The sequence below is a fragment of the Mycobacterium neumannii genome (assembly GCF_002245615.1).
GTDB lineage: Bacteria > Actinomycetota > Actinomycetes > Mycobacteriales > Mycobacteriaceae > Mycobacterium > Mycobacterium neumannii_A.
This window is the reverse complement of the sequence record NZ_NKCO01000001.1, coordinates 113,287-336,684: the sequence shown is the minus strand read 5'-3', so window position 1 is coordinate 336,684 and position 223,398 is coordinate 113,287. Positions and strand designations below refer to the sequence as shown.

Genomic DNA, 223,398 nt, shown 5'->3' with positions numbered 1-223,398 from the left:
CGGTCACCGTCGACGGCGGCGAGATCGGCCGCGCCCAGGCGATGCAGGCCCGCGCCGCCGGTCTGGCGCCGCACACGCGGTTCAACCCGATCCTGCTCAAACCCGGCAGCGACCGCACCTCGCAGCTGGTGGTGCGCGGTCGGGTGGTCGACACCGTCAGCGCACGCGACTACATCGGGCACCGTGAGCACCTTAGAGCGGTGGTCGCCGACGAACTGAAGCAACTGCGGGACGAGTTCGACGCCGTCATCTGCGAGGGTGCCGGTTCCCCTGCCGAAATCAATCTGCGGGCAACCGATCTGGCGAACATGGGGTTGGCCCGCGCGGCGGACCTCCCGGTGATCGTCGTCGGCGACATCGACCGCGGCGGCGTGCTCGCGCACCTCTACGGCACCGTCGCGGTGCTCGAACCTGAGGACCAACGCTTGATCGCTGGCTTCGTGGTCAACAAGTTCCGCGGTGACCCGTCGCTGCTCGACCCCGGTCTGGCGCAGCTGCAGGAACTGTCGGGACGGCCGACCTACGGCGTCATCCCGTATGCCGAGGGTTTGTGGCTGGACACCGAGGACTCGGTCTCGGTGGTGGCCCGTCGCGTGGTCGGCGAACCGCAGCCCCCTCGTGGTGAGCAGTGGTTGCGGGTGGCCGCGATCCGGCTGCCGCGCATCTCCAACTCGACCGACATCGAGGCCCTGGCCTGCGAGCCGGGCGTGCTGGTGCGCTGGGTCGGCGAACCAGCCGATCTCGTCGACATCGACGTTGTCGTCATCCCCGGCAGCAAGGCCACCGTCGCCGACCTTGCTTGGCTGCGCCGCAGCGGGCTTGCCGACGCGCTGAGCGCACACGCCGCCCGCGGCCTGCCCGTGCTGGGGGTGTGCGGCGGCTTTCAGATGCTGTGCGCGCGCATCGACGATGACGTGGAATCCGGCGCAGGCGTCGTGCCCGGTCTGGACCTGCTCGACGGCGACATCGTCTTCGCGCCCGAGAAGACCCTGTTGCGTCACGAAGAACCGTTGTCCGGCTACGAGATTCATCACGGTCAGATCGGTCGCTCGGCCGAGGAACAGTGGCTCGGGGTGGGCTTGCGGCGCGGGGCGGTGTACGGCACCCACTGGCACGGCGTGCTCGACAACGACGACGTGCGGCGCGCGTGGCTGGTCGAGGTCGCGCAGGCGGCCGGCCGCGACGGGTTCGTCGTGGCCGACGATGTCGACGTCAGTGCCCGGCGCGACGCGCAACTCGAGCTGATGGCCGACCTGCTGACCAGTCACCTCGACGTGGACGCGGTGCTCACCCTGCTCTCCGACGGCGCCCCGGCCCGGCCCGACATCGTGACGGGACTGCGGCGATGATCCGGCGACTCGCCGTGGCGGCCGCCCTGACCGCGGTGACGTTGACGGGTTGCGCGCACTCGACCGAGGGCTCGCCGACCTGGCCAGGCGCCCGCCTGGACCGAGCGCTGCTGACCGCGGCCGACTTCCCGCAGGGGGTGCAGTTCGACCACGTCGTCCGCGAACCCGGCGAGGGTGGCGACGGTGCTGGTGCCCCTCCGGCCATGCTGTCCCGACCGGCGGGGTGTTCGGAGGGACTCACCCGGGTGATCGCCGAGACGGGGGAGCGCGGGCCGGGCAGCGCCGCGGAGTACGTCGTGGGCTACGACGGCGCCCGCATCGTGATGACGGTGCTGACATGGCGTCTGGATCTCGACAAGCTGGCGGCCACGGCCGAACGGTGTGCGCACTTCGAGACGTTCTTCGACGAGTCCTCGCCGGGCATCCCGATGACGACGACCAGGATGGATCCATCTCGCGCCGACGCGCTCCTCTATGAGCAGACCATGCAACTCGGCGGAGTCGACAGCAGCGTCTACTTCACCTTCGAGAACATTGGGACCATGGCGGTGTACGGTGTCGCGTTCCCGACTCCGAACCCGACGATTCCGGTCAAAGCCACGCTGCCGCAAACCTTTCTGGACATCGCGGCCGAGCAGGCCGAGCGCGTCGCCGCGCTCTGAATCGCCCCGTTCACTCCCGGCGAAATGACCGCGTCGCACCTTCGACCGCTGTAGCGTGGCCCAATGCCATCCACCACGGTCACCGTCGAGGGGTTCAGCGTGCCCGTCGACGTCGCCGGTCCCGAGAAGGGGTCGGTCGTGGTGGTGCTCGGGGCAGGCCATCAGCCGGCCGCCGCCTATGACGCCGTGTGTCAGCGGCTGCACACCGCGTCGCTGCGGACCGTCGTCGTGCCTCCCGATCCCCGGCTGACCGCGAAGTCGGTGGTCGGCATCCTCGACGCCCTCGACGTGAAATGGGCGCTGCTGGTGGGGGACCGCGTCGGCGGCGAGCTGGCGTGGGAACTGGCCGCCACTCGGCTCGACCGATTCATCGGGTTGGTCGTCATCGACCGCGGGCATCCGCGCGTCGCGGACGCCGCGGGCGTGATTCGCGACGAGCACTGCCCGCCGGTGGAGATGAACACCACGGCACTGGTCAGCACCCCCGCGGCGCGTGCGGTCGCCAAGGCCAGCCAGCGCTATGTGTACGGCGACTACCGGATGGTCGACCTGCTCGGCAGGCGCAACGCCGCCGAATCCACCGCGCAGCTGGCCGCCGAGATCGTGATGCGCACCAGCACCTGGTGACTCAGGCGGGCGACTCCTCGGGCGTCCACGCCTGAGGCAGCGCCGGGCTGCCCGGGAACAGGAAGTCGACGAAAGCCTTTGCGGTGGGCTGTGGTTCGTGATTGGCCAGCCCGGGCCGCTCGTTGGCCTCGATGAAGACGTACTCCGGCTCGGTGACATCGGGCACCAGCAGGTCGATGCCGGTGACGGGGATTCCGATCGCGTGGGCGGCCCTGACCCCGACGTCGCACAGGTGGGGGTGGACCTTGGCGGTCACGTCGTGAATGGTGCCGCCCTGATGCAGGTTCGCGGTGCGGCGCACCCGCAGCCGCTCGCCTTCGGGAAGCACATCGTCGAACGACCAACCCGCCTCGGTGACCGTCGACTCGGTGACCGCGTCGATCGGGATGCGCGATTCACCGCCCGTGGCCGCCGCCCGGCGCCGGCTCTGCGCCTCGATCAGCTCGCGCACCGTGTGGTGTCCGGTCCCGACGACCTCGGCGGGCTTGCGCAGCGCCGCGGCCACCACCTTGCCGTCGATGACCACCAGCCGAAGATCGTCGCCGGGTGCCCGCTGTTCGATCAGCACGTGCGGATGTTCTTGGCGGGCGCGGGCCAGCGCGGCGTCCAAGTCCTCGGCGCTGCTGATACCGACGGTGATGCCCTTGCCCTGCTCACCCCGCGTCGGCTTGACCACGACGTCGCCGACCTCCTCGAGAAACTCGTGGTCCTTCTCGTCAAAGGTCGCCAGTCTGCCCTTGGGCACCGCGATCCCGTTCTCGGCCACCAGCCGCCGGGTGAGGCGCTTGTCGTCGCAGCGCGCCATCGCGACCGCGGAGGTGAACTCCGACAACGACTCCCGGGTGATGACGGTGCGGCCCCCGTGAGACAGGCGCATCTCACCGGCCTCGGCGTCGAGCACCTCGACCCAGATCCCGCGGCGCATGGCCTCATCGGCGATGATCCGCGCGTACGGATTGAGGTCCTCGACGGTTTCGGGCGGGTGGGTGAACAGCGGTTCGTTGATCGCGTTCTTGCGCTTGACCGCCATGACCGGCACGCGGTGGAAGCCGAGCTTTTCGTAGAGCGAGATCGCAGCCGCGTTGTCGTGGCTGACCGACAGATCCATGTAGGCGCGGCCGCGTTCGCGGTAGATCGCGGCCAGCGCCCGGGTGAGCGCCGCGCCGACACCGGGCAGGCTCGTCCCCGGGTCGACAGCCAGCGTCCACAGGCTCGAACCGTTCTCCGGATCGGAGAACAGCCGTTTGTGGTCGACACCGGTCACGGTGCCCAGCACGGACCCGTCGTCGTCACGCACCGCGACCAGGTAATCGAGGGCGTCCTGAGTCCGGTGGTTGTTCCACAGCACTTCGACGGGCGCGGGCACCATGCCGCAGCGCACGTACACGCGGTTCATCTCGTCGGCGTCGTCGGCGCTCTGCAGCGCACGCACCGAGAACCCGTTCGGCGTCTTGTCGGGCTCGGGATCCTCGGTGAACCGCAGCCGGTAGGTGTGGCTCGGATCGATGAAGAGTTCGGCGGGCGCCATCGACACCAGGACGTGGGGTTCGCGCGCGTAGATGCAGATGTCGCGTCGTCCGTGTCCCTCATGCCTGAGCACTTCGGCCAGCTTGGCGGGGTCGGCGAACGTCTGACCGAAAATCAATCGGCCCCAACCCATCTCGATGACGACATCGTCGGCCATCGCATCGACGAGATGCTGCGGTGACGCGTCGTGCAAGCCGAGGGTGATCGCTTCGGTCTGCTCCGCGTCGGGCCCGAGCGCCGTCATGCCGCGGGCCCGGTGATGCCGTGTCGCTGCAACCAAAGCTCGAGCAGCGCCAGTTGCCACAGTTCGTTGCCGCGCAGCGGCGTCAGGCGTCCGTTCGGGTCGGCGAGCAACCGGTCGATCGCGGCGGGCCGGAACAAGTCACGTTCCTTGGCCGCGGGCGCATACAACGCGTCGCGCACCATGTCCAGGTACGGACCCTCCAGATGGGTGAGCGCAGGCACCGGGAAATAGCCCTTCGGCCGGTCGATGACGTCGGACGGAATCACCTGGCGCGCGGCCTGCTTCAACACGCCCTTGCCTTCGTGGGCGATCTTCAGCTCGGGCGGGCAGGTCGCGGCGAGCTCGACGAGTTCGTGGTCGAGGAACGGCACGCGACCCTCCAGGCCCCACGCCATCGTCATGTTGTCGACGCGCTTGACCGGGTCGTCCACGAGCATGACGGTGGTGTCCAGTCGCAGACCGCGGTCGATGCCGGTCTCGGCCCCCGCCCGCGCGAAGTGCTCGGTGACGAAGTCCAGGCTCGGGTCGCCGTCGACGGCGAACGCCGGTGTCACCAGAGCGTCGTAGCCCGCGCGGTCGCGGTCGAAGAACGCCTTGCGGTAGCTGGCCACCGCCCCGTCGATCGACGCCGCGTCCGGTCCGCCCAGCGGGGGATACCAGTGGTATCCGGCGAACACCTCGTCGGCGCCCTGACCCGACTGCACGACCTTGACGTGCTTGGCCACCTCCTGGCTGAGCAGGTAGAAGGCGACGCAGTCGTGGCTGACCATCGGTTCACTCATGGCGCCGATCGCGCCGTCGAGCGCGGGCAACATGCGGTCGGTGCCGATGCGGATCTGGTGATGGTCGGTGCCGAAGTGCTCGGCGATGATGTCGGAGTACTTGAATTCGTCGCCGGCCACACCGCCGACCGATTCGAAGCCGATCGAGAACGTCTTGAGCCCGTGCTGTCCCGCCTCGGCGAGAAGCCCGACGATCAGGCTGGAGTCGACGCCGCCCGAGAGCAGGCAGCCGACGGGCACGTCGGCGACAAGGCGTCGCTCCACGGCCACGCGCAGAGCGTCGAGAACCGCGTTCTCCCAGTCCCGTTCGGACCAGTCGGCCCGGTCGGCCCTGCGGGTGAAGTCGGGCTCCCAGTACGTCGTCGTCGTGCGGCGGCCGTCGGGCTCGATCGCCACCAGCGACCCCGGCGGCACCTTGGCCACCCCGCGCAGGATGGTGCGCGGCGCGGGCACCACCGAGTGGAACGACATGTAGTGGTGCAGCGCGACCGGATCGATGCGGGTGTCCACCGACCCGTCCCTGGCGGCACCGGCCAGCAGTGCGGGCAGCGACGACGCGAACCGGACGCGGGCGGAATTCTCGCTGATATACAGCGGTTTGATGCCGAGTCGGTCGCGACCGAGCAGGACCCGGCCGCTGTCACGTTCGACGATCGCGAACGCGAACATGCCATGGAGGTGGTCGACGAACCGATCGCCCCAGTGGTGATACGCCTTGAGTAGCACCTCGGTGTCGCTGTGCGAGAAGAACCGGTAGCCATGGCCGCTGAGCTCGCGGCGCAGCTGCTTGTAGTTGTAGATGCAGCCGTTCCACGCGATCGCCAACCCCAGCTCGGGGTCGAGCATGGGCTGACCGCCCGCTTCGGAGAGATCGATGATCTTCAGGCGACGGTGACCCAGCGCGACCCTGCCCTGAGACCAGGCGCCCGCCGAGTCCGGGCCCCTCGGTGTCATCGCCTCGGCCATCGCCGAGACAGCTGCTACATCAGGTATCCGGCCGTCGAGACGCACCTCGCCGGTGGCTCCACACACGCCCTCGACATTACCCCTGTTGACGGTAGCGAAACCTGTTACGGGTGTGACGTAGGTCTAGTCAGTGCTGGTGGGACCGCAAAACCGCCCACGCGGGGCTCCCCACGGGCAACGTGTGGCGCCGCGGCGGCTCAGTCGGTGCGGCCCTTGAGGATCTCGTCCTCGATGGTGCCGCCGAGCCCCTCGGCGCTCGGGTCGTAGCCGTGCAGGCCGCCGGTGACGGCGTACTCCTCCTCGGGCGACAGCACCAGGCGGTGCCTGCCATAGAGGCCGAACACCAGCAGCCCCAGGATGTAGAAGATGACGATCGCGATGACCGCCGGCCGGTAGTCCGGGTTGACGAGGATGCCGACGAACGTCACCGCCGCGATGACCAGCGCGACGACCGCACCCGAGTTGCCGGTGGGGCTCACCCACGGTCGTCGCGCGTTGGGGAACTTTCGCCGCAGCAGGATGAACGAGACCATCTGCAACCCGTATGCCAGCACCGCGCCCCACACCGCGATGTTGAGGACCACCGCACCGGCGCCCTCGTTGTAGTTGACGATGAGCAGCGCCACGAATCCGATGACCGCGCCCGCCAGCAGCGCGACGTACGGTGTCTGCCGAGAACCGGTCAGCGACAACGTCTTCGGGTAGTAGCCGGCGCGGCTCAGCGAGTACATGTTGCGGCCGTAGGCGTACATGATGCCCTGCAGGCTGGCCAGCAGGCCGATCAGCGCGAACGCCGACAACACCGCGGCGAGGTTGGCGGGCAGGAAGGCGCGGAAGCCGTCGAGCAGCGGTTCGTCCGAACTGCCCAGCGCCTCGGACCCGGTCACCGCCGGGTTGAGGAAGAACACGATCGCACCGCAGCCGATCAGCGAGAGCAGTCCCCAGATGCCGGCGCGGGGAATGTCGCGGGCGGGGTCGTGTGCCTCCTCGGCCGCCAGCGGAAGTTCCTCGATGCCCAGGAAGAACCACATCGCGAACGGCATCGCGTACAGGATCGCCACCCAGCCGAACGGCAGGAACGTCGACGAACCGGCGGCGGCCGGATCGGGCGCGATATCGAAAAGCTTGCTGAAGTCCACGGCGCCGTTGGCGATGGCCAGGATGCCGAACAGCACCAGGATGCCGATCGACAGGATCGCGACGACGAGGGCGAACTTGAACGAGATCTCCGCACCCCACGAGTTCAGCCCGACGAAGAGCGCATACAGGACGACCCACCACACCCACATCGGCAGGGAGAGGTTGAACAGGTCGGTCGTCACGGCGTTGGCGTAGGAAGCCGAGAAGTAGACGATCACCGCGGTGGTGAACACGTACTCGATGGTCTCGGCGAACCCGGTGACGAAGCCGCCCCACGGGCCCATCGCGGCGCGCGCGAATGAGTACGCGCCGCCGGTATGTGGCATGGCCGCCGACATCTCCCCGATCGAGAAGAGCATGCCGAAGTACATGATCACGATGACGACCGAAGCGATCGCCAAGCCGCCCCATCCGGCCGCGCCGATGCCGAAGTTCCAGCCCGAGAAGTCGCCGGAGATCACCGCGGCGACGCCGATGCCCCACAGGCCCCAGAAGCCGGCGGTGCGTTTGAGTTGCCGCTTCTCGAAGTAGCCCTCGCCCGCTTGGCTGTACGTGACCCCGCCCGAGCGCTTCATCTTGTCCCGTGCCTGATCCTGGGCCACGTGGTCGCTCCGTTCTTGCGGTGATGGGGCATAGGGAGAATAAACTTGCAAAGGTCTGGTGTCCTACCTTTGGAAGTGACCTTTCTGTAAAGCCTTGGGCGAAGGCCGGAGCGAGCCACATCCAATGGTTGACTACCCGCAATCTCGCGCTGTCGAAGGAAAGGCCCACCACGGATGAGCGTCACATCGGGCATGTTGTCGCAGGCCGACCTCGAGCGCATGGTCGGCGACGGCGAGATCGACACGGTGATCGTCGGGTTCTGCGACATGCAGGGCAGGCTCACCGGGAAGCGGGTGTCGGCGCGGCTGTTCGTCGAGGAGGTCGCCGAACACGGCGCAGAGTGCTGCAACTATCTGCTGGCGGTCGACGTCGACATGAACACCGTTGACGGCTATGCGATGTCGAGTTGGGAGACCGGCTACGGGGACATGGTGATGAGGCCGGACTTCTCGACGCTGCGCCTCATTCCGTGGCTGCCGGGCACCGCGATGGTGATGGCCGACCTGGGTTGGCACGACGGCAGTCCGGTCGAGCAGGCCCCGAGGAGCATCCTCAACCGTCAGATCGACCGGCTCGCCGAACGCGGTCTGGTGCCCTACGTCGGGACCGAACTCGAGTTCATGGTGTTCGACGACGGCTTCCGCGAGGCGTGGGCCAAGGGTTATCGCGGATTGAGGGCGGCCTCCGACTACAACGTCGACTACGCGATGCTCGGCTCGACCCGGATGGAGCCGCTGCTGCGCGACATCCGGCTGGGCATGACCGGCGCGGGCATGTACTGCGAGGGCGTCAAGGGGGAGTGCAATCTCGGACAGCAGGAGATCGCATTCCGCTTCGACCATGCCCGGGTCACCTGTGACAACCACACGATCTACAAGAACGGCGCCAAGGAGATCGCCGACCAGCACGGCAAGAGCCTGACGTTCATGGCGAAATTCGATGAGCGCGAAGGAAACAGCTGCCATGTGCACATCTCGCTGCGAGGCGACGATGGCAGTCCTGATGGCACGGCGGTGTTCGCCGACGACACCGACCCGCTCGGAATGTCGCCGATGTTCCGCAGCTTCGTGGCCGGCCAACTGGCCACGATGCGGGAGCTGACGCTGTTCTACGCACCGAACATCAACTCCTACAAGCGGTTCGTCGACGGCAGTTTCGCCCCGACTACGATCGCGTGGGGTCTGGACAACCGGACCTGCGCGCTGCGCGTCGTCGGCCACGGCCACGGCATGCGGATGGAGAACCGGGCCCCCGGCGGTGACGTCAACCAGTACCTCGCGGTGTCGGCGTTGATCGCCAGCGGTCTGTACGGCATCGAACGCGAACTCGAGTTGCCCGAGCCGATGGAGGGTAACGCCTACACCAGTGGTGTGGAACGGCTTCCGGCCACGCTCACCGAGGCCGCGGCGCTGTTCGAGAAGTCCGAGGTGGCGCGGGAGGCGTTCGGCGACGAGGTGGTCGAGCACTACCTCAACAACGCCCGCGTCGAATTGGACGCGTTCAACGCCGCCGTCACGGACTGGGAAAGGATCCGCGGTTTTGAGCGGCTCTGATGTTTCGGCGGGCGGGCAGAAGCGCAGACCCGTACTCGGGCTGACCACCTACCTGCAGCAGGCACAGACCGGGGTGTGGGATGTGCGGGCGAGCTTCCTGCCCGCGATCTACTTCGAGGGTGTCGAACTGGCCGGCGGAATCTCGGTTCTGCTTCCCCCGCAACCCGTCGACGACCACATCGCCGACCGGGTGCTCGACGGGCTCGACGGCGTCATCATCACCGGTGGCCGCGACGTCGTGCCCGCGCACTACGGCCAGGAACCGCACCCGGCCACCGACGCCGACGTCGAAGACAACCGGCGCCGTGACCAATTCGAGTTCGCGCTGGTGCGCGGCGCGCTGCGGCGCGGCATCCCGGTGCTGGGCATCTGCCGCGGCGCCCAGGTGCTCAACGTGGCGCTGGGCGGCACACTGCACCAGCACCTGGCCGACGTCATCGGGCACAACCGCCATCAGCAGGGCAACGCCGTGTTCACGACGTCGACCATTCGCACCGTTGCGGGCACCCGGTTGGCCGAGCTCATCGGCGAGTCGTCGGACGCGCAGTGCTACCACCACCAGGCCATCGACCGACTCGGCGACGGCCTGGTGATCAGCGCGCAGGACGACGACGGAGTCATCGAGGCGGTCGAAGTCGACAGGGTCGCGCACCCGGACGACTTCGTGCTGGCCGTGCAGTGGCATCCCGAAGAGCGCCTCGACGACCTGCGGCTGTTCGCTGCCGTCGTCGAAGCAGCGGACGCATACGCAACAGAAAGGGCGAACGCTTGAGCACATCCGACGTGATCAACCCGGCGACCGAGGAGCTGCTGCGTACCGTCGAGCAGACCGACGAGGCCGCGGTCGACGATGCGGTGGCCCGGGCGAAAGCGGCGCAACGGGATTGGGCGCGGCAGGCGCCCGCCGAACGGGCGGCCGCGTTGCGCGCATTCGCGGCGACGGTCGACGCGCACGTCGACGAGCTGGCGGCGCTGGAAGTCGCCAACTCCGGGCATCCCATCGGTAGCGCCGAGTGGGAGGCCGGCCACGTCCGCGACGTGCTGCAGTTCTACGCCGCCACACCGGAACGCTTGTCCGGCAAGCAGATTCCGGTCGCGGGCGGTATCGATGTGACGTTCAACGAGCCACTCGGCGTGGTCGGTGTCATCACGCCGTGGAACTTCCCGATGACGATCGCCTCGTGGGGTTTCGCGCCTGCGCTCGCTGCGGGCAACGCGGTGCTCATCAAACCCGCTGAGTGGACGCCGCTCACCACGATCCGGCTGGGGGAGTTGGCCGTCGAAGCGGGAATCCCTGCCGACCTGTTCTGTGTGCTGCCCGGTAAGGGTTCGGTGGTGGGGGAACGATTCGTCTCGCACCCCGACGTGCGCAAGGTGGTGTTCACCGGCTCCACCGAGGTCGGCACCCGCGTCATGGCGGGCGCGGCCAAACAGGTCAAACGCGTCACCCTCGAATTGGGTGGCAAGAGCGCCAACATCGTCTTCGACGACTGTGATCTGGAGCAGGCGGCGGCCACCGCGCCGTACGGGGTATTCGACAATGCGGGCCAGGACTGCTGTGCGCGTAGCCGAATACTGGTGCAGCGCAACGTCTACGACCGATTCATGGAACTGTTCGAGCCCGCGGTCAGGGGTGTGGTGGTCGGCGACCCGCGCGCCAAGGACACCGAGATGGGTCCGCTGGTGTCGAAGGGGCACTGGAACACCGTCGCCTCGTTCGTGCCCGACGACGCGCCCGTCGCGTTCCGCGGCTCGGCTCCCTCAGGGCCGGGGTACTGGTTCCCGCCGACGGTGCTGACGCCGCAGCGCACCGACCGCACGGTGCGCGAGGAGATCTTCGGCCCTGTGGTCACCGTGCTGCCGTTCGACGACGAGGCCGACGCGATCGCGCTGGCCAACGACACCCCCTACGGGTTGTCCGGGTCGATCTGGACGGAGAACCTGTCGCGGGCGGTGCGGATGTCGCGGGCGGTGGAGGCGGGCAACCTGTCGGTCAACTCGCACTCGTCGGTGCGGTACAACACGCCGTTCGGTGGCTTCAAACAGTCCGGCCTCGGACGCGAACTCGGCCCTGACGCGCCGCTGTCGTTCACCGAAACCAAGAACGTGTTCATCGCCGTGCAGGAGGCACCCTAGATGGATCTGACTCAACGACTGGCGGGCAAGGTCGCCGTCATCACCGGTGGCGCCAGCGGCATCGGTCTGGCGAGCGCCAAGCGGATGAAGGCCGAGGGCGCGACCGTCGTCATCGGCGACATCGACCCGGCGGCCGGAAAGACCGTCGCCGACGATCTGAACGGCACCTTCGTCCAGGTCGACGTCTCCGATCAGGTCGCGGTGGACACGCTGTTCGACACCGCCGCCGAGACACACGGATCGGTCGACATCGCGTTCAACAACGCGGGCATCAGCCCACCCGAGGACGGTCTCATCGAGGACACCGGCGTCGACGCCTGGCAGCGGGTTCAGGACGTCAACCTCAAATCGGTGTTCTTCTGCTGTAAGGCGGCGCTGCGGCACATGGTTCCGCAGCAGAAGGGGTCGATCATCAACACCGCGTCGTTCGTCGCGGTGGTCGGCTCGGCGACGTCGCAGATTTCCTACACCGCATCGAAGGGCGGTGTGCTGACCATGTCGCGTGAACTCGGTGTCCAGTACGCGCGGCAGGGGATTCGCGTCAACGCGCTGTGCCCCGGGCCCGTCAACACGCCGCTGCTGCAGGAGTTGTTCGCCAAGGATCCGGAGCGCGCGGCACGACGGTTGGTGCATGTGCCGGTGGGCCGGTTCGCCGAACCGGAGGAACTCGCCGCCGCGGTCGCCTTTTTAGCCAGCGACGACGCGTCGTTCATCACCGCGTCGAGCTTCCTGGTCGACGGCGGTATCGGCGGCCACTACGTCACCCCGCTGTAGTCATGTCGGCCGACTCGGACGCACCAATGGCGCACGTGGGGTTCACCGCGTTGGCGGCCGCCGAAGCGTTGCTGCGTCCGGTGCGTGGGGGTAACGCCTTCGAGGACACCGTCGCCCGGCTCCTGCAGACCATCCGGCTCGGTGTGCTGGCGCCCGGCGAATGCCTGCCGCCCGAACGCGAACTCGCCTCACGTCTCGGCGTCAGCCGCGACACCGTGCGCGAGGCGATCAAGTCGCTGTCCGACGCGGGTTATCTGGTATCTCGGCGCGGACGGTACGGAGGGACGTTTCTCGCCGACGAACTGCCGCGACCTATTGCCAGAACCGACGCCGTGACGCGCGCGGAGATCGACGACGCACTGCGCCTGCGGGAGATCCTCGAAGTCGGCGCCGCGCACATGGCGGCCAGCCGCACGCTGAGCGCATCGGAGCGCGAACAACTGTGGGCCCGGATGGCCGACGTCCGCGCCGCTGCCGCCGACGACTACCGCCGGCTCGACTCGCGCCTGCACCTGGCGATCGCCGAGGCCGCCGGATCGCCGTCGCTGGTCCCGCTGCTGGCCGAGAACAGGATGCGGCTCAACGCCCTGCTCGACCAGATCCCGCTGCTGCCACGCAACATCGCCCATTCCGACGAGCAGCACGAGGCGATCGTGCTCGCGATCCTCGCAGGCGACGGCGACCGAGCGGCATCAGCGATGCGAACTCACGTCGAGGGGTCGGCCGCGCTGCTGCACGGCTTCCTCGACTAGGCCTCACCTTTTTCGCGCGAGCGTGCGTGTTTGGCGACGACACGCCGTCGAATTTCCAACCTTTGCGCACGCTCATGCGCCCGCGAGCGTGCACATCGGCGCTACATTGAGTCCCGTGAACGAGCCAGTCGGCCAGGTGGACGTCGAACGCGCCGCGTCGGCGCTGGCCGACGTCGACACCGCCAGCTGGACGCAGCGATTCGACCTGCTGTCGGACCCGCATCGGCTGGAGATCCTGCTCACGCTGCATCGGGTGCCGGGAATCCGCGTGGGAGACCTCGCAGCGGCGCTGGGCCGCTCGGAAAACGCCGTCTCGCAAGCGCTTCGCGTGCTGCGCCAGCAGGGCTGGGTCAGCGCCACTCGGGTGGGACGGGCCGTCAGCTACCGCCTCGACGACGAGATCGTGCACGACCTGCTGCACTGGATCGGCGCCCGGCACGGCTGACGCCGTTTCCGCCCTACACACGCTGTTCTGGTGGAGGCTGTATGCCGTGGCGGTGGACGACCGGCCTGAGGTTGAACCCACCGCATTGGCGACGGCGGAACATTTGACGAGGACAAGACATGGCAACTACCGGACAGAACACGACGACGGGTGATGGCGATCGCCAGCTCAAGGCCAAACATCGCGCGTTATGGGCCTCGGGTGATTACCCCACCGTCGCATCCGAACTGATCCCCGCACTCGGTCCTGAGTTGGTCCAAGCCTGCGGGGTGCGTCCCGGCGATCGTGTGCTCGACGTCGCGGCCGGCTCGGGCAACGCGGCGATTCCGGCGGCGGAGCTCGGCGCCGTGGTCACGGCGAGCGACCTCACTCCGGAGCTCTTCGACGCCGGGCGTCGGATCGCCGCGGAGCGCGGTGTGAGTCTGGAGTGGGCGGAGGCCGACGCGGAGGCACTGCCGTTCGCCGACAACGGCTTCGACGTCGTGATGTCTTGTGTCGGTGCGATGTTTGCACCGCATCATCAGGAAACCGCCAGCGAACTGATCAGGGTGGCCCGTCCCGGCGGAAGGATCGGGATGATCAACTGGACGCCCGAAGGCTTCATCGGGAAGTTGTTCGCGACCATGAAGCCCTACGCGCCGCCGCCGCCGCCGGGGGCGACCCCGCCGCCGCTGTGGGGCAGTGAGGAGCACGTGCGCGCGCTGTTCGGTGATCGGGTCACCGACCTGACGATGCGCCGCCAGACGGTGCGGATGGACCAGTGCGCCACACCGCTTGAGTTCCGTGAGTACTGGAAACGCAACTACGGTCCCACGATCGCCGCGTACAAGTTCAACGAGAACAACCCCGAGCGCGTCGAAGCGCTGGACGAGGATTTTCTCGCCTTCCTCGAGCGGTCCAATCAGGGCGTCGCCGAAGAGGGGTTCTGGGAGGCCGAGTACCTCCTGGTGACAGCGACCAAGCCGTAACGCCCGGCGCGGACCCCGTCTGAACATGTGTTCAGCTAGACATGTGTTCGTCTGGAGCTCTAGGCTCGCGGGGTGACCTACTCGTACGTCGCGATGCATATGAGCGACGGCATCGTCAACGCCCCGACCTCCGTCGTCTTCGGTCTCATCGCCGTCGCTGTTGTCGCACTGTGCGCGGCCAAGGCCAGAAACGAGCTCGACGAGCGCACGGTGCCTCTCGCAGGCCTCGTCGCCGCGTTCATCTTCGCCGTCCAGATGATCAACTTCCCGATCCTCCCGGGCGTCAGCGGGCACCTGCTCGGCGGGGCGCTCGCCGCGATCCTGGTCGGCCCCTACACCGGGGCGCTGTGCATCGCCATCGTGTTGGTCGTACAGGCGCTGCTGTTCGCCGACGGCGGGGTCACCGCGCTGGGCACCAACATCGTCAACATGGCGGTGATCGGTGTCGCGGCCGGCTATCTGACCGCCGTCCTGCTCTACACCTCGGTCAGGAAGCGCGCCGAAGTACCAGTGGCCAGCTTGGGCGTGATCGCCTTCGTAGCCGCGCTGATCGGAACCATCTGTGCGGCAATGGGCTTCGTCGTCGAATACGCGATCGGTGGAGCGGCCACCACGTCGCTCGGCGCGGTGACGGGCTACATGCTCGGAACCCATGCGCTGATCGGCGTGGGAGAAGGCATCATCACTGCCGTGACCGTGATGGCCGTCGCGCGTTCGCGTCCCGACCTCGTCTACCTGTTGCGCCGCACCCGGCGGGAGGTTGCGGCATGAGGTCGCGCTGGCAGTTCTTGGCGATTTTCGCGGCTGTCACGCTGCTGATCGCCGGGGTGGTGTCCTACTTCGCCAGCTCGAACCCCGACGGGCTCGACTCGACGACGCTGCGCGGGTGCGAGGTCGTCGAGACCGCTGCCGGCGAGGAACTCACCGGCGAGTGCATCGCCCAGCACGCCGAGGAGCACAGCCTGGCGGCCTCCCCGCTCGCCGACTACGCCATCGGCGGACGCGACGGCACCGGCGGCATCGCCGGGATCATCGGCGTGCTCGCGACGCTCTTCGTCGCAGGATCGGTGTTCTGGCTGATCGCGCGGAACCGCAGAGCGACCGACCGCAGCGGATCGGGCTGACCATGGGCGCGGGCGCTCACCCCCTCTACCGGCACGACGACTCCGCCGTGCACCGCGCCCCCGCCGAGGTGAAGGTCGTCTGCCTACTGGTGTTCGTGCTCGCGGTCGTCGCGACGCCGCGGGAGATGTTCTGGCCCTTCGCCGTCTACGCGCTGATCGTCGTCGGCATCTGGCGTCTCGCCCGCATCCCGCTGCGGTGGGTCCTGCCCCGGATGCTGATCGAAGCGCCGTTCCTCGTCCTGGCCGTGCTGCTGCCCTTCGCCGAGGGCGGCGAACGTATCGACGTTGCAGGACTGGCGCTTTCGGTCAGCGGGTTGTGGGCGGCGTGGGGCATCGTCATCAAGGGCACGCTCGGGGTCGCGGCGGCACTGACCGTGGCCGCCACCACGTCGACGACAGAGCTGCCCACCGCGCTGGGCCGGCTCGGTGTGCCCGCGATCGCGACGTCTGTGCTGGTGCTGATGATCCGCTACGTCGATCTGCTGACCGCCGAGGCCGGCCGGATGCGCATGGCACGCATATCGCGTGGCGATTCACCGCGCGTCCTGCATCAGGCCGGTGCGATCGCCAAGGGTATCGGCGCGCTGTTCCTGCGGTCTTACGAACGCGGTGAGCGGGTCTACGTCGCGATGCTGTCGCGCGGGTTCGACGGCAACGCACCGGATCTGGCCGTGATCGGTGCGCCGCCGCGCGCCGTCGCGTCGCAGTGGGTGATCGTCATGGCTCCGGCCGCGGCCGCGGTCGCGGTTTCCGCGTCGGCGTGGGTGCTGCGATGAACGCGATCACGATCGAGGGTCTGCGCCACGTCTACCCCGACGGCCACGTCGCCCTCGACGGTGTCGACCTGACCGTGCGCGGCGGCGAACGCATCGCCGTGCTCGGCCCCAACGGCGCGGGCAAGACCACGCTGATGTTGCACCTCAACGGCGTGCTGACCGCGACGTCGGGTTCGGTGCGCATCGGCGATGTCGCGCTGACCCGCAAGACGCTTCACGACGTGCGCAGACGTGTGGGCCTGGTCTTCCAGGACCCCGACGACCAGTTGTTCATGCCGACCGTCGCCCAGGATGTGGCGTTCGGTCCCGCGAACTTCGGGTTGCGCGGTGACGCGCTGGCCGACCGGGTCCGAGAAGCGCTCCAGACGGTGTCTCTGACCGAGGAGGCCGACCGCAGCCCTACCCACCTGTCGGCGGGCCAGCGTCGCCGTGCGGCGCTGGCGACCGTACTGGCATGCCGGCCCGAAATCCTTGTGCTCGATGAACCGTCGGCGAACCTCGATCCGGTCGCTCGCCGGGAACTGGCCGAGACGTTGTCTGCGCTGGACTCCACGATGTTGATCGTCACGCACGACCTGCCCTATGCCGCTCAGCTGTGCGAGCGGGCGGTCGTGATGGATCGCGGCGTGATCGTCGCCGACGGCCCCATCCGGGAGATCCTCGCCGACACCGAGCTGCTCGCCACGCATCGCCTCGAGCTGCCCTGGGGCTTCGAGGTGCCCACCCGGCCCTGACTTGTGCACATCGAGGAGCGTTGAGCGCTCCCAAACGTGCACAAACCGCCGGCAAGTCAGTGTCGTCGGGACGGCGGCCACGGCGGCTCGCCGCACAGCGCCAGCAATGCGTTCTCGACGACCTCCGGCAGGGCGGGGTGAATCCAGTACTGCCCGCGCGCCATCTCCTGCGCGGGCAGGTCGAACGCCATGCCCTGGACGACAGGCTGGATCAGCGATGACGCCTGATGGCCCATGATGTGCGCACCGAGGAGCAGCCCGGTGTCGTCGTCGACGATGACTTTGGCGATACCGGAGGTGTCCTCCATCGCCCACCCGTAGGCGACGTCGGCGTAATCCTGGATCTTCACCCGGATCCGGAAACCCTGTGCGCGCGCCTCGTTTTCGGTTAACCCGACGCTGGCGATCTGCGGGTCGGTGAACACCGCCGACGGGACATGGCGGTGGTTGGCAGGCATGAGCGCGTCCGTGTCATCCCAGTCCTGCAGAAGATTGTGTTTGACGACGCGCGCTTCGTGGTTGGCCACGTGCTTGAGCTGGAAGTCCGACGACACGTCGCCGAGCGCGAAAATGCCGCGGGCGGTGGTGCGTTGGTATTCGTCGACGACGACCTGTCCGCTCGCGGTCACCTTCACACCGGCATGCACTGCGTCGAGCAGGTCACCGTTGGGGACGCGACCGGTCGCCACCAGCAGGACGTCGCCGCACAGTGTCGAGCCGTCGTGACAGGTGACTTCGACGCCGCCGTCGACCTCGCGGGCGTCGGCGAGCTCGTGATGGTTGCGCACCTCCCACTTCTTGGCGGCGATGTCGGTGAAGCGCATCGCGATGTCGTCGTCGTGGCCGCGCAGCAGAGTGCTGCCGCGGATCAGCAGCGTGATCTTGCTGCCGAGCGACGAGAAGATGTGGGCGAATTCGCAAGCGACATAACCGCCGCCGACGATGATGAGGTGTTCGGGCAGATCGGTGATCCGCATGATCGTGTCGCTGGTGTGGTACGGCGCACCGCATTCGCTGACCGCGTCGGGCACGACCGCGCGAGAACCGGCCGCGATCACCACCTGGTCGGCGGTGAACTCGTCGCCGGCGTCGGTGCGCAGCGCATACCGGCCGTCGGGTCTCGTGGGCGCAAACCTGGTGTGGCTGGAGAACACCTGCACATTCGGTGAGGAGCGACGGTAGTTCTCTCCCGCTACGGCCAACGGGTCGATCCGTCCGAACACCCTCGAGACGACGTCGGGCCACCGCACCGCGTCTATGTGCGCGTCGACACCGTATCGCGCCGCGTCCCTGACGGTGTCGGCGACGCCCGCCGCGTAGACGAACATCTTCGTCGGGATGCAACCGACATTGAGACACGTTCCGCCGAACACACTCTGCTCGCAGATCGCGATCTTCTTGTCGATGTAGCGCTCGTCGAGGATCGAGTTGCCCGAGCCCGCTCCGATGATCGCGATGTCGAAGTGCGTCATGACCAGCCTCCTGGGGATCGGGTGACGGCGGAGCCGCGGGCGGCCGGATCGAGGTACCAGTCCAGCCATCGGTCCAGTTCGCCGTAGGCGGCCCGTCGTGCCTCGGGTACCGACAGGAACACGTCGTGCTTGGCGTCGGCGATCGGCACGATCGTGGTCCGGTTGCCGATGCATCCGGCCCACCGGGCGATCTGTTTGACGTCGAGCACCGCATCGCCCTTCTGAATCGCGTCCGGATCCTTCACCTCGCGCACGCTGCGGTCTGAGCGCAGAACGAGGTTGGGCACGCCGACGTCGAGACCGCGGTGCAGTCTCGCGTGGCCGCGGCGGACGGCGGCGATCCAGCCCGTCGTGACGGGAAAGCCGCCGACGGGCTTCCACTTCAGGTCGTAGTCGAAGTCGCCGTGGTAGTCGCGGTGCAACGACGAGCCGTAGCCACCTTCGCTCGGCGGGCGCACCACCAGCCGCTTGTACACCCGCGAGACGGCCCCCAGTGCGGCGCGCGTCGGTGCGGCCCGAAGGATCGATGGCCCCTGCAGGTCAAGCCACGGGCTGTTCAGCACGAGGCCGCCGATGCGCTTGCGCCCGGTCCGCCCGCGCCGACGCAACCGGTCCAGCCACAGCGACACGATCAGCCCACCGGCCGAGTGCCCGTACACCAGGACCTCGGCCGGGGACACCGAGCCGATGATGTCGAGTGCGCGTTCGAGTTCGACGTCGTAGCGGGCCAGGTCGGTGGTGAAGTGAGGGGTCTGGCCCTCCCGCCACGAACGCCCGCATTTGTGCAGGTCGATGGCGTAGAACGCGAATCCGCGACCGGCGAAGTGGTCGGCGAGCTCGGTGTTGAAGAAGTAGTCGGTGAACCCGTGCACCAACAGCACCGCGCGCGTGGCCGACCGATCCGGTTCACCGCGCCGAACCAGGGTGGCGACGAGCTCGCCCTCCCCGTCCGGGTCCGCGCCGAGGGCCATCGGGTGTTGCCAGTAGCCCGGCAGCACGTCTGCCTTCCAGTCGGGCACGACAGCAACGATAGCCGCGACAGCCGGTACCGCTGGGCGAAGCGGCGCTATGGCGTTCTGCGCGCGGCGATCGCGCGGGGATTGAGAACGCGCTTTGCGGGCTAACCTGATGATCGACCATGGCCGCGGCCGCGCGGAAAACCGAGTCCAGTCGGGGGAACTGAGAGTGTCTGACGAACCGAGGAAGACAGACGTCGTGCTCATCGGGGCCGGCATCATGAGCGGAACGTTGGGCGCGCTGCTGCGACAGCTGGAGCCGGACTGGGACATCACGCTGATCGAGCGCCTCGACGCGGCGGCCGCCGAGAGCAGCGACGCGTGGAACAACGCCGGTACCGGCCACTCGGCGCTGTGCGAGCTGAACTACACCCCGCAGCAGCCCGACGGGTCGATCGACATCTCCAAGGCCGTGCGCGTCAACGAGCAGTTCCAGGTGACGCGCCAGTTCTGGGCGTACGCGGTCGAAAACGGGTTGATCAGCGATCCGCGCAGCTTCCTCAACCCGATCCCGCATGTGAGTTTCGTGCACGGCGCCGAAAGCGTGAAGTATCTGCGGCGCCGCTACGACGCGTTGGTGACCAACCCGCTGTTCGCGCGCATGGAGTACATCGACGACGAGGACGAGTTCACCCGGCGGCTGCCGCTGATGGCCGAAAAGCGCGACTTCTCCGAACCGGTCGCGCTCAACTGGACCGAGCAGGGCACCGACGTCGACTTCGGCGCCCTGTCCCGCCAGCTGCTCGGCTACGTCGCCCAGCGCGGTATGACCACATATTTCGGGCACGAGGTGCGCGATCTGAACCAGGAGTCCGACGGTTCGTGGACCCTGAAGCTGGTCAATCTGCGCACCGGGCGCACCAGCAAGCTCAAGGCCGGCTTCGTGTTCGTCGGCGCGGGCGGCGGGGCGTTGAACCTGTTGCAGAAGGCAGGCATGAAGGAGGCCAAGAACTTCGGCGGCTTCCCGGTCAGCGGCAAGTTCCTGCGCACCGACGTCCCGCGCCTTACTGATGCGCATCAGGCCAAGGTGTACGGCCAGCCACCGGTGGGTGCGCCGCCGATGTCGGTTCCGCACCTGGACACGCGCGTGATCAACGGCCGGTCCTGGTTGCTATTCGGGCCGTTCGCCGGCTGGTCACCGAAATTCCTCAAACAGGGCGACGTCTTGGACCTGCCCGAATCCATCACGCTCAACAACGTCGCGTCGATGGTCAACGTCGCGCTCACCCAGTTCGGACTGCTCAAGTACCTGGTGGGCCAGCTGATGTTGTCGGACGCCGAGCGAATCGAAGCACTCCGCGAATTCGCGCCCAGCGCAAAGGAATCCGACTGGGAGCTCAACGTGGCGGGGCAACGGGTCCAGGTCATCTGCGGTAAGAGCGGCAAGGGTGTGCTCGACTTCGGCACCACCGTGCTCACCTCCGGTGACGGCACCATCGCCGGGCTGCTCGGCGCTTCCCCGGGAGCCTCGACCGCGGTGCCCGCGATGATCGACGTGCTGCAGCGCTGCTTCGCCAAGCGCTATCCGGCGTGGGAGTCCGAGATCAAGGAGATGGTGCCGTCGCTGGGACACGAGTTGTCCTCCGAGCCTGCGCTGTTCGACGAGGTGTGGTCGCACGGAACGCGGGTCCTGCGTCTCGACGAATCCCCGGCGGTGGCCACGGGATGACGGTTGCGCTGCGCCGCAGTTGGTCTCGAGACCTCGACGCCGCAACGCTCTACGAACTGCTCAAGCTGCGGGTCGAGGTCTTCGTCGTGGAGCAGGCCATTCCGTATCCAGAACTCGACGGCCGCGATCTTCTCGCCGAGACGCGGCACTTCTGGCTGGAAACGTCCACCGGTGAGGTGATTTCGACGCTGCGTCTGATGGAGGAGCATCCCGGCGGGCAGAAGGGCTTCCGCATCGGCCGGGTGTGCACCAAGCGTGAGGCGCGCGGGCAGGGGCACAGCACGCGGCTGCTGCAGGCCGCGCTGGCCGAGGTGGGTGACTATCCCTGCCGCATCGACGCCCAGACGTACCTGGCCGATATGTATGCCCGCCTCGGCTTCGTCCGCGACGGAGAGGAGTTCATGCAGGACGGCATTCCGCACGTCCCTATGCTGAAGCCGTGACCTATCCCTTCAGCGCGATCGTCGGGCATGACCGTCTGCGGCTGGCGCTGCTGCTGTGCGCGATCCGCCCCGACATTGGAGGGGTGCTGATTCGCGGAGAGAAGGGCACCGCGAAGTCGACGGCGGTGCGTGGGTTGGCCAAGGTGCTGGAAGCGGCCGCTGCGGCGGACGGGACGACGGGCACCACTGGGCAGCTGGTCGAACTGCCGATAGGCGCGACCGAGGATCGGGTGGTCGGCTCGCTGGATTTGCAGAAGGTGCTGCGCGACGGTGAGCACGCGTTCTCGCCGGGACTGCTCGCCCGCGCGCACGGCGGTGTGCTCTACGTCGACGAGGTGAACCTGCTGCACGACCATCTGGTCGACGTGCTGCTCGACGCCGCGGCGATGGGCCGGGTGCACGTGGAGCGCGACGGGGTGTCGCACAGCCATGAGGCACGCTTCGTGCTGATCGGCACGATGAATCCCGAAGAGGGCGAACTGCGTCCGCAGCTGCTCGACCGGTTCGGGCTCACCGTCGACGTGCGGGCGTCGCGCGACGTCGATGTGCGCGTCGAGGTGATCCGACAACGCATGGCGTATGAGGCCGATCCCGCCGGGTTCGCCCAACGCTACGCCGAAGACGACGATGAGCTCGCGCGCCGTGTCGCGGCGGCCCGCGCTTCGGTCGACTCGGTTTCGTTGCCCGACAGCGAATTACGTCGGATCGCGGCGCTGTGCGCGGCTTTCGACGTCGACGGCATGCGTGCCGACCTGGTCGTCGCCAGGACCGCTGTCGCGCACGCCGCGTGGCGCGGAACCGAGGTGGTGTCCGAGGAGGACATCCGGGTGGCCGCTGAACTCGCGCTACCGCACCGCCGACGCCGCGACCCGTTCGACGACCCGGGCCTGGATCCCGGCCAACTCGACGACGTGATGGCCCAGGCCGACGAGGCCACCGACGAGAACCCCGACCCCGAACCCGATCCCGACCCACCGGGCGGTGGCGCGTCGTCGTCGCCGGAGGGTGACGGCCGCGATAGGCAACCGTCACAACGGAATTCGGGGAGTTCGCGTCCCAGCGCCGCACCCTCGGCGGTGTTTCGCACCCGTTCGCTGGTGGTGCCCGGTGTGGGGGAGGGAGCGCCGGGCCGCCGGTCGCGGGCGCGTAACCGCACCGGCAAGACGATCTCGGCCACGTCTGACGGCCGGACCGGTCACGGTGTGCACATGTTCGGCACCCTGCTGGCCGCCGTGGAGAACCAACGCAGGCCCGGAGCGCCCCGGCCGCAGCCGGGCGATGTGCGGCGCGCGATCCGGGAGGGCCGCGAGGGGAACCTGGTGATCTTCGTGGTCGACGCGTCGGGTTCGATGGCCGCGCGCGACCGGATGTCCGCGGTCGGGGGTGCGGCGCTGTCGCTGTTGCGCGACGCCTACCAGCGCCGCGACAAGGTCGCCGTGATCACGTTTCGCCAAAGCGACGCGAAGGTCCTGCTGCCTCCGACGTCGTCGGTGCATATCGCCAGCCGGCGTCTGGCCCGTTTCGACACCGGCGGCAAGACGCCTCTGGCGGAAGGCTTGTTGGCGGCGCGCGACCTGGTCGTGAGGGAGAAGGCCCGCGACCGCGCCCGGCGCAGCCTCGTGGTGGTGCTGACCGACGGCCGCGCCACCGGCGGTGCCGACCCGTTGGGGCGCACGCGCTCGGCCGCCGCGCGGTTGGTGGCCGAGGGCGCCGCCGCGGTCGTTGTCGACTGCGAAACGTCGTATGTGCGGTTGGGTCTGGCCGCAGAGCTCGCCGAACAACTGGGCGCCCCGGCGGTGCGGTTGGCCCAGCTGCGGGCGGACAGCCTCACCGACGTGATCCGCACCGCCGCCTGAGATGGGCCACAAGGAGTAGGGAGAGGTAGGTATGCCTCAGGGTCAGCCGCTGACGGTTCCCGACGACGGGTTGACCACCCGCGCACGCCGCAACGCCCCGCTGTTCGCCGTGCACACCGGTGCGGGTAAGGGCAAGTCGACCGCCGCGTTCGGCATGGCGCTGCGCGCATGGAATCAAGGCTTTGACATCGCGGTGTTCCAGTTCGTCAAGAGCGCCAAGTGGAAGGTGGGCGAGGAAGCGGCCTTCCGCGAACTCGGCAAACTGTACGACGAGCACGGCGTCGGGGGACCGGTGCAGTGGCACAAGATGGGTTCGGGTTGGTCCTGGTCGCGCAAACACGGCGACGAGGTCGACCACGCCGCGGCGGCGGCCGACGGCTGGGCCGAGATCGCGCGGCGGATCGCCGACGAACGCCACGATTTCTATGTGCTCGACGAGTTCACCTATCCGCTGAAGTGGGGCTGGATCGACGTGGACGAGGTCGTCGCGACTCTCCGCTCGCGACCCGGGATGCAGCACGTCGTCATCACCGGTCGCGACGCCCCGCAGCAGTTGCTCGATGCCGCGGATCTGGTCACCGAGATGACCAAGGTCAAGCACCCGATGGATGTCGGGCGCAAGGGTCAGAAGGGCATCGAGTGGTGACGCTCGATCGGCGCGAGCGACCGCGAAATGACACCATTTGCGGTGTGTCGGCGTGCAAACACGGTCGCTCGCCACGGGTGGGTGGGCCCACGCGGGGGGCGGGGTGAGCAGGGCGACGCCTGCGGTGGTGATCGCCGCGCCCGCCTCGGGTAGCGGAAAGACCACCGTGGCAACGGGTTTGATGGGGGCGCTGCGGCGAGCAGGGCGTGCGGTCGCGCCGTTCAAGGTCGGCCCCGACTACATCGACCCCGGCTATCACGCGCTGGCCTCGCTACGGCCCGGCCGCAACCTCGACCCCGTCCTGACGGGGGAGCACCTGATCGGGCCGCTCTACCGGCACGGCAGCGCCCGAGCCGACATCGCGGTGATCGAAGGCGTGATGGGCCTGTTCGACGGCCGCATCACCGAGGAGTCGCGCGGCAATGCGTTCGGATCCACCGCACATGTCGCCGCTCTGCTGGGCGCACCGGTCGTCATGGTCGTCGACGCCCGCGGACAGAGTCACAGCATCGCCGCACTGCTGCACGGCTTTTCGACGTTCGACTCCTCGGTACGCGTTGCCGGGGTGATCCTCAACCGCGTCGGCTCGCCGCGCCACGAGGAGGTACTGCGCCAAGCCTGCGAACACGCCGGCATCCCGGTCTTGGGTGTGATTCCCCGCTGCGACGAAATGTCTGTCCCCTCACGGCATCTGGGCCTGGTCACCGCGGTCGAACACGGGAACAGGGCGCGCGAGGCGGTGGAGGCGATGACGGCGCTCGTAGGTCGCCACGTCGACCTGGTGGGGATCGCCGCGCTGGCCGAGAGCAGGGTCCTCGACGACCCCTGGGACGCCGAGGAGGTGACCCCCGTCGGCGGAAACGCCACGGTGGCGCTGGCATCGGGCAGGGCGTTCAGCTTCGGCTACGCCGAACACCGCGAAGTGCTCACCGCCGCGGGCGCCGAGGTCGTCGAGTTCGACCCGCTGACCGACGCGCTGCCGTCGGGCGCCGATGCCCTCGTCGTGCCCGGCGGTTTCCCCGAGGAGTTCGTCGCCGAACTCTCCGCCAACGACGTCGCCCGCACGCAGATCAGACAACTGGCGGCGTCGGGGGCCCCGGTGCACGCCGAATGCGCGGGCCTGACCTATCTCGTCGACGACCTCGACGGTCACCCGATGTGTGGGGTGATCTCCGGTTCGGCGACGTTCACCGACCGCCTCACGCTCGGCTACCGCGAAGCCGTCGTGGTGACCGACTCGCCGTTGCACTCGATCGGTGCCCGGATGATGGGACACGAGTTTCACCGCACCGCAGTCACTTTCAAAAACGACTACGCCCCCGCGTGGATCTTCACCGGCGGCGCCATCGGCCGCAGGAGGGACGGCGTGGTGGACGGGGCCGTGCATGCCGGCTACCTGCACACCCACCCCGCCGCGCACCCGCGGGCAATCAGCCGCTTCGTGGCGGTGGCCGCAACCTCTAAGCTCGCGCCGATGAGCTCGCGCGAACAGGATCCGGATCAGTGACCGAGAACGCCTATCTAGTCGGTCTGCGCCTGACCGGCAGGAAGGTCGTCGTCGTCGGCGGCGGCAGTGTGGCGCAGCGCCGCTTGCCGCTTCTGGTGGCCAACGGCGCCGACGTGGTCGTGATCGCGCGCGAGGCCACGCCCGCGGTCGAGGCGATGAGTGGAATCGCGCTGCAGCTGCGCGAGTTTGAACCGGGCGACCTCGAGGGCGCCTGGTACGCGATCGCCGCCACCGACGACCCGGCCGTCAACGCGGCCGTCGTCGCCGAGGCCGAGGATCGCCACATCTTCTGTGTGCGCGCGGACGTGGCCGTCGAGGGCACGGCCGTCACACCGGCATCGTTCGAGTACGAGGGGCTCTCGGTCGGTGTGCTCGCCGGCGGTGAGCACCGCCGGTCGGCGGCGATCAGGTCGGCGATCCACGAGGCCATGCAGCGCGGGCTCATCGCACCGGACAGTTCGGCAACCGCCGACGTCGTACACGGCGGCGTGGCGCTCGTGGGCGGGGGACCGGGCGACCCCGAGTTGATCACCGTTCGCGGGCGCCGGCTGTTGGCGCACGCCGACGTCGTCGTCGCCGATCGACTCGCACCGCAGGAACTGCTGGCCGAGATGCCGCCGCATGTCGAGGTCATCGACGCGTCGAAGATCCCGTACGGCCGGGCCATGGCACAGGACGCGATCAACGGCCTGCTGATCGACCGCGCGAAAGCGGGCAAGTTCGTCGTGCGACTCAAGGGCGGCGACCCGTTCGTGTTCGCGCGCGGATACGAAGAGGTGCTGGCCTGCGCCGAGGCCGGTATCCCCGTCACCGTCGTACCCGGTGTGACCAGTGCCATAGGGGTTCCCGCGCTCGCGGGTGTGCCCGTCACCCACCGGCACGTCACGCACGAATTCGTGGTGGTGAGCGGGCATGTCGCGCCCGGGCATCCCGAATCGTTAGTGAATTGGAATGCCTTGGCCGCGCTCTCGGGCACCATCGTGTTGCTGATGGCCGTCGAACGCATCGAACTGTTCGCCGAGGCGCTGCTGGAAGGCGGACGACCTGCGGATACGCCGGTTCTGGTGGTTCAGCACGGCACCACCGCCGCACAGCGCACTTTGCGCGCGACGCTCGCCGATGTCGCAGAACGGATCCGGGAGGACGGAATTCGGCCTCCTGCGATCATCGTTATCGGGCCCGTGGCCGCCTTCGCCGGTTAAAGGGATCTTAAGATTACTGTAAGGTAACCCCCATGACGGCTCTCAATGACGCAGAGCGTGCTGCCATGCGCCGTGACGCCGAGGGTGGGGCAAATCGAGCATTTCCACCGCACTCCCAGAAGACCGCTATCGGGTCTGCGCGCGGGCAAACCGGCAGGTCCTCGGCGTGGCTGCCATCGCCGAGGTTCATCGCTGCGGTCATCGCGATCGGCGGTATGCAGCTGCTCGCGACCATGGACAGCACGATCGCGATCGTCGCGCTTCCTAAGATCCAGGACGAGCTGAGCCTCTCCGACGCCGGCCGTAGCTGGGTGATCACCGCCTACGTGCTGACGTTCGGCGGGTTGATGCTGCTGGGCGGGCGACTCGGCGACACGATCGGCCGCAAGCGCACCTTCATCGTCGGCGTGGCGCTGTTCACCATCGCTTCGATCCTGTGTGGTCTCGCGTGGAACGAGGCGACGCTGGTGGTCGCCCGACTGCTGCAGGGCGTCGGCGCGGCCATCGCCTCACCGACCGCGCTGGCGTTGATCGCGACGACGTTCCCGAAGGGCCCGGCCCGTAACGCGGCCACCGCCATCTTCGCCGCGATGACCGGTATCGGCTCGGTGGTGGGCCTGATCGTCGGTGGTGCGCTGACCGAGGTGTCGTGGCGCTGGGCGTTCCTGATCAACGTGCCGATCGGCCTGGTGATGATCCACCTGGCCCGCAAGACCCTGCGGGAGACCAACCGCGAGCGGCTCAAGCTGGACGCTGCGGGCGCCCTCCTGGCCACGCTCGCCTGTACCGCAGCGGTGTTCGGGTTCTCGATGGGCCCCGAACAGGGCTGGCTGTCGCCGATCACGCTGGGTTCGGGTCTCACTGCGTGCGCCGCTTTCCTGGCGTTCCTCTACGTCGAGCGCACCGCGGCCAACCCGGTCCTGCCGTTCGACCTGTTCAAGGACCGGAACCGCGTCGCGACCTTCGCCGCGGTGTTCCTGGCCGGCGGCGTGATGTTCACGCTGACCGTGCTGATCGGCCTGTACGTGCAGGACATCATGGGCTACAGCCCGCTGCGCGCAGGCATCGGGTTCATTCCGTTCGTGATCGCGCTCGGGATCGGGCTCGGGCTCTCGTCGCAGCTGGTGCAGATGTTCCCGCCGCGACTACTGGTCATCGCCGGCGGCGTGCTGGTGCTGGGTGCCATGATCTACGGCTCCACGCTCGACGCGAACATCCCGTACTTCCCGAACCTGGTGCTGCCGATCACCGTCGGTGGGCTGGGCATCGGAATGATCGTGGTGCCGCTGATGCTGTCGGCGATCGCCGGCGTCGGCTTCGACCAGATCGGCCCGGTGTCGGCCATCGCGCTGATGCTGCAGAACCTCGGCGGGCCCGTCGTGCTGGCCATCATCCAGGCCGTGATCACGTCGCGCACGCTGTATCTGGGCGGCACCACCGGACCCGTCAACGATATGAGCGCCGCACAGCTGCACGCCCTCGACCAGGGCTACACCTACGGCCTGCTGTGGGTGGCTGCGGTCGCCGTGATGGTCGGGCTCGCCTCGCTGTTCATCGGCTACAGCGCGTCGCAGGTTGCGCATGCGCAGGAAGTCAAGGACGCGATCGACTCCGGAGAGCTTTAGCTCTGACTTCGGTGTAGTCCGTCGCGCCCGGCGCGACCGAATACACCGAAATCGCACTCGGTAGGGTGGCTGACCATGTCTGCCGTCGGTGGTTCCTCCGAGTCGACGGACCGTCCCGTGCCGCTGGCGGCGTTGCCCCTCGCGAAGTCCGTTCTGGGCCCGGCGATCATCGCGATCACCGGCATGCAGCTGATGTCGACCCTCGACGGCACGATCGTGATCGTCGCGCTGCCCAGGATGCAGGCCGACCTCGGCCTCACCGACGCCAGCAAGAGCTGGGTGATCACCGCCTACGTCCTGGCGTTCGGCGGTCTGCTGCTGCTCGGCGGGCGCGTCGGCGACGCGATCGGCCACAAGCGCGCGTTCCTGTCCGGCGTCGGGGTGTTCACCATCGCCTCGCTGGTCTGCGGCCTGGCCACCGACCCCGCCACGCTGATCGTCGCGCGCGCGGTACAGGGCACCGGGGCGGCGGTGGCAGCGCCCACCGGGCTGGCCCTGATCGCGACGACGTACGCGGTCGGCCAGGCGCGCAACCGGGCGTTGGCCATATCGGCGGCCATGCAGGGCATCGGCTCGGTGCTCGGCCTGGTGCTCGGCGGCGCGTTGACGGTGATCTCCTGGCGGCTGGCGTTTCTGATCAACGTGCCGATCGGCATCGCGATCATCACCATCGCGGTCCTCAAGCTCGCCGAAACACACCACGAGCGACTCAAACTCGACATCACCGGTGCGCTGCTGGCGACGCTGGGCTGCTCGTCGGCGGTGCTTGTCTTCACGCAGGGCCCGCCGCGCGGCTGGATCGACCCGCTGGTCATCGGCGCCGCGGTCGCGTCGGCGGTCTTCTTCATCAGCTTCCTGCTCGTCGAACGCACCGCGCAGCACCCGATCGTGCCGTTCTCGGTGTTCGACAACCGCAACCGGGTCATGACGTTCATCGCGCTGTTCCTGGCCGGCGGCGTGCTGCTGACGCTGACGGTGATGATCGGTCTGCTGGTGCAGGACGTCCTGGGCTACTCGGCCCTGGAGGCGGGCATCTGCTTCATCCCGTTCGCGCTGGCCTTCGGGGTGGGCACCGCGGTGGCCGCCCGGCTCGCGCCGCATGTCGCCCCGCGCTGGCTGATCCTCGGCGGCGGCATCTTCGTCCTCGGCGCGATGCTGTACGGGTCGACGCTGGACCGCAGCATCCCCTACTTCCCGGACCTGTTCGCGCCCATCGTGATCGGCGGCTTTGGCATCGGAGCCATCGCGGTGATCCTGCCGCTGTGCGCGATCGCGGGAGTGGGCCCCGGCGAGATCGGCCCGGTGTCGTCGATCACGCTGATGGTGCAGAACCTCGGCGGCCCGGTGGTGCTCGTGGTCATCCAGGCGGTGCAGACGTCGCGCACGCTGTACCTGGGCGGTACGACCGGACCGGTCAAGGACATGACCCCTGCCCAGCTCGACGCGCTCGGCTACGGCTACACGTACTCGCTGCTGTGGGTCGCCGGTGTCGCGGTGATGGTCGGTATCGCCGCGTTCTTCATCGGTTTCTCATCGCGCCAGATCGCCTCCGCGCAGCACACCAAGGAAGCCGTGGAGGCCGGCGAGCTGTAGCTCGGGCTCCGGCGGGGTCAGAGCGTGGCGATCGGGGGATCAACACAGTCAGTAAGGTTGTCGGCTGTGATCACCCGCATGTCGGAGCTGTTCCTGCGCACCCTGCGCGACGACCCAGCCGACGCCGAAGTGCCCAGCCACAAACTGCTGATCCGCGCCGGCTACATCCGACCGGTCGGGCCCGGGCTCTACAGCTGGCTGCCGCTGGGGCTGCGGGTGCTGCGCAACATCGAACGGGTCGTCCGCGACGAGATGACCGCGATCGGCGGCCAGGAGATCCTGTTCCCGGCGCTCCTGCCCCGCGCGCCCTACGAGACCACCAACCGCTGGACCGAGTACGGCGACGGCGTGTTCCGGCTGCAGGACCGCAGGCGCAACGACTACATGCTCGGCCCGACGCACGAAGAGTTCTTCACCATGACGGTGAAGGGGGAGTACAGCAGCTACAAGGACTTTCCGCTGCTGCTGTTCCAGATCCAGACCAAGTACCGCGACGAGGCACGCCCGCGGGCGGGAATCTTGCGCGGCCGCGAGTTCGTCATGAAGGACTCGTACTCGTTCGACGTCGACGACGACGGGCTGCGCGCGCAGTACCTGGCCCACCGCGACGCCTACCGGCGCATCTTCGATCGACTGGGCGTGCGCTACGTGATCGTCTCGGCCGTCTCCGGGGCGATGGGCGGCAGCGCATCCGAGGAGTTCCTGGCCGAAAGCGAGATCGGCGAGGACACGTTCGTGCGGTGCCTGGAGTCCGGTTATGCCGCCAACGTCGAAGCGGTGACCACGGCCGCCCCGGCGCCGCTGCCCGTCGACGGCCAGCCTGAGGCCAAGGTCCACGACACCCTCGACACCCCGACGATCGCGACGCTGGTCGACTGGGCCAACGCGGCGCTCGATCGCACCGTCACCGCCGCCGACACCCTGAAGAACGTGATGCTCAAGACCCGCGTGCCCGGCGGCGAGTGGGAGCTGCTGGGCATCGGCGTGCCCGGCGACCGCGAGGTCGACGACAAACGCCTGGGCGCTGCGCTCGAACCGGCCGAGTACGCGCTGCTCGACGACGCCGACTTCGCCAGGTATCCGTTCCTCGTCAAGGGGTATATCGGCCCGAAAGCCTTGCTGGCCAACGGGATTCGCTATCTGGTCGATCCGCGTGTGGTCGACGGCACGTCGTGGATCACCGGCGCTGACGAGCCCGGTAAGCACGTCGTGGGCCTCGTGGCGGGCCGCGACTTCGTCGCCGACGGCACGATCGAGGCCGCCGAGGTGCGCGACGGTGACCCGTCGCCGGACGGGGCGGGGCCGCTGGTGAGCGCGCGCGGTATCGAGATCGGCCACATCTTCCAGCTGGGCCGTAAGTACACCGACGCGTTCGAGGTCGACGTGCTCGGCGAGAACGGCAAGCCGGTCCGGTTGACCATGGGCTCCTATGGCATCGGGGTGTCGCGACTGGTCGCCGTCATCGCCGAACAACACCACGACGAGCTCGGCCTGCGCTGGCCGGCGGAGGTGTCGCCGTTCGACGTCCACCTCGTCATCGCCAACAAGGACGCCGCCGCGCGCGAAGGGGCCGAGGAACTGGCGAGCGAGCTGGATCGGCGCGGGATCGACGTGCTGCTCGACGACCGCACCGCCTCGCCAGGGGTGAAGTTCAAAGACGCGGAACTGCTCGGCGTGCCGTGGCTCGTCGTGGTCGGCCGTGGTTGGGCCGACGGCGTCGTCGAGCTGCGCAACCGGTTCACCGGCGAGACGCGCGAGATCTCGGTGAGCGGCCAGCACGGCGGTCCGGCGGCGAAGATCGCGGGCGCGCTCACCTCGCCGTAGGCCGAACGTGGGTTACCCGCACGCCAACAGCGGGTGAAGCGTGACGCGAGCCCACACTCGGCGCTGCGGCGTTTACTCGTTTCCGCCGGGGAAGGCGACCGTGACCGGCGTCGTGCCGAGCAGTTGACTCCATCGCGCCGCCATCACCGCGCACTGCGTCAGCGCCTTGACGCCGAAGGCGCGCTCCTGTTCGGTGCCGGCCTGCTCGACGACCGCGCGCCACGCGACGGCCGCGTCCTCTTCCATCCGCACCGCGAGTTTGGCGGCGTCGGCGGGCGTCTTGACCTCCATCGGCAGCTGGTAACCCGCGGCGGGCAGCGGGCCGGCGACCGACCGATCCTCCAGCATCTGCAGCCCGGCCTCGCGGCGTTCGCGGTGCTCGCCCATGGCCTTCGACACCAGCCAGTTGTCACCGGGCGCCGAGCGCGCAGACACGATGCCGTATCCGTAGATGGTCGCGTGTTCGGTGGCGATCGCGTCGTAGAGCGCGCCGTCCGCGGGCTCCGACGGCCGCGTCGGGGTGGGCTCCGCCGATGTCATCGCGGCTTCTCCGGTTCGGCGAGGGCGACCGTGTACGCGGCCGTGCACGCCGCGGCGATCGATGCGAGCAGTCCGGCGCGGTAGCCGGAGAGCTTGGCCGCGAGTTCGGCCGCGCTCGACGCCGAGACCCGCAACGCGTTGGCGGCGTCCTTGGCGGTGCGCGGCTTGGCCGGCTCTGCGGTCGTGCTGGTCGGAGTGGACGTGGGTGCCTGCTCGCCGCGCAGCCGGACCAACTCGTCGGACAGCGCCTGGGCATGGGCGGCGCGTTCGGCGGCCACCGCCGTCAACGCCTCCACGACGGGTCCGCGCTCATTGGCCGCCGCATCGGTGGCCAGCTGACTGTCGGCGCGGGCCCGGTCGAGTTGAGCAGCGAGTTCATCGACCTCGGGCGGCGGCGGCGGTGTGCCGCAGGCCGCCGCGGTCGCCCCCAGCAGCGCCAATGCCGCCGCCGAGGCCAACACGCGTCTCCTGCTGACGGTCGGCGGGGGGCTCGGCACGGACAACATCTTGCCATTGCGCTTCGTTCGCATCGGTGTTCGTTTGGCGTTTACCGCGGCGACGCTGGCGTATCGTGGAGTGTCGGTTCCAAGGTGTGTCGCCGAAGGATCCGAGTCCGGACAACTCAAGACGAGGAGCTCGCCGTGACGGAGCATTCTGCGGGGTTGCCGTCGCAGAACGAGGTGATCGAGCTACTCGACGGCGAGTTCGCGCGTGCGGGTTACGAAATCGAGGACGTGATCGTCGACCCGGCCGCGCGTCCGCCGCGCATCACGGTGGTGGCCGACGGGGACGACGGCCTCGACCTCGCTTCGATCGCCCAACTGTCCCGTACTGCTTCTGCGCTGCTCGACGAGGTCGACGCGTGGTCCGCCCCCTATGTTCTCGAGGTCACCTCACCGGGTGTGGACCGGCCGCTGACCGCCGAGAAGCACTACCGCCGGGCCCGCGGCCGCAAGGTCGAGCTGACGCTGTCCGGCGGCTCGCAGCTCACCGGCAGGCTCGGCGAAATCCGCGACGGCGTGGTGCGTTTGGTCGTGCGGACCGGCCGGCAGGCCACCTTCTCCGTCCGCGAGTTGCCGCTCGACGGTATCGCGAAAGCTGTTGTGCAAGTTGAATTCTCGCCCCCCAATCCGCGAGAGCTGGAGCTGGTCGGCCAATCTGGGAAGGAGGCGTCGGCGTGAACATCGACATGGCCGCGCTACACGCCATCGAGGTCGACCGCGGAATTCCGGTGGGCGAGCTCGTCGAAACCATCAAATCCGCACTGCTGACCGCCTATCGACACACCGAGGGCCATGCCGCCGAGGCGCGCATCGAGATCGACCGCAAGACCGGCGAGGTCAAGGTCATCGCGTCCGAGGTCGACGAGGACGGCAACACGATCACCGAATGGGAAGACACCCCAGAGGGATTCGGTCGCGTCGCGGCGACGACGGCGCGCCAGGTGATGCTGCAGCGGTTCCGCGACGCCGAGAACGAGAAGACGTACGGCGAATTCTCCGCCCGCGAGGGCGACATCGTCGGCGGGGTGATCCAGCGCGATGCGCGGGCCAACGCCCGCGGCCTCGTCGTCGTCCGGATGGGCAGCGAGACCAAGGGTTCCGAAGGCGTCATACCCGCCGCCGAGCAGGTGCCCGGTGAGCGCTACGAACACGGCGACCGGTTGCGCTGCTACGTCGTGGGCGTCAGCCGCGGCGCGCGGGAACCGCTGATCACACTGTCGCGCACGCACCCGAACCTGGTCCGCAAACTGTTCTCGCTGGAGGTGCCCGAGATCGCCGAGGGCTCGGTCGAGATCGTGGCGGTCGCCAGGGAGGCCGGTCATCGCTCGAAGATCGCGGTGGCCTCGCGGGTGCCGGGACTGAACGCCAAAGGCGCCTGCATCGGGCCGATGGGTCAGCGGGTGCGCAACGTGATGAGCGAACTGTCGGGCGAGAAGATCGACATCATCGACTACGACCCCGACCCGGCGAAGTTCGTCGCCAACGCGCTCTCACCGGCCAAGGTCGTCTCGGTGACGGTCATCGACGAGGCCGCCCGCGCGGCCCGCGTCGTCGTACCGGACTTCCAGCTGTCGCTGGCCATCGGCAAGGAGGGGCAGAACGCCCGGCTGGCGGCCCGGCTCACCGGGTGGCGCATCGACATCCGCAGCGACGCGCCTCCTGCGGGCGCCGGCGAGTCCGACCAGGACGCCGCACGCGGTGCCGTGGGGGACCGGTAAGCGCCGGCCGGCGCACGCGTCCACGCCGGGCAGCGCAGCCATTTCAAATACCAGCGGACGTGACGGTAGACTCACCGGTGATCCAGCGCGAGACTTCGGCTTCGGCGCAACGACGCAGCCCCGACGATCCTGTCGGACCGGTGCGGACCTGCGTTGGTTGCCGAAAACGAGAGCTGGCCGTCGAACTGCTTCGGGTGGTCGCTGTCGGCAACGTCGATGGGGCTGGGAATTCTCTCAGCACCGTCACCGTTGACCCGGCGAGAAAGTTGCCGGGGCGGGGTGCGTGGCTGCATCCCTCTCCACAGTGCCTCGAGGCAGCGATTCGGCGGCGAGCGTTCGGTCGAGCGTTGCGCATCACCGGTTCACCGGACCTATCCGCGGTGATCGAGTATGTCGGCACTCGCAGCAGTGCAGACCCGCCCGAGCCCTCGGCAACAGAACAGGTAGCGAAGAACATGAGCACACCGTGAAGTCCCGATGACCATGCGTCATAGCTAACCCGAGGCGCGGCGCCTACCACCGCTGACGCCTCTAGAGATGGAGATGTAGTGGCAGGTAAGGCCCGTGTACACGAGTTGGCCAAGGAACTCGGTGTCACCAGTAAGGAAGTTCTCGCTCGTCTGAGCGAACAGGGCGAATTCGTCAAATCCGCGTCCTCCACCGTGGAGGCCCCGGTCGCGCGCCGGTTGCGCGAATCCTTCGGCGGCGGCAAGAAGGCCGCCGAGAAGGCCAAATCCGAGGGCAATGGTTCGGCGGCCGCGTCGACCGCTGCGCCTGCCAAGAGCGCCGCTCCGGCGGAGCCCGCGAAGGCGCCCGCGCCCAAGCCTGCGGCACCTGCCGCCGAGGCTCCGTCCGCCGCGCCGCCCGCGGCGGCCGCCGCCCCGCCGGCCACACCGGCTGCGCCGCCCACCCGCCCGGGGCCGACACCCGGCCCCCGGCCGGGTCCCACGCCGGGCGCGCCGAAGCCGGCGCCACGCGTTCCCCGCGTCGGCAACAACCCGTTCTCCTCTCAACAGCCGGTCGACCGGCCGATGCCCCGTCCCCAAGGGCCCCGGCCCGGACCGGGTGGTCCGCGTCCCGGTGCCCCACGCCCAGGCGGTGCGACGCCCGGCAACATGCCGCCGCGTCCGCCCGGCGCGCGGCCCGGCGCGATGGGTCGCCCCGGTGGTCCGCGTCCCGGCCCCGGTGGCCGCGGACCCGGTGGCGGCGGTGGTCGTCCCGGTGGTCCCGGCGGTGGTGGCGGTGGCGGTAACTACCGCGGCGGTGGCGGCGGCGCACCCGCCGGCGGAGGTTTCCGGGGCCGTCCCGGTGGTGGCGGCCGCCCCGGCCAGCGCGGCGGTGCGGCCGGTGCGTTCGGTCGTCCCGGCGGCGCGCCCAAGCGCGGACGGAAGTCGAAGAGGGCGAAACGCGCCGAATACGAGAACATGCAGGCGCCGGTCGTCGGTGGCGTCCGCCTGCCGCACGGCAACGGTGAAACGATCCGGTTGGCCCGCGGCGCCTCGCTGAGCGACTTCGCCGAGAAGATCGACGCCAACCCGGCCGCGCTGGTGCAGGCACTGTTCAACCTCGGCGAGATGGTCACCGCGACGCAGTCCGTCGGCGACGACACGCTCGAACTGCTCGGCAGCGAGATGAACTACAAGGTTCAGGTCGTCTCCCCGGAGGACGAGGACCGCGAACTGCTCGAGTCGTTCGACCTCACCTATGGCGAGGACGAAGGCGGCGAGGAGGACCTCGAACAGCGTCCGCCGGTCGTCACCGTCATGGGTCACGTCGACCACGGCAAGACCCGACTGCTGGACACCATCCGTCAGGCCAACGTCCGCGAGGGCGAGGCCGGCGGCATCACCCAGCACATCGGCGCCTACCAGGTCGAGGTCGACCTCGACGGCAACGTCCGCCCGATCACGTTCATCGACACCCCGGGTCACGAGGCGTTCACCGCCATGCGTGCCCGCGGCGCGAAGGCCACCGACATCGCGATCCTGGTGGTCGCCGCCGACGACGGCGTGATGCCGCAGACGGTCGAGGCCATCAACCACGCGCAGGCGGCCGAGGTGCCGATTGTGGTGGCGGTCAACAAGATCGACAAGGAAGGCGCCGATCCGGCCAAGATCCGCGGCCAGCTCACCGAATACGGGCTGATTCCCGAGGACTACGGCGGCGACACGATGTTCGTCGACATCTCGGCCAAACAGGGCACCAACATCGACGCGCTGCTGGAAGCGGTCGTGCTGACCGCCGATGCGGCCCTGGACCTGCGGGCCAACCCGGACATGGAGGCCCAGGGTGTGGCGATCGAGGCGCACCTGGACCGCGGCCGCGGCCCGGTGGCCACGGTGCTGGTGCAGCGCGGCACGCTGCGGGTCGGCGACTCCATCGTGTCGGGCGACGCCTACGGTCGCGTCCGCCGCATGGTCGACGAGCACGGCGAGGATGTCGAGGAGGCGTTGCCGTCGCGGCCCGTGCAGGTCATCGGTTTCACGTCGGTGCCGGGTGCAGGTGACAACCTGCTCGTCGTCGACGAGGACCGCATCGCGCGTCAGATCGCCGACCGGCGCAGCGCCCGCAAGCGCAACGCCCTGGCCGCGCGCAGCCGCAAGCGGATCAGCCTCGAGGACCTGGATTCGGCGCTGAAGGAAACCAGTCAGCTGAACCTGATCCTCAAGGGCGACAACGCCGGTACGGTCGAGGCGCTCGAGGAGGCCCTGCTGGGCATCCAGATCGACGACGAAGTCGAACTGCGCGTCATCGACCGCGGCGTCGGTGGTGTCACCGAGACCAACGTCAACCTGGCGTCGGCCTCGGACGCGATCATCATCGGCTTCAACGTCCGCGCGGAGGGCAAGGCCACCGAGCTGGCCAACCGCGAGGGTGTCGAGATCCGCTACTACTCGATCATCTACCAGGCGATCGACGAGATCGAAGCGGCGCTCAAGGGCATGCTCAAGCCGATCTACGAGGAGCGCGAACTCGGCCGCGCCGAGATCCGCGCGATCTTCCGGTCGTCGAAGGTCGGCAACATCGCCGGCTGCCTCGTGCAGTCGGGGATCATGCGACGCAACGCCAAGGCCCGGCTACTGCGCGACAACGTCGTGGTGGCCGAGAACCTCACCGTGTCGTCGCTGCGCCGCGAGAAGGACGACGTCACCGAGGTCCGCGAGGGTTACGAATGCGGTCTGACGCTGACCTACTCCGACATCAAGGAAGGCGACGTCATCGAGACCTACGAGTTGGTCGAGAAGGAACGGGTGTAGATGGCTGACCCCGCACGGGCGAAGCGACTGGCCAAACGTATTTCCACCATCGTCGCCTCGGCGATCGAGTACGAGATCAAGGATCCGCGGCTGTCGGGTGTGACGATCACCGACGCCAAGGTCACCAACGATCTGCACGACGCGACGCTGTACTACACGGTGCTCGGCGCGTCGCTGTCCGAGGAGCCGGATTACGGCGGGGCAGCGGCGGCGCTCGAGAAGGCCAAAGGTGTGCTGCGGTCCAAGGTGGGCGCGAGCCTGGGTGTGCGTTTCACGCCCACGCTCGCGTTCGAGCGCGACACCGTTCCCGACGCCGCGGTCAAGATGGAGGAACTGCTGGCCCGCGCTCGCGCCGCAGATGAGGATTTGGCGAGAGTTCGGCAAGGTGCCAAGCACGCCGGCGATGCGGACCCGTACCGTGTCAGTGAGGTGGAGGGCGAGGCAGTAGCCGGGGGGCCCGACGACTCCGAGGACAGCGGTGACCGCGATCGACAAGACGACTGACGCCCTGGAAGTGGGCGATCGGGTTGACGCCCACGGCGCAGCCGAACTGTTGTCAGCGGCCGCCTCGGTCGGAGTGGTCTGCCACGTCTATCCCGACGCCGACACCATCGGCGCCGGTCTGGCGCTGGCGCTGGTGCTCGACCAGGTCGGCAAGAGCGTCGAGGTGAGTTTCGCGGCGCCCGAGAAGCTGCCCGAATCGCTGCAGTCGCTGCCCGGCGGGCATCTGCTCGTCCGCCCCGACGCGATGCGCCGCGACCCCGACCTGATCGTCACCGTCGACATCCCCAGCATCAACCGCCTCGGTGCGCTGCGCGGCGTCGTCGACGACGGTCGCGAGGTCCTGGTCATCGACCACCACGCCTCCAACCAGCTGTTCGGCACCGCCAACTACGTCGACGCCTCGGCGGACTCCACCACGATGCTGGTGGCCGACCTGCTCGACGCGTGGGACAAGCCGATCGACATCGGCGTCGCACACTGCCTGTACGCGGGCCTGACCACCGACACCGGTTCGTTCCGGTGGGCCAGCCCGCGCGCGCACCGGCTGGCGGCGCGCCTCGTCGATCTCGGCGTCGACAACGCCGGCATCAGCCGGACCCTGCTCGACACCCATCCCTACGCCTGGCTGCCGATGCTGTCTCGGGTGCTGTCCTCGGCACAGCTGCTCAAAGATGCCGCCGGTGGCCGGGGCCTGGTGTACGCGGTGGTGTCACACGACGAGTGGGTCGACGCCCGACCTGAGGAAGTCGAAAGCATCGTCGACATCGTGCGGACCACCGACGAGGCCGAGGTGGCCGCGGTGTTCAAGGAGATCGAGCCGGGGCACTGGTCGGTGTCGATGCGGGCCAAGTCCTACGACCTGTCGCCGGTCGCGAGCGGGTTCGGCGGCGGCGGTCACCGCCTGGCCGCGGGATATTCGGCCACCGGGTCCGCCGAGGACGTGGTGAAGGCGTTGCACGCGGCCCTTGGCTGAGCCCGAACTGGAGCCGCCGAACGCTCCGGTGACCGGCCGCCGGATCGCCGGGCTGGCAGTTCCGGCACTCGGAGTGCTGGCGGCCGAACCCATCTACCTGTTGTTCGACCTCGCGGTCGTGGGCCGGTTGGGCGCACTGGCACTGGCGGGTCTGGCGATCGGCGGGCTGATACTGACCACGCTGAGCTCGCAGATGACGTTTCTGGCGTACGGGACCACCGCCCGGTCGGCCCGCTTCTACGGCGCAGGCAATCGGGCGGCCGCCGTCGGGGAAGGCGTGCAGGCCACCTGGCTGGCGTTGGGGTTGGGTGCGGTCATCGTCGCCGCGGTGCAGGTGTTCGCGGTCCCGCTGGTGTCGGCGCTGGCGGGGTCGTCCGACGGGGGAGAGATCGCCGACGAGGCGCTGTCGTGGGTGCGCATCGCGATCATCGGCGTACCCGCGATCCTGGTGTCGGCGGCGGGCAACGGGTGGATGCGCGGGGTGCAGGACATCGTGCGGCCGCTCAAGTTCGTGGTGTTCGGGTTCGGGGTCTCAGCGGTGCTGTGCCCGCTGCTGGTCTACGGCTTGCTCGGTATGCCCCGGCTCGGGTTACCCGGCTCGGCCGTCGCGAACGCAGTGGGGCAGTGGGTGGCCGCCGCGTTGTTCTGTCGTGCACTGCTGATCGAACGGGTGCCGCTGCGGCTGCACCCCGGGGTGTTGCGCGCGCAGGTGGTGATGGGCCGTGACCTGGTGTTGCGCACGCTGGCGTTCCAAGCGTGTTTCGTGTCGGCGGGAGCTGTCGCGGCCCGGTTCGGCGCGGCCGCCGTCGCCGCGCACCAGGTCGTGCTGCAGCTGTGGAATTTCCTTGCGCTGGTGTTGGATTCGCTGGCGATCGCCGCGCAGTCGCTGGTCGGTGCGGCCCTGGGCGCGGGTCAGCTCACGCACGCCAAATCGGTGGCGTGGCGGGTGACGATCTTCTCGGCGTTGGCCTCGGCGGTGCTTGCCGTGGTATTCGCGGCCGGTGCGTCGGTGTTTCCCAGCGTGTTCACCGACGACCGCTCGGTGCTCGACGCGATCGGGGTGCCGTGGTGGTTCATGGTGGCCCAATTGCCGGTCGCCGGAATCGTTTTCGCGCTCGACGGGGTCCTGTTGGGCGCCGGTGACGCGAAGTTCATGCGCAATGCGACGCTGGCCAGCGCGCTGGTGGGCTTCCTGCCGTTGATCTGGCTGTCGTTGGCGTTCGGCTGGGGGCTGCTGGGTATCTGGGCGGGGTTGTCGACGTTCATGGTGCTGCGGTTGGTGTTCGTCGGCTGGCGCGCGTTCTCTGGCCGTTGGCTGGTGCCGGGCACGGGTTGATCTGTAATCGGCGCGAGGGACCGCGTTTGCGCACGACACGCCACTGAAAATAGACCAAATGTGGACGCTCGCGGACCGCCAGCGGCCGCGCTATGCGCGGGTCCGGGCTACTGCGGCCCAGCCGAACTCCGTCGTCTTGACCCGGACATCGCCGAATCCCGCTGCCGCCAACCGATCCGGCAGTGTCGCGGGGTCGACGGGGTTGTAGGTGTCGCCTTCGTGCGCGACGGCCAACTCGTCGCTGCCGAGGCTGTCGCTGGCCACCAGCGCGGCCCCGGGTCGCAGCACCCGGGCGACCTCGGCGAAGAGCCGATCCTGAAGTTCGGCGGTGGGGACGTGATGCAGCATCGTGAAACACGCCGCGCCGGTGAAGCGGTCGTCGGCGTAGGTTAGCGCGGTCGCGTCGCCGCGCACGATCTCGACGGTCGGCACATCGGCGAAGCGCGTTATCAACATCGCCGCGAGTTCGTCGTCGATCTCGACTGACGTCAGCCGGCCCACCGACTCGCTCAGCACGTCGGTGGTGGCACCGTAGCCGGGGCCGACCTCGAGCACGTCGTCGCCGAGGTCGACCTCCCCCAACGCCCACGGAAGAATTACCTCGCGGATCAGCTGTCGCCATTCCTCGCTGCCGCAGTACTCATGCGCTTCGTTCACGCTCGCAGCGTACGAGCGACCGCAAACTGCTGTAAATCCGCGGCGTGTCGTGATCAGACGCGGTCGCTCGCGCAAGGGGGCGCGCGTTCGCGCAAGGTGGCGCGCTCGCGCAAGGTGGCGCGCTCGCGCAAGGTGGCGCGCTCGCGCCAGAAACGGTCAGCGGACCTGGGCGCGGCCCCGCTGCAACACGGCGTCGCGGTTGGCGGCGATGTCGTCACCGCTGGTCGTGCGCATCCACTCGCGCGCCGACGCCGCCTCGATCCACAACCCCTCGTTGGTCTGCGCCTCGTCGATGCGGTGATACGACGCCAGCAACGCGCGTACGGCCTGCTGGTTGTTGCCGACGATCGACGCCGCGACCTGCCGGGCGGTCGACATGAGCTCGGCGTGCGGCACCACCTGAGTGACCAACCCGGTCCGCAGGGCCTCCTCGGCCGACAGGTAGTCGCCGGTCAGGCTCATCCGGCGGGCCATCCCGACGCCGACCTTTTGCGGCAACCGCACCGACAGCCCCCACGTCGGCAACAGCCCCACCCGGGCGTGCGTATCGGCGAAGCGCGCCTGTTCGGAGGCGATCAGCACATCGCAGTACAGGGCGATCTCGAGGCCACCGGTGACGGCCGCGCCGTTGATCGCGCCGATCACCGGCTTGGTCATCGGCGGCCACTTCGGCGAGATGTCGGGCAGCTCGGTGGTGTCGCCCAGCTCCTTAAGGTCCAGACCCGCGCAGAACACCGGATCGGCGCCGGTGACGATCACGACGTCGACGTCGTCATCGGCCTGAGCCTCACCGAGGGCCCGGTAGAACCGCCTGCGCAGCTCGGACGACAGCGCGTTGCGCGCCTGCGGCCGGTTGAGGGTCAGGGTGCGCACCCGATCGCGGGTGTTGATGAGCAGGATGTCGTCAGTCACCCGACGAACCTATCGTGGAGCCATGTGCCGAAACATCACCGAGCTACGCGGACTCGAACCGGCGGCGACCGACGAGGAGATCGAGGCCGCCGCGCGTCAGTACATTCGCAAGATCAGCGGAATCACCCGGCCGACCGCGGCCAACGCCGACGCCTTCGAGGCCGCCATCGCGGAGGTCACCGCCACCACCCACCGGCTGCTGGAGTCTCTGCCGGCCCGGCGCCAGCCGCCGAAGACGGTGCCGCCGTTGCGCCGGCCCGAGGTGCGGGCCCGCATGAACAGCAAAGCTGCGGCCGCGACGTAGCACGATGACGACGACGCTGACGCAGCCCGCGCTCAAGGAGTGGAGTGCTGCCATCCACGCGCTGCTGGACGGCAGGCAGACCGTTCTGCTGCGCAAGGGCGGTATTCACGAGAAGCGGTTCGCGGTCGCCGCGTCGCGCTTTCTGCTGTTTCCGACGGTCGCGCACAGCCACGCCGAGCGGGTGCGCCCCGAGCACCGCGATCTGCTCGATGTAGCGACCGCCGACAGCACAGAGGACGCGGTGGTCGTCCGCGCCGGCGCCCGCATCGTCGCCGCAGTGGAGGTGAACCGCCCCGAAGCCCTCGAAGAGATCGCGCCCCTGCATATTTGGACCGACGCATCGGTGCGCGCCGACCGGCTCGATTTTCGGCCCAAGCATCGGCTCACCGCGCTCGTCGTCCAGGCCTGCCCGCTCTTAGCCCCGCTGCGACTCGAACGCACACCCGAGTATGCCGGCTGCACCAGCTGGGTGCAGCTGCCGATCGACCCCGAGTGGGCGGCCCCGGTGCACGACGACGCCGCGCTGCACGAGATCGCCGAGCGGGTGCGCCGTTCGGTGGGCTGACCCCGCGCCTCAGCCGGCGGGCGGCTGCGGCGCGGCGGGCAGCACCAGCCGCGACGCGCCGTCGCCGAGATGCACGGTGTGGGTGGCCGGCGCGAGGCTCTTACCCGTCCCGAGCGGTTCGCCGGTACCGAGGTTGCGGGCGAACCGGGGGTGTGACCCGCCCGCCACGAGCACCCGGATCCGTGAACCCGCACGGAAGCGGTGCGCGATCGGGTCGAGTTCGATGCGTACCGGTCCGGAATCCGGTGCGGCGCTGACGTAGCCGTCGCTCACGTTGTGTGAGCGTCCCTTGGCGTCGACCTCGCTCAGGCGCACGAACACATCGTTGTACGGGTTGTCGCACGAATGCGAGAGCTCCACGACCGGCACCCCCACCACATACTTGTCGGCGGGCAGGCGGTCGCCGGTGAAGCTCAACACGTCGGCACGCTGCGCCAGGCGGGTGTCCTTGCGATATCCGCCTTCCGGCGACAGCAGCCGGCCGCCCACCGTCGGCGTCGGATTCGCCGGGTTGTATGTGAACGTCGACGGGGCCGCGGTCTCCGGCGGGACGGCATCGCCGAGGCGACCGCCCGGCTGCAGGTAGCGCACCACTTCGGGCATGGCCGGCGGCCACTCGGGCAGGTCGATCCAGCCGCTGCCGTTGACGAAGATCCGCACAGGCTGGCGCCGCTTGCTGTCCGCGCCGGTGAGGTGGGCGCCCAACCAGTCGAGCGTCTCGCGGATGGCGGTCGGCGCGGCCTTGGTCATCAGCTGGGTGTGGATCCACGGGCCGACGGTCAGTCCGACCTCGACTCCGCGCGCACGCAGCCGCCGATACTGGGCCATCGTCTGCTCCAGGAACAGGTCCTGCCAGCCGCTGATCAGCAGCACCGGCACGTCGGCGGTGTCCAAGGCCCGACGCAGGTTCAGCGCGGTCCAGAAGGGATCGTCGGCATCGGGATGATCGAGCCAGGACTCCCACCACGGCGCACCCTCGCCCAGCAGCGCGCGGCCCGCCTCGCCGGCGGGCAGCCTGCTCATCGCACGGGCCAGCCGGCGCCGCGACCGCAGCTGTCGCACCAGCGCCCGCGCCCGGTTCGGATCCTCCTGATGGGCCACCAGGTGGCTCCAGCCGAGGAAGTCGCTCAGCGCGAACGAACCGGGACCCCACCGCGGCCCGCTGACGTCGTGCGGACCGACGGTGATCACCGCGGCCCTCATCTCCGGTGGCGGGTCGGTGAGCAGCGCCCACTGGGTGAAACCGAGATACGACAGCCCGATCGTGGCGAACGAGCCGGTGAACCACTCCTGGTTGCGCAGCCACTCGACGGTGTCGGCGCCGTCGGCGATCTCGTTGACCATCGGGTCGAAGTCGCCGCCGGAGCCGTAGGTTCCGCGCACGCTCTGCAGGACGACGTGATAGCCGCGTGCGGCGTAGACGCGTCCGTAGATGGCGGCGAAGGGGAAGTCGCGGCCATAGGGGCAGCGGACCAGCAGCGTGCCGGCGGGGTCCGGTGTGCTGGGCGCATAGTGGTCGGCGCGCAGCTCGACATCGTCGCGCATCGGTACACGGACCTTGTGGACGGTGAAGTCGGTGGTGTGCGGCGGCAGCCGCAGCAGGCGTGACACGGTGCGTCCGGTGAGCTGCTTGACCTTCGAACGGGATGCCGGCGGTGCGGCGACGGAGGATGCGGTCACGTCACGAGGCTACGCAGACTCGATGCCGCCGCGTTCGATCGCCTGTGTCACCTGGGCCATCAACCAGTCGATCGCACCGGTGGCCGCGTCGCCGTCCAGGCCCCACACCGCGACCAGGCGCTCGTAGGTGGGCGGGCTCCACAGCACGTCGAGCAGGCCTGCGATCGCGCGCCGCTGTTCGTCGGGGAGCTGCGGTGAGGCCTCGGTCACCGCTCGCAACAGCGCATCGCGGCGGCGGACGTCGGAGCTGACGAACGCGGGATCGACCGGCGACGGTGTGCTGTGCTTGACCGAGAAGCGTTGCAGCGACGCGAAAACCCGCCCTGTCACCTCACTCAGGTTCGCCAGCGTGACGTCCTCATAGGACACCCCGGCTTCGGTCTCGAGCCGTTGCATCACCGCGTCGTGCAGATGGCGTTCGGTCGGGAAATACCGGTACACCGTCCGCTCGCCGACCCCGGCCCGCGCGGCGACGGCCTTGAACGTCAGCTCGCGCCAGTCCCACGTCTCGAACTCATGCACCAGCGCACTGCCCGCGGCGACGATGCGCTCGCGGGTGTGTGCTGCCTTGCGCCTGCGGACGCTGTTGTCGTACGAGCGCGTTGACGAGCCGGCCATAGTAGTGGCAGTGTACTGTCACCAATTCGGTGGGAGGTGCAGTGTGGCATCCGTCGAGGATCTGATGGCCGCGGCCGTCGAGCGCACCGGACTCGAGGACTTCGGCGAGGACTCGTTCCGCGAGGGCCTCGAGATCCTCGTCCGTGCGCTGAGCGAAGAAGCCCGGCTCAACGCGCGCGGCGAGGACTTCGTCTACAACCGCATCGGGCTGCACCTGTCGCAGCGGCTCCAGGTAGAGGATTGGTACCGCCGCCACCCCGACATCGACGACGAGCAGATCGCCGCGCCGCTGTTCGGGTTGGGCCTGCCGCGGACGGGATCGACCGCGCTGTCGTTCCTGCTCGCGCAGGATCCCGACGTCCGTTACGTGCGCAGCTGGGAGTCCGCTCAGCCGTGCCCGCCACCGTCGACCGTGCGCGGCGACGACCCGCGCATCCCGCCGGATCAGCGGCCCGTCCTCGTGGGCACCCGCCACCACGTGCCCACCGACATCCGCGGACCGATGGAATGCCTGGACCTGATGGCGCTCGACTTCAAGTCCCAGATCTTCCAGGCCTACGCACAGATTCCGACCTACTCGCAATGGCTCTGCGACCGAGCCGATTTCACGTCGACGTACCGCTATGAACGACGGGTCCTCAGATTGCTGCAGTGGGGGGAACCGACGCGCCCATGGCGGCTCAAGTCGCCGGCACATGTGCTTTCGCTGGACTACCTCGACCGCGTGTTCCCCGATGCCCGCTTCGTCATGACGCACCGCGATCCGACCGACGTGCTGCTGTCGGTCGTCGACGTCTACGCCGACATCGTCGGCGGCTTCACCGATCACCTCGACCGGCGCTATCTCGGTGAACTGAACGTCACCCAGTGGTCGACGGGGATCACGCGGGCGATGGCGTTCCGCAATAAGGCTGCAGAGCGGTTCTACGACATCGACTTTCGGGTCATGCAGAACGATCCGATCGGCGAAGTCAAGCGGTTGTACAGCTGGCTCGGCGAGACGGTGACCGAACGGTTCGAGGCCGGTATGCGGGCGTGGTGGACCGAGAACGCCGAGAAGCGCGAGCCGCACCCCAAGGCCGACCCGGTGGCATTCGGATTGGACGACAGCGTAATTCGGCCGTTGTTCGCGGCCTACGTGGACGCCTACGCCGGCGGCTCTGGGCGTTACGGCCAGCAGGAGGAAAGCACCGCATGACCGTCGACGTAACGGGCGGCATCGACCCGGCCCGCGAGCACATGTTCGTCGAGCGACCGCACGACCCCGAGATGCGGGATTCGGTGAGCTTCTGGGTGTTCGACGACCGCGGCGAGGTCGGCCTGCCCAGGATCGGCATCGAGGCGGTCGCGTCCAACTGGGACGCTCACGGACTGCAGGTCAACCTGGCGTTCGCCGACGGACGCGTTTACCGCTTGCGCGCCGACGGGCAGAGCGCGCCGGTCGAGGGCCGCAACGGCGAGCCGACAGTGCTCGGCGCGGGGCCGCTGACGTTCGAGTGCGTGGCGCCGTTCGACACGTGGACGGTGACGTTCGACGGTCAGGCCGTCCAGACGTCCTCGGAGGCGCTCACCACCGGCGACAAGAGCGGCCCGCTTGTCGACGTGCGATTCGAGGTCGAGGCGAGAATGGCGGTGCCACCGTGGATTCAGGGGGCGATGCGCGATGATGCCGCCGACCAACTGAAGACGACGGTGGTCGGGGAGTTGATGGGCGGCGCCCGTTACGAACAGTTGTTCCGCGCCGACGGGATCGTGGAGGTGGCCGGACGTCGGCACCCGTTGTCGGGAAGCGGGCTGCGCATCCGTCGCCAAGGCGTGCGCCGACTGGAGGGGTTCTGGGGGCACTGCTGGCAGTCCGCGCTGTTCGGAAGCGGACGAGCGTTCGGCTACATCGCCTACCCGCCGCGGCCCGACGGCCAGCCGAACTACAACGAGGGTTACCTGTACCTCGGAGACCCGGCCGGCCTGATCCCCGCCCGCGTCGTCGAGGCCCCGTGGCTGCGCCGGTTGCGGCCGCGCGGCGAGGATGTGTCACTGGTGCTCGAAACGGCCCGCGGAACCGTGCACATCGAGGGGGAGACGGTGCTGTCCACCCACGACATCACCGATCCCGCTGAGCTTCCCGCCGAACAACTGGAGAAGATGGCTAATTGGACGTTCCCGGCCCTGCAGCAGGCCGGTGTGCGCTACCGCTGGGACGGCGAGGAGACGATCGGGATGCTAGAGCGGTCCAGCCCGATGGACCGCATCGAACACGACAGCTGAACGCGCGGGCCGATCAGAAGACTCAGAACACGTAGTGCGGAATCAGCTCGTGCGCGCGCTGCAGGTTGGTCTGCATGCAGTCGGGGTCGGGCTCGGAGTAGATCGGCGAGTAGAACAGCGACTGCTGCAGCACGCCGTAGCTGGTGTCGAAGGCGATCATGCAGGTGATCCACCAGCGGTTGTTCCAGTCCGTCGGCTTCATGACCCAGTACTGCGCCGCGCGGTGTCCGTCGATGTCGAGTTGGACTGCATCGGCGGGCAGCGTCTGCTCGTAGGTGCGCCAGACGATGGCCTCCACGGCCATTTGATAGTTGCCCGCGTCGTACCTGCACCGCAGCTGATCCTCCGGTGTCGGCGGGGTGAACGTCAGACCGATCGCCTGCACCGCCTCGAGCGGAATCTGCTTGCACGGGTTGAACGGCGACGGGTCGGTGGTCTCGATGACGGGCCACTTGATCGACGTCGTGACATTCGTCATCGGAATGTCGACGGCGTCCACCCGCGGGGCGCCGGCCGGGTTGGCCTGCCACACCACCATCACCGCAGCGATCAGTGCGCACAGTGCCGAGACCAAGCGCAGCTTGGCGAGCATGTCACCCCTTTGTTCGTCGGTCCGACCCTGCGGGGAGTGTAGCGGGCCGCTGCCAGCACCCGAAGAGGAAACAAGAACCTGTTCTAGTTGCCGGACGAGCCGCGCGCATCCGGTTAAGTACCCTGGTCAGTTGTGACACGCGACGGCCGACGACCCACGCTCTGGGCGATCAGCGACCTCCACACGGGTCACACAGGCAACAAACCCGTGACCGAGTCGCTGCATCCGGCCTCGCCCGACGACTGGCTCATCGTCGCCGGCGACGTCGCCGAACGCACCGACGAGATCCGCTGGGCCCTGGACCTGTTGCGCAAACGGTTCGCCAAGGTGATCTGGATACCGGGCAACCACGAGCTGTGGACTACCAACCGCGACCCGATGCAGATCTTCGGCAAGGCCCGCTACGACTACCTGGTCAACATGTGCGACGAGATGGGCATCATCACCCCCGAGCACCCGTTCCCGGTGTGGACCGAGGAGGGCGGTCCGGCCACGATCGTGCCGATGTTCCTGCTGTACGACTACACCTTCCTGCCCGAAGGCGCCGCTACCAAGGCCGAGGGACTGGCCATTGCGCGCGAGCGCAACGTCGTCGGCACCGACGAGTTCCTGCTGTCCGCCGAGCCCTACGCCACCCGCGACGCGTGGTGCCGCGACCGGGTGTCCTACACCCGCAAGCGACTCGAGGACCTCGACTGGATGACGCCGACGGTGCTCGTCAACCACTTCCCAATGGTTCGCGAACCCTGCGACGCGATGTTCTACCCCGAGTTCTCGCTGTGGTGCGGCACCACCGCCACCGCCGACTGGCACACCCGCTACAACGCGGTGTGCTCCGTCTACGGACACCTGCACATTCCGCGCACGACGTGGTACGACGGTGTGCGGTTCGAGGAGGTGTCTGTCGGATATCCGCGAGAGTGGCGCCGCCGCAAGCCATATCGCTGGATGCGCCAGATCCTGCCCGACCCGCAGTATCCGCCCGGGTACCTCAACGAGTTCGGCGGCCACTTCCAGATCACCCAGGAGATGCGGGAGAACGCGCAGAAGGTGCAGCAGCGGATCCGCGACAGGCAGGTTTCGCGATGACGGTCGCCGCGTCGCTGCTGTCCGGTGTGCTGCCGGCGACGACGCCGGGCCTGGCAGCCGCCGAGGTCTACCGCGACCCGCCGGGCCTGGCGCCGCTGCCCGAGGAGGAGCCTCTGGTCGCGCGGTCGGTCGCCAAGCGGCGCAACGAGTTCGTCACGGTGCGGTACTGCGCGCGACAGGCACTCTCCGAGATCGGTGTCGGACCGGTGCCGATTCTGAAGGGGGAGAAGGGTGAACCCCGGTGGCCCGACGGCATCGTCGGCTCGCTGACGCACTGTGAGGGCTATCGCGGGGCTGTGGTCGGCCGGCAGGCCGAGGTGCGGTCGGTGGGCATCGACGCAGAACCGCACGGTGTGCTGCCCGACGGTGTGCTCGACGCGATCAGCCTGCCCGCCGAGCGAATCGAACTGAAACAGCTGCCGGGCGAACTGCACTGGGACCGAATCCTGTTCTGCGCCAAAGAGGCGACCTATAAGGCGTGGTTCCCGGTGACCCGCCGGTGGCTGGGTTTCGAGGACGCGCACATTGTCTTCGACGTCGACGACAGCGGCACCTCCGGCAGTTTCGTCTCGCGAATCCTGATCGACCCGGCGGCGATGCACGGAACCCCGCTGGAATCCCTGGCCGGTCGGTGGTCGGTCCGCGACGGTCTGGCGCTGACCGCGATCGTGCTATGACACAGGCGGGTCTGGTCATCGTCGACAAACCCGTGGGCATGACGAGCCATGACGTCGTCGGCCGCTGCCGTCGCTTCTTCGGCACCCGCAAGGTCGGCCACGCCGGGACCCTTGACCCGATGGCCACCGGCGTTCTCGTCGTCGGGATCGAGCGCGCCACCAAGATACTTGGACTGCTGACGGCGACGGACAAGGCGTACTCCGCGACCATCCGGCTCGGGCAAACCACCTCGACCGACGACGCCGAAGGCGAGGTGCTGCAGCAGGTTTCGGCCGACGTCGTTACCGACGAGTGCATCGAGCGCGCGGTCGCGGACCTTCGCGGCGAGATCGACCAGGTCCCGTCGGCGGTGAGCGCGATCAAAGTCGGCGGACAGCGCGCCTACAAACTCGCGCGCGAAGGGCAGGCCGTCGAGTTGGCACCCCGCCGGGTGTGTATCGAGCGGTTCACGGTGCTAGACGTCCGCCGCGAACCCGGCGTCGTCGACGTCGACGTCGAGGTGGAGTGCTCCAGCGGCACCTACATTCGTGCACTGGCCCGCGACGTCGGCGCCGCGCTGGGAGTCGGTGGGCATCTCACCGCGTTGCGTCGCACCAGAGTCGGCGGTTTCGGGTTGAGTGAGGCGCGCGCGCTCGACGAGCTCGCCGAAACCCCACGACTGTCGTACAGCCTCGACACCGCATGTCTTTTGGCCTTCCCGCGGCGGGAACTGACCTCAGACGAGGCCGAGGACGTGCGGCACGGCCGACCGCTCGAACCGGCGGGCATCGACGGGATTTACGCCGCGACGGCTCAGGACGGTCAGGTCATCGCGCTGCTGGAAGACCGGTCGGAACGCACGAAGTCGGTCGTCGTGCTGCGTCCGGCGACCTTGTAGGCCGGCGCATCCGGGCGCATACTGACGCCGTCCTAGAGATGGGAGCCGAAAATGGCGTCTCCGTACAAAGCTCTTCAGGTCGCATTGGGCGTGTTCGGCGTGGTTTCCCTCTGCCTGTATCCGCTTGCCGCGGTGTGGCCGTCAGGTTGGGCGTGGCATCCGGGACCGCCGCATCACTCCGACTACTTCATGATGATCGTCGGGCTGTATGCGACCCTCGGGGTCTTTCTGGTGTGGGCGGCGCGTAATCCGCGCGCTCATCTGAGCCTGATCTGGTTCACGGTGTGGTCCAGCGTCGTGCACGCCGTCATCATGGCGGTGCAGTCGGTGCGCGGTGAGCACCAGACCGGGCATCTGGTGGGCGATGTGCCCGCACTGCTGTTGGTCGCGATCGTGTTGGCGGTGCTCGTGCGGGCTTCCGGCCTCACGATGTCCGAGGAACAACCGGCCGCCGTCGAACGAAGCTGAGGGGACACCCCGCGGATGTGGAGCCATGGCGAAAATCCGGCGGCCGGTTATCGCCGCCGACCATTCGGGAAGGCGCCCGCCTTGCAGCGAAAAATTCGCTGATAGGCGGGCACTCGTCGCAGTGGTCGGCAGCCCGCCACAGCCACCATCGCGCTAGCTCGCGACCACCCAGATCGCTTCTGCGGCAGGGCTTCCCAGCTCGACGGTGGTGTCGTCGCCGTCTGTCGACTCGATGGCCACCGAGATCATGCCGGCGAAGTCGCGCCGGGCCACCACACGAAGGCGCGAGTCCAGGCTGATGCCGACACTGTCGAAGTACCGCAGCATCTCAGGATCGGCGTCCGAGATGCGCGCTATCGTGCCGCGGTCGCCGTCGTTGCAGGCCGACAACTGGCGCGCGTCCGGGGCGGGCACGCGTCCGTCGGCGGCCGGAATCGGATCGCCGTGTGGATCGCGCGTCGGATGCCCGAGCTTGGCGTCGATCCGGTCGAGCATCCGGTCCGACACCGCGTGCTCGAGGACCTCGGCTTCGTCGTGCACCTCGTCCCAGCTGTAGCCCAGCTCGCGCACGAGGAACGTCTCCATCAGCCGGTGCCTGCGCACCATCGCCAGGGCGGCGGCCCGGCCGGCCTCGGTCAGCGTCACCGCGCCGTACTTCTCGTGGTCGACCAGGCCCTGGTCGGCGAGCTTGCGGATCGACTCCGAGGCGGTGCTGGCCGACACGCCGAGACGCTCGGCCAGCAACTTGGTGCTCACCTTCTCCTGCGACCACTCCTGAACGGTCCAGATGACTTTCAGGTAGTCCTGGGCAACCGTCGTCAGGTCACGCGCATCGCCGGCAGGATTCACAATGACAAAGTTTAGGCAATACTCACCTCATCTGGGGGATCCGGCGACGCGGAGGACCCCTGTCGCGCCGTAGGCTTGCCCTCGTGCAGCGCTGGCGGGGACAAGACGAGATCCCGACGGACTGGGGCCGATGCGTGGTCACCATCGGGGTTTTCGACGGTGTGCATCGCGGACACCAGGAGCTGATCAACCACGCGGTCAAGGCCGGCCGGTCCCGCGGCGTGCCCACGGTGCTGATGACCTTCGACCCGCACCCGATGGAGGTTGTCTTCCCGGGCAGCCATCCCGCCCAGCTGACCACGCTGACCCGGCGCGCCGAACTGGTCGAGGAACTCGGCGTCGACGTCTTCCTGGTAATGCCGTTCACCGCCGACTTCATGAAGCTGACCCCGGAGCGCTACATCCACGAACTCCTGGTCGAACACCTGCACGTGGTCGAGGTCGTTGTGGGGGAGAACTTCACGTTCGGCAAGAAGGCGGCGGGCAACGTCGAGTTGCTGCGCCAGGCCGGCGAGCGGTTCGGCTTCGCCGTGGAGAGCATGACCCTGGTCTCCGAAGTGGCCGACACCGACCGGGCCGTCACGTTCTCCTCGACTTACATCCGGTCCTGCGTCGACGCGGGCGACGTCGTCGCCGCGGCCGAGGCGTTGGGGCGCCCGCACCGCGTCGAGGGGGTCGTGGTGCGCGGCGACGGACGGGGCAAGGTGCTGGGCTTTCCGACCGCCAACGTGGCGCCGCCCATGTACTCGGCGATTCCCGCCGACGGCGTCTACGCGGCGTGGTTCACCGTGCTGGGCCACGGTCCGGTCGCGGGCAGCGTCATCCCCGGCGAGCGGTACCAGGCCGCGGTCTCGGTGGGGACCAATCCGACGTTCTCCGGACGCACCCGCACCGTCGAGGCATTCGTGCTCGACACCACCGCCGACCTGTACGGTCAGCACGTCGCCGTCGATTTCGTGGCCCGGTTGCGCGGCCAGGAGAAGTTCGTCAACGTCGACGACCTGGTGGAGCAGATGGGCCGCGACACCGAACACGCCCGCACAGTCCTGGCTCGGTGACACCGGCACCGTTGAGCTGCGATTTCGCCGCTCACCTCGGCCGCTGCTAGACTGCCTGCCGACCGGGCGTGCGCTGCAGTTCGCGGCGGCCGCGCCTTCCCGGGGCCCACCCCTCCCCTTCCCGCGGACTGAAAAAGATGGAGTTGTTTCGTGGCGCTTACCGCCGAAGAGAAAAAGTCGATCCTGAGCGACTACGGCCTGCATGACACCGATACCGGCTCGCCGGAGGCGCAGGTCGCCCTGCTGACCAAGCGGATCATCGACCTCACCGAGCACCTGAAGGTGCACAAGCACGATCACCACTCTCGGCGTGGTCTGCTGCTGCTCGTCGGCCGCAGGCGCCGGCTGCTCAAGTACGTGGCCCAGGTCGACGTCCAGCGGTACCGCACGCTGATCGAACGACTCGGCCTGCGTCGCTGACCTCGTACCGGCGCGCGAACGCGCGACGGGATTCGGCCGGGTACTCCTCGCAGAGTACGATGGCCTCGTTCGACTGCCATTGAGGCGCGAACGACCTGGGTGCGGTTTTCGCAGCTCCGCGAGCACCGTTCCCGCGTGTCATAACCAGGACCTGCTCGATCGCGCGGTCTTCGGTAGTGGCTGCCGGAAGAACTGCCGGCAGCTTCGATCGATGGCCGTAGCCGCATCGAGGCCGGTGGTTCAAGCGCTGTGACGACGCGAAAACAGCTAAACAGTGGAGACACTGAACCAGAGAGGCCATACGGACACCTATGTCTGTAGTTGAAATTGAAGACGGCGTGTACGAAGCGACCGCCGTGATCGACAACGGGAGCTTCGGCACCCGCACCATCCGTTTCGAGACCGGCCGGCTGGCCCAGCAGGCCGCCGGCGCCGTCGTCGCCTACCTCGACGACGAGACGATGTTGCTCTCGGCGACATCGGCCAGCAAGACCCCTAAAGACCATTTCGACTTCTTCCCGTTGACCATCGACGTCGAAGAGCGCATGTATGCCGCGGGTCGCATCCCCGGTTCGTTCTTCCGCCGCGAGGGCCGCCCGTCGACCGACGCGATCCTGACCTGCCGGCTGATCGACCGCCCGCTGCGGCCGACGTTCGTGGCCGGCCTGCGCAACGAGATCCAGGTCGTGGTCACCGTCATGAGCCTGGATCCCAAGGATCTGTACGACGTGGTCGCGATCAACGCCGCGTCGGCGTCCACGCAGATCGCGGGCCTGCCGTTCTCCGGGCCGGTCGGCGGCGTGCGTGTCGCGCTGATCGACGGGACCTGGGTCGCCTTCCCGACCGTCGAGCAGCTCGAGCGGGCGGTGTTCGACATGGTCGTCGCCGGTCGTGCCATCGAGGGCGGCGACGTGGCGATCATGATGGTCGAGGCCGAGGCCACCGACAACGTCGTCGAGTTGATCGCCGGCGGTGCGCAGGCGCCCACCGAGAGCGTCGTAGCCGAGGGCCTGGAGGCCGCCAAACCGTTCATCGCGAGCCTGTGCGCAGCGCAGCAGGAGTTGGCCGAGCGCGCCGCCAAGCCGACCGCCGACTACCCGGTGTTCCCGGAGTACGGCGAAGACGTCTACTACGCCGTCGCCTCGGTGGCCACCGACGCATTGTCGGAGGCGCTGACCATCGCCGGTAAGGCCGAGCGCAACGACCGCACCGACGAGATCAAGGCCGAGGTGCTCGAGCGGCTGGCCGAGCAGTACGCGGGCCGCGAGAAGGAGGTCGGCGCCGCGTTCCGCTCGCTGACTAAAAAGCTTGTGCGCCAACGCATCCTGACCGATCACTTCCGCATCGACGGCCGCGGTATCACCGACATTCGCGCGCTGAGTGCCGAGGTCGCCGTCGTCCCGCGGGCGCACGGCAGCGCGCTGTTCGAGCGTGGCGAGACCCAGATTCTGGGCGTCACCACACTCGACATGATGAAGCTGGCCCAGCAGATCGACTCGCTGGGGCCCGAAACCTCCAAGCGCTACATGCATCACTACAACTTCCCGCCCTACTCGACCGGTGAGACCGGCCGTGTCGGTTCGCCGAAGCGCCGCGAGATCGGCCACGGTGCGCTGGCGGAGCGGGCGCTGATGCCGGTGCTGCCCAGCGTCGAGGAGTTCCCGTACGCGATCCGCCAGGTGTCGGAGGCGTTGAGCTCCAACGGTTCGACGTCGATGGGCTCGGTGTGCGCATCGACGCTCGCGCTGCTCAACGCCGGTGTGCCGCTCAAGGCTCCGGTCGCGGGCATCGCGATGGGCCTGGTGTCCGACGACATCGAGGTTGATGGCAAGACTGAGCGCCGGTTCGTCGCGCTCACCGACATCCTCGGTGCCGAGGATGCGTTCGGCGACATGGACTTCAAGGTCGCGGGCACCAAGGAGTTCGTCACCGCGCTGCAGTTGGACACCAAGCTCGACGGCATTCCGTCGCAGGTGCTCGCCGGCGCGCTGTCGCAGGCCAAGGACGCCCGGCTGACGATCCTCGAGGTGATGGCCGAGGCCATCGACGGGCCCGACGAGATGAGCCCGTACGCCCCGCGGATCACCACCATCAAGGTGCCCGTCGACAAGATCGGCGAGGTGATCGGGCCCAAAGGCAAGATCATCAACCAGATCACCGAGGAGACCGGCGCGTCGATCTCCATCGAGGACGACGGCACGGTGTTCGTCGGCGCGACCGACGGACCGTCGGCGCAGGCGGCGATCGACAAGATCAACGCGATCGCCAATCCGCAGCTGCCCAAGGTCGGCGAGCGGTTCCTCGGAACCGTCGTCAAGACAACGGATTTCGGCGCCTTCGTGTCGCTGCTTCCGGGTCGCGACGGGCTTGTCCACATCTCGAAGCTGGGACGTGGCAAACGCATCGCCAAGGTCGAGGACGTCGTCAAGGTCGGCGACAAGCTGCGTGTGGAGATCGCCGACATCGACAACCGCGGGAAGATCTCGCTGATCCTCGTCGACGAACAGGAAGATGGAGCCGCGTCCAATTCCGACGCCGCGCCGGCAGATGCCGCAGCGGCCAGCAGTTAGGGCGTTGCGCCACACCGAACGTGGCGACAGATCAGCGGAGGCAGTGCGTCGCACGGTGTTACCCGGTGGCCTGCGTGTGGTCACCGAGTACCTCCCGTCGGTGCATTCGGCGTCGGTCGGGCTATGGGTCAACGTCGGTTCGCGCGACGAGGGCCCGAGTGTCGCGGGTGCGGCGCACTTCCTCGAGCACTTGCTGTTCAAGTCGACGCCGACCCGGTCGGCGGTGAGCATCGCGCAGGCCGTCGACGCGGTCGGCGGCGAGCTCAACGCCTTCACCGCCCGCGAGCACACCTGCTACTACGCGCACGTGCTCGACTCCGATCTGGAGTTGGCCGTCGACCTCGTCGCCGACGTCGTCTTGCGCGGACAGTGCGCGGCCGAGGACGTCGAGGTCGAACGCGACGTGGTGCTCGAGGAGATCGCGATGCGCGACGACGATCCCGAGGACACCCTCGGCGACGAGTTCCTCGCCGCGATGTTCGGCTCGCATCCGGTTGGACGCCCGGTGATCGGCAGCGTGGACTCGATCTCCTCGATGACCCGCGCCCAACTGCACTCCTTCCACGTCCGCCGCTACACCCCCGAGCGGATGGTGCTCGCGGTGGCGGGCAACGTCGATCACGACGACGTGGTGTCGCTGGCGCGCGAGTACTTCGGCGCGCGTCTGATGCGTGGCCGCACACCGGTGCCGCCCCGCAAAGGTGCCGGCCGGGTGGGTGGACGCCCGAGCCTGGAACTGGTCAACCGGGACTCCGAACAGACGCACCTTTCGCTGGGTGTGCGCACACCGGGACGGCACTGGGAGCACCGCTGGGCGCTGTCGGTGCTGAACACCGCGCTCGGCGGGGGCCTGAGTTCGCGGCTGTTCCAGGAGATTCGGGAGGCTCGTGGGTTGGCGTACTCGGTGTACTCGACGATCGACACCTTTTCCGACAGCGGCGCGCTGTCGGTGTACGCGGGTTGCCTGCCGGACCGCTTCGACGAGGTTGCCCGCGTGACCACCGATGTGCTCGAGGCCGTCGCAAGCGACGGGATCACCGAAGACGAGTGCCGGATCGCGAAGGGTTCCCTGCGCGGCGGACTGGTGCTCGGCCTGGAGGATTCGGGATCGCGAATGAACCGCATCGGCCGCAGCGAACTGCATTTCGGTGAGCACCGCACCATCGACGAGACGTTGGCGAAGATCGACGCGGTCACGCTCGACGAGGTCAACGCCGTCGCGCGCCGGCTTCTGCGGCGTCCCTACGGCGGCGCTGTGTTGGGTCCGCTTCAATCGAAACGGTCACTGCCTCAGCCGCTTCGGGCCATCGCCGGCTGATCACCTACGCTGGGGCCCCATGACTGGGTTACCGCGTCGTCACGTTCTGATCGGTGGATTGACACTCGCGGCGCTCGCCGCTTCACCGCACAAGGCCGCCATGGCCGACCCCAACCGTCCCTTACAGCCGATCGAGGACCGGCTCGGCGAGATGGAGCGTCGGCAGAACGCGTTGATCGGGGTGTTCGCAACCAATCTCGGCACCGGGCGCACCATCGCGCATCGCGCTCAGGACCCGTTCGCGATGTGCTCGACGTTCAAGACCTACGCCGCCGCGCGGGTGCTGCAGAAGGCCGAGCGCGGTGAGCTCGCGCTCACCGATCGCATCACCATCGAGCCGGGCGATATCGTGCCCAACTCGCCGGTGACCGAAGCGCACGTCGGGCAGACGATGACGCTGGCGCAGCTGTGTCAGGCCGCCCTGCAGCGAAGCGACAACGCCGCGGGCAACTGGCTGCTACGGGTGATCGGTGGTCCGTCCGGCGTGACCGACTTCGCCCGCAGCATCGGCGACGAACGGTCCCGACTCGACCGCTGGGAGATCGAGCTGAACGCGGCGGTCCCCGGAGATCCGCGCGACACCACCACACCCGAGGCCGTCGGAAACGGTTACCGGGCGATACTCACAGGCAACGAGCTCGCCGAGCCGCAACGCCGGCAGCTCGAGGACTGGATGCGGGCCAATCAGACATCGAGCGTGCGACCGGTGCTGCCGCCGGGCTGGGCAACGGCCGACAAGACCGGCAGCGGTGACTTCGCGAGCACGAACGACGTCGGTATCGCGTTCGGCCCGGCCGGTGAGCGATTGCTGCTGGCGATCATGACCAGGACCGCGGCAAACGACCCCGACGTCCCGAACGACCGGCAGCTGGTCGGTGAAGTGGCGTCTGTGCTGGTCGCCGGCCTTCTGGCCTGATATTGGACGAAGGCGCCAGCTTTGCCCGGTCACCCCTCGGGACCGGGTCAAGCTGGCTTGTCAGCGGCTGTCCCCCCACGCTCTTCGCCCCCCTGCACCGAGCGCCAGCCGCTGGACTAAACGGTATGGCATGGAGCGCGACGGAGGAATCGGGCGAATCCCTATCTTTTTGCACCGGCACGTTTAAGGGTGCCCGGCAAACACGCTGAGCGTGGGCTCAGAGCAGCATCGACGGATCCGTGTACGGCAGGTCGAGGTCGGCGGCGACCTGTGCGGACAGCAGGGCGCCTTCGTGGGAGGACAGACCCCTCGCGAGCGAGGCATCGGCCCGGCACGCCGCCCGCCAGCCCTGGTCGGCCAGCTCGAGCACGTACGGCATGGTCGCGTTGGTCAGCGCGAAGGTCGAGCTGCGGGGCACCGCGCCGGGCATATTGGCTACGCAGTAGAAGAGCGTGTCGTGCACGGCATACGTCGGGTCGTCGTGCGTGGTCGGATGCGAATCCCCGAAGCACCCGCCCTGGTCGATGGCGATGTCGACCAGCACCGCGCCCGGCCTCATGTGGGCGACAGTCGAATTCGTCACCAATTTCGGCGCTTTGGCGCCCGGCACCAGGACCGCGCCGACGACGAGGTCGGCGTCCTTCACCGCGTCCTCGAGCTCCAGGACCGACGAGTACCGGGTTCCGACGCGCCCGCCGAACTCCGCATCCACGTCGCGCAGCTTGTCGAGGCTGACGTCGAACACGGTGACGTTCGCGCCCATGCCCGCGGCCACCCGCGCGGCATTGCGGCCGGCGGTGCCGCCGCCGATCACGACGACGTCGGCGGGAGCCACGCCCGGCACGCCGCCCATCAGGACGCCGCGGCCACCGTGGCTGCGCATCAAGTGGTAGGCCCCGACCTGGGCCGCCAACCGTCCGGCAACCTCGCTCATCGGGGCCAGCAGCGGAAGGGCGCCGTCGGCGGTCTGGACGGTTTCGTAGGCGATCGACGTCGATCCCGAGGCCAGCAACGCTTCGGTGCACGTCCGCGACGCGGCGAGGTGCAGGTAGGTGAACAGCGTCTGGCCCCGACGCATCCGGTGGTATTCGGCTTCGATCGGCTCCTTGACCTTGAGCAGGAGTTCGGCCTCGGCCCACACCTGGTCGGCGCTGGTGATGAGCTGAGCGCCTGCGCGTTTGAAATCGGCGTCCGAGATTGCCGAACCGTCGCCGGCACCGGCTTCGATGATCACCTCGTGGCCGCAGTGCACCAACTCGGCGACTCCGGCCGGGGTGATCGCGACCCGGTATTCGTTGTTCTTGATCTCGGTCGGGATGCCGACACGCATGATCGCTCCTCTGCTGGTTTCTGCCTCCAGTGTGAAGAAGCTTCATTTGATCAGCAATTACTGCGCTTGAAATTCTGTAGGGTCGGCGTATGAGCGAAACATCTTCATTCTCACGGGTCTCGGGGGGCGTCGGCCCGAAGGATGTTCGCCCGGTTCCCCTCGACGACGTCGACCGCCGGATTCTCACCGCGCTGCACCGTGACGCGCGAATCTCGAACAACGCACTGGCCGAGGCGGTCGGGATTGCGCCGTCGACATGCCACGGCCGGGTCCGCCGACTGCAGGAGTCGGGGGTGATACGCGGTTTCTACACCGACATCGATCCAGCCGCGATCGGTCTGCCGCTACAGGCGATGATCTCGGTGAGCCTGCAGTCCAGCGCTCGCGGGCGGATCCACAGCTTCATCCAGCAGATCCGGCGCAGGCCGCAGGTGATGGACGTGTATTTCCTCGCGGGTGCCGACGACTTCATCCTCCACGTCGCCGCACGTGACACCGACGACCTACGGTCGTTCGTGGTGGAGAACCTCAACGCCGACGCCGACGTGGCCGGTACGCAGACGTCGCTGATCTTCGAACACCTGCGAGGGGCGTCGCCGCTCTAGCGGCCGGAAGCATTGCCGCTCAGGGCATTTGGGTGTAACGCGCCGCGTCGGCGGCGTACTGCGGCGGCACGCACACCTCGTAGCGCCGGGCTTCGAGTGTCTCGACGCTGGAGAAGTCCCGCTCGCCTCTGGTCGCCACATGCGCGACGAACCCGAACACCGCGCCCCAGAACGCGCCGATCGCCAGCGCGATTAGCATGGTCACGATCCACACCGGACCCACCGTGAAAATCGCGAACAGCAGCCCGATGAACAACCCGAACCAGGCGCCGCTCGCTGCGCCGGCGAACGCCGCCCGCCCCTTGGTCATACGTCCGGTGACGCGTTCGACCGTGCGCAGATCGTCGCCGATGATGCGCACGTGCTCGACGGGGAAGCCGCCGTCGGACATGCGGTCCACCAGCCGTTGCGCGTCGGGATAGTTGTCGAACGTCGCGATGACCTGGCGTGCGGGCCGCTGATCGCCCACCTGATGCTCGGGCCGTCCACTCATATCCGTCACTTCGAACTCCATCTGCTGTCGTTCCGGTGTCGTCATGCATGGTTACCCGCTTTCAGGGAGTGCCGCCACCGAATGCGCCGATCCGGTCGCGTCGATCAAGCTGGGCCCCGGGTGGATAAGGTGACGCCATGCGAGTCGGAGTGCTGGGGGCAAAGGGCAAGGTCGGCGCGACGATGGTGGAGGCCGTGCAAGCCGCCGAAGACCTGACCTTCACCGCGGGTGTCGACGCGGGCGACCCATTGAGCCTGCTGACCGACGGCCAGACCGAGGTCGTCATCGACTTCACCCACCCCGACGTCGTGATGGACAACCTCGAGTTCCTCATCGGCAACGGGATACACGCCGTCGTCGGCACCACCGGGTTCACCGACGAGCGGTTGGCCACCGTCCGGGATTGGCTGGGCGCCAAACCGGAGGCAGCGGTCCTGATCGCGCCGAACTTCGCGATCGGCGCGGTGCTGTCCATGCATTTCGCGCAGCAGGCCGCGCGGCACTTCGAATCGGTCGAAGTCATCGAGCTGCATCATCCGCACAAGGCCGACGCCCCGTCCGGCACCGCGGCGCGCACCGCGCGACTCATCGCCGAGGCGCGAAAAGACATGCCGCCCAACCCCGATGCCACGAGCACCGGTCTTGACGGTGCGCGGGGTGCTGACGTCGACGGGGTTCCGGTGCATTCGGTGCGCCTGGCGGGGCTGGTCGCTCATCAGGAGGTGCTGTTCGGCACGCAGGGGGAGACGCTGACCATCCGGCACGACAGCCTGGACCGGACCTCCTTTGTGCCCGGAGTCCTGCTCGCGGTGCGGCGGGTGGCCGAACGGCCGGGGCTCACCGTGGGTATCGAGCCGCTCCTCGACCTCTGATGGCCGAAGGCGGGCGCGTCCTGCGCATCCAACTGCTGATCGGCTTCATGTGTGTGGCACTGGTCGTGTACTTCGTGCTGCTCGGCCGCCTGGCGATGGCATTCGTCACGACCGGGGAGCCCGCCGCAGTCGGGTTGGGGCTGGCGCTGATGGTGCTTCCGCTGATCGGGTTGTGGGCCATGCTCAGCACGCTGCGCGCCGGCCTGGCCCATCAGCGGCTCGCGCGGATCTGCCACGACGAGGGGATGGAACTCGACGTCAGCGCGCTGCCGCGGATGCCGTCCGGGCGAATCCAGCGCGACGCCGCAGACGCGTTGTTCGTCACCGTGCGTGCGGAACTGGACAACGACCCGCAGAACTGGCGACGGTGGTATCGCCTGGCGCGTGCCTACGACTACGCCGGTGACCGCAGCCGGGCGCGCGAAGCGATGAAGAGGGCTGTCGAGATGGAGGAGCGGGACCGATGAGTAAGACTCTGTTGGTCGTGCACCACACCCCGTCGCCGGGAACCCGCGAATTGCTCGAGGCCGTCCTCGCCGGCGCCGGGGACCCCGACATCGAGGGCGTCGAGACCGTGGTTCGTCCCGCGCTGGCCGCCACCCTGCCCGACATGCTCGACGCGGACGGCTACCTGTTCGGGACCACGGCCAACTTCGGGTACATGAGCGGCGCGCTCAAGCACTTCTTCGACACCGTCTACTACCCGAGCCTCGATCACGTCGGCGGCCGGCCGTACGGCGTGTGGGTGCACGGCAACAACGACACCGTCGGCGCGGTCAACGCGGTGGACAAGCTCGCGACCGGGCTCGCCCTGACCAAGGCCGCCGATGCGCTCGAGGTCGTCGGCGGTGTCGACGCGGGCGTGCGGGAACGCGCCTACGAACTCGGTGGCACACTGGCCGCGACGCTGATGGAGGACTAGCCATGCCGGGAATCGCCGAACTCGCCTTGGGCGCCGCGCCCCTCGCCGGCGGGGCATTGCTCGGGATCGCCGCGGGCAACCTCCGCGGACCTGACTTCCGCGGAATGATCGCCAAAGACATGGACCTGCTCGAGCGCATACCCGACGACCAACCCGAACTCAAGGCGCGGCTGAAAGCCAGCATCGACCATCGCATCGAAGACATGATCAGCGCCGCTGAGCGCAGCCGCGACCTGCGGCTGGCGGCGATGTCCTATCGCGGCAACTGGCGAGACATCGTGGTGTTTCTCTGCGCGATCCTGTTCACCATCGTCTGGTGGAACGTCGACCACGACCGGACGAACTGGCTGCTGATGTTCATCGTGATGATCCTCGCGACAATTGTCGCCGGGATCTACGCCGCACGCGGTCTGCTGCGGTCGCTGCAGATGGTGCTGCGCGGACGTCGTAGACCTCAGTAGTGGTAGGTGTCCGACGGAGCCGGGATGTGCGCCGGATCGTCGACGTCGTCGAACTCCGAGACCTCGATGCCGTACGCGCGGGCCAGATCGAGGATCTTGTTCGCCCTGGCGATACGGGGCAGATCGGACCCGTTGCGGATCTCACCGCCGTCGCGTTCGAACTCGACGAAAAACTCTTTGGCCCAGGCGATTTCCTCGGGCGACGGGGAAAGCCCCTCGTTGACCGTGGTGCACTGCTCGGGTGTCAGGCAGATCTTGCCCGTCATACCGAATTCGACCGACACCGCAGTGGCCTCGCTGAGCTTGAGCGCACTCGAACCGACCGTCGGGCCGTCGATCGCGCTCGGGAGGTGGGCGGCCTTGGCCGCGATCGTGAACCGCGACCGCGCGTAAGCAAGGGTGGTCGGACTCTCGCCGAAGCCGGTGTCGCGCCGGAAGTCGCCGATGCCGAAGGCCAGCCGGAACGTGCCCTTGGCCGCGGCGATCGCAGTGATGCGTTCGAGCCCCCGGGCCGTCTCGACCAGCGCGACGATCGGCACCCCCGGTAGCCGATTGGCCGTTTCGGTGACGTGGTCGACGGATTCGACCATCGCCAGCATCACCCCACCGACCGACGTTCTCGCGAGCGCCTCGAGGTCATCGGCCCACCACGGCGTTCCGAAGCCGTTGACGCGCACCCAGTCGGTGTTGCCCTCGGTCAGCCAGCGGATGACGTTGTCGCGGGCGACGGTCTTGTCCTTCGGCGCGACCGCGTCCTCGATGTCCAGCACGACGATGTCGGCTCGGGACCGCACGGCAGGGGCGAACCGGTCGTACTGTGCGCCGTTCACCAGCAGCCAACTGCGGGCCAGCACCGGGTCGATACGCGAGCCGACGTCCTCGTGGTCCGCGTGAGCGCCGTGATCCTGAACGTCCATCGGATTATCGTCGCGTATCGCCCCGGAAGGCTGTGATCGGACCCGGTGGAATGCGCCTCAATTGGGCAGAGCGGATTCGAACAGCTCCTGCAGAGCGATCCAGTGCCGTTGGGCGGCCTCTTCGTCGTACGGGGCGTTGTCAGGCACCGCGAAGCCGTGGCCGGCTGGATAGAACTCCACCGTATGGGCGACGTTCGCTGCGGTCAGAGCCTTGTCGAGGGTCTCGGCGTGCGCGTTCGTGAAGCCCTGGTCCTTCTTTGCGCCTGCGACATAGACGGTGGCCTTCATCCGGTCGGCGAGCAGGTGCGGGCTGGTGGGTTCGTCGGTGACCAGGCCACTGGCGTGGAACGATCCCGCCGCCGCGACCCGGTCGGGTACACGACCGGCCACGATGACCGAGGTCCGCCCGCCCATGCAGTAGCCGCAGACGCCGAATGCGTCGCCCTTGACCTCCGGCCGTGACTGCAGGAAGTCGAAGAACGCCGCGGCGTCGGAGGCCATCATGTCCGGGGTGATCGAGGAGATCATTCCGAACAGGCGTTTGCGCTGCTTCGGGTCGGTGAACGCGGTTTGCATGTCGAACGGCTCCCAGTCGCCGTGGCGGTAGTACACGTCGGGGAGCAGCACGGCGTGGCCGAAGCCTGCCAGCCGCGCGGCCATCTCCTGAAAGGTGTCGCGGACCCCGCCGGCGTCGACGTACATCACGACACCGGTCCACGGTCCAGGGCCGTTCGGGGTGTGCAGGGTCACGGGGCAGGTGCCGTCAGGAGTCGTGACGGTCGCGGAGATGCTCGGCATGGCCTCCGTTCTACTCGCCGGGTCTGGAAGTAAGCTGACCGACGTGCCGATCGCCACCCCGTACGAGGATCTTCTGCGGCTGGTGATGGAGCGCGGGACCCCCAAGTCGGACCGCACCGGTACCGGCACCCGCAGCGTGTTCGGCCACCAGATGCGCTACGACCTCGCGGCCGGCTTTCCGCTCATCACCACCAAAAAGGTGCACACCAAGTCGATCGTCTACGAGCTGCTGTGGTTCCTGCGCGGCGACTCGAACGTGCGCTGGCTACAGGAGCGCGGTGTCACCATCTGGGACGAATGGGCTTCTCCGACAGGGGATCTGGGCCCCGTGTACGGGGTGCAGTGGCGATCGTGGCCGACGCCGTCGGGCGAGCACATCGACCAGATCAGCGCCGCGCTGGAGTTGCTGAAGTCCGATCCCGACTCGCGCCGCAACATCGTCTCGGCCTGGAACGTCGGGGAGATCCCGCAGATGGCGTTGCCGCCGTGCCACGCGTTCTTCCAGTTCTACGTCGCCGACGGCAAACTGTCGTGCCAGCTGTATCAGCGCAGCGCCGACCTGTTCCTCGGGGTGCCGTTCAACATCGCCAGCTACGCGCTGCTGACCCACATGATGGCCGCGCAGGCCGGGCTCGAGGTCGGGGAGTTCATCTGGACGGGCGGCGACTGCCATATCTACGACAATCACGTCGAGCAGGTGCAGTTGCAGCTCAGCCGCGATCCCCGGCCGTACCCCGAACTCGTTCTGGCGCCGCGCGATTCGATCTTCGACTACACCTACGAAGACGTGGCCATCCTCAATTACGACCCGCATCCGGCGATCAAGGCCCCGGTTGCGGTCTAACGTCGGGCTCATCTGGGCACAATCGAGTTCTGGTGTCATCGGCCGCGGCGGCGGTATCCCGTGGCGCCTGCCCGAGGACCAGGCCCGATTCAAGGAACTGACGATGGGCCACACGGTCGTGATGGGCAGGTTGACGTGGGAGTCGCTGCCCGCCAAGGTCCGTCCGTTGCCCGGGCGTCGCAACGTGGTGCTCACCCACCGGCGCGACTATGCGGCCGAGGGGGCAGACGTGGTGGCGTCGCTGGACGAGGCGTTGACCGATGACCCGGTCTGGGTGATCGGCGGCGCGCAGATCTACCTGGCTGCCCTGCAGGTCGCCACCCGCTGCGAGGTGACCGAGGTCGAGATCGAGCTGCCGCGTCAGGACTCCGACGTGATGGCCCCGGTGCTCGACGAGTCCTGGCTAGGTGCGGCGGGGGATTGGCTGACCAGCACCTCGGGATTGCGCTACCGGTTCTACAGCTACCGGCGGCGCTGACGCACTGTCGGTGGCGTCCGGCACGATGAAGACGTGCCGACCAGACTCACGGCCGATCAGGCCCGCCGTGTCGCCGTCGCCGCGCAGGGCTTCGCCGAGCCGCGTCCGCGGGGCCCCGTCACGCGTGCACACCTGCGCAGGCTGATCTCTCGGATACAGGTCCTGCAGCTGGACTCGGTGTCGGTGTCGGTGCGCGCGCACTACGCGCCGGTGTTCAGCCGGCTCGGCCCGTACGACCGCGATGTGCTCGATCGGGCGGCGTGGAGTCATTCGGCGCGCGCTCCTCGGATATTGGTCGAGTACTGGGCGCACGAAGCAGCGCTGATGGCCGTCGACGATTGGCCGCTGATGCGGTGGCGGATGCGCGAGTACACGCACGGCCGGTGGGGCAAGGAGATCGTCAAGAAGAACGCCAAGCTGGTTGACGACGTGGTGAGCGCCGTGACGGAGTTGGGCCCGTCGACCGCAGGCGAGATCGAGGCGTATCTGGGCGCCGAACAACGCGGCCGGAAGGGTCCGTGGTGGGACCGCAGCGACACGAAGTGGGTGACCGAGGCGTTGTTTGCCTCGGGGGTGCTGACGACGGCCACTCGGGTCGGATTCGCCCGGCACTACGACCTGTCGGAGCGGGTGCTGCCGCCGGAGGTGTTCGCTCGTGAGGTCGATGAGGCGGATGCCGTCAGGGAGTTGGTGCTGAGGGCGTCGGGCGCTCTCGGGGTGGGCACCGAGCAGGACATCCGCGACTATTTCCGGTTGTCGCCGGCGCAGGTGAAGCCTGCGATCGCGAAACTGGTCGCCGACGGCGAGCTGGAACCGGTGGAGGTCGACGGTTGGAAGGGACCGGCGTATCTGCGGGCGGGACAGATCATTCCGCGACGCGACCGCGGAACGGCGCTGCTGTGCCCCTTCGACCCGCTGATCTTCTTCCGGCCGCGGGTGGAGCGCTTGTTCGGCGGCTTCAGGTACCGCATCGAGATCTACACCCCGGCGCCGAAGCGGCAGTACGGCTACTACGTATGGCCGTTTCTGCTCGACGGTGAACTGGTCGGAAGGGTGGACTTGAAGGCCGATCGGGCCGCGGGCGTCCTGCACGTTGTGGGTGCGTTCGCGGAGGAGGGCGCAGAGCGGTCGCGGGTAGCTCCGGTGTTGGCGGACGAATTGCGGACGATGGCGTCGTGGCTCGGGTTGTCAGTCGTCACGGTCGGCGCGAACGGGGACCTGGTCGACGACTTGCGCCGAGAGTCGGGTTGACACAACCCGACACCCGGCCGGAAACGACGCTCAGACGCAGTCCGCGCAGATCGTGCGGTCGCCGGATTGCAGTGCCAGCCGGCTGTGGTGCTGCACCAGGAAGCAACTCGAGCAGGTGAACTCGTCGGCCTGCTTCGGGATCACCCGGACCGTGAGCTCCTCACCGGACAGGTCCATATCGGGCAGGATGATCGGGTCGACCGCGTCACCGTCATCGACGTCGAGAACAGCGATGTCAGCCTGACCGCGTCGGGCGGCGATCGCCTCGAGTGACTCATCGACCGCTTCGTCGGTTTCCTTCACACGGGGTGCGTCGTAATCGGTGGCCATTGGTCACCCTCCCTCTCTAGATCGGCGTTTGGGTAACACCGATTGAGAACGGATTTGTTCCCGGCCCGCGCGCGGTCGAAACCTGGATTCTTCGCTTGGTTCGCCGCCGATGTGCGATCTGATCCGGTGCGACCGGCGAGTCGCGGATGAAACCGCACATCCGGTGATCGGCTCGGCGCAATCTCGGCGCTCACGGGAATCGCCGACGGCCCGCGTTAGGGTGAGCCGTGGCCGAGACCTCGCCGCTGCGCGTCCAGCTGATCGCCAAGACGGAGTTCACCGCGCCGCCGGAAGTGCCATGGGAAACCGACGCCGACGGCGGACCCGCGCTCGTCGAGTTCGCCGGCCGCGCGTGCTATCAGAGCTGGTCGAAGCCTAATCCGCGCACCGCCACCAACGCGGCCTACATTCGGCACATCATCGACGTCGGGCATTTCTCGGTGCTCGAGCACGCCTCGGTGTCGTTCTACATCACCGGCATCTCGCGGTCGTGCACACACGAGCTGATCCGTCACCGCCACTTCTCGTATTCGCAGCTCTCGCAGCGGTACGTTCCCGAGCACGACGCGCAGGTGGTGGTGCCGCCGAGTATCGAGGACGACCCCGAGTTGACCGAGATGTTCGCCGCCGCCGCCGACGCCAGCCGCACCGCCTACACCGAGCTGCTCGAACGCCTCGAAGCCAAGTTCAGGGGCGGCGAGCCCGGGGAGCAACTCGGTGTGCTGCGACGCAAGCAGGCGCGACAGGCCGCCCGTGCGGTGCTGCCCAACGCCACCGAGACCCGCATCGTCGTGACCGGCAACTACCGCGCGTGGCGGCATTTCATCGCGATGCGGGCCAGCGAGCACGCCGACGTCGAGATTCGTCGGCTGGCCATCGAGTGCCTGCGCCACCTGGTCGACGTCGCACCCCAGGTGTTCAGCGACTTCGAGATCTCCACGCTGTCCGACGGCACGGAGGTCGCCACATCCCCTCTGGCCACGGAAGCGTGACCATCACGAGTAATCTGAGCCCCGTGAGCACCAGCGGAATCGATGTGAGGGCCCGGTTGGGCACCGTGCTGACCGCGATGGTGACTCCGTTCAAGCCCGACGGCATGCTCGACACCCAAGCCGCGGCCCAGCTGGCGACACGACTCGTCGACGCCGGCTGTGACGGCCTGGTGCTGTCCGGGACCACCGGCGAGTCGCCTACCACGACCGATGCAGAGAAGATCGCACTGCTGCGGGCGGTACTCGACGCCGTGGGTGACCGGGCACGCATCATCGCCGGTGCGGGCACCTATGACACCGCGCACAGCGTGCATCTGGCCAAAGCGTGTGCGGCCGAGGGCGCACACGGGCTCCTGGTGGTGACGCCGTACTACTCGCGCCCGCCGCAGGCTGGGTTGCTGGCCCACTTCACCGCGGTGGCCGATGCGACGCCGCTTCCGGTGGTGCTCTACGACATCCCGCCGCGGTCGGTGGTGCCGATCCAGTGGGAGACGCTGCGCATGCTCGCGGAGCACCCCAACATCGTGGCCGTCAAGGACGCCAAGGGCGATCTGCACGGTGGCGGGCAGATCATCGCCGAGACCGGGCTGGCGTACTACTCCGGGGATGACGCGCTCAACCTGCCCTGGTTGGCCATGGGCGCCGTCGGATTCGTCAGCGTCTGGGGCCACCTCGCCGCCAGCCAGCTGCGAGATATGTTCTCGGCCTTCCAATCCGGCGATATCGCGACGGCCCGCAAGATCAACGTCACGCTGGGCCCGCTGGTCGACGCGCAGGCCCGGCTCGGTGGCGTGACGCTGTCGAAGGCCGGGCTGCGACTTCAGGGCTTCGACGCTGGTGACCCCAGGCTGCCGCAAGTACCGGCCACCCCTGCACAACTTGACGCGCTGGCCGCAGATATGCGGGCGGCCGCGGTGCTGCGGTAGTGAACGAAGAACTGAACCCACCGGGGCCACTGGCCCCAGGCGGACTTCGGGTCACTGCGCTGGGCGGGATCAGCGAAATCGGCCGCAACATGACCATATTCGAGCATCTGGGCCGGTTGCTGATCGTGGACTGCGGGGTCTTGTTCCCCACCCACGACGAGCCCGGCGTCGACCTGATCCTTCCCGACCTGCGCCTGATCGAGAACCGCCTCGACGAGGTGGAGGCGCTGGTACTGACCCACGCGCACGAGGACCACATCGGCGCGATCCCGTTCCTGCTCAAGCTTCGCCGCGACATCCCGGTGGTCGGTTCGAAGTTCACGCTCGCCTTGGTGGCCGAGAAGTGCCGCGAACACCGGATCAAACCCGTGTTCGTCGAAGTCGACGAGGGCCAGAGTTCCAGACACGGCGTGTTCGAGTGCGAATACTTCGGGGTCAACCACTCGATACCCGGCTGCCTGGCCATCGCGATCCACACCGGCGCCGGCACGGTGCTGCATACCGGCGACATCAAGCTCGATCAGTCTCCGCCCGACGGGAAACCCACCGACCTGCCCGGTATGTCGCGGCTCGGCGATGCCGGGGTGGACCTGTTCCTGTGCGATTCGACCAATGCCGAGATTCCCGGTGTGGGGCCGTCGGAGAGCGAGATCGGCCCGAACATGCACCGGCTGATCCGCAGCGCGCAGGGCCGCGTCATCGTGGCCTGCTTCGCCTCCAATGTCGGTCGCGTGCAGCAAATCATCGACGCGTCGGTGGCGCTGGGCCGCAAGGTGGCCTTCGTCGGGCGGTCGATGGTCCGCAATATGGGAATCGCTAAGGAACTCGGATACCTCACGCTGGAAAACGATGACGACATCATCGACATCGGCGCCGCGGAGATGATGGCACCTGAACGCGTCGTGCTCGTCACCACCGGAACGCAGGGGGAGCCGATGGCGGCGCTGTCGCGGATGTCGCGCGGTGAGCATCGCAGCATCACCTTGACTGCGGGCGACCTCATCATCATGTCGTCGTCGCAGATACCGGGCAACGAGGAAGCGATCTTCGGGGTGCTGGACGCGCTGGCGAAGATCGGCGCGCGTGTCGTCACGAATGCGCAAGTGCGGGTGCATGTTACCGGGCACGCCTACGCCGGTGAACTGCTGTTTCTCTACAACGGCGTGCGCCCGCGCAACGTGATGCCCGTGCACGGCACCTGGCGGATGTTGCGTGCCAACGCCGGTTTGGCCGCCCGCACAGGGGTTCCCGAGGACAACATCGTGCTGGCCGAGAACGGCGTGAGCGTCGACCTGGTAGCCGGACGGGCGTCGATCGCGGGCGCGGTGCCCACAGGCAAAATGTTCGTCGACGGGCTGGTCACCGGCGATGTGGGGGACGCCGTGGTCGGTCAACGGCTCACGCTCTCTTCGGGGTTCATCGGCATCACCGTCGTCGTCCAGCGCGGCACCGGTAAGCCCGCGGCGGCGCCGCACCTGCACTCCCGCGGCTTCTCCGAGGACCCGAAGGCTCTCGAGCCTGCCACCCGCAAAGTCGAAGAGGCACTCGAAGCGCTTGTGGCCGAACGGGTCACCGATATCAACCGCATCGCCCAGGCGTCGCGGCGCGCCGTCGGCAAATGGGTGGGGGAGGTCTATCGGCGCCAACCGATGATCGTGCCGACCGTCATCGAGGTATGACTCTTAGGTTTGGCTAGGTCACGTCGCGGTGCCGGTCGCCGGTATGTCCAGCCTCACCAGGCTTCGCGGGACCCAGTTGTGGGGCTGCCCGCCTCTGAGCGAATTATTCGCTACTGACGAATATTTCGCTCGTAGCTGGGCAGTCCGAGAGGGATCGCCGACACAAAGCGACGGCTGCGATTGCCGAGTGCCGAGCCACATGGAAACCGTTCGACCGCGACGACGCCGGCGAAGCATCGACCGAGGGGCCGGTACATCTCGCCGCACCGAGGTGCGGCACTTCTTCCGGGCAAGAGCTCAGCGCTTGTTGACCGACCCCGCGTCGACGGGAAGCGCGACACCGGTGACGTAACGCGCCGCGTCGGAGACCAGCCACGCCACCGCGTTGGCGATGTCTTCGGGTTGCAACACCTGCACCGGAAGTGCGTTGCCCATGTCCTGCGGGCTCTTCTCCGCGATGCTGCCCAGCCACTGCCGCGTCGCTTCGTTGTTGATCATCGGGGTGTCCACGCCGGCAGGATGCACCGAGTTGACCCGGATACTGTGCGGTGCAAGCAGATTGGCATACAGCCGCATCAACCCGACGATGCCGTGTTTGGCGGCGACGTAGCCAATGGCGCCTGGATCGTCGCTGCCCATTCCGACCAGGCCCACGACCGAACTGGTGAGCACGATCGAGCCGCCCTCGCCGGTGGCGATCAGCGCAGCCTTGGAGACCTCGACCGTGTGATGGACGCCGGTGAGGTTCACGTCGATCACATCGCGCCACCCGTCGGCGCCCGACTGCATCGGCGCGATACCGGCGTTGGCGACGACGATGTCGAGACGGCCGAACTCGTCGACACCGGCCTGCAACGCCGACGCCAGCGCATCCTGGTCGCGAACGTCAGCCTGCCGCGCCACTATTCGCGCGCCCGTGTCCTCGACGAGCTTCACGGTCTCGGCCAGATCGTCGGCCGTCGCCAACGGGTAAGGCACCGAGGCGATCTGGTCGCAGAGGTCGACGGCGATGATGTCGGCGCCGTCGGAGGCCAACTTCACCGCCTCCGCGCGGCCCTGCCCGCGCGCCGCACCCGTGATGAACGCGACTTTGCCTGCGAGCCCGGGCATCAGGACCGCAGCGCGCCCTTGCTCGGGTCGCCGGCGACAACCGGCTGCAGCATCTTGATGTCCGGCGCCCCGTCGAGGTGCTCGCCCACCGCACCGAACAGCTCAGCGATGGCCGGAGCGGTGCTGTGCGTCTTGAGGGCATCCTCGTCGGCCCACTGCTCGACGAACACGAAGGTGCCGTTGGCCTCGTGCAGCGCGTAGAGCTCGCAACCGGGCTCCTGGTGCACCGCCTCGATGGCCTTCTTGCACGCGTCCCGTACGGTGTCAACGGATTCGGGTTTGGCGGTCATGGTGGCGACGACTACGACAGGCATTTGCGGCTTGACTCCTCGGTGAGTGCTGCTGGACGAGTGAAAAGCCTACTCACCGACACCCGCGACGCTCAGACCACGTCGACCCAGATCGTGAAGGCCGCCGTGAGGATCGCGATGACGACGAGACCGACGGCGTCCGGTGCTCCGATCCGCGTGGCCTCGGTGCGATGTATGCGCAATTCGCGCGCGAGAAGGAACAACGGGAACGTCACGCTGACCGCGATGAGGAACGAGGCGACGACGTAGATCCAGACGAATCGGATGCCGTGTTTGCGCGCCTCGAACACCATGAAGATCACCGCGGCGAGCAGGAACAGGGCGATGTCGGCGGTGATGGATCGCGACGCCGGGTTGACCTTGGTTTCTTCCCAGAACACGCGGAGGAAGTCCGCCCCGCGGTCGAGGTAGGCCAGGTTCTGGCTCCAGGTGGCGATCAGCGCGACGACCGCGATGCTGCCGTATGCAGCGCACAGCACTTTGGTCGTGGTCGGCAGGCCCGCCGACGTGTTGGTTTCGGTCATTTCCGCACGGTAAGTCGCAAAAGCGGGTCAATCGATACGAATCTGTTACCCGTGTGGCAGATGGTGATTCTGGGGCTGAAGCGACTAGGCTTACAGGCATGCCTAGTAAGACCGCCGCGCGCTCGGGAAGTCGTTCGACCAGGTCGAAACAGAGTGTGCGCTCCGGTGGCCGGGCCGCGCCGCGCCGCAAGCCGGCGCCGCGCAAGACCACGTCACCGCGCCGGACGTCGTCACCCATTTCGTCGGCCGGTGCCGCGGTGGGCCGCGGTGTGCGGGCGGGTTGGCTGATGGTGGCCAAAGGCGCGGGCACCACCGCGCGTTCGGTCGGTCGGGCCCGCGACCTGGAAGCCGGTCATCGGCGTGACGGCATCGCCCTGGCGCTGCTGGGCCTGGCGGTGATCATCGCGGCGAGTTCGTGGTTCGGCGCCGCCGGTCCGGTGGGGGACTGGCTCGACACGTTCTGGCGGACGCTGATCGGCGCGGCCGTCGTACTCGTTCCCATCGCCCTGGCCGCAGTCGGTGTGACGCTGATGCGCACTGAACCGGATCCGGACGCCAGGCCGAGGCTGATCCTAGGTTCGGTGATGATCGCGCTACCCGCGCTCGGGCTGTGGCATCTGTGGGCCGGTTCGCCGCAGGATCCGGCGGCACGTCGACATGCCTCGGGCTTCTTCGGGTTCGCGATCGGCGGTCCGCTCTCCGAGGGGTTAACTGCCTGGATCGCCGCCCCGCTGTTGTTCATCGGTGTGTTGTTCGGGGTATTGCTGGTGACCGGCACGACGATTCGCGAAGTGCCCTCGACCGTGCGCTCCATGTTCTCCGCCCGCGGTTACGACGAATACGACTACGACGAGTACGACGACGAGGACACCGCCGTCATATCCGAGTCCGACGATTTCTCCGACGGCTACTACGACGATTCATTCCCACCCGGCGACCCGAACGCCTACGACGCCGAACAGGCTTGGCCGACCGGCACGCCGATGGAGAACTATCCGCTCTCCGACGAAGCGCCGACGATTCCCGAACCGACCGCCAAGACGCGTAAGAAGAAGCAAAAGCAGTCGACGATGACGCTGGACCGCGTGGTCGACGGACCGTACGCGCTACCGTCGCTCGAACTTCTGATCGCCGGCGATCCTCCGAAACGGCGGAGCGCGGGCAATGATCGGATGATCGAGGCGATCACCGAGGTGCTCGACCAGTTCAAGGTCAACGCATCGGTCACCGGATGCACTCGCGGCCCGACCGTCACCCGGTACGAGGTCGAACTCGGTCCGGGCGTCAAGGTCGAGAAGATCACTGCGCTGCAACGCAATATCGCCTATGCGGTCGCGACCGAGAGTGTCCGGATGCTGGCGCCGATCCCGGGCAAGAGTGCGGTCGGTATCGAGGTTCCCAACGTGGACCGCGAGATGGTCCGCCTGGCTGACGTGCTCACCGATCCAAGTACCCGGGGTGACCACCACCCGCTCGTCATCGGTTTGGGCAAAGACATTGAGGGCGAGTACATCTCGGCGAACCTCGCCAAGATGCCGCATCTGCTGGTCGCCGGCTCGACCGGTTCCGGTAAGTCGAGCTTCGTGAACTCGATGCTGGTGTCGCTGCTGGTGCGGGCCACGCCGGAAGAGGTCAGGATGATCCTGATCGACCCGAAGATGGTGGAACTGACCCCCTACGAGGGCATCCCGCACCTCATTACGCCGATCATCACCCAACCGAAGAAGGCCGCCGCCGCGCTGGCGTGGCTGGTGGAGGAGATGGAGCAGCGCTATCAGGACATGCAGGCCTCACGCGTGCGCCATATCGACGACTTCAACAAGAAGGTGTGCTCCGGCGAGATCACCACGCCGCTCGGCAGTCAGCGTGAGTACAAGCCCTACCCTTACATCGTCGCGATCGTCGACGAGTTGGCCGACCTCATGATGACCGCCCCGCGCGATGTCGAGGATGCGATCGTGCGCATCACCCAGAAGGCTCGCGCGGCAGGCATTCACCTGGTGCTGGCCACGCAGCGGCCGTCGGTGGACGTCGTCACCGGCCTGATCAAGACCAACGTGCCGTCACGGTTGGCGTTCGCCACGTCGTCGTTGACCGACAGCCGCGTCATCCTCGACCAGCAGGGCGCCGAGAAGCTGATCGGCATGGGCGACGGACTGTTCCTGCCGATGGGGGCCAACAAGCCGATCCGTCTGCAGGGCGCGTTCATCACCGACGACGAGATCCACGCCGTCGTGGAAGCGACCAAGTCGCAGGCCGAACCGGAGTACACCGAGGGCGTCACCAACGCCAAGACCAACAGCGAGCGCACCGACGTCGACCCCGACATCGGCGACGACATGGACGTCTTCCTGCAGGCGGTCGAGTTGGTGGTGTCGAGCCAGTTCGGGTCGACGTCGATGTTGCAGCGCAAACTGCGCGTCGGCTTCGCCAAGGCGGGCCGGTTGATGGATCTGATGGAGACCCGCAACATCGTCGGGCCGAGCGAGGGTTCCAAGGCCCGTGAGGTTCTCGTCAAACCCGACGAACTGGCCGCGACGCTGGCGTCGATCCGCGGCGCCGACACCCCAGAAGACGACGAGTGATTTGTGCACCGCTAGGAGCGCTCAGCGCACCAAAGTGTGCACAAATCGCTAAAGGGTCAACAGCATTCGGGTGTTGCCGAGGATGTTCGGCTTGACGTAGGACAGGTCGAGGAACTCGGCGACACCGGTGTCGTACGAGCGGCACATCTCTTCGAAGACCTCGGCGGTGACGGGTGTGCCGTCGATCTCGCGAAACCCGTGCCTGCTGAAGAACTCGACTTCGAAGGTGAGCACGAAGATCCGCTCGAGGCGCAACTCACGCGCGACGTCGAGCAGTTTGTCGACGATCGCGTGCCCGACGCCTTGGCCCCTGACCTTGGGATGCACGGCGACGGTGCGCACCTCTCCGAGGTCGGACCACAACACGTGTAGCGCGCCGCAGCCGAGCAGCTCGCCGCCCAGTTCGGCGACCCAGAACTCCTGAACGGCCTCATAGAGCGTCACCAGATTCTTCTCCAGCAGGATCTTGCCGGAGTAGATGTCGACCAAGGTTTTGATGGCGGGGACATCCGAAGTTCGCGCACGCCGCACGACGACCTCGCCGGATTCTGCGCTCACAGGTGGAGAGTATCGGTTCGAGCAACCGATATTCTGTTGCGGTGTCGGGCCAACCCCATACTGATCCGCTGGTCCCGCGCGCCCGTGTAGCGAACATCGCGAATGTGCTCACCGGCGTGCGGATGGCGTTGGTTCCGGTTTTCCTGGTGGTGCTGTTCGTCGGCGACGGGCATGAAACATTCTGGCGGATAGCCGCATTCGTCGTGTTCACCGTCGCGGTGATCACCGACCGGTTCGACGGGGCGCTCGCGCGCAACTACGGCATGGTGACCGAGTTCGGCACACTGGCCGACCCCATCGCGGACAAAGCCCTCATCGGCGCTGCACTGATCGGGCTTTCGCTACTGGGTGACCTGCCCTGGTGGATCACGGTGGTGATCCTGACCCGGGAGATCGGCATCACGGTATTGCGGTTCGCGGTGTTGCGTCACGGCGTGATCCCGGCCAGCCGCGGCGGCAAGCTCAAGACCCTCGTACAAGGGGTGGCGATCGGGCTGTTCGTGCTGCCGTTGTCGGGTGCGTGGCTGGCCGCGGCGTGGGTGGTCATGTGCGCGGCGGTCATCCTGACGGTCGTCACAGGGGTCGATTACGTGGTGACGGCCATCAAGGACTCCCGTGGACGACCCGCTGGTCAGTGACGACGCCCGCGCGCTTGTCGCCGACCTCACCGTGCGCGGGCAGACGATCGCGACCGCCGAATCGCTGACCGGGGGCCTGCTGGCGGCCACACTGGCCGGCGTGCCGGGGGCGAGCGCGGTGCTACGCGGCGGCCACGGTATTCCTCGGCATCGCCGGGCCGATCAAGACCGACGTCGTCGAGTTGCGGCTGGACGGATCGCGCTGGGAGATCCGCCTCGCCGCGGTCGGGGAGGCCGTCGTGCACCTGCGGTCGGCCCTCACTCGACAGTGATCTGCGCCATCCGGGAACCAACAGGCCCACGCTCAGCGTTGCCCTATTGGATCCCCAGATACTGACTCCGAAGGGAGAGCACGATGACGGCATTGCTGCGCGAGGTGATCGGCGACGTGCTGCGTCGTGCCCGCGTCGACCAGGGACGCACCCTGCGCGAAGTGTCCGACACCGCCCGGGTCAGTCTGGGCTACCTCTCGGAGGTTGAACGCGGCCGCAAGGAAGCTTCGAGCGAATTGCTCAGCGCGATCTGCGGCGCCCTCGACGTTCCGCTGTCTCAGGTGCTCTTCGACGCCGGCCAGGAGATGGAGCGTGAGGAGAGCGCCGCCTTCGCCGGTGCCGCCAACATCGACGCCACCACCAAGGTGGTCATCCCGCAGGTCGTGTCGATGGCGGTCGCCTGACGCGCTGAGCCGACCACGACCGACTGTGGTGATACGCGCTGACCCGATAGATTGGGCAGCACGGGAAGCCGGGCCGGCGAGTCCGACACAACGACACGAAGGCGGAGTGAACTGACATGGCCAATCCGTTCGTCAAGGCGTGGAAGTACCTCATGGCGCTGTTCAGCTCCAAGGTGGACGAATACGCCGACCCGAAAGTGCAGATTCAGCAGGCCATCGAGGAAGCCCAGCGCCAGCACCAGGCCCTGACCCAGCAGGCCGCCCAGGTGATCGGCAACCAGCGCCAGCTGGAGATGCGTCTGAACCGCCAGCTCGCCGACATCGAGAAGTTGCAGGTCAACGTGCGGCAGGCGTTGACGCTGGCCGATCAGGCCGTCGCCAACGGCGACGCCGCCAAGGCTACCGAGTACAACAACGCCGCCGAAGCGTTCGCCGCGCAGTTGGTCACCGCCGAGCAGAGCGTCGAGGATCTCAAGACCCTGCACGACCAGGCGCTCAACGCGGCCGGCCAGGCCAAGAAGGCCGTCGAGCAGAACGCGATGATGTTGCAGCAGAAAATCGCCGAACGCACCAAGCTGCTGTCCCAGCTCGAGCAGGCCAAGATGCAGGAGCAGGTCAGCTCGTCGCTGCGCTCGATGAGCGAGTTGGCCGCCCCGGGCACCACGCCCAGCCTCGACGAGGTGCGCCAGAAGATCGAGCGCCGGTATGCCAACGCCATGGGCGAGGCCGAGTTGGCGCAGAACTCGGTGCAGGGCCGGATGCTGGAGGTCCAGCAGGCCAGCGTGCAGATGGCCGGGCATTCCCGGCTGGAGCAGATCCGCGCCTCGATGCGCGGTGAGCAGTTGCCCGCGGGCGGCAACGCCGCTCCGCAACCCGCGCCCCCGGCGACCAATCCGCAGCAGGCGACACCGGAAAATCCGCTGTCTCAATAGTTCGTGAGGACACCAGTGAGTTCGCAGAGGAGTCGACCCGAGCCGTTGCGCTCGCTGGTGCAACGGGGTGTCCAGAACGGCATCGACACGGCCGCCGAGTGGTCCGATGTCCTGGCCGACAAGCTGAACGCCGCCGCCGACCCGCGCGCCAAGCTGCTCCGCAAGCGGCGCTGGGCGCTACGGCTCACCGTGTTCTTCACGATTTCCTGTGTGTTCTGGATCGGCGTGACCGGCGTCGTGGCGGCGTGGGATGTTCCCGCATGGGCGCTGTTCATCCCGTCGCCGATCGCCGTCGGCGCTGCTTTCTTGGCCACGTTGACGTTCTTGCGGTACCGCTGGCTGCGCCGCGAGCCGCTGCCGCCTCCGCGGTCCCGCGCCACCCGCAGGCTTCCACCGTGGGGATCGGCAGCCCGCCAGCCGATGGCGGCGTTGGCCACCTCCGAGCGTGGATTCTTCTCCCTGCTCGGGGTCCTGGAGCGGGGGCGGATGCTGCCGTCGGACGAACTCCGCGAGCTGGCCGCCGCGGCGAACCAGACCGCGACGACCATGGCAGCCACCGCGAACGAAGTGATGTCGATGGAGCGGGCGGTCCGCGCGACGCCGCAGTCGCGCGCCCACCTGGTGCCCACCATCCAGGCGTTCACGGCGCAACTCGATCACGGGGCACGGCAGTATGGCGAAATGGTCAACGCCGCAGCGCAACTGGTGTCGGCGGCGAACGCCGGCCCGACGTCGACCTCACCGATGTGGCAACAGCGTTACCGCGACGAGCTGTCCAACGCCACCGACCGGCTCGTGGGGTGGGCGCAGGCGTTCAACGAGCTCGGCCACGTTCGCGGGGCGTAGCCGTAGTCACATCGTGGGGCGCAGCGCTGGGAACACCGCCGCGACCAGACCGCGCACCGTCGCCTTGAGGAAGTCCAGAGTGTCGAAGTAGTCGCGCCACAACGTGATTCGACCGGCGTGCACCTCGAACGTTCCGCACACCCAGAACTGCAGGCGCACCGGTCCGAACACCAGCGCGTCGGTGCGTTCGGTGAGCACGGAGCTGCCGTCGGCGGCGATGCGGTGGATTTTCACCTCGAAGCCGAAGCGGCCCTGACCGCGACGCATCAGGCCGATGATGCGCTGACGGCCGCGGATCGTGGGGTAGCCGACGTTGTGCCATTCGACGTGATCGGCGAGCAGGCCGTCGGCGGTGTCGAAATCCTCGTCCTGCAGGGCGTAGAGGAACGTTTCCACCGCCCGGATGTTGTCGACGTCGGTTTTCAGTTCAGAAGCCTGGTCGGTCATGGGCGCAAGCCTAGTGCCGCGCAGCTGTGGCAGGGTAGCCCAATGCGCGTCGCGGTCGTTGCCGGACCGGATCCGGGACATGCCTTTCCGGCACTCGCATTGTGCCTTCGTTTTCTGGCCAACGGGGATACGCCGACACTGCTGACCGGGACGGAATGGCTGGACACGGCCCGCGACGCCGGGGTGAACGCCGCCGAACTCCTCGGCCTGGATCCGGTGGACACCGACGACGACGCCGACGCCGGCGCGAAGGTCCACCAGCGTGGTGCCCGGATGGCCGTGCTCAACGCGCCGCAGATGCGTCAGCTCGCGCCGGACCTCGTGATCTCCGACGCCATCACCACGGCGGGCGGGTTCTGCGCCGAACTGCTCGGGCTGCCCTGGGTCGAACTCAACCCGCACCCGCTGTACCGGCCGTCGAAGGGGCTTCCGCCGATCGGCAGCGGCCTGGCGCCCGGCGTGGGTTTCCGCGGCCGGCTGCGCGACGCGATCCTGCGCGCCCTCTCCGCCCGGTCATGGCGGCAGGGCATTCGCCAGCGCTCGGCGGCGCGTGTGCAAATCGGTTTGCCCGCAGACGATCCCGGCCCGCGCCGACGGTTGATCGCCACGTTGCCGGCGCTGGAGGTGCCCCGGCCGGACTGGCCCACCGAAGCCGTGGTGGTGGGTCCGCTGCACTTCGAGCCGACGTCGGCGACGCTCGACATCCCGCCGGGCGACGGACCCGTCGTGGTCGTCGCACCCTCGACTGCCACCACCGGTGAACGCGGCCTTGCCGAGGTCGCGTTGGAGACTTTGACGCCGGGGGAGGTGGTGCCACCGGGTTCGCGCGTCGTGGTGTCGCGACTGGGCGGCACGGAGGTCACGGTGCCGCCGTGGGCGGTGGTCGGGCTGGGAAGACAGGACGAACTGCTCTCGCATGCCGACCTGGTGATCTGCGGAGGCGGCCACGGCATGGTGGCCAAGACACTGCTGGCCGGAGTTCCGATGGTGGTGGTCCCCGGCGGGGGCGACCAATGGGAGATCGCGAATCGTGTTGTGCGCCAGGGGAGCGCGCAACTGGTGCGTCCTCTCGCCCCGGATGCGCTCGCGCAGGCGGTACGCGAGGTGTTGGACACACCCCGCTACCGGCAGGCGGCGCGGCGGGCGGGGGCGACCGTCTCCGACGTCGAAGATCCGGTACGGGTGTGCCATGAAGCGCTGGCTGCGTCGGCGTAGTTTGGGCTCGTGCGGTTGACGGAATTTCATCAGCTCGTCGAGGAGCAGTTCGGCTCGGTGCGCGGGTCGTCGCTGCTCGTCGACCACGTTCTGAGCGGATTGGATGGGCGCACCGCCGAGCGGGCCATCGAGGACGGCGTCGATCCGCGCGACGTCTGGCGCGCGCTGTGCTCGGACTTCGACGTCCCGCGCGATCAGTGGTGAATCGCTAGCGTTTGTCCTCGGCGCGACCGGTGCCCGCGGTATGCGACGGGCCCACCTGGTCGTCGCCGCGGTCGGACTCCGGCATGTGTGACGCCGGTTGTTCGTCGGCGGGGGAGGCGGTCGCACCGCCGGTATCGCTCGGCGACTCCGACTTGCTCGTGGCATCCGTCGCCGGCTTCACCGCACCCGCGGTGCGTTCGCCGCCGTCGTCGCCCGAGCCTTCCGGCTTGGCCGACGTCTGCCGCCCCTCGTACGGCGGGATCTCAGGTTTGACGTCCTTGGGCGGTTCGTTGGTGAATCCCGTCTGGAAGTCCGGCTTTCCGCCGTCCTCGTGGGCAGGGACGGACTCGTCACCGCGATAGGTGTCCGACGGACGGTCCGCCGGCCCGCCCGAGGGTTGATCGGATCCGGTTCCGCGCTTTCCTCGTTCCTCCGGCTCTGTCATGACATTCACTCCTCACTTGTCGCCGCGGGATCGCGGCGATGAATAGACGGCCTCAGGCGCGCTGACCCAGGACCAACGCCGTCTCACGGTGCAACCGCCCGAAGTTGTAGTACGCCGCGCAGGCGCCCTCTGGGGACACCATGCACGTCCCGATCGGCGTCTCCGGTGTGCACGCGGTACCGAAAACCTTGCACTCCCACGGTTTGATGACGCCTTTGAGCACCTCGCCGCACTGGCACGCCTTCGGATCGGCCACCCGCACACCCGGCATGGCGAAGGTGCGTTCGGCGTCGAAGTCGGCGTAGTCGGGGTGGAGCCGCAGCGCGCTCTGTGAGATGAAACCCAGCCCCCGCCACTCGAAATGCGGTCGCAGCTCGAACGTCTGCGCCATCAGCTTGAGCGCCTGCGTGTTGCCTTCGGGACGCACCACCCGCGTGTACTGGTTCTCGACCTCGCAACGGCCGTCGCGGATCTGCTGCAGCAGCATGTGCACCGACGCGAGGATGTCGAGCGGTTCGAATCCTGCCACCACCATGGGTTTTCCGTATACGTCGGGGACGAACCGGTACGGGCGCAACCCCACCACCGTCGAGACGTGTCCGGGCCCGAGGAATCCGGACAGCCGCAGGTCGGGAGACTCCAGGATCGCCTTGATGGGCGGAACGATCGTGACGTGGTTACAGAACACGCTGAAGTTACCCACGCCCAGAGCTTTCGCGCGCACCAGCGTCACGGCGGTGGACGGGGCGGTTGTCTCGAAGCCCACTGCGAAGAACACGACCCGCTTGTCGGGGTTGTCGAGCGCGATCTTCAAGGAGTCCAGCGGCGAGTACACGAAGCGCACATCGGCGCCGCGGGCCTTCGCTTCGATGAGGTTGCCCCGCGATCCCGGCACTCGCATCATGTCGCCGAACGTCGTGAAGATGACGTCCGGTTGTTCGGCCAGCCACATCGCGTCGTCGACGCGTCCCATCGGAATGACGCACACCGGGCATCCGGGCCCGTGTACCAGCTCGACCGTCTCCGGCAGCAGATGCTCGATGCCATGGCGGTAGATGGTGTGGGTGTGGCCGCCGCACACCTCCATGAATTTGAACTCGTCGTCGCCGGCGAGGTCGGTGATGGATCTGACCAGCGCGCGTGCCGCGGCCGGGTCGCGGAATTCGTCGACGAATCTCATGGTTTGCCCCTCAAGCGATTTCGGACGAGTTGAATGCTTCGATCTCGGCGGCGTAGTCGGCGCCCATCTTCTGTACCTGGTCGAGGGTGAGCGTGGCCTCGCGTTCGTCGATCTTGGCCATCGCGAACCCGACGTGAACCAGGACCCAGTCGCCGACCTGCAGATTGTCGTCGACCAGCAGACGCACGCTGATGGTTCTGCGGACGCCGTTGACGTCGACCTTGGCCAGCGATTGTTCGGCGTCGACGATGTCGACCACCTGACCGGGGATGCCGAGGCACATGTCGGTCTCCTCTCAACATATCCGCGGCAGGGGGTCGCCGACGAGCATGTCGACGATCCGGCTGCCACCGAACGATGTTCGTAGCGCGACGATTCCGTGGGGTTCGGGGACGATCTCGCCGACCACCGCGGCCTGCGCGCCCTGCGGGTGGCCGCGCAACGCGGACACCGCCGCATCGGCTTCGTCGGCGGGCACGACGGCGACGAACTTGCCCTCGTTCGCCACGTAGAGCGGGTCGATGCCGAGCATGTCGCACGCCCCGAGCACCTGCGGCAGGACGGGCAGTCTCTCCTCGTCGAGGATCATCGCGAACGGCGCGTCTTTGACGAGTTCGTTGGCCACCGTGCCCACACCGCCGCGCGTCGCATCGCGCATCCACCGGGTCGACGGCGCCGCGGTCAGCAGCAGCTCGACGAGTTCGTGCACCGGCGCGGTGTCCGACGCGATGTCGGCGTCGATGGCCAGATCGCCGCGCGCCAGCATGACGGCCATCCCGTGCTCGCCGATCGTGCCTGACAGCACGACCTTGTCGCCGGGCTCCAGGCTGTCGCGGGACAGCAGCCGGCCCTCGGGAATCAAACCCATGCCCGCGGTGCAGATGTAGACGCCGTCGGCGGCGCCCCTGCCGACGACCTTCGTGTCGCCGGTGACGATCTGCACGCCCGCGTTCAACGCGGCTTCGCCCATGTCCGCGACGATTTCGCGCAGTTCGGCGATCGGAAAGCCCTCTTCGATCACGAACGCCGCCGAAAGCCACTGTGGGCGGGCACCGGAGACGGCCAGGTCGTTGATCGTGCCGTGCACCGCGACGTGGCCGATGGAGCCGCCCGGGAAGCGCCGCGGCGACACCACGTAGGAGTCGGTGGAGAAAGCGAGCCGCTCGCCCGACGGCATCCGCACCGCGGCGGCGTCACCGAGTTGTTCGAGTTCGTCGTTGCGGAAGGCCTCGAGGAACACCGCGTCGACGAGCGCGGCCGACGACTTGCCGCCCGCCCCGTGCGCGAGCGTCACCACTTCGTCGAGCAGCCGCGGTCGTCGCTGCCGGAACTTGTCGATCCGTTCCAGCACCCGGTCTTCGCGTTCGGACGCGCTCGCAGCTCGTGTCATGTGGAAGGTGCTCCGTTCAGTGCGCGGGCCGAGTTGGTGTGCAGTTGGTCCTGAACCACCGCCCAGAGTTGGTAGCCGAGCATCGCGTGGCTCTCCTGGATGCGGTGGATGCTCTGCGAGTGGACGGTGAAACAGAAGTCGAGGTCATCGGCGGCCGCCATCCGCCCGCCGTCGTGGCCGGAGAAGCCCGCGGTCAGCAGGCCGCGATGCTTGGCCTCGGTGATCGCGGTCATCAGGTCGTCGGAGTTGCCGGACGTGGACAGCGCGATCGCGACGTCGCGGTCGCGGGCGTGGGCGATGATCTGGCGTTTGAAAATCAGCTCGAACCCGACGTCGTTGCCGAGCGCGGTCACCACGGCGTTGTCGGCGGCAAGGGACCATGCGGCGACCGGCCTTCCACGTGCCGGTCGGCTGAACAGCGAGGCCAACGTCGCGGCGTCGGTGGAACTTCCGCCGTTGCCGAACGTGTACAACCGCCCGCCGCGGCGGAACCGCTCGGCCATCTGCGTTCCGGCCGCGGTCAACGCATCACCGTACTCCTCGAGCGATTCCCGTTGCAGCCGAGCGCTTTCGGCGGCCTTACCGCGGGCCGAGGTCGCGAGGTCGTCGAGCAGGCTCGCGGCGTCGGACTCCTCGGACTCGATGAACGGGTACAGGAAGCCGGTGGCATCGGAGTCGGTCATCGGCGCACCTCCTCGGGCTCGACGCGCGAGATGGCCCCGCCGGCATGCAGCAGAACAAGGTCGTCGACCGCGACATCGCCGATCAGCGTGACGTCGACCCACTCCTCACCCTCGGCAGTGCGTACCAGCGCCGAACTCGTCGCGTCGACCGGCGGCACGAGCACCTCACCGAACCGCCCCTCGTCGCTACACGTCACGCAGACGGCGGCGGGGTCCGCGGGTTTGAGCAGTCCCGGATGCTCGAAACAGACGTGGGTAAGCTCCCACAGCAGGTGATACAGCAGCACGAATGCTCCGGTGGCGGGCACCATCGGGTCCTCGGTGTCGATCCAGAGGATGTGATTTGCCGCTCCCGCCGCTGGACGGGGTCCGGACCCGATCCACAACGTCAGGACGCCCCACGCGCGGGCGCGCCGCATCGCGTCGACGACCGACGGTTCGTGCGCCGACGCCACCGCGATCAGCAGATCGCCGGGCCGACTTGCCACCCGCGCCTGCGCGACGGGGTCCGGTTCGACGAGGGCGACCGACGGAAGTGCCCGCTTGCCCATGATCACCGGGTGCACGAACTCGACGGCGATGTGATGGGCGTGCGGCTCCCACTGCGGCGAGATCACCCACAAAGTCGCTCCATCGTTGAACCGGCGGGCCAGATCCAGCGCGGCGGCGGCGAGGTCGGCTGACAGTTCCTCGCCGACATACGGTCGTTTAGCGGTCGTCATCGCGATACTCCTTGTCCAAGAACGGAGTTCACAAGATTGAGCGTTGCCTGCGTGGCCCCCTCGAGGTCGGCGGCCTCCTCGTCGGTCAGCGTCCCGCAGATCCAGTCCCAGTGGGCGGAGACGATCGTCCCAGGTTGCGGACGGGGCGCCAGTGACTGCTCGCCCCGCTTCCATGTGATCCGCTCGGCGCGCGGATCACCCAGCACCAGGCGACCGTCTCCGTATGTCAGCGGCCGCGACGTGACCTCCGCCCGGTCGCCGGTGACGGACGTGACGGTGCCCCACCGGATGCGGCAAGCCTGCATGACGCCCATGGCGGTGTCGGCGTCGCGTCCCAGGAACTTCACCCAGGGGTAAACAACGAAGACGTGAAAGCTGTGGTGTGCCAGGACATCGGAGGTGGAGGGAACCGTGTCGAGCATCCCGGTGACCTGACCGGTGATCGACGCGCGCAACCGTGCCAGCAGGTGGTCGGGATCCACCTTGGACAGCGCCCGCCCGCCGATCCAGTAGCTGCGGACGACCTCGTCGTCCAGCGCGTCGGACGTCCCGACGGCCTCGGCGATGACGGTGAGATACGGCCAGGCACCGTCGAATTCGTGTGCGTGCGCGGCGAGCCCGGAGGTTCCACCGCCGCCGGCCGGACCGCAGTAGCCGAGCTCGTTCGGCGGGTAGGCGTAGCGGCCGAACACCGTAGGACCGTCCTTGTCGTTCATGATGCGTTCCCCACCAGCAACTGGCCCAGTGCGATACCGCCGTCGTTGGGCGGCACCGTGCGATGGGTCATCGCGTCGATGCCCTTGCCGTGTAGCCCGTTCAGGGTCGACTCGAGGAGCAGGGCGTTCTGGAACACACCGCCGGACAGGGCCACGGGCCGCGACGAGTCGGCGTGTGTGCATGCGAGGTCGACAACCAGATCGGCGACCGCGCGGTGGAACCGGGCGCCGATGACTGACGAGGACACACCCGCACGGAGGTCGTCGACGATGGCGTGCAGCACCGGGGCGGGATCGATCACTGCCGTCGAGTGGCTTGTGCCGACGGCGAATGCGTAAGAGTCTGTGCCGCAGTCGATGCCGCGGGAGATACCCTCCAGCTCGATGGCGGCCTGCGCCTCGTAGTCGACGACGTGCCGCACGCCGGCCAGCGAGGACACCGCGTCGAACAGCCGGCCCATGCTGGAGGTCGGCACGCAGCCGAGGCCGGTCTCGAGTTGCCGGGCAAGCGCTTGACGCTCGTCGGGTGGACAGGCCGAGACCGGGGGCAGGTCGGGATCCCACGCGATCCCCGCCGAGCGCAGGTGTGCCAGGGCCATCCGATACGGGCGAAGGACGCTGACGTCACCACCCGCGAGGGCAACGTACTTCAGGTGCGCGAGCCGTTGGTAGCCCTTGTAGTTGGCCAGCAGCACCTCGCCGCCCCACACCGCACGGTCGGGCCCGTAACCCGTTCCGTCGAAGGCGAACCCGATCACCTGGGTGGACCCGTCGAGGCCGTGTTCGGCCATCACCGCGGCGATGTGCGCGTGATGATGCTGAACTAGTTTGACCGGCCGGTCGGCCGCGTTGCGCCGGGCCCACTCGGTCGACCGGTACAGCGGATGCGCGTCGGCGACCAACACCTGCGGCGCGACGGACGTCAAGTCCCGCAGGTGGCGTTGCGCGGAATCGAAGGCCGACAGCGTCGCGAGATCGTCCATGTCGCCGATGTGCTGGCTCAGCCATGCGTATCGGCCGTCCGCGACCGCCATGGTGTTCTTCAGGTCGGCGCCGACCGCCAGCGAGGGCGGCACCGGCATCGGCAACGCCACGGGCAGCGGCGCATAGCCGCGCGATCGCCGAATCGGCAATTCCACCGGCTCGTCTCCGCCGTCGAGGGTGATCATGCGCATCACGGAGTCGTCGCAGGGCACCAGGATTTCGCGGTCGTGCATCAGCCAACCGTCGACGATGCATGAAAGCCGTTCCAGCGTGCTCGCATCGGCGAAGCAGATCGGCTCGCCGGCGAGGTTGGCCGACGTCATCACCAACGCGGTCGGTCCGGGTGCGTCGCCGGGCAGCCCGAACAGCAGAGCGTGCAGCGGGGTGTAGGCCAGCAGGATGCCCAGGTCGCGGTTGTGCGGTGCGACGGCGTCGGCGACGGGGGCGCCGTGGCGCTGCGGCATCAACACGATGGGGCGTTGCGGTCCGGCCAGCAACCGCGCCGACGGCGCATCGATCTCGACCAGGCCGCGAGCGGTCGCGAGGTCGGGTGCCATTACCGCGAACGGTTTGTCGCCGCGGCGCTTCCTGGCACGCAACTCGGCGACCGCGCGTTCGTCGGCGGCGTCGCAGGCCAGGTGGTAGCCGCCGATGCCCTTGACCGCGAGGATGCCTCCGTCGGTCAGTAACCGGCGCGCGCGCTGCAACGCGGATTCGCCCGTCATGCTGGCTCCCGCGAGGTCGCGGTAGGTCAACGTCGGGCCGCAGTCGGGGCAGCAGACGGGCTGGGCGTGGAACCTGCGGTCGGCGGGATCGTGGTATTCGCGCGCGCAGGCCTCGCACATGTCGAAGCCCGCCATGGTCGTGGCGTGCCGGTCGTAGGGCAGCGAGGCGATGATGGTGAAGCGCGGTCCGCAGTTGGTGCAGTTGATGAACGCATGACGGAAACGTCGGTTGCGGGGGTCACGTTGTTCGGCGGCGCAGTCGGCGCACATGGCGACGTCGGGTGAGGTGAGCGTGCGGCCACCGTCGGTTCGCGAGGTGTCGGCGATGACGAAACCCGTCCCGCCCGCGACCGGAAGCGCTTCGGTGTCAAGGCCTTCGATCACCGCCAGCGGCGGTGGGTGGTCGCGCAACCGGACCAGAAACGTCTCGACGTCGGCGGTGTCGCCCTCGACGTCGACGAGCGCGCCCGCGCTGTCGTTGCAGACGCTTCCGGTCAGCCCCAGCGCGGCCGCCGTCGTGTACACGAAGGGCCGGAAGCCGACGCCCTGAACCACTCCCCGGACCCGGACACGCAGCCGGCACCGCGTGGTCACGGTGAATCCTCAAGGCCCGAAACAGGTTCGCCCCTGCCGAACAATTGCAGACCCGCGAGTGCGGCGTCGGCCCCTGCCTTGTCGGTCTTCTCCACCACGAAGCCCATGTGGATGATGACCCAGTCGCCCGGTGTGAACGTCTCCTCGGGCAGCATGCCGACGTTGACCTTGCGGTGCTCACCCGCGACCTCGACGAGGGCCAGCTGATCGCCGTAGCCCTCCAGCATCGTCACGACCCGCCCCGGAATCCCCAGACACATCGGTCAGCCCTCCGTCACCGAGACGCGGGCCGATAGTCCGGCGACCACCTCGCCGATCACCTGCACCGCCTCCGGTACGGCCGCCGCGACGGCATCCGACAGACCGATACCCTCGTCGACGCGGTCGACCTCGCAGCCGATCACCACGGTGAAGGGCGGGGTGCCGCCGAGCGCATTGAGGCTGGCGAACACCGCCGCGGGATCCATCGCGTGCGCGTCCAGACCCGTTTCGGCCCGGGCGTCGGTGAGGTCGGCCTCGAATACGTGGAGCGTGCCGGGCGCGCCGCGACTCGGGATGGCGTCGACGAGGACCAGGGCGTCGCAGCCGTCGAGCAGGTCGTAGGCGAGGTGCATGCCGCCGATCCCGTAATCCCTGACCGCAACGTGTGGTCCGGCGAGGTCGGGCGGCACGCGGCGCATCACCTCGGGGCCGAAGCCGTCGTCGCCGAGGAAGATGTTGCCGAGCCCGGCTACCAGGATGCGGGAGATAAGTTGGGAGATGAGGACACCTCGTTCGCCGTCACATCCGGCGGATTCTCATGTAGCGCCGCGCATCCGGCACGGAGCGGATGCCCACCGCCGCCGCCGCCAGGGCCACCACCGCCACGATTCCTACCGCGATCCAGCCGATTACTTCCATTGCGGACTCCCTTCAACCAGAGGTTCGACCTCGTCGGGTGCGAAGTACAAGTAGCGGCCGTACCAGTCGTGCAGTTCGGCACCGGGATCGTCCTCGATGACGACGCCGATATGGTGCTCGCCGTCGACGTCCTCATGCACCGAGGTGACGCGCGCGATCTTGTCGGCGTAGAACACGTCCTGCGCGTCGGCCCGCCGGGAGGGGTGCAACCGCACACGGCTGCCGCGGGCGATGCGAGTGTCGTTGACCAGCACCGCATCCGAGTCCGGCTGCACCGCCGTATCGGCCATGGGATCCCACCACTCGACGCCGGCCGGGATCTGCGGGATCAGGTCCGGCTCCCCGCTCGGCGCATGCGGGTTCCGCAGCGCGCCGTGCAGATCGAGCATCGCCTCGGGCGACATCGAGTCGCAGCGGTCGATGATCGCCGCGGCGCGTTGATCGGTGGCCCGGGCCTGCGCTTTCTCGTCGTCGGTCATGGTCATGATGCGCAGCGTCAGGATCTCGTCGATCTCGGTCGAGTCGTAGAGCGCACCCTTGCTCTGCTCGGCGATCTCGGGGTGGTCGTAGAGGATGATCGGCGACGCGAGTACGAGATCCCGATGTGGCGCCGGGCCGGCGAGCACCGGAAAGCAGCGGTGCTGTCGACACCGCGCCACGGCGTCGGCGGCCCACTCCGGCGGTTCGAGCAGGGAGATGAACTCACCGTCGGCCACCTCCAGCAAGAGGTGGGTCCCGATCAGTGACACGGCGATCGCCTCGTCCTTGTCGCCGGCCGGTGCAGCGGTGTTGTACACATCGAACGTGAGCCGCAGCAAGTCGCCGTCCTGCTCGGCGGAGACGTCGAGTCGGCCGCTCATCTCGCGGCGCGTCCGCACCAGCCTGCCGCCCGCGACGGGCTCGATCTCTCTCGCCGACGGAACCGAGATGTCCAATGTGCGAGGCAAGCTCATGACCGGGAACGGGTCGATCGGGATCTCGCACTCGACGGCCTCGTCCCAGCTGACCCATGCATCGGCTCCCGAGCGCAGCTCGGCGACTGGTTCGAACCGTCCGCCCCCGGCGTGGCGTTCGACGCTGCGGCGCTGCAGTTGCAGGAAGCGGATCGCACCGGTAACCATCGGGATGCCGTGCGGGTCCAGCAGCACCTGGGTGGACAGCGAGGCGTCTTCTCCGATGGCGGCCTCTGCGGCGCCGTTCGGTCCCAGAACGCCGAACTGCCAACGGGACTGGTTCTTGCTCGAGCTCGCTCGGTAGGGATACAGCAGGTACCCCTCGTAGAGCACCGCGTCCGCGACGGCCCGGGCGTGATCCCAGTCTGCGGTCATCGAATCTCCTCTGCGGTGTGAGCGGCCAGTAGCGAGGCGATCGCGTCGTCGTAGTTCAGGAGGCCGCGGGCTGATTTGAACTCGGACAGCGCGTCGATGGTGTCGTGACCCAGCCGCAACCAACCGGTGTTGGGATAGTGCAGGCGCATCAGGTCTTGCCACGTCGAGACGGGTAGGTCGTAGTGGTCCTCGCGATCCCAGGGGACCTGCTGAACGCTGAAGTTCTTTTCGCCGCGGGTGAAAATCGTTCCACTGAACAGGAATTGCAGCGGAACCCCACCGTCATGCAGTGCATGGAAGTATTTGGCCGCAGTCACCTCGAGGTCGTAGGTGCATTCGAGCGGCAGGTCGACCTGCGTGGTTCCGATGAAACCCGGAACCATGGTGCTGGCATGCTGCCAGAGGAAGCTGTGTTGTGTGGTGTCCCAGCGCTCGCGGGGCCCGAACAGGTCGAGCAGTCCGAGCGCCTCGTGATCGGAGTATCTGCGACGCAATGGTTCGATGCGGACCTGGCACCGCAGCGCGATGGCATGCACGGGGTCGTCACCGTCGGCGGCGATACCGATTCGGGCGGTGAGCACCGGTGCCACCGCGTACGGTTCGGCGCGGATGTCGAGCACCGCGAAGGTCAGCTCTGGCACGGCGCCACCACCTTCGCCCGGTCACGCACGTGCTCGAAGAAATCGTCGAGGTATCCGCGCACCTGCTGACCGCCGTCGAAACCGTGCCACAGCCGGCGGAGCCTGCCGACGAACTCGTAGCAGGCGTCGATGGGCACCAGGAAGCATTCCGGTGCCCGACGTTCGTCGTCGGGCACCCGCACCAGCAGCGCCTCGGTGTCGTCGGCGAGCAGGTCAACCCGCGGGTCCGCCGCACGGACGCCGTCCCACGCGGAGAGGTCCAGTTCAGACTCGGTCGCGCCCGCCGGCCCGGGATAGAAGGCCACCACGCGATTCAACGTCGAGTTCCTGAAGAAGAACGCCAGCCCGACCGGGATCTGAAGAAGCTGCCAATCCTGCCGTCCCAGCCCGAATTCCGGGAAGGACAGCCAGCGGTCGGGGACGGCGCGATAGCGGAGCTCGGCGCTGGTGTCGGTGAACAGCAGATAACAGCCGCGGCATACGCACATCAGCGCTCGCGCTTCGACATTCACGACGTGCTGGTGTTCGTCGGCGATCGCTTCGGCGCACATCTCACAGCGTTCGCCCGCGGGTGCGGGGGCGCCGCGGTTGGCCCGGATCATCGCGAGCACGTCGTACGCGCTGGTCATGCCACACCCGCCTCGGTGGCTTGCGCGCCCATCGCGATCGACAGCATGCCGTCGCGCGCCAGCAGCGGGACGGGTTGCAGGTGAGCGAACGGGTCAGCGTGTTCGTCGACGCAGGCTCCGGCATGCACGACATCGAAATGGGCATGGCAACGCGGGCAGCGCAGCACCGCGTCACCCGCGGGTGACCCGATGCTGCGGTGCAGCGCGGCGCCTGCCAGCGATTTGTGGCAGGCGCCGCAGCGGTCGCGGTAGGCGAACACCTCATCGTCGATCCGGCATGCCAACACGGTGGTTCCCGCAACGGTGAACCCACCGACCTCACCGGGCGCCAGGTCGGCGAATTCGGGCACGGGGTACCACGTGGGCTGGGCCTGTGCACGCTGCTGGACACGGCTGAACAGCGTCGCCGGTGGTATCACGGTGGCACCCGAGTCGGGCTGCACCACCTCGATCGCAGTGACCTCGGGGGCCGCCGCCCGGATGGCGTCCTCAACGGTCAACTCCAGGGTGACCGCCGACGAGGGGCAGCTCTTGCAGCTGCCGGCGAACTGCAGGCGGACGGTGAATCCGTCTGAGCCGTCGACGGTTTCGAGAAGCGTCACGGCACCGCCGTGTGAGCCGAGATAGGGCCGCACCCTGTCCAAGGCGTCCTCGACGCGCCGGTGGATGTCGTGCGGGTGCAAGCCGTGTACGAGCAGCAGGCTCGCGACGAGGTCGTCGCCGGCCAGCCGTTCGGCTATCGAGGCGTCGACGCTCACCGCGATCCGCAGGATTCGTTCGAGCGCGGCGCCGTAGAGGTCGGTCACCTCACGGACGAGTTGGACCGCCCGCTCGTGCGCGGCGGGGCCACCCGCGGCGGACGCGTCAAGAAGGGCCTTGATTCGGTCGCCCGCCGTACGCCACTGCGCGTCGTTTCGGATCGGCGGGGCCATTCCCTATTCCCCGGTGACGGACTGGGTGGGGGAGTGACGCAGCTCGAGCGACTTCCCCTTGCCCAGGTACATGTGCACGCCGCACGGCAGACACGGGTCGAAACTGCGCACCGTGCGCATGACGTCGATGCCCTTGAAATGCTCTCTGTCGTTCTCCTCGAAAATCGGCTGACCTTGGACCGCGTCCTCGTAGGGACCCGGTGTGCCGTAACTGTCGCGGGGGTTGGCGTTCCACGGCGTCGGCGGATACGGGTGATAGTTCGCGATCTTGCCGTCGCGAATCACCATGTGGTGACTGAGCACTCCGCGGACCGCCTCGGTGAACCCGCAACCGATGCCCTCGTCAGGCACCTCGAACTTCTCCCAGGTCTTGGTCCGGCCCGCACGGATCTCGGTCAGCGCCTTCTCAGCGAAGTGCAGGGCACAGGCGGCGGCGTAGGCCTGGAAGTACGTCCGCGCACGATTGCGCTCGAGCGTGTTGCTGCCGTGATGCGGGATCTTCCACTCGAGTTCCACCGGCCCCTTCAGGGCCGTCTTGGGCAGGTTGATCTGCACGCTCTGGCCGGTCGCCTTGACATAGCCGATATCGACCAATCCGGCGAGCGCGGTCGACCACAGCCGCGCCAGCGGGCCGCCGCCGGTGTCGAGCGCCAGGTGATTCGTGCCGTCGAACCAGCGCGGCGACATCACCCAGCTGTAGTTGCCGTCGAAGTCGCGCTTCTGCGGCCGGGGATTCGTGTGCTGGTTCCACGGGTGCCGGCGGTCGATCGGATTGCCGAGCGGGTCCTGCTTGACGAACATCTCCTGATCCGACCAGTCGTCGTAATACGAGTGGCCCAACAGGATCCGGATACCGAGGTTGATGTCCACGAGCGAGTGGGTGTGCAGCTTTCCGTCGATCACCACACCGGGCGTGACGAACATCGCGTCGCCCCAGCGCTCCATGTCCTTGTACTCGAAATTGCACACCTCGGGATCCTGGAACGAGCCCCAGCAGCCGAGCAGTGTGCGGCGCAGCCCGACCTGGTCGTAGCCGGGGAGCGCTTCGTAGAAGAAGTCAAAGAGGTCGTCGTGCATCGGCACGACCTTCTTCATGAACTCGACGTAGCGCATCAGCCGCGTCATGTAGTCGGTCATCAACTGGACCGTCGCGGTTGTGCCGATGCCGCCGGGATAGAGCGTCGACGGATGGACGTGGCGACCCTCCATGAGGCAGAACATTTCTCGCGTCCACCGGCTGACCTGCAGGGCCTCGCGGTAAAACTCGCCGGTGAACGGGTTGAGCGCGCGCATGATCTCGGCGATCGTGCGGTAGCCGTGCATATCCGCATGCGGCGCCTGGGCGTTCTCGGCCTTGGCCAGCACACTCGGATTGGTCTCCGACACCATCTTCTCGCAGTAGTCGACGCCGACCAGGTTCTCCTGGAAGATGTTGTGGTCGAACATGTACTCGGCGGCCTCACCCAGGTTGACCAGCCACTCCCCGAGATGCGGCGGCTTGACCCCGTAGGCCATGTTTTGGCAGTAACACGAGCACGTCGCGTGGTTGTCGCCGCAGATGCCGCAGATGCGGCTGGTGATGAAGTGCGCGTCGCGAGGATCCTTGCCCTTCATGAATATCGAGTAACCACGGAAGATCGACGAGGTGCTGTGGCACTCGACGACTTCGCGGTTGTCGAAGTCGATCTTGGTGTAGATGCCGAGGCTGCCGACGATCCGGGTGATGGGATCCCACGCCATCTCCACCAGTTGGCCGGGGTCGCGCTTCACGTGTGACGGCTCGGGGATGATGGTTGTCATCGAACTCTTCTCTTTCTTCAGATAAGAAGCGTCACAGGCAGTTTCGAAATCGAAAGCACGCCTGCGCGCCGCGGAACAGCCACACCTACCAGGTGCGGGTCGCTCCGGTCGTGAGTTGCGTGCCGGGATGGCGCCACTTCGGTTCTTTGTCGACGGTGCGGCCGGTGACATGGCGCAGGCTTCGGATGACCGATCCGTACAGCCCTGACGCCGCTGTGGACACCTTGCCGCCGGGGGGTTCGTCCATGAACGGCATGAACTTGTCGGGGAATCCGGGCATGGTGCAGCCGATGCATATACCGCCCACGTTCGGACAGCCGCCGATCCCGTTGATCCAGCCGCGCTTGGGTACGTTGCACTTGACGACCGGACCCCAACAGCCCAGCTTCACAATGCATTTCGGTGATCCGTACTCGGTCGCGAAATCGCCCTGTTCGTAATAGCCGGCCCGGTCACAACCCTCGTGCACGGTCGCACCGAACAGCCACTGCGGTCGTAACGCATCGTCGAGCGGGATCATCGGGGCCTGATCCGTGGCCATGTACAACAGGTAGGTCAGTGTCTCGGCGAGGTTGTCCGGCTGGATCGGGCATCCCGGTACGCAGACGATCGGAATGCCGGCCTTGCTCTTCCAATCCCAGCCGAGATAGTCGGGCACGCCCATGGCGCCGGTCGGATTGCCCGCCATCGCGTGGATGCCGCCGTAGGTTGCGCACGTTCCGACCGCGACGATGGCAGTGGCCTTGGGCGCCAGCCGATCCAACCACTCGCTTGTGGTCATCGGTTGGCCGGTGGCCGGATCGTTGCCGAAGCCGCACCAGTAACCTTCGGCCTTGATCTTCTCGTTCGGGATCGACCCCTCGACGACCAGAACGAACGGTTCCAGTTCACCCCGGTCGGCCTTGAAGAACCATTCGAGGAAATCGTCGGCGCCCCCGTTCGGTCCGCACTCGAAATCGATCAGGGGCCAATGGACGGCGATCTTCGGCAACCCCGGGAGCGCGCCGAGGGCGATCTCCTCGATGCTGGGCTGGGTGGCGGCAGTCAACGCCACCGAATCACCGTCACAACTCAATCCGGCGTTGATCCACAGCACGTGGATCAAGGCCTGTTCCGCTTTGACTGCTGCCTCCGTTGGCATAGGTCACAGCTTTCTGGGGGCCGGGCTGGGGCCCTCACGACCGGGAGCCGGGCTGGGGCTCCCAACACCTCACGTTGTGCCGTGGCGCCGAATTCCGGCGCTGAGTCTGGGTTTACTCCGGGGGTTATGTCTTGTCAACGGTTGCCAGGGCAGAAGCCGAGTTTGCGCAATCGGTGATCCAGTCGTACCACCGCGAGCTACCATCGCCAGTGGCGGCGGACATCGCCAGTATCTGCGCGTCGCGATTCAGTGATCGCACGTATTGGCAACATTTTTCAAGATCGAAGCTGACGTACGGCAGTAAGTCGATCTTGTTGACGATCACCAGCCCGGCGGCCGCAAACATGTGCGGGTACTTCAAGGGTTTGTCGTCGCCCTCCGTCACCGAGATGATGACGACTTTGCTGTGCTCGCCGAGATCGAACAGTGCGGGGCAGACGAGGTTTCCGACGTTCTCGATGAAGAGAATCGAGCCCGGTTCCGGGTCCAACGCCCGTAGTGCGCGACGCACCATATCGGCGTCGAGGTGGCAACCGGCGCCGGTGTTGACTTGGACCGCGCGCGCTCCCGCGGCCTTGATGCGTTCGGCGTCCAGCAGCGTCTCCTGATCGCCCTCGATGACCGAGACGGGGCGAGCCGAATGGAGATCGCGGATGGTGCGCTCGAGAAGGGTGGTCTTTCCGGCGCCCGGAGAGCTGGTGAGGTTGAGCGCCAGGATGTCGCGGGCGGCCAGCCATGCGCGGTTCCGTTCGGCCAGCTCGTCGTTCTTGGCGAGCACCTTCTGCTCGAGCGTGACGGTCTCGGTGTGGGGATGGGCATGGGGGTGGTCATGGGAATGGTCGGCGTGGTGGCCGTTCTCATGGGGGTGGGCGTGTCCCGGCAGAGTGAGCGTCGCGCCGTCGTCCCCGCAGCCGCACGTTGTGCACATGGTCAACTCACTTCCATCGAGAGAATCTTCAGATCCCGGCCGGCGACCACCTCGACATCCGCACTGCCACAGGGGCACAACAGAATCAGGTCGCGCAATTCGAAGCTCTCGCCGCAGGTGCGGCAGCGCGCGGCACCGGGTTGCACGTCGAGGTCCAGGCGCGCCCCGTCGGCGACCGTGCCCGCAGTGGCGAGTTCGAAGCAGAATCGCATCGAATCGGGTACCACGGCGCACAGCGCGCCGACCTCGAGCGTGACGCGGTGCACCCGGCGGCCGGCGGCGTGCTCGCACACCGCATCGATCACACTTTGCGTTATCGCCATCTCGTGCACGCGGACCCCGTTTCGGCCGGGATATCTTCACCATATGCCGCGCAGCGGTCGGTAGGGGGTGGACTGGGGAACCATTCGACACTGATGGCCGATGGCACGGCGTGTCTCCCTTGAGTCGAACAGGTGTTCGTCTACTGTGGGCAGTGTTCGACGGCTAGATGCTGCTGGTCAGGCCGACCTGTCCCGACTTGTCGGTGGCTTGTCGGTGGCTGCCTCTAGCGTCACGGCCAACCGATCGAAACCGATCACCGAACAGCTAGACATCCAAGGACGGAGACCACCATGGCGCAGGCACCCGACCGCGAGAAAGCCCTCGAGCTGGCCCTCGCACAGATCGACAAGAACTTCGGTAAGGGCTCGGTGATGCGGCTAGGCGAAGAGGTCCGCCAGCCGATCTCGGTGATCCCGACCGGTTCGATCGCCCTGGACGTGGCGCTCGGCATCGGCGGCCTGCCGCGCGGCAGGGTCATCGAGATCTACGGCCCGGAGTCCTCGGGTAAGACGACCGTCGCACTGCACGCGGTCGCCAACGCGCAGGCCGCCGGCGGGATCGCGGCGTTCATCGACGCCGAGCACGCGCTGGACCCCGAGTACGCCAAGAAGCTCGGGGTGGACACCGACGCGTTGCTGGTCAGCCAGCCCGACACCGGTGAGCAGGCGCTGGAGATCGCCGACATGCTGATCCGCTCCGGCGCGCTGGACATCCTGGTCATCGACTCGGTGGCCGCACTCGTGCCGCGCGCGGAGATCGAGGGCGAGATGGGCGACAGCCACGTCGGCCTGCAGGCCCGGCTGATGAGCCAGGCGCTGCGCAAGATGACCGGCGCACTGAGCAATTCGGGCACCACCGCGATCTTCATCAACCAGCTCCGCGAAAAGATCGGTGTGATGTTCGGGTGTTTCAATTACAGCACTCGCGTGCAGTTGGCCGACAGAACCACCGAGAAGATCGGCAAGATCGTCACCCAGAAGATGGACGTCGAGGTGCTGTCCTACGACCCGGACACCGACCGGGTCGTGCCACGCAAGGTCGTGAACTGGTTTAACAACGGTCCGGCCGAGCAGTTCTTGCAGTTCACGGTCGAAAAGTCGGGCGGCAACGGTAAGTCGCAGTTCGCGGCGACGCCCAATCACCTGATCCGTACACCAGGCGGCTGGACGGAAGCGGGCGACCTCATCGCCGGTGACCGTGTGATGGCTACCGAGCCGCATCGTCTCAGCGATCAGCAGTTCCAGGTGGTGCTCGGCTCATTGATGGGTGACGGCAATCTGTCGCCCAACCGGCGGGATCGCAACGGCGTGCGGTTCCGGATGGGGCACGGTGCCAAGCAGGTCGACTATCTGCGATGGAAGACAGAGCTCCTGGGCAACATCAAGCATTCGACCCGCGTAAACGACAAGGGCGCAACGTTTGTCGACTTCACGCCGTTGCCCGAGTTGGCTGAGTTGCAGCGGGCGGTGTATCTGGGAGACGGCAAGAAGTTCCTTTCCGAGGAGTACCTCAAAGCGCTCACTCCGCTGGCGCTGGCCATCTGGTACATGGATGACGGGGCATTCACCGTCCGTTCGAAAGGGTTGCAGGAGCGCACCGCTGGCGGTAGCGGACGTATCGAGATCTGCGTTGAGGCGATGAGCGAGGGCACGCGTGTCCGGCTGCGTGACTACCTGCACGACACCCATGGCCTGGAGGTGCGGTTGCGGCAGTCCGGTAAGGCGGGGAAGGCCGTGCTGGTGTTCTCCACTGCGTCCAGCGCGAAGTTCCAGGAATTGGTGGCGCCCTACATGGCACCTTCGATGGAATACAAGCTGTTGCCTCGGTTCCGTGGCCAGAGCACAGTGAGCCCGCAGTTTGTCGAATCCACCCAACGACTGGTGCCGGCAAGGATCCTCGACGTCCATGTCAAGCCCCACACTCGGTCGATGAATCGGTTCGATATCGAGGTCGAGGGCAATCACAACTATTTCGTCGACGGCGTAATGGTGCACAACTCACCCGAAACGACAACGGGCGGAAAGGCTTTGAAGTTCTACGCCTCGGTCCGGATGGACGTCAGGCGGATCGAGACCCTCAAGGACGGCACCGACGCGGTCGGTAACCGCACCCGGGTGAAGGTCGTCAAAAACAAGGTTTCGCCGCCGTTCAAGCAAGCCGAGTTCGACATCCTCTACGGCAAGGGCATCAGCAAGGAAGGCTCGCTCATCGACATGGGTGTCGAGCAGGGCTTCATCCGCAAGTCCGGCTCGTGGTTCACCTACGAAGGTGAGCAGTTGGGCCAGGGCAAGGAGAACGCTCGCAACTTTCTGCTCGAGAACGTCGAGGTGGCCAACGAGATCGAGAAGAAGATCAAAGAGAAGCTCGGCATTGGTGCCGTGGTGACCGATGACGAAGTCCTGCCCGCCCCCGTCGACTTCTGAGGCGTCGCGCGAGGAGCAGGCGCGGAACGTGTGTCTGCGTCTGCTCACCGCGCGAGCGCGTACCCGGGCCGAACTGGCCGGCCAGCTGGCCAAGCGCGGATATCCCGAGGACGTGAGCGACAAGGTGCTCGACCGGCTCGAACAAGTCGGCCTCGTCGATGACGCCGACTTCGCCGAACAGTGGGTCCGATCACGGCGGGCAAACGCCGGAAAAGGCCGGCGGGCGTTGATCGCCGAACTACGCACCAAAGGCGTCGACAACGAGGTCATCGAGGCGACGCTGGCCGACGACGAACCCGGTGCCGAACGCGCCCGCGCCGAGCGACTCGTCGCCGACAAGCTGCGCCGCGAGAAGCTGGCCGACAGCGACGATGCGAAGCTGGCGCGCCGCCTGGTCGGGATGCTCGCCCGCCGTGGTTACAGCCAGACGATGGCGTTCGATGTCGTCAAGGTCGCAGTGGCCAACGAACGCGAGCGCCGCCAGGTCTAGGCCGCGGCGACGGTCCGGCAGCCGGGTCGACGGGGCGCACAGCGTGGCGCGGTTGCAATGAAATCGCCGACCGCGTAAGCAGTTTGCATGCAGGTATCCGTCAAGCTGGCGCCCACCTTCGACTACCCGGTCCTCGAACGGTTCTGGCGGACGGCCGACGACCTCGGCTTCCCGGCGGTGTCGAACTACGACCATTTCTACGGTCTGGTCGATCATGCGACACCGACCCACGAGGGGTGGACGAGTCTGGCCGCGATGGCCGTGGTCGTGCGGCGCGCCCGGGTGGGCTGCCTGGTCACCGGTGTCACGTACCGCAACCCCGCGGTGCTGGCGAAGATGGCCGTCACCGTCGACCACATCTCCGGTGGCCGACTGGATTTCGGCCTCGGGGCCGGCTGGCACGAGGGCGAGCACCGCGGATACGGCATCGACTTCCCACCGCCGGGACAGCGGGTCGCGATGGTGGATGAGGCGCTCACGGTCATCCGCAGGCTCTGGACCGAAGAGGCGGTCGACTTCACCGGCCGCTTCTTCACGCTGCAGCAGGCGCGCTGCGATCCCAAGCCGCTTCAGCGTCCGCATCCACCGATCGTGGTCGGCGCCTCACAGCCGAAGATGTTGCGCGTCGCGGCAAAGCATGCCGACGAATGGAATATGCCGAGCACCTCGCCCCAGGAGTGGGCGGCGGCAAGCAGCGGGCTCGACGACGCGTGCGCGGCGGAAGGCCGTGACCCATCGTCGATCCGACGCGGCGTGCAGTTGTTCCTGTATCCGGATCAACCCGATCAGGTCGACGCCCAGCTGGAGTCCCTGACCGAATACGACCGCCTCGGCTGCCAGCATGTCGTGTTGTCCTTCTATCAGCCGCCCGACGATGAATTGCTGGCCAAATGCGCCGAACTAGCCTGATCACACGGCTTTTGCGCCCGGTGCGCCTTCCTGTTCGACCGCTTCGGTCTCGAGCGGCGTGGGACCGCGACGCGAACGTCGCATCCGCGCCTCCACCCGGGTCGCCACCCACGACAGCGTGAAGTTCACGGCGATGATCAGCAACGCGACCACGATCAGCGCGGGCAGCAGATTGCCGTATGCGGTACCCATCTGCACGCCCTGGCGAACGAGTTCGAGGAACGTGATGATGTAGCCGATCGCGGTGTCCTTGAGCACCACGACGAGCTGCGAGATCAACACCGGCAGCATCGACGTGATCGCCTGCGGCAGAAGGATCGAGCGCATCGTCTGGCCCCACGTCATGCCAAGGGCATAAGCCGCCTCGGACTGTCCGCGGGGCAGGGCGTGGACGCCGGCGCGCACGATCTCGGCGATGACAGCGCCGTTGTAGAGCGTCAGCCCGGTGATGACCGCTGCCAGCGCCAGATACTTCGACGGAAACATGTCGTAGGCCGCGTACAGTGCGAACGCGAACAGCATCATGATCAGAACCGGCACGGCACGGAAGAATTCGACGATCACCGCGCACGGCCAGCGAAGGAAGCCGTGGGTCGAGAGCCGACCCACGCCGAGCAGCAGACCGAGGATCAGCGCCAGCACGATCGACACCCCGGCGGCGGTCAACGTACCTTGCACGCCGGGCAGAACGTACGTCCGCCACAGATCAGCCGTCAGGAACGGCTCCCATTTGGCCGCCGTGAGCTGATCTTTGGCCGCCATCTGCACGAGCACGGCGACCAAGACGAGCGCGGTGACCACGATGACGATCGCCGACACCAACCAGTTACGGACGCGCGCCCGTGGTCCCGGCGCGTCGAAGAGAACAGAAGCGGTACTCATCTGTTGACCGCCATCCGTTTGCCGAGCCAGCCGAAGAACAGTCCGGTCGGCAGTGTGAGGACGACGAAGCCGGCCGCGAAGATGGTGCCGATGGTGAGTATCGCGGCGGTGTTCTCGATCATCTCCTTCATCAGCAGCGCGGCCTCGGCCACGCCGATCGCCGAGGCGATCGTGGTGTTCTTGGTCAAGGCGATCAGCACTGACCCCAGCGGAATGATCACGGCTCGAAAAGCCTGTGGCATCAGGATGAGTCGCAGATTCTGTCCGAACGTCAACCCCAGCGACCGGGCCGCCTCGGCCTGGCCCAGCGGCACGGTGTTCACCCCGGAGCGCACCGTCTCACATACGAACGCCGCGGTGTACAACGCCAGGCCGAGCACCGCCAGCCGAAAGTTACTGTCCTCGATGGACGTTCGCGAACTCGGGTCGACCAGCGTGATTCCCATGGTCCCGGCCAACCCGAACGAACAGAACAGGATGATCAGCGTCAACGGCGTGTTGCGCACCACATTGACGTATGACGTTCCGAGCCAGCGAAGCACCGGCACCGGTGCCAACCGCATCGCGGCCAGCACCGTGCCGAGCACCAGCGCACCGAGGCCGGAGTAGACCGTCAGTTGGATCGTCGTCCAGAACGCCTCGACGATCTGGACGACGGTGTAGCCGGGGAGCACCTCCACATGACCTCCTAGTGCGGGGGAGGTCCGTCAGCTCTGGTTGATCTGCGGCGGCTTCGGCGCGGGAATGCCCGCGGCCCCGAGGTTGTCGTCCCAGGCCTTCTTCCAGGCGCCTTCCTGCTCCATCTTTGCCAGCGCGTCGTTGATCTGCGTCAGCAACTCGGAATCGCCCTTCTTCAAACCGACCCCGTACCGCTCCTCGGAGAAGGTGCCGCCGACGACCTTGAACGCGCCCGGGCTTTGGGCCGCATAGCCCGCCAGGATCACCTCGTCTGTCGTCACCGCATCGATCGCGCCGTTCTTCAACGCCTCGATGCACGCCGAGTACGTGTCGTACTGCTGCAGCTGCACACCGGAGTACTTGTCCTTGATGCGTTGCGCCGGTGTCGAACCCGACACCGAACACAGCTTCTTGTTGTTCTCCAGCGACGCCTCACCGGTGATGTCGGTGTTGTCGGCGCGCACCAGCAGGCTCTGCCCCGTGATCAGATACGGCCCCGCGAAGTCGACCTTCTCCTGGCGCGCGTCGGTGATCGAGTACGTCGCGACGATGTACTTCACCTGACCGTTCTGGATCAGCGTCTCGCGCTGACCCGAAGGGGCTTCCTTCCACTCGATCTTGTCCTCGGGATACCCGAGTTGTTGTGCCACGTACCTGGCCACGTCGACGTCGAAGCCGCTCATGGTGCCGTCGGGATTCTTCAGTCCCAGCCCGGGCTGGTCGAACTTGGTGCCGATGACGATCGTGTCCTCGTCACCCCCGCCGCATGCGGTCACAGACAGTGGCAGCGCGACGGCGAGCGCGAGCGCTCCCAGAACGCGCTTGGAAAAGGATGGCATTGGAGATTCCTTTCGACTAGTGGTGAAGGATCTTGCCGAGAAAGTCCTTGGCACGCTCGCTTTGCGGGTTGGTGAAGAACTGCTGGGGTTCGGCCGCTTCGACGATCGCGCCGTCGGCCATGAACACCACCCGGTTGGCCGCGCCGCGGGCGAAACCCATTTCGTGCGTCACCACCAGCATCGTCATCCCGTCTTTGGCCAGCGACGTCATCACGTTGAGCACTTCGTTGATCATCTCGGGGTCCAGCGCGCTGGTCGGTTCGTCGAACAGCATCACCTTCGGGTTCATTGCCAGAGACCGCGCGATCGCCACCCGCTGCTGCTGCCCGCCGGACAGCTGCGCCGGGTACTTGTCGGCCTGGTTGGCGATACCCACCCGCTCGAGTAGCTGCATCGCCTTCTCGCGGGCCTCGTTCTTGGACTTCTTGCGCACCTTCATCGGAGCCAGCGTGACGTTCTCGAGGATCGTCTTGTGGGCGAACAGGTTGAAGGACTGGAACACCATACCCACGTCAGACCGCAACTCGGCGAGCTTGCGCCCCTCCTCGGGCAGCACCTCGCCGTCGATCGTGATGGTGCCCGAATCGATGGGCTCGAGCCGATTGATGGTGCGGCACAACGTCGACTTGCCCGAGCCCGAAGGACCGAGCACCACGATCACCTCGCCGCGCTCCACCTCGAGGTTGATGTCTTTGAGCACATGCAGATTGCCGAAGTGTTTGTTGACATCCGAGATCGAGATCATGGGCACGCTTGACTGAGTCGGATCGACCTCTTTTCCGTCCGACTCGCTGATCTTCATGGGTGCAGACCTTACCGAGGGAAGGGCATGCCTGCCCGGAACTCGACAATCCGCCCGGGTCGGCGGACCGCCCGGTCCGTACCATGGGGCCGTGACTTCGATGGTGACGCGAGAGGGAGCGGCCGAGCGGGCCGTTCGCCCGCACGCGACCGACGAGTCCTCGCATGCGCCGGCGACGACCCGCACGTACCAGGTCCGTACCTACGGCTGCCAGATGAACGTGCACGACTCCGAGCGACTCTCGGGGTTGCTGGAGGGCGCCGGATACCAACGCGCCGCCGAGGGCGAGGACGCCGACGTCGTGGTGTTCAACACCTGCGCCGTCCGCGAGAACGCCGACAACAAGCTCTACGGCAACATCAGCCACCTGGCGCCGCGCAAGCAGGCCAACCCGGATATGCAGATCGCAGTCGGCGGCTGTCTGGCGCAGAAGGACCGGGCCGCCGTGCTGGACCGGGCACCGTGGGTCGACGTCGTGTTCGGCACCCACAACATCGGGTCGTTGCCCACGCTGCTCGAGCGCGCCAGACACAACAACACGGCCCAGGTCGAGATCGTCGAGGCGCTGCAGGAGTTCCCGTCGGCGCTGCCCGCCGCGCGCGAATCCGCATATGCCGCTTGGGTGTCGGTGTCGGTGGGCTGCAACAACACCTGCACGTTCTGCATCGTGCCCGCCCTGCGCGGCAAAGAAGTCGACCGGCGGCCCGGTGACGTGCTCGCCGAGGTGCAGACACTCGTCGAACAAGGCGTGCTCGAGATCACGCTGCTCGGCCAGAACGTCAACGCCTACGGCGTGTCCTTCGCCGACCCCGAAGAACCGCGGGACCGCGGCGCGTTCGCCAAGCTGCTGCGCGCCTGCGGCGGCATCGACGGACTCGAACGGGTGCGGTTCACCTCACCGCACCCCGCGGAGTTCACCGACGACGTGATCGCCGCGATGGCCGAGACACCGAATGTCTGCCCGACGCTGCACATGCCGCTGCAATCCGGATCCGACCGCATTCTGCGGGCGATGCGACGGTCCTACCGCGCCGAGCGCTACCTCGGCATCATCGACCGCGTCCGCGCCGCGATACCGCACGCGGCGATCACCACCGACCTCATCGTCGGTTTTCCGGGTGAGACCGAGGAGGACTTCCAGGCCACGCTCGACGTCGTCGAGCAGGCGCGGTTCGCCAGCGCGTTCACCTTCCAGTACTCCAAGCGGCCCGGCACCCCCGCCGCCGAGTTACCCGATCAGGTCCCCAAAGCCGTTGTGAGCGAACGCTATCAACGTTTGATCGACCTCCAGGAGAAGATTTCCCTCGAGGAGAACCGCGCTTTGGTCGGCCATACCGTCGAAGTCCTGGTGGCCGCCGGTGAGGGCCGCAAAGACGCCACGACGGCCAGAATGTCGGGTCGGGCCCGCGACGGCCGCCTCGTGCACTTCAACCCGCAGCGACTCGAGATCCGCCCCGGCGACGTCGTGACCTCGACCGTGACCGGTGCCGCTCCGCACCACCTGATCGCCGATTCGCCCGTGCACACCCACCGGCGCACCAGGGCCGGCGACACCCACGCCGAAGGCCTTCGCCCGCGCACCGGTGTGGGCCTGGGTATACCGGGCATCGGCGCACCGGCGACACCGGCTGCCGCGACGGGATGCACACGGTGACGGCGCCCGACGACAACGGCTTCGAGGAGTTCAAGGGCGACATCGAGGCCGCCGAGCGGCGCGTAGCGGGCGAGATCGACCCCGGCGCACGAGCTCTGGTGATCGCCATCGGGGTGTTTGTGCTGCTGGTGTCGTTCATCCTGCCGCACACCGGCGAGGTGCGCGGTCTGGATGTGCTCCTCGGCGGTGAAACGGCGCTGCGCGAGGGGATCACCCTACCGTTGCGCGTATTCGCTTGGCTGGTACTGGTATTCGGCGTCGGCTTCTCGATGCTCGCGCTGCTTACCCGGCGCTGGGCGTTGGCTTGGATCGCGCTGGCGGGTTCCACGGTGGCGACGCTTCTCGGTTTGTTGGCGGTGTGGTCGCGCCAGACCGCCCCCGATCGCTACCCGGGACCGGGCATCGGGCTGATCATCGCGTGGATCGCGGTGGCAGTGGTGACTTTTCATTGGGCCAGGGCGGTGTGGTCGCGCACGGCGCTGCAGTTGGCCGCCGAGGAGGAACGGCGCCGGGCGGCTGCGGACCAACAGAAAAAGGGTCTACTCGACAACCTCGGAAACGCCGACAACCTCGGAAACCGCGAGAACCCCGACGACCGCGAGGACCCCGACGACCGCGAGAACCCCGACGGGCCGAGCTGAGCCGGTCCGCGGCTGCTGTGCGGTTCGCGAGATGTGCAGCACGGTCGTGTTCTCGATGGAATCACAGCCCTGGTGTAGATCTCGCGAAAAGCCAGCCGGACGCTAGCGGGTCTTGCCGACCGCCTCGGCGGCCGCGTCCGCCCACTGCCGCCACTGCTCGGCGTTGGCGCGGGCCTCGGCGGCGTCCTTGTCCCGGCCAGCGGCGGCGGCCTTCTCCGCCTGACGCTCGTATTGCTCTGCGCGGACCCGGAATTGGTCGGCACGCGCCTGGGCTTCGGGATCGACACCGTGCGTCTGCGCCTCGCGGACCTTCTTCTCCACCGCGCGCAGACGCCGCTCCAACTCGGCGCCGCGTTCGCGGGGCACCTTGCCGATGGCGTCCCACTTGTCGCCGATCACCCGCAGCGCGGCGCGCGCCGCGTCGAGATCGGAGGTGTCGATCTTTTCCGCCTCGGCCAGCAGCGCCTCCTTGGCCTGTGCGTTGGCGCGGAACTCGGCGTCGCGCTCGGCGCTGGCCGCATTGCGCGCCCCGAAGAACTTGTCCTGGGCCGCCTTGAACCGCTGCCACAGCGCGTCGTCGACGTCCTTGGCCGCGCGCCCAGCCGCCTTCCATTCGTTCAGCAGTTCGCGGAAAGCCGCGCTCGTGGGACCCCAGTCCGTCGAGTCGGCCAATCCCTCGGCGCGCTCGCACAGCGCCTCCTTGGCCTGCCGGGCGCCTGCGCGTTCGCGGTCGAGTTCGGCGAAATGCGACCCGCGCCTGCGGTTGAACTGCTCGCGCGCCGCCGAATAGCGCTTCCACAGGGCGTCATCGGTCTTGCGGTCCAGTCCGGTGATCGTGCGCCACTCGTCGAGGATCTCCCGCAGCCGGTCGCCTGCGGCCTTCCACTGGGTGGAGTTGGCGGCGATGTCCTCGGCCTCGGCGGCCAGTGCCTCCTTGCGGGCGGTCTGCGCGGCGCGCAACTCCTCGCGCCTGGCCTTCTCGGCCTGCGCGGTCTCGTCGGCGTGGTTGATGATCGCCTGCAGGCGCTCGGCGATCGCGTCGACGTCGCCGAGCACGTGGGCCGTCGGCAGGGTCTCGGCCAGCGACTGCGCGGCCGTTTTGATCTTGCGGGCGTCTCCGGTGCCGGTCTCGAGCCGGCTCTCCATCAGCGCGACCTCGGTCTGCAGGTCGTCGAAGCGCCGGCCGAAGTGCGCGTAGGCGGCCTCGGTGTCGCCGGCCTGCCACGATCCGATGATCCGTTCACCCGAGCCGGTGATCAGCCACACCGTGCCGTCGGGGTCGACGCGGCCGAACCGGTGTGGATCGCTGGTCGGCGGCGAGGCCACCGTCGGCCCTGGTCGGCCCGGCCGCGGCACGGGTCCGGGACGCGGCGGTCCGGGCCGGGGAGCGGGTTTCGGCGAGGAGGACTGGCCCCCTGGCTGGCTGGTCGTCATGTCGGTAATCCTCGTGCCCTCCGCGGCGTACCGCGTACCTGCCGCGCAACGCGGCGCCTGATCGCTGTCCGAACGCTATTCAAACAGGTCGTCGGGGCGCGTGCGCACAGCTTTCCCCGATGACCTGCCTAGGCTCGTCGCGACAACCTACGGAAGGACTGCGATGGCCGGCATGAGCGCTGGGGTCGATCTGGCCGTCGTCCTGGCCCTGGGCGCCGCTGTGTTCGTGGCGATCGGCGACGTGATCCACCAGCGGCAGGCCCATGAGGTCGCCGACGAGCCAGTCGGTCATCTGGAGCTGTTCACCCGGCTGCTGCGCGACCGGCAGTGGTGGCTGGGCAGCTTCGTGGCCGCCGCGGGGTTCGCATTGCAGGCGGCCGCGCTCGGCGTGGGGTCCGTGCTTCTGGTCCAGGCGATCCTGGTGACCTCGCTGCTGTTCGCACTGCCGATCCACGCCCGGCTCTCGCATCAGCGGGTGACGCGTTGGCAGTGGACGTGGGCGGCGCTGCTGGCGGCGTCGGTCGTCGTGATCGTGACGGTCGGAAACCCGACCGAGGGGGACTCTCGGGCCTCGTGGGAAACCTGGACCGCGGTGCTGGTGTTGCTCGTTCCGGCGCTGGTGTTGTGCGTCATCGGCGCCGGCATCTGGAAGGGACCCTTCAGCGCGGTGCTACTCGCGCTGGTATCCGGAGCGTTGTGGGGGCTGTTCGCCGTGTTGACCAAGGGCGTGGTCGACCGTCTCGGGGACGGGCTCGAAGCCCTGCTACGCACACCTGAGTTGTACGTCTGGGTGGTCGTGGCGGTCGCGGGTACGGCGTGGCAGCAGGCGTCGTTTCGCGCCGGGTCGCTGACCGCGTCGCTGCCGACGATGACGGTGACCGAACCGGTGGTCGCCGCGGTGCTCGGCGTCGTCGTGCTGGGGGAGACGCTGCGGCCGGGCGAGGAGGGCTGGCTCGTGCTGATCGTCGCGGTGGTGGTGATGGTGGTTTCGACGGCCGCGCTCGCCCGCGGCGAAGCCGCCACCGCCGCCCAGCCCGCATCGCATTAGCGTGGACGGCGTGCTGAGCGCCATCGCGATCGTCCCGTCGGCACCGGTCATGGTGCCCGAACTCGCCGGAAGCGCCGCGCCGGAACTGGCCGACCTGCGCGAGGCGGTGTTCACCGCGGTGGCCGGCCTTCCGTCGCGCTGGGTCGCGGTCGGGGTGGGGCCCTCCGATCAGGTCGTCGGTCCCGATCAGGCCGGGACGTTCGCCGGCTACGGCGTCGACGTCAGGGTCGCGTTGTCTCCAGGCGGCGACGGCGATCCGGTCGCGATGCCGTTGTGCGCCCTGATCACCGGCTGGGTGCGCGGTGCGGCCCGCCCCGAGGCCTCCGCCGAGGTGCGGGTCTACAGCGCCGGCCACGTCGACGCCGCGCTGGCCCACGGCGAGCGACTGCGCGCCGAGATCGGCGAGGCGGGCGACCCCGTCGGCGTCCTCGTCGTCGCCGACGGAGCCAACACGTTGACGCCCTCCGCGCCGGGGGGTTTCGACCCGGACTCGGTCCCCGTACAAGACGCGCTCGACGATGCGCTGGCCGGCGGCGAGACCGCGCCGCTGACCCGATTGCCCGCGTCGGTGGTGGGGCGGGTCGCCTTCGGGGTGCTGGCCGGGTTGGTCGGTCCCGGCCCGCGGTCGGCCAAGGAGCTGTACCGCGGTGCGCCGTACGGCGTCGGCTATTTCACGGGCCTGTGGCAGCCACGATGAGCGCTCGGACACGATGACGCGGCCGATCGCGATCATCGGACCGACGGGGACCGGTAAGTCGGCGCTGGCGCTGGACGTGGCCGAACGGCTCGACGGCGAGATCGTGAATGCCGATGCGATGCAGATGTACCGCGGCATGGACATCGGAACCGCGAAGCTGACGGTTCAGGAGCGGCGCGGGATACCGCACCACCAGCTCGACGTGCTCGAGGTGACCGAGACCGCGAGCGTGGCCCGCTATCAGCAGTCGGCCGCCGACGACATCGAGGCCATCCTCGGTCGCGGTGCGGTGCCCGTCATCGTGGGCGGGTCGATGATGTATGTCCAATCGCTGCTCGACAACTGGACGTTCCCGGCCACCGACCCGGCGGTGCGCGCACGCTGGGAGCAGCGGCTCGCGGAGATCGGGGCGCCCGCACTGCATCAGGAACTGGTCCGCGTGGACCCCGACGCCGGCGCCTCCATCCAGCCCACCGACGGACGGCGCATCGTGCGCGCGCTCGAGGTGGTCGAACTGACCGGCCGGCCGTTCGCCGCGTCGTTTCCCACCATCGGCGCACCGCGCTGGGACACCGCGATCATCGGACTCGACTGGCCCACAACGCTTCTCGACGAAAGACTGGCTCAGCGAACCGACAAGATGTTCGCCGACGGACTCGTCGACGAGGTTTGCGCGCTGCTGGAAGGCGGGCTGCGTGAGGGGGTCACCGCGTCGCGGGCGCTGGGTTACGCGCAGGTCCTCGCCGACCTCGACGCCGGTGGCGACGGCTCGGCGGCACGCGAGCCGACGTTCGTCGGCACCCGCCGCTATGTCCGCAGGCAACGGTCCTGGTTCCGCCGTGACCACCGCATCGCCTGGCTGGACGGCGCCGGCTGCGGCCTCGCGGAGGAGACGCTGCGGGTGTGGCGAGACGTACCCTGAACACGTGAGGTTCGCCAAGGGGCACGGCACGCAGAACGATTTCGTGCTGCTGCCCGACCTCGACTTCGAGCTGACGCTGGCCCCGGCGGCGGTGACGGCGCTGTGCGACCGGCGCCGCGGGTTGGGCGCCGACGGTGTGCTGCGGGTGACCACCGCGCAGGCCGCACAGCGTGCCGGTTTGTTCGAACAGTTCCCGGAGGGCGTCGCCGGCGACGACTGGTACATGGACTACCGCAACGCCGACGGGTCGATCGCGCAGATGTGTGGCAACGGGGTCCGGGTGTTCGCGCACTATCTGCGCGCCAGCGGCCTGGAAAGCCGCGACGACTTCGTGGTCGGGTCGCTGGCGGGTCCCCGACCGGTGGTGTTGCACCACTGGGACGCGACGAACGCCGACGTCACCGTCGAAATGGGCAAGGTGAACCAGTTGGGCACCGGGGAGGCGATCGTCGGCGGCAGACCGTTCGCCGGCCTTGCTGTCGACGTCGGCAACCCGCACTTGGCCTGCGTCGACCCCGATCTGACGTTCGAGGAGCTGACCGTCCTCGACGTCGGTGCGCCGGTGTCCTTCGATGCCGCGCAGTTCCCGGAGGGCGTCAACATCGAGGTGTTGACCGCACCCGTGGACGGCGCGGTGACGATGCGGGTGCACGAACGTGGTGTCGGGGAGACCCGGTCGTGCGGAACGGGCACCGTCGCGGCCGCGGTCGCCGCGTTGGCGTACTCCGGCGCGGTCACCGGCAGCCTCGAGGTCCGCATTCCGGGCGGCGAAGTCTCGGTCACCGTCACCGAGGCCAGTAGTTTTCTGCGCGGCCCGTCGGTTCTGGTGGCCCACGGCGAGCTGTCCGAGGAATGGTGGCGCGTTGCGCAACGTTAATTGGGGTGCATGAAAAGTGATTTCCGTGCGAATCTCTATTCGCCTATGACGTATCCCGATCCTTCTACTCACAGCGCCCCGAGCGCGGGCGAGCTGGCTCTCGAAGACCGTACGGCGCTGCGCCGCGTGGCCGGTTTGTCGACCGAACTGACCGACGTTTCCGAGGTCGAGTACCGCCAGCTGCGCCTGGAACGTGTGGTGCTGGTCGGCGTCTGGACCCAAGGCAGTGCCGCCGACGCCGAGGCCAGCCTGGCCGAGCTGGCCGCACTTGCCGAAACCGCGGGCTCGGAAGTGCTCGAGGGTGTCATCCAGCGCCGCGACAAGCCCGACGCCTCCACCTACATCGGCTCGGGCAAGGCCGCCGAGCTTCGCGAGATCGTGCTCGCGACGGGTGCCGACACCGTCATCTGCGACGGTGAGCTCAGCCCCGCCCAGCTGACTGCCCTGGAGAAGGCGGTCAAGGTCAAGGTCATCGACCGCACCGCGCTCATCCTCGACATCTTCGCCCAGCACGCGACCAGTCGGGAGGGCAAGGCGCAGGTCACCTTGGCGCAGATGGAGTACATGCTGCCCAGGCTGCGCGGTTGGGGCGAGTCGATGTCCCGGCAGGCCGGCGGCCGCGCCGGGGGCGCAGGTGGCGGCGTGGGTCTGCGCGGTCCGGGTGAAACCAAGATTGAGACCGACCGCCGCCGTATCCGCGAGCGGATGGCCAAGCTGCGCCGCGACATCAAGGACATGAAGAAGATCCGCGACACCCAGCGCGGCGGCAGGCGGCGCAGCGAGGTGCCGTCGGTCGCGATCGTGGGCTACACCAACGCGGGTAAATCCAGCCTGCTCAACGCGCTCACCGGAGCGGGCGTGCTGGTGGAGAACGCATTGTTCGCAACACTCGAACCAACAACGCGCCGAGGCGAATTCGCCGACGGCAGGCCGTTCGTGCTGACCGACACCGTCGGGTTCGTCCGTCACCTGCCCACCCAGCTCGTGGAGGCCTTCCGCTCCACGCTGGAGGAGGTCGTCGAGGCCGACCTGTTGGTGCATGTCGTCGACGGATCCGACGCGAATCCGCTCGCTCAGATCAACGCCGTGCGCACGGTGGTCAACGAGGTGATCACCGGAGCCACTCCGGGGGAGACGTCCAATCCGGTCGACGACAGCGCTCCAGCGCCGGAACTGTTGGTGGTCAACAAGATCGACGCGGCCGACGCTTTGACGTTGGCGCAGTTGCGCCGGGCCCTGCCCGATGCGGTGTTCGTCTCAGCGCGCACCGGTGACGGCCTGGAGCGTTTGCAGCAGCGGATGGCCGAGCTGATCACACCCACCGACACCGTGGTCGACGTGACGATCCCTTACGAGCGCGGCGATCTGGTCAACCGCGTGCACGCCGATGGCCGCGTCGATGCCACCGAACACACCGCCGAGGGGACGAGGATCAAGGCCCGGGTTCCGGTTCCACTGGCGGCCGCCTTGCGCGAGTACGCGACGTTCTGACCCGTTCCTGCGGGCTCTGAGCACGCAAAGAGGCGCAGAGGCTGTGCCTCTGCGCCTCTCGCTCGAAAAGATCTACCGGTCGTCCGTCGGCCGCTGCTCGGATTCCTGCCGCTTCTCGGCGGTCTTGGCCGCCGCACGGGCACTCTCAGCTTCGGCTTCCTTCTGAGCGGCGTCGCGCTGCGCATCCGCCTTGTCCTGCTGGGCCTTGCCCTCGCGGTACAGGTCGTCGCGACCCGCGACCGCGCCCAGCACCTCTTTGGCCTTGCCCTTGGCGCCTTCCACGACGCCCTTGATGGCCTCTTCGGGCCCGCTGTTCTTGTCGTCGGACACGTGGCTTCCTCCTTGCCGATCGGTCGGTGTGACCGTCCAATACCCGAAACAAGGTTTCGCTAATCGGACAACTTTCGGTGAGAAGCCTCACAGCCCGTCGATCACGGGCGGCTCGTGTGCCCGCACCGGCGGCAGATCACCGGTGTACTTCTCCACCTGCACCAGCACATGTGCGCCCGTGCAGCCGTGCGCAAGCGACGAGGTACCCACGTCATCGGTCAACACGTTCGGATTTCCATGTGCGCACATCGAATCCGGGTCGGCCGGATCGACGGGGTCGAACCAGGCCCCGGTCGACAACTGCACGACCTCGGGCCGCAGGCGATCGTCGATCACCAGGCCGGCCAGGCACGCCCCGCGGTCGTTGAACACCCGCACCACGTCGCCGTCGACGAGACCGCGGGCGTCGGCGTCCCGCGGGTGCATCCGGATCGGCTCGCGCCCTTGAACTTTCGACTTCTGGCTGACCGCTCCACCGTCCAGTTGACCGTGCAGCCGAGACGCCGGTTGGTTGGCCAGCAGGTGCAGAGGATAGTCGGCTGCTCGTGAGCCGCCCAGCCATTCGGCGGGTTCGAACCATTTCGGGTGCCCGGCACAGTCGGCGTAGCCGAAGCCGTCGATGTCGGCGGAGAAGATCTCGATCAAGCCACTCGGAGTGCCGAGTCGGTGGGTGACGGGGTCGGCGCGGAAGTCGGCCAGCAGGGTGAGGCCCTCCTCGACAGGCAACCGCAGCTGCCCGCGCCTCCAGAACTCCTCGAACGTCGGTACGGCGAAATCCAGTTCGGCCGCCCACTTCTCGTACAAATGCGCCAGCCACTGTCGCGGTGTACGGCCCTCGGTGAACTGGTCGCCGAAGCTCAGTCGGTCCGCCAGCGCGGCGAAAGTCGCGTAGTCGTCCCGTGATTGGGCGAACGGTTCGGCGAGCTTGGGCATCGCCATCAGCATGGGATCGTTGCGCGATCCCGAATAATCGTCGCGTTCGAACGATGTCGTCGACGGCACGACGATATCGGCGTGTTTGGCCATGGCGGTCCAATAGGGTTCGTGCACAACGAGCGTGTCGACGCGGCCGAGCGCGCGCCGCAGTCGCGGGATGTTCTGGTGGTGGTGGAACGGGTTACCGCCGGCCCAGTACACCAACCTGATGTCGGGGAAGACCAGCCGTTGGCCGTTGTAGTCGAACGGCTCACCGGGCCGCAACAGCAGATCGCTGATCGCGGCGACCGGAATGAACGTGCGCACGGGATTGATGCCCTGTGGAAGCCTTGGCAATCCGGTCCGCAGCGGCGGCAGGCCGGGCTCGTTCATCGAACCGTAGCCGTGCCCGAATCCGCCACCCGCAAGGCCGATCTGCCCCAGCATGGCGGCCAATGTCAGACCCATCCACGGCGCCTGTTCGCCGTGTCGTGTGCGTTGCAGTGACCAGCTGACCGTGACGATCGTGCGGTGCTGCGACATCCGCCGGGCCAAGCGGACCAGGTCGTCGGCGGGTATGCCGGAGATCACCGACGCCCACCGAGGAGTTTTCGGCACGCCGTCGTCCGCTCCGAGGAGATAGCGCTCGAAGCGTTCATAACCGGTGCAGTACGTGGCCAGGAAGTCGCGGTCGGCCAGCCCCTCTGTGGCCAACACGTAGGCGAGCGCGAGCATGATCGCCACGTCGGTGCCGGGCACCGGCGCGAACCATTCACACTCACCGTCGACGTCGTCGCGCAGAGGTGAGAACGACACGACCTGTCCGCCGCGAGCTCGATAGCGTCGCAGCGCATCGCGCGCCGGATGCGCGGTGGTCCCACCGTGGTTGATCGCCGTGTTCTTCAGCGCCAGCCCGCCGAAGCACACGAGAAGTTCAGTGTGCTCGACGATGACGTCCCACGCGGTGGACCGCTTGAACAGGTCGTCGTGCGTACCGACGACGCGCGGCATGATGACACCTGTCGCGCCGAGGCTGTAGGAGTGACGGGAAAACGTGTAGCCGCCAAGGAGATTCAGGAAGCGGTGGACCTGGCTCTGGGCGTGGTGAAATCGGCCCGCGCTTGACCAGCCGTACGAACCGCCGAAGATCGCCTCGTTACCATGCGTTTCGACGACACGGCGCAGCTCGTCGGCGAGCAGGTCGGTCAGCTGGTCCCACGTGACAGCGACGAACTCGTCGTTACCCCGCCGAGTGCTCGGACCCGGCCCGTCGCGCAACCAGCCGCGGCGTACGGCGGGTGTGGCTATCCGTGAGCGGTGCCGAAGTGAACCCGGCAGATTGCCCAGCAACGGTGAGGGGTCCGCGTCGCCGTCGAACGGTCTGACCGCGTAGATGTCGCCGTCTCGCATGTGGGCGGCGAAGGCGCCCCAGTGCGTCAGGCTGACCGGGGCAGGCATGGCGTCAGTTTAGGTGCGGACACCGGCCGGCCCGGTCCGGCCGACGCACCGGTCGATTAACCATCGGCGCCCACGGATAGCGAATGGCAATTCGGCCGCAATCGCGTGCACAGGTCGTCGATCGCGCGAGACATTGCCTGGTAGCTACCAATATTTGTGCAAATAGTTCGCGAATGTCCGCCATTCCCCACGCTCGCGTGCAAACTAATTGCTGCGCTGCCAACGAGACCGCGGTGCGAAATTGGGCGATGCGGTCGCGATTAATCGAGGCGGCACGGCGGGGTTATCCACAGCGAATGGAGTATCGGCAGGTATTTTCATCCGAAGATCGGCGTGTTCGTTGGTTATTGGCGTCTGACGACAGATAGAGGACGGGTGCGAGAAATCCGAGCGAAATTTCGTACCGACCCGGGAGGTCGAATGATCGGGCAGAACAGCCGGGGCACCACGGTGTTGGGCCGGATGGCGATCGGTCTGCTCGTGGGCGCCGTGGCCCTACTGTTACCGCCGGTGGCGAGCGCCTCACCGGAATCCGATGCCGCCAACGCCGCGATCACCGCGGCCTGGGACGGCAGCGGCGGTGACGGCGGCCCATTGGGACCCAGGCAGGGCGACGTGTACCCGGTGGGCGACGGTTTCGCACAGAACTTCGCAGGCGGCAAGATCTTCTTCACACCCGATACCGGCGCTCACATCATGCGCGGCGCGATCCTGGAGAAGTACGAATCGCTCGGCGGCCCCGCCGACAGCGACCTGGGATTCCCGACCATGGACGACGGGCCAGGGCGGGCGCCCGGCAGCTTCAACGTCACGTTCAGCGCCAGCGACAACCCGGTGATCTTCTGGACCCAGGACACCGGCGCGCGTGTGGTCCGGGGACCGATCAACGCGGCATGGGACAAGTTGGGCGGCTCCACCGGACGGCTCGGTGTGCCCGCCGACGACGAGACCTACCGCGGCGATCTGATCACCCAGAAGTTCACCGGCGGCGAGATCACCTACAACACCCGCGACAAGACGTTCACCACCGTGCCGCCCGACCTCGCCGCGCAATTGGCGGACCTGCAGATCCCCGGCGACGCGACGTCGGCGATCAACGCGGCACGCCGCGCGGCGGGAGGCCCGCTGGGTCCTCTCGGCGCCGCGGAGGGACCGCCGTACCCGATAGGCGATGACGGTCTGGGGCAGAACTTCGCCGGCGGCAAGATCTTCTACAGTCCCGCGACAGGTGCGCGAGTCGTCACCGGTCAGGTCCTGGCCAAGTACGAAAGCCTCGGCGGGCCCGAGGGCGATCTCGGATTCCCGATCGCCAGTGAGGCCGACGGCGGGCTGGCCACCGCGAGCCGGACGGCGCGCTTCGCCGCCGACGACAAACCGGTGATCTTCTGGACGCCGGACCACGGCGCTGTGCTGGTGCGCGGCGCGATGAGTGCGGCGTGGGACAAACTCGACGGCGCCGAGGGGACGCTCGGCGCACCGATGGCCGACCAGTCCGAGAAGGGTGACGTCATCACGCAGCGGTTCACCGGCGGCGTGGTCAACTGGAATCGGTCAACCGGTGAGTTCAGCACCGAGCCGCCCAACCTCGCGACCGAGTTGGCCGGCCTGGAGGTCCCCGCCGAGCAGGCCTCCGATACGCCCGGCACGCCGCGCGCTTCGGACTCCGGTGGTGACGGGAACTGGTTCGCCTTCAGCTGGTGGTGGCTGCTGGCGATCGTGCCGGTGCTCATCCTTGTGGGCCTGGTGGCGTTTGCGAGCCTGCGCAACCGGCGTCGTAGCGACGTCGATCGACCCGGTCCCGTCGAGGACCACTACGACGACTCGTACGGCGCGGAGGCCGAACAGGCCTACAGCACACTGGGTTCGGGGGCAGCCGGGTCGAGCGGCGGGGATCCGTCCGCGGCGATGTTCGGCGATCGGTATGCCACTGAGGGTTTGGGCGCGTTGTCTGCGTCGGGGGAGTCGGGCTCGGCGTCATCGGCCAATCCCTGGGAGGCGCCGTCGCCGGACTTCGGTGATGCCTCGGACACGTCGGCATTCGCCGCGGGTGAGGAGAACCCAGACAACGTCGACACCGCGCCGACACGGATACCGAGTTCCGGAGAGGCCGGCATCGCCGCGGGGCGCCTGGCCGCCGGCGCGGCTGAGACCGCCGGCGAGCAGGACGGTGCGCCCGCGGACCGCGACGCGCTACCCGACGAGCGCGACGCGCTACCCGAAGAGCGTGACGACGAGCTGTACGCGGCGTCTGACGAGCGATTCGAGGAGCCCGACCTGGGGTTCGAGGAACGCGATATACCCGCCTTGCCGGTGGAACACGAACCTCTGCGACGGGATCCGCTGACCGACACGGGCCGTCACGCCAGGATCGTCATCGACGAGCCGGAAGTACCCAGCCCGGCGTTTCGCCTTCCGTTCGGTGACTCCGGGCAGCCGCCCGAGGGTTACCCGATCAAGGCCGACACCCAGTCGGGGCTCTATTGGCTTCCCACCTCAGCCGATTACGACGAGGTACAAGCCGAAATCTGGTTCTCCAGCGAGGAATTCGCGCGCACGAACGGTTTCGTCCGAGCCGACTAGATCTTCCGTATGACGGTGACGACCTTGCCGAGCACCGCGGCGTCGTTACCTGGAATCGGATCGAAGGCCGGGTTGTGCGGCATCAACCACACCTGCCCGCGCGTACGTTTGAACGTTTTCACCGTGGCTTCGCCGTCGATCATCGCGGCCACGATGTCCCCGTTGTCGGCGACGTTCTGCTGACGCACCACAACCCAGTCGCCGTCGCAGATCGCGGCATCGACCATCGAGTCGCCGACGACCTTGAGCAGGAAGAGCGAGCCCTCGCCGACCAATTCGCGCGGCAGCGGGAAGACGTCTTCGACAGCCTCCTCGGCTAGGATCGGCCCGCCCGCGGCGATGCGCCCGAGCACGGGCACGAACGTCGGCTCCGGTAGGGCATCGGAGCCGGCGAGTTCGGTGGCGACGATCGGAGTCACGTGGTCGTCGGCGCCGCGCACGTCGACGGCGCGCGGCCGGTTGGGGTCGCGCCGCAGGTAGCCCTTGCGCTCCAGCGTGCGCAGTTGATGCGCGACCGAGGATGTGGAGGTCAAACCGACCGCATCGCCGATCTCCCTGATGCTGGGCGGGTAGCCACGGTTGGTGACCGATGCGCGGATGACGTCGAGGATGGTGCGCTGACGCTCGGTGAGTCCAGAGTCCACAGATCTGGCCCCGCCTGTGCCGTCCGGTTTATCGCTGCTGGAGTCCATGCCGCCGAATGTAACCCGCCGCACTCGATTAATCAAACATGTGTTCGAGGGCGTGTCGGAGTCGGGATGCGTCCGGAAGTCGCGAGAATCGCGCATCGTTTTTCTGTCGGTGGCCTGTCCTATCGTTTCACAACAGTTCGATCACACGTTCTATCTTTCGAACATGTGATCGACTATCTTCGAACACAAGAGCGAAACAGCGGATCGGAAGGCAGGCAGATGACCGTTCTCGACACCCACGAATTCCAGGCCCCGCGCGTGGTCAGGACCGGTATCCGGCCCGCGAGCGCCCGTCGTCGGCACGCCGCGGCCACCCGACCGAGCACAGCGGCGGTACGCTACCGGGGAACCGGCGTGCTGATGTCGCGTGCATCGCACCGACGGCGACCGATCACCCCCGCCACCACGGTGCTCCTGTCCTTGGTCGCGGCGGGCATCACGATGTGGCTCGGCCTGGTCGCGCAGTTCGGCGGCGTCGTGGGCACGACCTCGACCGCGGTGCCGGAGCGCCTCGCGGTGGTGCAGGTCCAGACCGGCGAGAGCCTGCAGCACGTCGCCATGCGCGTGGCCCCCGACGCGCCCGTGAGCCAGGTGATGGAGCGGATCAGCGAGCTCAACCAGCTCGACTCGCCCGCACTGGACGCCGGCCAGACACTGATCGCGCCGGTCGGCTGACGGTCACCGGCCGGCCAAACAGCTTGCTGCGCAGACATGTTCACCGACAGATCGGCCGACTATGTGCCGTTCAGCCCGGTACTGGGCTTTCGCAACCCGCCGCGGGTACGCTCGGAGAGGTTCGAGTTGGTCCTCTGTTGGCGCGGCGAAGGAGCGGTGATGCACTGTCCGTTCTGCCGTCACCCTGATTCGCGCGTGGTGGACTCGCGGGAAACCGACGAGGGCCAGGCCATCCGGCGGCGGCGTTCGTGCCCGGAGTGCGGACGCCGGTTCACCACGGTCGAGACCGCCATACTGGCCGTCGTCAAGCGCAGCGGTGTCACTGAGCCGTTCAGCCGCGAGAAGGTCATCAAGGGAGTGCGCCGGGCGTGCCAAGGCAGTCAGGTCGACGAGGATGCACTGAACCTGCTGGCACAGCAGGTCGAGGACACCGTGCGTGCCGCGGGATCGCCCGAGATCCCCAGCCACGAAGTGGGACTCGCCATCCTGGGGCCGCTTCGCGATCTCGATGAGGTGGCCTACCTGCGCTTCGCCTCGGTGTATCGCGGCTTCACCTCGGCCGAGGATTTCGAACGCGAAATCGAGGCGCTGCGAGCGCATCGGAATTCGCCGCAACCGACCGCCAGCTGACCGGCTGTCGTAGGTCCAATCAGTCGATCTGCTTGATGCCGTCGTTGACGACGCGGCCGGCGACACGCACCCAGCCCTCGGCACTCCACGTGGTGTAGATGTGCGAGCCCTTACCCTGCACGATCGTCAGGTCACGACTGAGGTAGTCGGTGATCCGAACGGCCGCGGCGCCGGTGGCCTCGTCTTCGGGCACACCAAGATCGGTCGCGAACATCCGTGACCGCAACTCACCCTTGTCCCGGTCGATCCACGTCCACAGGTAGTGATTGATGTCGTCGGGATAATCCGACGGGTCAAGCGCCAGGAGCTCGTCGACGGAGCCGATGTCGTGGACGGCGAACTCCGGTGCCCACTCCGCACGGGCCTGAACGGAGGTCAGGCCGTCATCGTGGGCAACTTGGACGAGGCCGGCCGGGACCCGCAACGTGTGGACCGGAGTGCCCTGCTCGCGGAGCCACCACGCCGCGCCGACAGTGGGGTGTCCGGCGAACGGCAGCTCGACGACCGGAGTATGGATACGCGCGTATGCCGTGCTCGTACCCGGGGCGGGCAGGTCGACGAAAATAGTTTCGCTGTAACCCAATTGGGTGGCTATCCGCTGGCGATCGTCGGGGTCCACGGTGCCGGCGTCGACGACACCGAGTGGGTTTCCGTGATTGCCGTCAGGGTCGGCGAAGACTCGCAACACCGTCACGTCGATGGCCATGGGCCCGATGCTACTTCGTATTCGAGTGCCGTTGGCCGGGTCGCTGCGCGCAGGACGCTCAGGTCGCGCTGCGTTCGTCCGTCTCCATCGCGTCGAGCACCGCGATCCGAGTGTGGGCCGATCCGGAGATCGCGCCTTCGGTGATCCCCGCCCGCAGCAGCCCGCGCAGGTATTCCTGGTCGTAGACCGCCGGTTCGGAGCTGTCGATGAACTTCTCCACCACCCCGACGAAACGGTCCGGGTCGTCGTGGAACGGGAAATGGCCGGAGCCGTCGAAGATTTCCAACTGCGATCCCGGCATCGCGGCGTGCGCCATCCGGGCGTGGCTGACCGGGATCACGGCGTCGCAGCTACCCCATATCAGCTGAACGGGAACCGACTGCGTCAAATAGCAGCGGTCCAGCATGGTCACCACCTGACCGCGCCAATCGACGACAGCGCGCAGCGTGCGGGCGAACGCCGACGACGCGGTCGGTTCGGGCAGGTCGTTGAGGATGCGCAACACCTGTGGCAGGTCGCGACCGAGGCCGGTCGAGCCGAAGACCCCGCCGGCGACGCGGCCCACGGCCTGCACGGCAGGCAGCACGAACGGCAACCGCAGCAGCGCCAGCGCCTCACTGCCCATCGGCAGGGAGGCGAAGCGCAACGCGATGTTGACATCTTTGGTGACCCCACCGGCGCCGACCAGGATGAGCCGGTCGACCAACTGCGGGAACTGGTACGCGAACTGCATGGCCACGCCGCCGCCCAGCGAATGACCGATCACCGTGACGTGGTCGATGTCGAGGATGCTGAGCAGGTCTCGCATCCCATTGGCATAAGCGGCGACCGAGTAGTCGGCACGCGGTTTGTCGGACTTGCCGTGGCCCAACAGGTCCGGTGCGATGACAGTGAATCGCTGCGCGAGCTTCGACTGAACCGTCTCCCACGTGGTGGAGTTGTCGCCGATTCCGTGGATCAGCAGTATCGCGGGCCCCGAACCGGCCACCCGGTACGCGCGCCGGTAACCGTGGATGGTGCGGAACTGCAGCACGGGGGTGAGATCCCGTACGGGGCGAAGATTCGGCTTTCGAGGCGGCATTGCGTCAACTTAGCGGGCCGCCGCGCACTGCGCCCCTCGAGTCGCCCATTGACCGGGCCACCCCCCGTTATCCGGCGTCGTCGCCGTCTTCGAATCGGTCCTTCGACTTCTTCTCGGCCTGCTGGGCCAGGAACCGCTCGAACTCGGCGCCGAGTTCCTCACCGCTGGGCAGGTCCTCGTCTTTGGCGAGCAGGGACCGGTTCTCCTGGGCCGCCATGTAGGCGTCGTACTGGCGTTCCAAAGCGGCGACCACCTGCGCCACCTCGGGGCTCTGCTCGACCTGCTCGTTGATCTTGGTCAGGACTTCCGCGCCGGCCGTGACCAACGCCTCGAGCGGGATCTGGAGAGACGCGTTTCTGGAGACCTCGGCCAGTAGCGCCTCGGCCGCCGCGGGATAGTCCGTCTGCGCCAGATAGTGCGGGACGTGGACGGTGTAGCCGACCACCTCGTGCCCGTGCTGCGACATCCGGAACTCCAGCAGGTTCGACGCACTCGCCGGAACCTGAACCTCGCCGATCCACGGCTGGTGGTCGGCGATGAGTTCCTTGTCGCTCGAATGCGCAGTCATCGTGATGGGCCGGGTGTGCGGCACCGCCATGGGGATGGTGCCCAGCCCCACCACGCGGCGGACGTCGAGCCGTTCGGCCAGAAGCCGGACCGCGGTGATGAACCGCTCCCAGCGCAGATCCGGCTCCAGGCCGGCCAGAAGAAGGAACGGGGTGCCGACGCTGTCGCGCATCGCGTACAGGTTGAGCTCCGGATCCTCGTAGTGAGTGAAATGGTCGGTCTTGAACGTCATCAACGGGCGGCGGGACCGGTAGTCCAGCAGCTCGTCGATCGCGAACGACGCCACCAACTCGGTGTCGAGTGTGTCCTTCAGGTGCTGGGCGGCCAACCGGATTGCGTGCCCGGCGTCGGAGAAGCCTTCGAGGGCGTGGATGAGCACCGGCCCCCGGCCGTCCGTGGACGACAGCTGGGGCGCGGGGAACTCCAACTCGTACATGCCTGAGTGTTCCGGCTGGTAGTGCTGTTCGGGGTGACCAGCGTCGTCAGCCATGAGCCTCGCCTCCTTGCGGTGGTGCCAGACCGTTAACGTCTTCGTACAGTGACAACTAGTCTCGCGCACGTTGCGTTCCCGCTGGCGGGCATCCCATGCGCGAAGCCGTGAAAACGTTTGCGGTGCGACCCGGCCGGGCTAGGCGCGGAACTGGTTGAGCGCGCGCAGCTTGTTCATCACATCCAGGGCCGCGACCTTGTACGCCTCCGAAAAGGTGGGGTAGTTGAACACGGCGTCGACAAGGTAGTCGATGGTTCCTCCGCAGCCCATCACGGCCTGGCCGATGTGCACCATCTCGGTGGCGCTGGTGCCGAAGATGTGCACGCCGAGCAGGCGCAGATCGTCCGTCGCGACCAGCAGTTTGAGCATGCCGTAGGAATCGCCGGCGATCTGACCCCTGGCCAGCTCGCGGTAGCGCGATACCCCCACTTCGTAGGGGATCGCGCTGCGCGTCAGCTCGACCTCGGTCGCGCCGACGTAGGACACCTCCGGGATCGAGTAGATGCCGATCGGCTGCAGGTCGGTCATGCCCTTCGCCGGCTCGCCGAACGCGTGGTAGGCCGCCAGCCTGCCCTGGTCCATCGACGTCGCGGCCAGCGCCGGGAAGCCGATCACATCGCCGACCGCGTAGATGTGGTCGACCTTGGTCTGGAAGTTGCTGTCGACGTCGATGCGGCCGCGCGCGTCGGTCTGCAGTCCGGCGTTGTCGAGGTCGAGATGCTCGGTCTGGCCCTGCCGACCCGCGGAGTACATCACGGTCTCGGCGGGGATCTGCTTACCGCTGGCCAGCGTGGTCACGGTGCCCGCCGATCCGACGTCCACTGCCGTCACCTCCTCGCCGAACCGGAACGTCACCGCGAGGTCGCGCAGGTGGAACTTCAGCGCCTCGACGATCTCGGGATCGCAGAAGTCGAGCATGCTGTCGCGCTTCTCGACGACGGTGACCTTGGTGCCCAGCGCGGCGAACATCGACGCGTATTCGATGCCGATCACCCCGGCACCGACCACGACCATCGTCGAGGGCAGCGACTTGAGGTCGAGGATCCCGTCGGAGTCCAGCACACGGTTCTCGTCGAATTCGATACCGGCAGGACGGGCCGGTTTGGTGCCGGTGGCGATCACGATGTACTCGCCGCTGACGGTGGTGCGCTCACCCCGGGTGGGTTCCTCTACCAGGACGGTGTGGGCGTCGATGAATCTGCCGTGGCCCTGGATGAGGTCGATGCGGTTGCGCATCAACTGGGAGCGCACGACGTCTTGTTCCTTGCCGATGACGTGGCTCGTTCGTGCCAGCAGATCGGCGGGCGTGATCTTCTCCTTCACCCGGTAGCTGGCGCCGTACAGCTCGCGCTGGCTCATGCCGGTGAGGTAGACGACCGCTTCGCGCAGCGTCTTGGAGGGGATCGTTCCGGTGTTCACGCACACCCCGCCGAGCATGCGTCCCCGCTCGACGACCGCGACCGTCTTCCCGAGCTTCGCGGCGGCGATCGCCGCCTTCTGCCCGCCAGGTCCGGAACCTATGACCACGAGGTCGTACTCGAGCATGGAAGCCATGGCAACAAGGTGTACGCCGGTTGAGCGGGTTCTGCACGCCGACTGCCTCAACCGAAGCTGAATTCATCCCCAACCCCGGATTGATCCACAGCGGCGCGGGCCACCAACGTCGACGGGCGGCTGCCGTCCGAGGCGGCGGGGAAGGTCACCCCATGACGACCTCACCTTCACCCGACTTCCACCTCGACCGCCCCGCGGTGCTGATCGCCGCCCTGCCCGCCGTTCTGGGCTTCGTCCCCGAGAAATCCCTCGTGCTCGTGACCGTGGACCGCGGCGCGATGGGATGCGTCATGCGGGTGGACCTCTCCGAGGAGCTGACCGATTCGGTCGAGGACATCGCCGAGGTCGCCGCGGCGGCGCGACCTGACTCGGCGATCGCTGTCGTGGTCGACGAGGACGGTGCGGGCTGTCGGCTGTGCAACGACGAATACCGCGAGCTGGCCGCCGCACTGGCGTCCGCCCTGGCCGACCGGGGGATCGAACTGCTCGCCGCGCATGTCGTCGACCGGATCGCGGCCGGCGGGCGGTGGCACTGCGCCGACGGCTGCGGCGCAGCGGGCACCGTGGACGACCCGTCGGCGTCGCCGCTCGCGATGGCCGCCGTGCTGGACGGGCGCCGCCTCTATGCCCGGCGCACCGAACTCCAGGACGTCATCGCGGTCACCGATCCCGCTCGCGCCCAGGTGTTAGCCGGTCCGATCGAGGACGCGCAGGCAGGTCGATCGGAGGGCGATGCGTGCGGCGAGATCGAGGCGGTGATCGCGGCGGCCGCGCGGGTGTCCGAGGGTGACGACCTGCCCGACGAGGTGGTGACCCGGATCGCGGCTGCCCTGACCGATCTGCAGGTGCGCGACACGTTGTACGCGCTCGCAGTCGGCGAGCGCGCGGCTCACGCCGAGTCGCTGTGGGCGGAGTTGTCGCGGCGGCTTCCGGAGCCGTGGCGGGCCGAAGCGCTGGTGTTGTTGGCGTTCTCGGCCTACGCCCGCGGTGACGGTCCGCTGGCGGGGGTGTCGTTGGAGGCGGCGCTGCGCTGCGACGGCGCCCATCGGATGGCCCGCATGCTCGACACCGCGCTGCAGTCCGGTCTGCGCCCGGAGCAGATCCGCGAACTCGCCGCGACCGGCTACCGCTTGGCCGACCAGTTGGGAGTCCGGTTACCGCCCAGGCAGGCATTCGGAAGACGGGCCGGTTGACCGCCGGCCGCCGCTGTCGCTCGGGAGGTCAGACCTTTTCGACCTTGACGGCGTGCGCCATGTGGTGGGGCAGCTCGACCTGTTCGTGGCCGGGGATCACGATCAACACCCCGCCGTGGTCGTTGCTCTGCACGGTCACGCGGGCGTTGGGCACCACACCGGCATCCTTGAGCCTGCTGATCAGGTCGGCGTCACCCTGTACATGCTCGGTCAGCTGCCTCACCACGACCGCGACGGGCATTCCGGCGGGCAACTCGGTCAACCGAACGAGGTTCAACCGGTCGCGTTCCGACGACGTGCTGATCAAGCCCAGCTCCGAAAGCCCGGGGATGGGGTTTCCGAACGGCGAGGTGGTCGGGTTGTCGAGAACCTGGACGAGCCGGCGCTCGACGTCCTCGCTCATCACATGTTCCCAGCGGCAGGCCTCGGCGTGCACTTCCTCCCAGGGCAGGCCGATGACATCGACGAGCAGCCTCTCGGCGAGGCGGTGCTTGCGCATGACGGCCACCGCGAGGGCTCGGCCCTTGTCGGTCAGCTCGAGGTGGCGATCGCCTGCAACGTGCAGCAGGCCGTCGCGCTCCATCCGCGACACCGTCTGGCTGACGGTGGGACCGCTCTGATCGAGACGTTCTGCGATGCGTGCACGCAGGGGCACCACGCCCTCTTCCTCGAGGTCGTAGATCGTCCGCAGGTACATCTCCGTGGTGTCGACCAGATCATTCATTGCGCTAACCCTCCGTCAGAGGTCGAGTCTACCGGCTAAAGGGCCTGAACTGCGTTGTTACGTCTGCGACACCGGCACATGCTGATACGACACGATCCCCGCCGGTCGAAGCAGCGGGGATCGTGTCGGGGGTCTAACTTGCGTACGAGCGGAGGCGGTCCGCACGTTCGCCGTTGCGGAGCTTGGCCATCACCTCGCGCTCGATCTGACGCACCCGCTCGCGGGAGAGCCCGAACAGCTTGCCGATCTGGTCGAGGGTGCGGGGCTGACCGTCGTCGAGGCCGAACCGCAGCCGGATCACCTGCTGCTCGCGCTCGTCGAGCGTGGCCAGCACGTGCCGGATGTCGGTGTGCAGCAGTTCGGAGATCACCGCGTTCTCAGCCGACATTGCCTCGGCGTCCTCGATGAAGTCGCCCAGCGGCGCTTCCTCGTCGCTGCCCACCGGCATATCGAGGCTCACCGGGTCGCGGCTGTGCTCGAGCAGATCGGTGATCTTCTCCACCGGGATCCCGGACTCGGCGGCCAGTTCCTCATCGGTGGCTTCACGGCCGAGGTTCTGGTGCATCTCGCGCTTGATCCGAGCCAGCTTGTTGACCTGCTCGACGAGGTGCACCGGCAGCCGGATCGTGCGGCTCTGGTCGGCCATGCCGCGGGTGATCGCCTGACGGATCCACCACGTGGCGTACGTCGAGAACTTGAATCCCTTGGCGTAGTCGAACTTTTCCATCGCCCGGATCAGGCCCAGGTTGCCTTCCTGGATCAGGTCGAGCAGCGGCATGCCGCGACCGGTGTAGCGCTTCGCCAGCGAAACGACAAGGCGCAGGTTGGCTTCGAGAAGGTGCCTACGCGCGGCCTCACCGTCGCGGACCACGGCAGCAAGATCACGTTTGCGGTTCTCGCCCAAGCGCTTCCGCGTGTCGAGCAGGTGCTTGGCGTAGAGCCCTGCCTCGATGCGCTTTGCGAGTTCCACCTCATCGGCGGCGTTGAGCAAGGCAGTTTTGCCAATACCATTCAGATACACGCGTACGAGGTCAGCCGCTGGACTCTGGGCGTCCAGGTCCCGGTCGACGCGGATGGTGCTGGCATTTGCCATGACGGCCTCCTGATCAAGTCGAACTGTCATGAGCTACAACGCCCACGAGGTCCAAAGAGTTCCCAGCCGTTGGCTGGTTCACACCTTCTGATCAGCGGTTTCTCGGACCCGACCTGAGAATGTCCTTAGAAAAGGGATAGAAGCGTCTCAGCTGGGAACATCGCCATTCGAGCCACGCCCCTCGGGTTGCGGCGGCGCGACGGTGCGCTGCTCGAGCGCCGGCCGTTCGCCGGTCGGCACCTCGGAGGAGTGACGGCGGTTGTCGAACCGGCGCGGCTCCTCTGGACGCCGAGGCGGACGGTCGTTGGCGATGAGCACGGCGATCCACGGCAAGGGAATCGAGCCGACGAGAATCGCCAACGAGATCAGGCCGTTGTGCCAGATGCCATAGGCGATGGCGGCCAGTACGAGCGCCGGTATACGAAACGACATGAGCGTCAAGTACTTGCGAACCCGTTGGCGGTGCTGTTCCTCGTAGGCGGGGGCGGCGCGAGTGATCAGGACGGGCCGGCCATCGTCGTCGAAACTCAGCTCGGGGCTTTGTTTCATACCTTCACTGTCCCACATTGTGGCTCCGCTGTACGGGTCGGTTTTCTTACGGGCAAAATGGTTGTCATGCAAACCCAGACGATCGAGCGCACCGACACCGACGAACGCGTCGACGACGGGACTGACAGCGATACCCCGAAGTTCTTCCACTATGTCAAGAAGGACAAGATCGCCGAGAGCGCGGTGATGGGCACCCATGTCGTCGCGCTGTGCGGCGAGGTGTTTCCGGTGACGAAGTCGGCCAAGCCTGGGTCACCGGTGTGCCCGGAGTGCAAGCGCATCTACGAGAAACTCAAGAAGTAGCCCGGTCGGCCGTCGCTCCCGCGGCTCCTGCCGGGGACACCGGAGCGGCTGTCGGTGCTTCTTCGGCCGCGACGCCGTTGAGTGACTCGGCTTTTCCCTTCAACCACCAACCGAACCGCTTGGCGTGCGTGTCGGCCGCCGGCCACTCCTCCTGGATCGCGGCGTTGAGTTCGGCGCCGATCATGATCGCGAATCCGAGGAAGAACGCGAACAACAAGAAGGCGATCGGCGTCGCCAACGCGCCGTAGGTGTAGCCGGTCGCGGTGATCCACGTCAGGTAGAAGCGCAGGCCGAACGTCGCCAACAGGAACACCGTCGTGGCCAGGATCGAGCCCAGCAGTAACCGGTGCGACGGTAACGGCTTCGGCAGCGAGACCCGGTAGAGCACGTTGACGGACACGACCAGCGCCAGTATCAGCACCGGGTAGTAGCCGAACCGCAGAACGTGATCCCAGCTGTCCGGGATGTACGTGGCGATCTTGCGAGGCCCCAACGCAATGAACGGGGCCGCGATGATCGCGCCGACCAACATCACCACGTAGAGGCCGAGCGCGTAGAACCGCTGACGAACCGGATGGCGTAACGGCGTCTGGTCGTGCGCCTCGGTGATCGAGTCGACGAATGCCGAGATTGCCGACGATCCGGCCCACAGCGAGATGACGAAGCCCAGCGAGACCACCTCACCGCGGGCGCCCTTGACGATGTCGCGGACCGTCGGCTCGATGATCTCGGTCACCACATTGGTGGAGAAGAACCGCGCAGCCGTGTCGACGATCTGGGTCTCGATCATCGGAAGCGTGTCGGGTCCGAACACCGGAGCGATGTAGGCCAGGCTGCCGAGCATCCCCAACAGCAGCGGGGGAAGCGACAACGCCGACCAGAAGGCAGCCTGCGCGGACTCCGAGAAAATCGAGTCATCCCAGCTCTTGGACAAGGTGCGCCCCACGATGTGGCGGATGTGGTGGCGCGACGGCTTCGTCGGCAGCGGCCGGGGCTGGTCATTCATGACCAGTCCAGCATTACTGACGAAGTGTGATCCTGCCCAGAGCGGCTCTCAGCCGTGTCGGACGCTATGCCTCCACCGGGCTGACTTCGAGGACGGCAGCCGACTCGATCAGCTTGGCCTCGTGCTCATTGGCGTGGTGCTGGCAGAAGAGCAACTCGGCTCCCGACGGGAGCTTCGCGCGCACCCGTGCCGCGGCGCCGCAACGATCGCAGCGGTCAGCCCGGGTCAGTGGGGGACTGGTGAGCGTTGCGTTCGTCATTGCGGACCTCCGTACTGTCGCGTGCATCTACTGTCTCAGACGTTTTGGCTTTCGGCGTTGTTCCCAAAGGCTCTACCGGTGTGTCGTGTCTCACCGTTACCTCGAGTTGCCGGCGCGGCAGGCTGGCTATATGAGCCCACTGCCCACCGTACTGGTCCACCTGTGTAGCAAAGACGAATGGCAGTCTGCTCAAGCACGCGGCGAGCATTGTCCCGCTTCGTTGACCGCGAGCGGCTTCGTGCATCTGTCGACACCCGAGCAGGTGCACCTTCCGGCCAACCGGCTCTACGCCGGTCGTACCGACCTGGTGCTGCTGCACATCGACGCCGCACGACTGTCCTCTCCGGTTCGCTGGGAACCCGGTGTGCCCGCTGATCCCGTGGGAATGGAGTTCCCACATCTCTACGGCCCTTTGCCAATCGAAGCTGTGATCCGCGTCACGTCTTATCTGCCGGACTCCGAGGGCCGGTTCGCTCCGCCGGCGCCCTGACCGACCGCTCCCTCGTACGCCGATCCGGAGGCCGTGTGCGCCGCTCTCGCATCGCCTCAAACTAGATCACTTCCACGCGCGGGAGGGGTCTACGTACACTTACAAATCGTGGGCATTTTGTTAGGTCTGGCACCGTGGATCGTCTACTGGGTGCTCGTCGGTAATGTTCCGTTCATCGTCGCGGCCCTGATCGCTCTGGCGGTCGCGCTTGGCGCATTCACGCTGGGGCAGATGCGCGGCGGTCCCGGCCGGATACTCGAAATCGGCGCAGTAGCAACGTTTTTGATTTTGACGGCACTCACATTCGCGCTCGACGAATCGTTTTCGGAACGGTGGATGCTGCCGCTGAGCAACGCCGGCATCTTGCTCGTGGCGCTCACCGGTGTGCTGATCGGCAAGCCGTTCGTTCGGGAGTTTGCCGAGGCCGGCCAGCAGCCCCACGTCGTCAAGAGCGACCTGTTCGCTCGCGTCACCTCTGCGCTGACGTGGATCTGGGTGGCGGTGTTCGGCGGCATGACGCTGTCGTCGGTGATCCCGCCGATCGTCGACCGCGACGCGACGATCCATGACACCGAATCACCGCTGTCGTTCCTGTGCTACTGGGTGATCCCGTCCGTGTTGTTGGCAGGCGCGGCGTTCGCGACGCGGGTGTTGCCGGACCGCATCGCCGCCGGCGCGGACGACATCGTCCGCAAGACGTCGTTCGTCGCATTCGCCGAAGCCGAGATCGACCAGTTGATCTACCTGGCCACCGAGCACGCCAACCGGGAGGTGGGCCCCGGCAAGGAGGCCTACGACATCAAGATCGGAAGCAAGGGAATTCCGTTGACCGGCGACGAGACGCGCGAATCGTGGCCCTCGACCTACAAGGTGCGCGACAAGAAGCGGTGACTCGCGGCCGCGCTAGATCGGCGTTGCTTCCACGATCGATATCGGTGTGACGGTGTCGACGACGCGGTCGAGCCGGAAACCTGCGCCGCGCAAGAGTTCTGCGTAGTCGGCGCGGGTACGTTCTCTGCCGCCCACGGTGACGAGCATCTCCAGGTCGAGCTGGAATCCGATGAACGCAGTCGCCCGTTGGGGCAGAACCATTTCCAGGAGGAGCAGTTTGCCGTGCGGTGCGATCGCGGTGCGGACGTTGCGCAGGATCGTCAGCGACGTGGCGTCGTCCCAGTCGTGGATGATGTTCTTCAGCACGTAGGCGTCACCGCCTTCGGGCACCCTCTCCAGAAACGAACCGCCTTCTGCCGTGCATCGGTCCGCCACTCCGGCGGCCTTGAAAGTGGTTGCGGCGTCGGTGACCACAGAGGGCAGGTCGTACACGATGCCGTGTGCGCCCGGCGCCCGGTTCAGAATCGTCGACAGCAGCAGGCCGTGGCCGCCACCGACGTCCACGATCAGTTTGAAAGCGCTGAAATCGTATTGGCTGAGCGCTATTTCGTTGGTGATGCCGCTCGTCGCGGTCATCGCTTTGTTGAACACCTGGGCCAGTTCGGGATCGGTTTCCAAGTAGTCGAAATACGGCATCCCACGCAGCTTGATGACTGACGGTTCGCCGGTCTGCACCGAATGCAGCAGGCTGCCCCAGTCCTCCCAGCGGGCCTGGTGGCCGATGAACAGCACCATGTCGCGCATCGACTCCGGGTGATCGGAGCGCAAGGCTTCTCCGACTTTCGTCAGGCTGAAGGTGTCGTCGCGGCGATGGTCGAGCAGACCCTTGGACGTCAGCGCCCGCATCAGTCGGTATAGCGCGTCGGGGTCAGCGCCCACCCGCTCGGCGATGTCTGCGGCGCGCGCCGGTCCGTTCGCGAGTTCGTCGGCGACACCGAGTTTCGCAGCGACGAACATCGTCTGCGTCGTCCACGCTCCGGTCGCCATCTCGAGGATGGCGACGCTCGCGGGCACCGTCGAGCGATGAACGGATTGCAGAGCCGCCCGCAGTCGGTCGACGACGCGGACCACAGGCATGGGAGGAACCTTCGCGGGCTTGTTCGGCACGGCGCGAAACACTACAGGTTCGTTGTTACAGCTGGTTTGCTGCCCGGGAACCGGCGCGATCGCGGCGCGGCGAGTGTCGGTTCGACGCACACTCGAATGCGAGATCGCGTTGAACAACCCGACACTCGCGGATGCTTTTGTTGACCGTAAATCGAGTCAGCGGCGATCCCTTGCGAGGCATACTGCCTAAGACGCGAGCCGGACACGAAGGAGTGCCAATGGGAAGCAGGGGGGTGACCGCGGCGGCATCCGTCCTCGCGGCAGGCATGGTCGCGGTGGGGTCAGCAGCCCCCGCGTACGGCGTCGACCAGATCACGGCGAATGCGCTCGGCACCTACGAAGTCGCCTACGAATGGGGCCCGACGACGTGGGTCGTCACGCCATGTGAAGGCGACTCGTTCCAGTGTGTGCACGTCACCGAGTACGGCGCCGGCGACACCGAGCGAAAGTCGCCAGGATGGAGCGCGAACGCCTACTGGCAGGTCGGATGGTGGATCATTCGCGACGCCCTGACACCAGATGCGCTCACATGCGAGGACGGCTCGCAGCACGATCTGCCCATGAATTACGCATGGGATGCCGCCAGCGGTAAAGGTGTGCGCTCCTACTACGAACCGGGGATATGCGGCGACGCCTACAACGGCGCCAACGAAATCACGCTGAACAGGATCGGACCGCCACCGCCACCGCCACCGCCACCGGCGTAGGTACTAGTCCAGGCGGTCGCACAGTAGGGGCCGCACGGTGTACGGCCGAACCCTTTTCGCGCGGGTCGTGAAGCATCAGCGGGCGCATTGAGAGTCTGTTGAGGACATCGCCCGATTCTCTTCTCAACCACAGACACGCTGTGGCTACGAGAAAAGGGACTCCGATGACCGATAGCCCGTCCACGAAGACCGCAGCCTCCATCACCACCGTCGGCGCAATCAAGAAACTCGCCGCCGCTGCCACCATCGCGGGGGCCCTGGGACTGGCTGCGCTCGGCGTGGCTGGCACAGCGGCCGCTGCACCTGCCCACGACTCCGAGCAGCACGCCGGCACGTCGTCGTCGGAGCAGCACGCCGGCACATCGTCGTCCGAGCACGCCGGCACGTCATCGTCGGAGCAGCACGCCGCACCCGCCTCCCCAGCCAATGACTCCGAGGTCCACGCCCACCTGATTCCGGGGGTCAAGCTTGATCCCACGTCGGCCGGCGATTCCGCGGTCCACGCCCAGATGACTCCGGGATTCACGCCGCAGCCGACCCAAACCGCCACGTCCCACCCGGCTCTCGGCGAGCACAGCCCCTTCGCCGGTCCTTTTCCCGACATGGACCCCATCTGCGGCTGCCGCGAGGTGATTGACGAATGAAGGTCGGCAGTTAGGACGCGTGAGGGCAGGTGTTCCTATGGGACACCTGCCCTTTGCCCGATTTCAGATCGGACGCCGAGGCGGCGAACCTGCAGTTCAGGAACCGAAGTGTCGGTCAGTCCAAGTAGTCGCGCACTAGGGGTCGATATGCGCTGTGCGCCAGTAGGGTTCACGCGGCTCGCAACTTAGCGTTATAGCCGTGAATATCTTGGACTGACACGCTCACTCGACGTTGAGGAGCAGAATGTCAACTGCGACCAATGAGCACCCGGCCCTCAATCATCCGTGCCCGTTCTCTGGCACCCGCTGACCACGTCGCCGCGCTTCGGGAGCAGATCGAATTGGTGTGCTCCTAAGGGCGGGCCGACCTGGCCGAAGGGAGCGAGGGCATGAATCGTGCAGCACGATTGAATCCTTCGACGGCGGGGCACTGCTAGTCGTATGCCCGCTGTGACTTGTCCGCGCTGCGGCAGTCCCGACACATACCGAATCGATGAAGGTCGACAGAGCGACGCGCTGCGCTGGGAATGCGGGGGTTGCGGGAAACGCTTCTTCGTCCGCATGGCTGGCGACCGAAGGTAAGAAAGTCCCCCGTCAGACGGGTCTGGCGGGGGACTCTCTTGACTCACCTCGGGTTGTTATGCGCGGGGGTTGTTCGTGATGGTGCCGCCACCGCGGTTCGCCGGGTAGTCGGCGTCCTTGCGGCGCTTCAGACCAAGCAGTCCGAGCAGGCCGAGCAGGCCTGCGAGGCCCCACAGACCGTTGTCACCGCTGTCGTCCTGTTCGGCGTCCTGGGCGAGGACCGTGGTTGTCGTTGCCGGTGCAGGCGCGGTCAGTTCGGTGGCATTGGCCACCCCGGCGCCGCCGAACAACAGAGCTAGAGTCGTCGCGCCAATCGCAGCAGTTTTCTGCATGTCGTGCTCCTTTTCTCAATTTGTTGAAGCTAGGGGGTCCGATGTTCACTCAACCCGCTAAACTCGCTCCCCACTAGTTGCCCATCGGCGCGTAGCTAAACCCGCGTATCTTCTCGCACGTTTCTCGGAGCGCGACAAACCGCAGGTCTAGGGGGTGTGTGACAGTTCACACGGTCGCGTTCGCGGTTGAATCGCGTCCGATCGGTTAATTGAGGTGAACCCCCGGGCGTGGTTGAGCTCCGAGCCACGTCCGGGGCCTCAAGACGACAGACCGGGTTTGGCGAACATTCTCAGCGGGCATGGTTTGCCCAGCGTCGGCGCTGGGGCGGTCACCTTCGGGGTCGGCGTGAGGTGTTCGACGGGGTGACCCTGGAAGTTCAGCAGCGAGCCTGGCCCGCCGACGCCGCCCTCACCCTCAATTTGGAAATGATGCACCTGGCCGAGCCCGTCACCTGCTCCCCTGATGCCGAGCCTCATTTTTGCCGAAGAATGCACGAGAGCTACACCCTTGATCGCGCGTACAGGGTCGAAGGAGCGACTCTGAAGTTTCCCGAGGCTCGACCGTCACGCTTCGCTAAGACCGGAAGGTGCGCGATAGCAACGCGTCGGGTGCTGTAGCGAATACCGCGCGGGCCAGCGTGGGGAAGCCCCGTTGATCGTCGTCGTTTCTTTCAACACGCAAGCATCGTCCTCAGCAAATTTTCAAATGGGGCGTAAATTCTGGCCTCGCGGCGTTAGGTTCGCCTCAGCTGTGAGTCGGCTGAAGGCCAGCTGTGAACACTATCGGCCACTTCGAACCGCCGCCAGGCTTAGGGGGAACCGTGGGACATGTAAACATCATCGGACGGGTCGGGACGCTAGCCGTTGCGCTGGGTATCGGCGTCGGGTTAGTTACGACGCCCGGCGTCGCCTCGGCCAAGCCGTCTGACGGCACAAACTCCTCGACCGAGTCCAACTCAGCAAGCTCAAAGCCGGACAAGGCACCGAAAGCCGCTAAGCCGCCGAAACCGGAGAAGAGCGTGTCGGTTTCGAAGAACGGTGTGGTGACCAAGCAGCGCGGCACCGCATTCGCCGTAACCCCAGAGGGCAGCACCGGCACCCGAGCCCGAGCCCGCGGCGACTACGCCGTAGCAGCCGTGAACAGCGGCAATAACAACACCGCAACCGCCAACGGCACCAATGCCAGGGCCGTCATTAACGGTGGCACCAACAACCACGCCACGGCCACCGGCGACAACAGCACCGCCTATGCCGGCTCCGACCGCGATAACAGCAGCAACAACAACACCGCTACCGTCCGGGGTGACAACAGTAGTGCCGAAGCCGGATATCGCGGTAGTGACAATAGCAACAACACCGCTACGGTCACAGGCGATAACAGCCAAGCATTCGCCGGCTCCAATGGCAGCGGCAACCACAACAACAATGCCACCGTCATTGGCAACTACAGTACGGCTTGGGCCGGTGTAGCCGACCCCGGCAACACCGGCAACACCGGCAACAGCAATAACACCGCCACCGCCAACGGCGATCGCGCCGGCGCCTACGCCGGCTATGGCAGCAACAACACGGGCAACAATGCGGCCGCCACTAATACCGAAGAAGCCGGTGCAGCTGGGGCCTATGCCGGCACCTTCGGCAGCAACAACACCAACAACACTGCCGTCGCCACTAACAGCGGGGATAACAGCGCTGCTGTGGCTGCAGCGGGAATTAACGGCAACAACAACACGAACAACACCGCCACCGCAACCAACACCGTCGACAACAACGGCTTTACCGAAGCTCGAGCGGGAAGCGACAGCAGCAACAACACCGGCGAAACGGCCACCGCAACCAACGGCGAAACCGACATCCAGCCACCGCCCCCACCACCCAGCGGAGGTGGACCGGGCGCCTAGCAGAGGCGATATAGGAGGCGGCAAAGTACTCCTGTACCCGATCTGGTCAGGCCGTCAGGGCCGCCCAGTCACCACAAGCGACGGCACAACGCTCGACCTTGCGGACCCGACGCCATTCATTCGAGGCAATTCACCTCGGCCTGCCTCCGGACCGCCATCTACGACCGCGACTAGAGCGCCAAACCCCGCCCGGTGGATGCTGCATTGACGCGCGTGCACCGAAGGACTGCGAGGAACCGTGGTTCAACTAGTCACACGCGCGGGTAACCTCAAGACCGCTCCTGCGTCGCATCTGATGTTCGGCCCGCCCTCACCTCTCCAGGGGGCGGGCCGAGCATTCCCTCGGCGTGTTTCTCATCGGCGGGAAGCGGTGCCGCGGGACTTTCCTCCGCAACTGCCCTACCGCGGCAGTGTGCACGGTGGCGTGGAGGGCCACAGAGTTATTTCGAAGTCACGCAACGGCTTTAGGAAATCGGCCAAGGGCGTCAATTTCGATTCGCGCTGAGCTACATTTTGGCTTGGTGGGTGTCGAGGGGGCCCTCACCGTGCGAGGGGTCAGCAACCGGCCATCGCCGCCGGGGCTAGGGGGGATTCATTATGGGTGACGGAAATTGCATCGGCCGGGTCGGGGCGCTAGCAGTCGCGCTGGGCATTGGAGTCGGGCTGGTCTCCACGCCCGGCTTGGTATCCGCCAAGCCGTCCGACGATACGAACTCCTCGAGGGACGCCTCAGCGGCCTCCTCGTCCGACGCCTCAGCGGCGAAGGCGCCCAAGGCGCCGAAAGCACCCAAGACAGAGAAGAGCGTGTCCGTCTCGCGAAATGGTGTGGTGACCAAGCAGCGCGGCACCGCGACCGCCTCCACCCCCGAGGGCAGCACCGGCACAAGGGCCAAGGCCCGAGGCGACGGCGCCACCGCGACCGTGAGTAGCGGAAACGACAACCGAGCCGACGCCAACGGCACCAATGCCAGGGCGACCGCGGCAGGCGGTGAGAACAACCGAGCCACCGTCAAAGGCAACAACAGCACCGCCCGAGCCGGGAATGACGGCGCCGACAACAGCGGCAACACCGCCTCGGTGCGCGGCGACAGCAGCCAGGCTAACGCCGGCTACAACGGCACCGGCAACCACAACAACACCGCCACCGTCAACGGGAACCGCAGCGGCGCTCACGCGGGGGGCAACGGCGGCAACAACAACACCAGCAACCGCGCCACCGCCACCGGCAATGACAACCAGGTCGGCGCTGGCGTCGTCGGGTCCGACAACGACAACAACACCGCCACGGTCAAAGGTGATCGCGGACTTGCCGGCGCGGGCACCTACGGCAACAACAATGACAACAACACTGCCGCCGTCAAGGGCGACGGCACAGCCTGGGCGGGCGGCGGAAGTTTCGACCCTGATACCACCGGCAACAACAACTCAGGCAACGTCGCTACCGTCACCAACACCGGCAGCAGCGGTAGCGGCACAGAGGCTTTCGCCGGAATCAACGGCGACAACAACACCAACAACAGCGCCACCGTTGAGGGCGACGACAGCGCCGCCTACGCCGGATACAGAGGCACCGGCAACACCGATAACACCGTGCGGGTTACAGGCAACGATAGCTTGGCCGTGGCCGGGTCATTCGGCGACAACAACACCACCAACACTGCCACCGCCAACGGTGACGGCGCCTGGGCCGCGGCCGGCGGCGGCCTCCCGCTGATCATGTCACCCACTGAGCCTGTGACGGACTTTCTACCCGGCAGCGGCAATGACAACAACACCGCCACCGCCACGGGTAGTGGATCGGGCGCCATTAACAGTCAGGCCGTCGCCGGAACCGCCGGAACCAACAATGACGACAACAATGCGACCGCTGCTAACAGTGGCAGCGGCAGCCAAGCCCTTGCTGTGGCCGGCCAGTTGGGCGAAAATAACAGCAGCAACACCGCCACAGTCATCAACAAAGGCGACAACAGCGTCGCTGCGGCGGCTGCCGGCATTCAAGGCAGCAATAACGTGGGCAACGTCGCCACCGCGACCAACACTGGCGCCGGCAGCCCAAGCACCCCCTTCCAGACCTCAACCCAGGCCGTCGCCGGGTCCTTTGGCGACAACAACGCCAACAACACCGCCACCGCCACCAACACCGCAGACAACACCGGCCGTACCCTCGCCTTCGCCGGCCGGGGCGGCGACAACAACACCAACAACGCTGCCACTGCCAGCAACACCCTCGAGGAGTTCTTGGAAACCCTCGCTCAAGCGGGGTCCGACAGCGACAACAACAATCGGTATACCGCCACCGCCAGCAACGGCGGCACCGACATCCAGCCACCACCCGAGACGCCCTAAAACCGGCCTCCCATGCGTTCGGCCCGCCACCCTCCCGAGGTGGCGGGCCGAGCTATTTCTGTCGGTGCCCGCCGATACCGTGCCGCGCATGAGCAACGCAGCGGCCTGGGCCGTCACCGCCGGCAACAAATTCCGCGAAGTCGCACGGTCGACCGAGAACCCGACTACCAAGCTCCTCGCCGAAGGGCTGTCGGCGCTCACTGAAGCCCTCCGCGAGTTGGACGCCAAGCTGGAGAAGGTCGAGCAGCAGGTGCGGTCAGGTGCTGCTTGAGGGCGGGGGCCCAGGCTCCTGGCCGTCTTTCGTCATTACGTGCTGCCAGGCGCAGGGAGCGTAGTAGTAGGTGTCGTTCTCGGACGCCTTGACCACCTTCAGGACTCCATCGTCAACTCGTAGTAATCCCCGTCTCCCTTGCAAAGAACGCCATTCTTCTGCTAAGTCTCCGGCCACTCAGGTGGTGGCGGCGCGGTCAGTTTCACGACAAATCCCATGCTGGGAGCGTGCCATGAAAGCGGGCACGAAGGGGCGCTCTTTGCAACGAGCGCCCGCTTATTGCACTTGCTATGGGTTGTTGGGGCGGTTCTGTTCGGCATCGAGATCGGCGCACCCTCGGTGGTCTTTCCAAGGTTATGTTCTGTGGACCTAACCTTTCACCGCGATCGCGTCCGCCGAGGCTGGCACCGAGGCCCGGCGGCGCGTAGACACGTGGACGGGCTGCCGGGATGAGAGTCGCCGGAACAGCTATCGCCGATGTGTACACACCGAACATTTCGGTCGCGGGGGTTACCGTCATCGTTGAACCGCAGACGGGGGTAAACAATGGTGTCGGTCTCGCCAAGTAACGCGTTATCAGCGCGGGTGATGCTAGCGACGGGGATTCACGCGCAGCCCGGTGTCTACGCTCTGTTACTCGGGTCTGGCGTATCGCGAAGTGCGGGTATCAACACTGGGTGGGAGATCGTCCAGCACCTGGTGCAGAAGGCAGCGGCAGCCGAGAATCCCGACGACGCGACCTCTCAGGAGCTCGCAGCAGCCGACCCGGAGACGTGGTGGATCGAACACGGCGATGGCGAACCACTTGGCTACTCGTCGCTGCTCGCCGCCATCGCGCCGACGTCCGCAGCCCGACAGGGCCTCCTGGCGGAGTACTTCGTGCCTACGGACGAGGATCGACAGGAAGGCCGCAAACTCCCAACCGCCGGCCACGAAGCCATCGCTGAACTCGTGAAGGGTGGCTGGGTGAAAGTCATCCTAACGACGAACTTTGATCGATTAATGGAGCAGGCGCTCGAAGCAGCCAACGTCGCCTACCACGTGATCTCAAGACCGGAAGCTGCAGCGGCGGCCACGCCCCTTGCCCATTCCCCTGCCACAGTCGTGAAGCTACATGGCGACTGGGCGGACCTCGAATCCCGAAACACCATAGAGGAATTGGAGCGATACCCCGATGAATGGGTCACGCTGCTAACTCAAGTATTCAATGAATACGGGCTGCTCATCAGCGGGTGGTCGGCCGAATGGGACAAAGAACTTGTTAGGGTGCTCGAATCGACGACACGCCGATACCCCCTTTATTGGGACAGCAGGTCATCCAACAGCCCGGTCGCGAAAGAATTATTGAAACAGCATGGTGGACAAGTGGTTACCGCCCGCGACGCTGATGAATTGTTTGCATCGCTGTCCTCAAGCGTCGACGCGCTGACACAGCTTGCCGAGCCTCCGCTTACTACTGCCATGTCGATCGCTCGTCTCAAGCGTGCCCTTCCCGATCCCCTTCGGCGGATAGAGCTTCGCGACCTCATACGTGACAGTGCACGCTTGGTGAATGAAAGAGCGATAGCCAAACCCCTTAAGAATGAAGACCTTGCATCGATCGATGCTCACCTCGATTACTTACTTGAATCAACGAAACCCCTGCTGGCTCTCCTCATCAATGGCGTCAGATACGACGATGGAACAAACACGTCTCGGTGGGTGGAGGCGCTGCAACTCTTGCTCGACAGGCCAATGAAGCTACGGCCCCAAATGGTTCAGGCATCCGAGCCATTCCGGAATTATCCGGCCCTGCTCGCCCTTCGCGCCGCCTCAATCGAGGCTGTAGCCCAGGGCAGGGACGACGTCATGATTGCTCTACTGACGACCCCGCATTGGGACGATCCGTTCCATCCCGGTCGATCCACGGTCGCGGCTGACGTACTTCACATACTGAATGTCATCGACAATTCAATTGCGGACGCTCTGCCTCGATGGGAGGGAAGCGGTTGGGCATATCCCGCCAGCCACTTTCTCACCGACGTGTTGGTTGGGGTCGCAGTGGAGAACGACGTGGACCACTCGCGCTATGTGAACATCTGCGAAGACGTCGAGTACAGAACAGGTTTCGTTCAGTATTTGTTGCCCAGTGCAGATCGCCGATACCGACACAATCCGGCGGCAGGCAACTTTGTGCACGACTATCGATGGAAACCCGTCGGCGACGACTGGGAAAATACAGCGCCAGAATCGGAGTTGAGATTTCGCGAGCACATTTCCCGCACTGGATTCGACGCGTGGGCCGCTCTGCTTGACGGGCGGGACGTCGTTAACGAGATCGAAGACTATCGGTCGGTATTGAGGAACTACAAGAAATTCAGCTAGGTGTCAGGTGCGGTAGGGTGGCGTGGTGCGAAGACGTTAGCGCGTCCTATCTCCCTTATTGGGCCGTCTTTACCTCTTCCGCGGGCAGGCCAACTTTTCGGGCGAGACACGCCGCCTTAAGTGTTGGACCATGGTCCTGTAGAACCTACCCTCAACACTTATGAGCCGCGGACTTGGTGCTGTGCAGCGCACCGTGTTGAAACGGCTCCGCGCGAACACCGCCGACCCGATGTGCGACTGGGACAACGACTTCGCCTCCTGGACCTCGATAACCGAACTCGCGGGCAGCATCGACCGGACCCGGGTTGAATCCACCCGTAGGGCAGTCCTCAAACTCGAAGCGGCAGGCCTCGTCGACACGCTGATCGTGTGGCGTGAAGTTGACTATTGGTATCCGCGGTGGCTGCGGCCCAGTAAGACGTCGCGGCAGATGTTGGTCGCTCGGATACGTATCGACGGCGATATCCGAGAACGCTGGACCCAGAGGTGGGAGGACGAACGCCGGCGGGTCACCGAGGCCATCGACAGGCTGGTTGCGCTGGACCGAGGTATCAGTTGAACAGCGCGTCATCTGGGAGGAATTGAATGGCGAATCCTGCAGCGGTGCTGCATCGAATACTGACCAGTTGGCGCGATAACAAAAACTACGCAGACGCCAACGAGCAGCGGATCGCGGCACGACAGCTCGAGTTGATCGATGAGCTGGTCAATCAAATGGAAGCCACCGAAGCTTCAGGTGCGACCACGATATTCCGGCAGCAGTTCAGTTATTGGGTATCACTGGTTTACCACCATCCCCACGGATGGAAGGGGACCAATTCGAAACACGTAGACGACCACGCGCTGCAGATTCTCGAGCTATTGGCCGATCGGTTGGACGGCATGGTCCCCACACTGGAGCCCGACGGAATCGATCAGATACGCACCTATGCTGAACACGCCCGAAGATTCGTTACCGAAGATCAGTCGATCACACCGTTGGTTCGGGCCCATCTCCTACGAGTCATCAGCCATCTGGACTGGTGCATCGTCGAGCAAGCACGATTGAGCGACAGCGACTTTCAGGAAGCAATCGAACGGCTGTTTGCGGCCATGGTTCGCACCGCAACCACGGCCGACGATAAGCAGAAGTGGTTCGACTGGATCATGACGAACACCGTGTGGCCATTCACCGTGAATCTCGCCACCGCGATCCCGGCGCAGGCCCTCGCTCAGCTGCTAGGTGGGTGACTGTTTAGCTCGTCGAGGTTGTAGAGAGACTCGTGAAGCATCGCGAGCATGTCGTCGATTCGAAGGTATGCCTTCTGCACCAACTCGACGTTCTCGAGCCCGAACTCGCTGCGGTTGAGGCGATCCAGCATTACCTGTGCCTGCACGACCGTCTTCGCCGCGGCATGCCGCTCATTCTGCGAGAAGGACTCTGGCTTCCAAGCCACTAATCCCTCCTCTCGAGCGGGATGCTTTCCCGCTGCAGCACCTCCCGCCCGGCCGCCAATATGGCCGGGGAGGTATCGGAGAAGGACATTGGTTGTCTCCCTTTACGGTTGGAGGGGCACGCCGATCCGCTATGACTTCCTGAACCTCGACCAGTCCAAGGGGCAGGAACCGTTGACCTCAATCGGCTTCAACACCACACCCTCATGCTCTGCAGCCCATGCACCACGCGCAGCCAGAAACTCGTTGAACGCCGCCTGCCACGCCTTCGCCGTGCGGTACCGCCGCCCCTGGAACACCATCAACTCCTCGGGGATCTTGCCAGAATCGCGACGCCGCCTCACTTGACAGCCCTCAAACCCGTACGCGGCCTCTGACTCCCAGCACCGATGTCATCGGACGGAATCGCCAACGCGGCAACCAACTTGGTGAACGCCAACCGCTGCTGCCGTAATTCCACCAACGCCGGATGCGCCCGAACCCCCTGCGGCGAGGTGTTCAACACCCCATCCCGATCCACAACCGCCTGCAGTTTGTCGATCGAGTCAGCCGTCCGGCACGCCTCGCACAGTAGGGCCAATTCGTGCTGATCGAGCTCGAAGGTGGCGACCGTAGACGTCCACAGCGATAGCCCTGACCCCGTCAGACCGGCCGGGACCGGGGGTGGAGACTGCTTACTCGGCATTCAAGGCTCCGTAGGTCGATTTTTTTCGAGAGGGTGGCAACACACAGCCGCCTCTGAATGGAGGGGCCGATCTTGATGGGGGGTATGGGTCACCCGCCCTACCTGGGAGTCTTGTGAGCGGCGGCTGGCGCAGGTGACCTCTAGGCGCGCGCGCAGGTGTGCCATGTTGGAGGGCCTTGCCCAACTCGAAAGGAAGTTTTGTCAACAGTGGGTTTGACGCCTGTCCGCCGCTGGTCATTGGGTTCACCTCGGAAGAATCCCGCTACGCGCTGTTCCATCTCGTTCTTGAGTGATGGGACGCCGCGCGGTGTGGCTGCGGTGGTCTGGCCGCCGATTCGTTGGAAGCCGGCGGAGTGCGGGAGGTTCAGTGAGGGCGGCATGTAGTGGGCCGTGTTCATCAGGCTGTTGTTTTCGTACTTCGCGAGCGCGGCGAGGTCGTCGAGGTCCCTGCGGGTCCCGTGGTTGCGCTCGATGAAGTCTTCTTTGATTCGCGTCCAGCCGTGCGTCAATGCCTGCTCCAGAACCGCTCGCGCAAGGACGGTGTCGTCGCTGCGTAATGCCGATTGGTAAACGGCTTCGGCCTCATCGGCGTCGTCTAACTTCCGTGCACGGTCTTGGGCGGTGCGGAAGCTGTCCAGGCGCGCGGGGTCGTTACTCGACCCAGTCAGGCCGAACAATCGCTTCTCGATCCGTTCCTTCTCGCGCTTGACGGCTGACTTCTCAGCCCTGTGCAGTGCGGCGAGCTGTTCGACGACCTGCGCGTGCAGCGGCGCTAGTTTCTGCCGTCGGCCTTCAACGGTTAGGCCGCGGTCTGTTTCGACCTCGGTATGGAGGTTTTGAAAGTCGTCAGACAGCTGGCCGGCTTGGTCGCGGAAGCCTTGCACTTCCGCTTGCAGGGCTTCGAGTCCGCTCATGTCAACGTTGTCCTTTCTGAATGGCGGCGGTGTCGTCGGTGGTGGGTTCTGGTTCGACGTCGATGGTGGTGAGGCGCTGGTGGCCGCCTTTGGCGTAGGCGGCGCGTCCGCGTGCTCGACCACCGTGCTCGACGGGTGGGCGGGCTTCGGCGACAAGATTGTTGAACTCCTCGTCGGTCAGTGCTGCGAGGATGCGTGTCACTTCGGTTCTGTTCACGACTTACCTTCGATGTGCTCGGTGACCGCGGTATCGTCGAGAAGCCATCGGCCGCTAACGATGCGGCCGCCGAGCCGCGGGGCGAGGCGCCGTACCTGCCTGCTGGACAGGCCCATTCGGTGCGCGGCTTCTTCGATACTCACGGTTGGTGATGTTGCCGGTATCACCACGTTGGGGACGTCCACATGTCCGGTTCCGGACGCTTCGAGGAATGCTGCGGCGAGGTCATCGTGAATCTTGCTGTGCGGCAATCCGGACAGACGCCGGGAGCGGATCGCGATGAGTACCGCGTCGGCGGCTGCTCGTAGCCCCGGTCCAGACACGATGACGACGCCAGGCCACTGCTGTACAGCGTGGCTGGTCACGAATTTGTTTTTCCGGTCGGGATGGTGAAGGTGTAGTTGCGGCGGTTGCAGAAGCCGGTGACCGCGTCTGGCAGCCAATGGCGGTGATCGCAATAGGGGCAGACGACCTGCAACAGACGGCGGCCGTCGGCCAGTGTCCGGCGGGCACGGATCACTGTTCGCTTCACAGTGCACCGCCGCTGAGTCGAGCTTTCGCGTTTCCGACTGCGGTGCAGCGACTACAGATTCCGCGATCCCGCGACGCGTGCATGTGCTTCGGAATTGGTCTACCGCAGTCGCAGCACTGCGCTACCTGAGCAGCGTCCGGGGGCGTAGATGATGCGCCCCAGTCGACCGAGCCGTGATTGTTCAACGCGTTGAACAATGTGGTGTCTCGGGTTCCCTCAGGGTCCGCGAGGTCCGCGAGGTCCGCGAGTCCGGCATCGCCTTCATCGCCCACATCGCGCACATCGCCCTTTTCTGGAGGTACGTAGCGCAACCAGGGGTCCCAGAAGTCCTCGCGGCGGTAACCCTTCCGCGAGCCGAGCGGCGTCCAAACATCTTGTGACTTGATGTCGTAGTCGCTGAGGAGTTGCGCTAGCTTGCGTGGTTTCAAACCTTCGCCATATAGGTCCCCCCACGGGGCCTCATCGAGTTCGGCCAACTTCTTGAGGACATCCGCGGTGGGCATCGTCGCTGCGTCGGCGGGCCAGATCCTCTTCAGATCGCGCAGCAGTCGCACACCGAGACTGACCGCAGACTCCGGCTTCTCCGAGATAAAGGCCGAGCACGCTTCACGTGCCCTCGCCGGCCATTCGCCACCGGCGAGATCGGCCACCATAATCAGCGGTTCCCAGACATCGGCGTCCCGGTCCTGCACCCCATCAGGGAGGGTCGGGTACTGCAGATCGTCGGTGACGCTGGCGGCCCACGCGGCCATTTGCGCCTGGAGCTTTTCTCCTTCCGGGCGGTGCAGCCGGTCTCGGAAGGGCTCCAGCGATTCGCCGCCGCGGCGCGGCTTCATTCGGATGATGACCGACCGCGACATCAGCGTGTCGGGCAAGTTTCCGAGTCCAGCCATTGCGACCGGGGTGAAGACGTGGAAGTCCTGCACTTCATCGCGGTTCTTTCCGCCCACGCGTTGAACGACCGCGCCGACGCGGTAACCGTTGTTGATCACCCTCCGCATGTCTTCGGAGCCCTCAGACTGCTTCTTGCCGATGAAGATGGCGTCGACCTCGTCAAGCAAGATGGTGGGTTGCCGGTCTTCCACGATCCGAAAGAACGCTGACATCGATATGTCAAGCGCCATAAGCGGGTTCGCGCAAAGCACGTCGAGCACTTCCAGAACGCGAGTCTTCCCAGACCCAGGCTCTGGGGACAAACACGCGAATCTGGGCGTGGTTTCCAGCCGGTCAATGAAATGTGTATGCGCGGACCACAGGGTTGCCGCGACGTAGCAGTGTTCACCGGGTAGGAGGCAGAAGCGGCGGATGAACACTTCGACGGCGTCGAGGACCTCGGCGGCGCCGTCGGGGTTGTCTTCGGCGTACCACTCGGCGAGTTCGTCTGAACGGTCCTCGGTCACGACGCCTCCCGCGGAATGTAAACCATACTGCGCTGGGTGATCTCGCGCGCCACGACAGGCCAATCCTCGGCCGCCGACACGTCGCGTGACGCCTCAGCGCGGGTCTCTTGATTTATCTCCAGGTGGAGCGCCCAGTGCTGTGCGGCGTCATAGACGGCTGCCCACTTTCGCGCGTCGAGGTCGTCGAGGGAAACCCATTCGGGTGTGCCGATCATCGGGAACTGGCCGATCATCTTGAGTTGCCCGTCGACGAACTCGTGGACCGACCACCAGGAAACCTGTTGCGAATACGGATGGTCGGTCATTTGTTCACCGCCTTCGCGGCGCATACCGGGCCAAGGAACCTGCGAACCGACTTCGGGTTCGTCACCCAAGCGCCACAGCGGCGACACTGAACCGCTATGCGGTAACCGCGCTCAGCGGCCGCACTGATGACGGCCAGGTCGGCGCGGTCATCAGCGGTGAGCGACTCAAGCCTGTCGAAGCCGTACAGGATCGGCTCGGCGGTAGACTGCCGATAGCCTCTGGTGGCGTTTGAAGAGGGCCGGTTCTGTGGCGGGGCCGGCCTTTTTCGTGTCTGGGACATCAGGCATCGCCGCCCGTTTCGGCGATCAGTTTGCTACCCACCACGGCCTTGCGGCGACGCGCTTGCGCCGACTTCAGGGCGAGCCGCTTAAAATGGGCTTTGCGCGCATGCTCGGCGCGCTGGGCGCGTTCAGTCGGCGTCAAGACACCTTCGGGGTCGACCTCACGCTCGAACTGATCGAGCATTGCTCTACGAGCGGGTTCAGTTCGCGCGGAACGGTTTTCGGTACGTGCCCATGAACTGTGGGCCGCGATTTGGCCGCGCAAGGATTTTTCAGCTGGAGTCATAGCCAACTTCTCCACCTCAACAAATGAGAGGCGAGCCGCCTTATCGGGGCAACTCAACGAAGCTGGCGCGGGATTGCGCTGCTACAGGTTTACCGGTGCCTGCGCGGTGCAGTCACGATATCAGCAAGCGTTGTACAAAGCGCGCAACTGCGAGATTGTGAGTGTCGCGACGTCGCCATCCTTCAGCACTGCGCCGTCAGGGGCGACATAGCCCTTTGACAGCGCGAGCTTTTCGAGGACGGGCATCACTTTCTCCCACCGCAGCCTGAGTTTTGGTTTGCGCGGCGGCACTTCCAGAACTGTGCGGCCATCAGGCAGCCGCTTCAACGGTGACAACTCAGCACGGTCGAGGCCAGGGGGCGCGGGATGACTGCGCGTGTAGGCTTCGATCTCTTCCCAACTCTCAAATGAGTCCACCACCCTGAGGCTGTACTCCGTTGCCTTGCGGCTCGTCGGAGCGAACGCAACGCCCCACGGCTCCGTTTCCCACAAACCCGCCTCGTCGCCAAAGCTGTACTTGATGAAATCGCAAACGCGCGGATGCAAAGTCGGTTTCCCGCGCCGGACATGCTCGTCGACCAGTTTGATGCGCACTCGCCGCTCAAGCATCTACAACTCACCCAGATTGAGTGAGCGTGCCTCGGCCGCTGCGCGATCGGCCGCCGTCGATCTGGTGTAGCGGTCAATCATGTCGCGAGTCGACCATCCGGCGACCGCCATCAGTCCGCCTTCCGATCCACCCGCTGCCAACCACCGCGAGGCCGCGGTGTGCCGCAGCAAATGCGGATGGAAGTTCTTGAGCCCAGCCAACTCTGCCCGCCACTTAAGCGTCTTGTGTAAGCCGTAATACTCGAGACCTTTACCGCGGTCGCCGAGCCACAGCGCGGAGGTCTCGGCGAGCAGATGACTACGGCGGGCGCGCAGGTAGCGGTCGATGGCAACACCAGTCTGAGGGCCGAATGGCGCAACGCGGCCCTTGCCCCCTTTGCCTCGCCGAACCGTTACCAAGCCGCGCCCAAGGTCAATGTCGTCGACGGTGAGGCCGCACACCTCGCCTGCGCGCATCCCGGTCTCGACCATGAGTCGCACGATGGCCTCGTCGCGACGGTCGCGGAAGTCTTTTCCGACGCAGACCTTAATGAGGCGGCGCAACTCTGCCTCCGACAGCGACTCGGTCACCTTGGCATCCAACTTTGGCGCCTTCAGGCCGAGAAGGGGATCGTCGTCTATCTCGCCTTCTTCGGCCAGCCACGCCGAAAAACGGCGCATGGCGAGTTGGCGGGATCGGGCCGTCGCGGGTTCGGCCCCGGCGTCGAGCAGGTCGGCTACGAACGCCTTCATCAGATTGCGGTCGAGGGCCGGGGTCTGGTTCTGCTGTGCGCACCACCGCAGGAAGGCGCGCACGCCGTCGCCGTAGACCTTGACTGTCTGTGCTGACTTGCGTTCAGCGCGCAGAGACAGTTCCCAGGAAGGGAGTAGGGCAGCGAGGTCGAGGCTCGCTGGTTTGCGACGCGCCATGCCGATATCTTGACTAGCTGCGCTGTGCTTGTCTACTATTTCTGAACTGACCAACAAATCCGCTGGTCAGAGCAAGATATCGGAGTGTTGCTCAGTCCAGGTAGTCGCGCAGAACCTGAGAACGGCTCGGGTGGCGCAACTTTGACATGGTTTTCGACTCGATCTGGCGGATGCGCTCGCGCGTCACCCCGTACACCTGACCGATCTCGTCGAGCGTGCGCGGCTGACCGTCGGTGAGCCCGAACCGCAGCCGCACCACTCCGGCTTCACGCTCGGACAGCGTCTCCAGCACCGACTGCAGCTGATCCTGCAGCAGCGTGAACGACACCGCGTCCACGGCCACCACGGCCTCGGAATCCTCGATGAAATCGCCCAGCTGCGAATCGCCCTCGTCGCCGATGGTCTGGTCCAGCGAGATCGGCTCACGGGCGTACTGCTGGATCTCCAGCACCTTCTCCGGCGTGATGTCCATCTCCTTGGCCAGCTCTTCGGGAGTGGGCTCGCGGCCCAGGTCCTGGAGCAGCTCACGCTGGATGCGGCCGAGCTTGTTGATCACCTCGACCATGTGCACGGGGATGCGGATGGTGCGGGCCTGGTCGGCCATCGCGCGGGTGATCGCCTGGCGGATCCACCAGGTGGCATAGGTGGAGAACTTGTAGCCCTTGGTGTAGTCGAACTTCTCGACGGCGCGGATCAGGCCCAGGTTGCCTTCCTGGATGAGGTCGAGGAACGCCATGCCGCGACCCGTGTAACGCTTGGCCAGCGATACCACCAGACGCAGGTTCGCTTCCAGCAGATGGTTTTTCGCGCGGTCGCCGTCGCGGCAGATCCACATCATGTCGCGGCGCTGCGCGGCGGGCAGCTTCTCACCCTTCTCGGCGAGTTCGGCCATCAACTGAGTCGCGTACAACCCGGCCTCGATGCGCTTGGCGAGCTCGACCTCTTCCTCGGCGTTGAGCAGCGCGACCTTGCCGATCTGTTTGAGGTAGGCGCGCACCGAGTCGGCCGATGCGGTCAGTTCGGCGTCCTTACGGGCCTGCCGGAGGGCCTCGGATTCCTCTTCGTCCCAGACGAAGTCGCCGGATGCCTTGTCCTTCTCCGACGGCTCGGCGATCTCGTCGTCCTCCGCGACGGCCTCGGCGTCGGCTTCCGCGGCGGGCGCATCGCCCTCGGCGGCCTCCGCACTCTCCTCGGCGGGTTCCTCGTCGACCTCGAGATCCGCCAGGTCGATATCGGTGTCTTCGACCGCGAGGTCCTCGCCGGGCTCGGCTTCGATGTCGTCGGTCTCGAGGTCGTCGGCCTCGGCGTCGACCTTGGTGTTGTCGGGCTCGGCGGCGGTGGCCTTCTTGGCGCGACCGCGGGGTGCGGCGGTCTTGGCGGCCTTCGAAGCCTTGGCCGGTGCCTTGCCTGACGTGCTTGCCTTCGCGGCGGTCTTGGCGGCGGTCTTGGCGGGCGCCTTGGTGGCGCGGGTCTTGGCGGCCTTCTTGGCCGGCGCCGTCCCGTTAGCCGACTTCGCCGCGGTCTTCTTGGCGGGGGCGGTTTTGGTAGCGGTGCGCTTCACCGGCTCATCGGTTGCCGGGCTTGCCTTTGTCGCTGCCACGTACACCCTTTCCTTGTGCTACCTCATCACGGGCAGGGTAAGCCCCATCGATGAGCGTCGGCTGTCGAATAATGGCGGTTGATAATCGTCGCTATCCAGGCTGCGGCCGCCGTCGACCATTGTAACGACAGTGTGCGAGAACGCCGCCTCGAGCGGCAAATCCCGGGCGTGGCTACTTGGCGGTAGCTGTGACATCCACCTCAGCAGCCATCGCGGCGCCCACGATGCCCGCCGTGTTCTGCAGAGCCGCGGCCACCACCGGCGTGCGGTTCTTGAGCAGCGGAATCCATTTATCGGCCTTGCGGCTGATGCCGCCGCCGGCGATGAACAGGTCCGGCCAGATCGCGTTTTCGACCGCTACCAGCACCTTCGTCACCTCGACGGTCCAGCGCTCGTAGTTCCAGCCCTTGCGTTCCTTCACCGACGACGCGGCGCGATGCTCGGCTTCCTTGCCGCCGACCTCGAGATGACCGAACTCGGTGTTGGGCAGCAGCGCGCCGTTGTGGATCACGGCCGAACCGATTCCGGTGCCGAAGGTCAGCAGCACAATCACGCCGGTGTTGTCTCGGCCCGCGCCGAACTTCTCCTCGGCCAGCCCGGCGGCGTCGGCGTCGTTGAGAACCGTGACCGGCTGTCCGTCGAGCGCGTTGCTGTAGAACTCGCTGGCGTTGCTGCCGATCCATTCCTTGTCGACGTTGGCCGCGGTGCGCACGATCCCCTCGGTGACCACGCCGGGGTAGGTGACGCCGACCTTCTCGGTCCAGCCGAATTCCCGGACCACGGCCGCGACCGTCTTGCTGACCGCCTCGGGAGTCGCGGGCTGGGGGGTCGCCAGCTTGAATCGCTCGCCGATCAACTGGCCGGTGTTCAGGTCGACGATTCCGCCCTTGACGCCGCTGCCACCGACGTCGATTCCGAATCCGCGCCGCTGGCTCCCGTTGACGCTCTGGGTGACGGGTGGTGAATTGGTCGCGGTCATGAGCGCTCCTCTACTCCGGGCAGGCGTGCCGCAGCCACGTCATGCGCCCCACACCTTAGTGGTTCGAAAGTGGCTGCGCGGGCCTGTCGGAGACAGTCGGCGACAACGACGACCGAAACGTGCTGCGATGGGTGCATGCCCGACAACGACGCCGATCCCGTCCTGCTGCGCTCGGTCGCCGAGCAGCTGGCCACCGAAGCGGCCGCCTTCGTACGGCAGCGCCGTGCAGAGGTTTTCGGCGCCCCCGGCTCGTCGACAGACGATTCAGGGCTGCGAACCAAGAGCTCGCCCACCGACCCCGTTACCGTCGTCGACACCGAAGCCGAGCGACTGATCCGCGACCGGCTGGCAGAGCTGCGGCCCGGTGAGCATGTGCTCGGCGAAGAGGAGGGCGGAACCCCCGCGCACGGGGACGACCTCACCTGGGTGCTCGATCCGATCGACGGCACGGTCAACTTCGTCTACGGACTGGAGGCCTATGCGGTGTCGGTGGCCGTGCAGCGCGGCGGCAGATCGGTGGCCGGTGCGGTCGCGAATGTGCCCGCCGGCGCGGTGTACTCGGCTGCGCTCGGCCACGGCGCCTCTCTGCGCGACGCCGACGGCACCGCATCGCTGCACACCAGCGGCGCCGACGATCTGTCAATGTCGTTGTTGGGTACGGGTTTTTCGTACGACCGCGAACAGCGGGCCCGGCAGGCCGCGGTGTTGACGCGGGTCCTCCCCGAAGTACGCGACGTGCGCCGGATCGGATCGTGCGCACTGGACCTGTGCATGGTTGCGGCGGGTCAACTGGACGCCTACTACGAGGACGGCGTCCACCTGTGGGATTGGGCGGCCGGAGCGCTGATCGCCGCCGAGGCCGGGGCCACGCTGCAGTTGCCGCAGGGCAGCGGGGCGACGGGCGGGCCGGGGTTCATCACGGCCGCCGCACCGGGCGTTGCGGCCGCCCTGGACGACGTCCTGCGCGGCGCGGGCGCACCGTAGAAAGCGGCTGCGCGATCGCGGCTCAGCAGGTCCCCGAGTGGATCTTCGACAGCAGCGACGAGTCGGACGCCTGCGTGGCGTCGGGGCGCAGGCTCGCCAGCACCGCCTCGATGTCGTCGCTGCTGCTCAACTCCGTGAACTCTGTGCCGAGAGCCAGATCGACGCTGTCGTCGCCGCGCTCGTCCTGAAAAAGTTCGGTGCACGGCGCCACCAGCCACACCGCGGCGGCCGCGGCCCGTCCGGCTTCGCCGAACCGGATTTGACCCTGGCAGTCCAGCCGCGCGGTCGCGTAGATCGGATCGTTCGCCGCGGTCGGTTCGGCGAAGCCGAGGTCCTTCAGCGCGCTGGCCACCTCGGCGGCCTGACCACCCTGACCGCTGGCGTTGAGGACCCTGATCTTTGTGTCGGCGAGGCGGGCGGGGCTCACGTCGATCATGTCGGCGCGCGACACCTGCTCACCCAGCGTCGAAGCGGGGGCGTTGGGATCACTGGGCGCTGGCGGCGGATTGCACACCGCGGCCTCCGGCACGTCGGCGGGGCGGTTCAGGGCGATGACCCACACCATCAACGTCACCACCGAGAGGGCGACGAACAACAGGATGGCGGGCAGAAAGTTGCGCCGCCGGAAGGGGCGACCGTGTTCGTCGAACGCGGTTCCCTCTGTGATTTGCGCGACCACGCTTGCACTCTAAAGCCCCTGTTCCTGCGTTCCGCGCATGGTACGAGGCCTCTTGTGACATAAATCACAGTGCAACGGGTACACATACGGGCACGAATCGTTTGGCGGATGCGTTCGACGCTGGTACAAAGCTCTGCTGCACAAGGTTTATTCGGAGGGGACACGATGGCTACCGATTACGACGCCCCACGGCGCACCGAGACCGATGACGTCTCGGAAGATTCGCTCGAAGAGTTGAAGGCGCGGCGTAACGAGGCCCAGTCGGCGGTTGTCGACGTCGACGAGTCGGAGTCCGCCGAGTCCTTCGAATTGCCCGGCGCCGACCTGTCCGGCGAAGAGCTGTCGGTACGCGTGGTCCCCAAGCAGGCCGACGAGTTCACCTGCTCGAGCTGCTTCCTTGTCCACCACCGCAGCCGTCTGGCCAGCGAGAAGAACGGCATGATGATCTGTTCGGACTGCGCTGCCTGACAGCGCTGCCGAGCGGTTCAACTGTTCAGCGCCGCCAGCACCCTCTCCGGCTGACGGCAACTGACCAGCCAATACGGCGTCGGATCGTCCGGATCGTCGAGCACCACCAGAACCATCGGGCCCACCCATGCCCGATGAACGACGTAGGCGGCCGGATCCAGTTGGCGCCCCAGCGCCGCGGACTTCGCGCTCCGCGGCACCTTGGCCGACCGGGTGATCACGTTGGCGGGCAGATGCGCGGGACCAGCCCACAGCTCGGTGCCGCCGGGCCCGCTGACGACCCGCACCTCCGTACGGCCCAGCCATAACAAGACGACGGCGGCGACAGGCAACAGCACTGCGTACGGCAACCATTCGGGTATGCCGGGAATGCCCATGTTGATCTCGAGCGCGATGAGCGCCGCGAGACCCAGACCGGGCGGCCACCACCACCACGGCACCCAGAGCCGCTCGCGGTAGCGAACGGATTGCGTCGTGGCGCGCGTGTCGGACACGCGGCCAAGAGTAATCTCTGACGTCGTGCCCACTTCTCTGGCGGTCGTGCGCCTCGATCCTGATCTGCCGATGCCCAGCCGCGCCCATGACGGCGATGCGGGCGTCGACCTCTTCAGCGCGCTCGACGTCGAACTGGCGCCCGGTGAACGCGCGCTGGTTCCGACGGGTATCGCCGTGGCGATCCCGCACGGGATGGTCGGACTGGTGCATCCCCGCTCGGGTTTGGCTGCCCGCGTGGGGCTTTCGATCGTCAACAGCCCGGGCACCATCGACGCCGGCTACCGCGGCGAGATCAAGGTTTCGCTGATCAACCTCGATCCGCAGGCACCGATCGTCGTGAACCGCGGGGACCGCATCGCTCAGTTGCTGGTCCAGCGGGTAGAACTGCCCGAGCTGGTCGAGGTCACGTCTTTCGACGAGGCTGGTCTTGGTGAAAGCACCCGTGGCGTAGGTGGCCACGGTTCCTCCGGCGGACATGCGAGTTTGTGAAATGGCATTCGGTAAACGCAAAGACAACGAGATCGGTGACGTCGACGATGTCGCCGGGCAGGCGACGGGCGACGCGATCGACGACGAACTGGAAGGCCCGTTCGACATCGAGGACTTCGACGACGCCGAGACGGCCGCCGCCGGCCGGCTGGATCTGGGCTCGGTCCTGATCCCCTTGCCCGCGGGTGGTCAGGTCCAGGTCGAGCTGACGCCGCAGGGCGTGCCCAGCGCGATATGGGTCGTCACTCCACACGGCCGGTTCACCGTCGCCGCGTACGCCGCTCCCAAGAGCAGCGGCCTGTGGCGCGAGATCGCCGGAGAGCTCGCCGACTCGTTGCGCAAGGACGGCGCCCAGGTGTCGATCAAGGACGGGCCGTGGGGCCGCGAGGTCGTCGGCGTGGCCGCCGCGCAGCAGGGCCAGGCAGCGCAGCAGGGGCAACCCGGCGTGGTGCGCTTCATCGGCGTCGACGGTTACCGCTGGATGATCCGCTGCGTCGTCAACGGCCCACAGGAAGACATCGACACACTGGCCGCCGAAGCGCGAGAAGCGTTGGCCGACACCGTTGTTCGTCGCGGAGAGACTCCGTTGCCGGTGCGCACGCCGCTGGCGGTCGAGCTGCCGGAGCCGATGGCGAACCAGCTGCGCGAGGCCGCCGCGGCACAGCAGGCCGCACAGCAGGCGCAACAAGGCCAGCCGCCCGGTCAGCAGGCACCGGTCGCGCGCCGCAGCGAACAAGGGTCGGCGATGCAGCAGTTGCGGACAATCACCGGCGGCTGAATCGCCGTATTGCCTTAAGGGGTTGCTTCCACGCACCAGGTGCGTGCTATCCACCGGTTAACGCGTGCCAGGCCTGACCCCGCCGCAGGCCTCCAGCAGGGCGGCCACGCACGCGGCTCCCAACACCGCCGGGTCGGCGCCGAATTCGTCGAGCGTGACGGTCCGCAGCGCCGCCTGCGGCGCCGCGGTCACCCATTCGGCGGCCACCTCGATCGGATGCACGGGATCGTCGCTGGCGGCCGCGACGCCCAGCGGGACGGCCAACTGCGCCAATTCGGCGCGGGTGGGTGCGACGTAGTTCGCCGCCTCCTCCATCGCCTCCGGCAGGGCCGGCCATTGCCCGAGCCACGACCGGGTCAGCTCATCGCCCAGCCACCGCGGGCTCGACGCGCGCATCGCCGCGCTGGTGGCCGCGAGCCCGTCGCGGCGCAGCAGTTCGGCGGAGTGACGCGCGGCGGCCGCCGCGGGTGCATGCTGCGGGGAGCCGGTCCACGCCGGAAGCGCCGCGAGCACCGCAACCGTCCGGCCCGGATGCGCCAGCGCCCATGCTGTGGCGACCGCCGCGCCGATCGACACGCCGCCAACGGCGATGGGTCCGCTGCGCGCGGCGTCGTCGAGTGCGTCCCGGTAGCCGGCGACGAGCCGGTGCGGCTGAGGCGCGGGTGTGACGAGCGTCGCACCCTGCTCGTGCAAGGCGGCGGAAAATGCCCGGTAGACGAAGTCGTCGTCGGATCCGGTGCCCGGTAGCAGCACCGTCGTGACGCCGCGCAGAAAGACCGTCATGACCTGATCGTGCCTTGGTCGAAAAGCCCCGGCGTGGCGAGGTGACCCCACGTGGCATCTCGTAACTCACAGGGTTAACGTGGCGATTACTTGGGTAGGTCCAAGGTGCATCTGCGGATAGGTCAGGAGAGGCCATGGCAACGGCCGAAGGGTATCTGCGCCGGCTCACGCGACGGTTGACAGACGACCCCGAGCAACTCGACGTCGAAGAGCTCAGCGACGAAGCCGCCTCGACCGGCGCCCAAAGAGCGATCGACTGCGAACGCGGTCAGGAAGTGACGATGATCGGCACCCTGCGCAGCGTCGAATGCAACGGCAAGGCATGCGCGGGCGGCGTGAAGGCCGAGCTGTTCGACGGCACCGATTCGGTGATGCTGGTCTGGCTCGGTCAGCGCCGCATCCCGGGTATCGAGTCGGGCCGCACCCTCAAGGTGCACGGTCGCGTCGGCAAGCTCGACAACGGAGCCAAGGCCATCTACAACCCGCACTACGAGATCCAGAAGTGAGCGACCCCGGAACCGAACCGGGGCAGCCGAAAACCCATCAGCCGACGAAGGCCAACGCCGTCCTCGACCAGATGGGCGGGGTCAGCGGTCTGATCTACTCGACGTTGCCGGTGGTGGCGTTCGTTCCGATCTCCCAGACCGTCGGGCTCATCCCCGCCATCGTCGCCGCGCTCGGCGTGGCCGGCATCATCCTCGCGTGGCGGCTCGCTCGGCGGGAGTCCGCCCAGCCCGCGATCTCCGGCTTCTTCGGTGTCGGGATCTGCGCATTGATCGCCTACGTGATGGGGGAGTCGAAAGGCTACTTCCTGCTTGGCATTTGGACGTCGTTGTTCTGGGCGGCGGTGTTCACCGTGTCGGTGGTGATTCGCCGGCCCGTCGTGGGTTATGTCTGGGGCTGGGTCAACGGACACGGCCGGGACTGGCGCGGGGTACGCAGGGCGGTGACGGCGTTCGACGTCGCGACGCTGTTCTGGGCGGCGGTGTTCGCCTCCCGCTTCATCGTTCAGCGGCATCTCTACGACGCCGACCAGACCGGGTGGCTGGGTGTCGCGCGAATCTCGATGGGCTGGCCGTTGACGGCGGTCGCGGCGGTGGTGACCTATCTGGCGATCCGGACCGCGCAGAAAGCCATCAACGCGCGCGAGTCCTCCGACGAAGCCAACGCCCCGACCGGAGGCTGAATTCAGCGCAGCTGCGGGTGCAGCAGCAGGTCCTGCAACTGGTCTTCGGCCTCGGCGACGGCCACGAACAGCAACTCGTCGCCACCCTCGAGCGGTTCGTCCGACTCGGGCACGATCACCCGCGGGCCACGCAGGATCGCCACCAGCGTGCAGTCGCGGGGCAGTTCGAGGCGCTTGACCGGCTTGCCGCCCCACGGAGTGTCGTCGGGCAGCGTGATCTCGACGAGGTTGGCCTGCCCCTTGCGGAACTCCATCAGCCGCACCAGGTCGCCGACCGCCACCGCCTCCTCCACGAGGGAGGCCAGCATCCGCGGCGTCGACACCGCCACGTCGACGCCCCAGCTCTCGTCGAACAACCACTCGTTGCGCGGGTCGTTGACGCGGGCGACCACCCGCGGCACGGCGAACTCGGTCTTGGCCAGGAGGCTGACCACGACGTTGACCTTGTCGTCGCCGGTGGCCGCGATCACCACGTCGAACTGCTCGAGTTGAACGGATTCGAGCAGGGTCAGCTCGCAGGCGTCGCCCAGCCGCCACTGCGCCGAAGGTATCGCGTCGACGTCGATGTGGTCGGGATTGCGTTCCAGCAGCGTCACTTCGTGGGTGTCGACCAGCTCACGGGCGATGGACCGGCCGACGGCGCCGGCCCCGGCGATGGCGACCTTCATCCCTCGAGGTCCTCGCTCGGCGGCAGCGCCGCGATGGCCAGAGCCTCGGCGATATGGCCGGCGATCGCGGCCATGAACACTTGGTCGCTGGCCTGGATGACGGTCTTCGCATCGGGCAGCAATCCGGCACCGAACCGGATCAGGAACGCCACCCGGCCGCCGGTGGCCGTCTCGAGCTCGGTGATGCGGCGGCCCACCCACGCCTCGTGCAGCGCCAGTTCGGTGACACCGACATTGCCGGTGGGGTCGCGCCACTTGGTGGTTTCGGTCTCGCGGGTCAGCACGTTGAGCAGACGGTCGGTCGTCCACGGCACGGTGGCCACCGTCGGGATGCCCAGCCGTTCGTAGACCGCGGCGCGCTTGGCGTCGTAGATCCGGGCGACCACACGCTCGACGCCGAAGGTCTCGCGGGCGACCCGCGCGGAGATGATGTTGGAGTTGTCACCCGAGGACACCGCGGCGAACGCGCCGGCTTCTTCGATGCCCGCCCGCAGCAGCACGTCGCGGTCGAAGCCCATGCCGAGCACCCGCTCCCCGTTGAACTCGGGTGAGAGCCGGTGAAATGCCGTGCCGTCGCGGTCGATGACCGCGACGTCGTGGCCGATCCGGGAGAGGCTGTCCGAGAGCAACGCGCCGACCCGGCCGCAGCCCATCACCACTACACGCACTCCACGGTCCTTCCTGTCGAACCCGTGCAGTCGAACGCTACAGCTTTCCGACGGGCAATTGCTGCTGGGCTTAGTCTTGGCACTCGTGTCCAAGCTATCCAGGTTCGCGCGGCGGGTGGTCCTCGGCAGGCCGTTTCGCAGCGACAGGATTTCGCACACTCTGCTGCCGAAGCGGATAGCCCTTCCCGTCTTCGCCTCAGACGCCCTGTCGTCGGTGGCCTACGCGCCCGAAGAGATCTTTCTGGTGCTCTCGGTCGCCGGCCTGGCCGCCTACTCGATGACGCCGTGGATCGGGCTGGCGGTGGCCGGGGTCATGGTGATCGTCATCGCCAGCTACCGGCAGAACGTGCATGCCTACCCGTCCGGGGGCGGGGACTACGAGGTCGTGACCACCAACCTCGGACCCACTGCCGGCCTGACCGTGGCGAGCGCGCTACTGGTCGACTACGTGCTCACCGTCGCGGTGTCGATGTCCTCGGCGATGTCGAACATCGGCTCGGCCGTGCCGTTCGTGAACCATCACAAGGTGCTGTTCGCGGTGATCGCGATTTTGTTGGTGGCGGCGATCAACCTGCGCGGCATCCGAGAGTCCGGAACCGCTTTCGCCATCCCGACGTACGCGTTCATGGTCGGGATGTTCCTCATGCTCGGCTGGGGCTTCTTCCAGATCTATGCCCTCGGGGAACCGCTGCAGGCCGAATCGGCGAATTTCGAGATGCATTCCGAGCACGGGGAGATCGTCGGTTTCGCGCTGGTTTTCCTTGTGGCACGGGCGTTCTCATCCGGCAGCGCTGCACTGACGGGTGTGGAGGCGGTCAGCAACGGGGTGCCGGCGTTCCGCAAGCCCAAGTCGCGCAACGCCGCGACCACCCTGGCGTTACTCGGCCTGTTCGCGGTCACCCTGTTCATGGGCATCATCATGTTGGCCAAGGAAACCGGTGTGAAGATCGCGGAGCGACCGCACGAACAGCTCGTGGGCGCCCCGGCGGACTACCACCAGAAGACGCTGATCGCGCAGTTGGCCGACGCGGTCTTCCACGACTTCAGCGTCGGGCTCTTCCTGATCGCCGGTGTCACGGCGCTGATTCTGTTGCTGGCTGCCAACACGGCGTTCAACGGGTTCCCCGTCCTCGGCGACATCCTGGCGCAGGATCGTTACCTGCCGCGCCAATTGCACACGCGCGGAGACAGGTTGGCATTCTCCAACGGCATCCTGTTCCTGGCGTTCGCCGCGATCGCGTTCGTCGTGGCTTTCCGCGCCGAGGTGACCGCGCTGATCCAGCTCTACATCGTCGGTGTCTTCGTGGCATTCACACTGAGCCAGATCGGCATGGTGCGGCACTGGACGCGGCTGCTGCGGACCGAAACCGAGCCGATGTTCCGGCGCAAGATGATGCGTTCCCGCGTGATCAACGCGATCGGCTGCGCCTGCACCGCCACTGTGCTGGTGATCGTGGTGGTGACGAAATTCGTTGCCGGAGCCTGGATTGCGATCCTGGCGATGGGGCTTCTCTTCGGGATCATGAAATTGATCCACCGGCACTACGACACGGTGGCACGCGAACTCGAGGAGCAGGCCGCCGCGGCGAGTGACATGGTGCTGCCCAGCCGCAACCACGCCATCGTGCTGGTTTCAAAACTGCATCTGCCCACGATGCGCGCGCTGGCCTATGCCAGGGCCATCCGCCCGGACACGCTGGAAGCCATCACGGTCAGCGTCGACGAAGGCGAGACTCGGGCTCTGATGGACAAGTGGGAGGACAGCGATATCAGCGTTCCGCTGAAGGTCGTCGCCTCGCCGTACCGCGAGGTCACCCGACCGGTCCTCGATTACGTCAAGCGGATCAGCAGGGAGTCGCCGCGCACCGTCGTCACGGTGTTCATCCCTGAGTACGTCGTCGGTCACTGGTGGGAACAGCTGCTGCACAACCAGAGTGCGCTGCGGCTCAAGGGCCGCCTGCTGTTCGAACCGAACGTGATGGTGACATCGGTGCCGTGGCAACTGAGTTCCTCGGAGCGGCTCAAGACGCTTCAGCCGCAGTCGGCGCCCGGCGACGCGCGCAGGGGATTCCTGGAGTGACCGGTGTCGCGGCTGTGCCGTCGGAACTGACTGTGACCGCTGGGCCGCCCGCCAACGGTGGCAGCTGTGTGGCGCGCGACGACGGCCGCGTCGTGTTCGTCCGCTACGCGCTGCCCGGGGAGCGGGTCAGGGTTCGGGTCGTCGCCGATCGTGGCAAGTATCTGCACGCCGACACCGTCGAGGTCATCGAACCGTCGCCAGACCGTGTCGAATCGATCTGCCCGATCGCGGGTGCGGACGGCGCCGGCTGCTGCGATATGGCGTTCGCCGAGCCCGCGGCGGTCCGCAGGCTCAAGGGCGCCGTCGTCGCCAACCAGTTGGCCCGATTGGGCGGGTACCACTGGCGCGACGAAGCCGACGTCGCCGCCGACCCGGTCGGTGACGTGGGCGCGACCGGGTGGCGGACTCGGGTGCGGTTGGACACCACCGCCGCAGGGGAACCCGGATTCCACCGGTTCCACAGCGCCGAGCTGATCACCGACTTGAACTGCGCGCAGCTGCCGGGCGGGATGGTCGACGGCCTGGCCGAGCGGACCTGGCCGCCCGGTGCGCATCTGCACGTCGCGATCGACGACGAGGGCACGCGCCACGTCGTGCAGTCCGGACCCAAATTCGGGCCCAAGGGCAGGGCCGCCACGCAGGTGATCGAGGGCGACTACGAAGCCGTCCAGCGGGTTGCGGGCCGAACGTGGCGGGTGCCTGTGACCGCCTTCTGGCAGTCGCATCGCGACGCGGCGCGGCTCTACAGCCAATTGGTGGCCGGCTGGGCGCAGCTGAGCCCCGGGATGACCGCGTGGGATTTGTACGGCGGGGCAGGGGTGTTCGCGGCCGTGCTCGCCGAAGCGGTCGGGGAGACCGGCAAGGTCGTCACGGTGGACACCTCGCGAGGGGCATCGCGAGCCGCGCGGGCCGCCCTTGGCGAAATGAAATGGGTGTCGGTGGTCACCGACTCGGTGCGCCGCGCCCTCACCGCCCAGCGGAAGCGGGCCGATGTCGCGGTGCTCGATCCGCCGCGGACCGGAGCCGGTCGCGAGGTGATCGACCTGCTGGGGGCCGCCGGGGTACCGCGTGTCATCCATATCGGTTGTGAGGCAGCGTCATTCGCGCGAGATGTCGGGCTCTACCGCGGACACGGATACACGGTCGAGGAGTTGCGGGTCTTCGATTCGTTTCCGCTCACGCACCACGTCGAGTGCGTCGCGGTGTTGAGCCGCTAAACGGGTATCCGGCGGAGGATGCAGACGTTTTTGCCCTGCCCGGGTTTCGACGACACCGCCCGCGTCCTCGACACGAAGCGGCTCGGCAAACAGCGGGTCGAGACCATCCAGGTGGTTCGCGCCCTGACCGTCCCGGGCTACGGCTGGCGCCATCACCCCGCAGCGGCGATGTGGGCCGGCTACGAGGAAGCCCTGGTCCGCTACGGGCTCGACATCTGCGCCGCATGGTGCCGGCTGGGCCACGCCGACACGTGTGCGACCACCATGCTCACCGACCTGACCCGCACCACCGGCATCGCCACTCCGCGCACCCAGGACGAGTTGGCCGCGGCGGGGGAGGTCCCGCCGTGGCTGGGCGATCCGGAGTTTCACCGCAGCCACCAGTCGGTGCTGGTGCGCAAGGACCCGCAGCACTACCGCACGTTCTTCCCCGACATTCCCGACGACCTGGACTACGTCTGGCCGGGTTCCGACCGTCCCCGACGTGTCGCGATCTGACGTCAGCCGCTGAAGTACCGGGCCAGTCGGCGCTGGCGGTGCCCGAACAGCGCCCCGACAGCCGCCGCGATGACCGGCGTCAGCACTCGCAGCGGTGCCCGCAGTTCGAAGGTGAGCCGGTCGCGGACCACGGTTGAGGCGTCGCCCGCCGGTTCGAGGGTGCGTTCGTGCCGCCACAGCCGCATGCTCAGCATCGTCGACTCCTCGTGGAAGCCGCGGCCCGGCCACAAGCCGGCGATCGTCAGGTTGTCGTAATCGAACGGCAGCACCCCGAACAACCGCATCCAGCAGCGGCCCACGGGCTCGCCGACGGGGATCGTCTCGACGGTCAGGTCCTTCTTGCCGCGCGGCATCGACATGGTCATCCACGGCCGCAGTTCGTGGTTGATGCCCTCAGGCGTGACGATGCGCGCCCACACCTGCTCAATGGGCGCCCCGATGGTGCTCTGACGTTCGACGATCATTTGGGACCAACGTAGGCCAAGCGCCTGCCGCTGCGGTGGCTACATCGCGTTGATACGTTGAGCGACAGGGTGTGCCGGGAAGTCTGGTCGGCAATTGTCTTGTCGACCCCTACAGATCGGGACCCACCGTGACCGCCAACCCACTGCGCCGCTTCGGACGGCGGACGCTGTTCTCCCGCGGATCATGGTCCGAGACCAGCCGGGTGACCTCGATCCTGCGCCGGGAAACCGTCGGAGGCGCGATCCTGCTGGTGGCTGCGGCCGTCGCGCTCGGGTGGGCGAATTCGCCGTGGTCAGAGAGCTACTTCGCCCTGCGCGATCTGAAGATCGGCGGCGAACCGTTCGGCCTGCACCTGGACCTCACGGTAGGCACCTGGGCGGCCGACGGATTGTTGGCCCTGTTCTTCTTCGTCGTCGGACTCGAGCTCAAACGCGAGTTCGTCGCAGGCGACCTGCGTGACCCCGCCCGCGCGGCGCTGCCCATCGCCGCCGCCGTCGGCGGAATGGTGGCCCCGGCCCTGATCTTCGTCGCGGTGACCGCTCACGTCGGCGACGACGCCCTGCGGGGTTGGGCGATCCCGACGGCAACCGACATCGCGTTCGCCGTCGCGGTGCTCGCTGTCATCTCCACGCACCTTCCCTCGGCGCTGCGCACGTTCCTGTTGACGCTTGCTGTCGTCGACGACCTTCTTGCGGTGCTGGTGATCGCCGTCTTCTACACCGAGGGGATCAACTGGGTCGCGTTGTTGGCGGCCCTGGCGCCTCTGGCCCTTTTTGCGCTGTGCGTGCAGCGCCGCATCCGGTCGTGGTGGCTGTTGGTTCCGCTCGCGCTGGCCACCTGGGCGCTGATGCACGAGTCGGGCATCCACGCCACGGTGGCCGGTGTGCTACTCGGCTTCACCGTGCCTGTCGTGCGTTCGCAGGCGGCGGGCGGACCCGAGGCCGGGCCGGGGCTGGCCGAACACTTCGAACACCGCCTGCGCCCGCTGTCGGCGGGGTTCGCGGTTCCGGTGTTCGCGTTCTTCGCCGCCGGGGTGAGCATCGGCGGCTACACGGGGTTCGCCGAGGCGATGACCGACCCGATCACACTCGGCATCGTGCTGGGTCTGGTGGTCGGGAAACCGGTCGGCATCTTCCTGACCACGCGGATCCTGGCGTCGGTCACCAGAGCCGATCTGGACGCCGCGGTCCGGTGGATCGACGTGCTCGGCATCGCCATGCTGGCGGGCATCGGGTTCACCGTGTCGCTGCTAATCGGCGACCTCGCCTACGGCATCGGATCCGAACGTGACGAATTCGTGAAGATCGGGGTGCTGACCGGATCTCTGGTTTCCGCTGCCATGGCCGCGGTGCTCTTAAGGCTGCGGAACAGGCAATATCGCCAGATCTACGAAGAGGAAACCGCTGATTCCGACCACGACGGTGTGCCCGACATCTACCAAGCTCGACACGACTGACTGCGACGGCCGTGCGTAGACTGAACGAATGCTTGAACAGATCCGCGGGCCCGCAGATCTGCAGCACCTGACGCAGTCGCAACTGAGCGATCTAGCGCGTGAGATCCGCGAATTCCTGATCCACAAGGTGGCTGCCACCGGCGGGCATCTCGGCCCGAACCTCGGCGTCGTCGAGCTGACGCTCGCGCTGCACAGGGTGTTCGATTCGCCACACGATCCGATCATCTTCGACACCGGACATCAGTCCTACGTGCACAAGATGCTGACGGGCCGCAGCCACGAGTTCGACAGCCTGCGCAAGAAGGGCGGCCTGTCCGGCTATCCCTCCCGCGAAGAGAGCGAACACGACTGGGTGGAATCCAGCCACGCCAGTTCGGCGCTGTCCTATGCCGACGGGCTCGCCAAGGCGTTCGAGCTGTCCGGACACCGCAATCGCCATGTGGTCGCCGTCGTCGGTGACGGCGCGCTGACGGGCGGTATGTGCTGGGAGGCGCTGAACAACATCGCCGCGGCGCGACGGCCCGTGGTGATCGTCGTCAACGACAACGGCCGCAGCTACGCGCCGACCATCGGCGGTTTCGCCGAACACCTGGCCGGCCTGCGGCTGCAGCCCGGCTACGAACGCGTGCTCGAAGAGGGCCGCAAGGCGGTGCGCGGCGTCCCGGTCATCGGCGAGGTCTGCTACCAGTGCATGCACTCCATCAAGGCCGGCATCAAGGACGCGTTGGCGCCGCAGGTGATGTTCACCGACCTGGGCCTGAAGTACGTCGGGCCCATCGACGGCCATGACGAGCACGCCGTCGAGGTCGCGCTGCGCCGGGCGCGGGGCTTCAACATGCCCGTCGTCGTGCACGTCGTCACCCGCAAAGGCATGGGTTACGCGCCGGCGGAGAACGACGAGGCCGACCAGATGCATGCGTGCGGTGTCATCGACCCCGAGACCGGGCTGGCGACGTCGGTCCCCGGCCCCGGCTGGACGTCGACGTTCTCCGAGGCGCTGATTGGCTATGCGGCACGCCGCCGCGACGTCGTCGCGATCACCGCGGCGATGCCCGGCCCGACGGGTCTGACGGCATTCCGCCAGCGCTTCCCGGACCGGTTCTTCGACGTGGGCATCGCCGAACAGCATGCGATGACGTCGGCGGCCGGGTTGGCGATGGGCGGCCTGCATCCCGTCGTCGCGATCTACTCGACCTTCCTGAACCGCGCGTTCGACCAGGTCATGATGGACGTGGCGCTGCACAAGCTGCCGGTGACGATGGTGTTGGACCGCTCGGGCATCACCGGCCCCGACGGCGCAAGCCACAACGGCATGTGGGACCTGTCGATGCTGGGCATCGTGCCCGGCATGCGGGTGGCCGCACCGCGGGACGGTGTTCGGCTGCGGGAGGAACTCGGCGAGGCGCTCGACGTCAACGACGGCCCGACCGCCATCCGGTTCCCGAAAGGCGATGTCGGCGAGGACATTCCGGCTGTCGAACGGCGTGACGGGGTCGACGTGCTGGCGGTGCCGGCCGACGAGCTCGCCGGCGACGTGCTGTTGGTGGCGGTCGGTCCGTTCGCGTCGATGGCGTTGGCGGTCGCCGAGCTCCTGCGTAACCAGGGCATCGGTGTGACGGTCGTCGATCCGCGCTGGGTGTTGCCGGTGCCCGAGGCGATCACCGCGCTGGCCCGCGAACACAAGCTCGTCGTCACGCTCGAGGACAACGGTGTCAACGGCGGTATCGGGTCTGCGGTATCGGCGGCATTGCGCCGCGCCGAGGTCGATGTGCCATGCCGCGACGTCGGCCTGCCGCAGGAGTTTTTCGCTCAGGCGTCCCGCGGCGAGGTGCTCGCCGAAGTCGGCTTGACCGATCGCACCGTGGCCCGCCAGATCACCGGCTGGGTCGCGGCTCAGGGCGCCTCCGTCAGCGAAGCCGAGGTCAGCGAGCAGCTCGACTAGCGCTCCAGTCCCGCGAGTGTGCGTGTCTGTTCACCACACACCGGGCGGATTCAGCAGTCTGTGCACGCTCATCGATGGGGTCGAGCCGCTCGAACCCGCGTGCATCAGCAATCCGGTTAGGCTGCGGCGATGGATGCCGAGTTGGAGCGCTGGAAGGCCGCGGGCCGCTACTTCGATTACCTGGGCTTCGAGATCTTCTATCGGGTCGACGGCCCGCCGCTGGGTGAGGCCCCCACGCTGCTGGCCATTCACGGCTATCCCTTCAACTCGTGGGACTGGTCACTGGTCTGGCCGACGCTGACCGATCGCTTCACCGTCATCGCACCGGACATGATCGGCATGGGCTTCTCGGCGAAACCCGTCGCCTACGAATACTCGGTGCTCGATCATGCCGACGTCCACGAGGCGCTGCTGGAGCACCTGAACGTCGGGCAATGTCACGTGCTGGCGCACGATCTCGGCGATTCGGTCGGCCAAGAACTCCTGGCCCGCAGCGAGTTCGGCCAGCAGTCGTACGGGTCGGTGCGCTATCAGTCGATCACCTGGCTCAACGGTGGGCTGTTCAACGAGGCCTACACTCCGCGCACCATGCAGAAGCTCATGTCGGGAACTCCGCTGGGCGACTTGATGAGTCCTCTGCAGGGACGCAGTTCGCTGTCGCGCGGGATGCTCGAGCGAACACTCGACGAACTGTTCGGGCCGAACACGAAGCCCTCACGCGAGCTGATGGACCGCTTTCATCAGATTCTCGATTACAACGACGGTAAGCGCGTGCTGCACAAGGTCGGTCGATTCTTGGGCGACCGGTACACGCACCGCAACCGATGGGTGCGCGCCATGCGCCGAACCACGGTGCCCATGCGCCTGATCGACGGACCCGTCGACCCGAACTCCGGGGCACACATGGCGCGTCGGTACGCCGAAGTGATTCCCGACGCCGACGTGGTGATGCTCGCCGACGACATCGGACACTGGCCGCAACTGGAGGCTCCCGAGGAAGTGTTGCGCCACTTCCTGATTCACGTCGAGAAGGTGACCGCCTAGCCTCCGGCGGATCCCTGCTCGGCAAGCGCAGCGTCGGCCTTGGTCAGCGCCTCGGCCAGCGGAGGCACCGTCAACTCGCGTTGCCATGGCCGCGTGCCCGCGTCACGCAGAAACGCCTCGATCACCTTCGCCCGGTCGTCGACCGGCTCCCAGTCCCAACACAACCGGCGCACGGTATCGGGGGAGAGCAGATTCTCGGTGGGCACGGAAACCCGTTGCGACACACCGGTGAGCGCGGCGCGCACCGCGTCCAGTCGGGCGGCGGCTTCGGGTTTGCGCCTGGCCCACCGGGACGCGGGCGGAGGACCGTTCGGCGGCTCCTGCGATGTCGGCAGGTCCTGCGTGGTGCGGGCCCGGGCGAGCGCGTCGAGCCAGACCTTGGCGCTGCGGCGCTGCCGGTTGCCGCCGAATATCGGCAGCGCCGTCAACTTTTCGACGGTGTCGGGGTCGGTGGTGGCGGCGTTGATGATCGCCGAGTCCGGCAGGATCCGGCCCGGCGCGATGTCGCGGCGCTGCGCGATGTGGTCACGGGTGGTCCACAGTTCGCGCACGGCGGCCAGCGCGCGGGCGTCGCGGATCTTGTGGATGCCCGACGTGCGTCGCCAGCGGTCCCGGCGGGTCGGTGTCGCCTCGAACTTCCTGAGGTGCTCGAATTCCTGTGCCGCCCACTCGGTTTTGCCCTGCTCCTCGAGTACCGCGGCCACCGCGTCGCGCAGGTCGACGAGCACCTCCACATCGAGAGCGGCGTAGTTGAGCCATTCGTCGGGCAGCGGCCGCTTGGACCAGTCGGCGGCGCCGTGGCCCTTCATGAGCTGCAGGCCCAGCAGCCGCTGCACCATCGCGGCGAGGTTGACCTTGTCGTAGCCGGCGAGTCGGCCCGCCAGCTCCGTGTCGTACAGGCGGACCGGCCGGATGCCGAGTTCGGCCAGACACGGCAGATCCTGGTCGGCGGCGTGCAGTACCCATTCGTCGGTGGCCAGCACCTCTGCCACGGGGGCCAGCGCTTCGACCGGATCGGCGCCGTGGCTCACCGGGTCGATCAACACGGTGCCGGCGCCGTCGCGTCGGATCTGGACGAGGTAGGCACGGTTGGAGTAGCGGAACCCCGAGGCGCGCTCGGCGTCGACCGCGAACGGGCCGTGGCCGGCGGCCAGCAACTCGGCGGCCTTGCGGATCTCACTGACACTGGTCGACAGCGCGGGCACGCCGTCGCGGGGCACCAGCAGCGGCGTCGCCTCCGGCTCGGCCTCTTCGGGCGCGGCCGCCTGCGGGATGGCCTCGTCGGGATCGGGCATCGTCAAGCGCGGGTGCGTGAGCCGAGGTCGGTGACGCCCTGCGGCGGCAGCCCGGCGGCGTGCTCGAGCACCTCACAGAACGCCTCGACGTGCGGGCCCAACTCCAGCGTCGTCGCCGTCCAGGATGCACGCAGTTCCAACTGGTGGGCCCGGGGCGGGCCGGAGATGTCGCCGTAGCGCACCGACGTGGTGGCGGTGACGGTGCCGCCCAGGGCGGTGACGTGCTCGGCGCGCTCGGCAAGGGCGTCGACGAGCCAACTCCACGCAACCTCGGGCAGCAGCGGGTCGACGGCTTCGCTGGAGTCCAGATCGGCCTGAATGTAGGCGACCAGGCGCATGGTGCCGTCCCACGCGTCGGCGCCCTCGGGATCGTGCAACAGGATCAGGCGGCCGAACGCGTCACCCTCCGAGCGCTCCGGCACGATCGCCGTCTCGGGATGGCGGACCTCTGCGCCCAGCGCATAGCTGAACGGCGCCAGCCGCTGCGGCGGGCGGATCGGGCCGAGCTCGATCTCCGGGCGGACGGTGGTGGCATTCATCGCCGCCACCGCTTCGCGGAACTGAGCCGGTTCGGCGGTGGTCACGACGTTTGACGCTAGACCATTCGAGCAGGTCTGTGCGCGTGGCGCGCCGATCTTGTTGGGCACCGATCCGGTCGAGGCGAAGCGGGCCGCGCCAGATCCACATGGCAGCATTGACAGCGATGAACACACGCCGTGAGCTGCCCGACTCCGCCTATCTGGCCGCCGCCCGCGGCCGCAAACCCGGCCGCGTGCCGGTGTGGTTCATGCGGCAGGCGGGCCGTTCGCTGCCCGAGTACCGCGCACTGCGGGCGAAGAACACGATGATGCAGGCCTGCTTCGATGCCGAGCTGATCACCGAGATCACCCTGCAGCCGATCCGCAGGCACGGTGTTGACGCCGCGATCCTGTTCTCCGACATCGTGGTGCCGTTGCGGGCCTCGGGCATCGACCTCGATATCGTTCCCGACGTCGGCCCGGTGATCGAGCACCCGATTCGCACCGCCGCCGACGTCGGCGCGATGAGACCGCTGGAGCGTGAGCAGGTCGCGCCGGTCGCCCAGGCCGTCGGGACGCTGGTGTCCGAACTCGGTGAAGTGCCGTTGATCGGGTTCGCGGGCGCGCCCTTCACGCTGGCTTCCTATCTGGTCGAGGGCGGACCGAGCCGCAACCACGAACGCACCAAGGCGATGATGCTCGGAGAACCCGAGACGTGGCACGCGCTGATGACCGCGCTGACCGAGGTGACGATCGCGTTCCTGCAGGTTCAGGTGGACGCGGGTGTCGATGCGATCCAGGTGTTCGACTCATGGGCGGGGACGCTGTCGCTGGCCGACTACCGCAGCTATGTACTGCCGCACAGCACCCGGGTGTTCGCGACGCTGGCCGCCGCCGGAGTGCCGATGACCCACTTCGGTGTCGGTACCGCCGAACTGCTGGGCGCGATGTCGCAGGCGGCCTCCGGACACGGCGCCCCGGCGCTGGTCGGGGTCGACTGGCGCACGTCGCTGTCCGATGCCGCCGCCCGGGTGGTCCCGGGGACGGCGTTGCAGGGCAACCTGGACCCGGTGGTGCTACTGGCCGGCCTGCCGGTGGCCGAACGCGCCGCGCGTGCGGTCGTCGACGACGGCAGGCGGGCGATCGATGCGGGCGCCGCCGGGCATGTGTTCAACCTCGGGCACGGCGTACTCCCGGCCACCGATCCCGGGGTGATCACTGAAGTGGTGGCGCTGGTGCATTCCCTGTGAGCCCATCGTATTGCGTTGTCGGCGGCGGGATTTCAGGTCTCGTCGCCGCATACCGCCTGCGCGTCGCCGCGGGTCCCGACGCGTCGATCACGCTCTTCGACCCCGCCGACCGGCTGGGCGGCGTGCTGCGCACCGAGCGGATCGGCGGCCAACCGATGGACGTGGGTGCGGAGGCGTTCGTCGCGCGTCGACCCGAAGTCCCTGCCTTGCTGGCCGAGCTGGGTCTGGCGAACCGCCAGATCGGCACGACCGGCGCGCGCCCGCTGATCTACAGCCAGGGCAGGCTGCATCCGCTGCCCGCCGGCACGCTGCAGGGGATACCGGCGCAGCCGTCGGCGCTGGCGGGGCTGGTGGACGAGGCGACGATCGCCTGGATGCACGGTGAACCCAATCGCCCGTTCTCGTGGCGCCCGGGCGCCGACCCGTCCGTTGCCGAGCTGGTCGGCGACCGGTTCGGTGAGCAGGTGGTCACCCGTTCGGTCGAACCCCTGCTGGCCGGTGTCTACGCAGGCAATGCGGCGACGATCGGGGTTCGTTCGGCGGTGCCGACGCTGGCTGTGGCGCTCGACCGCGGCGCGAGAACCCTCACCGAGGCTGTTCGGGACGCGGCGCCGCCGCCGGTCACCGGGTCGGTCTTCGGCGCGGTCGACGGCGGCTACCGGGTGTTGATCGACGAGCTTGTCCGGCGCGCCGGCGCACAGTGGCAGCAGGTCACCGTCGAAAGGTTGCACCGCGGCGCGCGGGGCTGGGAACTCGTCGACGACGAGGGCGCCCGCTACCACGCCGACGCTGTCGTGCTCGCCGTGCCTGCGCCCCGGCTGGCGCGGCTGGTCGCGGAGGTCGCTCCCCGAAGTGCGGCCGCGGCTGGGCGCATCCCGGTGGCGTCGACGGCGTTGGTGGCGTTGGCGTTGCCGGGCGGTACGCCGTTACCGCAGCAGTCCGGCGTGTTGGTGGCCGGCGGTGAACGACTGCGGTCGAAGGCGGTCACGCTGACGTCGCGCAAGTGGGGTGAACGCGGCAGCGTCGAGTTGGTCCGGCTCTCCTTCGGGCGGTTCGGCGACAACCTGGCCCGCAGCGTGGGCGACGAGGAATTGCTCATGTGGGCGGCCGAGGATCTCGCCACGCTCTTCGGTGTCAGGACCGAGCCCGTCGACTACCACGTGCAGCGGTGGATCGACGCGATGCCGCAGTACGGACCGGGGCACGGCGGGCTGGTCGCCGAGTTGCGCTCGGGACTGCCGCCGACGATCGCGGTCGCAGGCGGTTATCTGGACGGCATCGGCGTACCGGCGTGTGTGTCGGCGGCCACCAGGGCGGTGGCGTCGCTGGTCACCACGCGCGTGGCACGATAGAGCTATGGCCAAGCTCGACTTCGACACGCTCAACTCGACCCTTCGCTACCTGATGTTCTCGGTGTTCGCCGTGCGGCCCGGGGAACTGGGAGAGGAGCGCGGCGCGGTCGTCGACGAGACCGCGACGTTCCTCAAGCAGCAGGAGGAGCGCGGCGTCGTGGTGCGCGGCCTGTACGACATCGCGGGTATGCGCGCCGATGCCGACTTCATGATCTGGACACACGCCGACAACGTCGAGGCGCTGCAGGCCACCTACGCCGACTTCCGGCGCACCACCGCCTTGGGTCGCGCCAGCAATCCGGTGTGGAGCAACGTCGCATTGCACCGTCCCGCGGAGTTCAACAAGAGCCACATTCCGGCGTTCCTGGCGGGCGAGGAGCCGGGGAACTACATCTGCGTGTATCCCTTCGTGCGGTCGCTGGACTGGTATCTGCTGCCCGACGAGGAGCGCCGCCGCATGCTCTCCGAACACGGCATGGCGGCGCGCGGCTACAAGGACGTGCGGGCCAACACCGTGCCGGCGTTCGCGTTGGGCGACTACGAGTGGATCCTGGCGTTCGAGGCGCCGGAACTGCACCGCATCGTCGACCTGATGCGTGATCTGCGTGCCACGGATGCGCGGCGGCATGTCCGCGAGGAGACGCCGTTCTTCACCGGTCCGCGGATCAGCGCGGAGCAGTTGATCGATCGCCTGCCGTAACCGGCGTCGCTCGGTCATCATGGACCGATGAGGACACAGGTGCTGCTCGGTGCGGCGATGTCGATCGGGGCGCTGGCGGCGGCGCCGACGGGGTTGGCGCAGGCTCCAGACAGCGAGAAGTGTGCGCCGCGGTTCGGTCAGGTCATCGACATCACGGCCGGCGACATCGACTGCATCACCGCATCGGACTACGCCGCGAAGTACGACCTCAACGGCGACAAATACCAGGTCATCGGCCCGTTCACCTGCTACTCGGGCAACGCGATGACCGCGCCGCTGCTGTTCCAGTGTGTCGCTGACACCGAGGACCGCGCCGAGTTCGCCGTCTACCCGGCGTAGCTCTTTTGGCGCCGAATCGCGCCGAAATGGCGCCGAATCGCGCCGAAATGGCATTCCGGCAGAACTTTTTCGAGTGAAAGCCCTGCTGGAATGCAATTTCGCGTCAGGAGGTCGGCTTGAGCCGCAGCGAGATCGAGTTGATGCAGTAGCGCTGGTCGGTCGGCGTGGGGTAGCCCTCGCCCTCGAAGACGTGGCCCAGGTGGCTGTGGCAGTTGGCGCAGATCACTTCGACGCGGCGCATGCCCAGCGAGTCGTCGGACCGCAAGATGACGGCGTCGGAGTCGGCGGGGTCGAAGAACGACGGCCAGCCGCAGTGCGATTCGAACTTCTCGCTACTGCGGAACAGCTCGGCACCGCAGGCGCGACACTCGTAGATGCCCTCGGTCTTGGTGTCGGTGTACTCGCCGGTGAACGGGCGCTCGGTGCCGGCCTGGCGAAGGACGTGGAACTCCTCGGGGGTCAGCTTCTTGCGCCACTCGTCATCGGTCAGCTGCAGTTTGGGGGCCGGTGTGGTCATGCCTCCACGCTAGCGATTTTCTGTGCGACGCACCCGCTCCTCGGCGTAGGCGAACGCGGCAGCCTCGTCGTCTACGTCGAACTCCGAAAGATGCGTGGTACGTCCCTCGCGAAACTCGCCCACGATGATGCGGGTCCATTCGTATCGCTCGCCGTCGTGACCTGTGGCCTCGCGTTCGTGCAGAGTCACCGCGACCGTCGGTGAAATCCATCGTTCGATCGAGTGCCACGAACGTACCGAGGAGACCATTGCGCACAGGTCCTCGTAGCTGGCTCGTAAGTCGGCGACTGACCGGTCGGGGAACCCGGATCGCGAACGGCTGACGGCGTGCATGTCGGCGGTAGCCATCTCCCCGAACACCCGGTCCCACTCCCGACGGTTGATGGCCATCAGGTACTTGGCGATGTGGGTCGCACCCTCTGCGACGGCCGCTCCTTCGCCGACGCAGTACCGCCGCGTGAGTTCTTGGTAGGCGTTCTCGAAGTCGTCCTCGTCGAAGCGACCCTCGTAGACGAAATGTCCAGCGTCGTCGACCTCGTAGACGTGGAGGTAAGACGTTGCGTTGCCGGCGTCGTCCGACCAGACGCTGGAGTGCATACTCAGAAAGTCACCGCGGACCGCTAGAGTTCGCCACTCGAAGTTGTTGTACTGAGCCAAGATCCGTTTCCCGGCCAGCCGCAGCCCGGCGGCATTACGAACGGGATCCCCGCTGACCCGGCGTCGATCGTCGTATACGCATGGGATTGCGTAGCAGCCGATACCCCCTTCAAGATCCTTGGCCCGCATGGCGTTCTGCAGCGCGGCGACGGTATCGCACGATCTGTTGGTCAACGGCAACCGGCTGCCGACGGCGTGGATGCGCTCCTCGGCGCAGGCGAAGGCGGCGTCCTCGTCATCGGCGTCCTCGTCATCGGCGTCGAACTCGCACTCCGAGGCCATCCGCCCGTCGCGAAACTCCACGACGCTGAGTCGCGTCCAGGTGTACCGCTCGCCGTCGGGACCGATGGCCTCGCGCTCGGTGCGGTTGACGCAACATGTCGGCGATACCCAACAGAGAGCTGATAGCCATGTTCGTGCCCAGTCGACACGCGCATTGAAGTCCTCGATAGCGGCGCGCGCCTCTGTGAGCGAACTGTCGGGAAATGCTGAGCTGGAATGCATCTCGAAGCGCATCCCGGGTTCCATGAGTTCGCCGAACAACCGGTCGAGGTCGCCGCGGTTGAGCGCGACGATCCACTCGGTCTGTGTGGCACCTGCGTCGGCGAATGAAGCGCCCTCATCGAAGTAGTACCGTCGCTCAAGTTCACGATAGGCACCCTCGAAATCGTCTTCATCGAAGCGACCGTGGTAGACGATCCGCCCGTTGTCATCGACCTCGTGAACCGTCAGATACCGAACCTCGAAGCCGTCATCATTCGCCCAATGCATCAAACCGAGGGCCAGTGATTCACCGCGCACCGCTAAGGTCTTGCTTTCGAATGTCGAATAATCCTCGAGGATCCGCTCCAGAGCAGCGCTAGTCTCCCCGAGAGGGTTCCCGGCAAGGCGTCGACGATCGTCGTAGACGAAAGAGTCCGCGAAAAGTGCTGCAGCGGCATCGACTTCTCGTGCCTCCATCGTCTTCCACAGGTCGTCGGACGTCCTGGTCGCCAGATTGCTCACTGTGAGTCGGCTGTTCGCAGATCGCAGTAACTCGTCGGCGCACGCGAAGGCCGCTTCCTCGTCGTCGATTTCGAACACGCACATCGATGCCATCTGTCCGTTGCGAACTTCGAAGGCGAGGAGCCGTGTCCACGAATAGCGCTCACCGTCACGCCCGACCGCCTCCCGCTCGTGACGGCCGACGCAGACAGTCGACGACAGCCAGCATGTCGATGAATGCCACTGGCGCACCGACGCGAACATCCCGTCGAGGTCTTCGATGGTCGCGCGAAGCTCGTGGGCGGAACGATTGGGGAACCCAGACCGTGACCGGTTTTCGATGCGCATTCCGTCCGCGCTGAGCTCGCCGAAGAGTCGGTCCCATTCGTGGTTGTTCAGCGCGGAGGCATACTCGATGGTCATCTGGCCGGCTTCAGCGAATGCAGCTCCCTCGCCGGCGAAGTACCGGCGTTCGAGCTCCCGATACGCGCCGTCGAAGTCGTCGTCGCCGAATCGGCCGTAGTAGCAGACGAGGCCATCTTCGTCGGTCTCGATGACGTGCAGGTATCTCGTCTCGAATCCGGCGTCGTTCGCCCATCGCGTTCGTGACAGCTGCAGCGATTCACCCCGTACCGCCAGGGCCTCGCCCTCGAAGATCGAGTACTGCGCGAGGATTTCCTCACAGGCAGCGCGGACGTCCGTCGGAGGGGTGCCCGCCATCGCCCATCGGTCGTCGTAGACATACGAGTCGGCGAACAATGCCGCGGCGCGATCGGCGTCACCAGCCTCCATCGCCGCCCTCACGGAGTGCCACGCCCGGCTGGCCTGGTTGCTGATGGCTAGCCGACTGGCGGACGCACGCAGCAGATCCTCGGCATGAGCGAACGCCGCCCGCTCATCGTCCAACTCGAACTGGCACATCGATAGAAGTCGACCGTCGCGGACCTCTCCGGCCATGATCCTTGTCCAGGAGTACAACTCGCCGTCGTGGCCGATGGCTTCACGTTCGTGACGGGCAACCCCGACCTCCGGCGACAGGTAATACTCGACCGCAATCCACGAGCGATTGGAGGCCACCATCGACTTGAGTTGTTCCAAGCTGGCGCGCAGATCGCCTGCCGACCGGTCCGCGAAGACTGAGCTTGACTTGTTGTATGTGCGCAGCTCAGGACTGGCCAGCTGCCGGAACGCCAGGTCGAAGTCTCCTTTGTCGGTAGCAAGCATGAATTCGGCTACCAGAGAGGCTGATTCGGTGACCGCAGCACCTTCGGCGGTCCAATACCGATGGCAGAGTTCGCGGTAGGCACCCTCGAAATCGTCTTCATCGAACCGGCCGTGATAGGCGACGCGCCCGTCATCGTCGATCTCGTGGAGGTTCAGACTGACCGTTTCGTTCCCGGCGTCATCCCACCAGCGACTCCAGCGCAGCTCCAGTCGCTCGCCGCGGACCGCCAGAGTTCGCCATTGGGAGTGTGGGTACTGCTCGTTGATGCGCGCTGCGGCGGCCCGCAATCCAGTGTGACCCTCGATCGGGTGGCCGCTCAGGCGTCGACGATCGTCGTATACAAACAGATCCGAGTACAACGCCATCGCGCTGTCAACGTAACCGGCCGTCCCTTGGCGCCAGGCGTTGTCGACCCGCTCACTGGCCCGGTTCGTGACTGCGAGTCGACTGGTGGTGGCCCGCACCCGCTCGTCGGCGTAAGCGAACGCTGCATCCTCATCGTCGAGGTCGAACCGACAGGCGGCGGCGACCCGTCCGTCACGAACCTCGCAGACATCAAGCCAAGTCCACGAATAAGACTCGCCGTCGTGGCCCATTGCCTCGCGCTCGAAGCGAAAGACGGCAATTGTCGGCGACAGGAAGCGCACGGCGGCCTCCCACGACCGCGACGAGCCCACCGCGGCGTCTAAGTCTTCAAAGGAGCTTCTGACATCGGTTGCGGTGCGGTGGCCGAACACAGAACTCGACCGGTTCTCGAGACGATAGGAGGGAGCCGTGAGCTCCCCGATCAATCGGCCGTAGTCGCGTTGATTTAGCGCAGTGATCCATTCGGTCGTGACAGCCCCCAATTCGGCGAACGCGGCGCCCTCTCCGGCGTAGTAGCGCCGTTCGAGTTCGCGGTAGGCACCTTCGAAGTCATCCTCGTCGAAGCGACCGTCATAGAGAACACACGCCGCATCGTCAACCTCGAAGACGTGCATATACGCCGTCGCGTTCCCAGCCTCGTCGGACCATCGACTCCGTACCAGGACCAGGCGATCACCGCGCACCGCGAACACGTGAAAGTCGAACACGGTGTACTGCCTGCAAATTTGTGTCACGGCCGTCCGCATGGCTTCCCGACCGACGATGGCGTCACCGCTGAGTCGTCTCCGATCGTCATACACGAATCCATCCGCATAGGCGCCAACAACGCCGTCGATGTCGTGGGACCGTAGCGCCTCGAACACTTGCGGTAACAACTCGGTTGCTCGGTTCGCGAGTGCTAGCCGACTGGCGGCCGCCCGCACCCGCTCCTCGGCATAAGCGAAAGCGGCTGCCTCATCGTCGATTTCGAATTGACATATCGATACGAGCCGGTTGGCCCGGATCTCGGCTGCATGGATACTGGCCCACTCGTAGTTCTCGTCATCTCGTCCCGTAGCTTCTCGCGAGAAGCGGAGAACGAGCCAGCTCGGTGACAGCCACTCAATCGCTGACGCCCACACACGAGACGAGGCGACAATCGCGTCAAGTTCTTCCAGAGTGCCGCGGAACTCGTCGGCCGAGAGTTCGGGATGCGCCGCGTGGGAACGATTCTCGAGCCTGAAGTCCTCAACGAAGAGTTCACCGAAAACCCGGTCGTAGTCTCGTCGGTTCATGGCGAGGACTATCTCAGTCGTCACAGCACCCGCCGCGGCGAACTCCTCTCCCTCGCCGGCGTAGTAGCGCCGTTCGAGTTCGCGGTAGGCGCTTTCGAAGTCGTCCCCGTCAAAGCGGATGTGGTAGAGGAGGCGGTCGTCGTCGCCGGTTTCATTGACGTAGAAGGAGGTTGCGACGTTTCCGTCGTTGTCTGCCCACCGGCTCCACACAAGATGCAGGCGCCGGCCGCGGACAGCGAGGACGTGAAATTCGAAGTGCGTGTACTGCTCTGAAACCCGCTCTATCGCCGTCCGCATCGCGTCGAGGCCAATGACGGGCTCGCCGCTCAGGCGTCGCCGGTCGTCGTAGACGAACCGGTCTGAGAACCAGGCGAGGGCGCCCTCGGTGTCGTGTTCCTTAGTCGCCTTGATGAAGGCGGGTAAGTATCGACAGGAGTCATTGGTGACCGCGAGCCTGCCGGCGACCACCGCGGTGCGCTCATCCCTGGGACCTGTTGCTGCTCGGACGGGTTTCTCCGAGGGCGTGGCTACGGGCTCGTCGGTAAGCCCAATCGAAATGGACACTTCCTTAGCTGTATACAGCGCCTTGGCGTCATCTCGAGCGGTGACGGCGCCCTCGCGATCTCCCGCTGCCGTGAGCACACGGCTCAACGCGAGGCAGGCCTCCGCGTGGTCGAGAACGAGGTCTGTCCCGCTGGCGACCGTCACCGCATCCGTGGCCATCGCTACCGCATCACCCTGGCGGCCCTGAGCCGAGAGGATTTCGGCCCGCACCGCGCGCCAGGCGATCGCCGTCTTCAGATTATGGCCTGCGAGCCCCTGGCTTTCAGCTGCGTACTGGTCGGCTTCGTCGATACGGCCCTGCGCAAGAACGGATCTTGCCAATAGGGCGGCGGCTTGCCCCGCGTCGGCGCCGACGCCCAACGCGTCGAGCCCTTCCAGTGCCGTTCGAAAGTGCGGCTCCGCGGCGACCGCATCGCCCTCCATCAACTCGATGATCCCGGCGAACAACTCCGTTTCCATCAGGCCGTGTCGCAGACCGAGGTCGGCCACTATTTGGCGAGCATCGCCAAGCATCCTGCGCGCCTTGTCCGGCCGTCCGCGTAGCAGTTCCAGGACGGCCAGATGCCGCAGTGACGTCGCCTCGAGCGAGGGCGCGGCCGTCGTCATCCGTTGCATCCGCACCACGTCAAGACATCGGCCGCCGGCCTTCGGCACGGGACTCGGCCCCCACAGCGCTGCACCCGGTGCAGCGCCCAACGCCGCGGTGATCTGCCGATGGTCCCCACTCTGGCGCGCCGCGATCAACGCCTCGAACAGGTCGAGTTCGCCGTCACCGACCCGGCCAAGACGCAGCCGTGCGCTCGCTCGTACGCGATGCGCCTTAGCTAGCCCGGCGGCGTCGGCGCGGCGGGCGAATTCGTCGATTGCGCCCTGGAGGAGGCTGTCGTACTCCAGTAACCGCTCAGGGTCTGTATAGATGCCGTGCTGGCACCGGTAGCACGTCGCCCATGGAGCCAACGCTTCTCCTGCAGTACGCTCGAGCTCGTCGACAAGTCCGGCTCCGGCGGTGACGTCGCCGGCGGACAGAAACGCTTCGCAGGCTGTCAGTAAGAGCTCGGCGTGCACCGTGTTGTCGGCCGCCGCAAGAGCCGAGCCTCGTGCCGCCTGGGTGCCCGCGGATATCAACTCGTCGCGGTCGAGCGCCCGCCGCGCCGAAACCGAGTAATGGCGTGCGGCACGCAAAGCCAGATCACTCGTGTGCTCGGTGAATTCGCCGAGTTCATGACGATAGACGTGAGCGGCTTCCAAATGTCGCGCGATCATCTCGTCGGCTTCGAACGCGACGCTGGGTCCGCCCGCCTCCACCCAGTCGGCCAGGCGTACATGCAGTTCCGCTCGGTCCGACTTCAACAGTCGCCGGTAGGCGACGTCGCGGATCAGCACATGGTGGAATCCCCATACAGCTTCGTCACCGACGTAGGTGCCCGTGGGCTGGGCGAGTTCCAGACGGCGAAGTCGGTTGAGCGACATCTTGATCGCATCCGCCTGACCACGGGCGAGCGCGCGCACCGTACCGACCGAGAAGTCGCTCCCCACCACCGAGGCGATCTCCAGTACGCGCCGGTCGGCAGGGTCGAGACGTTCCAGTCGCGACGCGAGCAGGGCGTGAATCGTCGGTGGGATGGTGATGGCGTCGACGTCGATCGTCAGTTCCCAGCCGGTCGGCTGCTCGACGAGAACTCCGTCGTGCGCAAGCATTCCGACGAGTTCCCGCACGAACAGGGGGTTGCCGCCGGTGGAGGAAGGCAGCCGATGAAGCAGCTCGGAAGGCAACTTGGCGGCGCCCAGAACCCTGGCGGCGAGTTCGGCGGTCGCGCCGGCGTCGAGGCCGTCGAGATGGATGGTGTCGGCGACCCAACGGCTTGCGGCGACGAGATCGGGACGAAGCTCGCGCAGCTCGGGTCGTGCCAGAGCTAAGACGAGTACCGGCACTTCCTTGATCCACTCGACGATATGCTCGATGAAGTCGAGCAGAAGGCTGTCGGCCCACTGGATGTCGTCGAGTACGAACACGACCGGGCCGCTTCCCGCCAACACTTCGATGAACCTGCGCAACGCCCAGAAGTTTTCCTCGACCGAGCCGGGTACGCCGGTGGCCAGACCGTTCAGGGCGCGCAGCAGGCGATCCCGCTCCGATACATCGGCCGGTATGTCGGTTTCGAGGTCGTGGGCACGCAGCATCTCGACGATCGGTGCTAGCGCAACGGTCCCGTCGATCGCGCATCGAGACTGGATCACAGACGTATCAGTCTGAGCAGCAATGAATTCCGCTGCCAGTCGACTCTTGCCGACGCCAGGGTCACCGACAACGGTGACCAGTCGGGCTGCACGCGTAGCAATCGCGTCGTCGAGCACACTTTGAAGTCGCCGCACCTCCTGCGATCGGCCGACGAATGGGGTGGCGTCCGCCGCGTCCGGTTGCAGTCCGAGCCACTGGTACACCGCGACCGGCGCGTTACGGCCCTTCACCTGCACCCGGCCGAGCGACTCGTAGCCGTACCGACTTCGCGTCGCTCGCCAGGTCTCCTCGCCGACCACGACTTGACCGCGAGGGCATTCGGCTTCGAGGCGGGCACCCACGTTCAGGGCGTCGCCCACCAGGTCGGCGTCGCCCGCCCCGACGACGACCTCGCCGGTGTTGACGGCGACTCGCAGCGCCAGTTCGGTTCCGTGAGCCTCCGCGACCTGGGCGGCCAAACCGACGAATCGGTCCTGCAACTCGACGGCCGCGTCGACGGCGCTGGCGGCGTCCTCGGCTCCGATCTCGGGCACACCCCAGACGGCCATGAACCCGTCCCCGATGTACTTGGTCAGACCGGCCCTGTGCCGCTGGGCAGTCGAGCGCAGCAGGGCGTGATAGCGGCCGATCACATCGCGGGCTGTCTCCGCGTCGACCTGTTCCTCGAACGTGGTGGACCCGGCCAGATCAGCGAACATCACCGTCACCGTTTTGCGCGCCGGACCCGCAACCGGCAAATCCGCTTGATTCGCCTGCACCTCGAGCGGCGCGCCGCATCCCCGGCAGTACCGCGCGGTGGCCCGCGCCTCCAGGCCGCACGTCGCGCACACCCGCGCCAGCGATCCGCCGCAGCCCTCGCAGAAGCGCGCGTCCTCTTCATTCGTCGTCCCGCAGGTGGCGCAGGTGCGGCGGCTTTCAGCCATGCTCAATCCAGGCTCAGCGTGAAGGCGTCGTGGTCCTCGAGAGCCGCGACGGCGCGATGGAACATCGTGCGGGTCAACCGAAGGCTTCGTTCGTTGACAACTTGGATTCGGCCCTCGGCCATGACGGGGTACAGGAAGCACCACGCGGTGGCGATCCGGTAGTCCCGTCTTAATTGATCTGCGGAGTAATCGATTCCGTTCTCGGCAAGACGTTCGCGATACCGAGCGAGCAGTTCGTCTTCGCAGCCACGGCGCGCCTCGGGTGTGAGGCTTTGGGTCAGAAAGTAACCGAGATCGAAGGCGCCCCGGCCTTTCGAGATGACCTGCCAGTCGAGCACCGTGACGGGCGGATCGACGGGGTTGGTGGCGAAGAACATCTGATCGAGCCGAAGATCTCCGTGCAGGAATGTTCGAGGATGACGGGATACCTCATGGAGGAACCACGGCATCGACGCTTCGAATCGGTCGCCGTAGTCCCGGATCGCTGGGGACAGCTCGTCGCCCAGACGCTTGACGAACGTCGCCCATGCGGCGTGGTAGTTGCTGATGATCACCTCGGAGAACGGCGGAACGGCGTGCACTTTGAGCCATGGCAGCGAGGCGAGGCGCGCGTTGTCCCACCAATGTGCCTGGTGCCGGGCGAGGGTGTCGATGACGGTCTCGGCGTCGGTGACGGAGCAGCCTTCCAGTTGGTCGGCGATACGCAGTCGACCAAGGTCCTCGAGGACCAACACGAAATCGTGGGTCTCGTCGTCGAAGGCTGCGAAGTACGGACGCGCCGGCGGCAGCGGATTAGTGACGCCGATCTCCTGGTAGAACCGGACCTCCCGGCGGTAGAACTCGAGGTTCTCGCACAGGTTGGTCCGCGCGATCGCGTCCAGCGTCGGGAGCTTGACCACGACCGTCGGCGGCACGTCGGGGCTGCCGACGAGGTGGGCCCGATAAAGGCGGCCGAGCAACCCGACGCCGATCCCGAATTGCGCGAGCTTGCACACCCGGACATCAGCCTGTAGGACCTCGCTGAGCCATTCAGGGGTGATGAGTTGCGGATCTACCGGGATTCTCGGCATATTGCGCCTCCCCAGTTGACCCGCGAGCGAATCAATCGTACGAGATCACAAGCACATCAGCACTGGTAATAAAGGCGGCAGCGTCAGGAATGCATTTGACTTAGCAAATACTGTCGGAGCCGTCACCTTCAGCTGATCGGCGGTGCGACGGGCCTCGCCGGTTCTCCCGCACTGTCCGGCTCGGTCGGCGGCGGCTTCTTCAACCAGGTCGGGTCGATCCCGTCGTCGAGTCGGCCCTCTGCCTTGGCGTCCAGATAGCGGAAGTACAGCACCGAGAAGACCACCACGAGCATCAGGCCCCACCCGTAGGTGAACTTCATGTACTCGAGGAACCGCCCCGTCGTGGGCCAGTGTCCGAGCAGCCAGCGGTCGGCGCTCATGAACCCGTAGATCGCAAGCCACGCAGGCCAATTACGCAGGACCGAGTTCGGTAGCACCACCGTCATCAGGAACGGGAACAGCATCATCGAGTAGTAGCCCTGGCCCAGGGACAGCACCAGGAACGAGGTGATCAACAGCACGCCCGATGACGTCGTCATCCAGAACAGCGGGTCGCGGGTGCGGTAGTACTTGTACAGCAGCCACAGCGAGATCACGGCGATCACCGCAAACGCAATGCGCAACAACAGGATCAGCCACGTCGGCAGACCGTAGTAGATGCCGTTGCCGGCGATCGAGCTGTTGAAGTAGTCGCGCGTCGTGAGGATGTAGGGCACGGTGCGCGTCACGAAGTTCATCGGGTCGCTGATCAACGGCCATGCAGCGGCGTTGAAGATCACCGGCACCGCGATGGCGGCGACCACCGCGCGCCACTGACGGTTCAGCAGCGGCAACAACAAAAGCGGCGCCAGAAGCGGTTTGACCACCAGCGTCAATCCGATCGCTGCACCCGCCAGCCATTGATGGTTGCGCTTACCGTCCAGCAGCCAGCGGAAGAACAGCACCTCGGCCAGCAGGATGCACCCGTTGATGTTGCCGAAAACCAGTGTGTTGATCACGCTTTCGGTGCAGAACATCGCCGCCAGCAGGGCGGGCAGGGCGACCGAGCGGAAGCCGTAACCGAACAGTCGCACCAGGAAGTAGGCGGCCAACACGATCGCGATCGTGTTGAACGTGATGAACCAGTACCGCGAGGCGTCGACGGGCAGGTAGCCGAACGGCGCCATCAACAACGTCCCGCCGGGCGGATACAGATAGTGCGGGTCGACGTGGTTGAAGTGCTCGTTGTAGATGTCCCAGCCCATCTTGAAATTGACGACCGCCCGGTAGACGGGTCCGTAGTCGTCGGTGATGTAGCCGTTGGTCGCCAGCACGTAGCTGCGGTGGATGATGAACAGGATCGCCAGCGGCCACAGGATCACCTTCAACACCGACGCAACGCTGGGCGGGGAGGTCCGGGGCCGGAAGGGCGTCGTCAAGGAACTGGCCACAAGATCGCGCACGACCGCACGGTACCCGACCGCGGTCGAGGTCAGGCGTCAGGCAGGGCAGAACGTATCGGTGTCGGGCAGGTTGCCGCTGTCGAGGTAACCCAGGACCGGCGGGAGCGCGCACGGCGAGTAGATCGAGGCGCCGTGCCCGATGCCCTGCCACATCACCCGCCTGTTGGCCGACCCGGCGTTGATCACCGTGGCCGCGACCGCGGCGACGCCCTCGTTGCCGACGATCGGGTCGTTCTGGGTCCCGAGCAGCAGCACGGGGATCTTGAGGTTCTCGGGCTGCTGGGGTGTCGCACCGCTCGGCCAGTTCAGGCAATCGACCAGGTTCAGCGCGCCGACCGTGCCGAACTGCGGATACAACTTGTTCCAGGCCACGACCAATTCGCGCACCCGGTTCGGAGTGGGCCGATTCAGCGAATCACTACAGCCGTTGACGAACTGACCGTCGGTGTTCCGCAGGCTCTCGGCACGCGCGATCAGATCGGTGAACGGCGCGGGATCACCCGACTGTGCGGCCGCGATCGCGGTTGCCAGCGCATTACTCGACTCGATGCGGTCCCCGCGGGGGTAGGCCAGCGCGGTCGAGATCGCGTTGGCCACGGTCGCGACGGCGGCGCCGTTGGGTCCACGGCCCTGGCGTGCGGCCGACAGCAGCGCGTCCACCGCGCCCTTCGGATCCGGGCCCAGCGCACAGTTGATCGCGGCGCACTGCGCGGCCCAGGCGTCCAGCGCGGCCTGCTCGCCCTTGACCCGCTGCTCCATCGCGGCTTCGGCGGCAATGCCCAGCGGCAGAGGAGAATCGAGCACCAGGCGCGCGACCTTGTTGGGATGCGACCCGGCATACGCGAGCGCCACCTGTGCGCCGTTCCCGACGCCCAGCAGTGCGAGGGTGGGCACGTCCCACGTGCTGCGCAGCCGCTCGATGTCTTCGGCGGCGTGGGAGTTGTCGTAGGCCGAATCACCGGGGGCGATGGTGTCGGTGCAGCTTGTGGTCGCGGTCTGCACGATGGCGCCCAGGTTCGCCACCGGATCGTCGCCGGACTGGAACTGCGCCTGGTCGAGCATTTCCTGGCGGTCGAACAGGTCGCGGCAGTCCAGCGCCCCGGACATGCCCATGCCACGGCGGTCGACGGCGACGATCGGGTGGCTGTTGAGCACATCGGTACCCGCGCGCGACAGCCAGACCGGCAGCTGCAGTGACGACGGCAGGTCCGAGCCGGTCGTCATCACCACGGGGCCGGCGTCCTGGGGGGTCTGCGGTCCGCGGGCGCGCACCACACCGATGCTGACCGAGCCCGACGCACCGTTGATCGGGTCGAGGTCGGCGTCGTAGGTGGCGCAGTCCAGCGTCACACCCGGCACGGAGGGCACGGCCGCGTCGCCGAACACCCGCGACGTGCAGTCGCGCCACGCCAGGTCGTTTTTGGGTGCTTCGATGGGCGGCGGGCCGTCAGCGGCTTGGGTCGTTTCCGGCTCACCCTGAGGCCCCGCCCCGGAGTCGGTGGCGAAGCGGGGATTGGCCGCCAGCCCCGGCGAACACGCCGCGACGAACGCCACGACGGTCGCCAGGCTGAGAAGCCGAACCAGCTGACCACGCCGATGCATGCCGACCACAGTACTGATGCGCGGTTCAGTCGAGCCGCACGTAGCGGGTGTAGAGATAGCCGTCGTCGTCGCTCAGCACATGCGCCGGGCGCATCCGCGTCAGCACCTCGCCAGGCCCGGAAGCGATGCGGGGGGCCTTGCCGCCGACCAGGAACGGGGCCACCGTCAGACACAGCTCGTCGAGCAGGTCGTTCTCGATGAGCAGGCTGAGGATCAGCGGGCCGCCCTCGGAGAGCACCCGCAACAACTTGCGTTCGGCCAGCGCCTGCAGCGCGGTCGCTGTGTCAACTTCGTCGGGCCGGGGGCCCGAGGCGTCGATCACCTCGGCCACCCCGCCGAGGCGTCTGCGGGTGGCGTCGCAGGCCGCAGAGCAGGTCAGGATCAGCGGCGGCACATCGGTGCGGGTGAAGAACCGGGCGCCGGGGTCGAGGTCGCCGGATCTCGTGATGACGGCGATCTGCGGCACCTCCGCCTGGCCGCGCGCCTGGCGGGCGCCCCGCTGCGGGACGGGTACCTGCGCGCCGGAGTAGTTCTCGGTGCGCACGGTGGCCGCACCGACGAGGATGACGTCGGCGGCGTAGCGCATCTGCTCGAAGACGCTTCGGTCGCCGGCCGCTCCGAGCGCCGCGGTCTTGCCGCCGGCGGTCGCTCCGCCGTCGATGCTGGCGATCATGTTCCCGCGCACCCAGCACCTGCGCAGGTCGGCGGGGTAGGCGTAGAAGTCGCCGAGCCGCCCGTCGGTACCGTCGATCGGTGCGCCGTCGGGCCCGAGCACTGTGAACTGCGCCGCAGGGGCGGTATCGGCCATGAAGATGATTGCAGCACGTCGATAGGGTGCGTGCATGGACGGGTCCGAAGCGGTGCAGCATCTCGTCGACCGCCACCCCGCCGTCACTCCGGACCGGTTGATCGCCCAACTCGCGCCGCCACCCACGTTCTCCGACGTCAGTTTCGACACCTACATCCCCGATCCCGCCGAACCGTCTCAAGCCGCGGCGGTGCAGTCATGCTTGCGGTTCTGCGCTCAGGCACAGCAGCGTCGCGCGGGTAAGAAGAAGCTGTTCGGTCGCCGTGAAGTGCTGCCGGGCGTCGGGCTGTATCTGGACGGGGGCTTCGGCGTCGGCAAGACGCACCTGCTGGCCTCGTCGTACTACCGGTTGCCGGAACCGAAGGCATTCGCCACCTTCGGCGAATTGACCCAACTGGCAAGCGTTTTCGGATTCGTCGAGTGCATCGAATTGCTGGCCGACTACGTCGTGGTGTGCATCGACGAGTTCGAACTCGACGACCCGGGCAACACGACGCTGATCTCGCGGCTGCTCTCACAGCTTGTCGAGCGCGGCGTGTCGGTGGCCGCCACGTCGAACACCCTGCCCGAGCAACTGGGGGAGGGCCGGTTCGCGGCCCAGGATTTCCTGCGTGAGATCAACACGCTGGCAGCCATTTTCGAGACCGTGCGCATCGACGGGCCGGACTATCGCCACCGGGATCTGCCGCCGGCTCCCGAACCGCTTGCAGACGCCGAGGTCCGCGAGCGCGCCGCGCGGTCACCGGGTGCGACGCTCGACGACTTCGACGCACTGTGCGCGCATCTGGCGACCATGCACCCGTCGCGGTACCTGACGTTGATCGAAGGTGTCGCGACGGTCTTCCTCACCGGCGTGCACACAGTCGACGACCAGAATGTGGCCCTGCGCCTGGTGTCGCTGACCGACCGGCTGTACGACGCGGGAATCCCTGTGGTGGCGTCGGGCGCCAAGCTCGACACCATCTTCAGCGACGAGATGCTGGCCGGCGGGTTCCGCAAGAAGTACCTGCGTGCGACGTCCCGGTTGCTCGCGCTGTCGCGGCAGCCCGTCTGATCGCGAACGTGGGTTACCCGCACGCCTTTCGCGCCGCCACGTGCGTCGAGCCCACACTCGGCCCCCTAGAACGTGCGCACCATCACGTAGTCGTTCTCGATGGCCGCGCCCAACCGGAACGTCTTCGTGCCGCTGACCCCGAAACCGTGCTTGGCGTAGAACCGCTGCGCGCGCTGGTTCTGCTGGTTGACGCCCAGCCACACCGCCGCGGCGCCCAGTTCCTCGCACTCCTGGAGCGCCGCGTGCATCAGCGCGGTCGCCACCCCGGAGCCGTGGCACTCGGGCAGCACATAGATCTTCGACACCTCGACCGCCGGGCGTGCCTCGACCGCGCGCTGGACGTCGGGGTCGTCGGGCACACCCCGAATCAGCATGGCGTAGCCGGTGATTGACGCGTCGGTGCGCGCGACGAGCACCACGCGGTCGGGGTCGACGAGGTAGTCGCGGAAGCGCGATTGCGACAGGTTCTCCTCGACGAACGCTGCGACGTTATCGAGAGTCACCGCCGGGGGACAGGCGAGCGGAAACGTGCGGGCGGCGACGTCGGCGAGTTCAGGCAGGTCGGCGTCGACGGCCGCCGTGACGTCAATGCCCAACGGCGCCTACACGTTCCACTGCGCCAGATGCTCGCCGGTGATCTTGTCGAGCAGCACCACGTTGGACACCAGGTCGCGGTAGCAATCCCAGAACACCGCGCCACTGACCGTGGAGCCGGCCGGTGCGTTCCCCAGCTGAGGTTGCAGCGCGTCCGGAGCGTCGGTGTTGCGCGGTTCGTAGCTGTCGCCGGTCGGCGTCACACCGCGGAAGCTGTAGGTGATCGACTGCGCGTACGGCGTCGGCACCTGGACGGAATGCACGGTCACCCAGGCTCGCCAGACCTGCTGGCGCGGGGGGCGCGGGGCATAGCCGAAGCCGGGCGGGATGGGGGACGGATCGACGCTGTGCACGGTGATGTCGGCGACCAAACCCTTGAACTTCACCTGCAAAGTGTCGCCGAGCCTGCCGATCGGGGCGGTCACCGCCGATGCGGGCGCAGCGACGATCCCGGCAGCAGTCGCCATGGCGACCACGAGGAGCACGAACCAGCGACGCATCTCCGAATGATCGCACAGACTGAAACCTGTTACAGACGCTTCCAGGCAGGACCCACGGGCGACGCCTCAGGCGGCCTCGAGGCTCAGCAGCGTCGACTTCGCCTGCGGGCCGCCGACGTACTGTCCGGACGTGCCGTCCGAGCGCACGACGCGATGGCAGGGAATCACCACCGGCAGAGGATTGCGGGCGCACGCGCTTCCCACCGCCCGCACGGCGCGGGGGTTGCCGACGGCGGCGGCGACGCTCGCATAGCTCGCACGCTGTCCGTAGCCGATGTCGCGGAGGTGTTCGATCACACTGAGGCGGAAGCCCGCGGCCAGCCGCAGGTCGACCGGCACCTCGAACGCGGTGCGTTGCTTGGCGAAGTACTCGTCGAGCTGGCGGGCGACGGTGTCGAGTCGCGCGGGTGCCAGCAGGATGCGCGGACTGACGACCTCCGCCAGCCGGGTGAGCACCGCGTCGTGGCCCTCGATGTCAAAGGCGACGCGGACCAGTCCGACGGTGGTGGCGGCCAGCAGGAGCGGACCGACGGGGCTGTCGACCATGCGGTAGGCGACATCGAGCACGCCCTGGTCGTCGGCGGCGCGTTCCAGCTGTCGGTGCAACCGGGCGAGCGTTGCGGTATCGGGGCTCAGTTCATCGAAAAGGTTGGTAGTCATCGGCTTTCCTCACGGTAGATCTTGCGCAGGGTCTTGATGCCGTCGGCCGCGGCGCGGCGAGCGGCATCCGGGGAGTTGCCGAGCAGCCCGGCGATCTCGGCGAACGGCACGCCTGCGATGTGGTGGTAGGCGACGGCCTGGCGCTGCTTGATGGGCAGCCGCGCCAGGGCGTCCCACAAATCGGGGTCGCGGGACGCGGGGTCCGCCCGCGATGAGGGCTGTTCCGGCATCGAGTCGGTGGGCGTGGGTCTGCGGGAGCGCGCGCGGCCTGCGTCGAGGGCGCGCCGGTGCGCGATCGTGACGAGCCACGCCTCGACATTGGCGTCGGCCGGCAACTGCGGGTAGGCGCGCAACGCGGATAAGAACGTCTCCGACCAGGCGTCCTCGGCGTCGACGGGACCGACGACCGCGCGGCAGACCCGCAGCACGGTCGGACCGTGCTCGGCCACCACGTCTTCGAACGGTCGCACCCTCACATCATGTAGACGTCGAAGGGTGGACACATGTGAGATCAGTCCTTGGTGAACGCCTGCAGCGCGTCGAGGAGTTCGCTTTCGAAGCGGTCCTTGTCGACGCCGGCGCGGTGCAGCGGTCCGTCCTCGGCCTCGGCTTCCCACAGGGCCAGCAGGATGTGCTCGGTCCCGACGTAGTTGTGCCCCAAACGAAGTGCCTGACGGAACGTCAGCTCGAGCACCTTTTTGGCGGCGCTGTCGAACGGGATGAGCGTGGGAAGCTTCCCGTCGGCCGGCGGCGGCAACGACACCACCTGCGACACCGCGTCCGCGTCGACGCCCTGGCCGACAAGCAGTTTGGCGGCCAGCCCGTCGGGATCCTTGAACAACGCCAGCAGCAGATGATCCGACCCGATCTCGGGATTGCCGGCCGCGTGTGCGATGTTCTGGGCCTCGACGACGGCGTTGCGGGCGCGGGGGGTGAACCGGCCGAAGCCCGCATTGGGGTCGAGAAGATCGGCGTCGGTGGGTGTCTTGGGTACGAAGCGCTTCTGCGCGGCCTGTTTGGTGACGCCCATGCACTTGCCGATATCGGTCCACGACGCTCCCGAGCGGCGGGCCTGATCGACGAAATGGCCGATCAGATGGTCGGCGATCTCGCCGAGTGACTCCGCCGCCAGCACCGCGTCGGTGAGCTGTTCGAGGGGTCCGGAGTGCACGGTCTTGATGACGTCGATGAGGTCGTCGAGCCGGACCGGGATGGTGATCTTGGCGGGCTGCGTCATGCCGTCAACCCTAGGTTGACGGCCGACTGTACGTCAACCGTTGGTTGACGATCGCGGGTATCCGCGTCGGACCGTGCGGTCGAGGATGCCCAACGTCGCGCGCAACGCGCTTTCGGAGATGACGGGGAAGATGCCCGCGTCGCGCCAGTGCTGGTCGATGTCCGACCAGTCGTAGAACGACGTCACGAGCGTGCCGTCGTCAGTGGGTTCGAGGCGGTAGCCGTAGACATGACCGATCTGCGGGCGGATCCGGCCCAGGATCGTCCACGAAATCAAGCTGTCCTGTTCGTAGTCGCGGATCGAGACGGTGACGTCGTACTTGCCCATGGGGAAGTCGTTGAGCGCTTCGCGGTCCATGTGCACGACGAAGCTGTCCCCGGCGGCGCGAACCGGTTCGCCTTCGGCGTCCTGCAGCATGCCGCTCGCGTCGATCGCCACATGACCCTGGGGGTCGGTCAGGACGGTGAAGATGTCGGGTGCGGGTGCGGCGATGGTCCGCTGGACTTCGATGCGATCAGTCATCAGCAAATCATGCCCCGAACGTGAAACGTCGCGAAAGTCGTTTCGGTCATAGCGGTCGGGGTATTCGCCAGTTGCTATGCGCAACCATGTGGACCCTGCTCGCGTTCAGTCCGCCCTGCTGCGGCGCGCGATCACGTTCATCAACGAGAACGCCCACAGGGAAATAACACTCAGAGATATTGCCACTGCCGTCAATGTGACGCCACGCTCGGTGCAGTACGCGTTCCGGCGACATCTGAGCACCACGCCGCTGGAGTACCTCCGGCGCGTGCGACTCGACCGAGCCCACCGCGAACTGCAAACGGCCGACCCGCGCAGCGACACCGTGATGGCGATCGCGGGACGGTGGGGATTCACTCACGCAGGCCGGTTCAGCGGCGTGTACAAACGCACCTACGGGACTCCGCCGAGCGAGACGTTGCGGGCCTGACGGTTATCTCGGGAAGAAGCCTTCGCGAGTGAAGAAGCCGGGTTGCCATCCGCGTGCGCCGAGGCAGAGCATCGGGCGGCCGTCGGGCGTCTGGGCGGCGGCTTGAGGCTTGGGGCAGGGCGCTCCCACGTCTTGGACGCCGAACAGTTCGTACGAGGCCTGCCAGAATCCCTGGTTGGTCGGGATCGGCGGCCACTGGTTCTCGATCCAGCGGCACTGCAGGACTTCGCCGCCTGGTCCGCGCCCGAAGGTGAACCGCTCGAGGTTGAAGCACGGCCCGGTGAGGTGGGCGTCGTAGTTCATGCCCGGCACGTCGGAGGCGTAGCGGCCCGGCGTGTCGGGGTAGTCGGTGTCATCAGCGGAAGCGAGCGGGGCCGCGCAGATGGCGGCGCCGGCGATCGCGGCGGCGGCGAGCAGTTGGCGAATCATGTCCCACCCTCGATGTCAGGACCGGTCGGTCTCTGCAAAGCGTAGTAGGTGCGCCACGACGGCTGACCCTTTTCCTGTCACTGCACGCAGAACCGGCGATTGTGGAGGGTGCGGGGTGTTCGCGCCCTGGTGGTCCGCACGGCGGCGGCGTGTGGAAGCCTGCCGCCCAAATGCAGGCGAAGTCGCGAGGTCGCCGATTCAACCGCGCGATTACCGGGAAGCCTTACTGATATCCGCTCACAAGCGGCTTCGCGTCATGCTCGTATCGGCGCGGAGGGCAGTTCGACTTTGGAACGATCTTCGACTCGGTGAGGAACGCGGCAAGTGATTGCAATCGCGGTGGTGCTACTGGTTTCGGCAGCTGTGTTGATCCTGTTCGGCGTGGTGCTTTACGGCAATGGCGTCGGCACGGTTCCCGACGAGCCTGGCCGCGAGCCGGCGGCCACCCGAGAGGGCCTGCGGCGCGTCTCATGGACAGACCTGTTCGCGCGGATGAAGACATCGGTCCGAGACATTCTGAATGAGGACGCGAGGCGGCCCCAGAAGTTGACCGCGGCCGGCGCCTTCTGCGTCCTGGTGGGGAGCATCGTCCTGGTACTCGCGCTGCTGTCATTCGTCACCGCCATGGTGTAGCGACACCGCTGTGGTGCTTGTTGGATAGCGACGATAGGTCGAAACCCTCCCTGCGATCAGCGCAGGTCGGGCAGACTGACCGACATGAGTTGGGCGACCACGGTGACGAGCACGTTGGTGCCGTTTGCCTCTGTGACATCGACTGCGGCCGTGGCGATCTGGACCAAGCGCATCGATGCGAGGACCAAGAGAGAAGAACGAGATCACGCTCTCGTCCTGGACTACGAGAAGCGGGCTGGTGAGGACAAGAAGGCCGCGCTGAAGCGTCTGATCTCAGCCACTCTGCACCTCAAGCGCGGAGCCGAACAACTCGCTGGAGCTGAACAAAGCCTTAGCCAACGGCGGGCCGAGGCGATCAGACAACTGTACGAATTCCGTATACGCCTGGGGATGGACGACGGAATAGCAGAGTTGATGATTTATGCCGCGGAGCCGGTGCGTGACCTCACGGAGTTGATGCTCGACGAGTGGGATCGCCAGTTCCGAGAGCACGGCTACTCCTTGGCACAGTTGGATGCCTGCAAGAGGCGGCTCGTCCAAACCGCAGGCGACCTCGCGCCGACCGACGAACAAGCGATCTATGCGGAGCGCAAGTGGGACGAGCTCAAAGAAGAAGAAGGATCGTGGCTCAAAAGGCTCGGCGACGAGTCGGAAATTGACGTCGAGGCGCTGGTGGAACTCTGCAAGCAGATCTTGAAAGCCGCGCACAAGGACCTTCGTGGTGGTTACGGCGTAGAAACGGATTAGGCTGCGGTTGCACGGAAGTGCCCTTGCCGCAAGCCAACTTCTCCGCATCAATCTGGCTGAAGAGGCTGAACCCGTGATCGCGATGGTGGACCGGCTCATGCCCGATGGAGGTTATCGCCCCTCAGGGTGGTTAGGCGGCGGCACGGGTCGAAAAGATCCCCCGAGGTGGTCGGCCGCATTCGGGCGCCGGATGCCGTTGAGGTCTCCGAGGGCGCGTTGAGGGCGTGCGCTATCGAGAACGGCAGGCGTGCTGCACAGTGACAAGGCGGTCAGCGTAGCGGCCGCCGGGGTGGTTGAGTCGCATGACGGCCGTCACTAGCTTGGTCTAGGCGGTGGCTCAGGCTTTGCCAGGACATTGTGGATGTACTGGAGCGCGTCCTCGGCGTCACGGCCCACTGGACTGAACCCCACCCAGCCGTGAATGCCGCGGTCGACTTCGTACCAGTGGATGTCGACGCCCTCGGTTTGGGCGCGTCGGTGGAATGCTCGGGCGTCGGGGTTGAGCATGTCGTGGGTTCCGGTCATCACCGTGATGGTGGGTAACCCGGACAGCGGGCCGGTAGCTGGACTGATCAACGGATGATCGAGAGGGTCGCCCCCCGCGTAGCAGGTTGCTGCTCGGTGCAGGAAGTCGAGATTGAGGACCGGATCAACTTTGGCCACCGCGGGAACCGCGGGATCGGGCAGCCCAGCGTGCAACCACGGTGAGAGCAGTACCGCATCGCTGGGTTGCGGCAACCCTGCATCGCGGCTTGCATGGCACAATCCCAGCGCTAGCCCGCCACCGGCTGAGTCGCCCATAAGGACAACGGATTTCGGATCATGGTCGGCCAGGATCCGGCGGTAGACGCCGAGGAGAAACGTGTAGACCTCCCGGTAGGTATGTTCGGGAGCGAGGGGGTAGATCGGCACTGTTAGAGTGCGACGAAGAATGACGGACAGGTCGGCCAAAAACGGCCAGTAGAGCGCTGGCGCGAACTCGACAACATAACAACCGCCGTGCAGATAGAGCATGTGACCGTTGACGGTGACATCGTCAGGCAGCTTCGGACGGATCTCGTACACGGGCCAACCGTCGAAGTCATTGCGGGTGACCGCCACCTTTCTGTCGAGGCGCTTCGGCGGTGATCCGGCGTATGGACGTCGAGGCGGGCCGGCGGCCCAGCGGTCGATTTTTTTCGGCCGCAGGGTCAGGTAACGCGACTGGCTCAGCCATAATGCTCTGGCCACCAAGCGGTGTCGCAATCGGGCGCGAGGACTCACGTCGATAATTCTGGACTGAGCAGCCTCGGCGCGTGCGACTTCGGTGTCTCCAGTTTCTGCGCCTCATTGGATGGAACGAAAGGCCTCGACAGCCACGAAGACCCAGGTTGATGCTGAGCTGCTTCGGCTCCTATTGGCGTCGCTTCTCGATGTTCTACCCCACTACGAGAACAGGCAACAAGCCGAAGGGTTAGTTCAGCTTCATCGCGACGATGAGTTTCCTGAAAGCTGGGCTGCTCAGGGCCGCTCGTGCACCTGAGCGTCGAGATGGGCGGCGGCGTGCTTTAGCAACAGCACCGCGTCGGCCGCGGTGGTGTGCACGTCATCGTTGAAGGCGTCTAGGTCCGGCCAGTCCATTGCGTCGGCGGAATTGGCCAGCCGCACAAGTAGTAGTTCGAGCCGATCGACCTGCTGTTGCACCGCGCAAGGCTGCCCGGTGTGCCAGTAACCAGCCGCAGTACGAAGCGCCCCTCCCAGGCAGAAGCTGCATGGGGCGGCCACAGGCTCGGTGCGTGTCCGGTAGGCCCCCGCGCCGACGTGCTCGGTGCGCACCCGTACCCAGTTGCCCGGCGAGTCGGCTGCCGGGTGCACCTGAGTGCCATCGGCGTCACGGTAGTAGGCGCCTTGGGTCCACCCGCCGTCAGCCTCGATGAGCGCCAGGGCGCCCTCGATTACCTCCCGGTCGGTATTCATGTCAGCCATACCTTCAACGTACGAAGTAGGGCCGCGCCACAACACGAGGTTGGCCTCCCGAGTTTTGGGGGTTAACCCCCCTGAACACGAACATATGTACGACGACCCCGCCGCTAGGGTGCCAGCCGCTGCCGGGCGATATTTGCGTTCGCTCGGTACGACGCCGCACGGCGGAGCAGATGGATATCGCCGGAGACGGGGGACGATCACCGCGTCAGAAGACGGGGGAAAACCCCCTTACTGAAGCCAGGACAGACGGGCAGAGTAGTTAACAGGTCCGCCGGGCCGACCCCCCGCGGCCCGGCAGACCTTCCGCCGCAGGCACCAAGTCTCAAGCCCGACCAACACGCTCGACGGTTTTTTATCCACCCTCGCGCAAGCAGGGAACGGCAACGACAACACCGGCGAAACCGCCACCGCATCTAACGGCGGCACCGACATCCAGCTCCGCCTGAGAGCCGTAACGAGGACGACAGATCGACTCGCGGGCTCGTCACTATCGAGAAGCGGGCGTGGCGAAGACGTCACTCGCAAAATCACTCCGACGGCTGTCTGAGCCCGCTGAAGGTCTCGAAATAGAGCACATATGAGACCGCTGTCGAGAAGCATCCGGCAGGGCGTTCCCCAAGGCCAGGTTGTCTCAGAAGTTCGTCTCACGAGTGCTTGTCTCGCGGATTACGCCAAATCGCTTCTGAGACAGTGATAAGCCAGAGCCAACCGTCTCCCGTTAGCTGTCACTCTGGTGGCGGCTGGATGTCGGTGCCGCCGTTAGAGGCGGGCAGGTTTCGGTCGTCGGGCCAGTGACCCCGCCAACTGGCCGAAGCGGGCGCGGGCGGCCTACGTGCCGCTGCCGGGGTCGGTGCCGCCGCCGTTCTTGGCGGCCTTGCGGTCCTCCTTGGCAGCGTCCTTGGCGGCCTTGCGGTCATCCTTGACGGCTTTGCGGGCGTCTTTGACGGTCTGGCGGGCGTCCTTGATGGCTTCGCGGTCTTTGGGTTTGGTTTGCCGGAGGTCGTTGAGCGTCTCGCGTGCGGTGTTCAAGGCGGACTGAGGACCGCCACCGGTGCCGCCGTTACAGCCTCCGTTGCCGCCAACGCCGCCAGGGCCGTCACCACCGCCGCCGGCACCGCAGCCGTCATTACTGCCGCCGCCATCGTCACCTGGACTAGCCGAAGGGAGGGTGATCGACGGGAAGGCCGAAGCTGTCGGCGCGAGTGGCAGTACTAACGCTCCCGCTATCGAAACCACCGCCAGCAAACCGAGCGCCGCCTTCTTCATTCCATTCCCCTTGACTACTGCGAAGATTCCGAACGGGTGGCAGTATCGCCGTCTGAACTGCCGAGACCAAGACGAATTTACGGCACCGACAAGGGTCCGTACAGCAAATACACAGGTATCTGTGAAGCGATTCTTGCGTACGGCAGCAAATGATCGTCATTGACCTGGGAAAAGGCTCCCAGCGGCGAACTGTGTCGGCGATGCGGGGCCGGTCCTCTGCATCCTCAAGCACCCGGAATAACCGGTCTGAGAAGCGATTGGGCGTGTCCGGGGGCCACCGCCGCTGCGCCCGCACAGCGCGTCGTCGCCGGGAAGGTTCGGACCTCGCATTCGCGAGCCTCGCACCCGGCGGGCCCACATCGTTGGCGACACGAGCCGAACACTAGATCAGGCGAGCCGAGCTCCGCCTTGATTCAGATTCGGGTGTCACTCTGGTGGTGGCTGGGTGTCGGTCTCGTCGTCGGCTGCGGTGGCGGTGTAGCCGTCGTTCTCAGAGCTGTCGGATCGCGCTGAAGCGAGCTGCGGCGACGGCGGCGCTATCAACGTGTTGCGAATCAAAGTCCACTCCAGAGATTGATCGATCGGTGTGGCGCGCCAGCCCCGTCTGGTTTCGCCTTCAGATCAGACCGGTAGGGCGGTTACGGAGGTTATGAAATCAGGGGTTTCCGTATGACTTGTTTGCTGGGTCGTGCAGCGTGACTGTCCGGACGGTGCTGTTGGTCGTCGTCGGTGATACGCGGAAATTGTTCCGATCCAAGATTTGAGGTCGCGTGGTCGCAGCGTGGCTTCATGCCTGCTCTGGACCCGCGCGACCGTGTGCAGCGATTTGTCCTCCGTGCCCGGAAGCCTGGGAACCGATTTACGAGGACCTTGAGTTTGTCACCAGTGAGGCCGACCGACGGTGAGGACGGTGTAGGTCGGCCAAGCCGCTGCAGACGGGCAAAATCACCGGAGTCAGCCGGATGGTTCCGAAGCCCTAGCACTCGTATCCATCGCGGTACTTAGGGCAATCATGGGAAATGGTGGTTGAGAAGACGGTGGTGTACTGGCTCGTCCGCGCCGGCGACCGGTCGCTAAGACCATCCAGGGTCGAGGCAAAAACTCGCGTCAGCAATCACCAGCAAAGGCGCGGATGATGCGCTTCCCCGCCAATCAGTGACGGCGAATCCCCTCGTCACAGGGATTTACAAGGGTACGGTTCTGCGAGCCGCATGCCGCCCAGGGTTTACGGGATCGGGCCGCCGCCCGGCTCGTTCTTCGCGGCCTTACGGGCGTCCTTCGCCGCTTTGCGGGCGTCCTTGAAGGCCTGGCGGGCGTCTTTCACGGCCTCACGGGCGTCCTTGATGGCCGCGCGGTCCTTGGGCACAGCCTGGCGGAGGTCGTTGAGATTCTCGCGGGCGATATTCAAGGCAGCCCCAGGACCGGTGCCGGGGCCGGGAGGGTTGGTGTCGGGGCCGGGGCCGGGCGGCGGAGTATCGGTGCCGCCGCCGGGCGGTGTGCTTCCACCATTCCCCGTTCCGTCATCGCCGCCACCAATACCGCCTTCGGTACCATCGTCCGAGCCAGCGGGGGCCAACGGCACATTGAGAGTCGGTTGAGCCGCAGCTACAGGAACGAATGGAAACGCCCCCGCTCCAGCAATCGAAACAGCCGCCACCAGACCGAGCGCAGCTTTCTTCATCAGATTCCTCCTCGACCGCCTGAACTTTTGAAAAGGAAGCAGCTAACCGTCTGAACTGCTGAGACCGAATTGAATTTACTTCTTCGACAGGATTTGGACAGCGACTACTCAGGAATCGCGTCGGTGCTTATTGCAAATGGCAGCAAATGATCTTCATTGGCCTGGTGAAATGCTCTAAGTCAGCGGCAACTTCATTTCACTGACACCTGCACCATTTCCGAGATCGGCATGTCTGGCTCGGCGTGAGTTCGGCGGGGGAACTGTGGAGTCCAGACTCCGTGATGTGTTTGCCCATTTTTAGCCCGCAGGCATTGCCAAGCGGTTCAAAACATGGCTTCTAGGGCAAAACTATGGTGCGCGATACTGGGATTGAACCAGTGACCTCTTCCGTGTCAGGGAAGCGCTCTCCCGCTGAGCTAATCGCGCCGAACCTTCGTAGAGGTGGAGACGGGAATCGAACCCGTGTGCACGGCTTTGCAGGCCGTTGCCTCACCACTCGGCCACTCCACCGCTGGGGTTGATGCCACTGCACCTTCGAGCGGATGACGGGATTCGAACCCGCGACCCTCACCTTGGCAAGGTGATGCGCTACCAACTGCGCTACATCCGCGCGCCACGAACGACTCGTCGCCCGTCGCGAAGGACGACGATAGTCCACCAAAGTGTAGCTGCACAAATCCCGACGTTCGCCGGTGCGTCTCTGCCCGTTCACATCTCAAAACTGCTGGTACCCCCCGCGCGAGACGAAGAATCCGCGGTCCCGAGCGGTAGTCGCGGCACGTGACCCCGCGTCCGCGCTCTCGCATCGCAGAATGTCCGACCGGACCGCCTCACCCGTAGGCAACCGCGCATCGACGCCGAGTGCGGCGTCACGTCGGTGGGCGGAACCCCCGTATCGGGCGGGCCCCACCAACGTCGCGCCGCAGGGATCAGCGAGACCCACCGCCGTGCATTGCCCACCGCGTGACCATAGGCCGGCAACCCCCTGCGCGGCCGACCGAATCACCAAGCCAACGGCGCTGATCTTCGCCGGTGAATTCGGGGCGCGATGCTGGATCGTGCTAGTGTTCGACGTCGTTCGACCGTTCGGTCGACTCTCCGGTCTCGTAGCTCAGTGGGAGAGCGTCCGCCTCACACGCGGAAGGTCGCTGGTTCGAACCCAGCCGGGACCACACTAGAGCGAGGTGGACTAAGTAGTTCACAGCTTGAGACGGCGGTTGCCCGAGTGAGTGATCGCCTCTGAAGGCGTCAGCGCGTATTCCTCGCGCCCAGGAATTCGTCGCATCTTCCCAAGCGCATCTCACCGGTGGGTCGCGCCCTGAGCTGGTCGTGATTCTTACGTTGTGACGGGGGAGTACTCGGGCTCGTGCGCGGTGACTCGATCTCGCCGCCGTTCGAGATTTGCTCTGCGCAATCAGCGGCGATGCTGCGATTATGTGGCCTATGGCGGCTGGGGGAAATCCCGCGATGCAGCAGGCCGCTGAGCGGCTTCTGACAGCGGCTCATATCGAGCCAGCGGGCCTCTTAGTCGAGGGTGAAGCGGGAATTGGTAAGACCACTGCCTGGCTGAATGTCCTGGATGCCGCACGGGGACGGGGCTTTCAGGTCCTCTCCGCACGCGGACATCAGACCGAGTCGGTGCTGGCCTACGCCGCTGTGGCAGATCTGCTGGCCGACATCGATGCCGCGACCATCGACGAATTGCCCAGGCTCCAGCAACTCGCCGTGAACCGGGTGCTACTGCGTGCAGACCGCGACGGTCCACCAATCGATCACCGCGTCGTGGCCGCCGCTGTGGGCACGCTTCTCGAACGCCTCTCGGCGGCCGCACCGCTGCTAGTAGCGATCGACGACGTGCAGTGGCTGGATGCATCTAGCCGCGTAGTGCTCGGCTTCGTCATCCGCCGCCTACGCGGCCGAATCGGTGTGCTGGCGACCGAACGCTGCGATCCTGGCCAGGGTCGTGCAGAGGAGTGGCTGACTTTGGCTAGCGCCGAGCAGATGGCTCGAATTCGACTGCAGCCGTTGAGTCTTGGAGCTCTCCATCAGTTGCTGCTGCAGAGAATCGGGCACTCCTTCAGCCGAGTGGTGCTCGTGCGAATAGCAGAAATATCGGGCGGCAATCCGTTTTATGCTCTTGAGCTTGCTCGTGTGATCGATGGACGCGAACCGCTCGCCGGCCCGGGTCTACCCGCCACCCTGGCCGAGTTGGTACGCATGCGCGTCGGGCGTCTGGAAGGGGACATAAGGCCGGTGCTGCTAGCCGCGGCGTCTGTTGCGGCTCCCACTGTCGATCTCTTGGCCCGGGTCACCGACTCGACTGTGGAGCACGTCATGGAGGTACTCGAAGCCGTCGAAACCGATGGCGTTGTCGAAATTGACGGCAGCAGGGTCCGCTTCACGCATCCCTTGCTCGCTTACGGGGTGTACAGCGAGGCTTCTGCGGCCAGTCGCCGAGCCATGCATCGTGCCTTGGCGTCCGTGGAAGTCCACCCCGAACTCAAAGCGCGCCATCTTGCGCTTGCCGCTACGACTGCCGACGAGGCGACTTTCGCGACTCTGGACTCAGCAGCCGAGGCGACTCGGCATCGCGGCGCACCTGCGGCCGCGGCCGAGCTGCTTGAACTCGTGATCAACCTGGGCGGCGGCACACCGATGCGCCGAATGCGGGCGGCCGAACATCACCTGCGTGCCGGGAACACCCAACGGGCCGCAGAGGTGCTGAGGCCTGCGTTGGTTGAGCTGGAAGACGGACCGCTGCGAGCCCTCGCACTGATCCTGCATGGCGGCATTCTCGTGTACGAGAACACGTTCGATGAAGCGGCCGTACAACTTGAGCGAGCCCTGGACAATGCCGCGGAACATCCCGCTATCAGGGTGCGTGCTCTGCTGATGCTTTCCTTCGCACAGGCCACCGCCACTCACTACGAGGCTGCCCTGCGCAGCGCCGCAGAGGGAATCGCGATCGCCGACTCTCTTGAGGAACCCGGTCTGATCAGCCAAGCACTGGCGACGTATGTGACCGTGAACGCCCTGTATGGCAATGGAATTGACGAAACCGCGCTTGAGCGGGCACTGCAGCTCGACGATGAGACCAGCGACGCGCCGGTGCCGTTGTGTCCACGAGCCGCCGCACTCCAGGTGCTGGCGTGGGCCGGGGACTTCGGCGCAGCCCGTGCGCATGGCGAGTCGTTGCGACGCTCCTGCGAGGAGCGTGGTTCCGACAGCGAGATCTTGTTCATCGCTATCCATGCGACCCTGATCGAGATCTGGCAGAGCCGCTTTGGGGAGGCGGCACGAGTCGCCGAGGACTCGATGCAACGAGCCCAGCAACTCGGCGGGGACCACCCGTTGGCCATTGCGGGCATTGTCACTGCCGCCGTGTCGGCCTTCACCGGTCGCGAGCAAGACGCCCGCGATGCTGCGCACTCCGCTCTGATCGCTGCACGGCAATGTGGAGCGCCGGGGGCTGAGAACTGGGCGCACATGATCTTGGGGTTTCTCGAGGTGTCGCTTGGCAACCACGCCGAGGCGATTCGTCATTTCGAACCGGGTCTGGCGGGCCTGGGCTCGACACCGCCAGGTACAGAATTGATAACGGCCTGGTGGGTGCCCTACGCCGCCGAGGCGATGATCAACCTGGGCAACGTCACAGACGCTGCAGCGGTACTCGATCTGTTGGAGAGCAATGGACGCCGTCTGGACCGCGCTTGGATGATTGCGGCCGCCCTGCGCTGTCGAGCAATGCTCGCCGCGACGAAGGGTGTTCTGACCGAGGCAGAAGAACTTGCTCGTGAGGCGCTCGCGGAACATGAACGGACTTCGATGCCTTTTGAACTTGCGCGCACTCGGTTGCTGCTCGGTCAGCTGCAGCGGCGCCAGCGTCTCAAAGAGGCAGCGGCAAATACCCTGCGAGAAACGCTGGAAATCTTCGAAGACACGGGCGCGTCGATATGGGCCGAGCGCACGCGTGCCGAATTGTCCCGCGCCAAGAGCAGCCGTGCTGGGGACTCGGTACTCACCTCAACCGAACAACGAGTCGCCGAACTGGCCGCTACCGGAATGACCAACCGTGACATCGCATCGGCCTTGTTCATCAGTGCGAAAACGGTGGAACATCACCTGAGCCGGGTTTACCGCAAGTTGGGTATTCGCACCCGTGCTCAACTGGGCAGGCGGATGGCCCCTCATAGCTAGCACCGGCGCGGACTCGCGCGCCGATCCTTTGGATCAAGCCGACGCAAACCACGCTCCCACACTGGCCGTGAGCCGTCCCGGCGGCATCCCGATTCGCTCGCATACCTCAGTGACACTCTCCGGCGACGTGGCCGCAAACACTCCGTAGAAAACCTCGTCCTCAGGTACTGCCACGGCACCCACGAGGCGCACCACACTGAATTCGCCGTCGCTGTTCTCCAGTGCCGCCTGCAGCCTCGTCACCAGACGCTCGACGGCGTCCTGAGTCAAGTTCGCGAGATACCACTCTGCGAAATAACACGAAACGCAATCCACCGAAGCATCCATGTCCCGCACGCTATGCGGAACCGCATAACAAGGAATCGGGAGATTCCCTAGGTTGAGGGCTCGGAGCACGTGGCCCTACGACCACGTCACATCTCCCTCGGCACGCGGACCGCCGCCTCACCTCCCTAAACTCGTACCATGCCTGTGGCCATCGATGCTAAGCGAGCGAGTCGTCATGTCTGAAGAGAAGCCGCCCGGCGAGATCCTTCCGGAAAGCGAATGCTGGAACCTGTTGGGCAGTGTGTCGTTGGGGCGCCTAGTCACCAGCGCTGATGGGATTCCCGAGATTTTTCCGGTGAACTTCGTCGTCCAGCGCAAGACGCTCCTGTTTCGCACCGCGCAGGGCACCAAGTTGGTCAGCACTGCGGTCAACCGCGACGTGCTCTTTGAAGCCGACGATCACAACGTCGGCGAAGGATGGAGCGTCATCGTGCGGGGCGTCGCGCGGACCGTGCACGACGACGACGACCGTGCGGAGGCCGAGCGGGCGCAATTACTGCCCTGGACCACGCACGCCAAGGACCACTACATCCGGGTGCTTCCGCGACGCGTCACCGGCCGGCGCTTCCGCTTCGGTTCGTAGCGGCCGGCTAGCGCCTGCGTCGCCACACGATGATCCCGACAACGGCGAGCACGGCGACGATCGCTGCGATCGGCACCGTCTGCTTCGGATTGTCGGTGGCGGTGTGGCGGAGCGTGTCCGCCTTCTCGACGACGCGCTCCTTGGCCTCGGCCGCCCTGTCCTTGGCGTGCTCCTTGGTCTCGTCGACTTTCTCCTTCGCGCGCGTCTTCACATCCAGCTTGGCCTGCAGCGCCTCAACCGTCTCGCCGAGTTCCTGGCGGGTCTGCTCGATGTCGGCCTCGATGTCGTCGACGCCCGCATCCGGTCCGGGCTCGGGGCGTGGATTCGGTGCGGTCATGACCGGGCGTCCTTTAGTTCTTGGATGTCTGCTTTCACCGTTTCAACGGTCTTCGGCGCCGCCGGTGTGACCTCCCGAGCCTGGCTGCGTCCCACCAGAGCCGCGATACCCGCGATCACGAACAGCACTGCCGCAACGATCAGCGCCGCGGCCCAAACGGGCAGCACGAGAGACAACGCCGCCACCCCCGCCGCGATCAACGTCGCCGCGCCGAAGAAGGCCAGCAGGCCCGCCACGCTGAACAAGCCCGCGCCGATCCCGGCATGTCGGGCCGATTCCTGAAATTCCTTCTGCGCCAACCGCATTTCGTCACGGATCAACCGCGATGTCTGCTTCGACAACTGGCTCATCAACTCGCCGACCGACGCGTCAGCGCCAGGCCTGGATTCCACCGTCATCACATACCAACCTCTGACTTGTCTTGACGTGTCGCGACAGTGATGCCCGTGGTCAACACGCCCGAAACACCAAAGCCCCTTTGAATGCATCTGCTGACCGTTATCTGAGCGACGACGGGAAGGGCGGCAGAACCGCAGGTGGGACCGGAGATCGAGGCCGCGGTCGACTTTCAATGCGGCTCTACCATGCCGAAGCGGTCACCATTTGGAAACGGCGCGGTGCGGCGTGGCGTGTCCTTGACAACAGGCTGCTGATATTAACGCGGTCGTATGGACGCGACCTCGGTACGGCATGCAAGGTCTGCTGCCTCGGTTGAACGAATGTGTGAGCGTGAGTGGAGGGATCAACGTCGATGACGACCTTTAAAGGAGTCAACATCGCGGCAGCCGTGGGGGCTGGTTTGTTGGGTGCGGCCATCGGAGTGGCCGTCGCACTGAGTCCGGTCGCCTCGGCCGGGGGATATGAATGTGTGGAATCGAAGGGCGGCGCACCTGCCGGCGCACCCGGGGCGCCCGTCTGTGCTCCGCTGACAGATATGGCCGGCGTGCCGATGGCACTTCCCGGCCCGCCTCCTATCGCGCCGCCGTTGGTGCCGCCCGTCGTGCCTCCGCCGCTGGTGCCGCCGCTTGTGCCCCCGCCGCTGGTGCCGCCGCTTGTGCCCCCTCCGCTGGTGCCGCCGGTGGCCGGAGCTCCGATCGTGGGCGGCGCTCCCGCAGTGGTAGGCGCTCCGCTCACGGAGATGGGCGGACTGGCCGGAAAGGGCAAGGGAGACCCATCCCGTCCGCCGGCGCCCGGAGCGCCCGTTCCGGGTCAGCCCACTCCGCCAGGGCCGGCGACCTGACGGCCCACCGAGGATAGTCCCTCCGGTTTGGCCCGGCGGCGAGCAAGTCTCGCGGCCGGGCCAAATCCATTGGTTCCCAATTAATTTGGACTAATCTCCGCAGGGCGGGCCGCTGTAGCCGAACCGTGACGGAGACTTAACCGAATTGCCCAGGCGCTCTTGGTCTTAAAGCGCTCCGGCTGCCCTACCATTATTGACATTGTTGTAATTTCAAGGGAGGCACCAAGATTGCGTGCTGTACTTCGGTGTGTTCTCGCCGCGGTTGTCGTCGCCACCAGTGTGGTCGCAGGGCCGGCCGGCGAAGGTGCGGCGGCCGCTAGTCAGGCGGTGAGAGGTGCCATCGCCTCCATACTGCCCGCCGAGGATCAGGTCGTGGGGATTGCACATCCCGTGATAGTGACGTTCAAGCACTCCGTCGTCGACCGGGATGCGGCCGAGCGGTTGCTCGACATCACCTCGACACCCCCGATGACGGGTACGTTCGAGTGGCTCGACGCCAAGACCGTCCATTGGGCGCCCGACGAATTCTGGCCCGCCCACAGCACCATTGCGCTGTCTGTCGGCGGCTTCAAGACGAACATCGCCACCGGCGCAGCGGTTGTCGGCGTGGCCAATATCGCTGACCACACCTTCACGGTCACGATCGACGGGGTCCCACCCGACAAACTGCCTTCGCCGCACCACCGGCCCTTCTTCGGTGAGCCCGGGGTCTTTCCGGCCTCGATGGGCAGACCCGAATACCCGACGCCGGTGGGGACATTCCCGGTGTTGGCCAAAGAACGCGAAGTGAAGATGGATTCGAGCAGCGTCGGCATCCCCGTGACCGCAGACGACGGCTACCTGCTCGACGTGGAATGGGCTGTAAGGCTCACCAGACGTGGCATCTTCGTGCATTCGGCACCGTGGGCGATCAACTCACTGGGCCACGAGAACGTCAGCCACGGATGCATCAGCCTCAGTCCTGCAGACGCCGAGTGGTACTTCGACAACGTCAAGGTCGGAGACCCGGTTCTGGTGCAGGAGAACAACGTCGAGGTGCCGCGGCCGCGGGTCGAACCGGCGAATCCTGAGGTTCCGCGGGTGATCGCCCGGTAAAGGGACTTCGCGTTCAAGGACGCGACTGGTCCACGATCTCCTTGGCGATCTTGAGCAGCGGCACATTGGAGTCCTGCGACAGTTTGCGGAGCAGATCGAAGGCCTGGACGGCGTCGACGCCGTAGCGTTCCATCATCATCCCCTTGGCCTGTCCGATAATGTCGCGGCTGGCCAGGGCCTGCCTGAACTGTTCGTCGCGGCGCGCGGCGTTCCAGGCCACCGACGAATGGGCGGCGAACACCAGTCCCAGGCTTCTGGACTCCTCACCGAAGGCGTCGGGTTCCTCGGAATAGACGTTGAGCGCGCCCATCGTCTCGCCCTCGATGAACAACTGGAACGCCATGATTGAGCGAATCGGCGTCTCCGCCAAGGCATCCTGGCGATAGAGCGGAAAACGGTCGTCCGTGTGGAGATCGGCGACGTAGACGACCTTCTTGTCCCACGCCGCGGTCAGGCACGGACCCTCCTGGTGGCGCTGCTGAATCTTGTCCAACAGCATCGGGTACATATGCGTCGCCGCAGGCGTCTCGACGCTCTTGGGCTTGCGGGTGATCGTGATACCGGCGTACCGGGCCCCGGGGATCTCGACGGCCGCATGTTCGGCCAACTCCGCGATCACGGTGTCCGCATCGGGTCGGCTGTAGAGCCCGCGCACCAGCTCCGCGATGCGCAGGTGCGCGTCCTCGCGTTCGTCGGGTCTGTTCGCCATCACCATTCGGAGTCCTTCACCGTCGTCCAGATTACGCGGGCAAGTTCAAGATCGACCTGCCGACAGCTCGTAATTATCGGTGACGAAAGCCGCCGCCAGTGCATTTTCATCTGCATCGCGGATCCGTGCGCTACAGCGCCCTCAGATACCGGTCGGTGACCACTCGCTGGACCAGGGACGTCGCCGGCGACCCGAGGCGACTCCACCAGGTCGCGTGCCGCGAGAACGCCGTCACCACGGCCGAGACTTCGTCAGAAGCCGGGTCGTAGCGGACCAGGAACAGCTCCTCGCCCGACTCTGCGTGACCGGGCAAGGTGCCGTAAGCGAATCCGCGGGCGTGGCGGTTGTCGACGAGGTAGACCACGCGACACGGTGCCGCGATCGGGCCGAGGTGTACCAGGACCTCCGAGCCGACCTCGGCGACCTCCGTCGTCGCCTCGACTCGCACCCCTGCGCCGCGCAGCATGCCCCAGCGCATGCCGGCCGCCGCGGCTTCGTCGAAGCGGTCGCGGCCGTGGCCGATGACCGCCGTCTTGTGCACGTGGTGGTAACCGGGCGGCAGCGTGCCGGCGGTGGCGCCCACCTCGGGATACGTCAGCGGGAGCGCGGCGAGATCGCTGAGCCTCACCCGCGCTACCTTGCCATCGTCGGCGTACGGTCGGTGACATGACCACCCCCGTCGCACAGGCGTCCGGCACGTTCACCATCGGCGACCTGACGGTCAACCGGCTCGGCTTCGGCGCAATGCGGTTGACCGGCAAGGGAGTCTGGGGTCCTCCCCAGGACCGCGACGAGTGTCTGCGGGTCCTGCGGCGCGCCGTCGAACTCGGGGTCAACTTCATCGACACCGCCAACTCCTACGGCCCCTACGTCTCCGAGGAACTGATCCGCGAGGCACTGCACCCCTACGACGGTGTCGTCGTCGCGACCAAGGCCGGGTTGCTGCGCACCGGGCCCGACGTGTGGCCGGTGCTCGGCTACCCGGAGTACCTGCGCCAGGAGTGCGAGATGAGCCTGCGCCGCCTTGGCGTCGAGACCATCGACCTGTTCCAGCTGCACCGCATCGACACGAAGTTTCCCGCCGAGGACCAGGTGGGCGAGCTGCTCAAGCTGCAGCAGGAGGGCAAGATCCGCCATATCGGCCTGTCCGAGGTCACCGTCGACCAGCTCGAGGCCGCACAGAAGGTGGCCCCGATCGTCACCGTGCAGAACATGTACAACCTCAGCGTCCGCTCCGCCGAACCGGTGCTCGATGCCTGCGAAGCCCGCGGCATCGGGTTCATCCCGTGGTTTCCGCTGGCCGCCGGGCCACTGGCCGCGCCCGACGGGCCACTGCAGCGCATCGCGGCCGACCATCACGCCAAGGCCTCGCAGTTGGCGTTGGCGTGGCTGCTCAAACGCTCGCCGGTGATGCTGCCGATACCCGGCACCTCCAAGGTGGCCCATCTGGAGGAGAACGTCGCCGCCGCGGAGATCGAGCTGTCCGACGACGAGTTCGAGACATTGAGCAAAGCCGGAGCCGCCGGCGACTGAGCGAGGCAATACGGTGGACGGGTGAGCTCTGAGCGGCCGCCCGGTGGTGGCTTCAATCCGCCGGTCGCCACCGATAGCGGTGGACCCGACTACGGACGTTTCATCGAAGCGGTCCGCACGTTGCAGGATCATGCCCGCGCAGCCGACGCCCCAGACGATGTCATCAGCGAAGCCGCCGACCAGATCGAGAAGGTCTCGCAGCTGCTCGCCCCCTACTACGCCGACGAATGGTCCTCACCCTCCGGCCGACGGCTGGACCTGCCCAACCGCGGCAACATCTTGTCGATCCCGCTCGACGTGCACGTCACCGACGATCAGCGCATCGAAGGCACCACCGAGTTTCGCCGCTTCCACCTCGGCCGCAACGGGGCTGCGCACGGCGGCAGCGTCGCGCAGCTGTTCGACGCCCTGCTGGGTTTCACCGCGTTCAAGCTCAGCGGCAGTAGGGCCCAGCGCACGGCATTCCTGCACATCGACTACCGGCACATCGCGCACGTCGAGAAGCAGTTCCAGGTGCAGGCGGGGATCGACCGGATCGAAGGCCGCAAGATCTTCGTCTCCGGGCGATTGCTCGACAGCGACACCGTGCTTGCCGAGGCACAGGCGCTGTTCGTCAAACTCAAACCGGGTCAGCCGTGAACGCCGCCGAGGTGAAACGGCGTCTTGGGCGGTGGCGCGACCGGGTCCGGGACCGTCGCTCGATCAACTTCGCCTACCGCATCGGGGTGGGCGTCGTCGGTGCCGTGGTCCTCGGGCTGGGCATCCTGGCCATCCCGTACCCGGGCCCGGGCTGGGCGATCGTCTTCGTCGGCCTCGGCATCTTGGCCACCGAGTTCGAGTGGGCGCGACGCCTGCTGGGCTACGCCAAGGAGCGCTACGACAAGGCGATGGACTGGTTTCATCGTCAGCACAGCATCGTCCAGATCATCGGCGGAGTGTTCACCGCGCTGGTGGTGTTCGCCACGCTGTGGCTGTTGGGCGCGGTCCACTTCTTCGGCGACCTCGTCGGGCTGGAGCACAAGCTGCTTCAGAGCCCTCTGGGCATCGGATCCTGACGGGGCCGATCGCAGGTGGGCACCGATAGCATGGTCGCGTCCTCGAGTCTGTTGACAATGAAATTGGAGAGTCACCGATGAGCGCCGCCACCAACCGCACCCCAGCAGCCCCGATCCGGGTCGCTGCCGGGACGACTGCGGGGGAGGCGGTGCGCGAGGCGGGCCTGCCGAGCCGGGGCGCATCCGACGCGATCGTCGTCGTCCGCGACGCCGAGGGCCGGCTGCGCGATCTGTCGTGGGCGCCCGACACCGACGTCGAGGTGACTCCCGTGGCCGCCGACACCGACGACGGCCGCAGCGTGCTCCGGCACTCCACCGCGCACGTGCTCGCACAGGCCGTGCAGGACCTCTTCCCGCAGGCCAAGCTCGGCATCGGTCCGCCCATCGCCGACGGCTTCTACTACGACTTCGACGTCGAGCGCGCGTTCACGCCCGAAGACCTCGCTGCGCTGGAGAAGCGCATGCGCCAGATCGTCAAGGAAGGCCAGCTGTTCTCCCGGCGCGTCTACGAGTCGAAAGACCAAGCGCGCGAAGAACTCGCCAACGAGCCCTACAAGCTCGAGCTGGTGGACGACAAGTCCGGCGACCCCGACGTGATGGAGGTCGGTGGGGACGAGCTGACCGCCTACGACAACCTCAATCCCCGTACCCGCGACCGTGTTTGGGGCGATCTGTGCCGCGGTCCCCACATCCCGACGACGAAATACATCCCGGCGTTCAAGCTCACCCGCAGCTCGGCGGCCTACTGGCGCGGTAACCAGAACAACGCCAGCCTGCAGCGGATCTACGGCACCGCCTGGGAGTCGCAGGAGGCGCTCGACAAGCACCTCGAGCTCATCGAGGAGGCGCAACGCCGCGACCATCGCAAGCTCGGCGCCGAGCTTGACCTGTTCAGCTTCCCGGACGAAATCGGTTCGGGGCTGGCGGTTTTCCACCCCAAGGGTGGGATCATCCGCCGTGAGCTCGAGGACTACTCGCGGCGCAAGCACATCGAGGCCGGCTACCAGTTCGTCAACACCCCGCACATCACCAAGGCCGAGCTGTTCAAGATCTCCGGCCACCTCGATTGGTATGCCGACGGCATGTTCCCGCCGATGCATCTCGACGCGGAACTCGACCCCGACGGCACGGTGCGTAAACCCGGCCAGGACTACTACCTCAAGCCGATGAACTGCCCCATGCACTGCCTGATCTTCCGCTCGCGTGGGCGTTCGTACCGCGAACTTCCGTTGCGTCTCTTCGAATTCGGCACGGTGTATCGCTACGAGCTCTCCGGCGTCATACACGGGTTGACGCGGGTGCGCGGGCTGACGATGGACGACTCGCACATCTACTGCACCCGCGAACAGATGCGCGACGAGCTGACCTCACTGCTGCACTTCATCCTCGACCTGCTCGCCGATTACGGCCTGACCGACTTCTATCTCGAGCTGTCGACGAAGGACCCCGAGAAGTTCGTCGGCTCCGACGAGCTGTGGGAGGAGGCCACCAACGTGCTGGCCGAGGTCGGCGCCGCCTCGGGGCTCGACCTCGTGCCCGATCCCGGCGGCGCGGCGTTCTACGGCCCGAAGATCTCGGTGCAGGTCAAAGACGCGCTCGGCCGCAGCTGGCAGATGTCGACCATTCAGCTGGACTTCAACTTCCCGGAGCGCTTCGAGCTGGAGTACACCGCCGCGGACGGATCGCGACAGCGACCCGTGATGATCCACCGCGCGCTGTTCGGCTCGATCGAGCGGTTCTTCGGCATCCTCACCGAGCACTACGCCGGAGCCTTCCCGGCGTGGCTGGCGCCCGTGCAGGTGGTCGGCATCCCCGTCGCCGACGACCACGTTCCCTACCTGAATGGCCTTGCGACGCAACTGAAGATGAAGGGTGTCCGGGTTGAGGTGGACGCCAGCGACGACCGGATGGCCAAGAAGATCGTCAACCACACCAACCAGAAGGTGCCGTTCATGTTGGTGGCGGGGGACCGCGACGTCGAAGCCGACGCCGTCAGCTTCCGCTTAGGTGACCGCACGCAGATCAACGGTGTACCGCGCGACAAGGCCGTCGCCGCGATCACCGACTGGATCGCCAGCCGTCGAAACGCCGCTCCCACAGCCGAACTGCTCGAGGCGGGTACCGCCAAGTGAGCGCCGAAGAGCAAGCCGACAGCGGCATCGACGAGCACACGGTGGTCGACCGCGGCGCCGGCGACCCCGACCATCTGCAGCGGCTCTGGACGCCGCACCGGATGAGCTACATCGCCGAAGCGCCCATGAAGGGCGGGTCGGCGGGTTCGGGCAAGTCCCGCCAGCCGTTCACCGACATCCCCACGATGCCCGACGAGGAGGGACTGGTCGTCGCGCGCGGCGAGTCCGTCTACATCGTGCTCAACCTCTACCCGTACAACCCGGGGCACTCGATGGTGGTGCCCTACCGACGGGTGTCGGAATTGGAGGACCTCAACCCCGACGAGAGTTTCGAGCTGATCTCGTTCACGCAGAAGCTGATTCGCGTGATCAAGTCGGTCTCTCACCCGCACGGTTTCAACGTCGGGCTCAACCTGGGCCAGTCCGCGGGCGGCTCGCTGGCCGACCATCTGCACATGCACGTGGTCCCCCGCTGGAGCGGCGACGCGAACTTCATCACGATCATCGGCGGCTCGAAAGCGGTGCCGCAGTTGCTGCGTGAGACCCGTGAACTGCTGGCCACCGAGTGGGCGAGACAGCAGTGAGCAACTTCTACCTGATGACCCGCGCGGCGTACGAGAAGATCAGCACGCCGATTGCCAAGGGTGCGCTGCGCGCGGGGTTCACCCCGGACAGCATCACGATTCTGGGCACCGCGGGGTCGGTGCTGGGGGCGTTGACGCTGTACCCGATCGGTCATCTGTGGTGGGGCTCGTTCGTCGTGTGGCTCTTCGTGCTGGCCGACATGCTCGACGGTGCGATGGCCCGCCAGCGCGGCGGAGGCACCCGATTCGGGGCGGTGCTGGACGCCACCTGCGACCGCATCAGCGACGGCGCCATCTTCTGCGGGCTGCTGTGGTGGGCGGCGTTCGGGCTGCAGAGCGCATCGCTGGTGGTCGCGACGGCGATCTGCCTGGTGACCTCGCAGGTCATCTCCTACATCAAGGCCAGGGCCGAAGCCAGCGGACTGTCGGGGGAGGGCGGTCTGATCGAACGTCCGGAGCGGCTGATCATCGTGCTGCTGGGTGCGGGACTATCCGGTCTGTTCGGGGTGGTGTGGCTGCTGCACATCGCGATGTGGGTGCTCGCGGTGACCAGCCTGGTGACGCTGGGTCAGCGTGTGCACAGCGTGCGGACCTCACCGGGAGCGATGGACCGAATCGCCAAACCCGAGGCCACCGACGCGGGCGGGGACGAACCGGAGGCGGACGAGCCGTGACGACCAGCCCCTCGGGACCGTCGGCCATTGCCAACCCGCTGGGTGGCCGGTTGGCGGACTGGGGGTACGCGACGGGCTGGCGGATGGTGCGCGCGATGCCGGAATTCTTCGCACGCAACACATTTGATGCCGGTGCTCACTTCGCGGCGCGCGGCGGTGGGCCCGAACAGCTGCGCAAGAACCTGGCCCGTGTCGTCGGTGTACCGCCCGAGCAGGTGCCCGACGGCCTGATTCGTGCTTCGCTTGCCTCCTACGCCCGATACTGGCGGGAGGCTTTCCGATTGCCGACGATGGACCACGAGGCGATCGCCCGCGAACTCGTCGTCGACGACGTCGACCTGCTGTGGGCCGCGTTGGACGCCGGCCGCGGCGCGGTGCTGTCGCTGCCGCACAGCGGCAACTGGGACATGGCAGGGGTCTGGCTGGCCCAGAACTACGGCACGTTCACCACGGTGGCCGAACGCCTCAAGCCCGAGTCGCTGTACAACCGCTTCGTCGCGTACCGGGAGGGTCTGGGATTCGAAGTCGTCCCGCTGACCGGCGGTGACCGGCCGCCGTTCGAGGTGCTTGCCGAGCGGTTACGCGACAACCGGCCGGTATGCCTGATGGCCGACCGTGACCTCAGCCGCAGCGGGGTCGAGGTCGATTTCTTCGGCGAACCCACGCGCATGCCCGCGGGCTCGGCCAAACTCGCCATCGAGACCGGGGCGGCACTGTTCCCGGTGCACTGCTGGTTCGAAGGCGATGGGTGGGGCATGCGCGTGTTTCCCGAGATCGACACGTCATCGGGCGACGTCACCGTCATCACCCAGGCGTTGGCCGACCGGTTCGCCCGCAACATCGCCGCCCACCCGGCCGACTGGCACATGATGCAACCGCAGTGGCTGGCCGACCTGTCGGCGGAGCGACGGGCGAGGCTGGAGGCCAGCCCGTGAGGATCGGCATGGTCTGCCCGTACTCATTCGATGTGCCGGGCGGAGTGCAATCGCACGTGTTGCAGCTGGCGGAGGTGATGCACGGGCTGGGCCACCACGTCAGCGTCCTGGCCCCCTCGTCGCCTGGCGCGCATCTGCCCGACTACGTCGTCTCCGGCGGCAAAGCCGTGCCGATTCCGTACAACGGATCGATCGCACGCCTCCGGTTCGGACCGGCCACACACCGCCTGGTCAAGCGGTGGCTAGCCGACGGCGACTTCGACGTGCTGCACCTGCACGAGCCCAACGCCCCCAGCCTGTCGATGCTCGCCCTCAACATCGCCGAGGGCCCGATCATCGCGACCTTCCACACGTCGACCACAAAGTCGTTGACGCTGACCGTGTTCGAGCCGATCCTGCGGCCGATGCACGAGAAGATCGTCGGGCGCATCGCGGTTTCGGACCTGGCCCGCCGCTGGCAGATGGAGGCGTTGGGCAGCGATGCCGTCGTCATCCCCAACGGGGTGGATGTGGGGGCGTTCGCGTCCGCGCCGCTGCTCGACGGCTATCCCCGCCCGGGTAGGTCGGTGCTGTTCCTGGGCCGCTTCGACGAACCGCGCAAGGGCATGGCCGTGCTGCTGCGCGCACTGCCCACACTGGTCGAACGGTTCCCCGACGTCGAGATCCTCGTCGTCGGTCGCGGAGACGCGGACGAACTGCGTGACGATGCCGGCGACCTCGCCTCGCATCTGCGCTTTCTCGGTCAGGTCGATGACGCGGTCAAGGCGTCGGCGATGCGCAGTGCCGACGTGTACTGCGCCCCCCACACCGGCGGCGAGAGCTTCGGCATCGTGCTCGTCGAGGCGATGGCCGCAGGCACCGTCGTGGTCGCCAGCGACCTGGACGCGTTTCGGCAGGTGCTCGACGATGGGAGGGCCGGCCGCCTCGTCCCGGTCGACGACGCGGCGGCGCTGGCCGAAGGGTTGATCGAGGTGCTCGCCGACGATGCGGTGCGCGAACGCTACGTCACCGCCGCGACCCACGCCGTCCGGCCCTACGACTGGTCGGTGGTGGCCCGACAGATCATGCGGGTGTATGAGACAGTCTCCGGGTCGGGCACCACGGTGACGGTTTCCGGCGGTGACAGCTCAGCCAAGGCCACGGCGACGGCGAGGACCAGGAAGGCGACCGGAGGCGTCCGGTGATCACCTGGATCGTCGTGATCACGCTGGCGGTGCTGGTCGTGGTCATCCTGGCGGTCGGCGCGTGGGCGCTGCAGACCGCCAACCGGCTCGACCGGCTGCATGTGCGATACGACCTGTCCTGGCAGGCGCTCGACGGAGCATTGGCCCGCCGCGCCGTCGTCGCCCGCGCCGTGGCCGTCGATGCCTACGGTGACGGGCCGGAAGCCACCCGGCTGGCCGTGCTGGCCGACGCCGCCGAACGGGCACCGAGGTCTGCCCGCGAGGGCGCCGAGAACGACCTGTCCGCGGCGCTGGCCCAGGTGGATCCGGGGTCCGTGCCGCAGGCTCTGGTCGCCGAACTGGCCGACGCCGAAGCGCGGGTGGTGCTGGCCAGGCGATTCCACAACGACGCGGTGCGCGACACGCTCGCCCTGCGCGAACGGCCGGTGGTGCGCATGTTGCGGCTCGGTGGAACCGCCGCGCTGCCAACATATTTCGAGATCGTCGAGCGGCCCGAGACGGTACCGGAGGGCGGTCGGAGGTGAGCTGGCGCACGTCGGCGCGGGTGATTCTGCTCGACGAGGCCGGCGCCGTGCTGCTGTTTCGCGGTTCGGACCCGGCGCTGCCCGACGCACCGCGCTGGTGGTTCACCGTCGGCGGTGCTGTTGAGGCGGGGGAGGAACTCGCGGCCGCCGCAGCACGGGAGGTCGGCGAGGAGACCGGTCTGCGGGTGGCCGCCGCCGACCTGGTCGGCCCGCTATGGCGGCGGCAGGCGGTCTTCGAGTTCGACGGTTCGGTGATCCGCAGCCAAGAGCTGTTCTTCGTGCACCGCACAACACGATTCGAGCCGACGATGGGCGGTCACACAGCGCTGGAACGGCGCATGATCCACGGCTACCGCTGGTGTGATGGAACGGTGATTCAAGAGTTGGTTGCCGGTGGCGAAACCGTCTACCCGCTGCAACTCGGCGAACTGCTCGATCAGGCCGCCGTTCTGGCCGACGGGCCGACCCGCCCCGCGGGGCCGACAGTGCAGATTCGCTGACGGGTCGTCAGCCGGCCACGATCAAATCGTGCGCCCCGGGTGCCCACGCCTTCTCGAAGACGTCAATGGGCACTTGTTCGCCGTCGCCGTCCTCGCTCCCGCTGTCGGAGAGGTAGACGATTCCGGCCTCCGGGTCCACACCGCTCACGACGACGGAGTGGTCGTCGTCGGTGTGGCTGCCGTCCTCCGCCCAGATCGTCTCGGAGTTGACGCCCGCGATCAGTCGACGTCCGCTGTCGAGGTATGTGATGAGCGCGGGAATGCCGGTGGCCAAGCCGGTTTGGGCGGCCAGATCATCGTCGGTGGCGGTGGCGTTGACGCCGTAGTGCTTCAGGAGAAGCACCTGGTCGTCGGAGTCGGTTCCGTTGTCCGAGTTCGGATCGTTCGGATTGGGGGGTGTGTAGATCGGCCGGTCGCTGCCGGGACTCTTGAGGTTCGAGGCCACCGCAACGATTTCCTGCTCGGTGGGTGCCTTCCCAGTGCTCAGGCCCACGACGGTGGCGACCGCCATCAGGCCGCAGTCCTGGAAGTTCTGCTGGCTCCAGTAATTGCTCGCTTCGTCGGGGTCACCGTGCATCTCCGTCGGAAGCATCGGACTCTCCGCGACACCGGGTGTCCCCACTGAGGCGAACGCGACTTCGTGCGTGACGTCCACGGCGCCGACCCCCCAGACGCCCAGTGTCAGCGCGGCCACCAGCGACGTGAACCCGATGGGAGTGCTCGTCATCTGGCCGCTCCTGTCGTTCCTTGGACCCGGATTCAGCGGACAGCCAGTCGGCTCCCAGCTTCGCGGGGGGAGCTTATCGTCCACGGATCGCCGGCGTCAGCGCATCGGAGATGTACAGCGGGGGGCGTGGACGTCAGGTGACGCCGCGGCCGAATCGTGCGGCTTCAGGTCTCTCCCACGCAGCGTGGGTCACTCGGGCGCTGCTGGATTGTCGGCTATCGCCGGTGTGATGAGACAATGACACCTGAACTGATTCCCGGTGGGGGAGCCGTCACGGCAGCGGTTCGCAAGTCACCGTCCGCGAACTGCGGATTCAATTGATTTGGCGGCCCCACTACACTGGATCGGTAGCAATTCGGAGGAGATAGCAGTGGAGACCGCAGCGAACGGCTCGCATCACAACGGCTCTGGCCACACCGGAACAGCCCGGGTGAAGCGCGGCATGGCCGAGATGCTCAAAGGCGGCGTGATCATGGACGTGGTCACTCCCGAGCAGGCCAAGATCGCCGAGGGCGCCGGTGCGGTGGCGGTCATGGCGCTCGAACGGGTGCCCGCCGACATCCGCGCTCAGGGTGGCGTCGCGCGCATGAGTGATCCCGACCTCATCGAAGGGATCATCTCGTCGGTCACCATCCCGGTGATGGCCAAGGTCCGCATCGGCCACTTCGTGGAGGCACAGATTCTGCAGAGCCTCGGCGTCGACTACATCGACGAGTCCGAAGTGCTGACTCCGGCCGACTACACCCACCACATCGACAAGTGGAAGTTCACCGTGCCGTTCGTGTGCGGTGCGACCAACCTCGGCGAGGCGCTGCGCCGCATCACCGAGGGCGCGGCGATGATCCGCTCGAAGGGCGAGGCCGGCACCGGCGACGTGTCCAACGCGACCACCCACATGCGTCAGATCGGCGGTGAGATCCGTCGGCTGACGTCGCTGTCGGAGGACGAATTGTACGTCGCGGCCAAGGAATTGCAGGCTCCCTACGACCTGGTCGTCGAGGTGGCTCGGGCAGGCAAGCTGCCGGTGACACTGTTCACCGCAGGCGGCATCGCGACCCCGGCCGACGCGGCGATGATGATGCAACTCGGCGCCGAGGGCGTGTTCGTCGGCTCGGGCATCTTCAAGTCCGGCGACCCCGCAGCGCGCGCCGCGGCCATCGTCAAGGCCACCACGTTCTACGACGATCCCGACGTGCTGGCCAAGGTGTCGCGCGGGTTGGGTGAGCCGATGGTCGGCATCAACGTGGAGAGTGTCGCAGCGCCACACCGGCTCGCCGAACGCGGCTGGTAACCGACCGAATGGCGATCGAACAAATCCTCGATCTCGAACAGCTCGAGGTCAACATCTATCGGGGAAGCGTGTTCAGCCCCGAATCCGGGTTCCTGCAGCGCACTTTCGGCGGACACGTGGCGGGCCAGTCGCTGGTGTCTGCGGTGCGCACGGTCGACCCGACGTTTCAGGTGCATTCGCTGCACGGCTACTTCCTGCGCCCGGGCGATGCCAAGGCGCCAACGGTCTACATCGTCGAGCGGCTGCGCGACGGCGGGTCGTTCATCACCCGCCGCGTCAACGCGATCCAGCACGGCGAGACCATCTTCTCGATGTCGGCCTCCTTCCAGACCGACCAGAGCGGGATCGAACACCAGGACGCGATGCCGGTGGCGCCGCCACCCGACGACTGCCCGGGACTGACCGAGATCAAGGCGTTCGACGACGCGGGCTTCAACCAATTCGCCGAGTGGGACGTCCGCATCGTGCCGCAGGAGAAGCTGACCCGATTGCCCGGCAAGGCTTCTCAGCAGCAGGTGTGGTTCCGTCATCGCGATCCGCTGCCCGACGACTATGTTCTGCACATCTGCGCGCTGGCCTATATGAGCGATCTGACGCTGTTGGGTTCTGCGCAGGTGCACCACGCCGGGGAGCGTAAGCATCTGCAGGTGGCCTCGCTCGATCACGCGATGTGGTTCATGCGGTCGTTTCGCGCCGACGAGTGGCTGCTCTACGACCAGTCGTCACCATCGGCCTCCGGGGGCCGGTCGTTGTGTCAGGGCAAGATCTTCAACCAGTACGGCGAGATGGTGGCGGCGGTCATGCAGGAGGGGCTGACCCGCTTCAAGCGCGACTACACACCGTGAGCACTGCGCACGTCGGTGTCCTTGCGCTACAAGGCGACACCCGCGAACACCTCGCGGCGCTGCGCGAGGCCGGGGCGGAGGCGTCGACCGTGCGACGGGTGCGCGAACTGGAGGCCGTGGACGCGCTGGTGATCCCCGGCGGGGAGTCCACGGCGATGAGCCACCTGCTGCGCGAACTCGATCTGCTCGAACCCCTGCGCTCGCGCCTGGCCGCCGGTATGCCCGCGTACGGCTCGTGTGCGGGGATGATCCTGCTGGCTTCCGAGATTCTGGATGCCGGGTCGGCGGGCCGGGAGGCCACGCCGCTGAAGGGGATCGATATGACGGTGCGGCGCAACGCTTTTGGCCGCCAGGTCGACTCGTTCGAAGACGACATCGCCTTCGGCGGCGTCAACGGGCCGGTGCACGCCGTGTTCATCCGGGCACCGTGGGTCGAACGCGTCGGACCCGAGGTCGAGGTGCTCGCCGAGGCCGCCGGTCACATCGTCGCGGTGCGGCAGGGCAACCGGCTCGCGACGGCCTTCCACCCGGAGATGACCGGCGACCGCCGCATCCACAAACTGTTCGTCTCGATGCTCTCCGAGTAGCGATTTGTGCACACTGAGGAGCGGTGAGCGCTCCTAACGGTGCACAAATCGCCAGAAGGGTTAGCGGATTTCGAGGCCGGTGACCGCGCGGCCGATCACCAGGCGCTGAATTTCGCTGGTGCCCTCGAAGATCGTGAAGATCTTGGCGTCGCGGTGCATCCGTTCGACCGGATACTCGCGGGTGTAGCCGTTGCCGCCGAGAATCTGGATCGCCTCGTCGGTGACGTAGACCGCGGTCTCGCTGGCCACCAGCTTGGCCATCGAACCCTCGGCATTCTCGAACGCCTTGCCGTTGCGCGCCATCCAGCCGGCCCGCCAGACCAGCATGCGGGCGGCGTCGATGCGGGCCTTCATATCGGCCAACTTGAATGCGATGGCCTGGAATTCGCCGATCTTGCGGCCGAATTGCTCGCGCTGACCGGCGTAGTCGAGCGCGTACTCATAAGCGGCGCGAGCCACGCCGACCGCCATGGCGCCGACGGTGGGCCGCGTGCGCTCGAACGTCGCCAACGCGGCCTGGCTCTTGGCCCTCTTGCCCTCGCGCACCCGCGCGATGCGCTCCTCGAACTTGTCCCTGCCGCCGACGATCAGGCCGCCGGGGATGCGCACGTCCTCGAGCACCACCTCGGCGGTGTGCGATGCGCGGATGCCGTGCTTGAGGAACTTCTGGCCCTGCCGGAAGCCGGGGGTGTTCGGCGGGATGATGAACGTCGCCTGCCCGCGCGTACCGAGTTCGGGGTACACCGACGCGACCACGATGTGCACCTCGGCGATACCGCCGTTGGTGGCCCAGGTCTTGGTGCCGTTGAGCACCCACTCGTCTTTGGCCTCGTCGTAACGGGCGCGGGTGAGGATGGCGCCGACGTCGGAACCGGCGCCGGGCTCCGACGAGCAGAACGACGCGACCTTCGGCTCGTCGACGGTGCCGAACATCTGCGGCAGCCATTCGCCCATCTGCTCGGGGGTGCCGTTGGCGGCCAGTGACGCCGCGGCCAGGCCGGTGCCCAGGATCGACAGCGCGATACCGGCGTCACCCCAGAACATCTCCTCGAACGCGACGAGCATGCCCAGACCGGATGGTTCGCCGGCCTGCTCGGCGAAGAACTCCATCGAGTACAGGCCGACCTTCGCGGCCTCCTGGATGATCGGCCACGGCGTCTCTTCGCGTTCGTCCCACTCCGCGGCGGCAGGGCGGACGACGTCGGCGGCGAATTCGTGCACCCAGTCCCGGACGTGGACGAGATCCGGCGAGAGCTCAAGCGAGAAGGACATGCCGCTATCTTACTGCGGAGTAAGATAGCGGCGAAGTATTGTGGCAGACCTAACAGCGCCGGCAAGAACGGGGACGCCGCGATGACGATGGTCGAGGTCGAGCCGCAACCGCGCATCGATACCCTGGTCACGCTCTCAAATGGAAGCAACGCGCGGCACACCGAGTACACCGGAACCGCGTGGTTCGACGGCAAACCTCTCGTGTCGGGTCTGGCACTGCGCAGAGCACCGAACGCTCCCAAAGGCATCCGGACGCCGAACTTCTCGGCGTCGTTCTTTCTTCCCGACAGCCTCCCGTACAACCGGGCCTCGCTGAGCAGCGCGACGTTGACGGTGTCGGTGGTCCTGCAGGCCTCCGGCGAGACCGGCGCGATCGTCGACGCGGCCGTGACCTTCACCGACGACCCGTCGGGCACACCCACGTGGCTGCAACTGCACGTGCAGGGTCACATCGGCTGGCCGGCCGCCGTCGGCTACCGCGTCATCGCGCTGACGTCGCCCGACGCGGTTCGGTAGGGCGCATACGTCCACGTAGACTCGTCGGGCGGACTCAGCGCACGAAAACTTGGCGCACGAAAGCGCACGGAGAGGTACTACCTGCATGAGCGGCCATTCCAAGTGGGCCACCACCAAGCACAAGAAAGCCGTCATCGACGCCCGCCGGGGCAAGATGTTCGCCAAATTGATCAAAAACGTCGAGGTCGCGGCGCGTGTGGGCGGCGGCGACCCGGCGGGCAACCCCACGCTGTACGACGCGATCCAGAAGGCCAAGAAGTCGTCGGTGCCCAACGACAACATCGAACGCGCCCGCAAGCGGGGCAGCGGTGAGGAAGCCGGCGGCGCCGAGTACCAGAACATCACCTACGAGGGCTACGGGCCCAACGGCGTTGCGGTGTTGATCGAATGTCTGACCGACAACCGCAACCGGGCGGCCGGCGAAGTGCGCGTGGCGATGACCCGCAACGGCGGCAGCATGGCCGACCCGGGTTCGGTGTCCTACCTCTTCTCGCGTAAGGGCGTCGTCACCCTCGACAAGAACGACCTCACCGAGGACGACGTGTTGATGGCGGTGCTCGACGCCGGGGCCGAGGACGTCAACGACCTCGGTGATTCCTTCGAGATCATCTGTGAGCCAACCGATCTCGTTGCTGTACGCACGGCGCTTCAGGATGCTGGCATCGACTACGAGTCCGCTGAAGCCGGGTTCGTGCCCTCGGTGACGGTGCCGCTGGACGCCGACGGCGCGCGCAAGATCATGAAGCTGGTCGACGCGCTCGAAGACCTCGACGATGTCCAGGACGTCTACACCAACATCGATATCCCCGACGAGGTCGCCGCCGAACTCGACGCCGAGGACTAGATCGTCATCGCCACGCGGTAGTGGCGATGGGCGAACAGCCAGTTCCCGTCGACGCGCACCAGTTCATCGACATATTCGCCGACCAGTCTGCGGCCCGGTTGATCGCGCAACTTCATGAATTCCAGGCAGTACGACCGTGCGTCGGCCCGGTTGTCGCGCACGGTCAGCGACGCCATCTGGGTGAAGAACGCCATCTGCTCGATGGCTCCGAAGATGCCGTCCCAGTGGTCGCGCAGTTCGCTCTTGCCGCGGCACTCCCCGCCCGAACCGGTTCTGCGGCCGTCCTCGGTCCAGCACGCCAGATACGCGTCGAGGTCCTTGCGCATGACTGCGTCGCTGTAGATTTCGAGGCGCTCTCGGATGAGTTGTCTGTCTTCGGCGTGCCCGCTGAACGTCATTGGCTCATTATCGGGATGACGACTTCAACGAGCGGAGGCCGCGGGTATGGCCAGGGTGACGGTAACCGATCCCGAGGGGGAGACGGTGACGGTGCGGCGCTGGTGGTGGCGCACGATCCCATGGGAGACCGGGTTTTCCACACTGGACGCGTTCATCTTTCTGCTCGTCCTGCCGTTCATGGTGATGTGGCCGCTCTGGCTGTTGCTGAAGTGGCTCGGCGTGTCGTGGAAGATCGTCATCGAACGCGACGGCGAGCGGGTCGGACGCGAACGGGTGCGCGGCTGGCGCCGGTCGGGCGAGCGCATCTACGAGATCGCGGCGTCCGTGCAGGCAGGTACGTACCCGATCGATCCGGTCGAGCAGCCCGCGGCGTCCTGATGCGCGCTCAGCCCCTGCCGTTGGACCGCACGAGCTCGTCGTCGTCGCAGTCGATGGTGTGGTCGAACGCCTTGGCCCGCTCCTCGGCTTCGGGACTGCCGGAGAACATCCCCGCGGCCA

Annotated in this window: 234 protein-coding genes, 4 tRNA genes and 2 pseudogenes (2 of these 240 cut by a window edge); 127 read left to right on the top strand and 113 right to left on the bottom strand. The window is 66.8% G+C overall.

The window, feature by feature from the left end; genetic code table 11:
- The 3 genes from CEX88_RS01755 to CEX88_RS01745 form a co-directional block, all read left to right on the top strand.
- Nucleotides 1-1,349, top strand: the 3' portion of a protein-coding gene (locus CEX88_RS01755) for a cobyric acid synthase (RefSeq protein WP_094292163.1). It extends 139 nt beyond the left edge of the window; only the last 1,349 of its 1,488 coding nucleotides appear in the window; its start codon lies off the left edge, out of view; the stop codon is at nt 1,347-1,349.
- Nucleotides 1,346-2,011, top strand: a complete 666-nt coding sequence (locus tag CEX88_RS01750) for a hypothetical protein (protein WP_094292162.1) — start codon at nt 1,346-1,348, stop codon at nt 2,009-2,011. Before CEX88_RS01755 ends, CEX88_RS01750 begins: the two co-directional genes overlap by 4 nt.
- Nucleotides 2,012-2,074: 63 nt before the next feature.
- The gene (locus tag CEX88_RS01745) at nt 2,075-2,638 is read left to right on the top strand and encodes an alpha/beta fold hydrolase (RefSeq protein ID WP_066843045.1); all 564 of its coding nucleotides are present in this window, start codon (nt 2,075-2,077) and stop codon (nt 2,636-2,638) included.
- A gap of 1 nt (nt 2,639) precedes the next feature.
- Here CEX88_RS01745 and ngg read toward each other — a convergent pair whose 3' ends face one another.
- The 3 genes from ngg to CEX88_RS01730 all read right to left on the bottom strand — a co-directional run bounded on the left by ngg (nt 2,640) and on the right by CEX88_RS01730 (nt 7,872).
- Nucleotides 2,640-4,409 carry an N-acetylglutaminylglutamine synthetase gene (gene ngg, locus CEX88_RS01740; RefSeq protein ID WP_094292161.1) on the bottom strand — a complete coding sequence of 590 codons (1,770 nt, stop codon included), beginning with the start codon at nt 4,407-4,409 and terminating at the stop codon, nt 2,640-2,642.
- Nucleotides 4,406-6,223: an N-acetylglutaminylglutamine amidotransferase gene (locus CEX88_RS01735; protein ID WP_066843035.1), complete on the bottom strand. Its 1,818-nt coding sequence runs from the start codon at nt 6,221-6,223 to the stop codon at nt 4,406-4,408. Before CEX88_RS01735 ends, ngg begins: the two co-directional genes overlap by 4 nt.
- Before the next feature lie 131 nt (nt 6,224-6,354).
- Nucleotides 6,355-7,872, bottom strand: a complete 1,518-nt coding sequence (locus tag CEX88_RS01730) for an amino acid permease (RefSeq protein ID WP_066843154.1) — start codon at nt 7,870-7,872, stop codon at nt 6,355-6,357.
- A gap of 201 nt (nt 7,873-8,073) precedes the next feature.
- Here CEX88_RS01730 and CEX88_RS01725 point away from each other — a divergent pair, with 201 nt between their 5' ends.
- From CEX88_RS01725 to CEX88_RS01675, 11 genes are all read left to right on the top strand, one after another.
- Complete coding sequence (locus CEX88_RS01725; RefSeq protein WP_094292160.1) at nt 8,074-9,453, top strand: glutamine synthetase family protein; 1,380 nt, start codon at nt 8,074-8,076, stop codon at nt 9,451-9,453.
- Entirely contained in the window at nt 9,440-10,225 is a 786-nt protein-coding gene (locus CEX88_RS01720) for a gamma-glutamyl-gamma-aminobutyrate hydrolase family protein (protein WP_094292159.1), read from the top strand. Before CEX88_RS01725 ends, CEX88_RS01720 begins: the two co-directional genes overlap by 14 nt.
- Nucleotides 10,222-11,589, top strand: a complete 1,368-nt coding sequence (locus CEX88_RS01715; protein ID WP_094292158.1) for an aldehyde dehydrogenase family protein — start codon at nt 10,222-10,224, stop codon at nt 11,587-11,589. Before CEX88_RS01720 ends, CEX88_RS01715 begins: the two co-directional genes overlap by 4 nt.
- Nucleotides 11,590-12,363 (top strand): 3-oxoacyl-ACP reductase, encoded by a 774-nt coding sequence (locus CEX88_RS01710; protein ID WP_094292157.1) that lies wholly within the window; start codon nt 11,590-11,592, stop codon nt 12,361-12,363.
- Between the two features lie 2 nt (nt 12,364-12,365).
- On the top strand, nt 12,366-13,115 hold the full coding sequence (locus CEX88_RS01705) for a FadR/GntR family transcriptional regulator (protein ID WP_066843022.1): 750 nt from the start codon (nt 12,366-12,368) through the stop codon (nt 13,113-13,115).
- Nucleotides 13,116-13,230: 115 nt separating this feature from the next.
- Nucleotides 13,231-13,560 carry an ArsR/SmtB family transcription factor gene (locus tag CEX88_RS01700; protein WP_164673997.1) on the top strand — a complete coding sequence of 110 codons (330 nt, stop codon included), beginning with the start codon at nt 13,231-13,233 and terminating at the stop codon, nt 13,558-13,560.
- Between the two features lie 119 nt (nt 13,561-13,679).
- Nucleotides 13,680-14,528 carry a class I SAM-dependent methyltransferase gene (locus tag CEX88_RS01695; RefSeq protein ID WP_066843020.1) on the top strand — a complete coding sequence of 283 codons (849 nt, stop codon included), beginning with the start codon at nt 13,680-13,682 and terminating at the stop codon, nt 14,526-14,528.
- A 93-nt stretch (nt 14,529-14,621) separates the two neighbouring features.
- Entirely contained in the window at nt 14,622-15,299 is a 678-nt protein-coding gene (locus CEX88_RS01690; RefSeq protein ID WP_094292291.1) for an energy-coupling factor ABC transporter permease, read from the top strand.
- Complete coding sequence (locus tag CEX88_RS01685; protein WP_094292156.1) at nt 15,296-15,652, top strand: PDGLE domain-containing protein; 357 nt, start codon at nt 15,296-15,298, stop codon at nt 15,650-15,652. The genes CEX88_RS01690 and CEX88_RS01685 overlap by 4 nt, the downstream gene beginning before the upstream one ends.
- 2 nt (nt 15,653-15,654) lie before the next feature.
- Nucleotides 15,655-16,428 (top strand): cobalt ECF transporter T component CbiQ, encoded by a 774-nt coding sequence (gene cbiQ, locus CEX88_RS01680; RefSeq protein ID WP_066843017.1) that lies wholly within the window; start codon nt 15,655-15,657, stop codon nt 16,426-16,428.
- Nucleotides 16,425-17,162: an energy-coupling factor ABC transporter ATP-binding protein gene (locus tag CEX88_RS01675; protein ID WP_066843016.1), complete on the top strand. Its 738-nt coding sequence runs from the start codon at nt 16,425-16,427 to the stop codon at nt 17,160-17,162. Before cbiQ ends, CEX88_RS01675 begins: the two co-directional genes overlap by 4 nt.
- Nucleotides 17,163-17,218: 56 nt before the next feature.
- On the opposite strand, the gene mtr is transcribed toward CEX88_RS01675, so the two are convergent.
- Entirely contained in the window at nt 17,219-18,634 is a 1,416-nt protein-coding gene (mtr, locus tag CEX88_RS01670) for a mycothione reductase (RefSeq protein WP_094292155.1), read from the bottom strand.
- On the bottom strand, nt 18,631-19,605 hold the full coding sequence (locus tag CEX88_RS01665) for an alpha/beta hydrolase (RefSeq protein WP_066843151.1): 975 nt from the start codon (nt 19,603-19,605) through the stop codon (nt 18,631-18,633). Before CEX88_RS01665 ends, mtr begins: the two co-directional genes overlap by 4 nt.
- A gap of 208 nt (nt 19,606-19,813) precedes the next feature.
- Between CEX88_RS01665 and mqo the strand changes: the two genes are divergently transcribed.
- The 9 genes from mqo (at nt 19,814) to CEX88_RS01620 (ending at nt 32,015) form a co-directional block, all read left to right on the top strand.
- Nucleotides 19,814-21,319, top strand: coding sequence for a malate dehydrogenase (quinone) (gene mqo / locus CEX88_RS01660; RefSeq protein WP_420799172.1), 1,506 nt, complete (start codon nt 19,814-19,816; stop codon nt 21,317-21,319).
- Nucleotides 21,316-21,762: a GNAT family N-acetyltransferase gene (locus tag CEX88_RS01655; protein WP_066843014.1), complete on the top strand. Its 447-nt coding sequence runs from the start codon at nt 21,316-21,318 to the stop codon at nt 21,760-21,762. Before mqo ends, CEX88_RS01655 begins: the two co-directional genes overlap by 4 nt.
- Nucleotides 21,759-23,618, top strand: a complete 1,860-nt coding sequence (locus CEX88_RS01650) for a magnesium chelatase subunit D family protein (RefSeq protein ID WP_094292153.1) — start codon at nt 21,759-21,761, stop codon at nt 23,616-23,618. The genes CEX88_RS01655 and CEX88_RS01650 overlap by 4 nt, the downstream gene beginning before the upstream one ends.
- A 31-nt stretch (nt 23,619-23,649) precedes the next feature.
- On the top strand, nt 23,650-24,264 hold the full coding sequence (cobO, locus tag CEX88_RS01645) for a cob(I)yrinic acid a,c-diamide adenosyltransferase (RefSeq protein WP_094292152.1): 615 nt from the start codon (nt 23,650-23,652) through the stop codon (nt 24,262-24,264).
- Nucleotides 24,265-24,367: 103 nt separating this feature from the next.
- Nucleotides 24,368-25,771 carry a cobyrinic acid a,c-diamide synthase CobB gene (locus tag CEX88_RS01640; protein ID WP_094292151.1) on the top strand — a complete coding sequence of 468 codons (1,404 nt, stop codon included), beginning with the start codon at nt 24,368-24,370 and terminating at the stop codon, nt 25,769-25,771.
- A complete protein-coding gene (gene cobA / locus CEX88_RS01635; protein WP_094292150.1) occupies nt 25,768-26,973 on the top strand; it encodes a uroporphyrinogen-III C-methyltransferase in 1,206 nt (401 codons plus the stop codon). The genes CEX88_RS01640 and cobA overlap by 4 nt, the downstream gene beginning before the upstream one ends.
- A gap of 32 nt (nt 26,974-27,005) precedes the next feature.
- Nucleotides 27,006-28,598, top strand: a complete 1,593-nt coding sequence (locus CEX88_RS01630; protein ID WP_094292149.1) for an MFS transporter — start codon at nt 27,006-27,008, stop codon at nt 28,596-28,598.
- Between the two features lie 75 nt (nt 28,599-28,673).
- On the top strand, nt 28,674-30,191 hold the full coding sequence (locus CEX88_RS01625; RefSeq protein ID WP_094292148.1) for an MFS transporter: 1,518 nt from the start codon (nt 28,674-28,676) through the stop codon (nt 30,189-30,191).
- A 66-nt stretch (nt 30,192-30,257) separates the two neighbouring features.
- Entirely contained in the window at nt 30,258-32,015 is a 1,758-nt protein-coding gene (locus CEX88_RS01620) for a proline--tRNA ligase (protein WP_094292147.1), read from the top strand.
- Nucleotides 32,016-32,087: 72 nt separating this feature from the next.
- Here CEX88_RS01620 and CEX88_RS01615 read toward each other — a convergent pair whose 3' ends face one another.
- Entirely contained in the window at nt 32,088-32,555 is a 468-nt protein-coding gene (locus tag CEX88_RS01615; RefSeq protein ID WP_094292146.1) for a ferritin-like domain-containing protein, read from the bottom strand.
- A complete protein-coding gene (locus CEX88_RS01610; RefSeq protein ID WP_064417147.1) occupies nt 32,552-33,061 on the bottom strand; it encodes a hypothetical protein in 510 nt (169 codons plus the stop codon). Before CEX88_RS01610 ends, CEX88_RS01615 begins: the two co-directional genes overlap by 4 nt.
- A gap of 135 nt (nt 33,062-33,196) precedes the next feature.
- On the opposite strand from CEX88_RS01610, the gene rimP reads away from it, so the two are divergent.
- The 7 genes from rimP to CEX88_RS01575 all read left to right on the top strand — a co-directional run bounded on the left by rimP (nt 33,197) and on the right by CEX88_RS01575 (nt 40,846).
- The gene (gene rimP / locus CEX88_RS01605; RefSeq protein ID WP_094292145.1) at nt 33,197-33,736 is read left to right on the top strand and encodes a ribosome maturation factor RimP; all 540 of its coding nucleotides are present in this window, start codon (nt 33,197-33,199) and stop codon (nt 33,734-33,736) included.
- Nucleotides 33,733-34,776, top strand: a complete 1,044-nt coding sequence (gene nusA / locus CEX88_RS01600; protein ID WP_066841506.1) for a transcription termination factor NusA — start codon at nt 33,733-33,735, stop codon at nt 34,774-34,776. The genes rimP and nusA overlap by 4 nt, the downstream gene beginning before the upstream one ends.
- On the top strand, nt 34,686-35,246 hold the full coding sequence (locus tag CEX88_RS01595; protein ID WP_369829757.1) for a YlxR family protein: 561 nt from the start codon (nt 34,686-34,688) through the stop codon (nt 35,244-35,246). The genes nusA and CEX88_RS01595 overlap by 91 nt, the downstream gene beginning before the upstream one ends.
- 78 nt (nt 35,247-35,324) lie before the next feature.
- Nucleotides 35,325-38,033 carry a translation initiation factor IF-2 gene (infB, locus tag CEX88_RS01590; RefSeq protein ID WP_094292144.1) on the top strand — a complete coding sequence of 903 codons (2,709 nt, stop codon included), beginning with the start codon at nt 35,325-35,327 and terminating at the stop codon, nt 38,031-38,033.
- Entirely contained in the window at nt 38,034-38,537 is a 504-nt protein-coding gene (gene rbfA, locus CEX88_RS01585; protein ID WP_064349765.1) for a 30S ribosome-binding factor RbfA, read from the top strand.
- A complete protein-coding gene (locus CEX88_RS01580) occupies nt 38,512-39,510 on the top strand; it encodes a DHH family phosphoesterase (RefSeq protein WP_066841503.1) in 999 nt (332 codons plus the stop codon). The genes rbfA and CEX88_RS01580 overlap by 26 nt, the downstream gene beginning before the upstream one ends.
- A gap of 7 nt (nt 39,511-39,517) precedes the next feature.
- Complete coding sequence (locus CEX88_RS01575; protein ID WP_094292290.1) at nt 39,518-40,846, top strand: MATE family efflux transporter; 1,329 nt, start codon at nt 39,518-39,520, stop codon at nt 40,844-40,846.
- Between the two features lie 90 nt (nt 40,847-40,936).
- On the opposite strand, the gene CEX88_RS01570 is transcribed toward CEX88_RS01575, so the two are convergent.
- Nucleotides 40,937-41,503, bottom strand: coding sequence for a class I SAM-dependent methyltransferase (locus CEX88_RS01570; protein WP_094292143.1), 567 nt, complete (start codon nt 41,501-41,503; stop codon nt 40,937-40,939).
- A gap of 156 nt (nt 41,504-41,659) precedes the next feature.
- Complete coding sequence (locus tag CEX88_RS01565) at nt 41,660-42,415, bottom strand: enoyl-CoA hydratase (RefSeq protein WP_094292142.1); 756 nt, start codon at nt 42,413-42,415, stop codon at nt 41,660-41,662.
- A 22-nt stretch (nt 42,416-42,437) separates the two neighbouring features.
- Between CEX88_RS01565 and CEX88_RS01560 the strand changes: the two genes are divergently transcribed.
- Together CEX88_RS01560 and CEX88_RS01555 are read left to right on the top strand one after the other, a co-directional pair.
- The gene (locus CEX88_RS01560; protein ID WP_094292141.1) at nt 42,438-42,719 is read left to right on the top strand and encodes a DUF2277 domain-containing protein; all 282 of its coding nucleotides are present in this window, start codon (nt 42,438-42,440) and stop codon (nt 42,717-42,719) included.
- Between the two features lie 4 nt (nt 42,720-42,723).
- A complete protein-coding gene (locus CEX88_RS01555) occupies nt 42,724-43,284 on the top strand; it encodes a DUF1802 family protein (protein WP_066841498.1) in 561 nt (186 codons plus the stop codon).
- A 9-nt stretch (nt 43,285-43,293) separates the two neighbouring features.
- Here CEX88_RS01555 and CEX88_RS01550 read toward each other — a convergent pair whose 3' ends face one another.
- Together CEX88_RS01550 and CEX88_RS01545 are read right to left on the bottom strand one after the other, a co-directional pair.
- A complete protein-coding gene (locus tag CEX88_RS01550; protein ID WP_094292140.1) occupies nt 43,294-44,964 on the bottom strand; it encodes a CocE/NonD family hydrolase in 1,671 nt (556 codons plus the stop codon).
- 9 nt (nt 44,965-44,973) lie between these two features.
- Nucleotides 44,974-45,582 (bottom strand): TetR/AcrR family transcriptional regulator, encoded by a 609-nt coding sequence (locus CEX88_RS01545; RefSeq protein ID WP_066841496.1) that lies wholly within the window; start codon nt 45,580-45,582, stop codon nt 44,974-44,976.
- A 43-nt stretch (nt 45,583-45,625) separates the two neighbouring features.
- Here CEX88_RS01545 and CEX88_RS01540 point away from each other — a divergent pair, with 43 nt between their 5' ends.
- The gene (locus tag CEX88_RS01540; RefSeq protein WP_094292139.1) at nt 45,626-46,780 is read left to right on the top strand and encodes a sulfotransferase family protein; all 1,155 of its coding nucleotides are present in this window, start codon (nt 45,626-45,628) and stop codon (nt 46,778-46,780) included.
- A complete protein-coding gene (locus tag CEX88_RS01535) occupies nt 46,777-47,847 on the top strand; it encodes a hypothetical protein (RefSeq protein ID WP_094292138.1) in 1,071 nt (356 codons plus the stop codon). Before CEX88_RS01540 ends, CEX88_RS01535 begins: the two co-directional genes overlap by 4 nt.
- A gap of 22 nt (nt 47,848-47,869) precedes the next feature.
- On the opposite strand, the gene CEX88_RS01530 is transcribed toward CEX88_RS01535, so the two are convergent.
- Entirely contained in the window at nt 47,870-48,439 is a 570-nt protein-coding gene (locus tag CEX88_RS01530) for a DUF3558 domain-containing protein (RefSeq protein WP_066841493.1), read from the bottom strand.
- A gap of 132 nt (nt 48,440-48,571) precedes the next feature.
- On the opposite strand from CEX88_RS01530, the gene CEX88_RS01525 reads away from it, so the two are divergent.
- Genes CEX88_RS01525 through CEX88_RS01510 form a run of 4 tightly spaced genes read left to right on the top strand, consistent with a single transcriptional unit; the run spans nt 48,572 to nt 51,551 of the window.
- On the top strand, nt 48,572-49,528 hold the full coding sequence (locus CEX88_RS01525; protein WP_064394502.1) for a metallophosphoesterase family protein: 957 nt from the start codon (nt 48,572-48,574) through the stop codon (nt 49,526-49,528).
- Nucleotides 49,525-50,205 carry a 4'-phosphopantetheinyl transferase PptT gene (gene pptT, locus CEX88_RS01520; RefSeq protein ID WP_094292137.1) on the top strand — a complete coding sequence of 227 codons (681 nt, stop codon included), beginning with the start codon at nt 49,525-49,527 and terminating at the stop codon, nt 50,203-50,205. Before CEX88_RS01525 ends, pptT begins: the two co-directional genes overlap by 4 nt.
- A complete protein-coding gene (truB, locus tag CEX88_RS01515; protein ID WP_094292136.1) occupies nt 50,202-51,083 on the top strand; it encodes a tRNA pseudouridine(55) synthase TruB in 882 nt (293 codons plus the stop codon). The genes pptT and truB overlap by 4 nt, the downstream gene beginning before the upstream one ends.
- Nucleotides 51,084-51,134: 51 nt before the next feature.
- The gene (locus CEX88_RS01510) at nt 51,135-51,551 is read left to right on the top strand and encodes a DUF6632 domain-containing protein (RefSeq protein ID WP_094292135.1); all 417 of its coding nucleotides are present in this window, start codon (nt 51,135-51,137) and stop codon (nt 51,549-51,551) included.
- A gap of 153 nt (nt 51,552-51,704) precedes the next feature.
- Here CEX88_RS01510 and mntR read toward each other — a convergent pair whose 3' ends face one another.
- The gene (mntR, locus tag CEX88_RS01505; protein WP_064394496.1) at nt 51,705-52,400 is read right to left on the bottom strand and encodes a manganese-binding transcriptional regulator MntR; all 696 of its coding nucleotides are present in this window, start codon (nt 52,398-52,400) and stop codon (nt 51,705-51,707) included.
- 83 nt (nt 52,401-52,483) lie between these two features.
- Here mntR and CEX88_RS01500 point away from each other — a divergent pair, with 83 nt between their 5' ends.
- The 5 genes from CEX88_RS01500 to bla all read left to right on the top strand — a co-directional run bounded on the left by CEX88_RS01500 (nt 52,484) and on the right by bla (nt 58,682).
- Entirely contained in the window at nt 52,484-53,458 is a 975-nt protein-coding gene (locus CEX88_RS01500; protein ID WP_094292134.1) for a bifunctional riboflavin kinase/FAD synthetase, read from the top strand.
- Nucleotides 53,459-53,608: 150 nt separating this feature from the next.
- Entirely contained in the window at nt 53,609-53,878 is a 270-nt protein-coding gene (gene rpsO, locus CEX88_RS01495; RefSeq protein WP_064394493.1) for a 30S ribosomal protein S15, read from the top strand.
- Nucleotides 53,879-54,189: 311 nt separating this feature from the next.
- Nucleotides 54,190-56,448, top strand: coding sequence for a polyribonucleotide nucleotidyltransferase (locus CEX88_RS01490; RefSeq protein ID WP_066841487.1), 2,259 nt, complete (start codon nt 54,190-54,192; stop codon nt 56,446-56,448).
- Nucleotides 56,426-57,766 carry a M16 family metallopeptidase gene (locus tag CEX88_RS01485; protein WP_066841542.1) on the top strand — a complete coding sequence of 447 codons (1,341 nt, stop codon included), beginning with the start codon at nt 56,426-56,428 and terminating at the stop codon, nt 57,764-57,766. The genes CEX88_RS01490 and CEX88_RS01485 overlap by 23 nt, the downstream gene beginning before the upstream one ends.
- A 19-nt stretch (nt 57,767-57,785) precedes the next feature.
- The gene (bla, locus tag CEX88_RS01480; RefSeq protein ID WP_094292133.1) at nt 57,786-58,682 is read left to right on the top strand and encodes a class A beta-lactamase; all 897 of its coding nucleotides are present in this window, start codon (nt 57,786-57,788) and stop codon (nt 58,680-58,682) included.
- A gap of 217 nt (nt 58,683-58,899) precedes the next feature.
- On the opposite strand, the gene ald is transcribed toward bla, so the two are convergent.
- Nucleotides 58,900-60,012, bottom strand: coding sequence for an alanine dehydrogenase (gene ald / locus CEX88_RS01475; protein WP_094292132.1), 1,113 nt, complete (start codon nt 60,010-60,012; stop codon nt 58,900-58,902).
- A gap of 89 nt (nt 60,013-60,101) precedes the next feature.
- Between ald and aldR the strand changes: the two genes are divergently transcribed.
- Entirely contained in the window at nt 60,102-60,617 is a 516-nt protein-coding gene (gene aldR, locus CEX88_RS01470) for an HTH-type transcriptional regulator AldR (RefSeq protein WP_066841484.1), read from the top strand.
- A gap of 19 nt (nt 60,618-60,636) precedes the next feature.
- Here the strand turns inward: aldR and CEX88_RS01465 are convergent, their stop codons facing one another.
- The gene (locus tag CEX88_RS01465) at nt 60,637-61,155 is read right to left on the bottom strand and encodes a YflT domain-containing protein (RefSeq protein ID WP_238381914.1); all 519 of its coding nucleotides are present in this window, start codon (nt 61,153-61,155) and stop codon (nt 60,637-60,639) included.
- Nucleotides 61,156-61,247: 92 nt separating this feature from the next.
- Between CEX88_RS01465 and dapB the strand changes: the two genes are divergently transcribed.
- From dapB to CEX88_RS01445, 4 genes are read left to right on the top strand one after another with little or no spacing between them, the layout of a single operon-like run.
- On the top strand, nt 61,248-61,982 hold the full coding sequence (gene dapB, locus CEX88_RS01460; protein ID WP_066841483.1) for a 4-hydroxy-tetrahydrodipicolinate reductase: 735 nt from the start codon (nt 61,248-61,250) through the stop codon (nt 61,980-61,982).
- On the top strand, nt 61,982-62,449 hold the full coding sequence (locus CEX88_RS01455; RefSeq protein WP_066841482.1) for a hypothetical protein: 468 nt from the start codon (nt 61,982-61,984) through the stop codon (nt 62,447-62,449). Before dapB ends, CEX88_RS01455 begins: the two co-directional genes overlap by 1 nt.
- Nucleotides 62,446-62,904, top strand: a complete 459-nt coding sequence (locus CEX88_RS01450) for a flavodoxin family protein (RefSeq protein ID WP_066841481.1) — start codon at nt 62,446-62,448, stop codon at nt 62,902-62,904. Before CEX88_RS01455 ends, CEX88_RS01450 begins: the two co-directional genes overlap by 4 nt.
- Nucleotides 62,905-62,906: 2 nt before the next feature.
- A complete protein-coding gene (locus CEX88_RS01445) occupies nt 62,907-63,365 on the top strand; it encodes a hypothetical protein (protein WP_094292131.1) in 459 nt (152 codons plus the stop codon).
- On the opposite strand, the gene CEX88_RS01440 is transcribed toward CEX88_RS01445, so the two are convergent.
- On the bottom strand, nt 63,359-64,282 hold the full coding sequence (locus CEX88_RS01440) for an HpcH/HpaI aldolase/citrate lyase family protein (protein ID WP_094292130.1): 924 nt from the start codon (nt 64,280-64,282) through the stop codon (nt 63,359-63,361). The two genes, CEX88_RS01445 and CEX88_RS01440, sit on opposite strands and share 7 nt — an antisense overlap.
- 57 nt (nt 64,283-64,339) lie before the next feature.
- The gene (locus CEX88_RS01435; RefSeq protein WP_094292129.1) at nt 64,340-65,080 is read right to left on the bottom strand and encodes a dienelactone hydrolase family protein; all 741 of its coding nucleotides are present in this window, start codon (nt 65,078-65,080) and stop codon (nt 64,340-64,342) included.
- Nucleotides 65,081-65,123: 43 nt separating this feature from the next.
- Here CEX88_RS01435 and CEX88_RS01430 point away from each other — a divergent pair, with 43 nt between their 5' ends.
- From CEX88_RS01430 to CEX88_RS01420, 3 genes are read left to right on the top strand one after another with little or no spacing between them, the layout of a single operon-like run.
- Entirely contained in the window at nt 65,124-65,924 is an 801-nt protein-coding gene (locus CEX88_RS01430) for a thymidylate synthase (RefSeq protein WP_094292288.1), read from the top strand.
- Nucleotides 65,914-66,402 carry a dihydrofolate reductase gene (locus CEX88_RS01425; RefSeq protein WP_094292128.1) on the top strand — a complete coding sequence of 163 codons (489 nt, stop codon included), beginning with the start codon at nt 65,914-65,916 and terminating at the stop codon, nt 66,400-66,402. Before CEX88_RS01430 ends, CEX88_RS01425 begins: the two co-directional genes overlap by 11 nt.
- Nucleotides 66,403-66,435: 33 nt before the next feature.
- Nucleotides 66,436-67,653: a winged helix-turn-helix domain-containing protein gene (locus tag CEX88_RS01420; protein ID WP_066841476.1), complete on the top strand. Its 1,218-nt coding sequence runs from the start codon at nt 66,436-66,438 to the stop codon at nt 67,651-67,653.
- A 30-nt stretch (nt 67,654-67,683) separates the two neighbouring features.
- Here CEX88_RS01420 and CEX88_RS01415 read toward each other — a convergent pair whose 3' ends face one another.
- Nucleotides 67,684-67,983 (bottom strand): DUF4193 domain-containing protein, encoded by a 300-nt coding sequence (locus tag CEX88_RS01415; RefSeq protein ID WP_066841475.1) that lies wholly within the window; start codon nt 67,981-67,983, stop codon nt 67,684-67,686.
- A 227-nt stretch (nt 67,984-68,210) separates the two neighbouring features.
- Here CEX88_RS01415 and thyX point away from each other — a divergent pair, with 227 nt between their 5' ends.
- The 3 genes from thyX to CEX88_RS01400 are packed head-to-tail and all read left to right on the top strand — an operon-like array spanning nt 68,211 to nt 71,580.
- Complete coding sequence (gene thyX / locus CEX88_RS01410) at nt 68,211-68,975, top strand: FAD-dependent thymidylate synthase (protein ID WP_066841474.1); 765 nt, start codon at nt 68,211-68,213, stop codon at nt 68,973-68,975.
- Between the two features lie 23 nt (nt 68,976-68,998).
- Nucleotides 68,999-69,901, top strand: a complete 903-nt coding sequence (gene dapA / locus CEX88_RS01405) for a 4-hydroxy-tetrahydrodipicolinate synthase (RefSeq protein ID WP_066841473.1) — start codon at nt 68,999-69,001, stop codon at nt 69,899-69,901.
- Nucleotides 69,901-71,580 carry a ribonuclease J gene (locus CEX88_RS01400; protein WP_094292127.1) on the top strand — a complete coding sequence of 560 codons (1,680 nt, stop codon included), beginning with the start codon at nt 69,901-69,903 and terminating at the stop codon, nt 71,578-71,580. Before dapA ends, CEX88_RS01400 begins: the two co-directional genes overlap by 1 nt.
- Nucleotides 71,581-71,877: 297 nt before the next feature.
- Here the strand turns inward: CEX88_RS01400 and CEX88_RS01395 are convergent, their stop codons facing one another.
- The 3 genes from CEX88_RS01395 to CEX88_RS01385 all read right to left on the bottom strand — a co-directional run bounded on the left by CEX88_RS01395 (nt 71,878) and on the right by CEX88_RS01385 (nt 73,525).
- Complete coding sequence (locus tag CEX88_RS01395) at nt 71,878-72,690, bottom strand: mycofactocin-coupled SDR family oxidoreductase (protein WP_094292126.1); 813 nt, start codon at nt 72,688-72,690, stop codon at nt 71,878-71,880.
- Nucleotides 72,690-73,004, bottom strand: coding sequence for a putative quinol monooxygenase (locus tag CEX88_RS01390; protein WP_094292125.1), 315 nt, complete (start codon nt 73,002-73,004; stop codon nt 72,690-72,692). The genes CEX88_RS01395 and CEX88_RS01390 overlap by 1 nt, the downstream gene beginning before the upstream one ends.
- A gap of 68 nt (nt 73,005-73,072) precedes the next feature.
- The gene (locus CEX88_RS01385; RefSeq protein ID WP_066841470.1) at nt 73,073-73,525 is read right to left on the bottom strand and encodes a DUF2834 domain-containing protein; all 453 of its coding nucleotides are present in this window, start codon (nt 73,523-73,525) and stop codon (nt 73,073-73,075) included.
- A gap of 98 nt (nt 73,526-73,623) precedes the next feature.
- Between CEX88_RS01385 and CEX88_RS01380 the strand changes: the two genes are divergently transcribed.
- Entirely contained in the window at nt 73,624-76,110 is a 2,487-nt protein-coding gene (locus CEX88_RS01380) for an FtsK/SpoIIIE family DNA translocase (RefSeq protein WP_238381913.1), read from the top strand.
- Nucleotides 76,111-76,158: 48 nt separating this feature from the next.
- Here CEX88_RS01380 and CEX88_RS01375 read toward each other — a convergent pair whose 3' ends face one another.
- Complete coding sequence (locus CEX88_RS01375; RefSeq protein WP_197696704.1) at nt 76,159-76,668, bottom strand: amino-acid N-acetyltransferase; 510 nt, start codon at nt 76,666-76,668, stop codon at nt 76,159-76,161.
- Nucleotides 76,669-76,709: 41 nt separating this feature from the next.
- Between CEX88_RS01375 and pgsA (CEX88_RS01370) the strand changes: the two genes are divergently transcribed.
- The 5 genes and pseudogenes from pgsA (CEX88_RS01370) (at nt 76,710) to pspM (ending at nt 79,760) form a co-directional block, all read left to right on the top strand.
- Nucleotides 76,710-77,306 carry a CDP-diacylglycerol--glycerol-3-phosphate 3-phosphatidyltransferase gene (pgsA, locus tag CEX88_RS01370; protein WP_064426048.1) on the top strand — a complete coding sequence of 199 codons (597 nt, stop codon included), beginning with the start codon at nt 76,710-76,712 and terminating at the stop codon, nt 77,304-77,306.
- Nucleotides 77,284-77,578, top strand: a pseudogene (locus CEX88_RS01365) (CinA family protein). The gene pgsA (CEX88_RS01370) and the pseudogene CEX88_RS01365 overlap by 23 nt, the downstream one beginning before the upstream one ends.
- Nucleotides 77,579-77,661: 83 nt before the next feature.
- The gene (gene clgR / locus CEX88_RS01360; RefSeq protein WP_064395243.1) at nt 77,662-77,982 is read left to right on the top strand and encodes a transcriptional regulator ClgR; all 321 of its coding nucleotides are present in this window, start codon (nt 77,662-77,664) and stop codon (nt 77,980-77,982) included.
- A 116-nt stretch (nt 77,983-78,098) separates the two neighbouring features.
- A complete protein-coding gene (gene pspA / locus CEX88_RS01355) occupies nt 78,099-78,914 on the top strand; it encodes a phage shock protein PspA (protein ID WP_094292123.1) in 816 nt (271 codons plus the stop codon).
- A gap of 15 nt (nt 78,915-78,929) precedes the next feature.
- Nucleotides 78,930-79,760, top strand: coding sequence for a phage shock envelope stress response protein PspM (pspM, locus tag CEX88_RS01350; protein ID WP_094292122.1), 831 nt, complete (start codon nt 78,930-78,932; stop codon nt 79,758-79,760).
- A gap of 6 nt (nt 79,761-79,766) precedes the next feature.
- Here pspM and CEX88_RS01345 read toward each other — a convergent pair whose 3' ends face one another.
- Nucleotides 79,767-80,207 (bottom strand): limonene-1,2-epoxide hydrolase family protein, encoded by a 441-nt coding sequence (locus tag CEX88_RS01345; protein WP_066809198.1) that lies wholly within the window; start codon nt 80,205-80,207, stop codon nt 79,767-79,769.
- Between the two features lie 42 nt (nt 80,208-80,249).
- Between CEX88_RS01345 and CEX88_RS01340 the strand changes: the two genes are divergently transcribed.
- Together CEX88_RS01340 and CEX88_RS01335 are read left to right on the top strand one after the other, a co-directional pair.
- Nucleotides 80,250-81,422 (top strand): glycosyltransferase, encoded by a 1,173-nt coding sequence (locus CEX88_RS01340; protein ID WP_094292121.1) that lies wholly within the window; start codon nt 80,250-80,252, stop codon nt 81,420-81,422.
- Nucleotides 81,423-81,431: 9 nt separating this feature from the next.
- Nucleotides 81,432-81,626: a DUF3046 domain-containing protein gene (locus CEX88_RS01335; RefSeq protein ID WP_094292120.1), complete on the top strand. Its 195-nt coding sequence runs from the start codon at nt 81,432-81,434 to the stop codon at nt 81,624-81,626.
- A 4-nt stretch (nt 81,627-81,630) separates the two neighbouring features.
- Here the strand turns inward: CEX88_RS01335 and CEX88_RS01330 are convergent, their stop codons facing one another.
- The 19 genes from CEX88_RS01330 to hypA all read right to left on the bottom strand — a co-directional run bounded on the left by CEX88_RS01330 (nt 81,631) and on the right by hypA (nt 97,696).
- Complete coding sequence (locus CEX88_RS01330; protein ID WP_094292119.1) at nt 81,631-82,071, bottom strand: hypothetical protein; 441 nt, start codon at nt 82,069-82,071, stop codon at nt 81,631-81,633.
- A 52-nt stretch (nt 82,072-82,123) separates the two neighbouring features.
- A complete protein-coding gene (gene hypD, locus CEX88_RS01325) occupies nt 82,124-83,251 on the bottom strand; it encodes a hydrogenase formation protein HypD (RefSeq protein WP_094292118.1) in 1,128 nt (375 codons plus the stop codon).
- Between the two features lie 10 nt (nt 83,252-83,261).
- Nucleotides 83,262-83,534, bottom strand: coding sequence for a HypC/HybG/HupF family hydrogenase formation chaperone (locus tag CEX88_RS01320; RefSeq protein WP_094292117.1), 273 nt, complete (start codon nt 83,532-83,534; stop codon nt 83,262-83,264).
- A 12-nt stretch (nt 83,535-83,546) separates the two neighbouring features.
- Complete coding sequence (gene hypE, locus CEX88_RS01315) at nt 83,547-84,641, bottom strand: hydrogenase expression/formation protein HypE (RefSeq protein ID WP_094292116.1); 1,095 nt, start codon at nt 84,639-84,641, stop codon at nt 83,547-83,549.
- Entirely contained in the window at nt 84,638-85,324 is a 687-nt protein-coding gene (locus CEX88_RS01310) for a D-sedoheptulose-7-phosphate isomerase (protein ID WP_094292115.1), read from the bottom strand. The genes hypE and CEX88_RS01310 overlap by 4 nt, the downstream gene beginning before the upstream one ends.
- A complete protein-coding gene (locus CEX88_RS01305) occupies nt 85,321-86,046 on the bottom strand; it encodes a HypC/HybG/HupF family hydrogenase formation chaperone (protein WP_094292114.1) in 726 nt (241 codons plus the stop codon). The genes CEX88_RS01310 and CEX88_RS01305 overlap by 4 nt, the downstream gene beginning before the upstream one ends.
- Complete coding sequence (locus tag CEX88_RS01300) at nt 86,043-86,762, bottom strand: DUF6390 family protein (RefSeq protein ID WP_094292113.1); 720 nt, start codon at nt 86,760-86,762, stop codon at nt 86,043-86,045. Before CEX88_RS01300 ends, CEX88_RS01305 begins: the two co-directional genes overlap by 4 nt.
- A complete protein-coding gene (hypF, locus tag CEX88_RS01295) occupies nt 86,759-89,065 on the bottom strand; it encodes a carbamoyltransferase HypF (RefSeq protein ID WP_094292112.1) in 2,307 nt (768 codons plus the stop codon). Before hypF ends, CEX88_RS01300 begins: the two co-directional genes overlap by 4 nt.
- The gene (locus CEX88_RS01290) at nt 89,062-89,325 is read right to left on the bottom strand and encodes a HypC/HybG/HupF family hydrogenase formation chaperone (protein WP_094292111.1); all 264 of its coding nucleotides are present in this window, start codon (nt 89,323-89,325) and stop codon (nt 89,062-89,064) included. Before CEX88_RS01290 ends, hypF begins: the two co-directional genes overlap by 4 nt.
- Before the next feature lie 3 nt (nt 89,326-89,328).
- On the bottom strand, nt 89,329-89,805 hold the full coding sequence (locus CEX88_RS01285; protein WP_094292110.1) for a hydrogenase maturation protease: 477 nt from the start codon (nt 89,803-89,805) through the stop codon (nt 89,329-89,331).
- 40 nt (nt 89,806-89,845) lie between these two features.
- Entirely contained in the window at nt 89,846-89,965 is a 120-nt protein-coding gene (locus CEX88_RS26575) for a DUF6893 family small protein (protein WP_094292109.1), read from the bottom strand.
- Nucleotides 89,956-91,293, bottom strand: a complete 1,338-nt coding sequence (locus CEX88_RS01275; RefSeq protein WP_094292108.1) for a hypothetical protein — start codon at nt 91,291-91,293, stop codon at nt 89,956-89,958. The genes CEX88_RS26575 and CEX88_RS01275 overlap by 10 nt, the downstream gene beginning before the upstream one ends.
- On the bottom strand, nt 91,290-91,934 hold the full coding sequence (locus CEX88_RS01270) for a DUF6084 family protein (RefSeq protein ID WP_094292107.1): 645 nt from the start codon (nt 91,932-91,934) through the stop codon (nt 91,290-91,292). Before CEX88_RS01270 ends, CEX88_RS01275 begins: the two co-directional genes overlap by 4 nt.
- Entirely contained in the window at nt 91,922-92,563 is a 642-nt protein-coding gene (locus CEX88_RS01265; RefSeq protein WP_094292106.1) for a DUF5947 family protein, read from the bottom strand. The genes CEX88_RS01270 and CEX88_RS01265 overlap by 13 nt, the downstream gene beginning before the upstream one ends.
- Nucleotides 92,560-93,495, bottom strand: coding sequence for a NifU family protein (locus tag CEX88_RS01260; protein WP_094292105.1), 936 nt, complete (start codon nt 93,493-93,495; stop codon nt 92,560-92,562). Before CEX88_RS01260 ends, CEX88_RS01265 begins: the two co-directional genes overlap by 4 nt.
- A gap of 3 nt (nt 93,496-93,498) precedes the next feature.
- On the bottom strand, nt 93,499-95,295 hold the full coding sequence (locus CEX88_RS01255) for a nickel-dependent hydrogenase large subunit (RefSeq protein ID WP_094292104.1): 1,797 nt from the start codon (nt 95,293-95,295) through the stop codon (nt 93,499-93,501).
- 85 nt (nt 95,296-95,380) lie between these two features.
- Nucleotides 95,381-96,436, bottom strand: coding sequence for an NADH-quinone oxidoreductase subunit B family protein (locus tag CEX88_RS01250; RefSeq protein ID WP_068197572.1), 1,056 nt, complete (start codon nt 96,434-96,436; stop codon nt 95,381-95,383).
- Between the two features lie 124 nt (nt 96,437-96,560).
- Nucleotides 96,561-97,364, bottom strand: a complete 804-nt coding sequence (hypB, locus tag CEX88_RS01245; RefSeq protein ID WP_094292103.1) for a hydrogenase nickel incorporation protein HypB — start codon at nt 97,362-97,364, stop codon at nt 96,561-96,563.
- A 2-nt stretch (nt 97,365-97,366) separates the two neighbouring features.
- Nucleotides 97,367-97,696: a hydrogenase maturation nickel metallochaperone HypA gene (gene hypA, locus CEX88_RS01240; RefSeq protein WP_068197566.1), complete on the bottom strand. Its 330-nt coding sequence runs from the start codon at nt 97,694-97,696 to the stop codon at nt 97,367-97,369.
- Nucleotides 97,697-97,978: 282 nt separating this feature from the next.
- Between hypA and recA the strand changes: the two genes are divergently transcribed.
- From recA to CEX88_RS01225, 3 genes are all read left to right on the top strand, one after another.
- On the top strand, nt 97,979-100,111 hold the full coding sequence (recA, locus tag CEX88_RS01235) for an intein-containing recombinase RecA (protein WP_094292102.1): 2,133 nt from the start codon (nt 97,979-97,981) through the stop codon (nt 100,109-100,111).
- On the top strand, nt 100,077-100,601 hold the full coding sequence (gene recX, locus CEX88_RS01230; protein WP_094292101.1) for a recombination regulator RecX: 525 nt from the start codon (nt 100,077-100,079) through the stop codon (nt 100,599-100,601). Before recA ends, recX begins: the two co-directional genes overlap by 35 nt.
- Nucleotides 100,602-100,688: 87 nt before the next feature.
- Entirely contained in the window at nt 100,689-101,510 is an 822-nt protein-coding gene (locus CEX88_RS01225) for a TIGR03560 family F420-dependent LLM class oxidoreductase (RefSeq protein ID WP_094292100.1), read from the top strand.
- Here the strand turns inward: CEX88_RS01225 and CEX88_RS01220 are convergent, their stop codons facing one another.
- Genes CEX88_RS01220 through CEX88_RS01205 form a run of 4 tightly spaced genes read right to left on the bottom strand, consistent with a single transcriptional unit; the run spans nt 101,511 to nt 104,654 of the window.
- Entirely contained in the window at nt 101,511-102,392 is an 882-nt protein-coding gene (locus CEX88_RS01220) for an amino acid ABC transporter permease (protein WP_094292099.1), read from the bottom strand.
- Nucleotides 102,389-103,072 carry an amino acid ABC transporter permease gene (locus CEX88_RS01215; RefSeq protein WP_202931345.1) on the bottom strand — a complete coding sequence of 228 codons (684 nt, stop codon included), beginning with the start codon at nt 103,070-103,072 and terminating at the stop codon, nt 102,389-102,391. Before CEX88_RS01215 ends, CEX88_RS01220 begins: the two co-directional genes overlap by 4 nt.
- 27 nt (nt 103,073-103,099) lie before the next feature.
- On the bottom strand, nt 103,100-103,909 hold the full coding sequence (locus CEX88_RS01210) for a glutamate ABC transporter substrate-binding protein (protein ID WP_094292098.1): 810 nt from the start codon (nt 103,907-103,909) through the stop codon (nt 103,100-103,102).
- 16 nt (nt 103,910-103,925) lie between these two features.
- On the bottom strand, nt 103,926-104,654 hold the full coding sequence (locus CEX88_RS01205; RefSeq protein WP_064395601.1) for an amino acid ABC transporter ATP-binding protein: 729 nt from the start codon (nt 104,652-104,654) through the stop codon (nt 103,926-103,928).
- Nucleotides 104,655-104,811: 157 nt separating this feature from the next.
- Between CEX88_RS01205 and miaB the strand changes: the two genes are divergently transcribed.
- Nucleotides 104,812-106,365 carry a tRNA (N6-isopentenyl adenosine(37)-C2)-methylthiotransferase MiaB gene (gene miaB, locus CEX88_RS01200; protein WP_094292286.1) on the top strand — a complete coding sequence of 518 codons (1,554 nt, stop codon included), beginning with the start codon at nt 104,812-104,814 and terminating at the stop codon, nt 106,363-106,365.
- Nucleotides 106,353-107,006: an Rv2732c family membrane protein gene (locus CEX88_RS01195; protein WP_094292097.1), complete on the top strand. Its 654-nt coding sequence runs from the start codon at nt 106,353-106,355 to the stop codon at nt 107,004-107,006. The genes miaB and CEX88_RS01195 overlap by 13 nt, the downstream gene beginning before the upstream one ends.
- A 102-nt stretch (nt 107,007-107,108) precedes the next feature.
- On the opposite strand, the gene CEX88_RS01190 is transcribed toward CEX88_RS01195, so the two are convergent.
- Entirely contained in the window at nt 107,109-108,440 is a 1,332-nt protein-coding gene (locus CEX88_RS01190) for a DUF349 domain-containing protein (protein ID WP_094292096.1), read from the bottom strand.
- A gap of 172 nt (nt 108,441-108,612) precedes the next feature.
- Here CEX88_RS01190 and CEX88_RS01185 point away from each other — a divergent pair, with 172 nt between their 5' ends.
- Genes CEX88_RS01185 through hflX form a run of 5 tightly spaced genes read left to right on the top strand, consistent with a single transcriptional unit; the run spans nt 108,613 to nt 113,475 of the window.
- Nucleotides 108,613-109,488, top strand: coding sequence for a DMT family transporter (locus tag CEX88_RS01185; RefSeq protein ID WP_094292285.1), 876 nt, complete (start codon nt 108,613-108,615; stop codon nt 109,486-109,488).
- Nucleotides 109,489-109,498: 10 nt separating this feature from the next.
- Entirely contained in the window at nt 109,499-110,185 is a 687-nt protein-coding gene (locus CEX88_RS01180; protein ID WP_094292284.1) for a class III extradiol ring-cleavage dioxygenase family protein, read from the top strand.
- A 13-nt stretch (nt 110,186-110,198) separates the two neighbouring features.
- Nucleotides 110,199-111,107, top strand: coding sequence for a tRNA (adenosine(37)-N6)-dimethylallyltransferase MiaA (gene miaA, locus CEX88_RS01175; RefSeq protein WP_094292095.1), 909 nt, complete (start codon nt 110,199-110,201; stop codon nt 111,105-111,107).
- A 4-nt stretch (nt 111,108-111,111) separates the two neighbouring features.
- Nucleotides 111,112-111,984 carry a diaminopimelate epimerase gene (dapF, locus tag CEX88_RS01170; protein WP_094292094.1) on the top strand — a complete coding sequence of 291 codons (873 nt, stop codon included), beginning with the start codon at nt 111,112-111,114 and terminating at the stop codon, nt 111,982-111,984.
- A 45-nt stretch (nt 111,985-112,029) separates the two neighbouring features.
- Nucleotides 112,030-113,475, top strand: coding sequence for a GTPase HflX (hflX, locus tag CEX88_RS01165; protein WP_094292093.1), 1,446 nt, complete (start codon nt 112,030-112,032; stop codon nt 113,473-113,475).
- A gap of 72 nt (nt 113,476-113,547) precedes the next feature.
- Here hflX and mbp1 read toward each other — a convergent pair whose 3' ends face one another.
- Both mbp1 and CEX88_RS01155 read right to left on the bottom strand, forming a co-directional pair.
- Complete coding sequence (gene mbp1, locus CEX88_RS01160) at nt 113,548-113,805, bottom strand: microaggregate-binding protein 1 (RefSeq protein ID WP_066841437.1); 258 nt, start codon at nt 113,803-113,805, stop codon at nt 113,548-113,550.
- An 87-nt stretch (nt 113,806-113,892) separates the two neighbouring features.
- Nucleotides 113,893-116,178 carry a molybdopterin guanine dinucleotide-containing S/N-oxide reductase gene (locus CEX88_RS01155; RefSeq protein WP_094292092.1) on the bottom strand — a complete coding sequence of 762 codons (2,286 nt, stop codon included), beginning with the start codon at nt 116,176-116,178 and terminating at the stop codon, nt 113,893-113,895.
- A 420-nt stretch (nt 116,179-116,598) separates the two neighbouring features.
- On the opposite strand from CEX88_RS01155, the gene CEX88_RS01150 reads away from it, so the two are divergent.
- Nucleotides 116,599-118,758, top strand: coding sequence for an LGFP repeat-containing protein (locus tag CEX88_RS01150; RefSeq protein WP_202931344.1), 2,160 nt, complete (start codon nt 116,599-116,601; stop codon nt 118,756-118,758).
- Here CEX88_RS01150 and lexA read toward each other — a convergent pair.
- Nucleotides 118,755-119,450 carry a transcriptional repressor LexA gene (gene lexA, locus CEX88_RS01145; protein ID WP_094292091.1) on the bottom strand — a complete coding sequence of 232 codons (696 nt, stop codon included), beginning with the start codon at nt 119,448-119,450 and terminating at the stop codon, nt 118,755-118,757. The genes CEX88_RS01150 and lexA overlap by 4 nt on opposite strands.
- Nucleotides 119,451-119,669: 219 nt before the next feature.
- Between lexA and CEX88_RS01140 the strand changes: the two genes are divergently transcribed.
- Both CEX88_RS01140 and nrdR read left to right on the top strand, forming a co-directional pair.
- Nucleotides 119,670-120,125, top strand: a complete 456-nt coding sequence (locus tag CEX88_RS01140) for a LysM peptidoglycan-binding domain-containing protein (RefSeq protein ID WP_094292282.1) — start codon at nt 119,670-119,672, stop codon at nt 120,123-120,125.
- Nucleotides 120,126-120,284: 159 nt separating this feature from the next.
- Nucleotides 120,285-120,755: a transcriptional regulator NrdR gene (gene nrdR, locus CEX88_RS01135; RefSeq protein WP_064350988.1), complete on the top strand. Its 471-nt coding sequence runs from the start codon at nt 120,285-120,287 to the stop codon at nt 120,753-120,755.
- A gap of 19 nt (nt 120,756-120,774) precedes the next feature.
- Here nrdR and CEX88_RS01130 read toward each other — a convergent pair whose 3' ends face one another.
- From CEX88_RS01130 to sthA, 4 genes are all read right to left on the bottom strand, one after another.
- Nucleotides 120,775-121,461: a PhzF family phenazine biosynthesis protein gene (locus CEX88_RS01130; RefSeq protein WP_066841432.1), complete on the bottom strand. Its 687-nt coding sequence runs from the start codon at nt 121,459-121,461 to the stop codon at nt 120,775-120,777.
- Nucleotides 121,462-121,519: 58 nt separating this feature from the next.
- Nucleotides 121,520-122,542: an alpha/beta fold hydrolase gene (locus CEX88_RS01125; protein WP_094292090.1), complete on the bottom strand. Its 1,023-nt coding sequence runs from the start codon at nt 122,540-122,542 to the stop codon at nt 121,520-121,522.
- A 67-nt stretch (nt 122,543-122,609) separates the two neighbouring features.
- Nucleotides 122,610-123,599 carry a proteasome assembly chaperone family protein gene (locus CEX88_RS01120; protein WP_066841430.1) on the bottom strand — a complete coding sequence of 330 codons (990 nt, stop codon included), beginning with the start codon at nt 123,597-123,599 and terminating at the stop codon, nt 122,610-122,612.
- Nucleotides 123,600-123,737: 138 nt separating this feature from the next.
- The gene (gene sthA, locus CEX88_RS01115) at nt 123,738-125,144 is read right to left on the bottom strand and encodes a Si-specific NAD(P)(+) transhydrogenase (RefSeq protein ID WP_094292281.1); all 1,407 of its coding nucleotides are present in this window, start codon (nt 125,142-125,144) and stop codon (nt 123,738-123,740) included.
- A 161-nt stretch (nt 125,145-125,305) separates the two neighbouring features.
- Between sthA and CEX88_RS01110 the strand changes: the two genes are divergently transcribed.
- Nucleotides 125,306-126,346: a DUF4192 domain-containing protein gene (locus CEX88_RS01110; RefSeq protein WP_066841429.1), complete on the top strand. Its 1,041-nt coding sequence runs from the start codon at nt 125,306-125,308 to the stop codon at nt 126,344-126,346.
- 28 nt (nt 126,347-126,374) lie between these two features.
- On the opposite strand, the gene CEX88_RS01105 is transcribed toward CEX88_RS01110, so the two are convergent.
- The 3 genes from CEX88_RS01105 to CEX88_RS01095 form a co-directional block, all read right to left on the bottom strand.
- Nucleotides 126,375-127,070, bottom strand: coding sequence for an iron-dependent transcriptional repressor DtxR (locus CEX88_RS01105; RefSeq protein ID WP_064417002.1), 696 nt, complete (start codon nt 127,068-127,070; stop codon nt 126,375-126,377).
- 133 nt (nt 127,071-127,203) lie between these two features.
- Nucleotides 127,204-128,163, bottom strand: a complete 960-nt coding sequence (gene sigB, locus CEX88_RS01100) for a sigma-70 family RNA polymerase sigma factor SigB (RefSeq protein ID WP_064426032.1) — start codon at nt 128,161-128,163, stop codon at nt 127,204-127,206.
- 147 nt (nt 128,164-128,310) lie between these two features.
- A complete protein-coding gene (locus tag CEX88_RS01095; protein ID WP_094292089.1) occupies nt 128,311-128,712 on the bottom strand; it encodes a DUF3099 domain-containing protein in 402 nt (133 codons plus the stop codon).
- A gap of 66 nt (nt 128,713-128,778) precedes the next feature.
- Here CEX88_RS01095 and CEX88_RS01090 point away from each other — a divergent pair, with 66 nt between their 5' ends.
- Nucleotides 128,779-129,015 carry a DUF3039 domain-containing protein gene (locus CEX88_RS01090; protein WP_064350987.1) on the top strand — a complete coding sequence of 79 codons (237 nt, stop codon included), beginning with the start codon at nt 128,779-128,781 and terminating at the stop codon, nt 129,013-129,015.
- Here the strand turns inward: CEX88_RS01090 and CEX88_RS01085 are convergent.
- The gene (locus tag CEX88_RS01085) at nt 129,005-130,021 is read right to left on the bottom strand and encodes a YihY/virulence factor BrkB family protein (protein ID WP_094292088.1); all 1,017 of its coding nucleotides are present in this window, start codon (nt 130,019-130,021) and stop codon (nt 129,005-129,007) included. The two genes, CEX88_RS01090 and CEX88_RS01085, sit on opposite strands and share 11 nt — an antisense overlap.
- A 64-nt stretch (nt 130,022-130,085) precedes the next feature.
- Nucleotides 130,086-130,280, bottom strand: a complete 195-nt coding sequence (locus CEX88_RS01080) for a DUF7455 domain-containing protein (RefSeq protein ID WP_066841426.1) — start codon at nt 130,278-130,280, stop codon at nt 130,086-130,088.
- A gap of 130 nt (nt 130,281-130,410) precedes the next feature.
- Here CEX88_RS01080 and CEX88_RS01075 point away from each other — a divergent pair, with 130 nt between their 5' ends.
- Both CEX88_RS01075 and CEX88_RS01070 read left to right on the top strand, forming a co-directional pair.
- Nucleotides 130,411-130,770 (top strand): DUF952 domain-containing protein, encoded by a 360-nt coding sequence (locus CEX88_RS01075; protein ID WP_066841425.1) that lies wholly within the window; start codon nt 130,411-130,413, stop codon nt 130,768-130,770.
- A 108-nt stretch (nt 130,771-130,878) separates the two neighbouring features.
- A complete protein-coding gene (locus CEX88_RS01070) occupies nt 130,879-131,661 on the top strand; it encodes a hypothetical protein (RefSeq protein ID WP_066841424.1) in 783 nt (260 codons plus the stop codon).
- A gap of 12 nt (nt 131,662-131,673) precedes the next feature.
- Here the strand turns inward: CEX88_RS01070 and CEX88_RS01065 are convergent, their stop codons facing one another.
- On the bottom strand, nt 131,674-132,738 hold the full coding sequence (locus CEX88_RS01065; protein WP_094292280.1) for a methyltransferase: 1,065 nt from the start codon (nt 132,736-132,738) through the stop codon (nt 131,674-131,676).
- A gap of 248 nt (nt 132,739-132,986) precedes the next feature.
- Between CEX88_RS01065 and CEX88_RS01060 the strand changes: the two genes are divergently transcribed.
- Together CEX88_RS01060 and CEX88_RS01055 are read left to right on the top strand one after the other, a co-directional pair.
- Entirely contained in the window at nt 132,987-133,475 is a 489-nt protein-coding gene (locus CEX88_RS01060; RefSeq protein WP_126315875.1) for a hypothetical protein, read from the top strand.
- A gap of 164 nt (nt 133,476-133,639) precedes the next feature.
- Nucleotides 133,640-134,119 carry a hypothetical protein gene (locus CEX88_RS01055; protein WP_066841422.1) on the top strand — a complete coding sequence of 160 codons (480 nt, stop codon included), beginning with the start codon at nt 133,640-133,642 and terminating at the stop codon, nt 134,117-134,119.
- A gap of 638 nt (nt 134,120-134,757) precedes the next feature.
- On the opposite strand, the gene CEX88_RS01050 is transcribed toward CEX88_RS01055, so the two are convergent.
- Entirely contained in the window at nt 134,758-135,033 is a 276-nt protein-coding gene (locus CEX88_RS01050) for a WGxxGxxG family protein (RefSeq protein ID WP_094292087.1), read from the bottom strand.
- 258 nt (nt 135,034-135,291) lie between these two features.
- Nucleotides 135,292-135,510: a hypothetical protein gene (locus CEX88_RS25890; protein ID WP_126315874.1), complete on the bottom strand. Its 219-nt coding sequence runs from the start codon at nt 135,508-135,510 to the stop codon at nt 135,292-135,294.
- A 296-nt stretch (nt 135,511-135,806) separates the two neighbouring features.
- Between CEX88_RS25890 and CEX88_RS01040 the strand changes: the two genes are divergently transcribed.
- The 6 genes from CEX88_RS01040 (at nt 135,807) to CEX88_RS01010 (ending at nt 143,145) form a co-directional block, all read left to right on the top strand.
- Complete coding sequence (locus tag CEX88_RS01040) at nt 135,807-136,934, top strand: hypothetical protein (RefSeq protein WP_126315873.1); 1,128 nt, start codon at nt 135,807-135,809, stop codon at nt 136,932-136,934.
- Nucleotides 136,935-137,762: 828 nt separating this feature from the next.
- Nucleotides 137,763-139,280 carry a beta strand repeat-containing protein gene (locus tag CEX88_RS01030; RefSeq protein WP_126315872.1) on the top strand — a complete coding sequence of 506 codons (1,518 nt, stop codon included), beginning with the start codon at nt 137,763-137,765 and terminating at the stop codon, nt 139,278-139,280.
- A gap of 88 nt (nt 139,281-139,368) precedes the next feature.
- Complete coding sequence (locus CEX88_RS01025) at nt 139,369-139,551, top strand: hypothetical protein (protein WP_094292082.1); 183 nt, start codon at nt 139,369-139,371, stop codon at nt 139,549-139,551.
- 699 nt (nt 139,552-140,250) lie between these two features.
- Nucleotides 140,251-141,915, top strand: coding sequence for an SIR2 family protein (locus CEX88_RS01020; RefSeq protein WP_202931342.1), 1,665 nt, complete (start codon nt 140,251-140,253; stop codon nt 141,913-141,915).
- Nucleotides 141,916-142,075: 160 nt separating this feature from the next.
- Nucleotides 142,076-142,474: a hypothetical protein gene (locus CEX88_RS01015; RefSeq protein ID WP_126315871.1), complete on the top strand. Its 399-nt coding sequence runs from the start codon at nt 142,076-142,078 to the stop codon at nt 142,472-142,474.
- 26 nt (nt 142,475-142,500) lie between these two features.
- Nucleotides 142,501-143,145: a hypothetical protein gene (locus CEX88_RS01010; RefSeq protein ID WP_094292079.1), complete on the top strand. Its 645-nt coding sequence runs from the start codon at nt 142,501-142,503 to the stop codon at nt 143,143-143,145.
- Here the strand turns inward: CEX88_RS01010 and CEX88_RS01005 are convergent.
- From CEX88_RS01005 to ppgK, 14 genes are all read right to left on the bottom strand, one after another.
- Complete coding sequence (locus CEX88_RS01005) at nt 143,127-143,351, bottom strand: hypothetical protein (protein WP_094292078.1); 225 nt, start codon at nt 143,349-143,351, stop codon at nt 143,127-143,129. The genes CEX88_RS01010 and CEX88_RS01005 overlap by 19 nt on opposite strands.
- 338 nt (nt 143,352-143,689) lie before the next feature.
- Nucleotides 143,690-144,034 carry a terminase gene (locus tag CEX88_RS00995; RefSeq protein ID WP_094292076.1) on the bottom strand — a complete coding sequence of 115 codons (345 nt, stop codon included), beginning with the start codon at nt 144,032-144,034 and terminating at the stop codon, nt 143,690-143,692.
- Nucleotides 144,035-144,174: 140 nt separating this feature from the next.
- A complete protein-coding gene (locus tag CEX88_RS00990) occupies nt 144,175-144,948 on the bottom strand; it encodes a hypothetical protein (protein WP_094292075.1) in 774 nt (257 codons plus the stop codon).
- A 1-nt stretch (nt 144,949) separates the two neighbouring features.
- A complete protein-coding gene (locus CEX88_RS00985) occupies nt 144,950-145,165 on the bottom strand; it encodes a hypothetical protein (protein ID WP_094292074.1) in 216 nt (71 codons plus the stop codon).
- Nucleotides 145,162-145,530, bottom strand: a complete 369-nt coding sequence (locus CEX88_RS00980; protein ID WP_094292073.1) for a hypothetical protein — start codon at nt 145,528-145,530, stop codon at nt 145,162-145,164. Before CEX88_RS00980 ends, CEX88_RS00985 begins: the two co-directional genes overlap by 4 nt.
- The gene (locus tag CEX88_RS25985) at nt 145,527-145,697 is read right to left on the bottom strand and encodes a hypothetical protein (protein ID WP_202931341.1); all 171 of its coding nucleotides are present in this window, start codon (nt 145,695-145,697) and stop codon (nt 145,527-145,529) included. The genes CEX88_RS00980 and CEX88_RS25985 overlap by 4 nt, the downstream gene beginning before the upstream one ends.
- A complete protein-coding gene (locus CEX88_RS00975) occupies nt 145,694-147,160 on the bottom strand; it encodes a DUF3631 domain-containing protein (RefSeq protein ID WP_126315870.1) in 1,467 nt (488 codons plus the stop codon). The genes CEX88_RS25985 and CEX88_RS00975 overlap by 4 nt, the downstream gene beginning before the upstream one ends.
- Complete coding sequence (locus CEX88_RS00970; RefSeq protein WP_094292279.1) at nt 147,094-147,402, bottom strand: DUF2742 domain-containing protein; 309 nt, start codon at nt 147,400-147,402, stop codon at nt 147,094-147,096. The genes CEX88_RS00975 and CEX88_RS00970 overlap by 67 nt, the downstream gene beginning before the upstream one ends.
- Nucleotides 147,399-147,683 (bottom strand): DUF6011 domain-containing protein, encoded by a 285-nt coding sequence (locus tag CEX88_RS26570; RefSeq protein WP_420799164.1) that lies wholly within the window; start codon nt 147,681-147,683, stop codon nt 147,399-147,401. The genes CEX88_RS00970 and CEX88_RS26570 overlap by 4 nt, the downstream gene beginning before the upstream one ends.
- A complete protein-coding gene (locus CEX88_RS00965; RefSeq protein WP_238381911.1) occupies nt 147,683-147,868 on the bottom strand; it encodes a hypothetical protein in 186 nt (61 codons plus the stop codon). Before CEX88_RS00965 ends, CEX88_RS26570 begins: the two co-directional genes overlap by 1 nt.
- A gap of 222 nt (nt 147,869-148,090) precedes the next feature.
- A complete protein-coding gene (locus tag CEX88_RS00960) occupies nt 148,091-148,564 on the bottom strand; it encodes a hypothetical protein (RefSeq protein WP_126315869.1) in 474 nt (157 codons plus the stop codon).
- A gap of 15 nt (nt 148,565-148,579) precedes the next feature.
- A complete protein-coding gene (locus tag CEX88_RS00955) occupies nt 148,580-149,542 on the bottom strand; it encodes a tyrosine-type recombinase/integrase (RefSeq protein ID WP_238381910.1) in 963 nt (320 codons plus the stop codon).
- A 37-nt stretch (nt 149,543-149,579) separates the two neighbouring features.
- Complete coding sequence (locus CEX88_RS00950) at nt 149,580-151,088, bottom strand: RNA polymerase sigma factor (protein ID WP_094292277.1); 1,509 nt, start codon at nt 151,086-151,088, stop codon at nt 149,580-149,582.
- 172 nt (nt 151,089-151,260) lie between these two features.
- Entirely contained in the window at nt 151,261-152,067 is an 807-nt protein-coding gene (gene ppgK, locus CEX88_RS00945) for a polyphosphate--glucose phosphotransferase (RefSeq protein WP_066841420.1), read from the bottom strand.
- 135 nt (nt 152,068-152,202) lie between these two features.
- Between ppgK and CEX88_RS00940 the strand changes: the two genes are divergently transcribed.
- Complete coding sequence (locus CEX88_RS00940) at nt 152,203-153,051, top strand: inositol monophosphatase family protein (protein ID WP_066841419.1); 849 nt, start codon at nt 152,203-152,205, stop codon at nt 153,049-153,051.
- A gap of 22 nt (nt 153,052-153,073) precedes the next feature.
- Here CEX88_RS00940 and cei read toward each other — a convergent pair whose 3' ends face one another.
- Entirely contained in the window at nt 153,074-153,730 is a 657-nt protein-coding gene (gene cei / locus CEX88_RS00935) for an envelope integrity protein Cei (protein ID WP_066841418.1), read from the bottom strand.
- A 165-nt stretch (nt 153,731-153,895) separates the two neighbouring features.
- Here cei and CEX88_RS00930 point away from each other — a divergent pair, with 165 nt between their 5' ends.
- A complete protein-coding gene (locus CEX88_RS00930) occupies nt 153,896-154,198 on the top strand; it encodes a DUF4193 domain-containing protein (protein ID WP_064350907.1) in 303 nt (100 codons plus the stop codon).
- A 17-nt stretch (nt 154,199-154,215) separates the two neighbouring features.
- Here CEX88_RS00930 and CEX88_RS00925 read toward each other — a convergent pair whose 3' ends face one another.
- Nucleotides 154,216-154,692: a DUF3093 domain-containing protein gene (locus tag CEX88_RS00925; RefSeq protein WP_064395303.1), complete on the bottom strand. Its 477-nt coding sequence runs from the start codon at nt 154,690-154,692 to the stop codon at nt 154,216-154,218.
- 25 nt (nt 154,693-154,717) lie between these two features.
- Between CEX88_RS00925 and dut the strand changes: the two genes are divergently transcribed.
- Together dut and CEX88_RS00915 are read left to right on the top strand one after the other, a co-directional pair.
- Nucleotides 154,718-155,182 carry a dUTP diphosphatase gene (dut, locus tag CEX88_RS00920; protein WP_066841417.1) on the top strand — a complete coding sequence of 155 codons (465 nt, stop codon included), beginning with the start codon at nt 154,718-154,720 and terminating at the stop codon, nt 155,180-155,182.
- 1 nt (nt 155,183) lies between these two features.
- Nucleotides 155,184-155,960 carry a DUF3710 domain-containing protein gene (locus CEX88_RS00915; protein WP_094292069.1) on the top strand — a complete coding sequence of 259 codons (777 nt, stop codon included), beginning with the start codon at nt 155,184-155,186 and terminating at the stop codon, nt 155,958-155,960.
- 57 nt (nt 155,961-156,017) lie between these two features.
- On the opposite strand, the gene CEX88_RS00910 is transcribed toward CEX88_RS00915, so the two are convergent.
- Complete coding sequence (locus CEX88_RS00910) at nt 156,018-156,743, bottom strand: serine aminopeptidase domain-containing protein (protein WP_094292068.1); 726 nt, start codon at nt 156,741-156,743, stop codon at nt 156,018-156,020.
- A gap of 134 nt (nt 156,744-156,877) precedes the next feature.
- Between CEX88_RS00910 and CEX88_RS00905 the strand changes: the two genes are divergently transcribed.
- Together CEX88_RS00905 and CEX88_RS00900 are read left to right on the top strand one after the other, a co-directional pair.
- Nucleotides 156,878-157,249 (top strand): OB-fold nucleic acid binding domain-containing protein, encoded by a 372-nt coding sequence (locus CEX88_RS00905; protein WP_064395307.1) that lies wholly within the window; start codon nt 156,878-156,880, stop codon nt 157,247-157,249.
- Nucleotides 157,246-157,929, top strand: a complete 684-nt coding sequence (locus tag CEX88_RS00900) for a DUF3159 domain-containing protein (RefSeq protein ID WP_066841414.1) — start codon at nt 157,246-157,248, stop codon at nt 157,927-157,929. The genes CEX88_RS00905 and CEX88_RS00900 overlap by 4 nt, the downstream gene beginning before the upstream one ends.
- Before the next feature lie 2 nt (nt 157,930-157,931).
- On the opposite strand, the gene CEX88_RS00895 is transcribed toward CEX88_RS00900, so the two are convergent.
- Both CEX88_RS00895 and CEX88_RS00890 read right to left on the bottom strand, forming a co-directional pair.
- Nucleotides 157,932-158,597, bottom strand: coding sequence for a potassium channel family protein (locus CEX88_RS00895; protein WP_064395309.1), 666 nt, complete (start codon nt 158,595-158,597; stop codon nt 157,932-157,934).
- The gene (locus tag CEX88_RS00890; protein WP_094292067.1) at nt 158,594-159,265 is read right to left on the bottom strand and encodes a potassium channel family protein; all 672 of its coding nucleotides are present in this window, start codon (nt 159,263-159,265) and stop codon (nt 158,594-158,596) included. The genes CEX88_RS00895 and CEX88_RS00890 overlap by 4 nt, the downstream gene beginning before the upstream one ends.
- Nucleotides 159,266-159,350: 85 nt before the next feature.
- Here CEX88_RS00890 and CEX88_RS00885 point away from each other — a divergent pair, with 85 nt between their 5' ends.
- Genes CEX88_RS00885 through CEX88_RS00875 form a run of 3 tightly spaced genes read left to right on the top strand, consistent with a single transcriptional unit; the run spans nt 159,351 to nt 163,060 of the window.
- Nucleotides 159,351-161,345, top strand: coding sequence for an APC family permease (locus tag CEX88_RS00885; RefSeq protein ID WP_094292066.1), 1,995 nt, complete (start codon nt 159,351-159,353; stop codon nt 161,343-161,345).
- Nucleotides 161,346-161,371: 26 nt separating this feature from the next.
- Nucleotides 161,372-162,562, top strand: a complete 1,191-nt coding sequence (locus tag CEX88_RS00880) for a class I SAM-dependent RNA methyltransferase (protein WP_238381927.1) — start codon at nt 161,372-161,374, stop codon at nt 162,560-162,562.
- An 18-nt stretch (nt 162,563-162,580) separates the two neighbouring features.
- Entirely contained in the window at nt 162,581-163,060 is a 480-nt protein-coding gene (locus CEX88_RS00875) for an MSMEG_6728 family protein (RefSeq protein ID WP_066841411.1), read from the top strand.
- A 2-nt stretch (nt 163,061-163,062) separates the two neighbouring features.
- On the opposite strand, the gene CEX88_RS00870 is transcribed toward CEX88_RS00875, so the two are convergent.
- Nucleotides 163,063-163,524 (bottom strand): hypothetical protein, encoded by a 462-nt coding sequence (locus tag CEX88_RS00870; protein ID WP_066841410.1) that lies wholly within the window; start codon nt 163,522-163,524, stop codon nt 163,063-163,065.
- A 128-nt stretch (nt 163,525-163,652) separates the two neighbouring features.
- Here CEX88_RS00870 and nhaA point away from each other — a divergent pair, with 128 nt between their 5' ends.
- The 3 genes from nhaA to CEX88_RS00855 all read left to right on the top strand — a co-directional run bounded on the left by nhaA (nt 163,653) and on the right by CEX88_RS00855 (nt 167,967).
- Nucleotides 163,653-164,981, top strand: a complete 1,329-nt coding sequence (gene nhaA / locus CEX88_RS00865; RefSeq protein ID WP_094292065.1) for a Na+/H+ antiporter NhaA — start codon at nt 163,653-163,655, stop codon at nt 164,979-164,981.
- 28 nt (nt 164,982-165,009) lie between these two features.
- The gene (gene dxs, locus CEX88_RS00860; protein ID WP_094292064.1) at nt 165,010-166,923 is read left to right on the top strand and encodes a 1-deoxy-D-xylulose-5-phosphate synthase; all 1,914 of its coding nucleotides are present in this window, start codon (nt 165,010-165,012) and stop codon (nt 166,921-166,923) included.
- Between the two features lie 129 nt (nt 166,924-167,052).
- Nucleotides 167,053-167,967, top strand: coding sequence for an alpha/beta fold hydrolase (locus CEX88_RS00855; RefSeq protein WP_094292063.1), 915 nt, complete (start codon nt 167,053-167,055; stop codon nt 167,965-167,967).
- Here the strand turns inward: CEX88_RS00855 and CEX88_RS00850 are convergent.
- Both CEX88_RS00850 and CEX88_RS00845 read right to left on the bottom strand, forming a co-directional pair.
- Nucleotides 167,964-169,262, bottom strand: a complete 1,299-nt coding sequence (locus tag CEX88_RS00850; RefSeq protein ID WP_094292062.1) for an HRDC domain-containing protein — start codon at nt 169,260-169,262, stop codon at nt 167,964-167,966. The two genes, CEX88_RS00855 and CEX88_RS00850, sit on opposite strands and share 4 nt — an antisense overlap.
- Nucleotides 169,263-169,264: 2 nt before the next feature.
- Nucleotides 169,265-169,801 carry a DUF3000 domain-containing protein gene (locus CEX88_RS00845; protein WP_231744895.1) on the bottom strand — a complete coding sequence of 179 codons (537 nt, stop codon included), beginning with the start codon at nt 169,799-169,801 and terminating at the stop codon, nt 169,265-169,267.
- A gap of 164 nt (nt 169,802-169,965) precedes the next feature.
- Between CEX88_RS00845 and hemE the strand changes: the two genes are divergently transcribed.
- The 4 genes from hemE to CEX88_RS00825 are packed head-to-tail and all read left to right on the top strand — an operon-like array spanning nt 169,966 to nt 173,421.
- Nucleotides 169,966-171,030 carry a uroporphyrinogen decarboxylase gene (gene hemE / locus CEX88_RS00840; protein WP_094292061.1) on the top strand — a complete coding sequence of 355 codons (1,065 nt, stop codon included), beginning with the start codon at nt 169,966-169,968 and terminating at the stop codon, nt 171,028-171,030.
- On the top strand, nt 171,027-172,382 hold the full coding sequence (locus tag CEX88_RS00835; RefSeq protein WP_094292060.1) for a protoporphyrinogen oxidase: 1,356 nt from the start codon (nt 171,027-171,029) through the stop codon (nt 172,380-172,382). The genes hemE and CEX88_RS00835 overlap by 4 nt, the downstream gene beginning before the upstream one ends.
- Nucleotides 172,383-172,386: 4 nt before the next feature.
- Nucleotides 172,387-173,082, top strand: coding sequence for a hydrogen peroxide-dependent heme synthase (gene hemQ / locus CEX88_RS00830; RefSeq protein ID WP_064426012.1), 696 nt, complete (start codon nt 172,387-172,389; stop codon nt 173,080-173,082).
- Between the two features lie 27 nt (nt 173,083-173,109).
- Nucleotides 173,110-173,421 carry a hypothetical protein gene (locus CEX88_RS00825; protein WP_094292059.1) on the top strand — a complete coding sequence of 104 codons (312 nt, stop codon included), beginning with the start codon at nt 173,110-173,112 and terminating at the stop codon, nt 173,419-173,421.
- Between the two features lie 103 nt (nt 173,422-173,524).
- Here the strand turns inward: CEX88_RS00825 and msrB are convergent, their stop codons facing one another.
- The 6 genes from msrB to CEX88_RS00795 all read right to left on the bottom strand — a co-directional run bounded on the left by msrB (nt 173,525) and on the right by CEX88_RS00795 (nt 187,092).
- Nucleotides 173,525-173,938: a peptide-methionine (R)-S-oxide reductase MsrB gene (gene msrB / locus CEX88_RS00820; RefSeq protein WP_064395327.1), complete on the bottom strand. Its 414-nt coding sequence runs from the start codon at nt 173,936-173,938 to the stop codon at nt 173,525-173,527.
- Nucleotides 173,939-173,947: 9 nt separating this feature from the next.
- Entirely contained in the window at nt 173,948-182,170 is an 8,223-nt protein-coding gene (locus tag CEX88_RS00815; protein ID WP_094292058.1) for an AAA family ATPase, read from the bottom strand.
- Between the two features lie 2 nt (nt 182,171-182,172).
- Nucleotides 182,173-183,240: an oxidoreductase family protein gene (locus CEX88_RS00810; protein ID WP_094292057.1), complete on the bottom strand. Its 1,068-nt coding sequence runs from the start codon at nt 183,238-183,240 to the stop codon at nt 182,173-182,175.
- A gap of 128 nt (nt 183,241-183,368) precedes the next feature.
- Entirely contained in the window at nt 183,369-184,682 is a 1,314-nt protein-coding gene (aftC, locus tag CEX88_RS00805; protein ID WP_082961555.1) for an arabinofuranan 3-O-arabinosyltransferase, read from the bottom strand.
- 36 nt (nt 184,683-184,718) lie between these two features.
- Nucleotides 184,719-186,284, bottom strand: coding sequence for an alpha/beta fold hydrolase (locus CEX88_RS00800; protein WP_094292275.1), 1,566 nt, complete (start codon nt 186,282-186,284; stop codon nt 184,719-184,721).
- Between the two features lie 25 nt (nt 186,285-186,309).
- Entirely contained in the window at nt 186,310-187,092 is a 783-nt protein-coding gene (locus CEX88_RS00795) for a pyrimidine reductase family protein (protein WP_094292274.1), read from the bottom strand.
- A gap of 34 nt (nt 187,093-187,126) precedes the next feature.
- Between CEX88_RS00795 and zapE the strand changes: the two genes are divergently transcribed.
- Nucleotides 187,127-188,146, top strand: coding sequence for a cell division protein ZapE (zapE, locus tag CEX88_RS00790; RefSeq protein ID WP_094292056.1), 1,020 nt, complete (start codon nt 187,127-187,129; stop codon nt 188,144-188,146).
- Between the two features lie 65 nt (nt 188,147-188,211).
- Here the strand turns inward: zapE and CEX88_RS00785 are convergent, their stop codons facing one another.
- From CEX88_RS00785 to CEX88_RS00760, 6 genes are all read right to left on the bottom strand, one after another.
- Nucleotides 188,212-188,742: a GNAT family N-acetyltransferase gene (locus CEX88_RS00785; RefSeq protein ID WP_066841400.1), complete on the bottom strand. Its 531-nt coding sequence runs from the start codon at nt 188,740-188,742 to the stop codon at nt 188,212-188,214.
- A 6-nt stretch (nt 188,743-188,748) separates the two neighbouring features.
- Complete coding sequence (locus CEX88_RS00780; protein ID WP_066841399.1) at nt 188,749-189,240, bottom strand: hypothetical protein; 492 nt, start codon at nt 189,238-189,240, stop codon at nt 188,749-188,751.
- A gap of 66 nt (nt 189,241-189,306) precedes the next feature.
- Nucleotides 189,307-189,900: a methylated-DNA--[protein]-cysteine S-methyltransferase gene (locus tag CEX88_RS00775; RefSeq protein WP_094292055.1), complete on the bottom strand. Its 594-nt coding sequence runs from the start codon at nt 189,898-189,900 to the stop codon at nt 189,307-189,309.
- Nucleotides 189,897-190,370, bottom strand: coding sequence for an RNA polymerase sigma factor (locus CEX88_RS00770; protein WP_066841397.1), 474 nt, complete (start codon nt 190,368-190,370; stop codon nt 189,897-189,899). The genes CEX88_RS00775 and CEX88_RS00770 overlap by 4 nt, the downstream gene beginning before the upstream one ends.
- 41 nt (nt 190,371-190,411) lie before the next feature.
- Nucleotides 190,412-191,137, bottom strand: coding sequence for a Clp protease N-terminal domain-containing protein (locus CEX88_RS00765; RefSeq protein WP_094292054.1), 726 nt, complete (start codon nt 191,135-191,137; stop codon nt 190,412-190,414).
- A gap of 33 nt (nt 191,138-191,170) precedes the next feature.
- The gene (locus tag CEX88_RS00760) at nt 191,171-191,659 is read right to left on the bottom strand and encodes an SRPBCC family protein (protein ID WP_094292053.1); all 489 of its coding nucleotides are present in this window, start codon (nt 191,657-191,659) and stop codon (nt 191,171-191,173) included.
- A gap of 76 nt (nt 191,660-191,735) precedes the next feature.
- On the opposite strand from CEX88_RS00760, the gene CEX88_RS00755 reads away from it, so the two are divergent.
- Nucleotides 191,736-192,089 carry a helix-turn-helix transcriptional regulator gene (locus CEX88_RS00755; protein ID WP_094292052.1) on the top strand — a complete coding sequence of 118 codons (354 nt, stop codon included), beginning with the start codon at nt 191,736-191,738 and terminating at the stop codon, nt 192,087-192,089.
- Between the two features lie 3 nt (nt 192,090-192,092).
- Here the strand turns inward: CEX88_RS00755 and CEX88_RS00750 are convergent, their stop codons facing one another.
- Entirely contained in the window at nt 192,093-192,518 is a 426-nt protein-coding gene (locus CEX88_RS00750) for a hypothetical protein (RefSeq protein ID WP_064417037.1), read from the bottom strand.
- 324 nt (nt 192,519-192,842) lie between these two features.
- Between CEX88_RS00750 and CEX88_RS00745 the strand changes: the two genes are divergently transcribed.
- Both CEX88_RS00745 and CEX88_RS00740 read left to right on the top strand, forming a co-directional pair.
- The gene (locus CEX88_RS00745) at nt 192,843-193,151 is read left to right on the top strand and encodes a hypothetical protein (protein WP_094292051.1); all 309 of its coding nucleotides are present in this window, start codon (nt 192,843-192,845) and stop codon (nt 193,149-193,151) included.
- Nucleotides 193,152-193,235: 84 nt separating this feature from the next.
- A complete protein-coding gene (locus tag CEX88_RS00740; protein WP_094292050.1) occupies nt 193,236-193,898 on the top strand; it encodes a hypothetical protein in 663 nt (220 codons plus the stop codon).
- Nucleotides 193,899-194,213: 315 nt separating this feature from the next.
- Here the strand turns inward: CEX88_RS00740 and CEX88_RS00735 are convergent, their stop codons facing one another.
- From CEX88_RS00735 to CEX88_RS00700, 7 genes are all read right to left on the bottom strand, one after another.
- A complete protein-coding gene (locus tag CEX88_RS00735; protein WP_141209846.1) occupies nt 194,214-194,963 on the bottom strand; it encodes an alpha/beta hydrolase fold domain-containing protein in 750 nt (249 codons plus the stop codon).
- Between the two features lie 435 nt (nt 194,964-195,398).
- Nucleotides 195,399-195,863 carry a DUF6197 family protein gene (locus CEX88_RS00730; RefSeq protein ID WP_094292048.1) on the bottom strand — a complete coding sequence of 155 codons (465 nt, stop codon included), beginning with the start codon at nt 195,861-195,863 and terminating at the stop codon, nt 195,399-195,401.
- A gap of 828 nt (nt 195,864-196,691) precedes the next feature.
- A complete protein-coding gene (locus CEX88_RS25980) occupies nt 196,692-197,129 on the bottom strand; it encodes a hypothetical protein (protein WP_202931339.1) in 438 nt (145 codons plus the stop codon).
- 1,225 nt (nt 197,130-198,354) lie between these two features.
- On the bottom strand, nt 198,355-198,810 hold the full coding sequence (locus CEX88_RS25885) for a hypothetical protein (protein ID WP_126315868.1): 456 nt from the start codon (nt 198,808-198,810) through the stop codon (nt 198,355-198,357).
- Between the two features lie 351 nt (nt 198,811-199,161).
- A tRNA-Val gene (locus tag CEX88_RS00710) sits at nt 199,162-199,236 on the bottom strand.
- Nucleotides 199,237-199,249: 13 nt separating this feature from the next.
- Nucleotides 199,250-199,320, bottom strand: a tRNA-Cys gene (locus tag CEX88_RS00705).
- Between the two features lie 27 nt (nt 199,321-199,347).
- A tRNA-Gly gene (locus CEX88_RS00700) sits at nt 199,348-199,420 on the bottom strand.
- Nucleotides 199,421-199,910: 490 nt separating this feature from the next.
- On the opposite strand from CEX88_RS00700, the gene CEX88_RS00695 reads away from it, so the two are divergent.
- Nucleotides 199,911-199,982: transfer RNA gene (locus tag CEX88_RS00695), tRNA-Val, on the top strand.
- Nucleotides 199,983-200,253: 271 nt separating this feature from the next.
- Entirely contained in the window at nt 200,254-203,007 is a 2,754-nt protein-coding gene (locus CEX88_RS00690; RefSeq protein WP_094292044.1) for a helix-turn-helix transcriptional regulator, read from the top strand.
- Between the two features lie 33 nt (nt 203,008-203,040).
- Here the strand turns inward: CEX88_RS00690 and CEX88_RS00685 are convergent, their stop codons facing one another.
- The gene (locus CEX88_RS00685) at nt 203,041-203,334 is read right to left on the bottom strand and encodes a hypothetical protein (RefSeq protein WP_066841529.1); all 294 of its coding nucleotides are present in this window, start codon (nt 203,332-203,334) and stop codon (nt 203,041-203,043) included.
- A 175-nt stretch (nt 203,335-203,509) separates the two neighbouring features.
- Here CEX88_RS00685 and CEX88_RS00680 point away from each other — a divergent pair, with 175 nt between their 5' ends.
- On the top strand, nt 203,510-203,917 hold the full coding sequence (locus tag CEX88_RS00680) for a pyridoxamine 5'-phosphate oxidase family protein (protein WP_066841385.1): 408 nt from the start codon (nt 203,510-203,512) through the stop codon (nt 203,915-203,917).
- 7 nt (nt 203,918-203,924) lie between these two features.
- On the opposite strand, the gene CEX88_RS00675 is transcribed toward CEX88_RS00680, so the two are convergent.
- A complete protein-coding gene (locus tag CEX88_RS00675; protein ID WP_066841384.1) occupies nt 203,925-204,254 on the bottom strand; it encodes a DUF3618 domain-containing protein in 330 nt (109 codons plus the stop codon).
- Nucleotides 204,251-204,652 carry a phage holin family protein gene (locus CEX88_RS00670; protein WP_197696702.1) on the bottom strand — a complete coding sequence of 134 codons (402 nt, stop codon included), beginning with the start codon at nt 204,650-204,652 and terminating at the stop codon, nt 204,251-204,253. The genes CEX88_RS00675 and CEX88_RS00670 overlap by 4 nt, the downstream gene beginning before the upstream one ends.
- Before the next feature lie 353 nt (nt 204,653-205,005).
- Here CEX88_RS00670 and CEX88_RS25975 point away from each other — a divergent pair, with 353 nt between their 5' ends.
- Complete coding sequence (locus tag CEX88_RS25975; RefSeq protein ID WP_082961551.1) at nt 205,006-205,494, top strand: hypothetical protein; 489 nt, start codon at nt 205,006-205,008, stop codon at nt 205,492-205,494.
- 228 nt (nt 205,495-205,722) lie between these two features.
- Nucleotides 205,723-206,589 (top strand): L,D-transpeptidase, encoded by an 867-nt coding sequence (locus CEX88_RS00660; protein WP_066841382.1) that lies wholly within the window; start codon nt 205,723-205,725, stop codon nt 206,587-206,589.
- Between the two features lie 13 nt (nt 206,590-206,602).
- On the opposite strand, the gene CEX88_RS00655 is transcribed toward CEX88_RS00660, so the two are convergent.
- Together CEX88_RS00655 and CEX88_RS00650 are read right to left on the bottom strand one after the other, a co-directional pair.
- Entirely contained in the window at nt 206,603-207,298 is a 696-nt protein-coding gene (locus tag CEX88_RS00655; protein WP_066841528.1) for a GAF and ANTAR domain-containing protein, read from the bottom strand.
- Between the two features lie 130 nt (nt 207,299-207,428).
- Nucleotides 207,429-207,926: a DUF1990 family protein gene (locus tag CEX88_RS00650; RefSeq protein WP_094292041.1), complete on the bottom strand. Its 498-nt coding sequence runs from the start codon at nt 207,924-207,926 to the stop codon at nt 207,429-207,431.
- 38 nt (nt 207,927-207,964) lie between these two features.
- Here CEX88_RS00650 and CEX88_RS00645 point away from each other — a divergent pair, with 38 nt between their 5' ends.
- The 9 genes and pseudogenes from CEX88_RS00645 to CEX88_RS00605 all read left to right on the top strand — a co-directional run bounded on the left by CEX88_RS00645 (nt 207,965) and on the right by CEX88_RS00605 (nt 216,419).
- Entirely contained in the window at nt 207,965-208,831 is an 867-nt protein-coding gene (locus tag CEX88_RS00645) for an aldo/keto reductase (protein WP_094292040.1), read from the top strand.
- Nucleotides 208,832-208,852: 21 nt separating this feature from the next.
- Entirely contained in the window at nt 208,853-209,470 is a 618-nt protein-coding gene (locus CEX88_RS00640) for a PaaI family thioesterase (RefSeq protein WP_094292039.1), read from the top strand.
- A complete protein-coding gene (locus CEX88_RS00635) occupies nt 209,467-209,886 on the top strand; it encodes a TIGR02611 family protein (protein ID WP_094292038.1) in 420 nt (139 codons plus the stop codon). The genes CEX88_RS00640 and CEX88_RS00635 overlap by 4 nt, the downstream gene beginning before the upstream one ends.
- A gap of 77 nt (nt 209,887-209,963) precedes the next feature.
- A complete protein-coding gene (gene thrS, locus CEX88_RS00630; protein ID WP_094292037.1) occupies nt 209,964-212,018 on the top strand; it encodes a threonine--tRNA ligase in 2,055 nt (684 codons plus the stop codon).
- Nucleotides 212,015-212,602 carry an ATP adenylyltransferase gene (locus CEX88_RS00625; protein ID WP_064395353.1) on the top strand — a complete coding sequence of 196 codons (588 nt, stop codon included), beginning with the start codon at nt 212,015-212,017 and terminating at the stop codon, nt 212,600-212,602. Before thrS ends, CEX88_RS00625 begins: the two co-directional genes overlap by 4 nt.
- Complete coding sequence (pgsA, locus tag CEX88_RS00620) at nt 212,599-213,276, top strand: phosphatidylinositol phosphate synthase (protein ID WP_066841375.1); 678 nt, start codon at nt 212,599-212,601, stop codon at nt 213,274-213,276. Before CEX88_RS00625 ends, pgsA (CEX88_RS00620) begins: the two co-directional genes overlap by 4 nt.
- Nucleotides 213,273-214,211: a phosphatidylinositol mannoside acyltransferase gene (locus tag CEX88_RS00615; RefSeq protein ID WP_274381056.1), complete on the top strand. Its 939-nt coding sequence runs from the start codon at nt 213,273-213,275 to the stop codon at nt 214,209-214,211. The genes pgsA (CEX88_RS00620) and CEX88_RS00615 overlap by 4 nt, the downstream gene beginning before the upstream one ends.
- Nucleotides 214,208-215,395 (top strand): glycosyltransferase family 4 protein, encoded by a 1,188-nt coding sequence (locus CEX88_RS00610; protein WP_066841374.1) that lies wholly within the window; start codon nt 214,208-214,210, stop codon nt 215,393-215,395. The genes CEX88_RS00615 and CEX88_RS00610 overlap by 4 nt, the downstream gene beginning before the upstream one ends.
- Nucleotides 215,395-216,419: pseudogene (locus CEX88_RS00605) on the top strand (NUDIX hydrolase). The gene CEX88_RS00610 and the pseudogene CEX88_RS00605 overlap by 1 nt, the downstream one beginning before the upstream one ends.
- Before the next feature lie 7 nt (nt 216,420-216,426).
- Here the strand turns inward: CEX88_RS00605 and CEX88_RS00600 are convergent.
- Nucleotides 216,427-217,146: a cysteine peptidase family C39 domain-containing protein gene (locus CEX88_RS00600; RefSeq protein WP_082961549.1), complete on the bottom strand. Its 720-nt coding sequence runs from the start codon at nt 217,144-217,146 to the stop codon at nt 216,427-216,429.
- A 370-nt stretch (nt 217,147-217,516) separates the two neighbouring features.
- On the opposite strand from CEX88_RS00600, the gene pdxS reads away from it, so the two are divergent.
- From pdxS to pdxT, 3 genes are read left to right on the top strand one after another with little or no spacing between them, the layout of a single operon-like run.
- Entirely contained in the window at nt 217,517-218,437 is a 921-nt protein-coding gene (gene pdxS, locus CEX88_RS00595; RefSeq protein ID WP_066841373.1) for a pyridoxal 5'-phosphate synthase lyase subunit PdxS, read from the top strand.
- 8 nt (nt 218,438-218,445) lie between these two features.
- Nucleotides 218,446-219,282, top strand: a complete 837-nt coding sequence (tesB, locus tag CEX88_RS00590) for an acyl-CoA thioesterase II (protein WP_066841372.1) — start codon at nt 218,446-218,448, stop codon at nt 219,280-219,282.
- Complete coding sequence (gene pdxT, locus CEX88_RS00585) at nt 219,279-219,869, top strand: pyridoxal 5'-phosphate synthase glutaminase subunit PdxT (RefSeq protein WP_066841371.1); 591 nt, start codon at nt 219,279-219,281, stop codon at nt 219,867-219,869. The genes tesB and pdxT overlap by 4 nt, the downstream gene beginning before the upstream one ends.
- A gap of 60 nt (nt 219,870-219,929) precedes the next feature.
- Here the strand turns inward: pdxT and CEX88_RS00580 are convergent, their stop codons facing one another.
- Complete coding sequence (locus CEX88_RS00580; protein WP_066841370.1) at nt 219,930-221,141, bottom strand: acyl-CoA dehydrogenase family protein; 1,212 nt, start codon at nt 221,139-221,141, stop codon at nt 219,930-219,932.
- 81 nt (nt 221,142-221,222) lie between these two features.
- On the opposite strand from CEX88_RS00580, the gene CEX88_RS00575 reads away from it, so the two are divergent.
- Nucleotides 221,223-221,657, top strand: coding sequence for a hypothetical protein (locus CEX88_RS00575; protein WP_066841369.1), 435 nt, complete (start codon nt 221,223-221,225; stop codon nt 221,655-221,657).
- Nucleotides 221,658-221,742: 85 nt separating this feature from the next.
- The gene (locus tag CEX88_RS00570) at nt 221,743-222,501 is read left to right on the top strand and encodes a YebC/PmpR family DNA-binding transcriptional regulator (RefSeq protein ID WP_066841368.1); all 759 of its coding nucleotides are present in this window, start codon (nt 221,743-221,745) and stop codon (nt 222,499-222,501) included.
- Here the strand turns inward: CEX88_RS00570 and CEX88_RS00565 are convergent.
- Nucleotides 222,498-222,899, bottom strand: coding sequence for a YybH family protein (locus CEX88_RS00565; protein WP_066841367.1), 402 nt, complete (start codon nt 222,897-222,899; stop codon nt 222,498-222,500). The genes CEX88_RS00570 and CEX88_RS00565 overlap by 4 nt on opposite strands.
- A 46-nt stretch (nt 222,900-222,945) precedes the next feature.
- Between CEX88_RS00565 and CEX88_RS00560 the strand changes: the two genes are divergently transcribed.
- Nucleotides 222,946-223,278, top strand: a complete 333-nt coding sequence (locus CEX88_RS00560; protein WP_094292036.1) for a hypothetical protein — start codon at nt 222,946-222,948, stop codon at nt 223,276-223,278.
- Nucleotides 223,279-223,285: 7 nt separating this feature from the next.
- On the opposite strand, the gene CEX88_RS00555 is transcribed toward CEX88_RS00560, so the two are convergent.
- A protein-coding gene (locus tag CEX88_RS00555) for a mechanosensitive ion channel family protein (RefSeq protein ID WP_066841365.1) crosses the window boundary here: on the bottom strand, nt 223,286-223,398 show its final stretch. It continues 1,117 nt past the right edge of the window; 113 of the gene's 1,230 nt are visible here — the last part of the coding sequence; its start codon lies off the right edge, out of view — the gene reads right to left on this strand; the stop codon is at nt 223,286-223,288.

What these genes read in the sequence shown, in the direction of transcription:
- CEX88_RS01555 (WP_066841498.1), top strand. Translation starts at nt 42,724, where the DNA reads ATGACGACGACGCTGACGCAGCCCGCGCTCAAGGAGTGGAGTGCTGCC.
- CEX88_RS00845 (WP_231744895.1), bottom strand. Translation starts at nt 169,801, where the DNA reads ATGAATGCCACCACCGTCCGCCCGGAGATCGAGCTCGGCCCGATCCGC.
- CEX88_RS00670 (WP_197696702.1), bottom strand. Translation starts at nt 204,652, where the DNA reads ATGACGGTGGAATCCAGGCCTGGCGCTGACGCGTCGGTCGGCGAGTTG.
- CEX88_RS01745 (WP_066843045.1), top strand. Translation starts at nt 2,075, where the DNA reads ATGCCATCCACCACGGTCACCGTCGAGGGGTTCAGCGTGCCCGTCGAC.
- CEX88_RS01615 (WP_094292146.1), bottom strand. Translation starts at nt 32,555, where the DNA reads ATGACATCGGCGGAGCCCACCCCGACGCGGCCGTCGGAGCCCGCGGAC.
- CEX88_RS01320 (WP_094292117.1), bottom strand. Translation starts at nt 83,534, where the DNA reads ATGTGCCTCGGCATCCCCGGTCAGGTGGTCGACATCGTCGACGCCGAA.
- CEX88_RS00910 (WP_094292068.1), bottom strand. Translation starts at nt 156,743, where the DNA reads ATGACGGTCTTTCTGCGCGGCGTCACGACGGTGCTGCTACCGGGCACC.
- CEX88_RS00560 (WP_094292036.1), top strand. Translation starts at nt 222,946, where the DNA reads ATGGCCAGGGTGACGGTAACCGATCCCGAGGGGGAGACGGTGACGGTG.
- CEX88_RS01205 (WP_064395601.1), bottom strand. Translation starts at nt 104,654, where the DNA reads ATGATCTCGATCTCGGATGTCAACAAACACTTCGGCAATCTGCATGTG.
- CEX88_RS00855 (WP_094292063.1), top strand. Translation starts at nt 167,053, where the DNA reads ATGGATGCCGAGTTGGAGCGCTGGAAGGCCGCGGGCCGCTACTTCGAT.
- CEX88_RS01255 (WP_094292104.1), bottom strand. Translation starts at nt 95,295, where the DNA reads ATGACAACCATCATCCCCGAGCCGTCACACGTGAAGCGCGACCCCGGC.
- CEX88_RS01305 (WP_094292114.1), bottom strand. Translation starts at nt 86,046, where the DNA reads ATGACGACCGCTAAACGACCGTATGTCGGCGAGGAACTGTCAGCCGAC.
- CEX88_RS01075 (WP_066841425.1), top strand. Translation starts at nt 130,411, where the DNA reads ATGAGCCCACTGCCCACCGTACTGGTCCACCTGTGTAGCAAAGACGAA.
- CEX88_RS01110 (WP_066841429.1), top strand. Translation starts at nt 125,306, where the DNA reads ATGACGACCTCACCTTCACCCGACTTCCACCTCGACCGCCCCGCGGTG.
- CEX88_RS00755 (WP_094292052.1), top strand. Translation starts at nt 191,736, where the DNA reads ATGCGCAACCATGTGGACCCTGCTCGCGTTCAGTCCGCCCTGCTGCGG.
- CEX88_RS00750 (WP_064417037.1), bottom strand. Translation starts at nt 192,518, where the DNA reads ATGATTCGCCAACTGCTCGCCGCCGCCGCGATCGCCGGCGCCGCCATC.
- CEX88_RS00730 (WP_094292048.1), bottom strand. Translation starts at nt 195,863, where the DNA reads ATGGCTGACATGAATACCGACCGGGAGGTAATCGAGGGCGCCCTGGCG.
- msrB (WP_064395327.1), bottom strand. Translation starts at nt 173,938, where the DNA reads ATGACCACACCGGCCCCCAAACTGCAGCTGACCGATGACGAGTGGCGC.
- CEX88_RS01710 (WP_094292157.1), top strand. Translation starts at nt 11,590, where the DNA reads ATGGATCTGACTCAACGACTGGCGGGCAAGGTCGCCGTCATCACCGGT.
- recX (WP_094292101.1), top strand. Translation starts at nt 100,077, where the DNA reads ATGACGAAGTCCTGCCCGCCCCCGTCGACTTCTGAGGCGTCGCGCGAG.
- mtr (WP_094292155.1), bottom strand. Translation starts at nt 18,634, where the DNA reads ATGACGCACTTCGACATCGCGATCATCGGAGCGGGCTCGGGCAACTCG.
- CEX88_RS01125 (WP_094292090.1), bottom strand. Translation starts at nt 122,542, where the DNA reads ATGCCGCCTCGAAAGCCGAATCTTCGCCCCGTACGGGATCTCACCCCC.
- CEX88_RS01385 (WP_066841470.1), bottom strand. Translation starts at nt 73,525, where the DNA reads ATGACCGAAACCAACACGTCGGCGGGCCTGCCGACCACGACCAAAGTG.
- CEX88_RS01060 (WP_126315875.1), top strand. Translation starts at nt 132,987, where the DNA reads ATGGGAAGCAGGGGGGTGACCGCGGCGGCATCCGTCCTCGCGGCAGGC.
- CEX88_RS01485 (WP_066841542.1), top strand. Translation starts at nt 56,426, where the DNA reads ATGCCGCAGCGGCCAGCAGTTAGGGCGTTGCGCCACACCGAACGTGGC.
- CEX88_RS01155 (WP_094292092.1), bottom strand. Translation starts at nt 116,178, where the DNA reads ATGCCTGCCCCGGTCAGCCTGACGCACTGGGGCGCCTTCGCCGCCCAC.
- dxs (WP_094292064.1), top strand. Translation starts at nt 165,010, where the DNA reads ATGCTTGAACAGATCCGCGGGCCCGCAGATCTGCAGCACCTGACGCAG.
- CEX88_RS00815 (WP_094292058.1), bottom strand. Translation starts at nt 182,170, where the DNA reads ATGGCTGAAAGCCGCCGCACCTGCGCCACCTGCGGGACGACGAATGAA.
- CEX88_RS01340 (WP_094292121.1), top strand. Translation starts at nt 80,250, where the DNA reads ATGCGCGTCGCGGTCGTTGCCGGACCGGATCCGGGACATGCCTTTCCG.
- CEX88_RS01695 (WP_066843020.1), top strand. Translation starts at nt 13,680, where the DNA reads ATGGCAACTACCGGACAGAACACGACGACGGGTGATGGCGATCGCCAG.
- CEX88_RS01195 (WP_094292097.1), top strand. Translation starts at nt 106,353, where the DNA reads ATGCACACGGTGACGGCGCCCGACGACAACGGCTTCGAGGAGTTCAAG.
- CEX88_RS01120 (WP_066841430.1), bottom strand. Translation starts at nt 123,599, where the DNA reads ATGGCTGACGACGCTGGTCACCCCGAACAGCACTACCAGCCGGAACAC.
- CEX88_RS01610 (WP_064417147.1), bottom strand. Translation starts at nt 33,061, where the DNA reads ATGTTGTCCGTGCCGAGCCCCCCGCCGACCGTCAGCAGGAGACGCGTG.
- CEX88_RS25980 (WP_202931339.1), bottom strand. Translation starts at nt 197,129, where the DNA reads ATGAAGAAGGCGGCGCTCGGTTTGCTGGCGGTGGTTTCGATAGCGGGA.
- rbfA (WP_064349765.1), top strand. Translation starts at nt 38,034, where the DNA reads ATGGCTGACCCCGCACGGGCGAAGCGACTGGCCAAACGTATTTCCACC.
- CEX88_RS25890 (WP_126315874.1), bottom strand. Translation starts at nt 135,510, where the DNA reads ATGAGGCTCGGCATCAGGGGAGCAGGTGACGGGCTCGGCCAGGTGCAT.
- CEX88_RS01450 (WP_066841481.1), top strand. Translation starts at nt 62,446, where the DNA reads ATGAGTAAGACTCTGTTGGTCGTGCACCACACCCCGTCGCCGGGAACC.
- CEX88_RS01105 (WP_064417002.1), bottom strand. Translation starts at nt 127,070, where the DNA reads ATGAATGATCTGGTCGACACCACGGAGATGTACCTGCGGACGATCTAC.
- CEX88_RS01265 (WP_094292106.1), bottom strand. Translation starts at nt 92,563, where the DNA reads ATGACCAGCGCGTACGACGTGCTCGCGATGATCCGGGCCAACCGCGGC.
- CEX88_RS01300 (WP_094292113.1), bottom strand. Translation starts at nt 86,762, where the DNA reads ATGAACGACAAGGACGGTCCTACGGTGTTCGGCCGCTACGCCTACCCG.
- CEX88_RS01415 (WP_066841475.1), bottom strand. Translation starts at nt 67,983, where the DNA reads ATGGCCACCGATTACGACGCACCCCGTGTGAAGGAAACCGACGAAGCG.
- CEX88_RS01085 (WP_094292088.1), bottom strand. Translation starts at nt 130,021, where the DNA reads ATGAATGACCAGCCCCGGCCGCTGCCGACGAAGCCGTCGCGCCACCAC.
- CEX88_RS01705 (WP_066843022.1), top strand. Translation starts at nt 12,366, where the DNA reads ATGTCGGCCGACTCGGACGCACCAATGGCGCACGTGGGGTTCACCGCG.
- tesB (WP_066841372.1), top strand. Translation starts at nt 218,446, where the DNA reads ATGGCGATCGAACAAATCCTCGATCTCGAACAGCTCGAGGTCAACATC.
- CEX88_RS00915 (WP_094292069.1), top strand. Translation starts at nt 155,184, where the DNA reads ATGGCATTCGGTAAACGCAAAGACAACGAGATCGGTGACGTCGACGAT.
- CEX88_RS00765 (WP_094292054.1), bottom strand. Translation starts at nt 191,137, where the DNA reads ATGACGCAGCCCGCCAAGATCACCATCCCGGTCCGGCTCGACGACCTC.
- CEX88_RS00565 (WP_066841367.1), bottom strand. Translation starts at nt 222,899, where the DNA reads ATGACGTTCAGCGGGCACGCCGAAGACAGACAACTCATCCGAGAGCGC.
- CEX88_RS01130 (WP_066841432.1), bottom strand. Translation starts at nt 121,461, where the DNA reads ATGGCCATCGACGTGACGGTGTTGCGAGTCTTCGCCGACCCTGACGGC.
- CEX88_RS00870 (WP_066841410.1), bottom strand. Translation starts at nt 163,524, where the DNA reads ATGATCGTCGAACGTCAGAGCACCATCGGGGCGCCCATTGAGCAGGTG.
- CEX88_RS01535 (WP_094292138.1), top strand. Translation starts at nt 46,777, where the DNA reads ATGACCGTCGACGTAACGGGCGGCATCGACCCGGCCCGCGAGCACATG.
- CEX88_RS01490 (WP_066841487.1), top strand. Translation starts at nt 54,190, where the DNA reads ATGTCTGTAGTTGAAATTGAAGACGGCGTGTACGAAGCGACCGCCGTG.
- CEX88_RS00825 (WP_094292059.1), top strand. Translation starts at nt 173,110, where the DNA reads ATGAGGACACAGGTGCTGCTCGGTGCGGCGATGTCGATCGGGGCGCTG.
- CEX88_RS01395 (WP_094292126.1), bottom strand. Translation starts at nt 72,690, where the DNA reads ATGCCCGGGCTCGCAGGCAAAGTCGCGTTCATCACGGGTGCGGCGCGC.
- dapB (WP_066841483.1), top strand. Translation starts at nt 61,248, where the DNA reads ATGCGAGTCGGAGTGCTGGGGGCAAAGGGCAAGGTCGGCGCGACGATG.
- CEX88_RS01345 (WP_066809198.1), bottom strand. Translation starts at nt 80,207, where the DNA reads ATGACCGACCAGGCTTCTGAACTGAAAACCGACGTCGACAACATCCGG.
- CEX88_RS25975 (WP_082961551.1), top strand. Translation starts at nt 205,006, where the DNA reads ATGACGACCTTTAAAGGAGTCAACATCGCGGCAGCCGTGGGGGCTGGT.
- hflX (WP_094292093.1), top strand. Translation starts at nt 112,030, where the DNA reads ATGACGTATCCCGATCCTTCTACTCACAGCGCCCCGAGCGCGGGCGAG.
- CEX88_RS01090 (WP_064350987.1), top strand. Translation starts at nt 128,779, where the DNA reads ATGCAAACCCAGACGATCGAGCGCACCGACACCGACGAACGCGTCGAC.
- bla (WP_094292133.1), top strand. Translation starts at nt 57,786, where the DNA reads ATGACTGGGTTACCGCGTCGTCACGTTCTGATCGGTGGATTGACACTC.
- CEX88_RS00690 (WP_094292044.1), top strand. Translation starts at nt 200,254, where the DNA reads ATGGCGGCTGGGGGAAATCCCGCGATGCAGCAGGCCGCTGAGCGGCTT.
- CEX88_RS01675 (WP_066843016.1), top strand. Translation starts at nt 16,425, where the DNA reads ATGAACGCGATCACGATCGAGGGTCTGCGCCACGTCTACCCCGACGGC.
- thrS (WP_094292037.1), top strand. Translation starts at nt 209,964, where the DNA reads ATGAGCGCCGCCACCAACCGCACCCCAGCAGCCCCGATCCGGGTCGCT.
- CEX88_RS00905 (WP_064395307.1), top strand. Translation starts at nt 156,878, where the DNA reads ATGGCAACGGCCGAAGGGTATCTGCGCCGGCTCACGCGACGGTTGACA.
- CEX88_RS01225 (WP_094292100.1), top strand. Translation starts at nt 100,689, where the DNA reads ATGCAGGTATCCGTCAAGCTGGCGCCCACCTTCGACTACCCGGTCCTC.
- CEX88_RS00990 (WP_094292075.1), bottom strand. Translation starts at nt 144,948, where the DNA reads ATGAGCGGACTCGAAGCCCTGCAAGCGGAAGTGCAAGGCTTCCGCGAC.
- CEX88_RS01275 (WP_094292108.1), bottom strand. Translation starts at nt 91,293, where the DNA reads ATGACCGCAGACTGGGATCACGCCCGGGCCGTCGCGGACGCGGTGCTC.
- CEX88_RS00760 (WP_094292053.1), bottom strand. Translation starts at nt 191,659, where the DNA reads ATGACTGATCGCATCGAAGTCCAGCGGACCATCGCCGCACCCGCACCC.
- CEX88_RS26570 (WP_420799164.1), bottom strand. Translation starts at nt 147,683, where the DNA reads ATGTCCCAGACACGAAAAAGGCCGGCCCCGCCACAGAACCGGCCCTCT.
- nrdR (WP_064350988.1), top strand. Translation starts at nt 120,285, where the DNA reads ATGCACTGTCCGTTCTGCCGTCACCCTGATTCGCGCGTGGTGGACTCG.
- CEX88_RS01750 (WP_094292162.1), top strand. Translation starts at nt 1,346, where the DNA reads ATGATCCGGCGACTCGCCGTGGCGGCCGCCCTGACCGCGGTGACGTTG.
- sigB (WP_064426032.1), bottom strand. Translation starts at nt 128,163, where the DNA reads ATGGCAAATGCCAGCACCATCCGCGTCGACCGGGACCTGGACGCCCAG.
- hemQ (WP_064426012.1), top strand. Translation starts at nt 172,387, where the DNA reads ATGGCCAAGCTCGACTTCGACACGCTCAACTCGACCCTTCGCTACCTG.
- CEX88_RS00740 (WP_094292050.1), top strand. Translation starts at nt 193,236, where the DNA reads ATGAGTTGGGCGACCACGGTGACGAGCACGTTGGTGCCGTTTGCCTCT.
- CEX88_RS01690 (WP_094292291.1), top strand. Translation starts at nt 14,622, where the DNA reads ATGCATATGAGCGACGGCATCGTCAACGCCCCGACCTCCGTCGTCTTC.
- CEX88_RS01435 (WP_094292129.1), bottom strand. Translation starts at nt 65,080, where the DNA reads ATGCCGAGCATCTCCGCGACCGTCACGACTCCTGACGGCACCTGCCCC.
- CEX88_RS00645 (WP_094292040.1), top strand. Translation starts at nt 207,965, where the DNA reads ATGACCACCCCCGTCGCACAGGCGTCCGGCACGTTCACCATCGGCGAC.
- CEX88_RS00600 (WP_082961549.1), bottom strand. Translation starts at nt 217,146, where the DNA reads ATGACGAGCACTCCCATCGGGTTCACGTCGCTGGTGGCCGCGCTGACA.
- CEX88_RS26575 (WP_094292109.1), bottom strand. Translation starts at nt 89,965, where the DNA reads ATGGAAGTAATCGGCTGGATCGCGGTAGGAATCGTGGCGGTGGTGGCC.
- aldR (WP_066841484.1), top strand. Translation starts at nt 60,102, where the DNA reads ATGAGCGAAACATCTTCATTCTCACGGGTCTCGGGGGGCGTCGGCCCG.
- CEX88_RS01190 (WP_094292096.1), bottom strand. Translation starts at nt 108,440, where the DNA reads ATGACGACCAGCCAGCCAGGGGGCCAGTCCTCCTCGCCGAAACCCGCT.
- zapE (WP_094292056.1), top strand. Translation starts at nt 187,127, where the DNA reads ATGGACGGGTCCGAAGCGGTGCAGCATCTCGTCGACCGCCACCCCGCC.
- CEX88_RS00875 (WP_066841411.1), top strand. Translation starts at nt 162,581, where the DNA reads ATGCAGACGTTTTTGCCCTGCCCGGGTTTCGACGACACCGCCCGCGTC.
- sthA (WP_094292281.1), bottom strand. Translation starts at nt 125,144, where the DNA reads ATGCTCGAGTACGACCTCGTGGTCATAGGTTCCGGACCTGGCGGGCAG.
- CEX88_RS01730 (WP_066843154.1), bottom strand. Translation starts at nt 7,872, where the DNA reads ATGAAGCGCTCGGGCGGGGTCACGTACAGCCAAGCGGGCGAGGGCTAC.
- clgR (WP_064395243.1), top strand. Translation starts at nt 77,662, where the DNA reads ATGACGGCATTGCTGCGCGAGGTGATCGGCGACGTGCTGCGTCGTGCC.
- CEX88_RS00795 (WP_094292274.1), bottom strand. Translation starts at nt 187,092, where the DNA reads ATGGCCGATACCGCCCCTGCGGCGCAGTTCACAGTGCTCGGGCCCGAC.
- CEX88_RS01015 (WP_126315871.1), top strand. Translation starts at nt 142,076, where the DNA reads ATGAGCCGCGGACTTGGTGCTGTGCAGCGCACCGTGTTGAAACGGCTC.
- CEX88_RS01260 (WP_094292105.1), bottom strand. Translation starts at nt 93,495, where the DNA reads ATGGCCCCGCCGATCCGAAACGACGCGCAGTGGCGTACGGCGGGCGAC.
- CEX88_RS01465 (WP_238381914.1), bottom strand. Translation starts at nt 61,155, where the DNA reads ATGACGACACCGGAACGACAGCAGATGGAGTTCGAAGTGACGGATATG.
- CEX88_RS00685 (WP_066841529.1), bottom strand. Translation starts at nt 203,334, where the DNA reads ATGGATGCTTCGGTGGATTGCGTTTCGTGTTATTTCGCAGAGTGGTAT.
- CEX88_RS00680 (WP_066841385.1), top strand. Translation starts at nt 203,510, where the DNA reads ATGTCTGAAGAGAAGCCGCCCGGCGAGATCCTTCCGGAAAGCGAATGC.
- truB (WP_094292136.1), top strand. Translation starts at nt 50,202, where the DNA reads ATGACACAGGCGGGTCTGGTCATCGTCGACAAACCCGTGGGCATGACG.
- hypB (WP_094292103.1), bottom strand. Translation starts at nt 97,364, where the DNA reads ATGTGCACAACGTGCGGCTGCGGGGACGACGGCGCGACGCTCACTCTG.
- CEX88_RS01630 (WP_094292149.1), top strand. Translation starts at nt 27,006, where the DNA reads ATGACGGCTCTCAATGACGCAGAGCGTGCTGCCATGCGCCGTGACGCC.
- CEX88_RS00775 (WP_094292055.1), bottom strand. Translation starts at nt 189,900, where the DNA reads ATGACTACCAACCTTTTCGATGAACTGAGCCCCGATACCGCAACGCTC.
- CEX88_RS01310 (WP_094292115.1), bottom strand. Translation starts at nt 85,324, where the DNA reads ATGACCGACTCCGATGCCACCGGCTTCCTGTACCCGTTCATCGAGTCC.
- CEX88_RS00655 (WP_066841528.1), bottom strand. Translation starts at nt 207,298, where the DNA reads ATGGCGAACAGACCCGACGAACGCGAGGACGCGCACCTGCGCATCGCG.
- CEX88_RS00940 (WP_066841419.1), top strand. Translation starts at nt 152,203, where the DNA reads ATGCCCGACAACGACGCCGATCCCGTCCTGCTGCGCTCGGTCGCCGAG.
- CEX88_RS01050 (WP_094292087.1), bottom strand. Translation starts at nt 135,033, where the DNA reads ATGCAGAAAACTGCTGCGATTGGCGCGACGACTCTAGCTCTGTTGTTC.
- CEX88_RS01655 (WP_066843014.1), top strand. Translation starts at nt 21,316, where the DNA reads ATGACGGTTGCGCTGCGCCGCAGTTGGTCTCGAGACCTCGACGCCGCA.
- CEX88_RS01665 (WP_066843151.1), bottom strand. Translation starts at nt 19,605, where the DNA reads ATGGCCCTCGGCGCGGACCCGGACGGGGAGGGCGAGCTCGTCGCCACC.
- CEX88_RS01025 (WP_094292082.1), top strand. Translation starts at nt 139,369, where the DNA reads ATGAGCAACGCAGCGGCCTGGGCCGTCACCGCCGGCAACAAATTCCGC.
- cobO (WP_094292152.1), top strand. Translation starts at nt 23,650, where the DNA reads ATGCCTCAGGGTCAGCCGCTGACGGTTCCCGACGACGGGTTGACCACC.
- CEX88_RS01150 (WP_202931344.1), top strand. Translation starts at nt 116,599, where the DNA reads ATGATCGGGCAGAACAGCCGGGGCACCACGGTGTTGGGCCGGATGGCG.
- CEX88_RS01080 (WP_066841426.1), bottom strand. Translation starts at nt 130,280, where the DNA reads ATGACGAACGCAACGCTCACCAGTCCCCCACTGACCCGGGCTGACCGC.
- recA (WP_094292102.1), top strand. Translation starts at nt 97,979, where the DNA reads ATGGCGCAGGCACCCGACCGCGAGAAAGCCCTCGAGCTGGCCCTCGCA.
- CEX88_RS01065 (WP_094292280.1), bottom strand. Translation starts at nt 132,738, where the DNA reads ATGCCTGTGGTCCGCGTCGTCGACCGACTGCGGGCGGCTCTGCAATCC.
- CEX88_RS00850 (WP_094292062.1), bottom strand. Translation starts at nt 169,262, where the DNA reads ATGCCCGATCCCGACGAGGCCATCCCGCAGGCGGCCGCGCCCGAAGAG.
- pspA (WP_094292123.1), top strand. Translation starts at nt 78,099, where the DNA reads ATGGCCAATCCGTTCGTCAAGGCGTGGAAGTACCTCATGGCGCTGTTC.
- CEX88_RS01380 (WP_238381913.1), top strand. Translation starts at nt 73,624, where the DNA reads ATGCCTAGTAAGACCGCCGCGCGCTCGGGAAGTCGTTCGACCAGGTCG.
- CEX88_RS00965 (WP_238381911.1), bottom strand. Translation starts at nt 147,868, where the DNA reads ATGCTCGATCAGTTCGAGCGTGAGGTCGACCCCGAAGGTGTCTTGACG.
- CEX88_RS00970 (WP_094292279.1), bottom strand. Translation starts at nt 147,402, where the DNA reads ATGACCGACCATCCGTATTCGCAACAGGTTTCCTGGTGGTCGGTCCAC.
- CEX88_RS00995 (WP_094292076.1), bottom strand. Translation starts at nt 144,034, where the DNA reads ATGCCGAGTAAGCAGTCTCCACCCCCGGTCCCGGCCGGTCTGACGGGG.
- CEX88_RS01140 (WP_094292282.1), top strand. Translation starts at nt 119,670, where the DNA reads ATGACCGTTCTCGACACCCACGAATTCCAGGCCCCGCGCGTGGTCAGG.
- ald (WP_094292132.1), bottom strand. Translation starts at nt 60,012, where the DNA reads ATGCGTGTCGGCATCCCGACCGAGATCAAGAACAACGAATACCGGGTC.
- CEX88_RS01445 (WP_094292131.1), top strand. Translation starts at nt 62,907, where the DNA reads ATGCCGGGAATCGCCGAACTCGCCTTGGGCGCCGCGCCCCTCGCCGGC.
- CEX88_RS01095 (WP_094292089.1), bottom strand. Translation starts at nt 128,712, where the DNA reads ATGAAACAAAGCCCCGAGCTGAGTTTCGACGACGATGGCCGGCCCGTC.
- hemE (WP_094292061.1), top strand. Translation starts at nt 169,966, where the DNA reads ATGAACACACGCCGTGAGCTGCCCGACTCCGCCTATCTGGCCGCCGCC.
- CEX88_RS00675 (WP_066841384.1), bottom strand. Translation starts at nt 204,254, where the DNA reads ATGACCGCACCGAATCCACGCCCCGAGCCCGGACCGGATGCGGGCGTC.
- cbiQ (WP_066843017.1), top strand. Translation starts at nt 15,655, where the DNA reads ATGGGCGCGGGCGCTCACCCCCTCTACCGGCACGACGACTCCGCCGTG.
- lexA (WP_094292091.1), bottom strand. Translation starts at nt 119,450, where the DNA reads ATGGACTCCAGCAGCGATAAACCGGACGGCACAGGCGGGGCCAGATCT.
- hypE (WP_094292116.1), bottom strand. Translation starts at nt 84,641, where the DNA reads ATGACACGAGCTGCGAGCGCGTCCGAACGCGAAGACCGGGTGCTGGAA.
- pptT (WP_094292137.1), top strand. Translation starts at nt 49,525, where the DNA reads ATGACGGTCGCCGCGTCGCTGCTGTCCGGTGTGCTGCCGGCGACGACG.
- CEX88_RS00780 (WP_066841399.1), bottom strand. Translation starts at nt 189,240, where the DNA reads ATGCGTCGCTGGTTCGTGCTCCTCGTGGTCGCCATGGCGACTGCTGCC.
- CEX88_RS01185 (WP_094292285.1), top strand. Translation starts at nt 108,613, where the DNA reads ATGAGCGCTGGGGTCGATCTGGCCGTCGTCCTGGCCCTGGGCGCCGCT.
- CEX88_RS01545 (WP_066841496.1), bottom strand. Translation starts at nt 45,582, where the DNA reads ATGGCCGGCTCGTCAACGCGCTCGTACGACAACAGCGTCCGCAGGCGC.
- CEX88_RS00580 (WP_066841370.1), bottom strand. Translation starts at nt 221,141, where the DNA reads ATGTCCTTCTCGCTTGAGCTCTCGCCGGATCTCGTCCACGTCCGGGAC.
- CEX88_RS01250 (WP_068197572.1), bottom strand. Translation starts at nt 96,436, where the DNA reads ATGCCAACGGAGGCAGCAGTCAAAGCGGAACAGGCCTTGATCCACGTG.
- ngg (WP_094292161.1), bottom strand. Translation starts at nt 4,409, where the DNA reads ATGACGGCGCTCGGGCCCGACGCGGAGCAGACCGAAGCGATCACCCTC.
- ppgK (WP_066841420.1), bottom strand. Translation starts at nt 152,067, where the DNA reads ATGACCGCGACCAATTCACCACCCGTCACCCAGAGCGTCAACGGGAGC.
- CEX88_RS01290 (WP_094292111.1), bottom strand. Translation starts at nt 89,325, where the DNA reads ATGTGTCTGGGGATTCCGGGGCGGGTCGTGACGATGCTGGAGGGCTAC.
- CEX88_RS00570 (WP_066841368.1), top strand. Translation starts at nt 221,743, where the DNA reads ATGAGCGGCCATTCCAAGTGGGCCACCACCAAGCACAAGAAAGCCGTC.
- CEX88_RS00810 (WP_094292057.1), bottom strand. Translation starts at nt 183,240, where the DNA reads ATGCCGAGAATCCCGGTAGATCCGCAACTCATCACCCCTGAATGGCTC.
- CEX88_RS01560 (WP_094292141.1), top strand. Translation starts at nt 42,438, where the DNA reads ATGTGCCGAAACATCACCGAGCTACGCGGACTCGAACCGGCGGCGACC.
- CEX88_RS01455 (WP_066841482.1), top strand. Translation starts at nt 61,982, where the DNA reads ATGGCCGAAGGCGGGCGCGTCCTGCGCATCCAACTGCTGATCGGCTTC.
- miaA (WP_094292095.1), top strand. Translation starts at nt 110,199, where the DNA reads ATGACGCGGCCGATCGCGATCATCGGACCGACGGGGACCGGTAAGTCG.
- CEX88_RS01625 (WP_094292148.1), top strand. Translation starts at nt 28,674, where the DNA reads ATGTCTGCCGTCGGTGGTTCCTCCGAGTCGACGGACCGTCCCGTGCCG.
- CEX88_RS01390 (WP_094292125.1), bottom strand. Translation starts at nt 73,004, where the DNA reads ATGCCTGTCGTAGTCGTCGCCACCATGACCGCCAAACCCGAATCCGTT.
- CEX88_RS00800 (WP_094292275.1), bottom strand. Translation starts at nt 186,284, where the DNA reads ATGCATCGGCGTGGTCAGCTGGTTCGGCTTCTCAGCCTGGCGACCGTC.
- CEX88_RS01530 (WP_066841493.1), bottom strand. Translation starts at nt 48,439, where the DNA reads ATGCTCGCCAAGCTGCGCTTGGTCTCGGCACTGTGCGCACTGATCGCT.
- CEX88_RS01210 (WP_094292098.1), bottom strand. Translation starts at nt 103,909, where the DNA reads ATGCCATCCTTTTCCAAGCGCGTTCTGGGAGCGCTCGCGCTCGCCGTC.
- CEX88_RS01010 (WP_094292079.1), top strand. Translation starts at nt 142,501, where the DNA reads ATGGCGAATCCTGCAGCGGTGCTGCATCGAATACTGACCAGTTGGCGC.
- hypD (WP_094292118.1), bottom strand. Translation starts at nt 83,251, where the DNA reads ATGAGATTCGTCGACGAATTCCGCGACCCGGCCGCGGCACGCGCGCTG.
- CEX88_RS00575 (WP_066841369.1), top strand. Translation starts at nt 221,223, where the DNA reads ATGACGATGGTCGAGGTCGAGCCGCAACCGCGCATCGATACCCTGGTC.
- CEX88_RS01725 (WP_094292160.1), top strand. Translation starts at nt 8,074, where the DNA reads ATGAGCGTCACATCGGGCATGTTGTCGCAGGCCGACCTCGAGCGCATG.
- CEX88_RS25885 (WP_126315868.1), bottom strand. Translation starts at nt 198,810, where the DNA reads ATGAAGAAAGCTGCGCTCGGTCTGGTGGCGGCTGTTTCGATTGCTGGA.
- CEX88_RS00895 (WP_064395309.1), bottom strand. Translation starts at nt 158,597, where the DNA reads ATGAAGGTCGCCATCGCCGGGGCCGGCGCCGTCGGCCGGTCCATCGCC.
- CEX88_RS01220 (WP_094292099.1), bottom strand. Translation starts at nt 102,392, where the DNA reads ATGAGTACCGCTTCTGTTCTCTTCGACGCGCCGGGACCACGGGCGCGC.
- CEX88_RS01055 (WP_066841422.1), top strand. Translation starts at nt 133,640, where the DNA reads ATGACCGATAGCCCGTCCACGAAGACCGCAGCCTCCATCACCACCGTC.
- CEX88_RS01685 (WP_094292156.1), top strand. Translation starts at nt 15,296, where the DNA reads ATGAGGTCGCGCTGGCAGTTCTTGGCGATTTTCGCGGCTGTCACGCTG.
- CEX88_RS01330 (WP_094292119.1), bottom strand. Translation starts at nt 82,071, where the DNA reads ATGACAGAGCCGGAGGAACGAGGAAAGCGCGGAACCGGATCCGATCAA.
- CEX88_RS01510 (WP_094292135.1), top strand. Translation starts at nt 51,135, where the DNA reads ATGGCGTCTCCGTACAAAGCTCTTCAGGTCGCATTGGGCGTGTTCGGC.
- CEX88_RS00930 (WP_064350907.1), top strand. Translation starts at nt 153,896, where the DNA reads ATGGCTACCGATTACGACGCCCCACGGCGCACCGAGACCGATGACGTC.
- miaB (WP_094292286.1), top strand. Translation starts at nt 104,812, where the DNA reads ATGGTGACGCGAGAGGGAGCGGCCGAGCGGGCCGTTCGCCCGCACGCG.
- CEX88_RS01440 (WP_094292130.1), bottom strand. Translation starts at nt 64,282, where the DNA reads ATGGACGTTCAGGATCACGGCGCTCACGCGGACCACGAGGACGTCGGC.